This window comes from Antarctobacter heliothermus, assembly GCF_002237555.1.
Lineage (GTDB): Bacteria > Pseudomonadota > Alphaproteobacteria > Rhodobacterales > Rhodobacteraceae > Antarctobacter > Antarctobacter heliothermus_B.
In genome coordinates, this window is the sequence record NZ_CP022540.1 from 2,931,047 (window position 1) to 3,153,362 (window position 222,316).

Sequence of the window (222,316 nt, forward strand, 5' to 3'; positions counted from 1 at the left end):
TCCCCGAAGAGGTCGCGCAGCATGGCGTAGTGTCCCTCGATCCAGCGGATCCGCTGGGGGTCCGTCGCGCCGTAGCCCTCTGGCAAGCCGGGAATGTGGCCAGCGGGCAGGCGGTCCTCGCCCAGATTGTTCCAGCGCCGCATACTGTCCGAGGTCTCTGCCGCCGGACGCCATGTGGCGACAAACAGCATGTCGGGACGCGCGAGGCGCATGACCTTGATCATTGCATAGTCGCACTGCGGCCAGAGCGTCGCAGACGGATTGAGCGCACTGATTTCGGTCAGCGCGTCATACAGCCCGTCGAGATGGCGGAACGGATCACCGGTCTCAAAATACCCGTTGTACAATTGGCGCGCGATATAGGTGCCGCCCATGCCGGGGGTGCGGTCATGGATGCGCCGGACCTTGTGATCGGCTGCACGCCACCCCGCCTGCGTCAAGGCGTGATGCAGGGTGGTGGTGCCGGTCTTGGGCAGGCCGAGGTTGACCAGTTTCACATTCAGAACGCTCATAACCCCAACGCCTCGATCAATTCCGCCTCACCGGGGGGCAAGGCGGGGAGGGCGCCCAGATGGGCATACATCTCGGCATAGGCGGGCTGCAGCATCAGGGCGTCGCGCTTTTCGCGGTGCAGGCGGACGCAGTTGCCGTGCAGGCGGGCGAGTTCCGGATCGGCCTTTAACGTGTCCAGCGCAGCGGTCAGTTGCGGCAAATAGCGGTGGATCGAGCGGTCCTCGAACGCGGCATCGTTGCGTTCGCGCCAATAGGCGTCGTCAAAGGCGCGCCCCTCACGGTTGACGTCACCCCGGTCGTTCTTGACCAGATAGCTGTCCAGCGAACGCAGGGCGTAGTGGTTGAGCGTGGCAAATTCACGCGCGCCCGCTGCCGGGAACTTTCGGATGCGGCGCGGGTTGGCTGCGGTCAGGAACTTGCCCGGCACCTTGCGGCCCGATCCATCGGTCCAATGGGGGTGTTTGTCCTCGGGCAGGGATTTGCGGAAAAACGGGCGGTGCGCGCCGAAATACTGCAAGGGAAAGTCACCCCGGACGAGGGTTTTTACCTCTATCGCCGTCTCCGCGCACCACAGGTCCGGATTGTGCGAACGGGTGAACTGGGCGATCACCGGGCGGTCGACAAAATCGGCCACGCTGTCATTGGCAAAGAACTGAAAGGTGACAGAGATGACCTGCGGGTCGCCGCAGGCCGCGATCAACGCCGGGATGGTGTGGTTACCGACATGAATGTTCAGGAACTCATCGACATCGGCGATCCAGACCCAATCGGCCTGCTGTACCACGGGCTGTTTGGCGGCGGCTTTCAACGCCTCCATCTGATAGGTGCGCCCCTCGGCGGGGTTGGGCAAATGCACCACGCGCCCGGTTTCGGGACGTGGATTGGCGGCCAGCGCGTCCAGCAGGGTATCGGTGCCATCGGTGCAGTCATTGGAATAGAACAGGAAATCGGTCACGCCAAGCAAGCGATGAAAGGCCATCCATTCCAGCAGGAACGGGCCTTCGTTCTTGACGCAGGTTACAGCGGTAATGCGCCGCGTGGCGCCCGCCTCAGTGTTGACCATGTCTGCTCGTCTGCCTGATGGCCGGGTTTCGTCCCGACTTTTATACCCCGAATCATGACATTGTGTGGACACCCCGTCAATCCGTGCTGGCGTCAAGGGGTGGCAGGCGTGACTTCCGTCCTATTGACGGGTGTGCCTGCGCTTGGGAAAGGAGGTGCAGGAGGACTGCCATGACCATTCCCGCATCCATTGATGAGGTTCAAGACACCCTTGGCCAGACCGGCTATGTTTGCGGCCGCGCGCTGGCCACGGTGGTGTTTCTTGCGCTGCGCCTTGGCCGACCGCTGTTCCTTGAAGGAGAGGCCGGCGTCGGCAAGACCGAGATCGCCAAGGCGCTGGCCGCCTCGCTGAACCGGCGGTTGATCCGGCTGCAGTGCTACGAAGGGCTGGATGCGTCCTCGGCGGTCTATGAATGGAACTTTCCAGCACAGATGATCGCCATCCGCACCGCCGAGGCCGAGGGCAGCGCGGATCGCGACATGCTGAACCGGGAACTGTTTGGCCCAGATTTCCTGATCGAACGCCCGCTGCTGCAGGCCATGCGCCCGGATGAAAACGGCGCGCCAATCCTGCTGATCGACGAGTTGGACCGCACCGATGAACCGTTCGAGGCCTTCCTGTTGGAAGCATTGAGCGATTTTCAGGTCACCATCCCCGAGATCGGCACCATCAAGGCCCCGGAACCGCCCATCGTCATCCTGACCTCGAACCGCACGCGTGAGGTGCACGACGCACTGAAACGGCGCTGCCTGTACCACTGGGTCGATTACCCCGGCTTTGACCGCGAGGTCGAGATTCTCAATGCGCGTGAACCGCATGTGTCGGAAACACTGAGCCGCCAGATCGTGGCCTTTGTGCAGGAACTGCGCACCGAGGACATCTTCAAGAAACCCGGCGTGGCAGAAACCATCGACTGGGCCAAATGCCTGCTGGCGCTGGACGTGGTGGATCTGTCACCAGAGGTGATCAGCGACACGCTGGGGGCGATCCTGAAATATCAGGACGACATTCAAAAGATCGAAGGGTCCGAGGCCAAACGCATTCTGGATGAGGCCAAGGCCACGATCGAGGCGGCCTGAGCGATGATCGATTGCGGCACGTTGTTTGCACCCGGGGAGGGGGCGCTGCCCCCGCCGCGCAAGGCGCGACTCCCCCGGAGGTATTTGAACAAAGAAGAAGCCGATGGACGGTGCAGCGCCGCCCTTGGACTTCTTCTATGCAAAAATACCCCGGGGGTGTGGGGGCAGCGCCCCCACTGGATCCGTCATGGTTGAATACGCCCCTTTCACGGTTCCCGAAAACCCGCGCCTTGCGCAAAATATCATCCATTTCGCGCGCGCGCTGCGGCGGGCCGGGCTGCCCGTGGGGCCGGGCCGGGTCATTGATGCCATCCGCGCGGTAGAGGCGGCGGGCTTTACCGAGCGGATGGATTTCTATTGGACATTGCACGCCTGTTTCGTGAACCGGCCTGAGCATCGCGTTGTCTTTGCACAGATCTTTCGCCTGTACTGGCGCGATCCCCGCTTTCTGGAGCACATGATGTCGTTGATGCTGCCCGCCATCCGAGGTGTCCAGGAGGACCGCTCGGCCGTTGCTGCCGAAAAGCGCGCGGCGCAGGCTCTGTTGGGTGATCAGATGCCCGAGGTGCCTGAAGCCGAGCAGGAAGAGGACGGCACCCAGATCGAGATTGACGCCTCATTTACCATGTCGGCGGAGGAAAAGCTGCGCAGTCTGGATTTCGAGCAGATGTCGACGGAGGAGATCGCGCAGGCCAAGCGGATGCTGGCGCGGCTGACCTTGCCGGTCAAACCGATCGCGTCGCGGCGGCGCATGGCCTCGAACATGGGGCGGCATTTCGATGCGCGGCGCACGATCCGCGATGCTTTGCGCAAGGGGGGAGAAATCCAGTCGCTGGCCAAGGCCAAGCCGCGGCTGCGGTGGCCCAATCTGGTGGTGCTTTGCGACATCTCTGGCTCCATGAGCCAATACAGCCGTATGGTGCTGCACTTCCTGCATGCAGTGGCAAATGAAAAGGGGCAGGGATGGGCCAAGGTGCATGCCTTTACCTTCGGTACGCGGCTGACCAATATCTCGCGCCATCTGGCGACGCGCGATGTGGATGCAGCGCTGAAATCGGCCGGGGCCGAAGCACAGGATTGGGAAGGTGGCACGCGGATCGGATCCTGTTTGCATGCGTTCAACCGCGATTGGTCGCGCCGGGTCATGGGGCAGGGGGCGGTGGTGTTGTTGATCACCGACGGGTTGGACCGGGACGATGCCGGTGCGCTGGAAAAAGAGATGGAGCGTATTCATCTGTCGGCGCGCCGTCTGATCTGGTTGAACCCGCTGCTGCGCTGGGACGGCTTTGCCCCCAAGGCCAGCGGCATCCGCGCCATGCTGCCCCATGTGGACAGCTTTCGCGCAGGGCATTCCATTGCTTCGCTTGAGGATCTTGCGGTGGCGATTTCGCGCCCTGATGACATGGGTGAAAAGGCACGGCTGATGCAGATGCTTTAGGGGGGTGATTTGGGCGGGACTCCGCCGGGATGCGCAAAGATGTGCAACCGATGCCGCGTTGAGGGCGTTGTCCTGTCCAAGCCCCTATCGGGCAAACGTGAAGGAGACCGCCATGACCCCCATCCGCAATGCCACTGCATTGGCCAGTGTTCTGACTTTTGTGATCGGAACAGCCGCAGGGGCGCAATCGGACGCTCAGCTAAACGATCCCGAAAAGCTGAAGATGCTGGAAAAGTTGTGTGCGATACCCGGGGCCGCGCCGAATGGTGTGGATTGCGACAAGGTGGCCGAGGCGTTGAAGGCCATCGACACCGCAGAGCCGTCCGCGCCAGATGTCGCACCAGAGCAGCAGGCCACGCCCAAGGACGCCGTAGACGACGTTTTGAATCCCCAGACGGATGACAAGCCGGAAGAGCCTGAACAGGCAGAAAAGCCAGCACAGGCCGATACGCCGAAGGCTGATCCGCCCGCACAGGCAGACGCACCGCCCGCCGCAGCGTCGGATACCCCGCCCGTAGCGGAAACCCCGCCGGCGCCCGAACCGGAAGCTCCGGAGCAACAGGCCGATGTGCCCCCCGCCCCTGCAGCGGATGCGCCGCCCGCGCCGGCGGCAGAGACCCCAAGAGCCGAGGTGGCAAAGCCTGATCCGCTGGCGCAGATCGAAGCGTTGCGCCGCCAGCTGGACGCGCCGCCTGCTGCGGCGGCGGACAACGCCCCTGATGCGGGCGAGTTGGTTGAGGAAACCGTGGACCGCGATGACGTGCGTCGGTCCAGCGAGGATTTTCAGACCGATCTGTCCGGCAACGTAAAGGACAAAGACAAGCCCGAGAACCGGGACAAGGCCAAGAATGACGATGACGACGACGGCCTGGATCCCTTGGCCAAGATGGCCATTATCGGTTTGGGGGCTGTGGCCCTGTCAGAGATCCTCGACAAGGACGACCGCGTGGTGTCCAATTCTGGCGACCGGGTGGTGGTCGAACAGGGAGGTCAGTTCCGCGTTATCCGCAACGACGATGTGTTGTTGCGTCGTCCGGGGGCCGAGGTTGAGACTCGCCGGTTTGACGATGGATCGACCCGCACGCGTTTGACCTATGAGGACGGAACAGTGGTGGAAACCATCCGCGCCGCCGATGGCCGGGTGCTGCGCCGGGTGCGTCGTTTGCCGGACGGCACCGACGTTGTTCTGTTCGATGACACGCAGGCCAGCCCGGACGTCGAGATCAGCGAGTTGCCGCGTGCTCAGGAGCGCAACAGGGTCGATTATCGCGACATCGAAGAGGATGCGCTGGCCCGGGCTCTGGCTGCCAATGGCACGTCGGGTGTGAACCGCAGCTTTTCGCTGGCTCAGGTGCGCAACATCGACGCCGTGCGCCACCTGGTGCCAGAGATCACCGTGGACACGATCCAGTTTGAGACCAACTCGGCCGCGATCCGCGTCGATGAGGCCGAGGAACTGGCCGCGCTGGGCAATGCGATGCGCGACGCCATCGACCGAAACCCGGCAGAGGTGTTCCTGATCGAGGGCCACACCGATGCGGTGGGCAGCTATGCCTACAACCTTGCCCTGTCGGACCGGCGTGCGGAGTCGGTCGCGCTTGCCCTGACCGAGTATTTTGAGGTTCCGCCGGAGAATATGGTGTTGCAGGGTTACGGTGAGGGTGACCTTCTGGTGCCGACCGATGTGGCCGAGCGCGCCAACCGTCGCGCCGCCGTGCGCCGCATCACGCCGCTGCTTACAGCGCGGTAATCAACGACCCAAAAGACACGAGAAAGCGCCCCCGGTGGACCTCCACCGGGGGCGTTTGCGTTTTTGGTCGGGAATACCTCCGTTGTCGGAAAGCGCGGAAAGGCGTTTCATGACGCTGCGTCAAGACGTGCGCCGGGCTGTGTCCTGTCTGCTGCCATCCTGCCGGGGCTGCTCCCGCGTTTTGGGCCAAAGAATTCATGACGTCCGTCCAACCCCTTTGTGAAAGGAATTGCCGATGAAACGCCTCCTTCTCGTCACGGCCGCGTTCAGCGTGCTGGCGACGTCCTTCTCAGCGCCCGCAAGCGCCCAGAATTTCGACATCAAGCAGTTGTGCAACCCGGCATTGGGCGTCAAATGCCCCGATGCCTTCAAGGGAACGGCAAAGCGGGTGCCTGCCAAAAGAAATCCACCCAAGGTCGTTGTTCAACAGCCCAAGAAAAAGGTGTTCGTGCCGCAGGTGATCGTCACCCAGCCGCCGAAAAAGACCACGCGCCCGGTGCATGTGGTGCCGCACAAACAGGTGACCCCACAGGTCAAGGCGCCGAACGTCCGGATTGTGACGCCCAAAGACAAGGCGCCGACCATCCGGGTGCCAAACGTCAAGGTCGCTCCGGGAATCCGTGTGCCCGACGTCCAGATCGCCGTGCCGCCAAAGGTGCGCCAACCCGCCGTCAAAGTGACCCCCAATGGCAGGGTTGTGGCGAAACCGGGTGCGGTGAATATCGACGATCTGCGTAAGCAGTTGGCTGGTGAACTTGTCGGTCGTAATGGCGGGACCATCAAGGTCGGCCCGCGCCCGGGTAAGGTGGTCCGGATCCCGACCGGCAATATCGATCTGGGGTCCAGTCAGCGTCAGGCCGACATCGTGGCGCTGCGGGACGTGGCCAAGGTGGCCGCTGCCGTGGGGCTTGCCGCCGGGGCCGTCAAGGTTCTGGACCGCACGCTGACAGATCAGGAAATCCGCAGATCCTCGCAGGATTTCGGCGCTGTGCTGGGTCAGGTCGGGATCAAGACCGGCACGCTGGACTATCGTCGTGTCGACATGGGCAAAGTGCTGACAACCGGCGACCGCGTCGTGACCAACAGCGGCGACCGCATGGTGGTGGAAAACAACGGCGTCATGCGTGTCTTGCGCAACGATGACGTACTGCTGAACCGCCCCGGCACCAATGTGCAGGTCTACCAGTTCAAGGATGGGTCGACCCGCAATATCATGGCCTATGAGGATGGCAGCGAGGTCGAGACCCTGCGCGCTCCGGACGGGCGCGTGTTGCGCCGGTCGACCATTGCTCCGGACGGCACTGAGGTGGTGCTGTTCGACGACACCAAGCAGACCGATCAGGTGCACGTCAACCAATTGCCAGACGCCCCGGCCACCACCGTTGTTGCCTATCAAAGCAACAGCGACATGAGCGGCGCGCTGGGCGGGGAAACCAGTGTGGAGGCGGGGCGCTATTTCTCGCTGGCGCAGGTTCGGGACATCGACGCTGTGCGCAAGATGGCACCGGGGATCAATATCGACACGATCCACTTTGCCTCTAACTCGGCCGCGATCCGCCCTGAAGAGGCTGAAGAACTGGCCGCGCTGGGCTATGCCATGCTGGAGGCGATTGCCGCAGACCCGCGTGAAGTGTTCCTGATCGAGGGCCACACCGACGCGCGCGGACATGAGGCGCACAACCTGTCGCTGTCGGACCGGCGCGCGGAGTCGGTGGCGCTCGCGCTGATCGAGTATTTCGGAGTGCCGCCAGAAAATATTGTGCTGCAAGGGTATGGTGAAAGCGATTTGCTGATCGTCACCGAAGCCGCCGAGCAGGCCAACCGTCGTGCCGCCGTGCGCCGCATTACGCCGCTGCTGACCGATCTGTAGCAGCAACAGACCAAGACAAGCCCCCGGTGCCTTTGGCTTCGGGGGCTTTCATTTGGTCCCGTGCGGGTCAGTCGATCAGCACGCCTTCGGTCACATAGACCGCGCGGTAGGTTTCCGGGCTGTTGTCTATGTGCAGCGTGCCGCGCAGGGTGATCTTTGTCGCCTCGGGCATGTCCGGCACGGCACGCTTCATCTTGACCTCCAGCGAGGGGCCATAGCCATTCTCGCCGCAAAAAGGGCAGTCCGCAGGGTCCGGAACCAGAAGAAAGCTGGAGACATAGGCCTGTGCCTCGACCGGGACGTAATAGCCGGTGATCTCAAAGCTGTCGGCCATGGCGCGGAGGTCATCCGGGATGATCTTGGCCACCGACCAACTGGTTTCGGTCTCTGTCTCTTTGTATTCGATCGCCTCGATCAGATTCCACGGATTGGCAAGAGCGGGCGGTGCAGTGACAAGAAGGGCAATCAGGGGCAGGGTGCGCATAAGACCTCCGACAAGATTGCGTCATGGTAGTGCGCGGCTGATCTGTGCGCCAGTCCAAGGGCGTACAGCGGCGCGTTTCTGCCCGGTTATGTATCGGTGTCGCAATGGGACGCGCGTGCGTCTGAATGGGTCGGGTGATGGCGGTTGGCCTTGCTGCGCAAGACCACCTTGCCCACCGTAACTTTCGCGATGGGACGCGAAAGTTACACCATCATCTCCTTGGTCGAGGATAGCGTCACATCCGGGTAATCGCGTTCGATCCGGTCGATGTCCCATTGCAGCCGCGTCAGATAGACCACGTCGCCGTCGTGGTCGTAGCTGATGTGTTGCTTGTTGGCGTTGATGAACTTTTCCACCGCGTCCTTGGCCCCGTGTACCCAACGGGCCGAGGTGAACTGAGACACGTCAAAACGGACCGGCAGGCCGTATTCCAGTTCGATCCGGCTGCCGAGCACCTCAAACTGCAAGGCCCCCACAACCCCGACGATAAAGCCAGAGCCGATCATCGGTTTGAACACCTTTGCCGCGCCCTCTTCGGCGAATTGCATCAGCGCCTTTTCAAGGTGCTTGGCCTTCATCGGGTCGCCCGCGCGCACGGTCTGCAACAGTTCCGGCGCAAAGGACGGAATGCCCGCAACCTTGAGCATTTCGCCCTCTGTCAGCGTGTCGCCGATGCGCAATTGCCCGTGGTTGGGGATGCCGATGATGTCCCCCGCCCATGCCTCTTCGGCCAGTTCGCGGTCCGAGGCAAGGAACAGTACCGGGTTGGTGATCGCCATCGGCTTTTTCGTGCGCACATGGGTCAGCTTCATCCCGCGGGTGAAATGCCCCGAGGCCATGCGGACAAAGGCCACGCGGTCGCGGTGCTTGGGGTCCATGTTGGCCTGCACCTTGAACACGAACCCGGTGACTTTGGTTTCCTCCGGCGCAATCGAACGTGGGCTGGCCTTTTGGATCTGCGGTTCGGGGCCGTAGGTGCCGATGCCGTCCATCAGTTCCTTGACGCCGAAAGAGTTGATCGCAGAGCCGAACCAGATCGGGGTCATGTGCCCCTCCAGTACCGACTGCGGGTCCAGTTTGGGCAGCAGTTCGCGCGCCATCTCGACCTCTTCGCGCAGCTGTTCCAGCAGGGCGGGGGGAATGTGATCCGCCATCCGGGGATCGTCGAGCCCCTCCAGCGTGATCGTCTCGGCCACCTTGTTGCGGTCGGCGCGGTCCATCAGTTCCAGCCGGTCGTTCAGCAGATCGTAGCAACCAAGGAAATCGCGGCCCATGCCGATGGGCCAGGATGCAGGCGTGACGTCGATGGCAAGATTTTCCTGAATCTCGTCAATGATGTCGAAGGTGTCGCGCGCTTCGCGGTCCATCTTGTTGCAGAAGGTCAGGATCGGAAGGTCGCGCAGGCGGCAAACCTCGAACAGCTTGCGGGTCTGGCTTTCCACGCCTTTCGCGCCGTCGATCACCATGACCGCGGCATCCACGGCGGTCAGCGTGCGATAGGTGTCCTCGGAAAAATCCGAGTGGCCGGGCGTGTCCACCAGATTGAACCGGAACTTGCCGAAATCAAACGACATGGCCGAGGCCGAGACAGAGATGCCCCGGTCCTTTTCCATCTGCATGAAGTCCGACCGCGTGCGCCGCGCCTCACCCTTGGCGCGGACCTGTCCGGCCATCTGGATCGCCCCGCCATACAGCAGGAACTTTTCCGTTAGCGTCGTCTTGCCGGCGTCCGGGTGCGAGATGATCGCAAAGGTCCGGCGGCGGGCGATTTCGGGCGGCAGGGGGGGGCGGTTGTCCAACATGCGCGCGATATAGACGTGGTGCGGGCCGGGGGCAATCGCCACTTCTTGTTGGGTCTTGGGATTGCCTGATCACTTGCGCCGACCATCAAAGCTGGGCAACATGGCGGGCACATATCAAGGCGCGGTCGTCACTAGTTTGGAATCCATCGCAATCAGCGCTGACCCAAGCAAGTCCTGTGACTGAGATGCGCATTCCCGCCCGCGGCAGGTTGACTCGAATTTTGCAACACATGAGAGTGCAGCCAAGATTTTTGCCGGCCACCGGATCCAGCCATTATCTCAACGAAATGATAAGTTGACACCGCAAGGAAATTCGAGAAATGCCCAGTCCCCAATCATATCAATACTACTATTCCCAGGGGACGAGTGACCCGGCGAACCCAGCCGACGCCGTTTTTCTCTCAGTGCGCCGACTGCCGTCGAAAACACTGTCACGGACTCCGAAGACGCAAGCCTGGATGACACGACCGCTGTCGGCGGTGCATTGGATTGGTCAGCAGCAGGTTTTCCGACGACTTTCTATGGGTACACAGACTCGGGCGATCCAATACTTCAAGTGACTGTATATGGGGACGATTATTTCTATATCTTGTCCGACAACGGCTCTTTGTCTGGAACGTCGTTTACCTTTAGTAACACGCAGCCCTATATGTACTGCTTTGCCGCCGGAACGATGATCGCGACGGATAATGGCGAAGTCGCGGTCGAGACGCTTAGGACGGGCGACAGTGTCCGCACCGCTGACGGTGCCGTCACGGCTGTCAAATGGATCGGCCGCCAGACAATGGTGCCTATGTTCGCAGGCGCCCGCTGCCAACCCGTCCGCATCCGCGCCGGTGCGCTGGGCCATGGTCTGCCGCACAGCGACCTGACGGTCACCGCCGACCATGGCATGGTGTTCTACCCCTCAAGTGGCGAAACGGTAGAGGAAGCCACGCAAGACGGTCTGGTGATCAACGCAAGCGCGCTGGTCAATGGGGGAGCGATTGATTGGCTGCCGATGGCGGAACTGCCCGACCGGTTCACCGTCTACCATATCGAAACCGCCGCTCATGACGTGATCCTTGCCAATGGCGCGGCGGCAGAGACATTCATTGATTACGCCGGGCGGCGGCAATTCGACAATTACGCCGAATATATCGCGCTATATGGCGACGACAGGGTGGTTGCGGAAAACCCGCTGCCCCGCATCAGCGCGGCGCGTCTGGTGCCACCTGCGATCCGAAAGCGGATTGAAGGGCACTCTGGCATTCGTCGTCAGGCGATCTGACCGGCCCGGCGATACTGCTGGTCCGGAGATGTCCCAAAACCGTGTCTTGAAAGCAGACCTCTTTCCTGTCATGGTGAACGTACCGTGAACATTTCGGAGGGGAAGACGATGGACCTGAGGGAAATTGCAGACGAACTGGTCGCCGGGTGCCGCGAAGGGCGCGAGCTTGAAAATCTCGACAAGATCTATGCCGCCGACGCGGTTTCGGTCGAGGCGATGCCGATGCAGGGCATGGACAGTGCCGAAACCCACGGGATTGACGGGATCAAGGGCAAACACGCCTGGTGGTCATCCACGTTCGAGGTGCTGGACGGTAAGGTCAGCGGCCCGTTCCTGCATGGCGACAACAGCTTTGCCGTGATTTTTGAGATGAAGGCCAAGCATCGCGACAGCGGTGAGGTCAGCGATATGCACGAGGTCGGCATCTACACTGTCGGTAACGGCAAGATCGTGCGTGAGGCGTTTTACTACACTATGTGATCGGGTCGGGCTGAATGGTACGGCTGTTCAACCGCCCGACGACTTGCGCAATACATCCGCCGCATCGGGGCGGTTCAGCAGGTGCTCTTCGACCTCCAGCGCGTGGGGATTGCTGCGGCGGTGGCCGGGCAGCAGATCGGACAGTTCAAGATCCTTGGGCAGGGCGGCGCGGGTGCGGGTGTCGACCAGCATGGATTCCGCTGCAATCCCTTCGGCATAGATGATCTGATGGGTATCGAACAGCATTTGGTAATAGTCCACAAACCCGCCCTTGCGCCGGGCGACGCTGTCGCCATTCACCAGGTGGCGCGCCCGGACCAACAGTTCAGACCGACCCGCGCCCAGATGGTCGCGGCGTTGGTAGATGAACAGACGGTGGTCGGGCGAAACCAGCAGATCGCGGGTGTTGTTCAGCACGCCCTCACGGATGCAGATCGGCGCAAAGGCCCCCACCGCGCGCACCGTCTGGTGGCCAAGCCAGCGGATCGGCTGCGGGCCGTCGTCGCGGGTCAGGATGCGGTCGCCGACGGTCAATTCTTCGACCGCGCGCTGTGCGCCATCGGCCAGCGTGATCATCGTCCCGGCCGTAAAGGACACGCAGGCAACTTGCGCATAACGGGGCAAGGCAGCCTCAACATCCACGCCAACCAAAACGTAGTCCGCGCGTGGCGTCATCGGGGCCAGCGGCAGCAGATAGACCTCTGCCGCGTTGCCTTCGCCATCAACCTCAACCAGTACAAGTGCCTCTGTCGTCTGGCCGTCACCGGACATGAAGGTCACGCAGCAATCCAGATGCAGATCGGACCCCGCTGCCCCCAACGCGCTGCCCTGCGCCACGCGAAAGGGCGGGGTGGCACCGGTGACCACACCCAGCGGTTTCAACACGGCCAGCGGCGACAGGCGATAAACATCGTCGTGCACAAGTTCATCGGCAAAACCAATGGCGTCGCCCAAGTTGGCACCATTCACCACGCGCAGCATGTCCGCGCGATAAACTTGCAGGCTTTGCGTGGCGCGGGTGGGATCAGATTGGGACATGGAACTTTCGCAACTGGGATGGGTGTCTGGATAGCCGCGGTTGCCCATTGTATGCCAGCACAATGTGGCTTCAAATAGCCGTATCTCCGATGTTTTGTCGGCACTTGAGAAACAGTATCATAGGGAGCAGGAAATGGATCTGGGTATTCGCGGCAAGCGGGCGCTGGTCTGCGCGTCTAGCAAGGGATTGGGGCGCGGTTGCGCCGAGGCGCTGGCAGAGGCGGGCGTTGACCTTGTCATGAACGCGCGCGGCAGTGACGCGCTGGAAGAGACGGCGCAGGATCTGCGCGACCGATACGGTGTGTCGATCACCACGGTCGCGGCGGACATCGTGTCCGAAGAGGGCCGCGCCAAGGTGCTGGAACAGGCGGGTGACGTCGACATCCTTGTGAACAATGCGGGCGGTCCGCCTCCGGGGATGTGGTCTGATTGGGGCCGTGAGGATTTCATCAAGGCGCTGGACGCCAACATGCTCACGCCGATCGCGTTGATGACGGCGCTCATGCCGTTGATGATCAACAAGGGGTGGGGCCGGGTGGTCAACATCACTTCTGTATCGGTCAAGGCACCGGTGGGTGTGCTGGGCCTGTCAAATTCGGCCCGCACCGGTTTGACCGGTTATGTCGCGGGCACCTCGCGGCAGGTGGCGCCCAAGGGCGTGATCGTGAACAACCTGCTGCCGGGCATCCATGCCACCGACCGCGCCGATGCGCTGGACGGGGCGGTGGTCAAAGCCAAGGGCATCACGCTGGAGGACGCCCGCGCCGAGCGGTTCAGCACCATTCCCGCCGGGCGCTATGGCACCCGTGAAGAGTTTGGCAAGATGTGCGCCTTTCTCTGCTCGCAGCACGCGGGATTCATCGTGGGCCAGAACATCCTGCTGGATGGCGGCGCCAGCAACATGACGATGTAAGCAGATGGCGCGCGGTCCGGACGGGCAAGGCGGCGGTGCGGGGTTTTCCCTTGCTGACCAGCTATTCAATGCCGACACCCTGCGCGATCTGGCGCAGGATTACGCAGTGCTGCCAGGTTTCGATACCGCGCGCTTTCACTCCGATGCTTTGGGCGGGCTGGAGGGACGCGGGTTGCTCCAGCGGCTCGACTGGATTGCGACCTGTGTCGAGGCGCAATTGCCAAAGGCGTTCCCGGCGATGGCAGAGGCGCTGGAGGCGGCCTTGCCCGATCCGCTGGACCCGTCGTTGACGGACGATGATTTCGGGCGGTTCATCCATGCGGTGCCGGGCATTCTGGTGGTGCGGCACGGGTTGGAGGATCACCGGGAGCGCGCGCTGGACCTCATTTACGAGGCCACGAAACGGTTCTCGATGGAGTTCTACATCCGCCCCTTCCTGAACCGCTGGCCGGATCAGACTTTGGCGCGGATGGACGACTGGGCGCGCGACAACAACTATCATGTGCGGCGGCTGGTGAGTGAGGGCACGCGCCCACGTTTGCCGTGGGCCGCAAACATCACGCTGGATCCCGCAGTGCCGCTGCGGTTTCTGGATGTGCTGCACGCCGATCCCACACGCTATGTCACACGGTCGGTGGCCAACCACATGAACGACCTGTCAAAGGTGATGCCGGACACGGTGGTGGACCGGTTGCGCAATTGGCAGGGGCAGGGACGGCAGGACGGGCGAGAGATCGATTGGATGACCCGCCACGCCCTGCGCACGGCGGTCAAACGCGGAGAGCCGGAGGCGCTGGACCTGTTGGGGTATCGTCCGGGCCAGGTCAACGCGCGAATCGAGGCCATGCCCGCGTCGGTCCGGATTGGTGAGGCTTTGGAGTTTGCCGTGGTGCTGGAGGCGGACGCGCCCTTGCCGGTGCTGGTGGATTACCGGCTGCGGTTTTTTCGGCCCAAGGGCCCGGCGGAAAAGGTGTTCAAGCTGAAAACCGGAAAGGTGGTGCCGGGCAAGCCCCTGCGGCTGACTAAGCGCCACATGTTGAGAGGCAACGCGACCACCTACACGCTGCATCCGGGGCGGCATGGGGTGATAATTCAGGTCAATGGACAGGACGTGGCAGAGGCTGCGTTTGAGTTGTTGCCTGCGCAGAGCTAATGCGTCACGCCTGTTCCCAACGGGCCTCTAGCGCTTCCAACGCCTTGATGCGTTCTGCCGTCTTGGGGTGGGACATCAGCCAGGCAGGCACAGCGCCAGAGCGGCTTTGCGTCAACTCTTCCAACTTGCCGAACAGCGTCTTTTGCGGCCCCACGCCGACGCCCGCCTTGACCAGCAGGGCGGCTGCGTAGGCATCCGCCTCATACTCATCCGAGCGCGACAGCCGTGCCGCCAGCAGCGAGGCCAACCCGTTGGCGATCATGACGCCGACGCCGGGCAAAAAGCGGCTGAGCACCATAGCAAGCGCCGTGCGCAATGCGTTCTGACCGGAGAAGTCGATCATCCGCCGCCGCGAGTGCCCCAGAGCGACATGGCCCAATTCATGCGCGATCACGCTGGCCATTTCCTCTGCCGTGACCTCACCCTGCTGGTATTTGCGGTAAAATCCGCGCGTGATGAAAATGCGTCCGTCAGGGGCGGCAAGGCCGTTGATCGGGTCGATCTCGTAGATGTTCACCCGGATGCGCGGCAGGTCCAGCGCGGCGGCCATGCGATCCGTTAGCCGCTTGAGGCGCGGATCGGCCAGTTCGGTCGACTTGACGTCCAATTCTTTCGCCGTCCGCCATGCGGAGAAACGGTAGTAGACGAGGCCATACAGGAGGGCGAGCAGGATCGGGGTGAGTTTGAACATGATTGGAATATGGGGCGGCAGCGCGCGCAAGGAAAGGCGCGCGCTGTCCTGTTTGCCAGATCGTCAGCCAAAGAGTGTCTGAAACGTGCCCTCTGACAGCGACTTGAGCTCTGCCAGTGGAGCTTCGGACCGGCCAAACCGCACGGAATCGCCGGTGAAACGACCGACTGAGGTGACATGCACACCCGCCCGACCAGCGGCGATCATCAGCGCCTCGGCGGAATCAAAGTTGCAGGCGATCAGGTAGCGGCCCTGATCCTCACCGAACAGGGTTGCGGTGTCATCGGTGTCGATCTGAACGCCGACGCCAGAGGCGGCTGCCATCTCGAACGCCGCCAGTGCCAACCCGCCGTCGGACAGGTCGGTGCAGCAGCGGATCCAGTCGCGGTTGGCGCGAATGAATTCTCCGGCAGCTTTCTCTGCAGCCAGATCAACCGTTGGCGCGTCGCCGTCTTCGCGGTTGAACACCTCATACAGCAGGGCGGACTGACCAAGGTGACCCTGTGTTTCCCCCACCAGCAGCGCAACGTGGCCGTCGCGGGCATAGTCGAGGATCGGCTCCTCATTCGCTGCGATCAGGCCCACGGCACCGATGGTCGGCGTGGGCAGGATGCCCTGACCGTAAGTTTCGTTGTACAGGGACACGTTGCCCGAAACGATCGGCATGTCCAGCGCGATGCAGGCCTGTCCGATTCCGTCCAACGCGCCGACAAACTGGCCCATGATCTCTGGCTTTTCGGGGTTGCCGAAATTGAGGTTGTCGGTGGTCGCCAGCGGCAGTGCGCCCACGGCGCAAAGGTTGCGATAGGCCTCAGCCACCGCCTGTTTGCCGCCCTCTACCGGGTTGGCGCGGACGTAGCGGGGGGTCACGTCGCTGGTAAAGGCCAGTTTCTTGTCGGTGCCATGCACGCGGATCACGCCCGCGCCAAAGCCGGGTACACGCATGGTGTCGGCCATGACCTGACTGTCGTATTGGTCATAGACCCACGCGCGCGAGCAGTAGTTGGGGGTTTGCACCAGCGCACGCAGCGCGTCGATGGCATCAATCTGCGGCACGTCCTCCAGCGGAACCGCCTCTTCGGTCGGCTGCCACGGGCGGTCATATTCGGGGGCAGAGGAGGCCAGCTTGGACAGGGGCAGGTCGGCCACACAGGTGCCGTTGTGCATGATGAGAAAGCGGTCTTCGGCGATGGTTTCCCCGACAATTGCGAAATCGAGGTCCCATTTGTCGAAGACGGCTTTGGCCTCGGTTTCTTTGGCGGGGTCCAGCACCATCAGCATGCGTTCTTGGGACTCGGACAGCATCATCTCATAGGCGGTCATGTTGGTTTCGCGCTGCGGCACGTTTTCAAGATCAAGGCGAATGCCAAGGCCGCCTTTGTCGCCCATTTCCACCGCCGAACAGGTCAGGCCTGCCGCGCCCATGTCCTGAATGGAAATCACCGCGCCGGTCTGCATCAGTTCCAGCGTCGCCTCCATCAGGCGTTTTTCGGTAAAGGGGTCGCCGACCTGAACGGTTGGGCGCTTTTCCTCGATGCTGTCGTCAAATTCGGCGCTGGCCATTGTCGCGCCGCCAACACCGTCGCGGCCTGTCTTGGCCCCCAAATAGACCACCGGGCGGCCAATGCCGCTGGCGGCGGAGTAGAAAATCTTGTCCGTGTCCGCCAGTCCGGCAGCAAAGGCATTCACAAGGCAGTTGCCATTGTAGGCGGGGTGAAAGCGGACTTCGCCGCCCACTGTGGGCACGCCAAAGGCATTGCCATAACCGCCGACGCCCTCAACCACGCCATGCACCAGTTGCCGAGTCTTGGGGTGTTCCTTTTCGCCAAACGACAATGAGTTCATTGCCGCGATAGGACGCGCGCCCATGGTAAAGACGTCCCGCAGGATGCCGCCAACCCCGGTCGCCGCCCCCTGATACGGTTCGATGTAAGAGGGGTGGTTGTGGCTTTCCATCTTGAAAACCACGGCTTGCCCGTCGCCAATGTCCACCACGCCCGCGTTTTCGCCGGGGCCGCAGATGACCTGCGGGCCCGTGGTGGGCAACTTGCGCAGGTGCAACTTTGACGACTTGTAGGAACAGTGTTCGTTCCACATGGCCGAAAAGATACCCAGTTCCGTGAAACTGGGCTCTCTGTTCAGGATGCGGAGGATCTGCGCGTATTCGTCGGGATTGATCCCGTGCGCCTTGATCAGTTCCTCTGTGATGGCCGGTTCCTGCATCCTCAATCCCCCGTCTGCTCTGTCGAGGGGTCTTTACGCCAAGGGCCGGTACAGGAAAAGGGGGCGCATTGTGCTGCCGGACTTGATGCGCGTGTTGATGGTGTGCGGCCGGTTCGCCGGCAACGTCAGGATGTCATGCCGCAAGTGCACAATAATCCATCGCAGACTTTCGGAGTCCCGCATGTATTAGCGGTCAATATACAGCGTATTGTCGTTTCTCTGGCGTGCAGTTCCCGTCATGAGTGTGGCCTTGGAACCTTGTTGGGCGGAGCGCCCGGTGTGTGAGCAGGTGGAAAAGTCCATCGGATTTAGGAATTGCCGGTTTGCACGCGCGATCAGCCGATCCGCGGGCGGTCATTGTCGTTGCGCGCATCGGGTATATCGTGGCTCTACAGCAGCATGTGCCACAGTATGTAGTGGCCGCGTGACACTGTCACGAAATGCCAAAAAAAAGGCCGAGCTCAAAGCTCGGCCGAAGTCCAACAGGGAGGTATGAAAGGTGATCCGCGAATGTGCGTTTCATCCTTCATGTGCTGAATATGTCAGCAATCCCGACTCGATCAAGCCATTTCACGCCGCAACTGCAGCATTCCCGGTATGCGTGATGTGCATACCACAGTTCGGTCTGAGAGGTGAGAGAGGGGTCAGTCGTCCGTCATGGCGCGGATCTGCCGCCGGTGCGCCATGATTTCTTCTTGTACGAAATCTCGAAACGCCGTTACACGCTTGGATTGTCTCAATTCTTCGGGGTAGGCAAGAAAGACTGGAACCTCGACGGATTCCACTTCGGGCAGTACACGTTTGACGTGCGGAAAGTCCTCGATGATGTAATCGGGCAGTACGCCGATCCCAAGATTTGAAATCACCGCCTGCAACACGCCAAAATAGTTGTTTACGGTCAACGTGGCCGTCAGGTCATAACTCAACAGGTGTTGAACCAGCGCCATACCCGCCGAGACCTGCGCCGAATTGGGATTCTGACAAATCAGCCGATGCGCGCTCATGTCCTCCAACTGCTTTGGTTCGCCATTGGCACTCAAGTATTCGGGCGAGGCGTACAGACGCATCCGAATGCTCATCAACTTTTTGCGGATCAGGTCTGCTTGGCTTGGTTCTTTCATGCGGATGGCCACATCGGCCTCACGCATGGGCAGATCAAGCACCCGTTCCTCCAGCATCAGGTCGATGTTCAGTTCCGGGAACTTGGCATAGAGTTTCGACAGGCGCGGCGCCAGCCAAAGTGCGCCAAAGCCGTGCGTGGTGGTCACGCGCAGTTCGCCAAACACCTCTTCTTCGCTGTCGCGGATGCGAGCTGTTGCGGCGTCGATTCGTTTGATCATCGAGGAGGTCGCGTCGAACAGCAGTTCGCCCTGTTCCGTCAGAATCAGACCGCGTGCATGACGATGGAAAAGCGTGGTATTGAGGGATTCCTCAAGCGCACGAATCTGCCGCGACACCGCCGACTGCGACAGGTGTAGCGAGTCGCCGGCATGCGTCAGGCTGCCTGCGTCGGCAACCGCGTGAAATATTCTTAGCTTGTCCCAGTCCATGATGCTTTGGTCGTTTCCTCGAGAGCTCAGTATACGGCAATTTATTTTTGTTAAGGGCCTTATGGGGCAGATGTGTCAATTCTGCAAAGAATTGTCTGTTCAGGTCAGTAATTGTGACCTATATTTGCACGCAACTGCATCTATATTAGCGTTGGGAGGCGCGCCATGAGCCAGCATCAGATTTCCCTGAGCGATCGTTTCGATCTGGAAAAGCCGACGGTGCTCTTGAACGGCACGCAGGCGCTTGTGCGTTTGATGTTGTCGCAAAAGGCGCGGGACCGGGCGGCAGGGTTGAACACGGCGGGCTATGTCACCGGCTACCGGGGATCTCCGCTGGGGGCGGTCGACCTGCAGATGCGCCGCGCGGAAAAGCTGTTGCGCAGCTCTGACGTCACCTTTCAGGAGGGCCTGAACGAGGATCTGGCCGCCACCGCGATCTGGGGCAGCCAGCAGGCGGAACTGCGCGGTGAGGGTAAATTCGACGGCGTTTTTGGCCTGTGGTACGGCAAGGGCCCGGGGGTCGACCGTTCGGGTGATGCCATGCGCCACGCCAACATGGCGGGCACCTCGCCCCATGGCGGCGTGCTGATGGCGATGGGGGACGACCATACTGGCGAATCCTCGACAGTGCTGCACCAGTCCGAATGGGCGCTCGTGGATGCCTATATGCCGGTGGTCTCTCCTGCAGGGGTGCAGGAAATCCTGGACTACGGCATTTACGGCTACGCGTTGTCGCGGTTTTCCGGTCTTTGGGTTGGCCTGAAAACCATGAAGGACACGATCGAGGCGACCGCCGTTGTGGATGGTCGTCCGGACCGCGTGCAACTGGTGACGCCAGAGTTTGACATGCCTGAGGGCGGCCTGAACATCCGCCTGGGTGATACGCCCCACGCGCAAGAGACGCGGATGATCGACTACAAACGCTTTGCGGCAGAGGCGTTCAGCCACGCCAACAAGATGGACAAGCGCGTGTGGGGTAAACCCGGTGCCAAAATCGGCTTTGTGGCGGCGGGGAAGAACTGGCTGGATCTGCAACACGCGTTGGCGCTGCTGGGTGTCGATGAGGGAGAGGCAGGGCGGTTGGGCATCACCACCTACAAGATCGGTCAGACCTTTCCACTGGATATGCGGGGCTTTCACGACTGGGCCGAAGGGCTGGATCTGATCGTCATCGTCGAGGAAAAGCGTAAGCTGATCGAGATTCAGGTCAAGGAGGCGCTGTTCGACGACAACCATCGCCGCGTCTACGGCTGGTACAAAGGCGGGGCAGGCGGTCTGCATCGCGAGGAACTGTTCCCGACACGCGGCGCGCTGGATCCCACATGGATTGCGCAAAAGCTGGGCGATATCCTGATCGAGGAAGGGCGCGGCACCGACCGCATCAAGGCCGGGCTGACCCAGATCGCCGAGGCTGCGCGCGCCGACAACCTGCCAGAGATCGCGGCACGCCTGCCGTACTTCTGCGCCGGGTGCCCGCACAACTCGTCCACCAAGGTGCCAGAGGGCAGCCGCGCCTATGCCGGGATCGGCTGTCACTACATGGTGCAGTGGATGGACCGCGAGACCACCGGCTTTACCCATATGGGGGCCGAAGGCGCAAACTGGATCGGTGAGGCACCGTTTTCCAAGCGGCGCCATGTGTTCCAGAATCTTGGCGACGGCACCTACAACCACTCAGGTGTGCAGGCGATCCGCGCCGCGCTCGCCGCAGGCACCAACATCACCTACAAGATCCTGTTCAACGACGCCGTTGCCATGACCGGTGGCCAGCCGAATGAGGGCGGCCTGACCCCGCAACGTATCGCGGCCGAGGTCAAGGCGATGGGTGTGCAGCACATGACCGTTGTCTACGATGAAAAAGAGGATGTGGACAAAGCGGCATTCCCTGCCGGTGTGCCGCTGGTCGAGCGGGCCGAGATGGACCGCATCCAGCGTGAGATGTCGGAGAAAGAGGGCGTGTCTGCCATCATCTATGTCCAGACCTGCGCCGCTGAAAAACGCCGCCGCCGCAAGCGCGGGACATTCCCGGACCCTGATCAACGCGTCTTTATCAATACCGATGTCTGCGAAGGTTGCGGCGATTGCGGGGTGCAGTCGAACTGTGTCGCTATCGTACCCGAAGAGACCGAACTGGGCCGCAAGCGTGCCATCGATCAAAGCGCCTGCAACAAGGATTTCTCTTGCCTCAAGGGCTTTTGCCCGTCCTTCGTCACGCTGAAGGGCGCGCAGGTGAAAAAGTCCCCGACCACGGCGCTGGAATTGCCGGACCTGCCGATGCCGCAGTTGCCCACGATTGACGGCACCCATAACATCGTCATCACCGGCGTTGGCGGCACCGGCGTCGTGACCATCGGCGCGGTTCTGGCGCAAGCGGCGCAGATTGACGGCAAAGGCGCCGGTATGATGGAAATGGCGGGCCTTGCGCAAAAGGGAGGCGCTGTTCACATCCACCTGCGACTGGCCGAACAGCCCGAAGACATTTCGGCCGTTCGTGTGGCAACCGGTGAGGCGCACGCGCTGATCGGCGGTGATCTGGTGGTCTCTGCCGGGTCCAAGACTTTGGGTCTGACCAGTACGGGCCGCACCGGCGGGGTGGTCAACAGCCATGAGATCATCACCGGCGACTTTACACGCAATACCGAATTTACCTTGCCGACCGACCAGTTGCGCCTCGCGCTGGAGGCGCGGTTGCAGGGCCGGGTGGCCTTCTTCGATGCCTCGGATCTGGCGCGGGTGACGCTGGGGGATTCAATCTTTTCGAACATGATGATCCTTGGCGCGGCCTGGCAGCAGGGGCTGATCCCGCTGTCGCATCTGGCGATCCTGCAGGCCGTCGACCTGAACGGCGCGGCGGTGGACCGCAACAAGCGCGCGTTCGAGATCGGTCGCTGGGCGGTGACCCATCCTGCTGACGCCCAAACGCTACTGACGCCCAATGTCGTATCGTTGCCCAAGACCGTGGAAGAGCGGATTGCCTATCGCGCCGAACACCTGATTGCTTATCAGGGCAAGGGGCTGGCCAAACGTTATCGCAAGATGGTGGACGGGATCACGGACCCGTCGCTGAAAGAGGCGGTGGCCAAAAGCTATCACAAGCTGTTGGCCTACAAGGACGAATATGAGGTGGCGCGCCTGTTGCTGGACACTCGCGACAAGGCGGCACAGACCTTTGACGGTGATTTCGAGATGTCGTTTCACCTTGCGCCACCGATCCTGTCAAAGACCGGTAGCGACGGCCGCCCGGTGAAGAAACGCTTTGGCGAGGGCATGTTGCGCTGGTTCCGCTTGCTGGCTCGGATGAAAGGGTTGCGAGGTACGCCGTTCGACCCGTTTGGCCGGACAGAGGAACGCCGGATGGAGCGCGCGCTGATCGCCCAGTATGAGGCTGACATGGCGGAATGGCTGCCCAAGGCGCGCCCCGAGACGATGGAGGCGCTGCTGGCGCTGGCCGAACTGCCGTTGCAAATTCGTGGTTTTGGTCCGGTCAAGGCCGCTAATGAGGCCAAGGCCGCCAAACGGCGCGAAGAGTTGCTTTCTGTTCTGCGTCAGGGTGGTTCGCCCCTCAAAGAGGCCGCCGAGTAGGGGGCGCGGCGATCCCGGTCACGAAAGCTTCATGAAGACGTCACAAAATCTGGTCAGAACGGGCGAACCGCAGTAAAATGCTCGAAAGTTCCAGGAAGGATTCAATGCAGATGCCCAATCGGCGTCATATTGCCCGTGACATCTCATACAGCTATTCGGCCAGCACTCGCGGCGGCCGCGCCATGATCAGGCTGATGGAAAACGCCACTGGGCGTTTCGGCCTGATCAAGCGTGCCAAGGGCTATGAAGAAGAAGTGGCCAGAGGCCGCGATTTCTGGGAAGTGATCGTCGAGCGTTACGGTCTGGGTCTGGATGTGATCGGCGGATCGCTGGATAACATCCCCAAGGACGGCCCGCTGATCGTGATTGCCAACCATCCCTACGGCATCCTGGATGGATTGATCATGGGGCACATTCTGTCGGTTGTTCGGGGCGATTTCCGCATCTTGGCCAATAGTGTGTTCCGCAAGGCCGAAGAACTGAACAAGATCATCCTGCCGGTCAATTTCGATGAGTCCAAAGAGGCGATGCAGCAGAACATCGCTACGCGTAAAGAGGCGATGAGCTATCTGGGCGAGGGCGGATGCATCGGTATCTTTCCCGGCGGCACCGTCGCCACGGCTGAACGCCCCTTTGGCAAGCCGATGGATCCGGGCTGGCGGACCTTTACCGCCCGGCTGATCGCCAAGTCCAATGCGACAGTGGTGCCGATCTACTTTGACGGGCACACCTCGCGGCTGTTTCAGCTGGCCAGTCATCTGCACACCACGCTGCGCATGGGCCTGTTGATCAAGGAATTCCGCAAACGGGTCGATACGCCGGTCCGGGTCAGCATCGGCGCGCCGATCCCGCGTGCGGACATCGACGCGCGCGCAAAAGACGCGCGGGCGATGATGGATTTCCTGCGCAAAGCGACGTATGAGCTGTCTCCGACTCCCCTGACGTCTTACGACTACGGGTTCGAGTTCGAAGAGAGGCACAGGGACAAGCTGAAGGCGCGCCACTGACAGACGCGCCACAGGGTTTGAGCGGGGCGCAGATGGCAGTGGGTATCTTTGACAGTGGTCTTGGCGGGCTGACGGTTCTCGACGCGGTGTCGAAACGTTTGCCGGACGTGCCGTTTGTCTATTTCGGCGACAACAAACATGCACCTTATGGGGTGCGGGATGCGGATGATGTCTACAACCTGACCTGTGCAGCGGTGGAACGGCTGTGGGGTGCGGGCTGTGACCTCGTGATCCTTGCCTGCAACACCGCAAGTGCGGCGGCGCTGCGGCGGATGCAGGAAAGCTGGATCCCGCAGGACAAGCGTGTGCTGGGCGTGTTTGTGCCATTGATCGAGGCCCTGACCGAACGGCAGTGGGGCGACAACAGCCCCCCGCGAGAGGTGGCCGTCAAACATGTGGCGCTGTTTGCGACGCCTGCCACGGTGCGCAGCCGCGCCTTTCAACGTGAACTGGCCTTTCGCGCCATCGGCGTCGACGTCGAGGCGCAGGCCTGTGGCGGTTTGGTGGATGCCATCGAAGAGGGCGACATGATCCTCGCTGAGGCGTTGGTACGCAGCCATGTGGACGCGCTGAAACGCAAGATGCCAGAGCCAGAGGCGGCCATCCTTGGCTGTACGCATTATCCGCTGATGCAGGAAATCTTTCAGGACGCGCTGGGGCCGCAGGTGACGGTCTATTCGCAGGCCAATCTGGTGGCCGATGCGCTGGCAGACTACCTTGTACGGCATCCCGGCATGTTGGGCAGTGGCGGCGAAAGCGGCTTTTTGACCACCGGAAATCCGCTGAAGGTGTCGCAGCACGCAACGCAATTCTTGCGCCATAAGATCAGCTTTGACGCCGCCTGATCTGGTTCGGCCCGGATTGATTTTTGCGGGCGATTGGCCTATATTCAAGGACGAAGGAGATCAGACCATGTCTATGAACGGACCACTTCCCCCGATCGTCTGACCCGATGTCCGCCTAGGCATTGGGCCAAATGTCTTGCCGTGGCGGCAACGCACTCACGACCTTGCTGTAGATCGGTTGCGCCTCTGGTGCGGTTTCCATCGCCTGTGACAGGCGTTGGTAGTCGGCCTGCACTTTCTCACCCAAGGCCACCAACGTATCCAGCGCCTGCTTCTTGCGCTCTGAACTAAGGGCTGCAAACTCTGCCGTGGCAAGGTGGGCGTAGTAGCCGTGAAATAGCTGCGAATTGTCAAAAAACCTGTCGCAGGCCACCATCAGTTCGATCTCCAGCCGCCGCCGCACGCCGCGATAGTCGGCAAATGTGGGGTCGGGGGCCTCTGGCGGCACAAAGGGGCGATAGTCCGAAGGACCGGAATCGATCTGGTCCTTGAGGGCGGTGATGCGGCGTGTGTCGATGATGCCCGCCACGCTGCGGTCGTCAAAATCGGCATGGATCAGGATGTCGACCAGAACCTCTTCAAGATGCTCTTGCCGATCGTCATTGTCGCGCCGTCTTTGCCGCCAATCCGCCATGGTTTGCAGGACGATCTTGCTCAGCCAACCCAGAACACCCACCAGAGAGGTGATCGCCAGCAAAAGTAGCGCGCCGGTGATACTGCGGGTGTCGCCCGCAAACAGCGATTGCAACCACGTCACCCCGTTCAGCCCCGCGCCCCGGGGCGTTCACCCACGTCACCGGACCACCAGGCGCGTTTGATGCCCTGGTAGACGGTGATCTTGTCCCCCGCCCGAAAGCCGTTCAGCTGTTCTTCCTTGTAGGCAAGGCTTTCGCCGGACCGCCCGCTGTGCTCTTCCCATGTCAGGCGATATCGGTAGCGGTTGTTGACACGGTAATTGGTCGCCTTGGTTCCGGTGACAGTTGCAGTCTCCCGCGCGCCATAGCGCCGCGCGCGCACCGCGGCGACCGCCTTGCGGGCCGGAAACCACATCGCCACCAGTGCCGCGATGCCAAAGACCAGCGCGATCCACTGTGTAATCACCGAAGCTGTCCGGTTTTCGCCGCGGCTGACCTCGATCCGGTCGGGTTCGCTTTCCAGATACCAGATGGGAATGCGCGTGTTGATGGCTGTCTTGTGATAGATGCCAGAACCAACAGATCGGTTCAGCTCTACCGGCAGGTTCCGGTTGGTTTCGAATTGCAGCACAAAGTAGTAGGTGACTTCGCGGTCGCCATCGCTGTCGGTGGTGACGGTCTGGTACTTGTCCAGAACCAATGCCTCTGCCTCCCGTCCCTCGGTGTCAAAGCGGTGCGCAAGGTTCAGCGAAAAGGTGCTGAACAGCGTCAAAAAACCAAGAAACGCGAGAAAGATAAGCGTTATCCAGCCGCCCATCCGCCAGAAGAGCCGTAAGAGGGGAACGGGTTTGTCGTCTGCCACCTTTGCCATGGCGGCATATTGGCGAGGACGAACCCGGCGATCAAGCAAAAGCCCGTATGTATTCCGCATTGATCGCAACAAACTGGCCCGCTATATCAAGGGCAAAGGAGCCTGTTCATGTTCGCGTATCCCGCCTTGCGCCTGCGACGATGATCCATCCGCTGCCCGGTGACGGGCGGCCGCTCTTGCTTTGCCATCAATAACCGCGCCCGCGGTGCTCCGCGCGCCATCCCTTGCAGGTGATCCCATGACCCATTCCATCGCCATCATCGGCGCCTCCGGCTATACCGGGGCCGAGCTGATCCGGCTGATTGCCACCCATCCGTCATTTGAAATCAAGGCCTTGGCCGCCAACTCCAAGGCGGGGCAGAGCCTTGCACAGGTCTTTCCCCATCTGCGACACCTAGATCTGCCCGATTTGGTGACGTGGGAGCAGATCGACTTTTCGCAAATCGACCTGTGTTTTTGCGCCCTCCCACACAAGACCAGCCAAGAGGTGATCTCGCAACTGCCGAAAACGGTGAAGATCGTCGATCTTTCGGCGGATTTCCGGCTACGCGACCCGGCGGACTACGAAAAATGGTACGGCAACCCGCATGCGGCGGTCGAGACCCAGAAAGAGGCGGTCTATGGCTTGACCGAGTTCTACCGGGACGACATCCGCGCGGCTCGGCTGGTGGCCGGGACCGGATGCAACGCGGCGACGGGGCAGTATATCCTGCGTCCTTTGATCAGCGGTGGGGTGATTGATCTGGACGAGATCATCCTTGACCTGCAATGCGGGGTTAGCGGGGCAGGGCGGTCGCTCAAGGAAAACCTGCTGCACGCGGAATTGAGCGAGGGCACCAACGCCTATGCGGTCGGCAGCACCCACCGCCATCTGGGTGAGTTCGATCAGGAGTTTTCGGCCCTAGCGGGGCGTCCGGTGCAGATCCAGTTTACCCCGCACCTTGGCCCGTTCAATCGTGGCATTCTGGCCACCGGCTATCTGCGTGGTGATCCCCAGGCGGTTCACGCGGCGCTGGTTACCGCCTATGCGGATGAGCCTTTCATCCAGGTGTTGCCGTTTGGCGAGACGCCCTCGACCCACCATGTGCGGGGATCGAATTTCTGCCACATCGGCGTGGCCGGAGACCGGCGTCCGGGGCGGGCGTTGGTGGTGGCCGCGTTGGACAACCTGACCAAGGGCAGCTCTGGCCAAGCCTTGCAGAACGCCAATCTGATGCTGGGTGAGAATGAAACCGCCGGTTTGATGCTGGCGCCCTGTTTCCCCTGATCCAGCTGCGCGCGAAGGTCGATTTGCGCTCTGGTGACGCAAACTATCAGGGGGCGATGCCCCCTGAACACCCCGCCGGGCGTCTGCAATCCAAGGACGACCCAGCAAAGCCGGGGCGCGGCAAATTGCGCAGCCCCCTCCCCAAGGCGCGCGGCTGGGTCTATATTGCTGCGGTAGCTTGTCGGCGCACTGAAAGAGGTCCTCCATGGCGATGAAATCCCTCAAGAAACAACGCCGAATCCAGATCATTGCTTTGGCGGTCGTGGCTTTGACTGTTTCGACGGTTTTGATTGCGACTGCGATGCGGGACGGGATCAACTTTTTTCGCTCCCCCAGCCAGGTTATGGAAGAGCCGCCTTCACCGGCAGAGGTGTTCCGCATTGGCGGATTGGTCGAAGAGGGGACATTGATCCGGGGAGACGGTGAACAGATCCGCTTTAGCGTGACCGATGGCGGCGCGACGGTGCCGGTGATCTATACTGGCGTGCTGCCGGACCTGTTCGAAGAAAATCAGGGCATGGTCGGCACCGGGCGCTATGTCGATGGCGTGTTCGAGGCGTCCGAGATCTTGGCGAAACACGATGAGACTTACATGCCCAAAGAGGTGGTCGATGCGCTGAAAGCGCAGGGTATCTATCAGGACCCCGACAGCTAGGCGCTAGATGTCGTTGTCCCGCGCCTCAGCAAGGAACAGCACCACCCGCAGTCCACCGCCCGCGCCGTGTTCCAGTTTCAGTCCGCCCCCGGATTGGCGCGTGAATCCTGCCACGGCGGACAGTCCCAGCCCGCGGCCCTCGTTTGGTGGTTTGGTCGAGTAGAACGGCTCTGCCAACAGGGCAAGAGCCTCGTCACTGACGCCCGGGCCGTCATCCTCAAGGATCAGTGCGACATAGGGCGGTGACGTGTCAGGCGGTGGATCAAGATCGCCGGCGGTGGCGCGCCGTTCCGCGCGAATGCGGAACTGGCCCGATCCGGATGTGGCCTCTTGCGCGTTCAGGCCCAGTTGCATCACGGAGGCGCGCAACGCATAGCTGTCCACCCGCACCACCAATGAGTCTGCGGGCGGCACGACCTCTACCGTCATGTCGGATTTCAGAACATCCGTCAGCGCCTCTCCCAGATCAAACAGGGCGCTGTTCAGCGGCAGGTCCGACGGCATCAGCCGTGTCCGTCCGCTGGTGGCCAGAAGGTGTCGCACGGTTTGCGCCGCACGCGCCGCCGCTGTGCGGCTTTCACGGATCGCTGCGGCGCGGTCATCCGGGTTTTCCAGCGTCTCAAACAGGTCGAGGTTGCCAAGGATCACCGTCAGGTCGTTGTTGAATTCATGCGCCACGCCACCGACAAACTGACTCAACGTGCGCGCCTTTTCCGCCGCCGCCGTCCGTTGTCGCGCCGCGCGCAACTCTGTCTGGAGTTTCCAGCCAGAAATCTGCGAACCGATGTAGTAGCCCAGCACCGCCAATGCCATGAACCCTACGGTGAAAATCTCAAGTCCGCTTTGCAGCCGGGGGATCAGGATCAGCACAAGGGCAAGCGCCAGAACAGCGATCATGCAGCAATCGACGACGACCAGCCCAAGTTCCCGGTACGGACGCTGTAGCGTGTAGAGCGCCAGACCAACCAGACCCACGGCTCCGGTAAAGGACAGACTGGGCGAGAAATCCGCCGCCAATAGATAGAGCGGCATGGACATGAAACAGAGGCCGGAAAAGCCATAGACCGTCAGTGCGGCCATGTAGCGAAGCTGCGCATGACCTGTCCCGGATCGAACGAGCAACACCGCCAGACCGCTTTCCAGCAGCGCATAAAGCACGCCCCAGGCAAGGGCATGGTGACCCTCCATGTTCAGAGCCAAAACCGCGATGGCCACCAGCATGATGCCATAGCGCACGACCGTCTCTCCGAACGCGCCATATTCCGCCCGCCGTATAGCGGCAAGTCTGGTTGCGAAACTGTCGTGAGGCAGGGTCCGGGCCATTTGTTTGGGTGTAGCCTTTTGCGACGGCTGCACAGGAAGCCGACCGATACATAATACACGCGTCAAGTTACGGGTTTTCAGGCAGGCCGTCACTTGGATTGCCAAACGTCTACCCAAAAGTATAGAACCGCCCCAGAATAAGGGCGGTTCCTGCAACGTGTTGAAACTAAAAGGAGTTAGCGTAGGATGGATTTGCCCGCATAGGTTGCGGTGTCTTCCAGCATCTCTTCGATTCGGATCAATTGATTGTACTTTGCCAACCGGTCGGAACGGGCCAAAGAGCCGGTCTTGATCTGTCCGCAATTGGTGGCAACGGCGAGGTCCGCAATGGTCGCATCCTCGGTTTCGCCAGAGCGGTGGGACATGACGTTGGTCATGCGGGCGCGATGGGCCATTTCCACCGCTTGCAGCGTTTCGGTCAGGGTGCCGATCTGGTTGACCTTGACCAGCATCGAGTTGGCACAGCCTTTCTCGATCCCCATGGCAAGGCGTGCAGGATTGGTCACGAACAGGTCGTCGCCCACCAGTTGCACTTTGCCGCCAATTTTGTCGGTCAGCAGTTTCCAGCCTTCCCAGTCGTCCTCGGAACAGCCGTCCTCAACCGAAATGATCGGGTAGTCGGCACAGAGCGCGGCAAGATAGTCGACGTTTTCAGCGATGCTGAGCGATTTGCCTTCGCCCTTCATCTCATACTTGCCGTCCTTGAAGTATTCGGTCGCGGCGCAGTCGAGGGCCAGATAGATATCTTCACCCGGCTTGTAGCCAGCCTTTTCGATGGACTTCAGGATAAAATCCAACGCGTCGCGGGTGGATTTCAGTTCGGGGGCAAAGCCGCCTTCATCGCCAAGGCCGGTGGACATGCCCGCCGCCGACAGTTCGCCCTTCAGGGTGTGGAAAACTTCAGAGCCCATGCGGACCGCTTCGCGGATGTTCTGTGCCGCGACCGGCATGATCATGAATTCCTGAATGTCGATCGGGTTGTCGGCGTGTTCGCCGCCGTTGATGATGTTCATCATCGGCACGGGCAGAGTGCGCGCCGAGGTGCCGCCGATGTAGCGGAACAACGGTTGTTGGGTGAAATCCGCGGCGGCATGGGCCACGGCCAAACTAACGCCCAAAATGGCGTTGGCCCCCAGACGGCCCTTGTTCTCTGTGCCGTCGAGTTCAATCATGGCAAGGTCGATGGCAACCTGTTCGGTGGCGTCAAAGCCAAGGATCGCCTCGGCGATCTCACCGTTGACGGCGGCGACGGCCTCCAGCACGCCCTTGCCCTTGTAGCGGGCCTTGTCGCCATCGCGCTTTTCAACGGCCTCATGCACGCCGGTGGATGCGCCCGAGGGCACAGCGGCGCGGCCGACAGAGCCGTCCTCAAGCGTGACGTCGACCTCGACGGTGGGGTTGCCGCGGCTGTCAAGGATCTCGCGCGCGTGAATATCGATGATGGTGCTCATGGGTTTTGTCCCTCGGGGCTGTAGGTCCTGGCCATCTCTTAGCAGCAGCGGAGGGAAAGTAAACGTGACCGATAGCGCTAACGACGCTTTGTGGGCGAAGGTTGCGCTATCAGCGCAGCGGGCTGGATGCCGACGGGCCTGCTGCCAGCCCGGCGGTGCTGCCGCATGGCATCAGGCCAGCGCACCCGCCCGTGCCAGTCGTCTTTCACGCACAAAGGTATATAGCCCTGCCGCAAGGATCAGCGCCGATCCGGCGATGGTCCAGAAATCGGGGCGGTCGCCAAAGATCACCACGCCCAGCCCGGCGGTGAACACCAGCCGTGTATAGCGAAAGGGGGCCACGATGGATGCGGGCGCCATCCGCATCGCCTTGGTGATCGCCAAGTAACCGGACGTTGTCACCACCACGGCCCCGAGGATCGGCCAGATCGCCTCTGCGCCAAAGTTGGAGGCGGCCGACCCCGTGACCCAAAGTGCGATCCCGGGCAACATCGTCACCGCAAATCCCCAGGTCGAAATGGCTAGCGCCGGGACCTCGGGCGGCGAAAGGCGCGTGACCAGATCGCGCGCGGACAAACCTGCAATCCCCATGACCGCAAACAGCTCCCACCCCGAGAAACCCGCGCCGAACGGGCGAATGACCATCAGCATTCCGACAATGCCAACCGCCACTGCCATCCAGCGACGCCAGCCCACCTGCTCTTTCAGGAACAGTGCTGCCCCCAGCGTGACGATGAGCGGTCCGGCCTGAAGGACTGCCGCAAAGACGGGCAGCGGCACATACTTCAGGCCAAAAACCAGCCCAATGGCACCGATGATCTCAAAGAAATTGCGCAGCAGGATCATCGGATGCAATGCCGCGCGTGTCCAAAGGCGAACCCGCATGATCTGTGCGAGGCCAATGAACAGGATGGTGCCGCCAAGGCCGACCAGCGTCAGAACCTGCCCGACGGGCGCAGCCATAGTGGCCAGTTTGAAAAACACATCCGTACCGGCAAGCAGCGCCATTGAAAGGATCATCAGGGAGATGGCGCGCAGGATCATGCGAGCGCCTGAACAGGGCAGGTCATCAGGTCGGCTTTCGGTGATTGTCGGGTCCGAAGGGGTATCGCCTGCCGTCCGGGTGCGGGCAAGCGGAAAGGGCCTGTCGGTGCTTTACCGCGCCGTCAGTTCCGCCAGATGCGCGGCACATCCCCGAAGCGCCGCGTAGTCGTCGGTGACCAGATCCACAGGGAATTGCGTCATGTAGGCGTTGAACCGACCCTTGTCGGCAAATGCCCCGGCAAAGCCAAGCGTGCGCAGGTGCGGCCCAATATGCCGGACGACGCCACCCACAAGGAAGATTCCGCCAAAGGGCAGGGTGGTCAGGGCCAGATCGCCGGTGTAGCGCCCTAGAATCTGGACAAACAGGCGCGCGGCGCGCTGCGCGCGTGGCTGACCTGTCTCGAACCCGGTCATGACCTCAGCGGCGGACAGCGGAACCCCGACGCCTTCATCGTGGCAAACCCAAGCATACAACCGTTCAAGGCCGCGTCCCGACAGCACGTCCTCGACCCCCGGCTGACCATGATGCTCTGCGATCCAGTCAATCAGGCGCAGCTCTTCGGCGGTGCGGGCCAGCAACGAAATATGGCCTGCCTCTGCCGGGGGGACCATGGTGCGGCCTGCTTGGGTGTAGACGGGCACCGCGTTTAAGCCAGTGCCGACATTGACCACCAGCCGAACCGCGTCTTTGGCTGCCGTGCGACCGGTCAGCACGGGCGATAGGCTGTCATGACCAAGGTGCGCCACCGCAAATCCCTGTGCCTGCAGGTCGTTCAGGACCGCGACCCGCGCCGCGCCGGTTTCGGCCCGCAGGGACGCGGCGTCGACCGTCCAGTCAAGGTTGGTCAGCGTCCCAACCCCGTCATGGACCGGGCCGGCCATGTCGACGCAGACTGATGCGGGCGTCACCTGCTGCGCGCCCAGATAGTCGCCAAGGATCGGGCCGATGCCCGTGTTCTCGGCATTGCGGTACCGTTGGATCGTGTCTTCAAGGATTTTGCCATCGCGGCTAAGGGCGACTCGCGTGTTGGTGCCGCCGATGTCGGCGACAACAGAAAGTTCTTGAGTCATGGCGGCGGCCTTTCGGAGATCAGGACTTCAGGGCGTGGGCGAGCGCGTGATACGATGCCTTGGGCGTGCGTACCAGCGTGTCAAAGTCCACATGGACCAGCCCAAAGCGTTTTTCGTACCCCAAGGCCCATTCGTAATTGTCCAGCAGCGACCAGATGAAATAGCCATTCAGTGGCACGCCCTCTGCGATGGCCCGTTTGACGCTGTCCAGATGGGCGTCCAGATAGGCGCTGCGGTCCGGGTCATCGACGTTGGTCCCGGTGAGAAGGTCGGGCGAGGCCATGCCGTTTTCGGTCACGAATAATGGCAGGTCGCCGGTATACTCGCGCGCGGTGCGGGTCAAAAAATTGTACAGCCCGTCGGGAAAGATCTCCCAATCCATAAAGGTCTTGGGTAGTGGGCCTTCGACGTCGCGATAGTCGGGCCAGGGCTGACCGGCGGGCGCAATCAGCTTGCGGGTGTAGTAATTCAGCCCGCACCAGTCCAGCGGTGCCTGAATGGTGGGGAAATCGTCCTGCCAGCCGGTGGGCAGGTGCGGCTCCAACCCCTCCAGCGCCAGTGCCGGGTATTCACCCTTGAAGACACCGCCAAGAAACCAGCGATTGTAGATCGCGTCATAGCGGTCGGCCGCCTTGCGCGCCTCGGCGCTGTCGTCCGCCGGGTCGGCCCATTCAAAGTTGAAGACACCACCAAGGTTGCCCATGCCCAGACCGCGCATCGTCTCTATCGCGCGGCCATGTGCCAGCAGGACATGATGCATGGCCCGGGCGGCGGCGCGGATGTCGCGCAGGCCGGGGGCGTGATGGCCCTCAAAGTGGCTGAGCCAAGCGACGCACCAGGGCTCATTGATCGGGGCGACTGAGAACATCCGGTCGCCGATGCGGGACATGACGACCTCTGTGTAATCGGCGAACCATTCGGCGATGTCGCGGTTGCGCCAGCCGCCCATGTCCAGCAGAGGCGAAGGCAGTTCCCAGTGGTACAACGTGGCGCATGGCTTGATCCCGCGGTCCAGCATGGCATCGGTCAGTCGGTCGTAGAAATCCAGACCCTCAGCGTTGACCGGACCGCGCCCCTCGGGCATCACCCGCGCCCAGCTTAGCGAAAAGCGGTAGCAGTCGAACCCGGCGGTGGACACAAGGTCCAGATCTTCCTCGTATCGGTGATAATGATCGCAGGCGCGCGCGCCGTTTTCGAACCGGACCACATTGCCGGGTGTTGCGGCGAAATCATCCCATTGGGTGCGACCCGCGCCGCCAAAGCCGTGACCCTCGATCTGGTAGCTGGATGTGGCGGTCCCAAAGAGGAAATCCTTGGGAAAATCAGAGCGCTTGTGTCGCATGGATAACCCTTATTGCGCGGGGCCGGTGGAACTGCCGATAATCAGTTCGGCTTCCATCAGCTGTGTCAGGTGCGGGGAGCCGGGATTGCGGATCAGGTGCAGCAGCATTTCCGCCGCCTTGGCTCCGGCGCTGCGGACAGAGGACCGTGTGGCGGTAAAGATCGGTACGTCGTGGCCGTTCTTGAGATAGCCAAGATCGTCGTCATGGGTGATCACGGAGACGTCGCGACCCATCTGCAACCCGGCCTCGTGGATGGCGCGGCGCACTCCAATGGCGGTGATCATCGAGGACACCAGAAAGGCGGTCGGGGGGGCAGAATCGCGCAGCATGTCGCGGGCGCTGCGATAGCCGAAGACTTCAGTCATTTCGTCAGACCGCATCAACGTCGGGTCGGCGGCGATGCCACGGTCGGTCAGGGCACTGACATAGGATTCGCGGCGACGAAAGGCGAAGTCCATGAACTCCAGCCCATTGATCAGCGCGATGCGGCGATGGCCAAGGTCCAGTAGGAAATCAGTGGCCCGCCGGAACGCGCGACTGTTGTTGGTGTCCAGCCAAGAGTAGGGCAGGGTCACATCGGATGCGCGGCCATGTACGACAAAGGGCAGGCCCAACTCGCTCAACAGCGGGATTCGGTCGTCGGCCATACGCGGCCCGTGCACGATGATTCCGTCGACATTGCCGCGACTGCGGATAGAGCGGTAAGCCTGCTCTTGCTCCGTGTCGCGGACTAGGCTGATGACAACCTCATAGCCCTCCTTGGCGTAGGTTTGACCCGCTCCGGCAATAAAATCGCCGAAGATCGGGTTCACCATCTCATGCTGGTCGCTGATCGGCAGCACATGGCCAATCGCATGCGCGCGCCCGGTGGCCAGTCCCTTGGCCCGGGAGTTCGGGCTGTAGTTCAGCGATTTTGCCGCCTGCAACACCCGTTCCCGGGTCTTTTCGCTGACCTCGGGAAAGCCGTTCAGCGCGCGGCTGACGGTGGTCTGGGACAGGTTGAGGTGTTGTGAGAGTTGCTTGAGGTTCATGAGGTCCATATCGTCCAAAGCGCTTCGAATTTGTCAAGAGGCGAGGGAAATCTAATCTCTGGGTCAAGATAGCCGTCTAGCTGCGTCGCAGCATTTGTTTTGTTGGCTTGGATGGGCTGAAATGTTGACAGATTTGGGCGAGTCGGGAATAGTGCGAACATTCAAAGCGCTTTGAAGTGACGTCAGATTGACAGGCGCAGGCTGGCTGAAATGACCCGCGTGGGATGGTGCGGGATTGGGAGGATCACAAATGAAGTCATCGTTTTACCTGAGCGTCGCGGCCCTGGCGTTGAGCGCGGGCATCGCCCACGCTGAAAAACTGACTGTCTTCGGTCCGTGGCTTGGCCCGGACCAGGAAGCCGTCCAGACCGTGTTGAGCGCCTTTGCAGAGCAGTCCGGCCATGATGTGTCCTACGTCGGCTCTGACAGCTTTGAGCAGCAGATCGTCGTCGACGCCGAGGCCGGTTCGGCCCCACATGTTGCCGTCTTTCCGCAGCCGGGGTTGGCGTCCGACATGGCGTCGCGGGGTTTCCTGACACCTCTCAAGGATGGCACCGCCGATTGGATCCGCGAAAATTATGCGGCGGGCGATAGCTGGGTCAGTCTGGGGTCCTATGCGGACGCGGGTGGGGCGGAAAAGCTGTTTGGTTTTTTCTACAAGGTCGATGTGAAATCGCTGGTCTGGTACAGCCCCGAGAACTTTGAGGACTTTGGATACGACGTCCCGACCACCATGGAAGAGCTCAAGGCGCTTGAGGCGCAGATGATCGAGGACGGTGAGACGCCTTGGTGTATCGGTCTGGGATCGGGTGGGGCGACCGGTTGGCCAGCAACCGACTGGGTCGAGGACATGATGCTGCGCACCCAGTCGCCAGAGGTTTATGACCAGTGGGTCGCCAATGAAATCCCCTTTGACGATCCCGCCGTCGTCGGCGCAATCGAGGCATTCGGCGCGTTCATCGAGGACGGCAAGGTGGCGGGTGGCCGTGGCGCGGTGGCCTCGACCGATTTCCGTGACAGCCCCAAGGGTCTGTTCGATGCGCCGCCGCAGTGCATGATGCATCATCAGGCGTCGTTCATTCCGGCCTTCTTCCCCGAAGGCACCGAGGTCGGTCTGGACGCTGATTTCTTCTATTTCCCCGCCTACGAGGGCAAGGATCTGGGCCAGCCAGTTCTGGGGGCAGGGACGCTCTGGGCGATTACCAACGAAAATCAGGCAGCCCATGATCTGATCGCCTTTTTGCAAACCAGCGAGGCGCATGAAATCTGGATGGAACTGGGCGGTTTCCTGACCCCGCTCAAAACCGTGGATACCTCCAAGTTTTCGGATGAGCCCACGGCCAAGATGAACGGCATTTTGCTGGACGCCACGACCTTTCGGTTTGATGGGTCCGACCTGATGCCCGGCGGCGTCGGAGCGGGCAGCTTTTGGACCGGCATGGTGGATTATGCGGGCGGCAAACCCGCCGCCGATGTGGCCAAGGCGATCCAGAACAGCTGGGATGCGCTGAAGTAAACCCGTACTCGGGAACACGGGCTGTCCCGCCTTCGCGGGGCAGATATCGGGTCAAGTGGCCACAACAGCAGCATAATTTGGGGGTAGAGCGCCATGCATCCGGCATTGCAGGGGCTTTTGACAATCGTGATCGGCGTGGGGGCCTGCCTGAGCTATTTCTGGGCCTCGAACCAGTTCCTCGACCGTGTGCTGTTTCCGGCCAAAGGCCCCAACGCCGGGCGCAACATCAACCGCGCCAACATGATCCGGCCCTGGCTGTTTCTGTTCCCCGCGCTGTTCGCGCTGTCGCTGTATCTGGCCTACCCGGTGTTCGAGACCATCCGCCTGTCGCTGACGGACCGGGTGACCCAGCCGGATGGGACGACGGTTTATCACTTCGTGGGACTGGGCAACTACATCCAGATGTCCGGCGATCCCAAGTTTTGGGAGGCGCTGTGGAACAATATGCTTTGGCTGATCGTGGTGCCGGCCCTGTCCACCGCCTTTGGCCTGATGGCGGCGCAACTGACGGATCGCATAACCTGGGGCAATGTGGCGAAATCGCTGATCTTTATGCCGATGGCGATCTCCTTTGTCGGTGCTGCGGTGATCTGGAAACTGATCTATGACGCCCGCCCTCCCGATGCCGCACAGATCGGGGTGCTCAACGCAGTTTATGTGTCGCTGACCGGCAATGACCCGCAGCAATGGCTGACGGTGCCGTTCTGGAACAGCTTTTTGCTGATGGTGGTGCTGGTCTGGATTCAGACTGGGTTCGCCATGGTGATCCTGTCAGCGGCGCTGCGCGGCATCCCCGAGGAAACCATCGAGGCGGCGATCGTCGATGGTGCCAACCCGTTTCAGATTTTCTTCAAGATCAAGGTGCCGCAGATCATGCCAACCATCATGCTGGTCTGGACGACGATCACGCTGGTGGTGCTCAAGATCTTTGACATCGTCTTTGCCATGACCAACGGCCAATGGGGCACGCAGGTGCTGGCCAACTACATGTTCAACCAGCTGTTTGTGACGCGCGACTGGGGCGTCGGATCGGCCTCGGCCATGGTGATCATGCTGCTGGTCACGCCGATCCTTGTCTGGAACGTGCGGCAGGCCCGCAAGGAAATGCGCTGAGAGAGGCGACGACATGGACAACATCGCAGGCCATAAATCCTCACTCACATGGGCGGTTCACATCTCGGTCGTTCTGTTGGTGGCGCTCTGGCTGTTTCCAACCGTGGGGCTGTTCGTGTCGTCCTTTCGGACGGCGGACCAGATTGCCAGCTCTGGCTGGTGGAACGCCATGTTCCCCACGGAGCAAAGCCTGACATTGCGCACCGCCGACCCGGACGCGCAGGTGCAGCAGGACGGCGTTTATGTGATCGAGGGCAATCTGTTTGCCGTCGAAGGGCGTGATCCCGCGCCGATCTCGACCTTTGGCATCTCATCGCGCGATGTGTCGGCATTTCAGCCGGGCGACACCGCAGAATTGCGCGACGGCAGCGCGCTCACCCTTCAGGCTAACGGCGACTACCGTCTGGTGAGCGCTGAAGAGATCACTGGCACTCGTGGCAGCCGCGTCTTTGTCAGCGCTGAAATCCCGCCAGAATTCACCCTGCGCAACTATGACACCGTTCTAGGTCAAGACGTGGTGCAACGCCTGCTGATGTTTGTCGGTGCGGGTCTGGTGCTGTGGGGCGTTGCGCGCTTTGTGCTGTCATCGCAACCGCCCGTCGTTGCGCAGGCACTGCCTGTTGTGGCGGGTCTGGCGCTAATGGCGGCGCTTGCTGTCGGGTTTGGCCTGTCCAGCGGTGCGGCCGAGGGCGCGCAGACCACGGATGATATGGCGCGCGCCTTTCTTAGCACGCTGACGGTGACGATCCCCGCCACCATCATCCCGATCGTCGTCGCGGCCTTTGCCGCCTATGCGCTGGCGTGGATGGATTTTCCGGGCCGCGCGCTGCTGATCGCCTTTGTCGTCGGGCTGCTGGTGGTGCCGCTGCAACTGGCCCTGATCCCGCTGCTCAAGCTGCACCTGAGCATGGGTATCGGCAAGGGCTACCTTGGTGTCTGGTTGGCGCACACCGGGTTTGGTTTGCCGCTGGCGGTGTACTTGCTGCGCAACTACATGGTGGGGTTGCCGCGCGACATCATTGAAAACGCCCGCGTCGACGGTGCGACGGAATTCCAGATCTTTACCAAGATCATCCTGCCGCTGTCCTTTCCCGCGCTGGCCAGCTTTGCGATTTTCCAGTTTCTGTGGACGTGGAACGACCTGCTGGTGGCCAAGGTGTTCCTGATCGACGCCTCCGGGCAGACGACCGTGATGACCAACCAAATCGTCGAGCTGCTGGGCACCCGTGGCGGCAACTGGGAAATCCTTGCCACGGCGGCCTTTGTGTCGATCGCAGTGCCGCTGGTCGTCTTTTTCGCAATGCAACGATACCTCGTGCGCGGCCTGTTGGCCGGCTCGGTGAAATGACAACGCGCCCCGGGCCTGAATCCGGGGCCTCTGACAACGGGCACGGGGGCAATGGGTCCCGGGTCAGGCCCGGGACGGGAAACGGACCTCATGAACGTGATTGAAAAGGCAAAGCCAGGACTCACCGCTGACAAGGATTGGTGGCGCGGCGCGGTGATCTATCAGATCTATCCCCGCAGCTATCAGGACAGCAACGGCGATGGCGTCGGCGACCTGAACGGCATCACCGCGCGGCTGCCCTATGTGGCCAGCCTTGGGGTCGACGCCATCTGGATCTCCCCCTTCTTCACCTCGCCGATGAAGGACTTCGGCTATGACGTCAGCGATTATTGCGACGTTGACCCGATGTTCGGCACCCTGTCGGATTGCGACGTTCTGGTGGACACGGCGCACAAGCTGGGTGTGCGGGTGATGATCGACCAGGTGCTGTCGCATACATCGGATCAGCACCCTTGGTTCGTTGAGAGTCGCGCAAATCGCGACAACCCCAAGGCCGACTGGTACGTCTGGGCCGACCCCAAGCCGGACGGCACACCGCCGACAAACTGGTTGTCAATCTTTGGCGGCTCTGCCTGGCAATGGGATGCGCGACGCGAGCAGTATTACATGCACAACTTCCTGACGTCGCAACCGGATCTGAACTTTCACAACCCCGAGGTTCAGAACGCCCTGCTGGACAGCGTGCGGTTTTGGCTGGACCGGGGGGTGGACGGATTCCGGCTGGACACCATCAACTTCTACTTCCATGACCAGCAGTTGCGCGACAACCCGCCTTTGCCGATAGATCAGCGCGATGCCTCCATTGCGCCGCGCGTGAACCCCTACAATCACCAGTTGCATCTCTACGACAAGAACCAGCCAGAGAACCTGGCCTTTCTGGAACGCTTTCGCGCGCTACTGGACGAATACCCCGACACAACCGCCGTGGGTGAGGTAGGCGATGCCCAAAGTGGGCTAGAGATCATGGGGCAGTACACCTCGGGCAATGATCGCGTCCACATGTGCTATTCCTTCGAATTCCTGTCGGGCGATCAACCCGATGCGGCACGCATTGCCGATGTCATGGGCCGGGTGGATGACGTGGTCACAGACGGTTGGGCTTGCTGGGCCTTTTCCAACCATGACGTGATGCGCCATGCCTCGCGCTGGGATCTGACGCCCTCTGCGCAAAAGGCCTTTGCCACGTTGATGATGTGCCTGCGTGGCTCTGTCTGCCTGTATCAGGGGGAGGAGTTGGGCCTGCCGGAGGCCGATGTGCCCTTTGAGGATCTGCAAGATCCCTACGGGATCGAATTCTGGCCCGAGTTCAAGGGCCGCGACGGCTGTCGCACGCCCATGGTTTGGGAGCCGTCCAACCAGAATGGCGGCTTTTCCGAAGCGACCCCGTGGCTGCCGGTCAGCCACGCGCATCTGCCTTTGGCAGTCGCGGCGCAGGAACAGGATCCGGGCGCGCTGTTGCACCACTATCGCAAGGCGATCCATTTCCGGCGGGCGTATCCGGCGCTGGTCAAGGGCAGCCATGACCGGGTGAAATCCACCGGGACCATCGTGCATTTCACCCGCAGTTTTGAAGGAGAAGATGTCTTTGTTGCGGTCAACCTCAGCGGTGAGCCGGCGGTGATGGACATGCCTGCCGGTGACTGGCTGCAGATCGGGCAGGAGCTGGGCAGCGCCCATGCGGCCCCCGATGGCAAGTTGCACCTTGGACCATGGCAGCCCGCGCTGGCGCGGCGCGCGAACACTTAAATAAGGGGGAGCGGGCATGGCCACTCTGAAACTGACCGATGTCGAAAAGACCTATGGCGGTGCCGTTCAGGTGCTGCGCGACATCAATCTGGACATCGCACAGGGTGAGTTGATTGTCTTTGTCGGACCGTCGGGCTGTGGCAAGTCCACGCTGTTGCGGATGATCGCCGGGCTGGAAAAGATCACTGGCGGCACACTGGAAATCGACGGGCAGGAGGTCAACGACGTGCCGCCCGCGCAACGTGGCATCGCGATGGTGTTCCAGAGCTACGCTTTGTACCCGCACATGACGGTGCGTGAGAACATGAGTTTTGCGCTCAAGCTGGCCAAGAAATCCCCGGCCGAGATCGAAGAGGCGGTGAACCGGGCGGCGACGATGCTGCAACTGGACCCTTACCTTGATCGTCTGCCCAAGGCGCTGTCCGGCGGACAGCGACAGCGGGTGGCGATCGGGCGGTCGATTGTGCGGGACCCCAAAGTGTATCTGTTCGATGAGCCGTTGTCGAACCTTGACGCCGCGCTGCGCGTGGCGACACGGATCGAGATTGCCCAGCTGAAGGAGCAGATGCCAGACCGGACCATGATTTATGTCACCCACGATCAGGTCGAGGCGATGACGTTGGCGACCCGCATCGTGGTGCTGGCGAACAAGGGGATCGCGCAGGTGGGCGCGCCGCTGGAACTGTACGAGCGGCCCAACAGCGAATTTGTGGCGCAGTTTATCGGCTCTCCGGCGATGAACCTGCTTCCGGGCGAGGTGATCGCCACGGGGCCGCGGACGACCGTCAAACTGGAGGGCGGTGGCACGGCCTTGTCCGACTATCCGACCAGCGGGGCGGACATGGGATTGAGGGTCAACGTGGGCGTCCGGCCAGAGGATTTTGTCGCCGCCGAGGGGGAGGCGGTGTTCTCCGGCACGGTCAATATTATCGAGGCTTTGGGAGAGGTCACGCTGCTGTATTTCGAGGCCCAGCAGGGAGGCGATCCGGTGATCGCCAAGCTGCCCGGCATTCACCATGAAATGCGGGGCAAGACGGTCTCTTTGGGGGCCGCGCCGGAGAAGGTGCATCTGTTCGCCGATGGGGTGTCGCTGTTGTATCGGTGAGGGTGTCCACGCGTGGACAGAACTCGGGGTGTGAAAAATCAAGGGGTTACAGAGGCGATTTAATCTTTTGTTTGGAAAGAGCGGTCCGAAAGGGCTGCTCTTTTTCGACAGAAGTGTGGGAAGATGGCCCTTTTTGCAGCCTGCCACAGCCTTGGACAAGGCGGGCCTATCTGGGGGCTGCTGATTGATCAGATCATAGGGCGCGCGATTGGGCCACCCGTCTGGAAAACTGCATGTGATGGCACGAAGCACAACTCTCGTGCCGATTGTTCAAATGGCTGTCGGATAGGGTGTTATCGGGCGGATTTTGTTGAAAAAGTCGGCCTGAGAACGTGTTTTGGGCTGCCCTCATCCTCGAGTGTCACCGTTTGGTTCGGGCAATCGCCCGTCGCGCCGCCTTTTGGCGTTTATCTGGCCGCTTAGATCATGCCGCGGCCTCCGAGTTGGCGCACTGCTGCCGCAGCTTCGCGAGTTTTCGGAGGTTCTGGGCGATGGCGGCGAGCAGGAATTCGTCCTTGGCGCCATTGGGGCCGCGCAGGCGTAGCCGGTTTAGGCCGAGGATGCGCTTCAGATGGGCGAAGAGCATCTCTACTTTCTTCCGCTTGTCTCGGGATACCTTGTAGGCCTTGGTCTTGCGGCATTCGCGGGCGAACTCGCGTGCTTCCTCGTGGGGTTCTCGGGTGACGTATCGGGCCTCCGCTTTCGGGCAGCAGATTTCTTTGGATGGACAGGCTTGGCATGTCGCCTTCAAGGCACGATATTTCTTCCGCCCTCCGGTGTCCTGCCCCCGGTTCGGATCGGAGTAGTTCCGGCGATATTGCTTGAGGGCGTGACCCTCGGGGCAGATGTATTGATCATTCGCCTCGTCCCATTCGAAGTCGGACCTGGACCAGGTGCCATCGGTCCGCTCTGATTTGTCGATGACAGGGATGAAGGGGATGATGCTGCGCTTCTCGACCAGCCATCCAAGGTTCTCGGCATTGCCGTAGGCGGTGTCCACTGCCCGGCAGTGCATCGCGCAGCGATGTCACGAGAGGGGCAGTCAGCCAATCCGGTCTGATCCCGAACCGTTTCTCGGTTCTGTCGAGCATCGTGCGCGACGCCCCAACCTCAGCCTGCCGGATTGCCCGTGTCGCCTCAACATCCATGATGACCGAGCTCTTGGTGTCGATCAGGTAGTTGGTCGCATAGGCAAAATACGGGCGGCTTTCCTAGGCGCGGGTCCATTGCGCAGCCGGATCGGACCTGGTCACGACTTCGGCTGGACCGGTGATGCGGCTCCGAAGGCGGCATCGTCGAGTGTTTCCAGATATTCGCGTGCCGCCCGGTTTCCGGCCTCGCGCGCGACCTCCGGGCTCCAGTCTTCGGCCGCAATAGACCGGACCTTATTGGCGTCAGCCGGGATCAGGCTTGCGTCGACGGCCAATCCTTCACCCGCGACCAGATCCTCTCTCAGGCAGCGTTCGACAGTTGCCTCGAATACCTTCCGGAGCAGATCACTGTCACGGAACTTGCCATGACGATACCGGGAAAAGGTCGAATGATCCGGCACCTTCCCTTCCAGACCCAAACGGCAAAACCAGCGGTATGCAAGGTTCAGATGGACCTCATCGCAAAGGCGCCGCTCTGAACGGATTCCCATGACATAACCGATGACCAGCATCCGGATGATCAGCTCAGGATCGATCGAGGGACGCCCCATGTGGCTGTAGAACGGGCGCACGACTTCCCGCATGCCATCCACGTCGAGGAACCGGTCGATCTCGCGAAGCATATGACCGGAAGGAACATGACGCTCCAGATCGAAGACATAGAACAACTGTGCCGGTGCCGTTTGGATGCCCATCATGACGAAATCCTCCAATCCCCTCATAATCCAGTGAATCAAAGGACTTGCCGCACTGCAACAAAGACTTTTTCAACATGGTGTAATCTGAATCCGGCACTGCAAATCAGCTGGTAGACTGTACCGGCAACCAATTGGAGGAGCAGATAAATGGAATATTTTGCTGGTTTGGATGTCTCGATGGAAGAGACGCATATTTGTGTGCTGGATCGCGATGGCACCTTGATCCGAGAAGGTAAGGCGCGTTCCTCGCCAGATGCGATTAGTGATTTTCTCGCGGCCGGTCCAACTTGTGTAGGCGTTGTGTTTGAGACCGGCAGGATGGCACCGATGCTATACCATGGACTTACTGAACGCGGCATTCCAGTCCAGTGCATTGAAAGCAGGCAAGCCTATCAAGCCCTTAAATCTCTGGCGGGACACAAGTCTGATCGCAATGACGCGCGCGGCCTGGCCCATCTGGCGCGGACCGGGTTCTACAAACCTACCCATGTCAAATCGCTGTCTGCTCATGCGATACGGTCACTGATCGCAGCACGCAAGAAACTGGTCGGGCAGCGCGTGACGATCGACAATCAGATCCGTGGGCTGGTGGTCGTATTTGGTGTACGGTTGCCACGGGCACTGTCGCCTGCATTCAAAGATGCCGCTCTGAAAGTGAGTAATGGGGTTCCAGGTCTTCATGCTGCATTGAACGGATTGTTTGCAGCGCGTGAAGCAATATTGGCGGCCGTTGCTGCAATTGATGCCGATGTTAAAAAGACGGCCCGTAAATCCAAAACCTGCTCACGTCTTATGACCGTCCCAGGTGTCGGGCCGATCACGGCACTGGCTTTTGCGGCCGCAGTAGATGATCCGTCGAGGTTCCGACGATCGCGCGATGTCGGGCCGTACCTTGGGCTTGTCCCAAGGCGGCATCAGTCCGGAGAAGTAGACTATGTCGGCAGCATCTCGAAACGGGGTGATACCAGGGTCCGAACGCTCCTGTACGAGGCGGCCAATGTCATGCTGACGAGGTATGCTGGCCCGCTCAAATTGAAGGAATGGGCGCTTGCGACTGGTGCGCGCTCAACAATGAGGAAGGCACGTGTGGCCCTGGCCAGACGACTCGCTATTGTCCTGCACGCGATGATGCGCGACCAAACCGAATTCCAGTTCGCGTAAGGATCACCAGAGAGACAATCACGAGGATTCCAATATCAAAGTTCCCATCTGGGACGATGCCCGAGGGAGGGCGTGAGACACGGCGTCGATTCTGTAGCAACAACCAAGACCAACGGTATGATTGCGGTTTCCACCTAGCCGACCCACACCCAGCCAACCCCATTATGAACCCAAGAGTTCGAAGAGAACAAAGGCAACCTCTGACATTACAGTACGATATTAGGAAACTCGCATTGACGGATTAGAGAACAGAACCGGCGGGAGGCCGCCGTTCGCTGCGGATGCAAACATCTTTTTGCAGATCGGTGGAAGCGGCCATTCGAGTTCCCGAAAGCCTAACCAACCATGCTGCGCAAGCCATCAAGGTCGGCTATGCGCAGGTAGCGACCTTTGCAAAGTTTGGAGCCGTAGTCTTCCTTGTCGACGTGATCGGTCCAACGCGGACACCGACGGAGAGCCACGTCGCTGTGCTGCAGCTTTGGCGTTTCTAACATTCGCCAAAGGCCGAATGTCAATTATAGCCTTGCAGACATTGCCGAGACCGCAGGTCGCGCGTAGCTTGTCTTTGATCAGAGATTTAGCACTATAAAGAATTTCAGGTGATACTCATTGTAGTGCTCCGCGATGGGATGGGTTCGTGTTTGGGAGACTAAGTCGCGCGTTAGTCGAGACATGGTGTGCTTCAAGAGTTGGCACAGTCGCCAGATCGTCGAACGCGACCGAAACACCCTTGTTCGCAATTATAGCTCTCGTGTTTTGAAGGGATCACCACGATGATTTTTGCACCGTCATTAGAACGTCTCGCCTTCATCGGAATCAAGCAACGTCACAACGCCGCCCTTTCACATCGTCATGGACTGTAAACAGCTCGGAAAAATATGAATATGGCACAAAAAACGCCAGAGGAAATAGAAGCAATGGCTTTGGAAGCCCCTTCTACGGCTCCGGCGGTTTCAAAGACCGAGCTGTTTGGGGCCGATGACAGGGACCGTTACTATTTATACATCCAGCGTGTCAGGCCATCTGACAGACGTAAATACTGCCTCCTTACCCACCACGACCGCATAAACGAAATGACCCTGTCCATGAGGTTTCCGCACAAGCGGAACGAGGCTGCGGTCATCAGCTTCAAGATTTCGTTTGAAGGGGCAAACGGCTATCAGGGCGAAACGATTTCCGTTGCGTTTTCAGACCTATATAGGCAACCCCACCCCAATCGCGCATTCGACCGGTGGGTTTTCAAAGTAGACAGACATGATGTATCTTTCGAACGCTACTCAATGGGGCGCATTTACACGATACTGCTTCCCGTAGCCGAGCTTTGGAAATTTGCGGGCGATTGGAGGATTTCCTCAAATATGACTTTGCAGGGTGAGGCGCATGAGGATTTGGGAAATATGGCGCTCGCGGACTCCGAATGTGGCTATAAGGCCCTTGTCGATAACTGGCCCCAAAACCGGTAGCTGACCCATTCATGCTGGCCTCTATTGCCCGAACACCCCGCACGATACACAGCCGGCCCGTCATTCACTGGACGGAAAACCCCAAGCTCTGATTGGCGATGCCATATGCGATGATCTGATAGGCCGTATCGTAATCTATACCGGCGGTTTCGGCGCACATCTCTGTCGTGGCACCATGGGCATAATTATTGAGATCGTCACGTATCGTTTCGCGATCCACGCCCTTCAAGGGGTGATCGTTTCTACCGGCGGCATCACTCATGGAACCTCACTTTTCTGTACCATCATCATGCCCTGCTCTAGCCGGCCAGCACGAAGTCTCAGCCAGTTTTCTATTTTCGGCAACTTCGTGTAGAGGTTTCGTCTCATATGTTTTCATCATGCAGGACTCTATACTATGGCGCAAGAACTCGAGAACATATTACGCCAGCATGATCTGTTCCACGGCCTCAACAAGGCCGGCAAAGCGCTTTTGGAGACGAACCGTCTCGACGAGGCCCTGCGCACCTCTTATGACGCGCGCGACTTGGCGGAAGGCCATTTAAGGCAAGACCCTGAAAACGAGCATTGGCGCGACTACCTCTGTGTCAGCAATGACCGCATCGGCACCATCTTGTTCAAACAAGGCCTGCATGAAGAGGCTTTGCAGGTCTTTCGCGACTGCCTTGCGATCCAAGAGCGCCTTGAGGATAGAATTCCCAAAACCACCGTCGGGCAAGAAAACATCGCCCGCAGTCATGACAAAATCGGAGCGACCTTGATCAAATTGGGCCGCAACGGAGAGGGGGTGAAGGCGCAAAGGGATGCGCATGCCATCCGCGAACGCCTCCCCGAGATCGAGCGCGCCAGCCGTGAGTGGCGAGATGGATATTTTTAGTCCGATGGTCGAAAGCGACCGAAACACCCTTGTTTGCAATGATAGCTTTCGTGTTTTGGAGATATCGACGCAATGATTTTTGCCCCGTCATTGGACCGCCTCGCCTCCGTAGGGATCAGTGATTTCACCGAGCAACAAGCGATCAGAAAGGAGTGGTCAGAGGTTTTCGCAAGCGATTTCGGCCATTTCGACACCTTCTATGACCTCATTGTCAACGCAGGCCAGACCCTCTTGGATATAGAGCCGTCTTTCCGGCATTCACATGCGTTCTCACACCATAGCGCCGAGGTTTTTCTCTACACCGCCTCGGACGCGGGCTATCTTCTCACCATCGGCTCCAAGCCCGCGATTGAAGAAAGGCTTGCACGGCATAATGAGACGATTTTGTCTTTGATTGCTCAGATGACTGCAGCGGCAAAGCACCGACAAGATCTTGCCGTAGCCGTGGACGCGCTCATGTCGCTGTATTTCTATCATGTCTCGTATGGTGATGTTGCCAAGGGGTTATACGCGGATATCGGGCGCATCATTCCCGAAATGGTGATGACCTTTCCCGCGCACTCATTCCCTTTCGCGCTCTCCCTGCTGTCGCATGGCGCGGATACCGCCGAACGTATTAGCAGGATCATGATTTTCCATGTGGTAGACCGCGGGGACGTTGCACATAACCTCTGTCAGGCGGTCGCCGAGGGCACGATAGACTTGCACAGGGACCGCAAATGGCTCCGCGAGTTAGGCCCGGCAATCATGGGGCCTGTTGCGCGGGCAGTGCGCGACGAGCGCCCTGAAATATGCGACGCCTTTGTGTCGGCCTTCGTGCTGACACCGCTTCACTGCAACCCGCAGAGCCATGAAGAGCAGATTGAACGCCTTGAAACCGACCTTTCCATTTTACGTGCTCGGCTTAAGAGCTTTGAAAGATGGCTCAAGGCACCGACGCCTGTCACGGCGCAGGATACCTCTTTGGTGCTCGATATCTCCGAAAAGAAAGAAGAGCTGGAGCGCGTTAAGAACGACTTTGAGGCATGGACAGAGGAACGCTGGGATTTCGCCGTGCGCCAGGTCGCAACCCGGCCAGACAACCGCGCCACACTTGAGGCGATACAGACCAGGCTGTCGCCGCTCCTCAATGCCGATCTGGAACAACTTCTTTCAGATGCGGCACAAGTGACACCGGACAAGGGTTGAAAAGAGACCGTTGGTATTTCGAACGACGATTGCCGAACTTGCTATCGCAGCAAATGACCAGTATCCGCCCGTCACTTCGGAAAGCCTCTGGTGCTGCGGCTACACAGGTTATGTCCGCTTCGGGCTGACAGCAGTCATCCGGTGTGATCGCTCAGGGCGGTGGCAGGGCAATTTGCCCAAAAACCACGCGCTGCATTGCCGCAAGTCCGCTTGGAGCCCTTAGCTACTCCACGGTGATCGTGTCGCCGATAGCAATCATGCTCCTAAGACCCAATTCCTGATTAGCTTTCATATGCAAATGAGGATGATCAAGAAACCCGTTTGGGCGAGGGTGATAAACTTTACAAGGGAAAGACTTTCCAACTTTAGAAACAAAAACATGTGCTTTTATGGAAGCCTTGTGAGGGAATGCAATCATGCCATCCGTGAGAAAAACAAAAAGGGTCTTCCCATCTCTATCTTCACTAAGGCAGTCAAAGTCATTGATTTTAATCTTCATAGCCAAAAGTCTCAGGTAAGCAAATTAGAGTCAACGGGAACAAAGTCCGCAGACCGACGTTTCAATCGACAAAATGCTGCGCCGAGCACGAATGTCCTGTGTGGATGGCTCCCGCATAGCAAGTCGTAAATGATCTCGTGTACCTGTTCAGAAGCGGTCTTGTGTCCGGCCTGTTGACGCGGTCATTGCCGCTGGCCCTGATGGGATCCGCAGATCAGGTTCCTATCTGCTTTGCGGGCAATGGCGCCCGGGACATTCGTCGGAGCGTCCTGATCGTTGCGGCTGAATGGCACACCATCACATCGTTGGTCTTGCTATCTCGTGGGCGCGCGCCGTCTCATACGGCGTGCGGCTTGTAGGGCTCATCCCTCGTGAGGATTGCCCACATGATCCTTGCTGTTTTGTTCGCCATGGCGACGGTCGCCAGTCTTGCGGGCTTTCTCTGCAGCAGCTTCGTCAGCCAAGGATCGGCACGCTCGGGATGGGCGCGACTTGTCGGACGCGCGACGTCATGCCAACTACAATGAGCTGGCGCAGGTATCGGTCACCCATCTTGGTGATCTTTCCCAATCGTTCTTTGCCGCCGCTGGAGTGGTTGCGAGGGGTCAGCCCTAACCACGCAGAAAATTCGCGGCCACTCCTGAACTGTCGGCCGGACCCGATCGTCGCAGCCACGGCAGAGGCGGTGACCGGGCCGACACCAGGAATAGTCTGCAGGAGTTGAGCCTGTCGGCTGAGGCGCGCCTGAATGCGCAACATGGTTTCGAACCAGCCAAGGCGGTTGTGAAGATCAATCAGCTGTCGGCTGAGGACGCGCAGAACGTCCTGGGCCAGATCGGGCGGTCCCGGCTGCTTGCCGTCGATGATGGACTTGGCGAACTCAATGGCGCGCGCGACGCCCCGAGCGATGGTGATCCCGAACTCCGCTGCAAGGCTCCGGACCATGTTGATCAGCTGCGTCCTCTGACGCACGACGAAGTCACGCGCGCGGTGCAGGGACAGTAGCGCCTGCTGTTCCTTGGACTTGATCTCGACGAACCGCATCGTGGGCCTGGGCCGTGTCACTGCTTCGCAGATTGCTTCGGCGTCGACCGCATCGGACTTGCCGCGCTTCACGTAGGGTTTGACGTACATTGGCGGCATCAGCCTGACGGTGTGGCCGAGTTTCGAAAGCTCCCGCGCCCAATGATGGCTCGAAGCGCAGGCCTCGATGCCGACGAGGCAAGGTGACAGGCGCTGGAAAAACGCCAGAACCTGCGCCCGTCTCAAGGGGCGGTTGAAAGCAACGTCTCCTGTCTCGGTAACTCCGTGGACATGAAAGATGTTCTTGGCCAGGTCGAGGCCGACGGTGGTAACTTGCATGGGGTGGCTCCTCTCGATCGCAGATTCTGACACCTGCAGTATGGCGCATTGCGACGCCGGGAGCGGGAGCCATCCACCCCATCTGCTACGACGGGCCGTACCGCAGCATGTTGACTGGGTGGCGAAGGTCCGCAATGGACCGCTCTCGTCTCTGAGGTCAAATTGCCGACGGACCCCTGGAAAGCCGATCATTCCCATTACCGACATTCATCAACGTTGGAGTATATGCGGGCCGGAGGTCCCGTTGCCGCTCGCCGCCCCCTGCCAACAAAAGGACCGGCCCCTTTGCAGGGGCCGGTCCTTGTCGCCGTAGCGGACCTTATTGCGGCTCGTAGGTCAGTTCGATCGGCCTGCGCGCCAGCACCTTTTTGTCCTTGGCCATGACATAGCGCAGTTCGTACTTGCCCGGACCCTCTGGCAGTTTCAGCACCATCGGGCTGTCCTCGGACGTGTATTTGTAGACGCTGTAGTCTTTGTCCGGGTCACCCTCACGGGCGAGGCTGATGAAGTCGCCTTTGAAATCCGGTCCGTCCCAAGTGACGCCCAGTACGGTGCCTGCGGGGATCTTGTCCGGGGCATCGATGCTGGCGGCGACCTCTGTCAGGGTGATCTGCGTCGTGCCAAGGATCGACCTGCCTTCGCTGGCGGCCACATAGCGGATCTCATAGGTGCCGGGCTCTGGCGGCATTTGCAGCAGCAGCGGCGTGCCTTCGCGGACGTAGGTATAGGCGTGGTACTTGTCGGCGGGCATATCGGCGTCGGCCACGGTGATGAAATCGGGTTTGTAGCCGGGGCCGTCCCACGTCACCAGAACCGGGGCCCCGGCGCGCGCCTCTGCCACCACGTCCAGCGTGGCGCTGACGCTGCTGACCTCTACCGTGGTCGAGGCCAGAACCGTCTTGCCCTGCGCCATGACATAGCGGACCTCATAGGTGCCGGGATCGGCGGGCATGGTCAGGTCCAGCGGCGTGCCCTCACGCGTGTAGGTATAGGTCTCATAGCCCGCGTCGTCGGGTTTGGAGACGGTGAGATAATCGCCTTTGTAATCCGGGCCGGTCCAGCCGATGGGGATGGCCGCGCCTGCGGGGGCGGTGTCCGGAACATCCAGCGTGGCGGTCACATCGCTGACGGTGATGGCGCGGGTGGCCAGCACGGTTTTGTCCTGCGCCATGATGTAGCGCAGCTCGTAGCTGCCCGCTTCTGGTGGCATCACCAGTTCTGCCGGGTCGCCGTCGCGGGTGTAGCGATAGTTGACGTAGCCGGTTTCATCCAGTTTGGACACGGCAACGTAGTCACCTTTGTAATCCGGGCCGGTCCATGTCACCGGCAGGGTTGCGCCGACGGGCGCCGTGTCGGCGGCGTCCAGCGTGGCCTGCGCCTCTGTCACGGTGATGGGTTGGGAGGCCAGCGTGACCTTGCCGTCCGCCATGATGTAGCGCAGTTCGTAGCTGCCCGCTTCTGGTGGCATCACCAGCGCGCCGGGGGTGCCGTCGCGGGTATAGACGTAATTGACATAGCCCTTGTCGTCGGGTTTCGCGACAGACAGGTAATCGCCCTTGGCGTCCGGTCCGGTCCAGTCTGCCTGAATGGTGGAACCGGCCACAGCCGAGGCGGGACCGCTGACAGAGGCATCGGGCAGCGAGCTGGGCAGTTCCAGCGTCACGGTCTGGCCTGCGTCCACCACGGTAAAGGTTTTCTCGACGCTGGCCTCATCATCTGGGCGCAGCACGGACACGGTATAGGTGCCGGCCATCAGGTCGCGGGAAAAGCTGGCGTTGCGTTCCAGATCGACAACCAGCTCTTCGCCCTGTTTGACGTCCCAGATCAGCGGGGTTTCGATCCGTCCGCCGTTTGCGCCATCGGTGGCGACGAACAGCGTCGGATAGACCGGCTGCGCCTGCGTGACCTGACCCAGCGCCTGACCCAGTTCGGTGGCGTTGGCAGCCAGCAAGAATTGCCCGCCGGTTTCATCCGCAAGGCACTGCATCTGGCGGCGCGCCTCCGGGTCGCTGACGTCAAAGCCGACCACATGTACGGTAAGTTGTGCGCCAGCCTCTTCCAGTGCGCGGGCGGCGGCGCAGGGGTCTGGGTTGCAGGTCTCGATCCCGTCGGAGACGAGGATCACGGTGGCGGGGTCTTCGGTGTATTTCAGCGCCGTGGCGGCGGCGACAACGGCATCGGTCATCGGTGTCTTGCCGCGCGGGCGCAGTTGATTCACCGCAGCGCCGATGGCGTCGCGGCTGGCCGCACCGGGCAGGACCAGCGTTTCGATGTCGGTGCAGTCGCCCTTGGTGCGGTGGCCATAGGCGGTCAGGCCGATGGATTGCGTCTGGGGCAGGGTACGCAGCAGATCGCCGACCACGCCCTGCGCGATCTCGATCTTGGTGACTCCGTCGATTTGCCCCCACATGGAGCCTGACGCATCCAGCACGAGGATGGAGTTCACGTCCTCCTGCGCCGTGGCAAGGCCGGGCAGTACACAAAGCGCCAATGCGGCGCGGCGAAACCGTGTCATGGAAATCCCCCTTTGGCGGTAATGCGCACAGCCTGCACCCTGTGTCGCGTTGGGGCAAGGAATGGTTTCCCTGACTGTTGCGGTGCATTTCCGACGGTCTTTGCGGCACGAGACCGCCGCTTTGTGGGTCGTCACCGGAATGTTCACACTTCGTTCACGCTTTTCGATTGGCGAAGGCGGGGAATCCCCCTATGTACACTCGGGTTGCAATACCGGGGGTCAGACATGCCGGAACTCAAGAAGATCGAGGTGCGCGGCGCGCGCGAGCACAACCTGAAGTCCATCGACGTGGACATCCCGCGCGACGAACTGGTTGTGATCACCGGGCTGTCCGGGTCGGGCAAGTCCTCGTTGGCGTTCGACACGATCTATGCCGAGGGCCAGCGCCGCTATGTCGAGTCGCTGAGCGCCTATGCGCGGCAATTCCTCGACATGATGGAAAAGCCGGATGTGGATCACATCAGCGGTCTGTCTCCCGCGATTTCCATTGAGCAGAAAACGACGTCGAAGAACCCGCGCTCGACCGTTGGCACGGTGACCGAGATTTACGACTACATGCGCCTGCTGTTTGCGCGTGTTGGCACGCCCTATAGCCCCGCCACCGGCCTGCCGATCGAGGCGCAGCAGGTGCAGGACATGGTCGACCGGGTCATGACCATGGAGGACGGCACGCGCGGCTATCTGCTGGCCCCCATCGTGCGCGACCGCAAAGGCGAATACCGCAAGGAATTCCTTGAGTTGCGCAAGCAGGGGTTCCAGCGGGTCAAGGTGAACGGCGCGTTCCACGAACTCGACGATCCGCCGGTGCTGGACAAGAAGTTCCGCCATGACATCGACGTGGTCGTCGACCGGATCGTGGTGCGCGAGGGCATGGAAACCCGTCTGGCGGATTCGTTTCGTACCGCGCTGGATCTGGCCGATGGCATCGCCGTGCTGGAAACCGCGCCGAAAGAGGGCGACCCGGAGCGGATCACCTTTTCCGAGAATTTTGCCTGTCCGGTCAGCGGATTTACCATCCCGGAAATCGAACCCCGGCTGTTTTCGTTCAATGCGCCCTTCGGGGCCTGCCCGGTCTGCGACGGGCTGGGCAAGGAGCTGTTCTTTGACGAACGCCTTGTGGTGCCGGACCAGACGCTGAAGATCAGCGATGGCGCGCTGGCGCCGTGGCGCAAGGGCAAGTCGCCCTATTTCCTGCAAACCATCGAAGCCATCGCCAAACATTACGAATTTGACAAAAAGGCGCGCTGGAAAGACTTGCCCGCCCATGTGCATCAGGTGTTCCTGTACGGGTCTGGCGATGAGGAAATCCAGTTCCGCTATGACGAAGGCGGACGCATCTATCAGGTCAGCCGCGTGTTTGAGGGGGTGATCCCCAACATGGAACGCCGCTATCGCGAGACCGACAGCAACTGGATCCGAGAAGAGTTCGAACGCTATCAGAACAACCGGCCCTGTGGCACCTGCGGCGGTTATCGCCTGCGGGAAGAGGCGTTGGCGGTCAAGATCGCCGATCTGCATGTGGGTCAGGTGGTCGAAATGTCGATCAAACAGGCGTTCGACTGGTGCGAAACCGTGCCCGCCAGCCTGACCAAGCAGAAGAACGAAATCGCCCGCGCCATTCTCAAGGAAATCCGTGAGCGGCTGGGGTTCCTGAACAATGTCGGGCTTGAGTATCTCACGCTTAGCCGGTCTTCCGGCACGCTGTCCGGTGGTGAGAGCCAGCGTATCCGGCTGGCCAGCCAGATTGGCTCTGGCCTGACCGGGGTGTTGTATGTGCTGGATGAGCCGTCGATCGGTCTGCACCAGCGGGACAATTCACGCCTGCTGGATACGCTGAAAAACCTGCGCGATCAGGGCAATACGGTGATCGTGGTCGAACACGACGAAGAGGCGATCCGCGAGGCGGATTACGTCTTTGATATTGGCCCCGGTGCCGGGGTGCATGGCGGGCAAGTGGTGGCCAAAGGCACGCCCGAAGAGATCCAGAACGACCCGGCCAGCCTGACCGGGCAGTACCTGTCAGGCGCGCGTGAAATTGCGGTGCCTGCGGAGCGGCGCAAAGGGAACCGCAAGAAACTCAAGGTGGTAAAGGCCACGGGCAACAACCTCAAAGAGGTGACCGCGGAGTTCCCACTGGGCAAGTTTGTCTGCGTGACCGGCGTGTCCGGCGGCGGTAAGTCGACACTGACGATTGAGACGCTGTTCAAGACTGCCAGCATGGCCCTGAATGGTGCCCGCCAGACGCCTGCGCCCTGCGAGACGATCAAGGGGCTGGAGCATCTGGACAAGGTGATCGACATCGACCAGCGGCCCATCGGGCGGACTCCGCGGTCTAATCCGGCGACGTACACCGGGGCCTTTACCCCAATCCGTGATTGGTTCGCCGGGCTGCCAGAGGCCAAGGCGCGTGGCTATAAACCGGGGCGGTTTTCGTTCAACGTCAAGGGGGGGCGCTGTGAGGCCTGTCAGGGGGATGGTGTCATCAAGATCGAGATGCACTTTTTGCCGGATGTCTATGTCACCTGTGAGACCTGCAAAGGCGCGCGGTACAACCGCGAGACATTGGAAATTCTGTTCAAGGGCAAGAGCATAGCTGGCGTTCTTGATATGACCGTTGAGGACGCGCAGGAGTTTTTCAAGGCGGTGCCGTCAATCCGGGACAAGATGGATGCGCTGGCACGCGTCGGTCTTGGCTATATCAAGGTTGGCCAACAGGCGACGACCCTGTCAGGCGGTGAGGCGCAGCGGGTCAAGCTGTCCAAGGAACTGGCCAAACGGTCCACGGGCCGCACGCTATATATTCTGGATGAACCGACCACGGGCCTGCATTTTGAAGACGTGCGCAAGCTGTTGGAAGTGCTGCACGAACTGGTCGAAGGCGGCAACACGGTTGTGGTGATTGAACACAATCTGGACGTGGTGAAAACCGCCGACTGGATCATCGACATCGGCCCCGAGGGCGGCGATGGCGGCGGTCAGATCGTGGCCGAAGGGACGCCGGAACAGGTGGCCGAGGTCGAGGCGTCACACACCGGTCGGTATCTCAAACCGATGTTGCAGCCGCGCAAGGTGGCGGCGGAATAACGTCTGACGTTGGCGCGCGGGGCCCAGTGAGGGCCCCGCCGCTGGCAAGCTCAGGATTTGAGCTTGCAGGTGTTGATGCCCAGCAGGGCGTAGGGCGGGCAGGTGCCCAGTGCGGCGGTGGCCAGCATCACGATGCCCACAACCAGCAACAGCCAAGACCAGCTGCCCGAGACCGTGAAAAAGGCGATGATCGCCACGATGCCGATTATGGCGCGGATGATGCGGTCCGATTGACCGACGTTCTTTGCAAACATGAGTGCCTCCGGGGGAGATGGTTGATCCTGACGATTAACTATCATCGCATCATGCTTTTCGCATATGATCTGGATCAACCAACCCGGCTCAGTTGCTGAGTTGTGCGAGGGCCCCGATGATGTTGAGAACCGCCCGGGTGTCCGGGTCAATCTGGTAAACCTCTTTCTCGACAATCACATAGGTGCGGTCTTTGCGCAGGCCGTAGCGTCCGGGGTTTTTGAGGATCGTGTGATTGGTCGCTAGGCGTTCCCCTTTGCGAATTTTCACGGTCTGTTTGTGGGTCTGTTTGTGGGTTTGTTTTTGCTCCTGCTTTTGCTTTTGCACCTGTTTCTGGTGCTGCTGCTGGCCGGGTTTCTTGTCCTGCGCCTTGTGCTGGATCGGTGCTGCACAGGCGTCGGAATGTTTCGATTTTCCGGGTGTGCAGCGGTCTGCCAACGCGGGGCTGGCAAGGGAGGCGGACAGCAGGCCGGTGCTGAGGAGCAAAGTGAGTGTCTTGAGGTTCATTGCGGATCTCCGGGGTGTGTGCGTTGTCTATATGAAACGCACCAGCCCGGAGTTCCGTCGGAAATACTGAATGGTTCGGGCGGAAAGCCGCCAATGACCTGTCAGCCGCGCCCGCGTTTTTCGAAACGCGGCAGCATGGCAGAGAAATCCCGTCCCTTGCCGTCTTCGTCTTCGACGAACTGTTTGTAGAGCTCCATCGCGGCCTGACCCAACGGCGTGTCGGCATCCGCATCCGTTGCGGCCTGTTGGCTCAGGCGCAGGTCCTTGAGCATCAGGTCGGCGGCGAAACCGGGCTGATAATCGTTGTCAGCGGGACTTTTGGGGCCGACGCCGGGGGCCGGGCAATAGGCGTTCATTGACCACGAATAGCCCGAGGAGGTGGAGACCACGTCAAACATCGCCTCGCGCGACAGGCCCAGTTTGTCGGCAAGGGCAAAGGCCTCACAGGTGGCGATCATGGTCACACCCAGGATCATGTTGTTGCAGATCTTGGCGGCCTGACCGTTGCCGGACGGACCGCAATGCACCGCCTTTTGGCCCATGATATCGAACAGCGGCAGGGCGCGGGCAAAGGCGGCGTCCGAGCCGCCCACCATAAAGGTCAGGGTGCCGCCTGCGGCACCACCGACGCCGCCCGAGACCGGCGCATCCAGCGCCTCGACACCTTTGGCTGTGGCCTCTTCGGCGACCATGCGGGCAGAGGCCACATCGACGGTAGAGCAATCAAGATGGATGGCGTCCTTGTCCATCGCTGGCAGGATCTCTGCCGCGACAGATTTGAGGATCTCGCCGTTGGGCAGCATGGTGATGACGATCTCTGATCCCTGTGCTGCCTCCGCCGCGCTGCTGACCTGTGTCACGCCCTCTGCCTGCGCGCCGGCCACGTCAAAGCCTTTGACGCTGTGGCCTGCCTTGGCGAGGTTGGCGGCCATGGGGGCGCCCATGTTGCCCAGTCCGATAAAGCCGATCTGCATGGTGTTCTCCTTGAAATCGAGGCTGTCCTTGCCCAGCGGCATCAGCATCTTGGCGACGTCGATCAGGGGAACCTGATCCAGCGCGTGACGCCACTTGGGCGATTTGTCCTTGTCGATGATGGCCGCGCGGATGCCTTCGAGGAAGTCCCCGTGTTCCATGATCCGGTGGCTGACACGGTATTCCAGTTCCAGCGCCTTGCGGATGCTGAGCGAAGGCGTCCGCAGCCGGTGGATCATCTCCAGCGTGACGGCCATGGACAGGGGGGCGTTGCGCGACATGGATTTCAGCGCCTTCTGCGCGATCTCGCTGTCGCTGTTGCGCAGGGTGTTGAGCACGTCGCGCAGCGCCTCACCGCCGAAAAGCGCGTCGATTTCGGGCTGCTGCGCGGCCAGTGGGCTATCCGGCGGTGTGGGTGCGACGCCAAGCGCGGCGATGTCTCCGGTGTCGATCAGCGCCTGTTTCAGCGCGGGCCAGTCGGCCTGCGGGTGAAAGCGGTCGGCAAAGCCCGCGTGGATCGCGTCGCCAGGACCCATGCGCGCGGCGGTAAGCCCGAGGTATTCGCCCAGCCGCCCCGGCGCGCGGGCGAGAACATAGGTGCCACCGACGTCGGGCACAAAGCCGATGCCGACCTCTGGCATGGAAATCTGGGTGGTCTCACCGACGATGCGGTGCGAGCAATGCCCGCCAAGGCCCACGCCGCCGCCCATGACAAAGCCGTGCAGGAAGCTGACGATGGGTTTGGGGTATTCCGCCAGCTTGGCGTTCATGCGGTATTCGTCGCGCCAAAAGCGGCGGCCATAGTCGAGGTCGCCCGCCGTGCCGGTGCGGTACATCTCGGCGATGTCGCCGCCTGCGCAAAAGGCGCGGTCGCCGTCTGCGTCGAGGATCACCAGTGCGATGGCATCATCGCTGGCCCAGGCGTCCAGCGCCTTTTCCGCAGCCAGACACATGTCCCATGTGAGCGCGTTGAGCGCCTTGGGCCGGGTCAGCGTGATGTGGCCAGCGTGGCCTTGGGTGCGGATCTGGATATCGGTCATGGTGTGGCCTGTCTTGAGGGGGGCAGGGGGCTGTCTGCCCCCTCTGGACCTTTGGTCCATTCACCCCCGAGGATATTTTAGGACAGAAGAAACCCCGGGCGCGGCGCGTTGCGAGGTCAGTTGGCCAGCATCTGGCGTGAGATGATCAGGCGCATGATCTCATTGGTGCCTTCGAGGATCTGGTGCACACGCAGGTCGCGGACGATTTTTTCCACGCCGTAGTCTGCCAGATAACCATAGCCGCCAAACATTTGGAGGCAGCCGTTGGCCACGTCGAAGGCGTTATCTGTGACCATGAGTTTGGCCATGGCGCAGAATTTGGTGGCGTCGGGGGCTTTGTTGTCCAGTTTCCATGCGGCGTGGCGCAGGAAGATGCGCGAGGCCTGCAGTTTGGTTTCATATTCGGCAAGGCGGAATTGCAGCGCCTGAAACTGGTCGATGGTTTTGCCAAAGGCCTTGCGTTCGGACATGTATTGCAGCGTCAGGTCGAGGGCATTTTGGGCGGCCCCCAGCGCGCTGGCCGAGATGTTGAGGCGGCCGCCGTCAAGTCCCGCCATGGCGTAGGAAAAGCCGCGGCCTTCTTCGCCGATGATGTTTTCGGCGGGCACCGGGCAATCGTCGAACTGGACCTGTGCGGTGGGCGAGGATTTCCAGCCCATCTTTTGTTCCAGTGCGCCAAAGCTGAGGCCCTCTGCGCCGTCCTCGACATAGAAGGTGGAGATGCCTTTGGGGCCGCCCTCACCTGTGCGGCACATGACGACATAGGCGTCCGAATAGCCGCCGCCGGAAATGAACGCCTTGGTGCCGGTCAGGCTGTAGCCGGCGTTGGTGCGGGTGGCGCGGGTGCGCAGGGCGGCGGCGTCAGAGCCGCTGCCCGGTTCGGTCAGGCAGTAGCTGAGCACGGTTTCCATGGTCAGCACTTTGGGCAGGACGCGGGCCTTGAAGTCATCACTGGCGAAGCTGTCGATCATGCGCGCGCACATGTTGTGGATCGACAGGAAGGCCGCGACCGAGGGGCAGGCCATGCTGAGCGCCTCAAACACCAGCGCCGCGTCGAGGCGCGACAGGCCGGAGCCGCCCGACTCCTCTGAGACGTAGAGCCCGCCAAAGCCCAGCTGCGCGATCTCTGGCCAGAGCTCTTTGGGGATGGTGCCTGCGGCCTCCCACTCGCGGGCGAAGGGCGCGATGCGCTCTTGCCCGAAGGCGTGGGCCATGTCGAAGATGGCCGTCTGTTCCTCTGAAAGCGCAAAATCCATCGCGGCCTCCTCCTTCGGCTGAAATGAACACTTGTTCAGATTGTTGCGCGAAGGCGCGTGCAATGCAACAGGGCTGGTTGCAGGTCTGCTTTGCAATTTTGCAAAACCCGGCGTGGAAATGAAGGTTTGTGTTTGCGGTAACTCAGGTGTTGGCGCAGGTCTGGCGGATGACCTGTTCGACCCGCGCAAGGCCGACGTCATTGTCGAATTTGGCCTCTGCGGTGGCGCGGGCGGCGCGGGCCATGGCGCTGCGGTCGGGCGTGTCGAGGATCTGGGCAATGCGCGCGGCAAAGCCGTCTTCGTCCCATTCCTGCACCAGCAGACCGTTGACGCCGTCCTCGACCGCCTCGGGAATGCCAGCGTGGTGGGTCGAGATGGTGATGCATCCGCAGGCCAACGCCTCCTGGATGGCGGTGGGCAGACCCTCTGTGTTGCCGTTCTTGGCGGTTACCGAGTGTTGGAGGAAGACCTCTGTCGTCAGCAGGTGCTCGCGGACCTGATCGTGGGGCAGGGCACCGGTAAAGGTGACCTGATCGGCCACGCCCAAGGTGGCGGCCAGCGTGCGGCAGTCGTCCAGCAGGGGGCCGTCGCCGATGAAGGTCAGATGCGCGTCGCGCCCCTGGGCCGCCTTGGCAAAGGCGCGCAGGGTGATGTGCGGGGCCTTTTTCTCAACCATACGCCCGACGGCGAGGAAACTGCCGGGGCGCTTTTCGCCGGGGGTAAAGCGGCGGATATCGACACCGGAGGGGATGACATGGGCATTGGGGTGACGGATGCCGTGATGAGCGAGGTTATCGAGCAGGAACTGGCTGACGGAAAACATGCCGGCAAGGCGCGGCATCATCAGCCGGTACGAGCGGATCCGCTGTTTCGAGCCAAGCGCGGCAGAGGCATCGGTGCCGCGCCAATAGGTAAAGACCGGGATACCCATGTCATTGCCCAGCTTCGCCAGAACCAGCGCCTGGGTGCCGAATTCTGCGAGGATGACCTGCACCCCCTGTTCACGCAGAAAAAACGCCAGTTGGTGTAGGTTGTCTCCAAAGGGCAGCCGAGAGGTGCCGTGGCGGGCCGCGCTGATGGCGGCGGCAAAGGGCGCGCGGATCTTGTCCATCGGGGTGAGCGGCGCGCGGCGGGTGAACAGCGGTTTGCCCAGTGGATCCTCGCCGTTGAACCGGCCGCAGACGACGCAGGTGTCGCCGCCAAAGAGGTGTTGGATGTGACGATTGATAAAGGTTTCGCCCATGACGAAATAGTCCGACGTGGCGATGGCGGTTTTCATGTTGCGGTGTCTCCGGGGTGGTCCCAGCGGTGGTAACGCGGGGTGTGGGCGCTGCCAAGGGGAACGCGGCGACTGGCGATAGATCGCCATTTGCGTGCGCTGAACCCGGACACAGGATCACAGATCGGCGTGATATTCGTCAATCAGGTGGTGGACGATGGCGCGCATCCGCCCCTCATGATCGGCGCCGTCCGCCTCTGCCCGGGCATAGACCGCGCGCTGACGATCGGCCGAGGTGCCGTGTTCGACGATCTCGCGCACGCGCGCGACCTCTGTCAGGCATTTCAGCGCCACGGCGTCCTCTTCGATCAGGTCTAGGAGATCTTCGGCCAGTTGGTCAAAGGGCACCACCTGCGCCGCGCCGAAATCGATCAGCCCCTCACTGACGCCGTAGCGCTGCGCGCGCCAGCGGTTTTCGCCGATCAGGAACCGGTCATACAGTCGCCAGCGTTGATTGCGGACGCGCAAACGCCAGAGCATCCGCATGATGCACTGGATCAGCGCGGCCAGCGTCAGAGCGTGTTCAAGGCGCGGTTGCACGTCCATGATGCGCGCCTCCAGCGTCGGATAGCGGGCTGAGGGGCGCAGATCCCACCAGATGCGGGTTGTGTCCTCGATCGCGCCGGTGTCGACAAGGATCTGGGTCGAGCGTTCAAAGTCCTGCCAACTGTTGAACTGAGGCGGCAGGCCGGTGCGGGGCAGGTTGTCGAAGACCGAGATGCGGTAGCTGGCCAGCCCGGTGTCGCGCCCCTGCCAGAATGGTGAAGACGCCGACAGCGCCAGAAGATGTGGTAGAAAATAGCTGGTCTGCGCCAGCAGGTCGGCGCGTAGCGGGTCGTCCTCCAGACCCACATGCACATGCATCCCGCAGATCAGCATACGCCGCACAACCCCGCCTAGATCGCGGTCCAGTTCATTGTAGCGCTGCTTGTCGGTGTGCTGTTGGTTTTTCCAGTCCGCCAGCGGATGGCAGGAGGCGGCGATGGGCGACAGGCCGTGTTGTTCCGCATGACGGGAAACCGCGCCGCGCAGGCGGCGCAGATCGTCACGCGCCTCGGCGACACCGGCGCAGGGGCGGGTGCCGATTTCGATCTGGCATTGCAGGAACTCGGGGCTGACCTGCCCCTCCAGTTCTGCGGCGCAGGCCGCCATCAGGCCATCTGGCGCCTCGACCAGTGCGCAGGAGTCGCGATCGACGAGCAGGTATTCCTCTTCGATGCCGATGCTGAAGGGTGGTTCTGCCATGTGGTCCCCCGCTTTTGGCCAAGAAAAGCAGAGGCGTTCGTGAAAGGAAAGACACTCCTTGTCGCGGTTCGGTGGTTTCAGCCGGCGGGGTGGGACAATGCGGCGTATAGTGCATCAAAGCTGAGTTCGTCCTGTCCCGCGTTTGCAAGGGCCTCGGTCTCGTCGCGCAGGATGTCAAACCTAAGATATGAGAGCGGCTCAACCACTTGTTGCATGACCCGTGCCATGCCAAACGCCACGTCCTGCGGGGCGTAGATGACGTTATGCGCTTCTTGGCGGAAATTACAGAACAAGGCCCGAGAGCGGTGCGCGCCGCCGACTATGCCAATAAAACTTGCGACCACGTCATCGACATGACGCGCATCGGTCAGCATCACCAGACCGGGATCAAACAAAGGGTGTTCAACAAAGCTGCGCAAGCCGTCTATCGCGTCGGGCACGGTGATCACGCCGTGCATTTCAAAAAGGGCCAACCTGCGGGCCGGATGGACGGAGACGTCTACCGGCATGTTTGTTGTCGTGATGCGCATCGGGTTACGGGATCCGCCACGCCGAACGCGCGCCCAATGCAGGGCGCGCGTGTGTTTGCCCGGCAAATCGGGCCACTGGCGTTTGCAATCAGGCAGGGTATGGGAATTGCCCTTTTCGTCTGGCGGCACCGGCAAACGGTGCCGCTCTTCGCTGCACCGGGATGGCCGGGGGTGCCGTAATGACACCCCCGGTCCGCCGAGGTTAGTCCATCGCCTTGAAGTTGAACTCTCCGCCTTCTTTGATACCCGAGAACCAGCGCGCCGTCACGGTCTTGGTCTTGGTGTAAAAGCGGAAAGCGTCGGGGCCGTACTGGTTGAGATCGCCAAAGGCCGATTTCTTCCAGCCGCCAAAGGTGTGGTACGACAGCGGCACCGGGATCGGGAAGTTGATGCCGACCATGCCGACGTTGACCCGATGGGCAAAGTCCCGCGCGGTGTCGCCATCGGCGGTGTAGATCGCCGTGCCGTTGCCATAGGGGTTGTCGATCACAAGGTTCAGCGCGTCCTCATAGGTGTCCGCGCGGACTGTGGACAGGACCGGGCCAAAGATTTCCTCTTTGTAGATGTCCATGTCCGGGGTCACGTTGTCGAACAGCGAGGGGCCGACGAAAAAGCCGTTCTCATAGCCCTGCATTTCGAACCCGCGACCGTCGATGACCAGCTTGGCACCTTGATTGACGCCGCTGTCGACCAGCCCCTCGATGCGTGTCTTGGCGGCGGCGGTGATTACCGGGCCATAGTCCACGTCCTCGCCCGAGGTATAGGGGCCGACCTTGAGCTTTTCGACCCGCGGGATCAGGCGTTCGATCAGCCCGTCGGCGGTTTCCTTGCCCACCGGTACGGCGACAGAGATCGCCATGCAGCGTTCGCCAGCCGCACCGTAGCCAGCCCCGACCAGCGCATCGGCGGCCTTGTCCAGATCGGCATCGGGCATGATGATCATGTGGTTCTTGGCACCGCCAAAGCACTGGGCGCGTTTGCCGTTGTTGGCGGCGCGGCCATAGATGTACTGCGCGATGGGTGTCGAGCCGACAAAACCCACGGCGGCGACGTCCTCATTGTCGAGGATGGCATCGACCACGGATTTGTCACCGTTCACAACCTGCAAGACACCATCGGGCAGACCGGCCTCTTGCAGCAATTCGGCAAGGCGCAGCGCGGTCGAGGGCACACGCTCGGACGGTTTGAGGATCATGGCGTTGCCGCAGGACAGCGCCGGGGCCATTTTCCACAGCGGGATCATGGCGGGGAAGTTGAACGGCGTGATGCCCGCAACCACACCCAGCGGCTGGCGCATGGAATACAGGTCGATGCCGGGGCCGCCGTCATCGGTGAACTCACCCTTCAGCAGGCTGGGCGCGCCCATGCAGACCTCAACCACCTCAAGACCGCGCTGCACGTCGCCCTTGGCGTCGGGCAGGGTCTTGCCGTGTTCGCGGCTGACCAGTTCAGCCAGTTCGTCCATGTGTTCGTTGATGAGGGCACCGAACTTCATCATCACGCGGGCGCGGCGCTGCGGGTTGGTGTTGCCCCATGCCACTTGCGCCTCTTTCGCCTTGGCGACGGCATCGTTCAGTTCATCCACAGAGGACAGCGGTGTCTTGGCCTGAACCTCGCCGGTGGCGGGGTTGAAGACGTCCGAATACCGGCCTGAGCCGCTTTTGACGTGCTGGCCGTTGATCCAGTTGGTGAGTTCGGTCATGGAATTCTCCTGCTATGCTTGGCGCAGATCCTACTCTTGCAAAAATGCTGTGAACAGACAGAATGCAGCAAAGGCGTTTTGCGTTTTTGCAAAGGTGGTGTCGTGGACAACTGGGATGACCTGCGGATTTTCCTTGCCGTGGCGCGGGACGAAAGCCTGTCGGCGGCGGGGCGGCGGCTGCGGATGGATGCGGCAACGGTTGGGCGGCGGGTGGCGCGGCTGGAGGAAAGCCTTGGCGCGCCGCTGTTTGCCAAGTCACCGCAGGGTTACGCGCTGACAGAGGCGGGTTCACGTCTTGTGCGGTTTGCCGAAGAAGCGGAGCAGGCGGCCAGTCAGGCGTCGGAGGCGCTGGTGGGCCGGGCGGAGGGCCTGTCAGGGCAGTTCCGGATCGGCGCACCGGATGGTTGCGCGAATTTCCTGCTTCCACAGGTCTGCGCGCGTATTGCCGACGACAACCCGGATCTGGATGTTCAGATCGTGGCGCTGCCGCGTGTGGTCAACCTCAGCCGACGGGAGGCGGATATGGCGATTGCCGTCTCACCGCCCTCTGCCGGGCGGCTGGTTGTGCAGAAAGTGACCGACTACCGGCTGCATCTTGCAGCAAGTGACGAATATCTTGCTGCACATGCCCCCATCACCACGCTCGACGATCTGAAAGGCCACCGGGCGATTGGCTATATTCCGGACATGATCTTTGACAAAGAACTGGACTACCTTGGCGAACTGGGGGTGGAGCGGGTGCCCTTGGCGTCCAACTCTGTTGCGGTGCAGTTTCACTGGCTGCAGCAGGGGGCGGGGCTGGGGATCGTGCATGACTTTGCCATGCCCACGGCCCCCGGTCTGCGCTATGTCTTGCGCGAGGCCATCTCTCTGACCCGCAGCTTTTTCCTTGTGCGCCACGCCGACGACCGGCGGCTGGAACGCCAGACCCGTTTCGCCGAGGCGTTGGTGGCAGGAATGCGCGAAGAATTGACCCGGCTGGAGCTGCTGGCAGAGCGGGCCGGGGCCCCTGATTGAGCACGGCAGGCGTGGGCGCGGTTGTCCGATCAAAGGGTCTTGGGACTTTCAACCACTTGACAGGTTGTATCGACCCGCGCCACGCTGCTGTTATGGCCATGTTGCAGGGAGGTCACGCGATGCAGGTTCACCAGATCCTCAAGAGTAAGGGCACCGACGGGGTATATACCGTCACGCCGGGAACCACGGTTTCAGAAGCCGCGAGAATCCTCACAGAGAAACGCATCGGGACGGTTGTTGTCTCTGAAGACGGTGAGGTTGCCTTGGGCATCCTGTCGGAACGCGACATCGTGCGCGAACTGGCGGCCAAGGGCGCGGCCTGTCTTGATGCGTCGGTGGACACATACATGACGTCGGACCCCTTTACCTGCGCGCGCGAGGATTCCGCCGACGGCATCCTTGCCAGAATGACCGAAGGCCGGTTCCGCCACATGCCCGTGGTCGAAGATGGCAAGATGGTCGGGTTGGTGACGCTGGGGGACGTGGTCAAGGCGCGCCTGACAGAACTGTCCGCCGAAAAGGACGCGCTGGAAGGCATGATTTCAAACCCCTGGTAACCGGATTTGCCGCAACGCGGCGGATCTTGGTTGCATTTCGCGGCGCAATATTGTTGCGTCTCAAAGGCAAACCAGAAGGGAAGCTGCGATGCGCGTCGGTCTTTACCCCGGAACTTTTGACCCCCTGACGCTGGGGCATACCGACATTATCCGCCGAGGCGCGTCCCTTGTGGATCGGCTGGTGATTGGCGTGGCCATCAACCGCGACAAGGGGCCATTGTTCCGTCTCGAAGAGCGTGTGGCCATGATCGAGGCCGAGTGCTGCGAATTGTCAGAGCAGACGGGCACGGAAATTGTCGTCCATCCGTTCGAAAACCTGCTGATCGATTGCGCCAATGACGTTGGCGCGCAGATCATCATTCGCGGCCTGCGCGCCGTGGCGGATTTCGAGTATGAATACCAGATGGTTGGCATGAACCGCGCGCTGGATGACAGCGTCGAGACGGTGTTCCTGATGGCAGAGGCGCGGCATCAGGCCATTGCCTCCAAGCTGGTCAAGGAAATCGCGCGGTTGGGCGGGGACGTGTCGAAATTCGTCTCTCCGGCCGTGAATACCGCGCTGAAACAACGTCTGAAAACCTGATCCGAACGGTCATTGTGTCGGCTTTCGGTCCTGTCCACGGCGCGGTCAGGTCTTGCAGATGAATTGCAGCGCCACGTTTGCCGCAGGGTAGGTGCCACGGGTGACGTGGTGGCGGGTCTGGATGTATTCGGTGATCAGCCAGCGGTACAGAGCGAGGCGCCGCCCTGATTTTTCAGGAGCAGCGCCTTGTCGCGAGTCGCGCAGCGGTCTCAGCCGTAGACAGCCTGACGCGCGATGCGACGGATTTCTGTCGGGGCAATGTCAAGATCGCGGGCGACTGCTGCGTCGAGCGATTCCAGTTCGCGGACAGTGGCGCGGAATTTGGCGTGCTTGTTCATGCGGTCGCGGATGTCGGTGAAGAGTGTCATGTCATAGGTTCCTGTTTGCGTTTGTGTTATCGCAAACATAGACATGCTGCAGTGCAGCACAATTGCCGGAAACAGATAGTCGCCTTGCGTTTTTTGCAGGTCTTCCCTTAGGGAAAGTTAACGGGTGTGTTGGTGCGACCGCGTCCCATCCATGCAAAAAGGCCGCCCGAAGGCGGCCTTTGACAGTCACCGCGCAGAGCGATGTCAGATCAGTTTACCCATTGCGACTGCGGTGTCGCCCATGCGGTTGGAAAAGCCCCATTCATTGTCATACCATGTCAGGATGCGGCACATCGTGCCCTCCATCACCTTGGTCTGGTCGGTGTGAAAGATCGACGAATGCGGGTCATGGTTGAAGTCGACCGAGACTAGCTTTTTATCGGTATAGCCCAGCACGCCCTTGAGCGGGCCATCGGCGGCGGCGCGGATCACGGCGTTGATTTCTTCGACCGTCGTGTCACGGGCCGCCTCAAACGTCAGGTCCACGACCGAGACGTTCGGCGTGGGCACGCGGATCGCAACGCCGTCCAGTTTGCCGTTCAGTTCCGGCAGCACCAGACCGACAGCCTTGGCCGCGCCGGTAGAGGTGGGGATCATCGACAGGGCTGCGGCGCGGGCGCGATACAGATCCTTGTGCATGGTGTCCAGCGTCGGCTGGTCGCCGGTATAGCTGTGGATCGTGGTCATGAAGCCTTTGACGATGCCGATTTCGTCGTTGAGCACCTTAACCACCGGGGCCAGACAGTTGGTGGTGCACGATGCGTTGGAGACGATCAGATCCTCTGCAGTCAGCACGCTGTCGTTGACACCGTAAACAATGGTCTTGTCCGCGTCCTTGCCGGGGGCAGAGATCAGAACACGGCTGGCGCCGTTGTCCAGATGCGCCTGACACGCCTCTTTCGAGGTGAAGATGCCGGTACATTCCAGCACCACGTCCACGTCCGACCACGGCAGGTCGGCGGGGTTGCGGATGGCGGTCACGCGGATCGGGCCACGGCCCACGTCGATGCTGTCGTCGCCATGCGTCACCTCGACCGGAAACCGCCCATGCACGCTATCGTATTGCAGCAGGTGGGCATTGGTTTCGACCGGGCCTAGATCGTTGATGGCGATCACTTCGATGTCGGTGCGGCCGGACTCGATTATGGCGCGCAGGACATTGCGTCCGATGCGGCCGAAGCCATTGATGGCGACTTTGACGGTCATTGGGAGGGTCCCTTTTGTGTCGTGGGGCGGATACGGGTAAAATAGGCTTCGTTACCGCTAACAATCATCCGCGCACGAAAAAGTCAAGCCGGACGACTGGCGTCAGACTAGCGCCAAAAGGCCAGCCAGTCGATCAGGACAAAGACTTTGCGCCCAAGGAACAGCAGGTTCGCGCCATCGGTCAGGGACATGTCCGCGACCACCGCGCCGACAAGAATAAGCCCAAGGATGATGGCAAGCCGGTTGGTCATGGGGCGCGGGCCTTTGTTGCAGATGGGTGCGCCCAGTCATGCCAGAGCGCGCAAGCCATGTCACGCCGGGCGCTTTAGCGCGCCTTGGCTGCCAGCACAAACAATCCCGCAATCGCGGCTGAGGCGAAGACGTTGTAATTGGCCATCGACAGGCCGAACAGCTCCCACGGGATCTGGTCGCATGGCACCATTGGCGCGTTCATGATCGCGTCCAGTGCCTCTTGCGGGGTCAGCGTCTCGATCGACGGCGCGGTGCAGCTTTGCAGTCCGTCCCACCACTTGCGTTCCACGCCGCTGTGAAAGATCCCGACCAGGGAACTGGACAGCGCCGAAAGTGCGCCCAGACCCAGCAGGATGCGCGACGGGATCACCAGCGCGACGGCACCAAACCCCAATGCGGCGAAATGGCCGTAGCGTTGCCAGTAACACATTTGGCAGGGCAGCAATCCGCGAAAATACTGAAAGTACAGCGCGCCCAGCAAGAGCCCGGCGGAACCGGCCAGCGCAAGAAGGGTGTAGGTGCGGCGGGTCATGGTATCCTCATGATGACTTGGCCACTTGGCATGTGGCGCAGGACGGCGCGCGGTTCAAGTCATCGCGGCCCTTGGGGGCATATTCGGTGGGCTCAGAGGCCGAGCCATGTCTTGATCAGGCTGGCCAGCGTTGCACCGGCAAAAATGAGCGTGGCGATCCAGGTCGTCCCCAGAACCGCGCCAACGAGAACCAGTATGCCATCGCGCTGCAACAGCCCCATGGCCACAACCACAACCGCAAAGCCGGGCACCGTGTTCGTCCCGGGCAGCGGCACCATGATCGAGGCGCTGAACACCACAAGGCCCAGCCCGACAAGCCGGTCGATGGGGCGGCGTGTCAGCGCGCCCAGTCTGGGGCGGCTGACGGCCTCGATTCGGCGCAGCCAGGGTCCAGCGCGGCGGGACAGACTGGCCAACCCAGACGTCGAGACCGTGCGCGCGCCCAGTTTGCGCGGCAGCCATGGCATCCGTCGGCCCAGCAGGATTTGCACGGACACGAACATCAACGGCAATGAGACGATTTGCGGAATTCCGTAAAGAAATGGAATGCAGCAGGGCAGGGCGAGGATCAGCAGAAAGAGACCAAAGGCCCGCTCATGCAACTGCGACAGGATCCAGTCGAGCGACACAGAGTCGCCGGGTGCCTCCGCGACCAGACTGTCGAGGCGGTCCGATATGGCCAGAGTGCTTGCGGCAGAAGAGGTCGTCATGACAGGGTTTCCTGACCTTGTGACGCGCAAGGCCGCGTCCGTGATTTGCCCCCGGTTAGCAAATCGGGTGCGGGGGCGCCAGCGATTGACCGTCGCACCCGTGACGCAGGTTGAGACATTGCGCATGAGTTAGGCACCTCATTGTGCGGATGCCGCGATGGCGGGTTTTGTCATTTGTGTTGCAAATCGCCCTTGTCCAGACAAATGCAGGCCGCTAAAGACGTGGTCCGTGCCCAAGTGGCGGAACGGTAGACGCAGGGGATTCAAAATCCCCCGCCCTAACGGGTGTGTGGGTTCGAATCCCACCTTGGGCACCATGAAACTTTGGTAAGTTTCTGTATGCGTAGGGAAATTTCTGCTGATCGCGGTGGCATTCCCCTTTCATCCATCTTTCGCCCTCTGGTGCTTGGCACGTTCAGGGCGGTCGGAATGCAGAGCAAGGTCAACGAATCCGGGTCTCGAAAGAAGCGAGCGTTGATTGGTTGGCGCGATGCATTTCCTGATGGCTCCATCTCGCGAACTCGCCGCCCGGCTTGCACTTGGTGCCTAGTGCCAGTGCCGCCGGCCTATTTCCCAGCAATATGCGTCCGGGCTGCAATCAACCTGCGTTCGGGTGTCAGGAGGCTGGGTGTAGCGGAGCAGTCAGTCAGCCACGCACCGTTGCGCTAAGCAAAAGACGGGAAAGGTTCCGTCTGAGAATAGCTTGCCCTCTGCTTCACCCAGATTGCATTCCCGCCTTTCCCACTCATGAGATACGCTATGCCTTAGATTTTCGCTCCGAAACTTTGAAGGAAAAGCTGAGCGCAGTCCTTGGCATTGCCGACACCGCCGTCGCGACGAAATGGGACCGCCTATCTTGAGAAGGCAACCGGTACGCAATGCCAAGGTTGTCAGCAGGCCAACCCAAGCGCTTGAAGATGGCCAAAGCCCTGCGGGATCTTCTCCGGGTCTTGCAGTTCCAGAACCAGATGGGGGGTCGCATTGCAGTCGGACAAGGCCGCAAACACAGCTGCCCATTCGATTTCGCCCTCGCCGGGGGGCCAGTGGCGATCTGCAAAGCCGTCCAGATCTTGCAGATGCACATGTGCCAAACGGTCACCCGCGTCCCGGACAAAATAGTCCACCGGCGGAGCGCCAGTCATGCGTCGCGCAAGCTGGGCGTGTCCGGTGTCGATAGACAGGGCAATGGCGTCCGAGCCAAAGCTTTCGACCATTTTTCGCCGCGTGGCCGGGTCCACGTCATGGATGTTCTCGATCACCAGTGTGATACCGTGGGTCTCGGCAGAACGGACCACCGGGGCCATGATTTCGTGGATGCGCGTCAGCTTCTTTTCCGCATAGTGCGGCGACGCCAGCAGGTTGTTCTGATACCACAGCGTATAAGGCGAATGCAGAACCATCTGCCGTGCGCCGATGCGGTCTGCGGCCTCCAGCGCCTTGAGGAACCGTTTGGTGATAAGCGGGCGCAACTCGGCATCCTTGTTGTCGATGTCCAGACCCTCGAACGGGCCATGAATGCCACGCCGACCGCTATGCCCGTCCAGTGCCTTGACTGCGGCTGCGATCCGCTCCTCAAACTCGGAGGTCAACGCCGCATGGGACATAAAGTCCTGAATCTCGACGTCGCGCTCTGCGTCGAATAGCCAGTCGCGATGCGGGGCGATTTCGGACGCTTGCAAGCAGGCGCCGATCCTTAGCGGAGTCATGCGAACACCTCGTCTTTCTTGTCGATACGCATATGGCCCGCCGACTGTCCGCGATAGGCCATGCGCCCGGAGATCCATGTTCCAGTGATCGCGGGGGTCTGGCCGTCGGGCCACTCTACCAGCACCAGATCGGCGCGTTTTCCGACCTCGATCTGACCGCGATCGCGCAGTCCCATGGCCCGCGCGGGACCGGCAGAGACCAGCGACCATAATAGTAGCCGGTCTGCGCGTCTTTCGACGTCCAATTGCGCTACGGCCGCCAGCATCGCGGGGTAGAAATAGTCGGATGCCAGCGCGTCGCACAATCCCGCCTCGACCATGTCGCCTGCTCCGAGCGAGCCGATGTGACTGCCCCCTCGGGCCGCATTCGGCGCCCCAAAGATGATGGCATCGCCGGCGTTTCGTGCAGCCTGCGCCGCCTCTAACACCATGGGGAATTCGGCGACCGTGGCGCCGATGTTGCGGAACCACGCCCGTGTTTCGGGGGTGGTGTCGTCATGGCTTAGCATCGGCGCACCGGCATCCCGCGCCATCCGTGCGACGGTCGTGATGGTGGTGGGAACATCGCCACGGCGGTCCCAGACTTGGGCCAAGAGGGCGATATAGTCTTCCACGGACAGGCCTGCGCGACTCGCCTTTGAGGCGGTGCGCTTTTTCATGCGTTCATCGTCCAGCGCTGCGATCGAGAAATCTGGTGACAGTTCAAAGCCGCGGCCCTGTATCGGCACATCATAGGCACGCATCGTCATCGACGTGTGATCGTTAAAGGCGAGCGATGGCAGCAGCGGTGCCCGCAGCGCCTCTTCAATCACCTCGATCGCTTCGAAGGCAAATGTCTCCCACCGCAGTTGTACCCGGTTTTCAACTGTCAGACGAGGCGCAAGAGCGGTCAAAGCGCGGATCAGATCACGGCCACGGGTCACGTCCCGCAACCCCGGCTCCCACCCTAAGGTGATGGCGTGATAGGCGGTTGCGATACCGTTGGCCGCCAGTTGGCGGTCGGTGTCGATCAATGCGGCGTCCTGCGGGAAATAGACCCCCGGGCGCGGCATCAACTGGCGTTCGAACGCATCGCCATGCACGTCAATCAGTGCAGGCGCGAGGATCATGCCGCTGGCGTCGATCCGGGTGCCCTGAACCGGCCCGCCGATCTCTGCAATCTTGCCGTCCGCGATGGTCACGTTGGTCTTGGCGATCTCTGACGGCAGATAGACCGTCGCGCCATGGAATGTCTGGATCATGGGCGTGCTCCCAGTCGTTCAAGAATCAGATGCCAGTGCCACGAGCCCGGCTTTTCATGCTCTCGGTCTTCGAGCCGCAAACATTCGAACCCCGAGAACAGCGCCAGCAGTTCAGCGGCAGAGCAAAAGTAGTGCGGGTGGATCTTGTCGGTGCCGGGGGCGTCAAAGACCCAGGCATTGCGGCCAATCTCGCGACCTGTGTATTTCGCCTGCTCGTGCGGCAGACGGCGTATTGACAGCATCGTGCCCAGATAGGTTCCGCCGGGTTTTAGGACACGCCGGATTTCCGCGATGGTGCGCAGCAGGATGTCTTCGTCACCGTGGTAGATCACGTTCCATGAAAGCACATGGTCAAAGGCGCTGTCCTCAAAGGGTAAGGCGTCCATGCGGGCCAGCACAGTCTCGACCCCGCCCGCATTGTCTATCGCGGACAGCCCTTCGGGCGCGGCGTCCAGCGCCACCACGTCAAACCCCTGCGAGGCCAGCCAGAGCGCGTGCCGACCGACACCCGCGCCAAGGTCAAGAATGCGCGCGCCGGGTGTCAGTCCGCTGGCCCATGCCAACACATCCGCTTCGGGTGTCAGCCACTTGCTGTCTGCCGCGATCCCCGACCATTCGGCGTTCCAGTGGGCGTCGGCGGTATCTGTCTTCATCGCTGTTCTCCGATGATTTTCGACCGGGCATAACCCGATAGTTGCTCGATCCCGATCACCACCACGGCGATCATCAGGATCACCGTCACGGCTGTCGGATAGTCAAAGAGGTCGAACCCGACCTTGAGTTCGATACCAATGCCGCCCGCGCCCACAAGTCCAAGGATGGTCGACGACCGGACGGCCTTTTCCAAGGCGAAAAGCCCGGTCGAGACAAAGGCCGGCATGGCCCCGGGGATGGTGGCGCAGGCCACCACGTCGATCTTGCGGGCCCCTGTCGCAGTCAGGCTTTCCGCCGCGCCTTTGTCGGCGGCCTCCATGTCGTCGGCAAAGAAGCGGCCGCAAAAGCCCACGGTATCCACCACAATGGCAAGCATCCCGGCAAATGGGCCAAGCCCCACAGCGACGACAAAGACCAATGCCCAAGCGATGTCCGGCACGGCCCGGATAAAACTGAGGACAACGCGCACGAGTTGGTTGACCCAATTGCCGGCAATCAACCCGCGCGCCGCCAAGAGCGCCACGGGCAGTGACAGGATCACCCCCAGAACCGCACCGCCCACGGCGATCTGCATCGTCTCGACCATTTTCCACCCCAACCGGGCCAGCACGTCCGGCGACAGGTTCGGAGGAAAGGCACGTGACAAGAAATCGGCAAAGCGCGGCGGCGCGGTGATCACCTTTTCGACGGAAAACCCGGCGCCTGCGAGACACCACAGGATCAGGACAACCCCGGCGGCGTAGCCAAGAAAGCTGATCGCCGAGGGGCGTTCGAAACGGGACGGAACGGCAGAGTCAGTCATATAGCCCCCTGAGGTCATCGGCATTCAGGCTGGCGGCGGTGGCATCAAGCTTCATCCGCCCCTGAGCCAGTCCCAGCACCCGGTCGCCATAACGCAGCGCGTGGTCGATATTATGCGAGGTAAAGACAACTGTGACGCCGTCCTGCCGCGCGAGATCAAAGAACAACTCCATGACGTCCTCACCCGCAGAAGGATCCAGTGACGCGCAGGGTTCATCGGCAAACAGCACCTCGGGCGCAGAAACGATGGCGCGGGCGATTGCCACGCGCTGGGACTGACCACCGGACAGGCGTTCGGCCCGGCGCATCGCGAACTCTGTCAGTCCGACCTTTTCCAGCGCCCGCATCGCCTGCTGGCGTGAGGCCTGTGGCGCAAAACCGTGACACCAGTGTCGAACTCCCGGCTGTTGGCCCAGCAGACCGTGCAGCACGTTGGACAGCACCGACAGGCGCGGCACCAGATTGTGTTTCTGCGACACCAACCCCACGCGCGCCCGCAAGGCGCGCAGATCGGCGGGTCTGGCAGAGGTCGCCTCTTGGTCCAACAAGCGCACTGTACCCGCTGTCACCGGGATCAACCCCATCAGGCAGCGCAGTAGCGTGGATTTTCCGGCCCCGTTCGCGCCTACCAGCGCCGTGGCCTCACCTCGTGCCAGACGAAAGGAGATGTCGGAGAATACCGGTGTGTCGCCAAACTGTTTGGACACGGCCCGGACCTCGATGTCGACGGCAGGAACCGGGGCGCGCTGCTGCGCCCCGGCCTGTTCGACCCTTGTGGGCCGCTTTATCAGGGCAAGATCACTCACCGAGGAACGTGTCGAATTGCGGGTAGCCCGCGTTGGAATACATCGAACGCACATAAGCATAGGCGTCGTCGTTGATGGCAACGAGATCCATGCCGACGTATTTGTCGTTTTCTTCATGCACGGTGATGCCCGCGATGATCTGTTCCTTGTTCTCAAGGATTGCATCACGCACTGCTTCGGCAGCTTCGACCGGGACATGCGCGCCTACCATGATCATGTCGTTGGGCAGGTCGCCCGAGCGCGCGATCATTTTGAAGAACCCATAGGGCAGGTCGGTCTCGTTGTTGCGGACGTTCAGCCACGATCCCGCGTTCGACCCGATGGCATCCACATCGCCATTTTTCAGCGCCTCATGCGCGATATTGCGCGATGTGTGGGTTTTCTCGATGTCGTTCACCGGATCGACGCCGTGATCGGCCAGCACCTGCATCGGGCAAAGCATGTTCGAGGTCGAGCCGATGTCGCCAAAGGCCACTTTCTTGCCTACCAGATCCGCCGGCACGTTAATGCCACTGTCGGCGCGCACGATGATCGCGCAGTGGTAGTCCGGACGGCCAAGACCAATCAGTGGTGTGGCTTGGGTCAGCTTGTTTATGACGATATATTCGGCCGGGCCGGATACCACGAAATCGACCGTTTTGCCGCGCAGCGCTTCGGCGGCGGCGGTGCGGGAGTTGACCGGGTAGAACTCAAAGGTATCGCCGGTCGCGGTTTCCAACGCCGCCTTGAAGGGGCCCCACTCCGTCTGCAGGCGCTCCATGCCTTCGACGTCAGTGACAGCGAGTTTCCAAGTTTCGGCAGCAGCGCCGAACGCGGTCAGGGTGGCGATGCCGAACCCTAGAACAACAGATTTGATTTTCATGTCAGCCTCCGATGAAAATTCATCCGGATGAATCAACATTTTTGTAATATGGTCGCGACGGACACATGAAGACTTTGTGAAACCTGATGTGATCCGCCTGCCGCGCTCTGGCGAGGTTGAGGTGGGTCTGAAATTGTCATGCGGACGCAACGCCATGTTCACCGACTTGTCATAATGGCGCTGTAGCGAAAATTCATTCGGATGATTGACACATGAACAGAGACCGCTGGCGCGAAATCCGCGCACTGATCGAGCAGGACATAATGGACGGCGTGATGGAGCCGGGGGCCAAACTGCCCACCGAACCGGAGTTGATACAGCTCTATAATGCAGGGCGCCATACGGTGCGCCGCGCGGTGACGGAACTGGCCAAGGCCGGATACCTCAGCGTTGAGCAGGGGCGTGGCACCTTTGTGCAGGCCCGCCCGATGATCGACTATGCCATTGGACGACGCACGCGCCTGAGCCGTAACCTTGACCCTAAAGGGATCGATGTCTCGGGCGAAACGCTTGGATATGACCTGGTCCCCGCTTCACCGCGCGTTGCCCGCCTGTTGGGGGTGGCTGAGGGGGCAGAAGTCGTGGCCACGCGCCGCCGGTCCATGGCGGACGGGGTGCCGGTGAATATCGGTTTGATCTATCACGACGCCGCGCGGTTTTCGGAGTTTGCGATCCGCCGCCGCGCCATGGGGTCGACCACCGCCGTCTACGAATCTTATGGCATCACGGACTATCTGCGCGGTCAAACCCAGATCCATGCCCGCCCCGCCCGCGGTGAGGAGCCCCGTCAGCTGCATCAGCACGCCGATATGCCGGTTTTGGTGGTGCGCGCGGTGGACACGCTTCTGGACGGCACGCCCATCGCCCACAGTGAGGTGATCTGGTCTGCGGCAAGGGTGAAATTCAGCTTTAATCTCGACGAGGACGATTGATGACCCAATGCATCGGCACAGCGCCGGACCATAACCACGAGCATATGCTGAGCGTTCTGGCGCGGGCTGATGCCACGCGGCTGAAAACCTTTGTAGAGCCACTGATCGCCGATCTTGGCGATATCGAAGTGCGCGAGAACCGGACCGGGCTCGTGATGCTGCCGATGCGCGACACCGCACAGGGAACTCATTTTCACCTTGGCGAAGTGCTGGTCAGCGAAGCGCATATCACGGCCGCCGGGTGCGAAGGATATGGGATGCGCCGAGGCCGCGATCTTGAGGCCGCAATGGCCATGGCCATCGTCGACCTTTGCGCGGCGATGGGGCTGCATCGCGATGTCTGTGCCGATTTCGTGGCAGCAGAAGCGACTACGCAGGCCGATGACGATCACGAAACCCTGCGCCGGGTTGAGGCCACTCGCGTTGATATGGAGACGTTCTGATGCTGGCTGCACCCGTTCCCTCAGAATTTGAAAGCCGCTGCAACGCGACCTTTGATGCGTTGATGTGGGCATTGTCGCGGCCAGGAATGTCGCGCGACCTGCACGATACGGGGCAGGCGCAGATTGTCGATGCGCTGATCGACCGTGAATGCGCAATCTATTGCGATACGCCCGAACGCACACAGCATGCCGCGCGCAGTGGCGCCGCACCGGTCTCAAAGGACGCAGCAGAGTACCTGTTTCTCGAAAACCCTGTCACGCCGGACCTGTTGCCGAGACTGCGCCAAGGGTCGGACCTGCACCCCGAGGAGGGTGCAACTGTAGTACTGAATGCGACGCTGGGCATCGGGCAGGATCTTCGTCTGACCGGTCCGGGGGTCGACGGTTCGATCGACATCCGTGTCGCTGGTCTGCCAGACGGCTTTTGGCGGACGCGGGCGCAGGTGATGCGCTATCCCATGGGGTTCGAGATTTTTCTGGTCGACGGCGCGCGCATCCTTGGCGTGCCCCGGTCGACCGTTGTGGAGGTGCTGTGATGGCCTATGTCGCGACCCGTGGCGGAGAACGCGCAATTGAGCAATCGCAGCGGTTGTTCAAAGAGGAAATGGGCCCGATCACGCCCGAGCGCGTAGCCGAGGTGCGCCGCGCTTTGCCCTATCTGATTGATCGCGTGATGGGCGAAGCTTCGCTGTACGATGAAGATCTGGCTGCGCTGGCGCTGGCCCAGACCGGCGGCGAAAGCTATGAGGCAATCCTGTTATTGCGTGCATGGCGCACGACGCAACCGCGTCTGGCGGTGGCCGAGCCGGTGACGCAAGAGACCCTGTTCACCCACCGCCGTATCTCTGCCGCTTTCAAGGATATTCCCGGAGGGCAACTGCTGGGACCGACGCTGGACTATGCCCACCGTATTCTGGCCACCGAGGTGCTGGAGGGCGATACGCATGTGCCCGCCGCCGTGACCCCGGCCGACACTCCCGCACCGGCGCAGCAGCCATCGGTCGCGGCGTGGCAGGCGGCGAACGGCCTGCTGACTGCTCCCGAGGCGGACCAGACCCTTGGCAATGCCATTCCCGATGTCACACGCGAACCGCTGCTGTTTCCCGCCAAGCGTGCTCATACCCTGCAATCGCTGGCGCGGGCGGAAACCGGCGGCGTGCTGGCGCTGGGCTATGCGGCGCAGCGCGGCTATGGGCAGGCCCATCCGACCGTCAACGAACTGCGACTGGCCGAGGCCGAAATTGTGGTGAAACACCCGCGCGGCACGCAGTTCAGCGCCGGGCGGGTCAAGGTTTCGCAGGCAGAGGTGGTGTCTAAGCAGGGCCGCGAATTGGGGCTAGGCTTTTCGGCAACGCTGGGCTGGAACGAGGTCAAGGTGATCGCCGCCGCCACGCTGGACCTGAACGCCAAGGGCGCGCCCAAAGGGGCGGCGACGGAAGAAGAGTTCTTTCTCTATCACACCGAAGGCGTCGAAAGCTCAGGCTTTTGCATTCATTTCAAACTGCCCCACTACGTCACATTCCAATCCTCGCTGGACGCCATGCGCGACGCGCGCAGCACGGCCGCAGCAAAGGACAAGCAACCGGAGCCTGCCGAATGACCCTCAAATCCCTGACACGCGACTGGGAGCCGATGGCCTACGGTTTTCTCGACGGGTCCGCCAAGCGCGAAATCCGCCGCAAGATGCTGAAGGCAATTGCCGTGCCCGGCTGCCAGATGCCCTATGCCAGCCGAGAGGTGCCCATGGCGCGCGGCTGGGGCACTGGCGGGCTGCAGGTGTCCTGCACGCTGGTGAATCCCCGGACCCGGATCAAGGTCATCGACCAAGGCGCAGATGACAGCGTCAATGCCGCCTCGATCCGCAAGTTTCTGGCGCGCGTTTCAGGCGCGCCCGTGACCACCGACACGCTAGAGGCGGACCTGATCCAATCGCGCCACCGCATCCCAGAGGAACGGCTGCGCGCCGATCAGGTGCTGGTGTTGCAGGTTCCCAACCCCGAGCCGCTGAGGTCTGTGCAACCCAACATGTCCATTGCTCGCCAGATGCATGCCGACGCCGATTACGGGCGGATGTGGCTGCAACTATATGAGCAGATCGTGCGGGCAGGGCGGGTGATGCAGGGCGCGTCCTATCCGTCGATGGTCAATGGCCGCCACGTCATGACGCCCTCACCGATTCCGCGCTGGGATGTGCCAAAGCTGCACATGGCGCAGCACCTGACGCTGCTGTCGGCGGGCCGCGAAAAGCGGCTGCACGCGGTGCCGCCCTTTACCCGGGTCGAGCCGTTGACCTTTGACGATGTGGCCTACCGGGTCGAGGATCACGCGGGCTTGACCTGCCACAGATCTGGCGCGCGCGGCTATTTCATGAACGAGATTCCGCAGGCTGACGGTTCTTCGCTGCACGAAGTTTCGGACAGCGACCTGGGCGTCAAGGTAATCCGCCGTGGCGAAGGCGATCCGGTGCAGATCGGAACAACCTGGTACAGCAACGGAGAAATGACATGAAAACCATGGACGCCCCCCGTCTGGTCAAGACCCGTCCGCTGCTGACCGCGCAGGGCCTGTCGCTGAACTATGGGTCTGTGCAGGCCATGCGCAATGTGTCCGCCACCGTTTTTCCGGGCGAGGTGCTGGGTATCGTCGGCGAAAGCGGTTCGGGCAAATCCACTTTTTTGCGCTGCCTCAACCTAGAGGAAACGCCGGATACGGGCAGCTATACGCTGGACCTGCCGGACGTGCAGGGCAACCTGTTCGACCTTGACCGCTATGCGCGGAGGATGCTGTGTGCGACCCGGATCGGGATCGTTTACCAGAACCCGCATCTTGGCCTGCTGATGCAGCATTCCTCGTCGGGCAACGTGGCCGAGCGGTTGCTGGTTGCGGGCGAACGGCGGTTCAACGTCCTGCGTGACAAGGCGCGCGGCGCACTGGACGCATCAGAGTTCCCTCTGGAACGGATGGACGCCCCGCCCATCGATCTGTCCGGCGGCATGCAGCAGCGGGTGCAGCTGGCCAAGGCAATTGCGCTGGAACCGGCGCTGTTGCTGCTGGACGAGCCGACCACCGGGCTGGACGTCAGCGTTCAGGCTTTGGTGCTGGACACGTTGAAACGGCTGCAACAGGACCGCCAGATCACCATGGTCATCGTCAGCCACGACCTCGGCGTAATCCGAACGCTGGCCGACCGCGTCATGGTGATGCGACGCGGCGAAGTGGTCGAGGCCGGCCTTGCCGATCAAGTCTTTCAAGACCCGCAACACGCTTACACACAACAATTGGTGCACGCAAAGCTATGACCCGGATTCTTGACGTACGCGGCCTGTCCAAAGGCTTTGACATGCACCACCTTGGCACGCATATGGCGGCCTTTTCCGACATTTCCCTGACGTTGGATGCGGGCGAATTCCTGCTGCTCAAGGGGCGCAACGGGGCAGGCAAATCCACGCTGCTGCGGACGCTGTACCGCAGCTATTTGGCGGCCAAGGGCGAAATCCTGTTCCATTCCTCACACGGGGTGATCGATCTGGCCCGCGCTGCGGATGTGGATGTGACCCATTTGCGCCGGACCGAGATCGGCTTTGTCACTCAGTTCCTGACCGCGCGCCCGCGTGTCAGCGCCGAGGCGCTGGTGGCCGAGCCACTGCGCCTTGCCGGACACGACGCCGGGGACGCGCTGGAACGGGCCCGGCACTGGCTGGCGGCCTTTGGCGTCAAACCTGCCCTCTGGCCCGCTTATCCCACCACGTTTTCCGGCGGTGAACAGCAAAAGGTCAATTTGGCCCGCGCGCTGATCCTGCCACAACGGCTGCTGCTGCTGGATGAGCCGACGGCCTCTCTGGATGCTTCGGCTCGCGCGGCCCTGATCGACCGGCTGGCCGAACTGAAACGTCACGGCACGGCGATGGTCGGGGTATTCCACCATCCCGGCGACGTGGCGACCCTGATCGACCGCGAGATCGACTTGACCCCCGACGCCCCCCAAAAGGAGATCCGAGACGATGTGGCTGTCTGATTTTACCCTCGTCCTGCCTGACACGGTGCAACGCGGATCGCTGCGGATCGAGAATGGCCGGATCACCGAAATTATCGACGGCTCAGTGTCCGGCGGCATCGACGGTCGCGGCCACACGATCTTTGCCGGTTTCATCGACATGCATGGCGACATGATCGAACAAGAGCTGGAACCGCGCGCCCGGGTGGATTTCCCAATGGACGTGGCGTTGAACGCATTGGACGCCCGACTGGCGGCCAGCGGTGTGACGACGGCCTATGCCTCGGTCTCGTTCTCTCGCTCGGCGGCGCAGGGCGAGAGGCGGTCCTATGAGCATACGTCGCAGGTGATCCGGGCGTTGCATGGCGCGCGGCAGGGATGCCGGGTGGATCACCGTATCCATGCGCGATTTGATATCACCTTTGACAATGCGGTCGGCGTACTGGCGCAATTGCTTGAGGATGGTCAGGTCGACCTTGTGTCGCTGATGGACCACACACCGGGGCAGGGACAGTATCGCAACCTTGAAATCCACATCCGGAACAAGGCCGCGCAGAACGGCATCTCGGTCCCCGAGGCACGACAGATCGTGGCGCAATCCATTGCCGACCGGGACCGACCCCAAGAGGTGCTACTTGCCAACATGCGCACCGTGGCGCGGCTGTGCCGAGAACACGGCGTCGCGCTGGCCAGCCATGACGACGACACCGTCGAAAAGGCACAGTTGATGGCCGATTTGGGGGCGGTGATTGCGGAATTCCCGGTCACACATGAAGCCGCGCAGGCCGCTATCGCCACGGGAATGATGACTGCCATGGGCGCTCCGAATGCCATGCGCGGACAAAGCTATTCCGGCAATCTATCCGCGCGGCAGGCGCATGCCGAAGGTCTGTTGTCGATCTTGGCTGCCGATTATCACCCGGCGGCGATTCTACCCGCGATCCGCCGCCTGGCCGAGGTCGACGCCAACGGTCTTGCAGGCGCTGCGCGTCTTGCCACAGTGAATCCGGCCAAGGCGCTTGGCCTTGCCGACAGGGGTGCGATTGCGCCCGGCAAGCGGGCAGATCTGGTCATCGTGGATGACCGTGACCGCGTGGCGCTGACCCTTGGCGATGGCTGCGTGGTCTATTCCAACGGCACCATGGAAACCGCGAGCGAGGCATTGCGCACGGTCGCCTGAATAATCTGTTAGGAAACCTTCACGCACGGTTTGTGGACTTGTTACGCACACCAGATACGAAAGCCCCAAACACATTCATCCGGATGATTGGCCCGATAAAGTCGGGCGAAGGGGGCCACGACCATGACCGCGACGCTAAGCCTGAAGAATCTGTCCAGAGAATTCGGCACCACCACCGCCGTGGACAACGCTACGCTGGATATCAATCCAGGTGAGTTTGTCGGTGTCATCGGGCGGTCCGGAGCGGGAAAGTCCACCATGCTGCGTTTGATCAACCGTCTTGTCGACCCCACTTCGGGGTCGATTTCCTTTGACGGGGTCGAGATCACGGCGCTCAGGGGACGCGCCTTGCGCAATTGGCGACGCGATTGCGCAATGATTTTTCAGCAGTTCAACCTTGTCGACCGGCTGGACGTGCTGACCAACGTGCTGATCGGGCGGCTGGCCGAACACGGGTTCCTGTCATCCATGGCCATGTCGTTCTCCGACGCCGAGCGAACCATGGCCATCGAGGCGCTGGACCGGCTCGACCTTGTACCGCAGGCACTGCAACGCGCAGGCACACTTTCCGGTGGCCAGCAACAACGTGTGGCCATCGCCAAGGCGCTAGTGCAACAACCTAAAATCATGCTGGCGGATGAGCCGATTGCCTCGCTCGACCCGGCCAATGCCACCCGAGTCATGGACGGGCTGAAGCGGATCAACAGCGAAGACGGTCTGACCGTGTTGGTCAACTTGCACACACTGGACACCGCACGCGCCTATTGCGACCGCATCATCGCCATGCGGGCGGGCCGCGTGATGTTCGACGGCACTCCCAATCAGCTGACCGATGACGTGGTGCGCGACATCTACGGCATCGAAGGGCTGATGGAATTCAACGAAGCGGTCACCTCTACCTCTGCCCGGGCAACCGGCAGGGTGTTTGTGCCCAGCTGACTCAACGACAACGCAACCAAGGGGATACAACCATGCGTTTCATTACCGCCACCGCACTTGCTGCACTGATCGCCGCGCCAGCTTTGGCCCAAGGCTGGAAAGACGACTATCAGGTCGTGAAATTCGGCATCCTGTCCAGCGAAAACGAAAAAGACCGCCTGATGCGCAATGAGCCACTGCGCGCCTATCTGGAAGAAACGCTGGGCGTTTCTGTCGAGATCTTCACCGCTGGCAACTATGACGGCGTGATCCAGGCCATGGCCGCCAACCAGATCGAGGTCGCGCGCCTTGGGTCGTCCGCCTACGCTGCGGCCTACACGGCGACAGACGGTAATATCATCCCGACGCTGACCAGCGTCGCCAAGGACGGCAGCACTGGCTATTACTCGGTCGTTCTGACGCGTTGCGACAGCGGCATCAAGAACCTTGAAGATGCCAAGGGCAAGATCCACGCCTTTGCCGATCCTGACAGCACTTCGGGCTATGCCGTGCCCTACTTCAACATGGTCGAGCGTGAAGGCTTCAAGCCCGAAGAACATTTCAAAAGCGTCGTCTTTTCCGGTAGCCATGAGGCGGGCGTCACTGGTGTGGTGAACGGCACCTTCGATACCGCCGCGACCTATCAGGACAACGACGTCTCGGGCATTTACCAGCGCATGGAAGACAAGGGCATGATCGAGCCCGGCCTGATCTGCAAGATCTGGGAAAGCCCGGAAATCACTTCTGGTCCTTGGACGTTCAATGGCAACCTGCCCGCGGACATGATCGAAGAAGTCACCGCCGCCATTGAAAGCTTTCCGAAAAATGACCCGGAAGGCTACAAGCTGTATTCCTCGTTTAATCCCGAAGACGCAAATCCTGAAAACGGTTTTGTCCGCGTCGACCATGACCGCTATCAGTGGATTGTCGACATGCGCGACTGGATCAAAGACCACCGCCGCTCGGGTTCGTGATCCCAATGCCGGGCGGGCTTGCTGCCCGTCCGGCACCGCGCTGAAAAGGGTGGGCAAATAGCCCACCCCGATTTTTCTCCGACCGGAGCGGACCATGACCGCAACATCCGACTTTCACGCCGAATCCGCACGCGGCGACGGCACGATTGCGCGTTTCGAGAACGCCTACGCCGACCAGCGCCGCCGGGCGCAGCGCGCCTGGCTGATCGGCACAGTGATCTTCATGATCGTCTTTGCCTTCACCGCCTGGATCGGCGATTTCTTCAAGGTTGCCCAAGTGACCATGCCGGATGGATCGCGTGAATGGCGCTGGATCATCCCCGCCGGGCTGCCACGACTGGGTGAATTTATTGTAAAAATGATCCCATCGCTAAGCTGGGACAGCCTGGGTGCGGATCTGGCCAACTGGTTCTGGCGCTGGAAAACTTGGCTTGTCCTGCTCGTCGAGACCATCCAGATTGCATTCATGGCGACCGCGCTGGGTGTCGTCGGTGGGTTTGTCCTATCGTTTCCCGCCGCCCGCAACCTGAGCCCCAACAAATGGGTTTTGTTCCTCACCCGCCGCTATCTGGAGATCGCGCGCACGGTGCCGGAACTGGTCTGGGCGCTGATCTTCGTCTTCTGCTTTTCCGTCGGCCCCATGGCCGGGGTCATGGCCATCGGCCTTCACACCACCGGCGCGCTGGGGAAACTCTATTCGGAAGTGAACGAAAACATCGACATGCGCCCACTGGAGGGCGTCAAGGCGGCTGGTGGAACATGGTTTGACCAAATCCGTTATGGCGCGGTGCCGCAGGTACTACCCAACATCATCAGCTACACGTTGCTGCGGTTTGAAATCAACGTGCGCGCCTCGTCGATCATCGGCTACGTCGGCGCGGGCGGTTTGGGCCAAGAGTTCCGCACCGCGATGAGCTTTCAAGAATACACCGACCTCTCGGCGCTGTTCATCATCATCTTTGTGACCGTGATGGTGATCGACTACGGCTCGGAAAAGCTGCGCCACCGGGTCATTGGCATGGAGGCACGGCCATGAGCCTGACCACTGACCAGATCGACGCCGCCCGCGCCCGCGTGCCGCTGGCCTTTCGCGACCCACTGCCGGTTCGCTTGCGTCGCTACGTCCTGTGGAGTTTTTTCATCGGGTTGTTCTGCTGGTGTCTGTACGACTTCAACATCACGCCCGCGCGCATCTGGGAGGGGCTTGCCCGCTTTGGCACTGTTGCCAGCTTTATGTTCCCGCCCCATATCTGGACGGAATGGGAACCGTTCGCGGATGTTCTCAACGGATTGGGCGAAACCTTGGCTATCGCCTTTCTGGGCACGCTGCTGGGCGCGGTCTTTGCCTTCCCGCTGTCGTTCCTGGGTGCCAAGAATATCAATCGGCTGAACTTCCTGCGGTTGTCGACGCGGCGCGGCTACGACGTCATACGCGCCATCGAGACCCTGATCCTTGCCTTGATCTTTATCCGCGCCTTTGGTCTGGGGCCGCTGGCCGGTATCCTGGCCATCGCCGTCAGCGAGATCGGCACCTTTGCCAAGCTGTTCTCCGAAGCGATCGAAAATACCTCGTCCAAGCCGGTTGACGGGGTCAAGGCATCGGGCGGCTCGCGTCTGCAACAGATCCGCTTTGGCATCGGCCCGCAGGTCAATCCGGTACTGCTGTCAATCCTGCTGTACAACTTTGAATCCAACGTCCGGTCCGGCACCATCCTTGGTATCGTCGGTGCCGGGGGCATCGGTTTCCTGCTGTCCGATCGCATCGCCGCCTACAAATGGGACGAAGCGTGGTCCATTATCTTCCTCATCATCGCAATGGTCTACTTGATCGATTGGCTTTCGGGCTTGATCCGCAGCCGGATGATTGGCGCGCAGTCGCTTACAAAATGATTGGTTTTTCTATGACATATCTCTGTGATGCGATCGTTGAGGTCCGATCGGAAAGAGCCGCAATGACCAAGGTGTCGACATGAAACGCCTCTCTGAAGTCGCCACCATCCACCCCGAGGCCAGCGTTGTGGATTGCACGCTGGGTGCTTGGACTGAAGTCGGGCGGGGCACGCAAATGCGTGAATCCACGATGGGGGATTGGTCCTATATCACCCAAGATTGCAACGTGGTGTGGACGACCATCGGCAAGATGTGTTCGATTGCCAATGCAGCCCGGATCAATCCGGGGAACCACCCCACATGGCGCGCCATTCAGCATCATTCGGTCTACCGAGCCGAAGCCTATGGTTTGGGCGAAGACGATACCGAGTTCTTTGGCTGGCGCAGGGCCGATCATGTGACCATCGGGCATGACGTCTGGATCGGGCACGGTGTCACGGTCACGGCAGGCGTAACCATCGGTGACGGTGCCGTGGTTGGCGCTGGTGCCGTCGTGACCCGCGATGTGGCACCTTATACTGTTGTTGGCGGCGTCCCGGCCCGGGTCATCAAGCATCGATTTGACGCTGCTCAGTCAGAGGCGCTTCAGGAAATTGCGATCTGGGACTGGTCGCGCGAAAAATATAGGGCTGCATTGCCGGACATTCGCGATCTGAACATCGATGCCTTCATCGAAAAATACGCCTGAGGCCGGCATTTTCGACTCAATCGGACGGATATGAGGATGTGTCCGCTCCTTGGCGGCATTCGCGCCTTCGCAATGGAAAGTCGTCGTATTGGCTCAGGACGAAACACGCGCCCGGATGGGCTGATTGTTCAAGCGGCCATCGGGATGAGGGTTTGTCGACACGCACCGGGGCGTTGAAGGCAAGACGTGCCCGGTGGATGAGTGCCTAGTATGCCAGGGAGCTGTCTTGGCCGGGCCGTGGATGCCAGCCACCACAGGACAATGCTACTTTCCCATCAAGTGCGGACAGGGTGGCCCCTGTCCGCATCCGTGTCTGTCAGGCGGTGTCGCCGGGGGTCCGCTTGCGCTTGCTCTTGGACACGGCCTCTTTCACGACCCGGTTGAACGCTTTGCCGCGCGCGCGCGCTTCGGCCACCGATTCAGAGTTGTGACGATCCTCGCGCAGCAGTTTTCCCCAGCGGGTCAGGCGGTCGGCGTCCAGATCTCCGGCGGTAATGGCGGCTTGCACGGCGCAGCCCGGTTCGCCTTCATGTGCGCAATTTCGGAAACGGCAGGTCAACGCCAGTTCCTCAATGTCGTCAAAGACCGCGCTGATGCCGTCGCCCACATCGGCCAACTGCAATTCGCGCATTCCCGGCGTATCGATCAGCCAACCGCCCGCCAGCGTCGGCGCAAGGCTGCGGTTTGTTGTGGTGTGGCGGCCTCTGGCATCATCCTCGCGGATGCCGCGTGTGGCGGCGTCCCCACCTGTCAACGCATTGCGCAAGGTGGTCTTGCCCACGCCGGATGAGCCGACAAGCGCGAGCGTTTGACCGTTCTTACACCAAGGCGTCAGGCGGGCGACCTCTTCGGGATCGCGGGCGTTCAGGCTGATCGCGGTAACCAGCGGCGACAGGCGCTGCGTCTGTCGCAGGTAGGTGTCCGCGTCTTCGGCCATATCGGGTTTGGTCAGCACGATAAGCGGCAGGCAGCCGCCGGAATGCGCCAGAGCCAGATAGCGTTCCAGCCGCGCCACGTTGAAATCCGCGTTGCAACTGGTGACGATGCCCAGCGTGTCGACGTTTGCTGCGATGCGCTGAATCCTGACGTCGCGTCCGGCGGCCCGGCGGGTGATGTCGCCGGTCGGGGTCAACCGTCGCACCGCGTGGGTGGCGTCGCTCAGAACCCAATCGCCCACAACATAGGTTCCAGTGGATTCTGACGGCAACAGGTCAGCCTGACCCGCAAGGGTCACGGCGCGCAGCCGGTCGCGGTGAACCTCGGCGATCCGGGCAGGGGTCAGGCCCGTATCCTCTGGCGTCAGTTGTCGTGCAAAATGGTCCGACCATCCAAGGCCGGTCAGTGTTTCATCTGTCAATGTGATAAATCCCGTTCAGACATGCAAATGGACCCGCTGTCAGCGGCCCGGTGTGCGTGCACGGGCGGCGAGCTGTTGGTCAGCGCGCGGCCCGGAGGGGTGATGCAATCTCCATCTTGTCCTCCGTCCAGTTGGGTCTGGATCGACATTAGACGCGGCGCGCCTCCGCTGCAAGCGCCGGTGTCAGTCACCGGTATCAAGCGCTGGTATTTCGGGGCCTGCGTTGTTATCTGCCGCGCAACAGCAAACGCAGGGGTGCGCGATGTCACCGATCAACGTCATGTGCATCAAATGGGGGACGCTGTTTGGTCCCGAATACGTCAACCGGCTGTATTCGGGGGTGCGACGGAACCTGTCGCGCCCGGTGCGGTTTCTTTGCATGACCGAGGACAGCGCAGGGTTTCACCCGGACATCGAGGTGTTGGACCTGCCGGTAGAGCCCTTTGCAGAGCCGATGAACGCAGCCCTTGCGGTGGCCAACCGCCAGGGCGCAATGCGCAAGACTTCGCTATTCCGGCCCGATCTGGTGCCAGACCTTGAGGGGCCGGTGCTGGGCTTTGATCTGGACGTGGTGATCACCGGGTCGCTGGACGAGATCCACGACCTTGCGCCCGGCACGGTGGCGATGCGCCACGACTGGACCGAAAAGCGCAAGGGGCGGCCAACTGGGCATGGATCGGTGTTCCGCTTTGATCCGGCGCTTCATGGGTTTCTCTACGAGGATCTGGCTGCCAACCCCTATGCAGAGGTCGAAGAGGCGCGCGGGTCAGAGCAGCGCTATACCTCGCACAAGGCGATGGGGCGGGATGTTTTTACCTATATTCCAGACCCTTGGGTCGTCTCGTTCAAGTATGATTGCAACCCGTTCCCGGGTAACTATTTGCGCGCGCCGCGCTTGCCCGCAGATGCCCGGGTTGTCTGTTTTCACGGGCATCCCAAGATGCCAGAGGCCATCGCCGGTTATAGTGGGTCGGTGATCCGCCATGCTAAGCCTTGCGATTGGCTGCAGGATCACTGGGTCACGCGGGCACGCGCCGATCTGGGCAGCGACTGGGCCTGAAGGACGGGTACGGCGCTCTTTCGGCTATGCCGAAAATCGCCCCGCCCACCGTCCCCGGCCGCTGGCCCCGTGGCAGAGGACGCGGGCTTGGTCCGCGAAATCCCGCTTTGACCGGCTGACAGGCGGCGATCACGCGGCCCGCTGCACTTGCCCCCATGTGTCAAGGCGCGGTAAGAGCGAAGGAAAGAGCGAACCGAAAAGGGCAGGCGCATGACACGTCGCGTAGTTGTCACCGGGCTGGGGCTGGTCACGCCACTGGCCTCCGGAGTGGAAGAAACATGGTCGCGGTTGCTGGACGGACAGTCCGGCGCGGGCACGATCACCAAGTTCGACGCCAGCCATCTGGCCACGACCTATGCCTGTGAAGTGCCCTATGGCGACGGCACTGACGGCACCTTTAATGCCGATGACTACATGGACAAGAAAGAACAGCGCAAGGTGGATGAGTTCATCCGCTTTGGCATCGCGGCCGCCGAACAGGCGGTCCAGGATGCAGGCTGGACGCCTGAGGACGAAGAGGACCGCCTGCGCACCGGCGTCATGATCGGGTCGGGTATCGGTGGTCTGAATTCCATCGCGGAAACCGCGCTGTTGATCCGTGACAAGGGTCCGCGCCGCGTGTCGCCGTTCTTTATCCCCGGCGCGCTGATCAACTTGATTTCCGGCAATGTGTCGATCCGCTACGGCTTCAAGGGGCCGAACCACGCGGTTGTGACCGCGTGTTCCACCGGCGCGCATGCCATCGGCGATGCGGCGCGACTGATCAAATACGGCGACGCCGACGTGATGATTGCGGGCGGTGCAGAGGCGGCCATTTCAGAGATCGGCATCGCCGGGTTCAACGCCTGCAAGGCGCTGTCGACCAAACGCGGCGATGATCCGCAAAAGGCCAGCCGTCCCTATGATGCTGACCGCGACGGATTTGTCATGGGCGAAGGCGCGGGCGTCGTGGTGCTGGAAGAATACGAACACGCCAAGGCGCGCGGTGCTAGGATCTACGCCGAGGTTTGCGGCTACGGGTTGTCGGGCGACGCCTATCATATCACCGCGCCCTCGTCAGACGGGGACGGCGGCGAGCGGTCGATGCGGGCCGCGCTCAAGGATGCGGGCCTGACGCCGGATGCGCTGGACTATATCAACGCGCATGGCACCTCGACCATGGCGGACACCATCGAACTGGGCGCGGTAGAGCGTATGTTGGGCGATGCGGTGTCCAAGGCCACCATGTCCTCGACCAAATCGGCGACCGGGCATCTGCTGGGCGCGGCGGGCGCGATCGAGGCGATCTTTTCGATCCTCGCAATCCGCGATCAAGTGGCCCCGCCGACCATCAATCTGGACAATCCGGCGGTCGAAACACCCATCGACCTTGCGCCCAACGCCAAACGCGAACGCGAGATCACCTATGCTTTGTCGAACTCTTTCGGCTTTGGCGGTACCAACGCCAGCGTGATCTTCGGCAAACCGGAGTAAATCCACATGTGGCGCAGTATCGCCTCGAACGCGCTGACCTTTCTGGTTGTCGCGCTGTTCCTTTTCGGCGGCGTCCTGATCTGGGGCCAGTCCGAGTATTCGGCCGAAGGGCCGCTTGACGCGCCGATCTGCCTTGAGGTGCCGCGCGGCACCAATATGCGCGCGGTGTCGGAAGACCTGTCAGAGCAGGGCGCGGTGTCTAGTGCGATGATCTTTCGCCTAGGCGCGGATTACACCGATAGGGCGCAAGAGTTGAAAGCGGGCAGCTATCTGGTGCCGGAACACGCCTCGATGACCGAGATCACCGATATCGTCACGCGTGGCGGGGCCTCGACCTGTGGGACAGAGGTGGTGTACCGGATCGGGGTCACGCGCGCCACGGTGCAGGTGCGTGAGATCGACCCGGCGACGGGCCGCTATGAGGAACGCGCCAGCTTTGACCCCGGTGAGGGGGATATCCCCGAGGTGTACACCCGCGTCAAGCAAGCGGGCGACACGCGCTACCGCGTGGCTCTGGCCGAGGGTGTGACCAGCTGGCAGGTGGTCGAGGAGTTGAAACAGATCGACGTTCTGGAGGGCGCGGTGGACGTGCCGCCAGAAGGCAGTCTGGCCCCCGACAGTTATGAGATCGGGCAAGGCGACAGCCGCGCCGATGTCATCGCACGGATGCAGCAGGCGCAGGAGGTGATCCTTGCTCAGGCGTGGTCAAACCGCGCATCTGGCCTGCCATTGGAAAGCCCGGAAGAGGCGCTGATCCTTGCCTCGATCATCGAAAAGGAAACCGGTGGTCCGCAAGAGCGGCGCGAGGTGGCCAGCGTCTTTGTGAACCGTCTGGAAAAGGGCATGCGCCTGCAAACCGACCCGACGGTGATTTATGGCGTGACTGAAGGGCAGGGCGTGTTGGGTCGGGGACTACGGCAGTCCGAACTGCGTAGGGAAACGCCGTGGAACACCTATGTGATCAACGGGTTGCCGCCGACACCCATCGCCAACCCCGGCCGCGCCAGTATTGAGGCAGCGCTGGACCCGGCGAACACGGACTACATCTATTTCGTGGCCAAGACGCTGAACCCTGCGGATGGGCATAACTTTGCCGTCACGCTGGATGAGCATAACCGTAACGTGGCAGCGTATCGCGCGCTGGAGGCGGCGCGCGACCAGTAGCGGCCCGCGTGCCGTGGGCGTGATCCGGCGGAGCGCGCTGACGCGCGCGCTGATTTATCCGTCCGGCGGCCTGCGGCCTTTGGTCGGGCGATTGGCGGGCCGTTTCGGCGAGGTATTACGCTTCAAGGCTCACCAGCAAACAGACACTCCGGGAAGGGGCGCGCGCGTTTAGGTTAGTGGCCCGAGACAGCGCGCTGCGCTTTCTTGGTGAGGTTGGAAAGGACGATCTGGTAGGAGGTTTCGATCCGGTCACGCAGTTCCTCTGGGGGGATGGCGTTCCAATCCACCTGCACCCATGAGCGGTGGAAATAGGGCGCGCGGGCGGCGCGCTGCATGTCGATCAGCAGTTGGGCATCTGCGATCGACGGGGTTTTGACCGAAACGCCGCCGCCCATGCTGCCGATGCAGGCGAACATCTTGCCGCCCACCTTCCACGCGTCATGGCCGCCGCCCCATGGGTCGGACCAGTCTGCGCCGGGCAAGCTCCGGCAAATGTCGTTGACGATGTCCCGGCTCATACAGAGAGCATGGCCTGCACGCGGCTATTCGTCCAGCGGCCGATCCCCCATCAGGTAGCGTGGGCCAGCCCCTGCGCGGGCGGCGCGGTCCTCTGGGTTGTAAAGCTGGCAGCTTTGCAAGGATAGGCAACCGCAGCCGATGCAACTGGCCAGCCGCTCTCGCAGAGCGGTCATGCGGTCGATGCGCGCATCCAGCACCTGCCCGAAGCGGCGCGAGATCCGGGTCCAGTCCGCCTTGGTCGGTGCGCGGTCCAGCGGCAGGGTCGACAGTTCGGTCCGGATTTCAGCAAGAGTAAATCCAAGTTGCTGCGCGATCATCACAAACGACAGCCGCCGGACATCGGCCCGTTGATAACGCCGCTGCCCGCCTTCGTTGCGGTCGGGAAAGACCAATGATTCGGATTCGTAGTGGCGGATGGCGGAGGGGGCCAGCCCGGTGCGTGCCGAGATATCCCCGATCGTCAGACCATGTTTTTTCATCCCTCTGATAATCCGTAATTTATTGTCATTGACCTAAAGTATACTTGAAGTGTGATCCTGTCGCCATCTTCAACAAGAACAAGAGGTGCAGCAATGGCACGATTGGAACACGTCAACATCACCGTCCCAGACGCCAAGGCGACGGCGGCGTTCCTGACCCGGCTTCTGGGCTGGCAGATCCGTTGGGAGGGAGACTCTCTCAATGGCGGGTATTCTGTGCATGTGGGAGAGGCGGACAGCTATCTGGCGCTGTATTCGCCGAAGACGATAGTGGCCCCTGCCGGACCGCGCTACGTCAACAGTGCCGGGTTGAATCATATCGGCATCGTGGTGAACGATCTGGACGCGGTAGAGGCGCGGGTGCGTGATCTGGGGTATGAGACCCACAACCATGCGGACTATGAGCCGGGCCGCCGGTTTTATTTCGACGGGCCGGATGCGGTGGAATATGAGATGGTCTGCTACGACTGATCCCAATGGTGGCCGAGAGGCGGGGCTTGGCGTCCTGCCTCTGGTCTGCTATCACCGCGCCATGACGACCGCCGCACACACACCCTGCTGTATTATCTGCTGACATCGGTCGGGTTTCCCCCGGCCAACGGCGGGACGGTCCTCTATTCCAATCCATCATGAGAGTTGCTAGGCCCGCCGCAACATTTGCGAAGGACGAGGCTATGGACATTCGCTTTACCAATTCCCGGACCCGGAAGAAGGAAATCTTCCGGCCGATCGACCGGACGAACGTGCGGATGTATCTCTGCGGCCCAACGGTCTATGACCGCGCCCATCTGGGTAACGCGCGGCCCGTGCTGGTGTTCGACGTTCTCTACCGCTTGCTGCGTCACGTCTACGGTGCCGATCACGTCACCTATGTGCGCAACTTCACCGACGTGGACGACAAGATCAACGCCACCGCGCTGAAACGTAAAGAGGCGGGGGCGGCCGGGTCTTTGGAGGATTTGGTACGCGAACGGTCGGATGAGACGATTGGTTGGTATCACGCCGACATGGACGCCTTGGGCGCGTTGCGACCGGATCACGAACCGCGCGCCACCGGTTATATCGGTGAGATGGTCGCCATGATCGAGACCCTGATCGCGCTCGGCCACGCCTATGCGGCGGAGGGCCATGTGCTGTTCTCGGTCGAGAGTTACGCAGGCTATGGCGCGCTGTCTGGCCGGTCGGTCGAGGACATGATCGCCGGTGCCCGGGTCGAGGTAGCACCTTACAAGAAAAATCCGATGGACTTTGTCTTGTGGAAGCCGTCTACGGACGACTTGCCGGGATGGGAGTCTCCCTGGGGGCGTGGACGACCGGGGTGGCATATCGAATGCTCTGCGATGAGCCACGCGCTGTTGGGTGAGAGTTTTGACATTCACGGCGGCGGCAATGACCTGACCTTTCCGCACCATGAGAATGAGATCGCCCAGTCGAAATGCGCGCACCCTGAGGGGGATTTCGCGCGCGTCTGGCTGCACAACGAAATGCTGCAGGTCGAGGGCAAGAAGATGTCCAAGTCTTTGGGCAACTTCTTTACGGTGCGGGATTTGCTTGATCAGGGCATTCCTGGAGAGGTGATCCGGTTTGTGATGTTGTCGACGCATTACCGCAAACCGATGGACTGGACGGCGGAGAAGGCGCGTGAGGCTGAAGCCATACTGCGCAAGTGGCGCGGCCTTGCTGTCGGTGCGCGTGCGACCAATGACGTTAGCCCTGATGTTCTGGCAGCTTTGAAGGATGACTTGAATACCCCGAAAGCAATAGCAGAACTGCATAGCCTTGCAGACAAGCTCAATCGGACTCAGCGTTCAGAGGTTCCTCAAGGCGATGTCGATCAGTTTACTGCTTCTGCAGGCCTGCTTGGGCTTCTAGAAGACAACTCAACGATGGGATCTTGGATTTTTGGTGGTGCTGTCGACAAAGCGGCGGTCTCACTATTGTTAGAGAGTTTTGAAAGTAAGCTGTTCCAGGCTCGATCAGAGGCCATGAAGACCAAGGATTTCTCCGAGGTCGACAAGTTGAAAGCCGCGCTGATCGCAACAGGGGTCGAGGTGCGCATGTCCAAGGCGGGCGTGGAACTGGTGCCGGGCGCAGGGTTTGATGCGGCCAAGTTGGAGTCATTGGAATGAGCGGTTCGGTCGCGGCAATGGACGGGTGCGAGGGGCCAGCCCCTCGCGCTCCCCGGGATGTTTTTGGACAAAAGAAGGCAGGGGCGTGGTGATGGGAAAAGAACGACTCTCCCTCTACGACACCACATTGCGTGACGGGCAGCAGACGCAGGGCGTGCAGTTTTCGACTGCTGAGAAGCTGCGGATCGCGGCGGCGCTGGATGCGCTTGGCATTGATTATATCGAGGGCGGCTGGCCAGGGGCGAACCCGACCGACAGCGCCTTTTTCGACGAGGTGCCCAAGACCCGTGCCACTTTGACTGCCTTTGGGATGACCAAGCGGGCCGGGCGCTCTGCCGCCAATGATGAGGTGTTGGCCGCCGTGTTGAACGCCGGCACGGCTGCGGTCTGCTTGGTGGGCAAGACCCATGATTTCCACGTCACCACGGCGCTGGGGATCACGCTGGAAGAGAACATCGCCAATATCGCCGCGTCGGTCTCACATCTTGTGGGGCAGGGGCGCGAGGCGCTGTTTGATGCCGAGCATTTCTTTGACGGCTACAAGGCGAATGCGCCCTATGCGCTGGACTGCCTGCGCGCCGCTTTGGAGGCGGGTGCGCGTTGGATCGTGCTGTGTGATACCAATGGCGGGACTTTGCCGCATGAAATCGGGCAGATTGTGCGCGATGTGATTGAAAATGGGGTGCCGGGGGACCGATTGGGCATCCACACCCATAACGACACTGAAACAGCAGTGGCCGGGTCTTTGGCGGCTATCATGGCCGGCGCGCGGCAGGTTCAGGGCACGCTGAACGGGTTGGGCGAACGCTGTGGCAATGCCAATCTGACGGCGCTGATCCCGACCTTGCTGTTGAAAGCGCCCTATAAGGATAAGTTCGAGATTGGCGTCACCGATGAGGCGCTGGCCGGGTTGACCCGCACCAGCCGGATGCTGGACGACATCCTGAACCGGGTGCCGCAAAAGCAAGTTGCCTATGTTGGGGCCTCGGCTTTTGCACATAAGGCTGGGCTGCACGCCAGCGCGATCCTCAAGGATCCAACGACCTATGAGCATGTCGACCCCGCGCTGATGGGCAACCGCCGCGTGGTGCCGATGTCCAATCAGGCGGGGCAGTCGAACCTGCGCAGGCGGCTGGGCGAGATGGGGCTGGAGGTCGACAAGAGCGAGCCGGCGCTTGCCCGTATCCTTGACCGCGTCAAGGAATTAGAGAGTGAGGGGTATTCCTATGACACCGCGCAGGCCAGTTTTGAGCTGCTGGCGCGGGATGAACTGGGACTGCTGCCCGAGTTTTTTGAGGTCAAACGCTACCGGGTGACGGTCGAGCGGCGCAAGAACAAGTACAACAAGATGGTGTCCCTGTCCGAGGCGGTGGTTGTCGTGAAGGTAGACGGCGAAAAGAAGCTGTCTGTGTCGGAATCGATGGACGAGGCGGGCAATGACCGCGGCCCGGTCAACGCGCTGTCCAAGGCATTGGCAAAGGATCTGGGCCGTTACCAAGAGGCGATCGACGACATGCGATTGGTCGACTTCAAGGTGCGCATCACGCAGGGCGGCACGGAGGCGGTGACGCGCGTCATCATCGACAGTGAGGATGGGCAGGGGCGTCGGTGGGCCACCGTCGGTGTCAGTGCCAACATCGTGGATGCCTCGTTCGAGGCGCTGCTGGACGCGGTGCGCTGGAAGCTGGTGCGCGACGGTGAGACAGGGGCTGCCTGATGGACTGGAGAACGTTTTTCGAGGTCCACAAAGACCTGCCGCGTGAAGGTCCAGGTACGTCAGGGGATGTGATCTGGGCCACGGATCTGGCGGGGTTGGCCGAGGGGGCGGTGATCTGCGATGCGGCGGCCGGGCCAGGGGCGGATGTGGATGCTTTGGCACAGGCCGTGCCGGGCGCGCAGGTGCTGGCTTTTGATAAACAGACGGCGTTTGTCGCGCAGATGACTGCGCGTTTTTCCGGTGCGCCGAATGTCGCTGTCCAGCAGGCCGATCTGGCGCAGATTGCCGACCTGCCGCAAGCCCCGTTTGACATGATCTGGTGTGCGGGAGCGTTGTATTTCCTTGGTTTGGATCAGGGGTTGCAGATCATGCGCCGCGCGCTGAAAGCGGGCGGCGTGCTGGCGTTTTCCGAGCCGTGTTACTTTACCGAAACGCCCGGCCCAGAGGCGCGCGCCTTTTGGGACGGGTATCCGACCCGTGACCGGGCGGGCATCGCTGCGGCTGTGACGGCGGCGGGATTTGAGACCCTTGGCGCCCGGGATGTCTCCGACGCGGGCTGGGAGGCCTATTATCAGCCGATGGAGGCGCGCATCGCTATGTTGCGCGCAAAGGGCGATCAGGGCCTGACAGAGATGTTGGATATGTGCGCCAAGGAAGCACAGGATTGGCGCGCTGTGCGAAGCCAGACCGGTTATCTGCTCAGCGTCGCGCGGCGGCTGTCATGAATTTTGAACCGGGCAGCGACCTGTACGCCTGTGCGCAGATTGTCGAGCGAGGTGATCCGGAGCGGTTTGCCGCGGCGATGGCGTCGCCGGTGTCGGCGCGCGCGGTGCTGTTTCCGCTGTATGCCTTCAATGTCGAAGTGTCGCGCGCGCCATGGGTGACGCAGGAACCGATGATCGCGCGGATGCGGCTGCAATGGTGGCACGATGCGCTGGGTGAGATGGCCTCGGGCGGATTTGTGCGGCGGCATGAGGTGGTGACACCTCTGGCGCAGGCACTGGCCGGTGTGGATGTGGTCCCGTTGCAGGCGACGATAGATGCGCGGGAGGCCGATCTGGACCGCGCGCCCTTTGCCGATGAGGCGGCCTTGTTGGACTATCTCGACAAGACGTCTGGCGGAATTGCCGTGGCCGCACTGGTCGCACTGGGAGCCCCGCGTGAGCGGGCGGACTCGGTCCTGCCGATTGCGCGTGGTGCGGCTCTGGTGCGGTATCTTCAGGCGGTGCCGGAACTGGAGGCGCGCGGTAAGCTGCCCTTGCCGGACGGTCGGCCAGAAGCGCTGGCGCGGTTGGCACAGGCGCGCCTGACTGAGATGCCGCGCAGCCTGCGGGCGCTGCGGCGGTCCTTTGGTCCGGCGGGCGCGGCGCTGCGGGAGTTTGCGTTGGCGCGACCCCTGTTGCAGGTCGTTGCACGGGATCCGGGGGCGGTGGCCGAGGGCCGCCTTGCGCTCAGCGAGTTCAGACGCCGCTGGGCGCTGCTGCTGGGTTGAGCCTGTCGGGGTAAGGCTGCAGGTCTCTTAGGTCAGGCCCGGGACGGGGCAGTTATCCCTCCGCGCCAACCTCATCGCGTGGCCGCAGCACCAACCAGATCAGTGCGCCGCCAGCCAGCACAAGGAAGGGTGCCATGGCCAGGTTCACCGCCGTCCAACCCTGCTGCGGTGTTCCGCCAGAGCAGTTCATCAATCCACCGGAGGAGAGGGAGGCAAAGGTCACGCCGCCAAAGACGATGAGGTCATTCAATCCTTGCATCCGGCCACGCTCATGCGGTTCATGCGCGCCGGCCAGCATTGTGGTGGCGCCGATAAAGCCAAAGTTCCAGCCCAGCCCCAACAGCACCAGCGCGACAAAGAACTGTTCCAATTCGACGCCCGAGAGGCCGACAATGCCTGCCCCCGCAAGGATCACCAAACCCGTGGCCATGATCTTTTCAACTCCGAAGCGGGCGATCAGGTGTCCGGTGAAAAAGCTGGGGGCGAACATCGCCAGAACGTGCGCGGTGACGACATTGGCGGCATCGTTCGTCTCAAACCCGCAGCCGACTACGGCCAGAGGGGTGGAGGTCATGACAAGGTTCATCAGCGCGTAGGAGACAGTGGCGCAGATCACCGCGACGGCGATGCGCGGCGTGGCCAGCAATTGCATTCGGGTGCGACCCTTGGGCGCGTCCTCTGCCGGGCGCGGCGGGCGCGGGATCTTGAGGAAGAGAAACAGCAGCGCGCCCAGCAGGTTGAGCGCGATCACCGCCGCATAGGTGCCAAGGAAGGGCACGACAAAGGCATCTGACGTCGCCTTGACCAGTTGCGGGCCAATGATGGCGGAGGCTAGGCCGCCCGCCATGACGTAGGAAATCGCCTTGGGGCGGAATTCGTCCGACGCGGTGTCAGCGGCGGCAAAGCGGTAAAAGCCCTGCGCTGACATATAGGTGCCGGTGATCAGCGACCCCAGCAGGAAGATCGGGAAGGAAGCCAGGTAGAGCCCGTAGGCCCCGACCGCCCCGCCAAGCGCGCCTGCGCCTGCGCCGACAAAGAACCCGGCGCGTCGTCCGTATTGCTGCATCAGCCAGGACACCGGCGTCGCCGACAGCATCGAGCCCAGCACGATCAGAGAGATCGGCAGAGTTGCAAAACAGATGTTGGAGGCCAGCGACTGTCCGGCCAGCCCGCCGATGGTAAAGATCATCGGCATCTGCGCGCCCAGGATCGCCTGAGCGAGGACAAGAACGACTACGTTGCGGCGGGCGGGGGCGTCATGTGCGGATGTCATGATGTGATGGGTAAGCGGCGGCGCGGGCAGGAGCAAGAGCGTTTGTGTCGCGCCTACGGTCGGATGTGGTTGGGGGCGCTGCCCCCGTCTTCCTTCGGTCGACTCCCCCGGGATATTTTTAGACAGAAGAAGCCGAGGGGCGTGGGCTGAGGTTTCGCTTTGATCGGTGCTGTTCTAAGAGTTGGGGATGAATGGGATCGTGATCATCGGCGGCTCGATCGAGGCGTTTTTGCTGGCCAGGGCAGTGCCGGGCGTGCGGGTGATCTTGCCCGTTGCAGAGCGCGTGGCGCGGCGCTGGCCCTGTCCCGTTGATGTGGGGGCCATCACGCCGGATGAACTGCTGGACGCCGGGGCGCGAGTGGTGGTCGAGGCGGCGCATCCTTGTGACATTGGAACCGCTGGTGCGGCGGTCAAGGCGGCACGAGACCTGGGCTTGGGCCATCTGCAACTGGTGCGTCCGCCGTGGCGCGCGACACGGCGCGATTTGTGGGTGCAGTTGCGTGAGGCGCGGCAGGCGGCCGCTGTGATCCCTGAGGGGGCGCGGGTGTTTGTCGCCACCGGGGGCGAAGCCTTGACCGAGTTGCGCGCGTTGCGCGCAGAGGTGCTGATGCGCCGGATCGGTGAGGCGTCCGGCACGCTGCCGTTGCGCAAGGGGCGTTTTCTGTTCGGGCGGGGCCCGTTTACGGTCACCGACGAGGTGCGGCTGTTGCGCAAGGAACGGATTGACTGGCTGTTGGTCAGCAATGCAGGCGGGGCAGGCGGTTGGCCCAAGCTGGCCGCCGCGCGGGCCCAGCGCCTGCCTGTTGCTATGATCGATCGCCCACGTCGACCTTGCGGGCCGCGTGTTTCAACCGTCAAGGAGGCCCTGACATGGCTGAGTGCCCATCCCGTATAGGGCGGATAATTCGCGGTGAGGCCTGCGTGGCCGAAGGGGCGGCGTGGCTTGTGACCTGCGAGCCGCGCTTTGCTGTGGCGTTGGCGCAGACCGGCCCGCTGCCGTTGCGATTGCGTGAAGACGGTTTTGGCCAGTTGTTCAGCGCCATTGTCAGCCAGCAGGTCAGCGTTGCCTCGGCGCGCGCGATCTGGGCCAAGCTGGAGGGGGCAGGCATGGTCACGGCTGAGGCGATCCGTGCAACCGATCATGACGGGTTGCGCGCATTTGGTCTCAGCCGCCAAAAGGCCACCTATGCGCAGGCGCTGGCCGGGGCGGGCATTGATTTTGACGGCTTGCGCGCGATGCCCACTGAAGAGGTCATCAAAACGCTGGTAGCAGTCAAGGGGATCGGCGTCTGGACCGCCGAAATCTATGTCATGTTCAGCCTGGGTCGCGCTGACGTGTTCGCCCCCGGCGACCTTGCGTTGCAAGAGGCGGCGCGGCTGCTGTTCGATTTGCCTGACCGACCCAAGGAAAAGGCGTTGCGACAGATGGCCGAGGCGTGGAGCCCGTGGAGATCGGTTGCGGCGCGGGCGCTCTGGGCCTACTACCACGTTGAAAAAAGCCGGGAGGGTATTGCGTGACACGGGTATTGCAGACAGGCCGGAAAGAGCCGGTTTCAGGAGAGATGCGGTCCTGCGTCGTCTTTCTGCACGGCTATGGTGCCAATGGGGCGGACCTGCTGGGGTTGGCCGACCCGTTGGGCGAGCACCTGCCGGATACGCTGTTTGTGTCGCCTGACGCGCCCGAGGCCTGTGCCGGGGCGCCGATGGGGTTTCAGTGGTTTCCGATCCCGTGGATCGATGGCTCATCCGAAGAGGAATCGATGGCGGGCATGGCGCGCGCGGTGGATGATCTGAACGCCTTTCTGGACGCGTTGATGGTGGATGAGGATCTGTTGCCCGAACAGGTCGCGCTGCTGGGCTTTTCGCAGGGCACGATGATGAGCCTGCATGTCGGGCCGCGCCGCGAAGAGGAGCTGGCGGGGATCGTCGGGTTTTCGGGTCGGCTGCTGGCGCCGGAGCTGCTGGCGGATGAGGTGCAGAGCAAGCCGCCGATCCTGTTGATCCATGGCGATCAGGACGATGTGGTGCCGGTGCAATCGCTGCCGCAGGCGGCGGAGGCGTTGCAGGAGGCGGGCTTCAAGGAAGTTTTTGCCCACGTCATGGAGGGCACCGCGCATGGCATCGCGCCCGATGGGCTGGGTGTGGCGCTGGCCTTTTTGCGGGACAAATGCGGGTTCTGATCCGGGGCTGTCCACATGTGGCGGCAAAGTTGACGTAACGTCTTCAACGGCTTGCAGAGACGGATTTACCCTTTGGCAAGGTTTGCGCGCGTGTGCATTCCTTACTGGGCGCGGAGCAAATCCTTGTTACACCGACCGGCGAGTTCCCTTGTCCGGCGTCGCGATTTTTCGCCCTTTTTCTAGTCCCATCCCCGCTTGAGCCTTGCCCCATCTGTCGTTGCCCGATCGACGATGGCCCATGCACAGGGCTGATGCTCTTCCCGCCTGAGCCCTTTGGCCCGGAAGCAGACCATAGAACAGGCGGGGCGCGCCCGGCTTGCCGCACTGCAAAAAACCAATGGGCCGACCTGACCGATGGCGGACCCAAGGGCGGAGGGGCCGAAGCCTGTTGCGCTGCTCGCGGCCTCATCGGGCTATGTGGGGCTGCATGTTCAAGACATGACGATCGAAATGGCCGATGTGCTGGGAATGGCTGGGCAACAGGATTTGTGGGTGTCCGAAACTCCGCAGCCCTCGCCCACGGGCCTGCGGACCTGAGTGCGGGCGATGTGGTATGATGGGGCAGGGGCCGGGGTGTTCCGGCCCGTCACGCGGGAGGCCCTACCATGATCATGCGTATCTTTCAGGTTGTAACGCGCCCCGGCAAAGAGGCGGAATTCAGCAAATTCTTTCACGAAGTGGCGATTCCCCTGATGAAAGGGACAGAGGGGATCGTGGATGTTTTTCCCGGCGCCGCGCGGCCCGAGAGTCCGCGCGCGTTTGCCTTTGTGATGATCTGGCGCGATCTGGATGCGCTCAAGTCCTTTGTCGGTGAGGATTACACCACGGCGCATGTGGACCCGGCGGAAGACGCGCTCGTCGAACACCGGCTGATCCGGCATTACGATCTTGTGCCGGGCTGATCATCTGTTCTGCTTGTGTGTATCGCAATCCCGTTTGTCACATGCCGTTTACCTAAGCAGGCTAAGCCTCTGTCTGACCACTTCATCTTGCGGGACTTGCCAGAGCGCAAACGCGAGATATAGTGTTTTCAAGCTGGGGCGGGTTCCCCGCTCTGGCGCTTGATGAACAGCAGACCGGGCAGAGGGCGAGTCTCTCATGAATAGCGAGTTCAGAACCAATTTCGTGCGCGAACCGGGCGCACTCAAGCATCATCCTGCGCTGGTGCTGAACGCGGACTATCGGCCGCTGTCCTACTATCCGCTCAGCCTGTGGACATGGCAGGATGCCATCAAGGCGGCGTTTCTGGACCGGGTCGATATCGTTGCCGAATACGAAGAGGTGGTGCGCAGTCCGAGTATGTCGATCAGGATCCCCAGCGTGGTGGTGCTGAAAGATTTCGTCAAACCTCAGAAGCGCGTGGCATTCACGCGCTTCAATCTTTTTCTGAGGGACGAATTTCACTGTCAGTATTGCGGGGCCAAGGCTGAATTGACCTTTGACCATGTGATTCCGCGCGCGGCGGGGGGAATCACCAGCTGGGAAAACGTGGTGGCGGCCTGTGCGCCGTGCAACCTGCGCAAAGGGTCCAAGAGCCTGCGGCAGGTGGGCATGGCGTTGCGCAAGCCGCCGCGCCAGCCGTCCGCCGGAGAACTGTTGAACATGGGGCGGCGGTTCCCACCCAACCACCTGCACGACAGCTGGCTGGACTTTCTCTATTGGGATGCCGTGCTGGAGGCCTGATGGGTCGCCCCTAGTCGGGGTGAAAGCAGAAGGTGTTGCCGGACGATTCGCTGCGCGGGCACCGGTCCTCTGCCCCTTTGGGGCGCGGATCGGGCCAGTACCAGCTGCCGGTCGCGGCCCCGTTGATCCGATCCACCAATCCTGCGGTTTCGACCACCGTGCGCGCGCCCGACGGCCAGTGATGGACGGCCTGCAGCGTGCCATCGGCCAGAACGCTGCGCGACTGTGTGCAGGGCTCTTGATCGGTCAGCGCGTCGTCGCGGTTGTAGACAAAGCAGGTGCCGGGGCGGTCGATGGTGAAGGTCTGTCCATTGCGGGGCAGGGCGATCAGCGGGATCTCTGGCGGATAGGCCATGTAGTTCTGCATCAGGGAAAAGAACAGCGGTGGTTCGGCGTCGGGAAACGATCCCTCACCCCAGACAGAGGCCTGCACCGCGCGGGCCGGTCCCCAGAAATTGCGGGCGATGTTGTACTCGTCCGATCGGTTGATAAAGCGGCCCTGACAGGTGCCGACCGCCTCCATGCCGAAACCCTGATAGCTGAAGGTGTCGGTGTCGCGGTTGACCCGGTTGTTGGGATCGCCGCTGAGGTGCCAGACGTCCGGATTGCTGGTCTGCAGGTCCATCGTGGCGCGGTACAGGTTGGCGCAGGCGGTTTTGATCACCGGGTCCGATACTTGTGAGGGCGGGTCGATCCCGATCACGGAAATCCCCCAGCGGGCGGCCTCTTGCACGGTAGAGATGTGGAACATGTCCTGCGGCGGGGTTTGGTGCATTTTGGCGGCAAGCGACGGCGGAAAGCGGAAGGCGACCAGATTGCGGAAGATCAGAGCCGTCGCTTCGACAGAGACCTGATAGGCCTTGGCGACGGTTTCGGCGCTGTAATTGCCGTCCGGCACGGTCAGGCTGGGTGCGTGAAAGCCAAGACGCCCGTCGACGTGCAAGTGGCGGCTGGTGACGGTGCCGATGTCGCTGCCGGTGTCGTAGGAGCCGGCCATAAAGACCAGCGCGCAGGCGCTTTCGCAGCGCGCGCCGGGGCGGATCATCGTGCCCAGCCTGCCATGCACCGCCTGCGTCAGTGCGACCGCCTCTTGCAGGGCGCCGCCCGGGCTGTCGAGACACAGATTGAGCGGTGTCTTTAAGTCGATGTAGGGGCCTTGGTCGCCGTCCTCATCGCTGTACCAGATGGTGTCGGCATAGCGCGATTCCGTCGAGGCCCGTTTCATCACCGCCAGCATGGCATCGGTGTCGCCAGGCGCGATGACCCCGTCCAGCGTGACAAGACAGCCGTATTCAGGGTCATCGGCCAGCCGGATGTCCGCCGCCTGCGCCGCCTGTGGTGACGTGAACGCAAGAGCGGCGGCAAGTGGGGCGGCAATCAGTTGGCGCATGGATTTATCCCTGTTTTTCTGGGCGTTGCTTGCACGCTTGGTGGAGAGAAGAGCAAAACCGGCCACAGAATGCGAGGTTTTTTTGTTGTGGATGTGTGCGTGTGCGCTGTCAGAGGCGCCGCAACGGGTGACGGATCAACAGCAGGTCCAGCCCCCAAGCGCGGCACCTGCGCCTCGTCTGGGTGAAGAACCACAGGAACGCAAAAGGCCCCGCATGTGCGGGGCCTTTTACGTTCCAAAGACTGCGCTTGGAATTTAGTCGTTGTTGCCGGGAGCGGCGGGCGCGGCCTGTGCGCCGGGCTGCTGCACCGGACGCTTGCCGCCGTTGAGCGGATCGTCCTGACGCTGAACGGAACCTTCGAAATGGGCCCCGGATTCGATTGCAATGGTCTTGTGGATGATGTCGCCCTCGACACGCGCGGTGGCGGTCAGACGCACCTTCAGGCCGCGCACGCGGCCCACGATACGACCGTTTACAACAACATCGTCGGCGACCACTTCGCCTTTGATGGTGGCGCTTTCGCCGATGGTCAGCAGGTGGGCGCGAATGTCGCCCTCTACTGTGCCTTCAACCTGAATGTCGCCGGTTGTCTTGAGATTGCCGGTCACATGCAGGTCTGCCGACAAAACAGAGGCCGGGGGCTTTGCCTTGGGCGCCGCGGCGGGCTTGTAGTCCCCTGCGGAGGCTTTCGAAGGCTCAGGCATGGCCGGTTTCGACACGTCGTCGGCCTTGTGGCCGGGCTCATTGATCTTGCTCTTAGAAAACATCGTTCGCAGCCTTGATATAGATCATCGGATTGACGGGTTTGCCACCGACTCGGACTTCGTAATGGAGATGGGTACCGGTCGATCGACCAGTGTTTCCCATATCACCGATCCTCTGCCCGCGCGAGACCCTATCCCCGACTTTCACGCGGATTTTCGACATATGCGCATAACGTGTCTCGATGCCAAATTCGTGCTGGATTTTAACCAGGCGTCCATAGCCCGACTGCCAGTCGGCGTGGATCACGACGCCGTCGGCTGTGGAATAGATCGGCGTGCCGTGGGGGGCGGCGAAATCGGTGCCTGCATGCAGACGGCCCCAGCGATAGCCAAAGCCCGAGGTAAAGCGGAACGCATCCTTGAGCGGCGAGGCAAACGGTGCCTTTTGGGCGGCGATCCGGTACAGGTTCAGCCGGTCCATCTGGTTGAGAATACGGTTGGCGCGCAGGGTGTCGGGGGAGGGGGCGTCGTCACCCTTGGTCGAGAAGGACAGCGGTGTCAGCGGGCCGCCCTGACCGGAATAGCCCTTGCGGACCTCATCCAGAATGCGGTCCGGGTCCATCCCGGCCTTTTCGAACATCTTGTCCAGCGGCACCACGGAGACGGTCATCGCCTCTTCGAGTTGGCGGAAGATGCGGTCATTCTTGTCTTCGAGGGTTTCGATGGCGGCCTGCATCTCTGCGGCGCGGATCAGGGACAGTTGCGCGTCGGCGATGACCTGATCGCGTTCCTCTGCGACGCGGGACAGGGCGTCGGTCAGCAGGTTCACGGTGGCGTCGTCGCCGCTGGCGCGGGCCACGGCCACCTCACCTTTGAGGTCGGATTCCAGTTCGGCCAGCCGCTTGGTGGCGTTCTCACGCGATTTCATGACGTCGCGCAGGGTGGCCTGGATCACGTCGATCCCGGTTTCCAGTTCGCGGCGGTGCGCCTCAGAGTCCAGCAATTCGGTCTGCATGACCGATACTTGACGAAGCGCTGCGGAGAAACGGTCCTGCGCGGCCAGTGCCTCGGCGGTGCGGGCGTCGCGTTCCGCCGACAGGGCGTTCAGACGCTGCTGATAGGTGATCTGTTCCCGTTTGGCCTGTTCGCGAAAGTTTCCGGCACCGATGGAGTCCATCAACAGGATCGCGGTGGCCACGATGGTCCAGCCCATCAATGCAGTCAGACCGACAAAAGCCACTGCCTGCGTTTCTGACCGAAGGCGGATGAACCGCGTATCGGTGTCGGATCTCAGAAAGAGCCGACGTTCTGGAAAAAAGCGCTCAACGAGCGCATGAAATCTGATCGTCAGACGTGATCTCACCCGACTGTCCCCTAGTCCCGTCCCATACAAGGTGCGCGCTGTCCCCACAGAACGGCACCCTTCGACGGGCTTACCCCAGCCATTCGTTACTCCGCAAGAATTTTAGCCATGCGATTCGGTCGCACCGGCGGGAAGGGGCCGAAATGGCAAAAAACCGCCTATTCAACGGGTTCTAGGTGGGGTCTGATCCGCGAGGGGCCAATAGAAGTCCGGCGGCAGCCCCGCTTCGGCGCGTTTTTCATCGTTGAAGGGCGGTTTGAGGGCACCTTTGAAGTAGCGTCTGACAAGATCGTGAAACACAACAATTGGGTCCGTGTCGTGTCTGCCACACAAGAAGTGGAACCATTTGGAGCCATAGGCCACATGGCTGACCTCTTCGGAATAGATCGTTTCCAACGCGGCCACGGCGCTGGTGACACCCGCCTTGCGAAAGATCCCGATCATGCCGGGAGTGACGTCCAGGCCGCGCGCCTCTAGCACCATCGGGACCACGGCGAGCCTGCCCATCAAATCATCAACTGTGTCTTCTGCGGCACGCCACATGCCGGCATGCGCGGGCAGGGCGCCGTAGAAACTGTCCATCTCCTCCAGACAATCACACATCAGGTTGAAGTGTTTGCTCTCATCATCCGCCGCCCGGACCCAGTCGTCATAGAACCCGGCAGGCATCGGCGTCGCGGCAAAGCGCGGGATGATGTCCCAATGCAGATCGACGGCGTTCAACTCGATATGCGCGACGGCGTGCAGCAGGGCGATGCGGCCCTGCGGGCTGCCGGGCTTGCGTTTGGGCACGTCACGCGGGTTCAGCAATTCCGGTTGGTCGGGCCGCGCGGGCCGGAGCGGCGGGTCGGCCCGCCCAACGGGAATCGGCGTATCCGTTTCGCGTGCGGCGATCCATTGCGCCGCATAGTCCCGCGACTTGGCGGTTTTCTGCCGGCCATCGGCGGTGGTCAAAACGTCCACCGCCATCTCGCAAAGGGTCATCGTCATGCGGCGTCTCCCATGTGGTCTGGTGCTCTCAGAACTGGGGCCGGGTATGGGGGCCATGGCCACATGGCGCAAGGCCCGGCACAACGCATGGGATCACAAGGCGCGGGCCGCCTCCAGCACTGCTTCGGCATGGCCCGGCACCTTGACCTTGCGCCACTCTTGTACGATCCGCCCGTCGCCATCAATCAGGAAGGTGGACCGCTCAATCCCCCAGAACGTCTTGCCGTACATTGATTTTTGCTTCCACACGCCCAGCCGTTCCGACAGGTCGGATCCTTCGTCAGAGATCAGCGGCACGGACAGGTTCTTCTTGGCCATGAATTTTTCATGGCTGGCAATCGTGTCCTTGGAGATCCCGTAAACCTTGACCCCAAGCGCCTCGAACTGTGGCAGAAGGGCGGTAAAGGCCTCATTCTCTTTCGTGCAGCCAGAGGTGTCGTCGCGCGGGTAGAAGAACAGCACAAACGCCGTCCCCTTGAGCGCTGCAAGCGACACCTCGCCATCGGTCGAAGGCAGGGTAAAGTCAGGGGCAAGAGCCGGGGCAGTGTCGGGCATGGATATCTCCTTTGTTTCGATGTTCTAAGGTGTGCCATAGAGCTACGCCAAGAGAGAGTAAGACAGAAGATGCGGGCTTGCAGTGAGCAGTGAGGCAAAAAAACCGACGTCGCCCCCCCGTCGCAGGCGGCGGCGTGGCCGTGCCGTGCTGTTGGTGCTGTTTGCGCTGATCGCGGCGATTGGTGTTTCGGGTTTTCTGATGATCGGGCGCCCGGTGGACGCGCCTGCCTGGGTCCGTGAACGGATCGAGGCGCGTCTGGCCCAGAGCCTGCCGGGTATCCGGGTTGATTTCGGTCGCATGAGCCTGCTGGTCCAGCGGTCCGGTCTGGCGCGGGTCATTCTGTGGGATGTGGATATCCGCAATCAATACGGCGCGCCGGTGGCGCAATTGTCGGACATCGAGGCGGGGATTTCGGCGGGCGCGCTGCTCCGCGGTAAGGTCGTGCTGCGTGAGGCGCAGGTTTCTGGCGCGTTTGTCACCCTGCGGCGTGACCGCGACGGGCGGCTGGGGTTGGCACTTGGCGATGCCTTTGCCGAAGGCAACGACATGCCCGACATTGGCCAGATCATCGCGCGGGTCGACACGATCTTGGCCGACCCCAAACTGGCGCAACTGGAGGTGTTTGAGGCGGACGCCTTGACCCTGCGCTATGAGGATCAGCGCGCCCGGCGTGGCTGGACCGCCGATGGTGGGCGGCTGCGGCTGGCGCGTGAGGACGGGGTCTTGCGGGCGACCGGCGATGTGGCGCTGCTGTCGGGCGGCGACGGGGTCGCCACGGTGGAGGTTGAGGCGTTCAGCCCGATTGGGGCGCAAAACCTTGATTTCAGCATTCATCTGGACGGGCTGGCGTCGCGAGACATCGCGACGCAAAGCCCGGCACTGTCCTGGCTCAAGGAACTGGATGCACCGATTTCGGGCGCGCTGCGCTCGGCCCTGGACGACAGCGGCATGCTGCAACCGCTGGAGGCGTCGTTGCACATCGGCGCGGGGGCGTTGCAGCCGACTGCCGCCACCCGCGCGCTGCCGTTTGACGCGGCAGAGACCGCCTTTACCTACCAGCCGGAAGAGGGCGTGCTGCGGTTTCAACGCATCCAGTTGACCTCGCCGCTGGGCACCGTGACGGCGGCCGGAACCGCCCGGTTGAACGGGATCGAGACAGGCTGGCCGCGCGGATTGACCGGGCAGTTCCTGCTGTCCAACATGTCGCTGGCCGAAGGCGCAGTGCTGGACCGCCCGATTGCGCTGACCGGGGCCGAGATGGCCTTTAAGATCCGGCTGGATCCTTTTCAGATGACGCTGGGCGAACTGCGCGTGACCGATCCCGCGTACCCGTTGCGGGCCTCGGGGCGGTTGTCGGCGGAAAGCGCGGGCTGGCAGCTGGCGCTGGACGCCCACGCGGCCCGCACGACCCCGGAGCAGGTCCTGAGCTTTTGGCCCCCCGACAGGTTTCCGGGGGTGCGGCGCTGGATCACCAACAACGTCAAGAGCGGCCAGATCGAGGATGTGCATTTTGCCCTGCGCGCCGCGCCGGACGACGCGATGCCGCAGACTTTCCTTGATCTTGGCTTTTCCGACGGCATCGCCACCTTCAACCCGCGCCTGCCCGGCCTGACCGGGGCGGCGGGACGGCTGACGCTGCACGACAACCGGCTTGGCCTGCGGCTGGAGGCAGGGACCACCGACGCCGGGCGCGGACCGATCGACATCTCCGGCAGCGAATTTGTCATCGCTGACCTGCGCGAGAAACCGGCCATCGGAGAGGTGCGCCTACAGGCCGCGGGCGGTGTCACCGCCGCGCTGTCCTATCTCAACAATGACGCTTGGCGGTTGATCGACAAGGCGGACCGGACCGTCGACATGGCCAGCGGCGCGGCGCAAGTGTCGGGCCGTATCGCGATGCCTCTGATAGATGGTCTGACGCTGGATCAGGTGGTGCTGGACCTGTCCGGTGCGCTGCGCGACATTGATGCGCCCACCGCGATCCCCGGCAAGCCGCTGACCGCCGACCAACTGGCGTTGAGCGTCACCAATGCCGCCGTGGCGCTGGAGGGCGCGGTGCTGGTGGACGGCGTTCCCGCCAAGGGCCGCTGGGCGCGGCCCCTGCAAGGCAGCGGCGGTGAGGTCGACGCCGAGGTGACGCTGACCGCGCAGAGCATCGCCGCGCTTGGCATCGGATTGCCGCCAAACAGCGTGCGCGGGCGCGGCATGGGGCGGTTGCGCATCGACATGCCACGCGGCGCGCCGGCCCGGTTCGAGCTGACCAGCGATCTGGACGGGCTGGGCCTGTCGTTGCCGCAAATCGGCTGGGATCTGCCCCCCGGCGCGCGGGGCAGTTTCAGCGTCGCGGGCCTGTTGGGCACGGTGCCGACCATTGAACGGCTGGCGCTGTCTGGGGCGGGGCTGGATGCACAAGGGCGGGTTCTGCTGGATCGCTCCGGCAGGTTTGACCGGCTGGAGCTGTCGCGGCTTACGGTCGGCGACTGGCTGGACGTGAGCGGGCGGTTGGTGACGCGCGGAGGCGGCATTCCGGGGATCGAAGTGGACAAAGGCCGCATCGACATGCGCAGCGCGCCGTTTACCTCCAGTTCCGGCACCGACGGCGGGGCCGGTCCGGGCGGCGGGGGCGCGCCGCTGGCCTTGACGCTGGACAGTTTGCGGCTGACCGACAGCATCGTCTTTGAGGAGTTCCGCGCCGATTTCGACACCACGCGCGGACTGAACGGTGCCTTTACCGCCAAGCTGGGCGGGCGCGCCCCGGTCAAAGGCGTTGCCGTGCCGCAAAACGGCGGCACCGCCTTTCGCATCACCGCAGAGGACGCGGGCGAGGTGCTACGCGCAGCCGATATGCTCAAGACCGTGCGCGATGGGGCGTTTCGGCTGGACCTTGCGCCGGTGCGGGGCAAGCCGGGCACCTATGACGGCATGATGACGATCAAGGGCACGCGGCTGCGCAAAGCGCCCGCCATTGCCGCCCTGTTGGATGCGGTCAGCATCGTGGGGATGCTGGACCAGCTGAACGGGCCGGGGATCTTTTTCTCGGATGTCGAGGCGCGTTTTCGGCTGACCCCCAGCCGCGTTGTGATCAGCCGGTCCAGTGCGGTGGGGCCGTCGATGGGGATCTCGCTGGACGGGTATTACGATCTGGCAAGCGGGCGCATGGACCTGCAGGGAGTGTTGTCGCCCATCTATCTGGTGAACGGCATCGGGCGGTTGATCTCGCGACAGGGAGAGGGGCTGATCGGGTTCAACTTCAACCTGCGCGGCACGGTCGAAAATCCGCGTGTTCTGGTCAATCCGCTTTCGGCCTTCACTCCGGGTATGTTCCGTGACATCTTTCGGCGGCCTCCGCCCAAGCTGTCTCAATGATCCCAACAGGTTGACCTATGAAACTTAGCGATTTCGATTTTGACCTGCCGGATCGGCTGATTGCCACCCGTCCCGCGCGCCCACGCTCCTCTGCCCGGCTGCTGGTGGCTGAGGGGGATGCGATAACGGACGCGCATGTCTTTGACATCGCGCGTTGGCTGCGTCCCGGTGATCGGCTTATTCTGAACGATACCAAGGTGATACCGGCCAGACTTCAAGGCGTTCGCAAGCGGGTGTCTGATGCCGGAGAGACCGAGGCCAGGATCGAGGTCACCCTGCTGGAGCCACAGGCAGATGGCACATGGGCGGCGTTGATCAAACCGCTGAAGAAAGTGCGAGATGGTGAGGAAGTAATATTTTCCAATGATTTGAGTGCCGTTCTTGAGGCGCGAGAGGACGGGCGGGGAAGCCTGCGTTTCAACCTGTCGGGGGAGGATTTCGATGCGGCGCTGAATGCCGCCGGGGCCATGCCTTTGCCGCCCTATATCGCCGCCAAACGCGCCGCCGATGACCGCGACCGCGAGGATTATCAGACCGTCTGGGCGCGCAACACGGGCGCCGTTGCGGCCCCCACGGCCTCGTTGCATTTTGACGACGCGCTGCTGGCGGCGCTGACAGCCAAGGGTGTCAGCTTTACCCATGTCACGCTGCATGTGGGCGCGGGCACGTTCCTGCCGGTCAAGGTTGAGGACGTGACCAGCCACAAGATGCACGGCGAATGGGGTGAGGTGACAGAGACCGCCGCGGCAGAGATCGCCGCAACCCGCGCCGCCGGGGGGCGGATCATCCCTGTTGGCACCACCGCGTTGCGGTTGATCGAGACCGCCGCGCGCGGCGGTCGGATCGCGCCATTTCAGGGGGTGACGGATATTTTCATCTACCCCGGTTTCACCTTCAACGTGACCGACGCGCTGATGACCAATTTCCACCTGCCGAAATCGACGCTGATGATGCTGGTTTCGGCCCTGATGGGCTCTGAGCGTATTCGCGCCATCTATGAACACGCCGTGGCCGAGGACTATCGTTTCTTCTCTTACGGTGATGCCTCGCTGTTGCTGCCGCACCGCGACTGACGACCACCGCGACGTTGGGAAATCCCCAAAATCCAATCGCTGAAACGCGAGTTTCCGCCGCTCGGGTGCCGGGAATGGTTTCCCTGCGACATCGAATCGTGCAGGGCGTCGCCTGTGGTCTGCAAATGATCAGCCATGCCCGGCAGTCTGGGCAAAAGAAGGAATAAACCGTTGCTGCATGTGATGAAAAACTCTTGGGCGCTCTTGCTTGGCATGTTGCTCCTGATGATCGGCAACGGGTTGCAGGGCTCTTTGCTGGGCGTGCGGGGGGCAGAGGCCGGTTTCTCTGCCGGCACCATGTCGATTGTGATGTCGGGCTATTTTGCCGGTTTCCTGTTCGCGTCGCGGACGGTGCCCGGCATGATCCGGCGGGTCGGCCACGTCCGGGTCTTTGCCGCGCTGGGGTCGCTGATCTCGGCGGCGCTGATCTTGTTTCCGGCCTTGCAAGATCCGATTGCCTGGACGCTGGGGCGGTTGGTGCTGGGGTTCTGTTTCTGCGGCGTCTATGTGACCGCCGAAAGCTGGCTGAACAATGCCGCCGACAATGAAACCCGCGGTCAGACCCTGTCGGCCTACATGATTGTCCAGATGGGCGGCATCATCATCAGTCAGGGGCTGTTGGTTGTCCCGGATGCCTCGGGCTTCCTGCTGTTTGTCATTCCATCGGTGCTGGTTTCGATCTCATTTGCGCCGATTCTGCTGTCGATCCAGCCGACGCCGGCCTTTGAATCCTCCAAGCCGATGACTTTGCGAGAGCTATACGGTGTGTCGCCGCTGGGCATGGTGGGGATGTTCTTTCTGGGCGGCGTGTTTTCGGCGCAGTTCGGCATGGCCGCCGTCTATGCCACTGAGGTCGGTCTGAAACTCAGCCAGATCTCGATCTTTGTGGCGTCGTTCTATGTCGGTGCCTTGGTGCTGCAATATCCACTGGGGTGGATTTCCGACCGGGTCGACCGGCGGCGGTTGGTCATGCTGGTGGCAGCGGTCGGTGCCGTGGCGGCGGCGGTCGCGGCGGCGCTTGGCGGGTCGTTTACCGTGTTGGTGGCCTCTGCCTTTGTGATCGGGGGGTGTTCTAACCCGCTGTATTCGCTGCTGATTGCCTATACCAACGACTTTCTTCAGCCCGAAGACATGGCCAGCGCCTCTGCCGGACTGCTGTTTGTCAACGGCATGGGCGCCATCGCCGGTCCGCTGGTGATTGGTTGGGTCATGGGGGTCGCCGGGCCGAGCGGGTTCTTTGTGCTGATCCTGGGGTTGCTTACGATCATCGCGGTCTATGCGCTGTACCGGATGACGCAGCGGGCTGCGCCCTCTGTCGGGGACACGGGCGCCTATGCGCCGGTCATGCCGTCCTCGACGCAGGTCGCCGTCGAGGTGGCGCAGGAGTATTTCATTGACCAACAGGACGAAGATGCAGAGTCCCCAACGCCTTGACTGTCAGAACCTGACAGAATTCGTGATTTGGGTGCCTGCCGCAGTATGCGCAATGATCGTTTGTGGTGGGATGCGTAATGGGTGACAAAGGAGAAGCAGATGATCACGTCCGACGATGTACTGGCCTTTTGGCTGGATGAGGTGGGCCCAAAGGGCTGGTACGCTAAGGACGACGCGCTGGATGAGACGATCCGCACGCGGTTTGGCGACGCTCTGCAGGGGCTGATGGGCGGGCGTTTTGGCCTGTGGCTGACCTATCCGTCAGGCGCGCTGGCCTATATCATTCTGGCCGATCAGTTTCCGCGCAACATGTTCCGTGAAGATCCGCGTGCCTTTGCCTCGGATGAGGTGGCGCGCGCGGCGGCGAAACAGGCAATCCATCGCGGCTGGGATCTCAAGATCGACGCCCCGGCGCGGCAGTTCTTTTACATGCCCTTGATGCATGCCGAAAACCTGTGTGATCAGGACCGTTGCGTGCGCTTGTTCAAAGAGCGGATGCCGGAATCGGACAACAACCTGCTGCACGCGCGTGTCCACCGCGAAGTGATCCGCAACTTTGGCCGCTTTCCCTATCGCAACGCGGCCCTGTCGCGCCGCACCACCGAGCCAGAGCAGGGCTTTCTGGACAATGGCGGATACGCAGAGATCCTGCGCGATCTGCAGGCCGACGTCGCCGCCTGAGTTCGTCGCCTGACCTGATGCGCGCGGGGTGATTGCCCCGCGCCCGGTGCTCGGCTAGCCTTTGCCGCGACGAGGCAGGGAGGAACGGCATGAGCGAGCAACGCTTTGACATGGTGGTGATCGGGGCGGGCCCCGGCGGCTATGTCGCGGCCATCCGGGGGGCGCAACTGGGGTTGCGCGTGGCGGTGGTCGAACGCGAGCATATGGGCGGCATCTGTCTTAACTGGGGCTGCATTCCGACCAAGGCGATGTTGCGCTCGGCCGAGGTGTTCCACCTGATGCAGCGCGCCAAGGAGTTTGGCCTGTCGGCCGAGGGGCTGGGCTATGATCTGGACGCCGTGGTCAAACGGTCTCGAGGGGTGGCGAAACAGTTGTCATCGGGCGTCGGGCATCTGCTGAAGAAAAACAAGGTCACGACGATCATGGGTACCGCGCGGCTGGATGGGCCGGGGCGGGTGCATGTCACCACGGACAAGGGCGAACAGGTGCTGGAAGCTGCCAACGTGGTTCTGGCCACCGGCGCGCGGGCGCGTGAGTTGCCGGGGCTGGAGGCGGATGGCGACCGGGTCTGGACCTACAAACACGCGCTGGTGCCCAGGCGGATGCCGTCCAAGCTGTTGGTGATCGGGTCCGGGGCCATCGGCATCGAGTTTGCCAGTTTCTACCGCACCTTGGGGGCCGAGGTCACGGTGGTCGAGGTCATGGACCGAATCCTGCCCGTCGAGGATGAAGAGATCGCCGCTTTTGCCAAAAAGCAGTTTGTGAAACAGGGCATGACAATCCTCGAAGGGGCCAAGGTTGCGCAGCTGGAGCGCGGTAAAGATGCGATTGTCGCCCATGTGGATAAAAATGGGGATAAGTCAAAGATCACTGTCGATACAGTGATTTCGGCTGTGGGTATTGTTGGAAATGTAGAGGGTCTGGGGCTGGAGGATATGGGCGTCCGGGTCGACCGGTCCCATGTCGTGACCGACCCGATGTGCCGAACCGGCGTCGAGGGTGTCTATGCCATCGGCGACATCGCGGGCGCGCCTTGGCTGGCGCACAAGGCCAGCCATGAGGGGGTCATGGTGGCCGAACTGATCGCAGGACAGGATGCCCATGCGGTGGATCCGGACAGCATCGCGGGCTGCACCTATTGCCAGCCGCAGATCGCCTCTGTCGGGCTGACAGAGGCGCAGGCCAAGGCGCAGGGGTATGACATCAAGGTGGGGCGGTTCCCCTTTATCGGCAACGGCAAGGCCATCGCTTTGGGCGAACCGGAGGGTATGGTCAAAACGGTGTTCGACGCGGCGACCGGCGCGCTGCTGGGTGCGCACATGGTCGGGGCCGAGGTGACGGAACTGATCCAGGGCTACGTCGTCGGTCGGCAGTTGGAGACGACAGAGGCGGATCTGATGCAGACCGTGTTCCCGCATCCGACGTTGAGCGAGATGATGCACGAATCCGTGTTGGATGCATGGGGGCGGGCGATCCATTTCTGATGAGGTCTGAGGTGGTCAGGTGGCTGCCGCATGGCAGGGGCAAGGGATTCGGAGGTCAACAAGATGGCGGAACGCATGACAGTGCCCTCGGATGTTCCGGTCGCGGAGTTTCTGGCCGGGGTCGAACCGGCGCGGCGGCGCGAGGATGCGCTGGTGCTGGACCAACTGTTTCGGGAGGTCACAGGATGGCAGCCGGTGATCTGGGGCGCATCGATGGTGGGCTATGGGCGCTATGCCTACACCTATGCCAGCGGGCATTCCGGGCAAAGTCTGGCCACCGGATTTGCGCCGCGCAAGGCCAAGATGGTGGTCTACATCATGCCCGGATACACGGATTACAGCGCGATCCTGTCCCGGCTTGGGCCGCATAAACTGGGCAAGTCCTGCCTGTACCCTGGCGCGTTGTCGAAGGTTGATCTGGATGTGCTGGCGGAATTGATCCGGGCCGGGCTGCGGGATCTGGCCGGGCATTGGCCGGTCGAGGCAAGCTGACTTGCCCGTGCGCCGCCGATCAGGCGTGACGCGCATTGTGTTGATTGAACTTTGGTGATGCGACAAACCTCTGGCCCGAGTGCCGGGTCAGAGGTTTTCGTTGTCCGACCCCGGTGCCAATGCCTGCGGTATAGCTTGGCCGCGTTTTTTGGCATCCAGCGCCTTTTGCACGTGGTCATTCAGAAAGGTACGCGCGCGCCGTTCGGCCAGACGGATGCGAACGGCGGCGCGAAAGATTTCCTCGGATGAGGGCGAAGACGCCCCCAACACCGCAGCCACCTGGTCCGGCAGGTTCTCGTCCCCAAGCGCGTCCATCGCCTTGATCGTGTCACGGGCGAGCTTGTCTGCCAGATCATCGACGACGGACATGGGCGCTCCTCAGCGGCTGTTTTCGGTCAAGCGCCGCTTCACATAGGTGGACACCGAGTCCATCAGCGTGTCCATGTGCGGCTCTTCAAAGAAATGCCCGGACCCTTCGACCTCTTGATGGGTGATCGTGATCCCCTTCTGCTCATGCAGTTTGGACACCAGCGACCGGGTATCAACCGGCGGGGCCACACGGTCGGCGGTCCCGTTGATGACCAGACCGGACGAGGGGCAGGGCGCGAGGAAGCTGAAGTCATACATGTTGGCCGGCGGAGAGACCGAGACGAATCCGGTGATCTCGGGCCGACGCATCAGCAGTTGCATCCCGATCCATGCGCCAAATGAGAAACCGGCCACCCAGCAATGCTTGGAGTTTTGGTTCATCGACTGCAGGTAATCGAGCGCGGATGCCGCATCGGACAATTCGCCAACGCCTTGGTCGTATTCACCCTGACTGCGTCCAACACCACGGAAATTGAACCGCAGCACGGTAAAGCCCATGTTGTAGAACGCATAGTGGAGGTTGTAGACCACCTTGTTGTTCATCGTCCCGCCGAACTGCGGGTGCGGATGAAGAACAATCGCGATAGGGGCATCGCGGTCTTTTTGCGGATGATAGCGGCCTTCTAGTCGGCCTTCGGGTCCGGGAAATATCACCTCGGGCATGGGGCGGCGCAGCTCCTTACTCATCAACTTGAAGGGCGGCCCAACTGGACGCCTTGGCATTCTTGACCAAAACACGCGGCTACTTTAGAAGAGTTCTAAATCGGCTCCGGCGTGTTCCGGGCTGGGAAGCAGATAGGCAATTGAACGGGTAAGGTCAATTGCCGCCGCGATGAGGGGCGAAACTGCCGTGAAGCTGAGTACCAAAGGTCGCTACGCCATGGTCGCGTTGACAGATATCGCGATGCAGTCTTCTGAGGGGCTGGTCACGCTTGGCGATATTTCCAAACGGCAGGACGTGTCCTTGCCGTATCTGGAGCAATTATTTGTCAAACTGCGGCGCGCCGGGCTGGTGGAATCGGTACGCGGTCCGGGCGGCGGTTACCGCTTGGCGCGGCTCCCGGCAGAGATCCGGGTGGTCGAGGTGCTGGCAGCCGTCGATGAGACAGTGGATGCGATGCATGTGGGGGCGGGCGCCTCTGGCGGGCTATCGGGCAGCCGTGCGCAATCCATGACCAACCGCCTGTGGCAGAGCCTGTCGGCGCATGTCTATGTCTTCCTGCATCAGACACGGCTGTCGGATGTGGTCGAAAACTCGCTGGCGCCTTGTCCGGCGGTGCCGTCGATCTTTGCCGTGGTGGATGAAGAGGACAAGTAGGGCATGTCACGCGTCTACCTTGATCATAACGCCACCACGCCGCTGCGCGCCGAGGCGCGCGCCGCGATGATTGCGGCGATGGATGTGGTAGGCAATCCTTCATCGGTCCACGCCGAAGGGCGGGCTGCCAAAGGCGTGGTCGAGACGGCGCGCGCGCAGGTCGCGGAACTGGTGGGTTGCCTGACCTCTCAGGTGATCTTTACCGGATCGGCAACAGAGGCGGCGGCGTTGGCGGTGGCGCAAAAGGATCGGCATGGCGGGGCGTTTGCCGCGCTGCCCACGGAGCACGACTGTCTGAACGTCTGGTCAGAGCTGGATTTGCCCGCGCTGCACCGCGCGGATGGCACAGTTGGCAGTCTTGATGTGTTGGACGGGCAGGCGACACTGGTGGCTGTGTCTGCCGCCAACAGCGAGACCGGGATCATGATGCCGGACGGCTGTGTTGTGGCCAGTGACGGCGACAGGACCGTGGTCTGCGACATCACCCAGTTGGCGGGCAAGATGCCAGTCTTGTATCCCGAGGGACGCAAGCCGGCCTATATGATCCTGTCGGCGCATAAGATCGGCGGCCCCAAGGGCGTTGGCGCGTTTATCAACTTCACCCGCGATGACCCACAGGCGATCCTGAAGGGCGGCGGGCAAGAGATGGGGCGGCGCTCGGGCACCGAAAACGTCATCGGCATCGCCGGGTTCGGCGCGGCGGCAGAGGCGGCGCATAGTGACGTTGCGGCAGGAAAATGGCACCGGGTCGAAAAACTTAGAAACATTCTAGAAGAATCTCTTGAGGCTGCCTCTGAGGTGACTATTTCAGTCGGGAAAGACTCGGTCCGTTTGCCGAATACCGCGTGCCTTGCGACTTCGGGCTGGAAGGGCGAAACGCAGGTCATGCAGATGGACCTTGCTGGCTTCTCTGTCAGCGCCGGGTCTGCGTGTTCCAGCGGCAAGGTCAGCCGGAGCCGCGTTCTGGAGGCGATGGGATACGACGACCAGACAGCAGGCGGCGCCATTCGGGTGAGCCTGGGTCTGGACACAACAGAAGACGACGTGGCGCGCTTTTGCGACGCCTGGATCAGCAAATACCAGCGGCACCGCGCGCGGGCTGCATGAAAGAGAGGAACCCCGATGGCGGCTTTCGATGAAGTGACAATCAAGGACGGCGTCGACCAAGAGACGGTGGATGCTGTCAAGTCGGTCAGCACATACAAGCATGGCTGGGACACCGACATCGAGATGGAATATGCCCCCAAAGGGCTGACGCCGGACATCGTGCGTCTGATCTCGGAAAAGAACGAAGAACCCCAGTGGATGACCGATTGGCGTCTGGCGGCCTATGAACGCTGGTTGCAGAAGAAAGAGCCTGACTGGGCGATGGTCGACTATCCTGAAATCGACTTTCAGAACCAGTATTACTATGCCCGGCCCAAATCGATGATGGAAAAGCCGAAGTCGCTGGATGAGGTCGATCCCAAGCTGCTGGAAACCTACGCAAAACTGGGCATCCCGCTGAAGGAACAGATGATCCTAGCGGGCGTCGAGGGCGCGGAAGCGACCCCGGCCGAGGCCAAGGAAGGTGAGCGCCGTGTGGCGGTGGATGCGGTGTTCGATTCCGTTTCCGTGGGCACGACCTTTCAAGCGGAACTGAAGAAGGCCGGCGTGATCTTTTGTTCGATCTCCGAGGCGATCCGCGAACACCCCGAACTGGTGAAAAAGTACCTTGGGTCCGTCGTGCCGGTGTCGGACAACTTCTACGCCACGCTGAACTCGGCCGTGTTCTCTGACGGATCGTTTGTCTATGTGCCGCCGGGCGTGCGCTGCCCGATGGAACTGTCGACCTATTTCCGCATCAACGCGGAAAACACTGGCCAGTTCGAACGCACCCTGATCATCGCCGACAAGGGCAGCTATGTCAGCTACCTTGAGGGCTGTACCGCCCCGCAGCGCGATGTGGCGCAACTGCACGCCGCCGTGGTCGAGATCATCATCGAAGAAGACGCCGAAGTGAAATACTCGACGGTCCAGAACTGGTATCCGGGCAACGAAGAGGGCAAGGGCGGCATCTACAACTTTGTCACCAAGCGCGCCGATTGCCGGGGCGACCGGGCCAAGGTGATGTGGACGCAGGTTGAGACCGGCTCTGCCGTGACGTGGAAATACCCGTCCTGCATCCTGCGCGGCAATGAATCGCAAGGTGAGTTCTATTCCATCGCCATCACCAACAACCACCAGCAGGCCGACACCGGCACCAAGATGATCCATCTGGGCCGCGATACGCGGTCGCGCATCGTGTCCAAGGGCATCAGCGCGGGTGTGGCGCAGAACACCTATCGTGGTCTGGTGTCGATGCACCCCAAGGCGAAGAATTCGCGCAACTATACCCAGTGCGACAGCCTGTTGATCGGCGACAAATGCGGGGCGCACACGGTTCCGTATATCGAGGTCAAAAACAACAGCAGCCGCGTCGAGCATGAGGCGACCACCTCCAAGGTGGACGACGACCAGCTGTTCTATTGCCGCCAGCGTGGCATGGACGAGGAAGAGGCCGTGGCCCTCGTGGTCAACGGGTTCTGCCGCGACGTGTTGCAGGCGCTGCCGATGGAATTCGCCATGGAAGCGCAGCAACTGGTGGCCATTTCGCTTGAAGGGTCGGTTGGGTGAACTCGGGCTGGGTCAAAGGCGCGGTTCTGGGGCTGGCGGCAGTGTCGCTGGTCGTGACGGGCGTCGGTTGGCAAGAACCGGCGCTGGCCGCCGGTCCGTTGTATGACCCGACCTTCCTTTACGGGATTGATGTGGATGCCTCCATGCGGGTCCGCGACTGTGAGCCCAGCCTTTTCACCAAGCAACACTGCAGCCTTTGGGGCCACTGGGGGCCGATGTAACGACAGCGCCGACGGGGCTTTCGATAGTTGTGTCTTACCTGAGAGAAGTCTCACAAGAACTTGGAGTTAAACGATGATCGTCACCACGACCCCGGCCATCGAAGGCCGCCGCATCACCGCCTACAAGAGCATCGTCGTGGGTGAGGCGATCCTTGGCGCCAACGTGTTCCGGGACATCTTTGCCGGGATCACCGATATCATCGGCGGTCGCTCTGGTGCCTACGAGGCAAGCCTGCAGGAAGCGCGCGAAACCGCGCTGCGGGAACTTGAAGAACGTGCGGCTGCCATTGGCGGCACCGCTGTGGTCGGCGTCGACCTCGACTACGAAGTGATCAACAACATGCTGATGGTTTCGGCCAGCGGCACAGCGGTGGTGATCGACTGACTCACCGCCCCGACATTGGAACACCGTCGCGCCCGCCATTGGGCAAAGGCGCGCGACAGACCAGACTTGAGAAGGACTAAAAATGCTGGAAATCAAGAACCTGCACGTCAAACTTGAAGAAGAGGACAAGCAGATCCTCAAAGGCGTCAACCTGACCGTCGAAGCGGGCAAGGTGCATGCGATTATGGGGCCGAATGGCTCTGGCAAGTCGACCCTATCCTATGTCCTGTCGGGCAAGGACGGCTATGAGGTCACTGATGGCGCGGCCACGCTGGAAGGCGAAGACCTGCTGGATATGGACGTCGAAGAGCGCGCCGCCGCCGGTCTGTTTCTGGCGTTCCAGTACCCGGTTGAGATCCCCGGCGTCGGCAACATGACCTTTCTGCGCACGGCTGTGAACGCACAGCGCAAGGCGCGCGGCGAGGAAGAAATGTCCTCTGCCGAGTTCCTCAAGGTGATCCGCGAAAAAGCCAAGTCGCTGAAGATCGACGCCGAGATGCTCAAGCGTCCGGTTAATGTTGGCTTCTCCGGCGGTGAGAAAAAGCGCAACGAGATCCTGCAAATGGCGATGCTGGAACCCCGGATGTGCATTCTGGATGAGACCGACTCGGGTCTTGACGTGGACGCGATGAAACTGGTGGCGGACGGCGTGAACGCGCTGCGCGACGCCGGGCGCGGCTTTCTTGTCATCACGCACTATCAGCGCCTGCTGGACCACATCAAACCGGACGTGGTTCACATCATGGCCGACGGTCGCATCATCAAGACCGGCGGGCCGGAGCTGGCGCTTGAGGTCGAAAAGAACGGCTATGCCGACATCCTTGCGGAGGTGGCGTAATGGCATTGCCACAGGCAAAACTGGACGCAACCGAGGCGCGGTTGTCCGCGCTGGCGCTGCCAGAAGGCGGATGGAGCGATCCGGCGCGTGCGGACGCGCTGTCGCGTCTGCGGGCCATGGGCCTGCCCACCGCCCGCGACGAATACTGGAAGTACACCCGGCCCGAAACGCTGGTGACGGCTGACGCGCCCACGGCCGCTGTTCTGGATCAGGATGATGAGACGCCGCTGTTTGCTGCGCGCGACCGGCTGAAGATCGTCTTTGTGGATGGCGTGTTTTCCGCCTCCGCCTCTGACGATCTGAGCCTTGAGGGCGTGTCTGTCGACCGGCTGGCCGAGGCAAAAGATATTCATTGGGCCAAAGACTTGTACGGCGTTCTTGAGGCGCAAGGGCAGACCCCGGTGGCCCGCCCGCTGGCAGCGCTGAACACCGCCTTCGCCAGCGATGGCGTGCTGATCCACGTCACCGGCAAGGTGTCCAAACCGATCAACCTGATCTATCGCCATGAGGATGAAACCTCGGATGCGATCCTGCATCATGTGATCAAGCTGGACGCCGGGGCCGAGGCGACGATCCTTGAAAACGGACCCGCCGCCGCCCGGTTCAACCAGTGTATCGAGGTCGATGTGGCCGACAATGCCACGCTGCACCACATCCGTGCGCAGGGCCGTGACCATGAGCGCCGCGCTGCCACGCACATCTTTGCCCGTCTGGGGCAAGAGAGCACTTTCAAGAGCTTTACCCTGACCGTGAACGGGATGCTGACCCGCAACGAGGTCGTGATCGACATCACCGGCGACAATGCGGTGGCGCATGTGGCCGGGGCCTGTATGGGAGACGGCGCATTCCACCATGACGACACCATCTTTGTCACCCATGACGCGGTGAACTGCGAAAGCCGTCAGGTGTTCAAGAAGGTGCTGCGCAACGGCGCGACGGGGGTGTTTCAGGGCAAGATCCTTGTCAAAGCGGGCGCGCAGAAGACTGACGGTTATCAAATTAGCCAGTCGCTGCTGCTGGACGGAGACAGCCAGTTCCTTGCCAAGCCGGAACTGGAAATCTACGCCGATGACGTCGCCTGTTCGCACGGCTCTACCTCCGGGGCGATCGACGAAGAGGGGCTGTTCTACCTGCGCGCCCGTGGCGTGCCGCGCGGCACTGCCGAGGATCTGCTGACCATCGCCTTTATCGCCGAAGCGGTGCAGGAGATCGAGGACGAGAGCCTGCAAGAGGAACTGGTCGAGCGTGTGGCGGCCTGGCTGGCGCGCCGGCGCAGCTGACCGGTGCCTGTCACCCGGGATATCGCCGCCACCTACCGCAGGCCGCGGCAGACCCTGCGCGCGCTGTTGTTGCGCGGGGTCAGTGAACCGCGCGCGCTGGCCTGCCTGATGGGGGCCTGTGCGGTGATGTTTGTGGCGCAATGGCCCCGGCTGGCGCGGGAGGCCCATCTGAAGGGCACTGATTTGGAGCCCGCGCTTGGCGGGGCGCTGCTGGCGACGTTGATCTTTCTGCCGCTGGTCTTTTACGTCGTGGCCGGGCTTAGCCAGTTGGTGTCTACGGCCGTCATGCGGCCGATTGGCGGGTACGATACCCGTTTTGCACTGTTCTGGGCGCTGCTGGCGGCCTCGCCGCTGGCATTGCTCTACGGGCTGGTTGGCGGGTTTATCGGGGCAGGCGGCGCATTGACGCTGGTTGGTGCCGCGTGGCTTGGCGTGCTGCTCTGGTTCTGGACCACGGGCCTGCGTGAGGCACGCAAACTGTCAGGGCCGGACGGCAAAGAGGGCGCGGCGTGACCCCGGAGGCTTTCCTGAAGCTGGCGTTGCAAAGCGTGACAAACCCGCGTGAGGTCGCCGCCTTGTTGCTGTCGATCCGTCCAGGGCGTGAGGCGCTTTGGACGGCATTCGCGCTGGTCGTGGTGCTGAACGCGCTGATCTTTTCCGCCTCATTGCTGATGGATCCGACGGGCGTTCCGACCCTTTTGTCCAGCCCGGTGATGCTGCTGGTGTTGCAAGGTGCTGCATTGGCGGGCAGCATTCTGGCGCTGACGTGGGCCGGGCGGCTGTTCGGAGGCAAGGCGCGGATCGAGGAAATCGCCCTGCTGATGATCTGGATGCAGGCGCTGCGCATTTTGGTGCAGGGCGCGCTGCTGTTGATCATCCCGGTGTCTCTGGTGTTGGCGGGACTGGGAACAATGGCGGCCACGGCGCTTGGCGTCTGGATCGCCGTGAACTTTCTGGACGAGGCGCATGAACTGGGCGGCCCCTTGCGTGCCTTGGCCGTCTTGGTATTGGGCATGTTTGCAATGGCTTTTGCCGTCTCACTGCTATTGACCCTCGCAGGGGTCACACCCGAAGGAATCACAGGCTATGTATGACGTCGACACAGTTCGCGCCGATTTTCCGATCCTCTCGCGTGAGGTGAATGGCAAGCCGCTGGTCTATCTGGACAACGGGGCCTCGGCGCAGAAACCGCAGGTTGTGATCGACGCGGTGACGCGCGGCTATGCCGAGGAATACGCCAACGTCCACCGGGGCCTGCACTATCTGTCGAACCTTGCGACCGAGAAATATGAGGGCGTCCGAGAGATCATCGCCCGTTTTCTTGGGGCCAAAGACGCCGAAGAGATCGTCTATACCACCGGCACCACCATGGGCATCAACCTTGTGGCTTATGGCTGGGCGATGCCCAATCTTGAGCCGGGCGATGAGATTGTGCTGTCGGTGATGGAGCATCACGCCAATATCGTGCCGTGGCATTTCCTGCGCGAACGGCAGGGCGTGGTCATCAAATGGGTCGATGTGGATTCGACCGGCTATCTTGATCCGCAAAAGGTGGTCGACGCCATCGGTCCCCGGACCAAGCTGGTCGCGGTCACCCAACTGTCCAACGTGCTGGGCACGGTGGTGGATGTGAAAACCATCTGCGACGGGGCCCGCGCCAAGGGCGTGCCGGTGCTGGTGGATGGGTCGCAGGCGACGGTCCACATGCCGGTGAATGTCGAGGATATCGGCTGCGATTTCTACGCGATCACCGGGCATAAACTCTACGGTCCGTCGGCGTCCGGCGCGATCTGGATGCGCCGCGCCCGCATGGATGAGATGCGCCCGTTCATGGGCGGCGGCGACATGATCCGTGAGGTCCACAAGGACGCAATCACTTGGAACGATCCCCCGATGAAGTTCGAGGCCGGAACCCCCGGCATCGTTCAACAGATCGGTCTGGGCGTCGCGCTGGAGTACATGATGGGTCTGGGGATGGACAACATCGCCGCCCATGAGAAAGCCTTGCGTGACTATGCGCGGACCCGTCTGGACGGTCTGAACTGGCTGTCGGTGCAGGGCACGACGCCAAACAAGGCCGCGATTTTTTCCTTTACGATGCAGGGGGCGGGCCATGCGCATGACATCTCGACCATCCTTGACAAAAAGGGCGTCGCGGTGCGGGCAGGGCATCACTGTGCCGGGCCGCTGATGGATTTCCTTGGCGTCACCGCGACCTGCCGGGCCAGCTTTGGCCTCTATAACACCACGGCAGAGGTGGACGCGCTGGTTGATGCGTTGGAACTGGCGCACGATCTTTTCGGCTAATCTGCCGGTTTTCTAGACAGAGCACGCCCCTGTTCAGGTCATTTTATGAACGGGGGTTCAATTTCGCGTGGGGTCTTGGCAGGCTGTCGGCAACGCAACTGCCACGGAGAACCGCATGTCGCTTTTGACCGACGCCGACGAAATTTCGCAAATCGCATTTGGATTCATGGGATCGAAGGCGCTGTTCGCCGCGCTCGAACTGGGAATCTTTACCCATCTGGCACAGGGGGCGATGACGGCGACAGAGTTGGCGCAGGCGTCAAAGATACATGAGGACCGGGTGACAACCCTGCTGACGGCGCTGGCCGGTATGGGGCTGGTTGCGGTTGATGAGGACGGATTTTCCAACGCCCCCGCAGCACAGGCTTTTCTGGTGCAGGGCGCCAAGTACGATTTTTCCGACTATCTGCGCCTGCAGGTCGGGCGACAGATGTATCCGCTGATGGATCAACTGGACGACGCGCTGAGCGGCAATATGGCCGAGGATGCGACCGCGTCCTATGCCGATTGGTTTTCCGACCCCGAGGAGGCGCGGCTTTATTCCGAAAGCCAGCATTCCGGGTCGTTGGGTCCGGCGCGGCAACTGGTCAAGGCGCTGGATCTGTCCGGCAAACACAAGATGCTGGATCTGGGCGGCGGCACGGCGGCCTTTGACATCACGTTGTGCAAGGCGAACCCGGATCTGACCGCGACGATTCTGGAGTTTCCCAATGTCGCGGCGCTGGGGCGCAAGTATGTGGACAAGGCGGGCCTGACTGATCGGATCACCTATCTCGAGGGCAACGCGCTGGAGACACCATGGCCGCAGGGGCAGGATGTGGTGATGATGTCCTATCTGCTGTCGGGTGTGCCGGGCGACACCCATGCGCGGCTGATCCGGCAGGCGTTCGAGGTGCTCAATCCCGGCGGGATCGTGCTGATCCATGACTTTGTGGTACACGAGGACCGGAGCGGACCGTCCTTGGCCGCCCTCTGGCAGTTGCAACACACAGCCTTTACGCCAGAGGCCCGCTCACTGGATGCCGGGTGGTTGGACGGGGCATTGGCGGGGGCCGGATTTGCCGGAATAACCGTTGCCCCACTGATCCCGGAAATGACCATGCTGGCGCAGGCGCACAAGCCCTGACAGGCCGCACCCGCTGCGCTGGCGCGGGCGCGGGAAAAGGGTATGCCGGGAAACCGCGCGGTGCGGCACCGTGCGGATGCGGACCGCCGCGCAGAAATGTCAGCTTCTGTTTTTCAGGCTGTCAGTAAGGCGTTGCAGAGGTCGGCCCCTTGGGTCTATACAGCCGCCAGAACGCACCCATAGCTCAGCTGGATAGAGCGCTGCCCTCCGAAGGCAGAGGTCAGAGGTTCGAATCCTCTTGGGTGCGCCAAATTTCAGGCTAAGATCCTGTTCTTCCTCACATGAACGTAATTTCACCACCGCAGTTCGCGCTCCGGTTTCCAGAAGCCATTGCCCGTTTGTTCGCGGATGGGATGTCGTGGGCGACCTCGTGAAGTGACTCGTGCCCCGTCCAGACGCCGATCCGGTGTGGGGGCCAGCCGCCCACTGCCAGGATCACAGTGCGTGCCTTGCGTAGCCCGAGCGCCGTCTTTCCGGTCAGCCCGGCATCCCGTGCCGCGTAGCTGATCAGCATCGACAGCGCCTTGATTGACCGCGCTTTGCCCGACCTCTAATGAACAGGAACTCCAATCCCGCGGCGTCGAGGAGTGCCTCGGGTCCGCCCGCAGGAACGGGTGGATAGGCTCTGCCACCGGAACGCAGGCGTTGCCGCCGGTCTTCTCCTGCTCAAAGCTCAGGATGCCGTCGCGCGCACATTGCCAACCGATCCACGCGGCATCGATACAACGCGCCGCCGTCCAGAAAATCACCGCGAACGCTTGCCGCTCTGCCGGCCCGAGCGGCCAGCGGGCGCGGAAGGCGACCACGTCCATCGCCGTCCACGGTTCATGTGGTTTCGAGTTGCTGCGCCGGATCTCGGCGTCTCGGGCAATATTGTCGGTGCGCCAGTGTTCCGCCTTCGCGTAGGACATGAGCGCTCGCCAGACCGTGCGTTCGGCCCATGCGGCGGTGACCCCGTCCGCGCACCTGGCATGATGGATGCAGTTCGTTCTGGTCATCCGGTCATCTTCTGTTGCAGGGCGTGGTCGTCCCATTTGGTCTGCAACGGCGGCCATCATGCCGGTGTAGGACCGGCGCGGGCATTCGGGGCCGGGCGGCATCCTGTGAACCGCGTTTCAGCGTTTCCAGGTCTCGCTGTCCCGGTCCGGCTCTGGCAGGCGATTGGTCTGCATCAAGTCCGGCAGTCCGCGCCGGTCCCGGTGGCGCAGTTCCGCTGCCCCGGCTGCGGCTGGACGCACATGCTCAACATTAACCCGTCACAGAGGCCCAGGTGGGCGTTCAGCGGCGACGTCGCCCTCGATCAAAATCAGCCGGACCTATACCGCGTCCAATCGCGCCGATGAGAGTACGGCCTTAGTGACGGTTACACCGCGCTTGGCATACCTGTCACAGAGCCCAAGGGATAAATGTGTCTGGGGGAAAGGCAAGTCCGGGCTTCACGCGATTTACGCAACAAAGCCCCGCGCGGTCAGTGATCCAGCACGTTTTTGATGTCACCGGTATCCAACACCGGCGAGGCGTCCAGATCATCGGCATCCAGCATCGCGGCGACGCGTTCCAGACTGGACACCAGCATCGCCTGTTCCCAATCCTCCATCGCCCCGAACTTGCGGACAAAGCGCTGTTGCAGCGGGTCGGGGGCCTCTGCCAGCGTTTGTCGCCCAGCGGCGGTGATATGGATATTAATCTGGCGGCGGTCGGTCTCTGATTTTTCGCGCACCGCCAGATTCTGCCGCACCAGTTTGTCCACCAAGGACGTCACCGTCGCCTGCGACACACGCATCTGGACAGAGATCTCTTTCGCCGTGGCATGGCCGCGTTCACCGATGATCTGCAGCACGCGAAACTGCACGGCGGTGACGCCGGCAACCAGCTTCAACTCACGGCTGTACAATTCGGTCGCGCGCAGAATGCGGCGGATGGCGATCAGGCAGGTGTCAACGCGGTCCATCGGCTGTCCAGTGCAAGGGATTACCTATCTTACAAGGCGTTTGAACGCCCTACAAAGAGAATAATGATTTGTAAATCGAAGTGTAAACATGGCTCATATGGGTGTCTGAGGGCCAGAAATGGCTAGATTTGCACAAAAAATGCTTTGCACGTTGAAATACATGCTGCGTTACGCTAAGTACCACCCAAAGCAATCAAGGAGACTTAGTCCGATGCAACACCCGCGTGATATCACCCGTTCGTCCCTGCCCACTCTTCGCTGCCCCACAGCAGAGGATGGCGCGGCGATCTGGGAGCTGGTGCGCGCGTGCAAGCCGCTCGACGAGAATTCGATGTATTGCAACCTGCTGCAGTGCGATCATTTCGCCGACACCTGTGTCGTGGCCGAACGTGACGGTGAGGTTGTCGGCTGGGTGTCTGCGTACATCCCGCCCAACGACACGGACACGCTGTTCGTGTGGCAGGTTGCCGTGTCTGAAAAGGCGCGCGGTCTGGGGCTGGGTGGCCTGATGCTGCAATCCATCCTCGACCGTGACGTCTGTGAGGACGTGACACGGCTGCAGACCACCATCACCGGCGACAACGAGGCGTCCTGGGCGCTGTTCCGCAAGTTTGGCCGCAGGCAGGGCCGGGGGCTGGATGTCCAGCCGTACTACACCCAGTCGCTGCACTTTCAGAAACGGCACAAGACCGAGAATCTAGTCACCATCAAACTGGACGAAGAGCTGGCGCAGGCGGCCTGAGCCCCGCGCCCCACGTCCTTCCCTGATCAGAATGAGAGAGACACACATGTCATCGCAAATCTTTAAACCGACCATTTTCAAACGACGCGAATCTGAGGCCCGCAGCTATTGCCGCGGGTTCGATACCGTGTTCACCACCGCGCTGGGGTCGGAAATGACCGATGCGGCGGGGCGCACCTATATCGACTTTCTGGCGGGCTGTTCCTCGCTCAACTACGGTCACAATGACCCGGACATGAAGGCCGCCCTGATGGCGCATCTGTCCGAAAACGGCATTGCGCACGGGCTGGACATGCACACCGGCGTCAAGGCGCGGTTCCTTGAGACGTTTGAGGACGTGATCCTCAAACCGCGCGGCATGAACCACAAGGTCATGTTCACCGGCCCGACCGGCACCAACGCGGTCGAGGCGGCGATCAAGCTGGCGCGCAAGGTTACCGGGCGTCACAACATCATCGCCTTCACCAACGGCTTTCACGGCATGACCATGGGCGCGCTGGCCTGCACGGGCAACGCGGGCAAACGCGCCGGCGCCGGCGCTCCGCTGGGCGGCACAACCCACATGCCGTTCGAGGGTGCCTTTGGCGAGAACGTCGACAGCCTTGAGATCATCGAACAGATGTTGGGCAACCCGTCTTCGGGTGTCGACGCTCCGGCGGCCTTCATCATCGAACCGGTTCAGGGCGAGGGCGGTCTGAACGCCGCGACGCCCGAGTTCATGCAGGGCATCGCACGCCTTGCCAAGGAACATGGCGCACTGCTGATTGTCGACGACATTCAGGCAGGCTGTGGCCGCACCGGCCCGTTCTTTTCTTTTGAGGAGATGGGGATTGAGGCGGACCTGATCCCGATGGCGAAATCCTTTAGCGGGATGGGCCTGCCGTTTGCGGCGCTGCTGATCAAGCCGGAACTGGACATCTGGACGCCTGCTGAACACAACGGCACCTTCCGTGGCAACAACCACGCCTTTGTCACCGCCCGCGTGGCGATCGAAAAATTCTGGAGCGATGACGCCCTTCAAAAGGATGTCGCGCGCCGGGCCACGATGATCGAACACACGCTGGAAACCATCGCAACGATGGTGCCGGGGGCCAAGCTGAAAGGCCGTGGCATGATGCGCGGCGTCGATGTCGGCTCTGGCGATCTGGCGGGCGCGATCTGCGCCGAGGCGTTCGAGAACGGTCTGATCATCGAAACCTCGGGGGCCGGGGATGAGGTGGTCAAGGTTCTGGCACCGCTGACGACACCGGATGAAGTTCTGAAAGACGGGCTGAACATCCTGACAGAGGCGGCGCGTTCCGTCCTGACAACCCAGAAAATGGCAGCGGAGTAACCGATATGATTGTCAGAGACTTCGAACAGATCAGCAAGAACCAGCCCGATCGCGTTGTATCCGACGCGCAATGGACAAGTGTGCGGATGCTGCTGGCCGATGACGGGATGGGCTTTTCGTTTCACATCACGTTCCTTGAGGCGGGCTCGGAGCATGTTTTCGAGTACAAGAACCACTTTGAAAGCGTGTATTGCATGCAGGGCAAGGGCTCGATCACCGATCTGGCCACCGGCGAGGTGCACCACATCAAGCCGGGCGTCATGTACGCACTGGACAAGCACGACCGCCACCGCCTGAAGGCGGACGAAGAGTTGGTCATGGCTTGCTGTTTCAACCCGCCCGTGACGGGCAAAGAGGTCCACCGCGAAGACGGCTCTTATGCAGCGCCCGAGGCGGTGGAGGCCTGATTTCATGACTCATACAGTTGAGAAAATCGGCGGGACAAGCATGTCCCGCCTCGCTGAATTGCGTGACACGCTATTCCTGACCGACGGCAAGGCGGCTTATGGCCGTGTGTTTGTCGTGTCTGCCTTTGGTGGCATCACCGACTTGCTGCTAGAGCATAAAAAGACCGGAGAGGCGGGCGTCTACGCGCGCTTTGCCAATGCCGAGGACGATCACGGCTGGCACGAGGCGCTCAGCCGCACCAGCGAGGCAATGATTGCCGCGCATGAGGACGTGCTGGACCATCCCGGCGACATCGAACAGGCCACCGCCTTTGTGCAGGAACGTATCGAGGGCGCGCGCAATTGCCTGATCGACCTGCAACGCCTGTGTTCCTACGGGCATTTCCGGCTGAACGCGCACCTGCTGCACATCCGCGAGTTGCTGTCCGGTCTGGGCGAGGCACACTCCGCGCTTGTTGCTACACTGCTTTTGCAACGCTCTGGCGTGAATGCACGGTTGGTGGATCTGACCGGTTGGCGTGATGAGGACGACGTGACCTTGCAGGAACGGCTGGACCGGGGCATGTCGGGAATTGATACCGCCACCGAAATGCCCATCGTGACCGGCTACGCTCAGTGCCAAGAAGGTCTGATGCGCGAGTTTGATCGCGGCTATTCAGAAGTGACGTTTTCGCGGCTTGCCGCCCGGACGGGCGCGCATGAGGCAATCATCCACAAGGAATTTCACCTGTCCTCCGCCGATCCGCGCATTGTGGGCGGCGACAAGGTCAAAAAGCTGGGCCGCACCAACTATGACGTGGCCGATCAGATGGCCAATCTGGGGATGGAGGCGATCCACCCCTCGGCGGCCAAGACGCTGCGTCAGGCGGGTGTGCCGCTGCGTGTCACCAATGCCTTTGATCCCGGCGATCCCGGCACGCTGATCGACGACCAGCCGGCCGAGACGCCGAGTGTCGAGATCGTCACTGGGCTGGACGTGATTGCGCTGGAGGTGTTCGAACAGGATATGGTGGGCGTCAAGGGCTACGATGCCTCCATCCTCGACGCGCTGACCCGCCACAAGGTGCGGATCGTGTCCAAGGTGTCCAATGCGAACACCGTCACCCACTATGTCGATGCCTCGCTGAAAGCACTGCGCCGGGTCGAGGCGGATTTGTCGGAGAAATACCCGCAGGCCGAACTCAGCACCCGCAAGCTGGCGCTGGTGGCGGTCGTGGGCCGCGATCTCAGCGGGCTGTCGACCTTGCAACGCGGGCTACAGGCCTTTGATCATGCGGGGATCTATTCCGTTGGCGCCAGCCAGGGACCGCGCAATGTGGACACTCAGTTCATCCTCGAACGGGCGGATATGGAAAAGGCGATCAAGAGCCTGCATGACGCCTACTTCGACGACGAAAACAAAAAGGTCGCGCTGGTCGCCTGAGGCATCCGCGACCGTCAAGAACAGACCGCGCAACGCGGCGTGAGCAGACTTGGGCCGACCCTGATGGGGGCGGCCCTTTTTCGTGGTTGGGTGTCGCTGCTCCGTGACGATTCTGCCCGGCGGGGTCCACCTGCTGCCAGACACCCAAGGTCATATCGCCTCGGGGATGGGAAACAGCAGGTCGTAGACCCAGTTGAACACAAAGGCATAGATCAGAAAGAACACGACAAAGGCGATGTCCATGATCAGTGCCTGCCACAGGCTGATGCCAAGATAGATGGCAAACAGCGGCAAGGTCGCCACCAGCAGCCCGAGTTCGAACAGGATGGCGTGCAGGACACGTTCGGCCCCCGTTTTTTCGACGCGGCCCTTGAGCCGCTTCATCGTTCGATCGAACATAAGGTTATAAAAATAGTTCCACAGCGTCGCAAGAACAGACCCGATGATGACGATGACGCCCATGTCCTTGGCGTGCACGTCGAACCCCAAGGCGCCAAGCGGCACAATCAAAAGAATGCCGATGATCTCAAAGCTGATTGCGTGTCGAATTCGGTCGCGTGTTGTGCGCATGGTCCTCCCCATCTGCTGGCCGGGTCGTCCCGGAAATTGGCCCCGATGGGGGAGGTCGTCCTTAGCCTGTGAACATATGAGTTCAAGCGCAAGTTTCCATAGGGCTCAACGAAGTGGATCGACGCCCACACCGGAAAACCAAACGAAATGCCGGTATGGCCCAGAGGGGGCAAGACCCCCATCCGTCGGGATTTGGCGTCAACCTATACTAAGGAACATGTCGTCCACCCCAAATGCCTCATGTTCTGTCAACGGTCCTGTGGCAGAACCAGTTCAGGATTTAGAGGTACCACGCATCATGAAAACCGCATTTTTCGCGGCGACCTGCGCCGCGCTGTTGTTCGTTACGTCTGCAATCGCTCAGGAGATGTCTGAACCGCAGGGCGCTGTGGTCCTGACAGTCACCGGCAACATCAACCGCACCAACGGTGACGGGGCGGCACGGTTCGACCTCGACATGCTGCGCGCCGTGGGGGAGACGGAGGTGGTGACCGATACCATCTGGACCACCGGCGATCTGGTCTTTACCGGGGTCCAACTGGTCGATCTTCTGGCTTACCTCGGAGCCGGGGAGGGGGATCTCAGCGCGCGTGCGATCAATGACTATGCCGTCAACGTGCCAGTCACCGACGCGGTTGAGGGCGGCCCGATCATCGCTTATGAGGTGGATGGCAATACCATGTCGCGCCGCGAAAAGGGCCCGCTTTGGCTCGTCTATCCCTATGCCGCTTCCAGCGATTACCGGACAGAGGTGATCTATGCCCGCAGCATCTGGCAGCTGGACCGCATGACAATCGGCGAATGAGCGGGGACAGCGGCAAGGCGCACCGGATCTCAGGCCACAACGCACCACTGCACCGAAAGGGACACCGGAATGAACATTGCCTGCTGGTCCGGCCCCCGCAACCTGTCCACGGCGCTTATGTATGCCTTTGGCGCGCGGCCGGATTGCGCCGTCTGGGACGAGCCGTTTTATGCCACCTACCTTGACCGCACCGGGATCGACCATCCCATGCGGGATGAGATCATCGCGGCGGGGCTAACCGACTGGGCAGAGGTGGCCCGCCGTTGCGCCGCCCCTGACCCCGAGGGGGCCGCGCATCTTTATCTCAAGCTGATGACGCATCATGTGCTGGACGGCGACAGCCTCGACTGGGCCGCCAAGGCCGCGCATGTGTTCCTGATCCGCCACCCGGCGCGCGTGCTGGCCAGCTATGCGGTCAAGCGTGAGAATCCCGATCTGGCCGACATCGGCTTTGCCCAGCAAAGCGCGATTTTCCAGACCGTGCGTGCACGCGGCTGGCGCTATGCGGTGATCGACAGCAATGACATTCGTCGCGCGCCCGAATCCGCTCTGCGCGCATTGTGCGATGCCATCAACCTTCCGTTTGATCCGACCATGTTGTCATGGCCCGCAGGCGGACACGCGGGCGATGGCGTCTGGGCGGCGCATTGGTATGACGCCGTTCACCGCTCGACCGGGTTTGCCGGGGCAGAGGGGCCGATGCCCGCCGTTGATCCGGCCCTGAGCGCGGTTCATGACGCCGCATTGCCCCATTATCAGCAAATGCGGGCCGAAACGCTGCGGATTCCGGCCTGAAAGCGGCTTGCGCCGAGCCGCCACGGGCAATAGAAGGTGCCAAATTCGACGACCATTCGCGCCCCGGTTTCCGGGGCGCTTGACCATTCCGAGGGAAAACAAGATGCAGGTCACCGAGACGCTGAAAGAGGGCCTCAAGCGCGGCTACGCCATCACCGTGACGGCGGCCGAGCTGGATGAGAAAGTCACCGTCAAGCTGAAAGAAGCGCAGCCTGACATCGAGATGAAGGGATTCCGCAAAGGCAAGGTTCCGCTGCCGCTGCTGAAAAAGCAGTTCGGCCAGCGCGTGCTGGGCGAGACCATGCAAGAGGTCATCGACGGTGCCATGAACCAGCACTTTGAGGACAGCGGCGACCGCCCGGCGCTGCAGCCCGAAGTCAAGATGACCAACGAAGACTGGAACGAAGGCGACGACATCCATGTCGAAATGTCCTACGAGGCGCTTCCCGAAGTGCCCGAGGTCGACGCGTCGGGAATCGAGCTGGAACGTCTGGTCGTCAAGGCCGAAGATGAGGCCGTCGACGAGGCGCTGAAATCTCTCGCCGAGACCGCGCAGGACTTTGAAGACAAAGACGGCGCGTCAGAAGATGGCGATCAGGTTGTGATCGACTTCGTCGGCAAGGTCGACGGTGAGCCCTTTGAGGGCGGCGCTGCCGAGGATTACCCGCTGACGCTGGGCTCCGGTTCCTTCATCCCCGGCTTCGAAGAGCAGCTGGTTGGCGTGTCCACCGGTGATGAAAAGGCCGTTGAGGTCAACTTCCCCGAGGAATACGGCGCAGAGCATCTGGCTGGCAAAGCCGCGGTCTTTGACGTGACCGTGAAGGGTGTCAAAGCCCCCAAGGCCGCCGAGATCGACGACGAGATGGCCAAGAAATTCGGTGCCGAAGATCTCGACAGCCTCAAGACCCAGATCCGTGAGCGTCTTGAAGCCGAATATGCCGGTGCCGCACGTCAGGTGATGAAGCGCAGCCTGCTGGACAGCCTTGATGGTCTGGTCAGCTTTGAACTGCCGCCGACCCTTGTCGACGCCGAAGCCAAGCAGATCGCGCATCAGCTGTGGCATGAGGAAAACCCCGACGTGCAGGGCCACGATCACCCCGAGATCGAGACCACAGAAGAGCACACCACACTGGCAGAGCGCCGCGTGCGCCTTGGCCTGTTGCTGGCTGACCTTGGTCAGAAAGCCGAGGTTGAGGTCTCTGAGGCCGAAATGACCCAAGCGATCATGAACCAGGCGCGTCAGTACCCGGGTCAGGAGCGTGAGTTCTTTGAGTACGTCCGTCAGAACCCACAGATGCAGCAGCAGATGCGTGCGCCGATCTTCGAAGACAAGGTCATCGACCACATCGTCGAAAAGGCCAAGGTGACGGAAAAGGAAGTCTCGAAAGAGGACCTTCAGAAAGCGGTTGAGGAACTGGACGAGGCATAAGCCCCGCCTGTTAGACACCTACCGAAAAGCCGCCCCAAGGGGCGGCTTTTTGCGTTGGTGCTGAGCGGGCAGGGCCATGGGTGGGGGCCGCGCCCCCCTGATGCGTCTGACGTATTTTCTACGCGCTCACACTGCGATCGACACAACGAAAAAGCCCCCGCGCATCGCTGCGCGGGGGCCAATCTGTGCGCGAGAGCGCGCTATCAGTCGTCGTCGCCTTCGGCGGCAGCGGCATCGGTGCGAACCGGGGCATCGCCATCGTCGTCGTCTGCGGCGGCACCGATCTCATCGAACAGCTGCGACACTTCGAAATCGGCTTGCGCCTCTTCTTCAGCGGCCAGTTCGCGGATCGATTTGCCGCTTTCCTGCAACTCGGCCTCTTCGGGCGAGCGCGCGACGTTCAGCGTGACCACACACATGACCTCGGGGTGCAGGTGCACCTCGACGTCGTGCAGGCCCAGCTCTTTGATCGGCGTGCGGATCAGAACCTGCTTGCGGTCGATCGTAAAGCCTTCTTCGGTGGCAACATCGGATACGTCACGCGTGGTAACGGAGCCGTACAGGTTGCCGCCGTCGGATGCCTGACGAATCACGACGAACTGCTGTCCGTCGAGACGCGATGCCAGTGCTTCGGCTTCGGTTTTGGTTTCGAGGTTACGCGCTTCGAGCTGTGCTTTTTGCACTTCGAACTGCGCGATGTTCTCTTTCGACGCGGTCAGCGCCTTGCCCTGCAACAGCAGGAAGTTGCGCGCGAAGCCCGGTTTGACGTCGACGACGTCGCCCATCTGGCCCAGCTTGGCAACACGTTCGAGAAGGATAACTTGCATGTCAGGTTCTCCTTACTTCACGGCGTAGGGCAGCAGGGCGAGAAAGCGGGCGCGCTTGATGGCGCGGGCCAGTTCACGCTGCTTTTTCGCCGAAACGGCGGTGATACGCGACGGCACGATCTTACCGCGTTCGCTGACGTAGCGCTGCAGAAGACGGGTGTCTTTGTAGTCAATTTTGGGTGCGTTGTCGCCCGAGAAGGGGCAGACCTTGCGGCGGCGGAAAAATGGTTTTGCGGCCATGGCTTAGCTCTCCTTCTTCAGATCAATCGCGGGGACGGCGTTCGCGGCGGTCGCCACGGTCACCGCGCTCGTCGCGCTTTTGCATCTGGACCGAAGGGCCCTCGACATGGGCATCGACCTTGATGGTCAGGATGCGCATCACGTCATCATGCAGGCGCATCAGGCGTTCCATTTCCTGAACGGCCGAGGCAGGTGCGTCGGTCCGCAGGAAAGAGTAGTGACCCTTGCGGTTCTTGTTGATCTTGTAGGCCATCGTCTTGACGCCCCAGTACTCGCTTTCAACGACTTTGCCGCCGTTGTCAGAGAGAACCGTGGAAAAATGTTCGACAAGCCCTTCGGCCTGCGCGTTGGACAAGTCCTGACGCGCGATAAAGACATGCTCGTACAGCGGCATGTGCACTCCATTTCTATCGAGGCGCATTTCATAGGGCAGGGGCTAAATCCTTCCACACCCTGCCCACGAGAGACTGCGCGGGAAAACGTCCTTGCGGAAGGAACGCCCCATATACACGCATCCCCGCAATCCGCAAGGGCCGTGCAGGATGCCAACGGATTGCCCCGGTCGCGCCCAATTCACGGCTCAATCTCAGGTTTAACCTTGCGTTAACCAATAACGTGAGGACGAGAGTGACATGGCACTGACAGAGATTGCACAGACCGGGTACGCGGAAACCAAGGACAAGGCACCCGAAAATACCCTTCCCGTGAACATCGACGGCCTCGCCCGTCGGCTGGTAGGGGCGGCGATGACCATCGCGGCCTTTCTGTTGTGGCTGGTGCCAGAGGGCATCACCCTTCCGTCGGTCCTGCTGATCAAACTGGGCATCTCCATTGTCTTTCTGGGCGTCGGTCTCAGCCTGATGACGGTTCCCAAGAAACTGCGCGACTGATCTGTTCGGCATCGCACGGACCCTGTTGGTTTTGCTGGAATTGAGTGGCGCGTGCCATCGCGCCATCTGTTCGGCACATGAAGCCAACAGAAGGTGCACCGACCTATGAAACAATTCTTCTTTGCCTCGGCGATCGCCGCGCTCCCCTTTGCCGCAATGGCCAGCGAAGCTGAAAACTACGCGCTGGACCCCAGCCACAGCCAGATTGTGTTCACCTACAATCACCTTGGCTATTCGACGACCTACGGCATGTTCTCGGGGTTTGAGGGCGATATCGCATGGGACAAGACCGATCCGGCCAAATCGTCCGTGACCGTGTCCTTTCCGGTGCGCACCATGTTGACCGGCTGGGAAGGGCGGTTTGACCATTTCATGACCGCTGAATTCTTTGACGCCGATGAGGGTGCGGACGAGATGGTGACATTCACCTCGACCGACATCAACGTCACCGGTGAGACAACCGCCGTCATCACTGGCGATCTGACCCTGAACGGCGTGACCAAATCGGTCGCTCTGGACGCCACGCTGAACCAATCGGGCGATCACCCGATGGAGGGCAAGCCTTGGGCCGGGTTCGACGCCACGACCATCCTGCTGCGGTCGGACTATGACCTGGGCATGTTCGCCCCCTACATCAGCGATGAGGTTCAAGTCATGATCTCGATCGAGGCGATGAAGGCCGACTAAGTCCGAACCTTTGGACGAAAAAGAACCCCCTGCGCCTCACAGCGCAGGGGGTTTTTCTTTGCGTATAGCGATCACTCGGCGCGTTCGGCGGACAAGGTCACGTTGATCCGCACCGTGTGATCCAGTTGCGCGGGGTCAGTCATGTTGTCGCCGATGGCAAAGGCGCGTCGGTCCAGCGTGGCGGTGCCGGTCATCTGCGCTTTGGGTCCGTCGATACTCAGCGCAAAGGGCAGGGTGACGGGCACCTGATGACCTTTCAGGTCCAGCGTGCCTTCGGCCACCAACCCATCTTCGCCACGCAGGAGTTGCGCTGTGAACACCGCCGTCGGAAACTGGCCTGCATCAAGGAAATCGGTCCCCAATGCCTGCGCCGTGACCGATCCCAGCGTCAAAGAGCCGATCGCCACCTCGACCCGCACATCGCCTTTGGGGCCGAGGGCCGCGCTGTCGTCATAGCGGATGTCTGCCGTCCACGCGCCAAATGACCCTTCGACGGTCTGACCAAACTGTTGGATGCTCAGTCCCAGCGTGCCCTCGGTCACGGTCCAGTCGCTTTCGACCTCCGCCAGCGCCGCCACCTGTGCCGCCTCGCTGCCGTGCCCGTAGGCCCCGACAAAACCGCCCAACCCCAAGGCAACGGCCCATGCCGCCAGTGCCGCAACAGGCGCGGTCAACCCGTGCCGCTTGCCCGCACCGCCACCGGCCTGTGTCTTTCCGGGCCACATCCGCCGCAACGTGGCGTCGCGGTCGATGACGTGATGTTTGACCGCGCCCGCGACATGCAGCACCAGCGACACAACCAGCACCCATGCAAAGACCCAGTGCAGGCCAGAGGCGATCCCGGCGACCGTCTCACTTTCCGGCACCAGCGGCAGCGATTGCCCCAACGGCCACCAGATCGGCGCAAACCCTGCGGTTGCCGCGTGATGCACCCAACCCGACAGCGGAACCGCCACCAAAGAGCCATAAAGCAGCCAATGCACTGTCTCGGCGGCAAAGGTCTCGGCCCGGCGTTCAGGGTGCAGCGGCGCGGGCTTGGTCTGGGTCAGCGTCCAGAGGATGCGCGCCAGCGCGATAAAAAACAGCGCCACGCCCACAGTCTTGTGCAGCGAAAACAGCCACGCCTTGTTGGCCAGTTGGTCTGCCGTTTCATAGGGCAGGTCGTTCGCGATCAGCCCCAGCGGGATCATCACAAGGATGCCAAAGGCGGTCAGCCAGTGCAGGGTCTTTGTGATCGTGCCATAGCTTTGCGATGTGTTGGTCAGTGCCATCTGTGGTCCTCGACGTATCGGTCTCTTTGCGGCTACAGCTAACGCAGGGACCGCAGGGCACAATTCCGCGCGCCCGCACAGGGGGCCAGCGCCGTTGCAGAGCAGCCCCAAGTGATTGCGGAACGCGGCGCGGACGGGTAAGCCCTGCGGAACGGAAATTTTCTGCTGAGGAGACGGGCATGAGCCGCGCATTCATCTTTCCCGGGCAGGGGGCACAGACCATCGGCATGGGCCGCGACTTGGCCGAGGCCTATCCGGCGGCGCGTGCCGTCTTTGACGAGGTCGATGAGGCCCTTGGCGAAAAGCTGTCGGCGCTGATCTGGGAAGGCGAGATCGAAACGCTCACCCTGACCGAAAACGCCCAGCCAGCCCTCATGGCCACCTCCATGGCCGCCATGCGCGCGCTCGAGGCCGAAGGCGTCGGCATCGACGCAGCCGCCTTTGTCGCCGGGCATTCATTGGGCGAATATTCCGCGCTGACCGCCGCCGGTGCGCTGACCCTTGCCGACGCCGCACGCCTGCTGCGCAAGCGCGGGCAGGCCATGCAGGCCGCCGTGCCGGTGGGCGTGGGGGCCATGGCCGCGCTGCTGGGGCTGGACCTTGATGCCGTGCGCAAGGTCGCGGCTGAGGCCGCTCAGGGTGATGTGGTCGCCGCCGCCAATGACAACGACCCCGGTCAGGTGGTCATCTCTGGCCACAAGGCGGGCATCGAACGCGCCGTCGAACTGGCCAAGGCCGCAGGGGCCAAGCGCGCCGTGATGCTGCCGGTCTCTGCACCCTTCCACTGCGCCCTGATGCAACCCGCCGCCGAGGCGATGGCGCAGGCGCTGGCCGACGTCCAGATCAACGCCCCCGCCGTGCCGGTGGTGTCCAACGTCGAGGCCGCCCCGGTCACCGACCCGGACAAGATCCGCACCCTGCTAGAGGCACAGATCTGCGGCGCGGTCCGCTGGCGCGAATCCGTGCAGACCATGGTCGACGCCGGCGTCGAAGAGTTCTGGGAAATCGGCGCAGGCAAGGCCCTGTCCGGCATGGTGCGCCGCATCCACCGCCCCGCCACCGTCCGCAACATCGGCACGGCGGCAGACATCACCGCCGCCGTTGACGCCGCGAACTAAACAAAGAGGATATGAGCATGTTCGATCTGACCGGAAAATCCGCGCTGATCACCGGGGCCTCTGGCGGCATCGGCGGCGCCATTGCCAAGGCGCTGCACGGTGCGGGCGCCAACGTCGGCCTGTCCGGCACCCGCGTGGAGCCATTGAATGAACTGGCCGCCGACCTGGGCGACCGCGCCTTTGTCCTGCCCTGCAACCTCGGCGACGCCGAGGCCGTCACCGCACTGCCCAAACAGGCGGCAGAGGCGATGGGCAGCGTCGACATCCTCGTGAACAACGCCGGCATCACCCGCGACAACCTGTTCATGCGCATGTCCGACGACGAATGGCAAAGCGTCATCGACGTCAACCTGACCTCCACCTTTCGCCTGTGCAAAGGCGTGCTGCGCGGCATGATGAAATCGCGCTGGGGCCGCATCGTGAACATCTCATCCGTCGTGGGCGCCACCGGCAACCCCGGTCAGGGCAACTATGCCGCCGCCAAGGCGGGCATGGTCGGCATGTCCAAATCGCTGGCCTATGAGGTCGCCAGCCGCGGCATCACCGTCAACGCGCTGGCCCCCGGTTTCATTGAAACCGCGATGACCGACAAGCTGACCGATGACCAGAAAACCGCCATCCTGACCCAGATTCCCACCGGTCGCATGGGCGCTCCGGCGGAGATTGCGGCAGGTGTGCTCTATCTTTCCAGCCCCGAAGCAGCGTATGTGACGGGAACGACGTTGCACATCAATGGCGGCATGGCCATGTTGTGAAATGCGCCGTAGCCTGTTGCGCTGCGGCGTGGGAAAGCGTTTGCCATCCCCGCCGCCTGTGCTATAGGCCGCGCAGATTTTCCGCTGGTGGCGCGTCGTTACACGCCGCCCGCGCCCCGGTTCTCCGGGAGATCGAGCCGCCCGCAAGGGCATGAGACGCCACGCCAGAGGCAGGGCAGAATGGGCGACACGCCCGACAGACTTGTGAGGAACAGACATGAGCGACATCGCAGATCGCGTGAAGAAGATTGTGGTCGAGCACCTGAGCGTCGAAGAAGAGAAGGTGACGGAATCTGCCTCGTTCATCGACGATCTCGGCGCCGACAGCTTGGACACCGTGGAACTGGTCATGGCCTTCGAAGAAGAGTTCGGGATCGAGATTCCGGACGACGCGGCTGAAACCATCCAGACGTTCGGCGACGCGGTGAAGTTCATCACCGAAGCGCAATAAGCCTATCGCCACCGGCGACATTTAAACGGCGCTCCCTCCGGGGGGCGCCGTTTTTCTTTGGGTGTCTGTCCTGGGGGAATACCGCTTTGGTCAGCTGTGCGGGCTTTGCGGGGCGTCGATGTGGATAGCCCGACCGTCGTGGCCGGTCCATTGCCGCCACTGGTCGCTGGCTCTAATGCTGCGCCTCAGCTTCAACAGACCCGCCTCCCGCGTCGCGCAACGTTTTGGCGGGATTTAGGACGGTTGTGCGGACGATGCCGCCAGCCACCTTGTGCGAGTCAACGACTCCTTTGACAGTAAGAGCGATAAGCACTTTGCATCAGATCTTCGCGAGAAGAAGGTGACTGAAACATTAGGATTTTATAGCCTTCGGCAAGGAGACTTTGTTTGGGAGAAAGAGTCGATATTGCCAGCAAGTTGAAGGATGAAACTTCCTCGGCAAAAGTGTCGGGGTCATATCGGAACTGTTCCTTCGCTCTCCTTACGCAGATAGAAATTGCGTCCATACCGAAAGATTGCCTTATGAAGTTTGTGGTGGAACGTACCGAATTGGCAAAGAAATCTTCCGGCGAGAGTCCAACCGCAAAAAAGCAAGTTAGGGCTATCGCTGTGCCGAAAAGGTAACCTCGCACGTTCTCCAATATGAAGTTCCATACGTTACCTCTGGAACTCCCCAAAAAGCGTTGAACGACCCGAAACAGCCCCTCGGGTAATACATACAACATCCCGAATGCCACAATGATTTCAATGATTGGAATGTAAAATTTAGCCACTTCAAAAGCCTTCTACGCATTCAAATGCCGAGGCATAAAACGTCGATTAGCCATTCGACGCAAGCACGAAAACTGCGAGGATTGGGCCCGGAGCGGTCCTCGAATATACCGACCTCACCGCACCACATGGTTGAGAAAAACCGTTCAAGCCACAGCGTCCCCGAACTGCCTCTGTCAGACCCACAAAACAGCTTGATCTGTCCGCCCAAAACCAGTGCGTGCCATCGTACCCGGCACCCCCGGTTTTTCTTTGCAACGCGCCCCCATCTCGGACTGGTCTTTCCCCAAGGGGCGGCGCTATGTAGCGCGCAACCTCACCTAGCCCAACGGGAATATCACGCGTGGTTCTTCTCACGATCTGGCCGCTCTTTGCGCTCATTTGCCTCGGTCATGTGCTGGCCAGAACCGGCTTTCCCGATCCCGGCTTTTGGCCCGCGGCAGAGCGGATCAACTATTTCATCCTGTTTCCGGCGCTGCTGGTGTCCAGCCTTGTCGATGCGCCCATCGGCGATCCGCAGATCCTCCGGCTGGGGGCGGCGGCTGTGACCACCCTCCTGGTGGCCGCCCTTGGGATGGCTGTGGCACGCTGCGTCTTTCCAACGCCCTCAGCCCGCTTTGGCCCGGCTTTGCAGGGCGTCGTGCGGTTCAATACCTTTCTGGGTCTTGCCGTCACGGCCAGTCTGGCGGGGGCAGAGGGGATGGAACGCGCGGCGGTCTACCTTGCGGTCTGCGTCCCGGTCGTCAACGTGGTGTCGATCATCGCCCTAAGCGAACGTGACGTCCTGCGTCGCCCCGGCGCGCTGTTGCGGATGATCCTGTTCAATCCGATGATCCTGGGTTGTCTGTTCGGGATCTCACTGGCGCTTTTGGGGCTGGGTCTGCCTTTTGGCACCGGGACTTTTCTAGAGCTTTTGGCACGGGGCAGCCTGCCGCTGGGCCTGCTCTGTGTCGGCGCCGCACTGCAACCCTCGGCGCTGCGTCAGGATATAGGCCCGGTCTTGGGGAACGCGGTCCTGCGGCTGTTGGGGATGCCGGTTCTGGCGGCGCTGATCGGCTTGGCCTATGGACTCGACGGGGCAGAGGCGCTGGTGCTGGTGGTGTTTTCGGCCATTCCCACGGCGCCGGCTGCCTATGTGTTGACCCGCCAATTGAACGGCGACGGTACGTTTATGGCCGGACTCGTCACGGCACAAACGATGGCGGCCTTGGTCACGATTCCGCTGGTGTTGCTGGTCCTTGGTCTGGGCTAAATCGCCGGGTAAACGTCACCGAAAGGTAAATCCGTCTCTGCAAGTTATTGAAGACGCTACGTCACCTGACCCGCCACGCGTGGACACGTCCGCCCGATGGCCTCAGATGTCCGATTTTTTTGCTGCCTTCTCCACCGCCTTGGCCGCATCCCAAAGCCGGTCCATTTCTTCCAGATTGCTATCCTCGGGCCGCCGTCCATCCTTGGCCAGGGCCGCCTCGATGGACTTGAAACGCCGGGTGAATTTTCCATTGGCCGCCCGCAACGCCGCCTCGGGATCGATCCCCATATGCCGCCCCAGATTGGCCATCACAAAGAGCAGATCGCCAAATTCCTCAAAGCGGTGGTCATCATCCTCAGCCTCGCGCAGCTCATCCATTTCCTCACGCAGCTTGTCCATCACCTCATCGGTGGTGGGCCAGTCAAACCCCACCCGCGCCGCTCTTTTCTGCAGCTTCACCGCCCGCAACAAGGCCGGCAAACCCAACGCCACCCCGTCCAGAACGCCCGTCTCTTTTTTCGAGGCCCGCTCTGCCGCCTTGATCGTCTCCCAGTCACGGGTCTGCTGCTCGGGCGACTTGTCGCGGCTTTCATCGCCAAACACATGCGGATGCCGCGCCACCATCTTGTCCGACATCCCATCGGCGACCTCATCAAAGGTGAACAGCCCGGCCTCTTCGGCCATTTGCGCGTGAAAGACCGACTGAAACAACAGATCGCCCAGCTCTCCTTTCAGTTCATCCCATTCCTTGCGCTCGATCGCATCGGCAACCTCATAGGCCTCCTCGATCGTGTAGGGGGCGATTGTCGCAAATGTCTGCTCAAGATCCCAAGGACAGCCGCTGTTCTGATCGCGCAAACGCCGCATTATTTCGCGCAGGCGCGGCATCCCGCCCGTCGGATTGTGGATCAGATCGTCGCTCATTGCATCCGCCCCCGCTTTGGTCGCATGGTCCCTGAAATGTCGGATCAGGCACGGGGAGTCCAGCCATGGCGGTGATCAATCGAATCGCGGGGTTTGCAGAGGAAATGACGGGCTGGCGGCGTCACCTGCACCGACACCCGGAACTTTGCCTGGAATGCCATGAGACAGCGGCCTTTGTCGTGGATCGACTGCGCTCTTTCGGCATCACCGACATCCACGAAGGCATCGCCACCAGCGGTGTGGTCGCGGTGATTGAAGGGCAGGGGGATGGTCCGGTGACGGGGCTTCGTGCCGATATGGATGCCCTGCCAATGGATGAGGAAACCGGTGCCGAATGGGCCAGCACAGTGCCGGGGCGGATGCACGCCTGCGGCCACGACGGACATACCTCGATGCTGCTGGGGGCGGCGAAATACCTCGCCGAGACGCGCCGGTTTACCGGCCGCGTGGTGCTGATCTTTCAACCGGCAGAGGAAACCATCGGCGGTGGGCGCATCATGGTCGAAGAGGGGATCATGGACCGCTTCGGCATCCAAGAGGCCTATGCGCTGCACACCGATCCCTTTAGCCCATTGGGAGAGTTCCGCACCACACCCGGACCGATCATGGCGGCGGCGGATGAGTTCCGCGTGACGGTCAAGGGACATGGCGGCCACGCCGCCTATCCGCAAATCTGCCGCGATCCGATGCCCGCAGCCCTTGCCATCGGCCAAGCCCTGCAAACCGTGGTGTCGCGCAACACCGACCCGCTGGCGGCATTGGTGGTGTCGCTGACCTTGTTTCAGGGCGGCAGCGCCTCCAATATCATCCCCGACAGTGTCACACTGGGCGGCACCGTGCGCAGCCTGACACCAGAGGTGCGCGACATGGCCCAGACCCGCATCACACAGATCGTCAGCAGCATCGCGGAGGGTTACGGCGTCGAGGGCATCCTTGACTATGAACGCAACTACCCGCCGACCATCAACCATGCCGAACAGACCCGCTTTGCCGCGCAGATCGCGCGTGAGGTTTCGCCGCTGGTGACCGATGACATGATCCCCGAAATGGGGGCGGAAGATTTCGCTTATATGCTTGAAACCCGGCCCGGCGCATTCCTGTTCCTTGGGCAAGGGCACGGACCGTCCGTCCACCATGCGGGCTTTGATTTCAACGATGCAGCGGCGCCCATCGGGGCCAGCTTTTTCGCCCGCCTGATTGAGCAGCGTCACGCCTTGTAAGGGACACGCCGCCCAGCTTCTTCTTGGCAGAATTACTCAATCCCACGGCTTTCACAGACGGCCCGTTCAGGCTCTTTCCAATGTCGGTCCAAACGGGCAGTCTGCGCGCAAAGGAGACCCCTATGCCTATCGTCAATTCCATCGCCGCGTCTGAACCTCAAATGACGGAATGGCGCCGCTATCTGCACCAGCATCCTGAACTGGGATTGGATTGTTTCAAGACCGCAGAGTTCGTGGTGGATCGGCTGAAGGAATTTGGCATCACTGACATTCACACCGGTATCGCGCGCACGGGCGTTGTGGCCATCATCGAGGGCCGCGCGACGGGACGGACGATTGGCCTGCGCGCCGATATGGATGCGCTGCCGATGGAGGATTTGTCCGGTACGGATCACGCCTCGACCATTCCCGGCATGGCGCATACCTGCGGACACGACGGTCACACCACCATGCTGCTGGGGGCGGCAAAGTATCTGGCCGAGACGCGGAATTTTTCCGGCAAGGTCGCGCTGATCTTTCAACCTGCAGAGGAAAATGAGGGCGGCGGGCGCATCATGGTCGAAGAGGGCATGATGGACCGGTTTGGCATCGATGAGGTGTATGGCATCCACAACATGCCCGGTGGTCCGGTCGGCCACTTGCACACCAATCGCGGAGCTCTGCTGGCGGGAGTGGATGAGTTTACTATCGAGATCACCGGCGTAGGCGGGCATGGCGCGATGCCGTTCCAGACCCGTGATCCGGTGGTGACGGCAGCCTCTGTGGTGCAGGCGTTGCAGACCATCGTGTCACGCAATGTCGATGCGCTGGACCGGCTGGTGGTCAGTGTGACGCAGGTTCACACCGGATCGGCCATGAACATCGTGCCGGAAACCGCTATCCTGAACGGAACCGTGCGCTATTTCGACAAGGCGGTTCAGTCGGTCGTCAAAGAGCGCATGGCCGAGATCGTCGAGTATCAGGCCAAAAGTTTCGGCATGACGGCCACGTTGAACTATATCGAGGGCTATCCGCCCACGGTCAATCACCCTGAACAGGCGGAATTCGCAGCCGAAGTCGCGCGTGAGGTGGTGGGCGCCGAGGCGGTGGACATCGACTCTCCCCCGATCATGCCGGGAGAGGATTTTTCCTACATGCTGGAGGCGCGACCGGGGGCCTATTTGTTTCTGGGACAGGGCGACACGCCCGGATGCCACCATCCCAAATACGATTTCAATGATACCATCGCGCCGGTCGGTGCGAGTTTTTTCGCGCGGCTGGTTGAAAAAGCCCTGCCGCTCTGATCCGTGCCGGGCGGCCCTTTGCGGCGTCGCCCACCCACCCACCCCGACATCGCAAAGGGCCACCCGCCATGAGCCTCGAAGACGCCAAGCGCCAGATTGACCACGCCTTTACCCGTGACGACCTCAAAGGGCCGTCGTTCGAGAATGTCTTTGCCGGGGCGCCGTCGTTTCTGCGCCGCAAATACACCAAGGATCTGCCCGGGGTGGATGTCGCGGTGACGGGGCTACCGTTTGATCAGGCGGTGACCAACCGGCCCGGCACGCGGCTGGGGCCGCGCGCGATCCGTGAGGCGTCCCTCTTGCAGACGATGGATGAGCCTTTTGGCTGGGGCTATGATGTGCTGTCGGAATTCGCCATCGCGGACTATGGCGACATGGCCTTCGATTATGCCATGCCGTCCGAGGTGCCCGCGCGGATTGCCGACCATGTGGGCGGCATTCTGGATGCGGGTGCCGCCTGCATGGTGCTGGGCGGCGACCATTCGGTGACCCACGGCTGTCTGCGCGCCCATGCCGCGAAACACGGCCCGTTAAGTGTGATCCAATTCGACGCGCATACCGACACCTGGGCGGATGATGACATGGCGCGCGTCGATCACGGCACCTTTATGTACAAGGCCGTCAAGGAAGGGTTGGTAGAGCCGGAACGCTCTGTCCAGATCGGCATCCGCACAGACAACCCCGATACGCTGGGGTTCAACATCCTTGATGCGCGGCAGGTCCATGCCGAAGGGCCGGAACGGATCGCCGAGCGGGTGCATGAGATTGTCGGTCAGCATCCCTGTTACCTGACCTTTGACATCGACGCGCTGGACCCGGCCTATGCGCCGGGCACCGGTACGCCGGTCTGGGGCGGGTTGACCAGCCATCAGGCGGCTGTGATCCTGCGCAGGCTGGCGGGAATCGACCTGAAAGGCGGCGATGTGGTTGAGGTGTCGCCGCCGTTTGACACCACCGGGGCCACGGCTGTGGCGGCGGCGCATGTGGGCATGGAATTGCTGTGCCTTTGGGGTTGGACCCGTCGCGTGACGGGATGACAAGTGCGGCGGCGCGCAGCGCAGTCGCAAAACCGTGGCTTTCAGAATCGCCTCCAGGCATGTCATGCCGGGGACCAGTTTGAGCACTGTGAAAGAGACACGCCTTGCGCATGGCATTTTTTCTAATCCTGTTGATCGTTCTTGGCGGCATGGCCTGGATCCGGTTTGCGCCCTCTGACCCTGCCGACTGGCATGTCGATCCACAGGTGACGGCGGATCAGGATCTGGCCGCCGGTGTACGGCGGCGGATTCCGGCAGGCCCGAACAAATTTGAACGCCTTCACGCCATCATTCTTGAAACGCCGCGCACCGAAATTCTGGCGGGCACGCAGGACGACGGGCAAGTGACCTATGTCACCCGGTCAAAGTGGATGGGGTTTCCCGACTACACCACGGTGCGGGACAGCGAAGATGTGCTGGCACTGTGGGCACGCTCGCGCTTTGGTCAATCGGACCTTGGGGTGAACCGCGCGCGGGTCGAAGACTGGCTGCAACGGCTGGAGGCCGACGAGGGCTGAGGCCCCGGCGTCGGGGATGACTTGACGGCCCCTGCGCTTTGGGCAATGCATCCCCATGATCCCGACAGACAGACTTCATCAAATCAAGGAGCGGCTCGAATTTGTCGAGGCGCGCATGTCCTCTGGCAGCGGCGATATCGCGGCGCTGGGGCGTGAATACGCTGAGCTGAAGCCCGTGGTGAGCCAGATCGCCGAATGGGAGCAACTCTGCGCCGAGATCGCAGAGGCGGAGGCGTTGCTGGACGATCCAGAGATGCGCGCGCTCGCCGAAGAGGAACTGCCGCAGTTGCGCGCCCGTCTGCCAGAGGCAGAGCGCGCGGTGCAACTGTCACTGTTGCCGCGCGACGCCGCCGATGCGCGCCCCGCGATGCTGGAAATTCGCCCCGGCACCGGCGGCGATGAAGCGGCGCTGTTCGCCGGGGATCTGGCCCGCATGTACCAACGCTATGCCGAGGCCAAGGGTTGGCGCTGGGAAGTGATCGAGGAACAACTGTCAGAACTGGGCGGTGTGCGCGAATTGGTGGTACGGATCGCCGGGGACAATGTCTTTGCCCGGCTGAAATACGAAAGCGGCGTACACCGGGTTCAGCGGGTGCCAGAAACCGAATCTGGTGGGCGTATCCACACCTCGGCGGCCACGGTGGCCGTGTTGCCAGAGGCCGAAGAGGTGGATATCCGCATCGACCCGAACGACATCCGCATCGATACCATGCGATCATCGGGGGCGGGCGGGCAGCACGTCAACACCACCGACTCGGCCGTCAGGATCACACACTTGCCCACTGGTATCGTCGTTACCAGTTCCGAGAAATCGCAGCACCGCAACCGTGAGATCGCCATGCAGGTGCTGCGCGCGCGTCTGTTCGATCAGCAACGCCAGCAGGCCGATGCGTCGCGCTCTGCCGACCGCAAGGCGCAGGTCGGGTCGGGTGATCGGTCCGAGCGTATTCGCACCTACAACTTTCCGCAGGGGCGGCTGACCGATCACCGTATCGGCCTGACGCTGTACCGGCTGGAACAAATCATGGCCGGCGATCTGGATGAGATCATCGATGGGCTGACGGCGGAACATCAAGCCTCGCAACTGGCTGAGATGGGGGCATGACGGCATGACGCGGGGTTCGGACCTGTTGTCGCGCGCAACCGCGCGCCTGACCGAGGCAGAGGTCCCCGATCCGGGGCGCGATGCGCGGCGCCTGATGGCGCATGTGCTCAAGGTGCCGCCCGGACGCCTGACCCTGTTTCTGCCCGAGCCGGTCGATCCGGCGCTGGAGGTGGTCTATCTGACCATCGTCGAACGCCGCGCCGAGCGGGTGCCTGTCAGCCACCTGATCGGGCGCCGGGCGTTTTACGGGCGCGATTTCCTTGTCACCCCAGAGGTTCTGGACCCGCGCCCAGAGACGGAAACGCTGATCGAGGTGGTCCTGACCGAACCCTTTGCCACGGTGCTGGACCTTGGCACCGGGTCGGGCTGTATCCTGCTGACCCTGCTGGCCGAACGTGAGAGTGCGGTTGGTGTGGGTACGGATGTCAGCACAGCGGCGCTGAATGTCGCTTATTGGAACCGCAACGCGCTGGACCTGCAACACCGGGCCGACCTGCGTGAGGGCAGTTGGTATGCGGCGCTGGAGGCGAATGAGGACCAGTTCGACCTGATCGTGTCGAACCCGCCCTATATCGCGGTGAACGAAATGCCGTTTCTTTCCCCTGAGGTCCGCGAACATGAACCGCGCCTGGCGCTGACCGATGAAGCCGACGGACTAACCGCCTACAGGGCGATTCTCTCAGGTCTGACCGCGCATCTTTCTCCGGGCGGTCGGCTGGTGGTTGAGATCGGTGCCAGCCAGGGCATGGCGGTCTCCCGGCTATTTTCCGAGGCCGGATTGCGCGGTGTGCGGGTGATTCCCGACATTGATGGCAGAGATCGTGTGGTTCTGGGCACGCGACGCCGTATTTAGCGGCTTTTTCGTGCCTAAATCGCCGATTTTGTGGTATTTTGACTTGTCACATTTCTGTCCATGTGCATATTCAGTGTTAGCTGCTCAGTCGAATGGCTCTCTTGCCGATCCTGCGCAACGTCAAGCCAACATAAGGGTGACCCTAACGGATTGGCGCAAGATGCGCCCTTGCCCCGTCACCAAGCCGTCGAAATAAGGCTGGAAATCAGACAATATGCGTTCTTCCAAATCCCGCTCGCGGAACAAGAGCAATCGTAACCGCAACAACAACAACAATACCTTGGGTAATGTCGTCAACCGTGTGTTCGACAGCAGTGGCCCAGAGGGTAAAGTGCGCGGGACTCCGCAGCAGATCATCGACAAATACAATCAACTTGCCCGCGATGCGTCCCTGAGCAATGACAGAGTTGCGGCAGAGAACTTTCAACAACACGCCGAACATTACATGCGGATGTTGAGCGAGGCGCAGCGCGAACAAGACACGCGCCGTGAACAGCAGGAACGCGAAAACCGCGAGCGTCAGGCGCAGCGGGATCGGGAGCGGACGCAACGTGATGGCGCGTCCGATCAACCGGACCGGGCAGAAAAGTCCGACAGGTCAGATCGGCAAGACAGACAAGACCGTCAGGACAGACCCGCACGCCAGTCACATGCGCCCAAAGCCGATGAGCAGGGCACGTCGATTGCCGGGGATGTGCTGGATCTCGGGGCCGAGGACGATGGCCCCGGTCTGGTCGACACTCCGGAATCCCGGGCGGAAACCACCCCTGCGGTGACACCATCGGCAGAGCCCAAACCGGCACCAACCAGAAGCCGGGCCCCCAGATCCCAGGCGCCCAAAGCACAGGCACCTAAAGCACAAGCAGCGGATCCTGTGGACCCCGGTGCCGATGCGCCCCAAGCCTCAGACGATGCGGCTGTGCCCGCCGCGTCAGACGAAAAGCCCAAAAAGCCGCGCGCCCCGCGCAAACCCCGCAAAAAGCCTGAGCCGAAGCCGGAAGCCGTTGAGTCGGACACGCCGCCCGTCGCCACAGAGCCGGGTGATACCCCGCCTCCGGACGCCGCCGAGTAAGTTCGGATTTCAGATAATCGGGCCGCGCGTCAGACGGCAGCAAGGCTGCGCGCCAGCGCGCAGAATTGCTCCAACGGAACACGCTCGGCCCGCTCTGTCGGGGCAATCCCGGCCACGGCCAGGTGATCCTCGATTTGCGGTGACAGACCCTTCAACGCGGCGCGCAGCATCTTGCGCCGCTGGTTGAAGGCCGCCGCCACCACCCGTTCCAACACCTTCGCATCCGCCTCGAACCGGGGCGCAGGCAGCGCGGTTAGGTGCACCACGGCGGAACTGACCTTGGGTGGCGGGGTAAAAGCGCCCGGCGGCAGCGTCAGCGCGATCCGCGCGTCGCAGCGCCACTGAGCCAACAGCGCCAAACGGCCATAGGCCTTGGAGCCCGGCTCTGCCACGATCCGCTCTGCCACCTCCTTTTGGAACATCAGCGTCAGGGACCGCCATGCCGGCGGCCATACCTTTGGCGTCAGCCACCGCACCAGCAATTCTGTGCCGACATTGTAGGGCAGGTTGGCGCAGATCGCATAAGGCGGCGTCAAATGGGCCGCGGCATCAACCTCCAGCGCATCGCCCTCGATAAACTCCAACCGGCCCGGATATGCCTCGGCAATTTCGGCCAGCGCAGGCAGACAGCGCGCATCCTTTTCAACCGCCAGCACCTTGCGCGCGCCTTCGGCCAGCAACCCTCGGGTCAGTCCGCCGGGGCCGGGGCCCACCTCCAGCACGTCGGTGTCCGACAGGTCGCCGGCCACGCGCGCGATGCGGGCTGTCAGGTTGAGGTCGAGAAGAAAGTTCTGACCCAGCGACTTGCGTGCGGACAGTTGGTGACGCTTGATCACCTCACTCAGCGGGGGGAGGGTGTCGATCGCGCTCATGTTTTCTTCTGTCCGAAAATATCCTGGGGGGGAATTGGCCTATGGCCAAGGGGGGGCAAAGGCCCCCGCCTGCGGTGCGGCACATCCCGTGGGCTGGTCTGGGTCATGCGTTGGCCATTTGTGCTGCCATGCGCAGTGCGGCCAGTGTGGAACTGGGATTGGCAACACCCTTGCCTGCGATGTCATAGGCTGTTCCATGATCGGGCGAGGTGCGGATAAAGGGCAGTCCTAGCGTGACGTTGACACCCTCATCGAAGTCCAGTGTCTTGATCGGGATCAGGGCCTGATCGTGATACATGCAGATCGCAGCGTCATAGCCTGCACGGGCGCGAGCGTGGAACATCGTATCGGCGGGCAGAGGGCCGCGCAGGTCCATCCCGTCAGCCCGCAAACGGTCCAGCACCGGGGCAATCAGTGCCGCGTCCTCATGGCCCATGCGACCGCCTTCGCCCGCGTGCGGGTTCAGACCAGACACCGCAAGGCGTGGGGCGGCTATGCCGAATTGTGTTTTGAGTGCCGTGTGTGTGATGCGGATACGCCGCTCCAACAGGGCGGGGGTCAGCGCGGCCGGCACATCCGCCAGCGCGATATGAATGGTGACCGGGACCACGCGCAGGCGGTCAGAGGCCAGCATCATCACCACCTCGTCCACACCCGCCAGATGAGCGAGGAACTCGGTATGGCCGGGAAAGGTAAACCCCGCACCCTCTGCCAGCGCCTGTTTGCTGATCGGCAAGGTGCACAGGGCTGACGCCACACCGGCCTGCACTAGACGCACACCTTCTTCGATAGCTGCGATCACGCCGGGCGCATGGGAGGCTTGCGGCAGTCCGGGCACGCGGGGGCCGGGCATGTCCAAGGGCCAGACCGGCAGCCCCTCACCAACTCGGACCGTCGCTTGCACGGGATCGTCCAAAACCACATGCGGCACGCGCCCGGGCAAGTGCGCCGGATCGCCGATCCAGAAGAACGGCAAGTCGCGCCCCAAACGGTCCCATGCTGCCTCAGCCAATTCCGGCCCGATCCCAGCAGGTTCCCCGCAGCTCAACGCGACGGGAGAGGCCCCAGTCATCGGTTGACGATACGGGCGTCGGCGCGCAGCTGCGCAAGATAGCCATCGGCCAGTGTGGCCAGACGCCGGTTGCGCAAACCGATTGTGATTTCGCCCCGGTCAACATCTTCGGTAATTTGCGTGGACCGCCCGCAGAGCATCAGAAACACCAGCGTCTGACCGCCCGAACGTGTGAGTGCTGTCGAGACCTCTCCGGGGTCCAGCTTGGTCAGTTCCAGCGCGATGTCCGTCGGCAGATCGTCCACTGGCAGCGTGCCGCGTTCCAGGACCTCGGGGGGTTGTCCCTTGGCGACGCCATACAGGTCGTCGCAGCGGTCCACCCGACCAGCCAGCACGCGGGCGCGCGCCAGTGTTTCGGGGGTCCGGCCTCCGGCCATATAGTAGGCGGCGTATTCCACCGCAGTGACCTCTGGCGGGCTAAAGCCGGTTTCCTCGATGTCGCGCAACTGGAACAGGGCAACGGCGCCGTCCAGCGGAATAGGCGCTGTCACCTCGCCCGGTGCAAGGCCTAGCAGCAACGGGCGCAGTTGCGGCGGCAGATCGCTCAGGTTCTGCCAGGGCAGGCGGCCGCCAGCGTCGCGGCTGGCGGTGGCGGAATACTGCCGCGCCTGGGCCGAAAAGGCACCGGTGCTGTCGAGTTGCGCAATACGTTCCGCGCGGGCGCGAACGGCATCCTCTTCGCCCGGCGGCATCGGCATGATGATTTCAGATACCAGAACGCGCACCGTGCTTGTGCCCGATTGCAGCGACAGGGCGCGGTCGATCTCATCCTCGGACACGGTGGCGCGACCGCCGAACCGGGCCTGAACCAGTTGGCGCCAGCTCAGACCGGCGGCGACGAAATCGCGAAAGGTCTGTTCGGCTACACCCTCGGCGCCAATGGCCGCGACGAATTGATCGCGGTCCAGATTGGCGCGCGCAGCAAACTCACCCATGCCGTCCAGCACTTCTTGTTCTGTCGGACGGACGCCGTTGTCGCGTGCCGCCTGAATGCGCAGGCGGTCATCTATCAACTGTTCGCGTGAGAGTTTGTCGAGGTTTCCGGGTGCTTTCAGCACCTGCAACATCCGCTTACGCTGTGCGATCTCATAATTGGTGATGACGCTGTCGTTGACCTGAATGGCGGGGGCAAAAAGGTTCTGCGCGGCCAGCGGCGCGGGGCTCAAGGTGATCGAGAGGACCGCAAGGGCCGGTGCAAGCAGGCGGGTCAGAATGAACATGTGCGGCGATACTCCTTGCCACTGGCGTCGGCGCCAAAGCCTGTTAGCGCGACGGTCAGATCGAATTCGGTAGACGGTTCCAGGGTGGTCGAGGACGCGTAGTTCCGCGTCGCCTGAAGATCCACCTGAATACATTCGTTTCGGTATTGCAGGCCCAGACCGACACGGTCAAGCCGGTCATCGCCAAGGTCATAGCGGGCCTCACCCGAGGTGGACCAGTTCCGGGTCAGTTGATAGCGGCCATCAAAGGTCCATTCGGATTGTCTTTGGGTCCGGTCCTCATCGGAATCGGTGACCAGCAGCAGGTAGGACGCGCCAAGGTCCATTCGCGTGTTGGACCATCCGGCACGCGCTTCTGCCTTGGAAAACAGGCCGTCTTCGTCCAGCAGACCGCGCGCCGACAGCGTGATCCCCAACGGGTTGGCAAAGCGTCCCGCGATCAGCAAGTCAGAGGCGGTATCGCTGAGCCCGGACGAAAGCGAAAAATCGGGCTCGGCGGTTTCACGCCAGACCTTGCCCAGCGTCAATGCCGCCGACCAGCCACCCGGCGCCTTGTGCAGCCAGCGCAGTCCGGCGGCGACGGTTGTGCCGTGTTCGCGGCGGTCAGCGGCGGGAAAGCGGGACAGCGACAGCAAGTTGGCCTCGTCAAATTCGACCCGCGTGCTTTCGTCGTTGGGGTTTTTCAGCCGCTCGCCGCCGACCCAGCCCAGTTGAACGATCGGCTCCAGCAGGGTGCGCCCGCCGCGCGGACCCTGCCGTTGCAGGGGATAGCGGAATTCAATTGCGACACCGGGGATGGCGCGGCTGACTTCGGCATCCGATGTGACGTCATCCTCTGTGATGTATCGGTCGGCCCACAGATGTGTGGACAGCCCGACGCGCAGGCCACTGGCCACGGTCCAGCGGTTGCGCCAGCTGAATTCGGCATTGAACCGGGTGACATCACGACCGTCGATTTCGGTATCGTCGTCGCTGCCATCGGTATCGCGTTTGGATTGGCGCAAATGGCCGTGGACATCGGTGCCCAACCGGAACTCTCCGCCGAAGGACGGAAAAAACCGTTGCTCCCTGCGGTAGTCCGCGATGAAGCGGGGCTGGGTTGCGTTGTCCTCATAGTCGCGCAGTGTCTGATAGTTCAGAATGCTGGTGTCCATGAAGCTGTCGGCGGTCACCCGTGTCAGCGACAGATTGCTGGCCAGACGGTCGGCGCCGCTGATGTCGTAGTCGTTCAGATAGGCATCATCCGAAACACCTTTGAGATTGAACGACAGTTTGTAGTCCTGCAAAACCCGAAATTCACCTTCGGCAAAAAGATAGCCGCGCGGATCTGCCATCAACGTGTCAGACGACAGCGCTCCGTGAATGGTCAGGTCGCCACTGCGAAAGGCACGCCTGTAACGGAACCCCATCGTACGGGTTTCCGACGCCAGATAGGGCGTCAGGGTCAAATCCTGATGCCGTCCGATGGGAAAGAAATACGGCACCTTGACCCCGACACCCAGCAGGGAACTGCTGGTGAAGGTCGGGAAAAGGAACCCGCGGGCGCGCGGCAACGTGGGGTCGGGCAGGCGCAGGTGGGGAAAGTAGAAGATCGGCACGTCCAGAACACGAAACTGGGCATTGTCGAAATATAGCTGGCGCTCTTCCTGATCATGCACGACGCGCGATGCGCGGATCTGCCAGAGCGGTACTTTGCGTTGTCCGCAGACAAGGCAGGATGTGACGGCAACCTTGCTGAACTGGGTAAAGCGGCCATTCACCCGGCGCGCCTCGACCGAGGCAACCTGCAATTGTTGGTCAAGAACCATGCGCGCCCCGGACAGCAGGCCGTTTTGCAGGCCCTGATCCAGTTCGGCATAGGTGGCGACCAGAATATTGCCGGTCTCGTCGATGATGCGGATCGGGCCGTCGATGATCAACTGATCGGTTGTGCCGTCATAGACGATGCGCCCGGCGGTCATGCGCACGCCGTCATGAAAGGCTTCGACATTGCCGGTGGCAATCAGCCGTTCGCCGTCTTCGACAAAGACGGCGTCGGCCACGAGCATTGCGGGCAGGGCATCGGCGTCCGGGGCGTCCTGCGCCAAGGCCGGTCCGGCCAGAACGCACAGCACCGCCAGCAGACGGATAAGACGGTCAAACATGCGGGTCATCCGTCCTCCATATGCAGTACCAATCCCATTGCCAGAAGAACCGAGGCGACCGGCGGCACCCATGCCGCGACAAGCGGTGCCAACTGACCGTTTTCCCCCATGATCTGGGCAAAGTTTCGCACATAGTAGAGGCCAAAGCCAAGCAGCACGGCGGACAATATCGCGATTCCGGTGCGGCCCAGCCGCGTGGGCCGCATGGTAAAGGCCGCGCCGATCAGGACCATTGCCATCAGGAACAGAGGGCGGGACAGTTCCATATGCAGCCAGACAACATAGCGACGGGCCGAAAAACCAGCGGTTTCAAGACCCTCGATGAAGGTGGGCAAATCCCAGATCGCCACGGCCGAGGGTTTGCCGAAACGGTCGCGGATGCTGTCCTGTGTCAGATTCGACGGCAGGCGCAGGAACTCATGTTCTTTTGCCCCCGACTCGGGGTTCAGGCCCGGGGTCAGCGGCCATGCCTTGGCGGCGCTCAACTCCCAGAAACCGTCGTCAAGTCGCGCACTGTCGGCAAGGATGCGGGTCGCGGGTCCGCCGTCCGGCGCATATGTGACGATAGAGACATCGAACAGCTCTGTTGCCTCGTCATTGGCGCGGGCGGCATGGATCACCGCCTGACCCAGATCGCCTCCCTGCCGTAGCCACAGCCCCTCGGGGCCAATGGACAGGGCAGAGGCGCTGCCGCTTTCATAGGATTCGCGCAATTCGTTGTAGCGTTTGGATGTGGTCGAGACGATGGGATTCATCAGCCCGACAACCAGTCCACCGATCACCAGCGCCACCATGACCGGAGCCATCAGAGTGGCCACGCCCGAGCGCCCCGCCGCCCTTGCGGCCACCAACTCGGATGATCGTGCCAGCCCAAGAAACAGCCCGACGGTCGCGAGGATCATAACCAGCGGGATGATTTCGTAGATGGCACCGGGCAGTTTCATCAGCGTGACCCGCATCACCTGTCCAAACGTCACGTCATCGTCAAAGCGGCGCATTTCCTCGATCAGGTCCAAAAGGCCCTGAAACAGCGCGAATACGCCGAAGACGCTGAGGAAGATCCACAAAAAGCGGCGGGCAAAATAGAAATGCAGGGTCACGCTGTGGCCTCCTGCTGATGCGCGCGCGCGCGTCTGGGCCGGAATGGCCGGGCCGCGATCCACAGCAATGCCGTGGCCAACGTCAGACCGACTATGCTGGGCAAATAGACCAGTGGCCATAGCCGGTAGTCGCCGCGCACCGGGTCGGTCACAGCACTTTCCAGCACTTTGACAAACACCAGCAGACCGATGGCAAAGACAATCTGGCGAGTCACACCGAACCGTGAAAACCCGCCAACCATCAACGCGGAATAGCCGATCATGGAAAAGGCCAGTGCCAGCAATGGCAGCTGGAATCGCAGATGCCCTTCCTCGATAGCCTCGCCCGGCGAATCCTTTGCCTCGTCCGCCGAGGCGGCAGGCTGGGTGATCAATTCCCATGTGGACATGTAGTTGAGGCGGCGTTTGGTCGGCGCGGTGGATGTGACAAGGCCCGATACATCATAGATCAGGTCGCTGAAATTCGTGGTCGACAGGCGGCGGGTCTCAAGATCCAGCGTCTGGGCCATTCCCGTCAGCATCACCAGCTTTGGCCCGACGTCGTCGCGCAACAGATAGGCCTGTTCTGACGTATAGATCACGTCGCGCCCCGGCGTGCGCCGGTCCGACAGCACAACGTCGCGCAATTCGCCCTCAGCGGTAATGTCGCGAATGTAGAAGGTCACGCCGTCGATAGGATGCAGAAACGCGCCGTCGCGCAGCAGCCGGGCACTGACCGAGCCCGAAAGTGCCTTTTCGCGAATGCGCAATTGCTCCAGCGATTTGGGAACCAGTAGATGGGTCAGCATCGACATCATCAGCGCCACGACACATCCGAACAGGAACACCGGCCGGGCCAGCCGCCAAGGCGAATAGCCGGTGGCCTGCACCACCGTAAGCTCACTGTCGCTGCTGAGCCGGTTGGTGACATAGACCGCAGAGGCAAAGGCGGACAGGGGGAGCACAAAGGTGATCACAGCCGGCAGTGAGAGGGCGGTGAATTCCATCACCACACCCACCGAATGGCCGTCTGAAATCAGCTGATCGAACAGGGTAACAGCCTTGTTCACCCAATAGACCGATACAAGGACTAGGGCGAAAAAGCCGAACGCTACTATCAGTTGCGACAGGACATATCTGTCGAATCTTTGCAAACGCGTGGTCCCCCCAGACCAGTGCAGGTCTGCGCACCCTAATCCATCGTTTGGAATTGGGAAAGGTGGCACTGGTCAACCGCGCTGGGGGGCGTTACCTCTTTTGGCGAAACTCAGCTCAGGAGACGAGGACACATGACCGATCTGCGCGCGATCAGCTTTGCCGAGGTGGCTCTGGACGGAATTGACGAAACGGGCGGGCGTCTGGCCGTCGTGGTGTCACCCGAAGGCACGCTCAGCCCCGGTGCGCGGCGTCTGAACCGGCTGACCAAAGGCGCGCTGGGACGCGCGGTTGAAAGCGAGGCGTTCGGCAAGCTGGACGCAGGGGACGCGATGACGCTGGCTTGGCCGTCTGGCCTGATGGTCGAGGCGTTGGATATCGTCAAGCTGGCCCGCCGTCCCGCAACGGTCGAGGCCCGCAAGGCCGGTGGCACGCTGGCGCGGCTGGCAGGTAAGGCGGCACTGACCATGCTGGTCGAGGCGACGCGCCTGCCAGAGGAGATCGCCCTTGGCGTGGCCCTGCGCAGTTACGCCTTTACCGCGCGCAAATCCAAGCCGGATGAGGCCCCTGCGGCCGCCGTGATGATGGTCAAGGCCCCGGATGAGGCAGAGGCCGCGTTTGCCTCCGCCCGCGCGGTGGCCGAAGGCGTCGCCTTTACCCGCGATCTGGTGTCTGAGCCAGCCAACGTGCTGTCGACGACAGAGTTTGCCGCCCGGCTGGAGGCGCTGCGCGACACCGGGCTGGAGGTTGAGGTTCTCGAAGAGGACAAGCTGGCCGAACTGGGTATGGGCGCGCTGCTGGGCGTGGGCATGGGATCGGCCATGCCCTCCAAGGTTGTCGTGATGCGCTGGAAGGGGGCCGAGGGCGCGCCGCTGGCGTTGATCGGCAAAGGTGTGGTGTTCGACACCGGCGGTATCAGCCTCAAACCCGCCGCTGGCATGGAAGACATGACCATGGACATGGGCGGTGCGGGTGTTGTCGCGGGCGTGATGAAAGCACTGGCTCTGCGCAAGGCGCAGGCGCATGTGGTCGGTCTGGTTGGTCTGGTTGAAAATATGCCGTCGCACATGGCGCAGCGTCCGGGCGACATCGTGACATCCATGAAGGGCGACACAATCGAGGTCATCAACACCGATGCCGAAGGGCGGTTGGTGCTGGCGGATGTGATGTGGCACGCACAGGAAAGCGAACAGCCCTCGGCCATGATCGATCTGGCTACGCTGACTGGAGCCTGCATTATTGCACTGGGGCATGACAACGCGGCGGTTTTCTCAAACGACGACGCGCTGGCGGGGGATTTCCTCAAGGCTGCCGGGGCCGAAGGTGAAGGCGCATGGCGTTTGCCGCTGGGCAAGTCCTATGACGACTTGATCAAGAGCCAGAAGGCCGACATGAAAAACGTCGGCGGCCGCCCGGCGGGGGCGATCACGGCGGCGCAGTTCCTGCAACGTTTCGTCAAGGACGGCATTCCGTGGATCCACCTGGACATCGCCGGCGTGGCCCAAGTGACCAAGGACACCGATCTGGCACCCAAGGGGGCGACTGGTTGGGGCGTGATGGCGCTGGACCGGCTGGTGCGCGACCGGTTCGAGTAACGCAGAGCGAACAGGTCTGGACCGGGCACCGGGGGCAGGGCGCAGCCCCCCGGTGCCACCGGCCATAAACGGAGGAGCCGATGGGAGACGCCTATTTCTATCACCTGACCCGACGGCCGCTGGAGCTGATGCTGCCGGACCTGCTGGCCAAGTCGCTGGAGCGCGGGTGGCGGGTGGCGGTGCGGGGCACGGACCCGGACCGCATGGACTGGCTGGACCAGAAGCTCTGGCAAGGCCCCGAAGAGGGCTTTCTGCCGCACGGTCTGTCCGGCGGGCCGCACGACGCGGATCAGCCGGTGTTGCTGACCACCGACGTCCAGGCGGCCAATGATCCTGGCTGCCTGATGGCCATCGACGGGGCCGAAGTCTCGGCCGATGAGGTGGGCGCGCTGGATCGGGTTTGCGTGTTGTTTGACGGTGGCGACAGCGCGGCCGTGCAACGGGCGCGAGACCAGTGGCGCCTGCTGACGGGGGCAGGCTGCAAGGCGCAATACTGGTCCGAGGAATCAGGGCGCTGGGAAAAGAAGGCCGAAAGCTGAGGGGGAGCCGAACTATCGACAAAACTCCCCGTTTGGATCAGCGTTGCAACACCATCTTGCCGCCGGAAATCTGTAGGCTGGAATAGCGATCGAGATAGGTCATGCCCAGCAAAGAGTTCTGCATGTCGCCTGCGTTCAGATAAGCCGCAACCCGCTGATCCGCAAAGGGCCCCAATTCGACGGTGTCAAGCGTGACCGGCGCGGTCTGAACCTTGCCGTTGGCTGTCATCGCCGCGGAAAGAAAGTGCAGGCTGTCGACGTCGATCCCTGCGCGTTCTGCTGCGCTGCGTGTCAGCACGACTGATGTTGCGCCAGTGTCCACGACAAACCGGGTGGGGGTGCCGTTGATCTGCAAGGTGACATAGTAATGCCCATCGGGCGCGCGCGGCAGTTCGATGCCGCCCTCTTCACCACCAACGACCATCTGTTGCGGCATAACGGTGCCACGAATGTCGCTCCACAGTCCGAAGACCGCGATCACTCCGACAAAGATCAGCGCCCAGGCTGCCATCTGTTGCATGGTCTTGCCAAGGCTGGCCCGGCCCTGAACAAAAAACCAACTGACCAGCACGCCGCCCAGCAGCACAAGATAGATGAGATTTCCGATCTGGTCTCCGGACATGGCATGGTTCCCCTTTGGCCCACTATTCAAGATAGGGGTTTCAACGCCGGGGAAACAGGGTCAGGCGGGGGCAAGTCCGAAATTGCGCAGCCCATCGAGGACGAATTGCACCGACAACGCCGCCAGCAGCATCCCTAGAACCCGCGTCACGACATTGATGCCGACGCGGCCCAGTAGATGTTCGATTGGCCCTGCGATCAGGAACAAGGCCAGCGCCACCAGCAGAACAGCCACCATTACGGCGAGGATCGACAGAACTTCGACTGTGTCGCCGGTCTGACCCACAAGCAGGATAATTGAGGCGATGGCCCCCGGTCCAGCGATGAGCGGGATGGCCAGCGGAAAGACAGACGGGTCGGGGAACTCTTCTTCGTCGGCCTTGTCCTCGCGCCGTTTGGTGCGGCGTTCGAACAGCATATCCAGCGCGGTGATGAACAGCAGGATACCGCCCGCGATGCGAAAGGCGGACATCGAAATGCCGATAAAGCCCAGCACCGCCTCGCCGAAAAAGGCGAACAGCGTGAGGATGCCAAAGGCGACGCCACAGGCGCGGTAGCCCACCATGCGACGGTGGCGCGCATCGGTGTCCTGAGTGAGCGCGATAAAGATCGGCGTCAGCCCGATGGGATCAATCACCACAAAGAGGGTGACAAAGGCACTGATGAGGAAAGCGGCGTCCATAAAACAAGGGGTACTGGCGATCTTCAATACTGTCCAGATCGCCCACTACGCCCCGCGTTTGCCAAGTGCAGGAGCGACTTTCGCGCCACTGTCAGGTCACCCGTCCCTTGGTGACCTGCGATTTGTCCGCCGGTGCCGCCGTCGCTGAAGGGCGAACGAGCAGCGCCCGGAGATCAGGCGTTCTCAGCCGCGTCCAGTTTTTCAGCTGCCGTTTCCCACATCACCTCGGCGCGGTGCAGCGCGTCCATGACCTCTGCGTATTTCTTGTTCCAGACTTCAAGTTCGCCGACCTTGTCGTTTTCATACAGCGCCGGGTCGGCCAGCTTTTTAGCCAGCTTCTCACGCATCTGTTCGATCTTGGCGATACGGTCCTCACATTTGCGGACGTCAGAGCGTAGCTCTTGCATCCGGTCGCGCGACGGTCGCTTGGGCTTGTCGGGCGCGGATTTGGAGGATTTCGCCGGTTTGGCCGGGGCATCCCGCGTCAGCAACATGGTGCGGTAGGCGTCAAGGTCGTCCTCATAAGGTTTGACCGTGCCGCCCCCCACCAGCCAAAGACGATCCGCCACCATCGACAGCAGGTGCATGTCGTGGCTGACAAGGATCACCGCCCCGGAATAGGCGGTGAGCGCCTCAACCAGCGCCTCACGCGATTCGATATCAAGGTGGTTGGTCGGCTCATCCAAGATCAGCAGGTGCGGCGCGTCTAGCGTCGCCAGCAACAGCGACAGGCGCGCCTTTTGACCACCGGACAGACGACCAACCTCTGTTTCCGCCTGCGCTGCCATCAGGCCAAAGCCCGCCAGCAGAGCGCGCAGTTTGGGCGGCAGTGTGCCGGGGCGTTCGCGTTGGAGATGCTGCAACGGCGTTTCATCCAGATGCAGTTCGTCGACCTGATGCTGGGCGAAGTAACCGATGCGCAGCTTGGACGAGCGGCTCATGCGACCGTCCATCAGTGGCAGGCGGTCGGACAGCAATTTTGACAGGGTGGACTTGCCCTGACCGTTCTTGCCCAACAGCGCGATGCGGTCGTCTTGATCAATGCGCAGGTTCAGTTTGCGCAGCACCACGGTGTCGCCATAACCGGTTGAACCGCCTTCAATGTTGATGATCGGCGGCGACAGTTCATCGGGCTGCGGGAAAGAGAACACGCGCTTGGCGGCCTCTTCGGGCGGGGTGACCATGTCCATCCGCTCAATCATCTTGAGGCGGGCTTGGGCCTGTTTGGCCTTGGAGGCCTTGGCGCGGAAACGGTCGACAAACCCTTGCAGATGGGCGCGGCGGTCCTGTTGTTTCTTGGCGGTGGCGCTGAGTTGTGCGCGCTTTTCGGCGCGTAGCTTGACGAAACCGTCATAGGGCGTGCCGTAATAGGTCAGCTTGCGGTCCTCGACATGCAGGATCGTGTTCACAGCCCGGTTCAATAGTCCGCGGTCGTGGCTGATGACGATCACCGTGTGCGGGTATTTCATCAGGTAGCTTTCCAGCCACAGTGCGCCTTCGAGATCCAGATAGTTGGTCGGTTCGTCCAGCAGCAGCAAGTCGGGCTGGGCAAAGAGCACGCCTGCCAGTGCAACTCGCATCCGCCAGCCACCCGAAAAGGCAGAGCAGGGCTGTTTCTGCTGGTCGTCGTCAAAGCCGAGACCCTTGAGGATCGTGGCGGCGCGGGCCTCGGCGCTCCATGCGTCGATGTCGGCGAGACGGGTCTGAACCTCGGCGATGCGGACACCGGTGGCGGTCTCTGCCTCTGCCATCAGGGCGGCGCGTTCTGTGTCGGCCTCCAGCACGGTGTCGATCAGCGAGGTCTCTGACGCGGACACTTCCTGACTGACGCCGCCGATGCGGGCGCGTTGTGGCAACGAGATGTCGCCCCCGTCCAGCGTCAGCTCACCCTTGATCAGTCGGAAGAGCGTGGTCTTGCCCGCGCCATTGGGCCCGACGAGGCCAACCTTGTGACCGTCCGGGATTGTGGCGCTGGCTCCGTCGAACAGCGGGCGGCCGTCCACGGAAAAGGAAATGTTTTCGATCTTCAACATGGGACGGCGCGTGCCAGAGGCGCGCGGGGGTGTCAATGCACGGCGTTGCTTCGGTGGTCAGAGATAAATTTTCCATGAAATTTCCACTGCGGTCAAAACCGCGTTTCATTGGCGGGCTTTCCAATCGACGCGGCCCATGCTACCGCCCCGCGCATCATTCATGACCCGGACACAACGTCCGGGGATAACCCGATGGAGCATCCCATGGCCCTTGAGCGCACTTTCTCAATCATCAAGCCCGACGCCACCCGCCGCAACCTGACCGGCAAGATCAACGCCAAGTTCGAAGAAGCGGGCCTGCGCATCGTCGCGCAAAAGCGTATTCACCTGACAAAGGCGCAGGCTGGCCAGTTCTACGCCGTCCACTCGGAGCGTCCGTTCTATGACGAACTGTGCGAATTCATGGCGTCGGAGCCGGTTGTCGTGCAGGTTCTGGAAGGCGAAGGCGCCATCCTGAAGAACCGCGAAGTCATGGGCGCAACCAACCCCGCCGACGCCGCACCGGGCACCATCCGCGCAGAGTTTGCCGAATCGGTTGGCGAAAACTCGGTCCACGGGTCGGACGCGCCGGACACCGCCAAAGAAGAGATCGCATTCTTCTTCTCGGGTCTTGAACTGGTCGGCTGAGCCGGTCCTGTTCTCTATCTTGCTGAAAGGCCGTCCTTTTGGGGCGGCCTTTTTTGTTGCGGTTTAGAGGGCAGGGCGCGGTCTGTTATTGCTGCAGCGGCCTTGGCTGTGATCGTCTTGTGTGGTGCACTTCAGCAAGGATTGGCAGATGATCCGACGGGTGGCGCCCGTTTTCCTTGCGCGGCGGCGCAAGTACCCGGATGTCTAGCGCCGCACAATGGGCCACGCGGTCCAGCGCCCCCAGTGGCAAGGTCGACGGATACGTCCGCCCCGGCGTCACGATATTGTAGCGCTGTGCTAGTCGGCCAAGACCCACCTTGCGCGACCATTCGTTGAAATCGCCCAGAATGACTGTGGGCAGGGGCGGCAGGGCGTCCAGTGCGTTGCGGATAAAGTCCAGTTGCTGGCGGCGCGAATGACGCAAAAGGCCCAGATGCACGCCGACCACCCGAACCCCGGGAAGATCGACGGAGACCGCTCCGCGTGGTTCCAGTCCGGGCAAAGGATAGTGGTGGATCTGATCTACGGTCAGCTCAGGCCGGGCCAGAACCGCGATGCCATGCCAGCCAAGGCTGACGGCGTTGCGTGCGACGGGCAGGGGGCGCAGGCCGGTTTCGGGCTCGATCCTGTCGCGCGGCAGGGCAGAATGGCGCGACCCAAGACGAAAATCAGCCTCTTGCAGAACCACCACATCCGCATCCAGCGCGGAAATCGCCGACAGCACCCGCAACGGATCGCGGCGCAGGTCAGAGCCAAGGCCCGCGCGAATGTTGTAGCTGGCAAGGCGAAGGGGTGAAGAATCCGACATGGTCTATATATTGGGAGGCAGACCTGAAAAAGAAGCCCAGATGTTCCACATCAAGAGTTCTCTCGTTGTCCTGTTCATTCAGGCGGTCCTGGTGGTCGAAGCCGTGATAGGGGCGATGACCCAGACGTGGTCTGCGGTCTTTGTCGCCGTGTCGACATTGGTCCTGACGTTTCTGCCGCAGCGATTTGCTGGGTATCTGGGTATCGAGCTTCCAAAACCGTTCTTGACGGGCATTGTGCTGTTTATCTTCGCGACCTTGTTTCTGGGCGAAGTCGCGGACTTTTACGAACGCTTTTGGTGGTGGGATGTGGTTTTGCATTTCACGTCGGCGCTCAGCTTTGGTCTAATGGGATTTCTGTTGATTTTCATGCTGTTCGAAGGGGACAGATATGCCGCTCCGCCTTGGGCATTGGCCGCGTTGGCCTTTTGCGTCGGAGTGTCGATCGGTGCCATGTGGGAAATCTTTGAGTTCAGCATGGATCAGCTTTTCGGCATGAATATGCAGAAATCCGGGCTGGTGGACACAATGACGGACCTGATCATCGACACCGCAGGCGCGGCAATTGGGGCCTTTGCGGGGTTCTTGTTCCTCAAAGGGCGTCAGCTTGGCGGTCTGGGCAAGGTGCTGGATCAGTTTGTTCAAGCGAACGAGCGATTCTACGGCAAGCTGCGCAAGAAAAGGTAGGGCGCGGTGCCCGGAGTTTGCATTGGCGCGACACTGTCGGGTGTAGGCAAGTGAGTAATCTGGGCGGATCAGCGTTGTTCGGGTTTCGCGATCACGCCGATCTCATTCAGGATCTTGTCCAACGCACTTTGCGCGGGAGCCTTGGTTTCTGCCTTGAGCCCGTCAAACTGCGCGCGCAGTGCGTCCTTTTCCGCGCCTTTGCAGTCGTTCCACGGACGCCCTTGCAGTGCCATGTGCAAGACGTAGTAGCCGATGAAATGCGGACGTTGGCCGGCGAGCAGCAGTTTACGGTAGGCCTCATGCGCGCCGAGGGCACGAAGGCTCTCGGCGTCGGGGATGCCGGCCGCAGTGCAGGCATCCTCGAACGCCGGGCCAAGATTGCGGATGGCGCTGACTGGCGTACCGCTCATTTCAGCATGGGGTTCAATACGTCGAAGGGCAGGCCATCTGACAGCGTGTCAAAGCGACCGTTCGCGCGGAACATGTCCTCTCCGGCGGTGTGGATCGTGCGATATGTGGCGCGGGCCAAGGCCGAGCCAAGCGACAGGCGCGCGACGCCAAGAGCGGCAAATTCGGCGCGGGTGTGTTTGGTGAACGGGCCGGACACCAGCGCATTGAAGGGCAGGCTGGTGGCGTTGACCAACCGACCCAGCGCCTCCATTGAGGGGGGGGCGGGGACATAAACGGCGTCGGCGCCTGCGGCCTCGAATGCCTGAATGCGGGCGATGGCCTCTTCAATGTCGTAGTGGCCGGTCAGGATGCCATCGGCGCGTGCCACAAGAAAAAAATCTCGCGGCAAGGCGCGGGCAGCGCTGGCGGCGGCGCGGATGCGTTCGGCTGACAGCGTGGCATCATAGGGCGCGGTGCCCGGCAGGGCCGTGTCCTCAATACAGATGCCAGCGAGACCGATCTCGGCGGCCAGACGCACAGTTTCGGCGCAAGTTTCGGGTGCCTCGCCAAAGCCGTTTTCGAAATCGCCTGATACGGGCACGTCAACGGCAGCGATGAGATCCTGCGCGTGGGCCAGTGCCTCATCGCGGGTGATGGTGCCGGTGTCTGAACGGCCCAGCGTAAAGGCGTGGGCCGCCGAAGATGTGGCAATGGCCTTGGCCCCAAGGTCGACCAACATCTTGGCCGATCCGGCATCCCACGCGTTGGCAAGGATGAACGGATCGCCCGGGCAATGCATGTCGCGAAAGCTGTCAGGCATCGGCGCGGGCCTTGTTGTCCGCAAAGGCGCAAAGGGTTTTCAGCGCCTCGACAAGGCGGTCATCCGCGACGGTCAGGGCAACGCGGACGTGACCGGCGGCGGATTTGCCAAAGCTTTCGCCCGGCATGACGGCTATCAGGTGTTCATCCAACAATGCCTCGGCAAAGTCGCGCCCTGAGAGACCGGTCGCGCGGATGTCGAGCATCAGGTACATGGCCCCTTGAGCGGGGATAGCGGTGACGGTGTTTTGTTCGGCGATCACCTTCAGCGCGAGATCACGGCGACGGCGGAACGGAGTGGAGATCTTGTCTTCAAGGTCTGGACCTTGATTGAGGGCAAACAGCGCGCCGTCTTGGATATATCCGGGGACACCATAGGTGGTCGAGGTGGCCAGATCGATGAGCCGATCGATGGCGTCTGTCGGGCCAACCAGCCAACCGGCGCGCGAGCCGGTCATGGCGTGGCTTTTTGACATCGACCCGACGACCAGCGTGCGCTCTGCCATGCCGGGGAGGGTGCGCGGGCTGATGTGCTCGCCTTGCCAAACCTGCGTGTCATAGACCTCGTCCGAGATCAGCCATAGATCGTGGTCGATGGTTGCGGTTGCGATCTCCTCAAGCGTTTCAATCGGGTAGACCATTCCGGTGGGGTTGTTGGGGGTGTTGACCAGTAGGCTTTTGGCGCCGCTTTCTGCGGCGGCGGCGCGGATAGCGGCCCCCTGGGGCAGGAAAGCGCGGTCCGCCTCTGTCGGCACCGGAACGGCGCGCCCTGAGGCGGCGCGGATCGTGCCGGGGTAGGTGGCGTAATACGGGTCAATGTAAAGCGCGGCATCGCCGGGTGACAGGACGGCGACATGGGCGGCGAAGAGTGCGGCCTGCCCACCCGGGGTGATCAGCACGTTTTCAGGGCCGGTGGGCACGCCGGTGCGCGCCGTGATGCGGTCGGCCACGGCCTGACGCAGTTCAGCCACGCCGGGCACCATGGCATAGCCGGTGTGACCACCGCTGGCCGATGCGTGGATGGCCTGAAGGATCGACGCGTCGGTGCCGATGTCATGTTCACCGATGGTCAATTCGGTCACTGGCTGGCCCGCGGCGGCCATTTTACGGGCGCGGTAGAACACCTCCCACCCGTCGGAACCGCCTTCGTTAAGTGTGGTGATGCGGGTGGAGAGTTGGGGCATAGAGTGTTCCTTTTGTTGAGAAAGTCTTGCCAGAGCCAAAGTGGCGCGGCAAGCAGCTTATCCCCTTGTTAAGGTTTGGTTTGGATTTATGAACGAAATCAGTTGGTTGCGTCCGGAGGGTGGATTGACCCAACGCGCGGCGGACCGTATGTTTTCCCCATGCTGGACAAGGTACGGCAAGCGGCACCTGGGGAAACATTCAGGGCTGACTTTCCTTCCTGCCACCCCGCGGAGGGGCAAGAACCTACAGGCAAGTAAGGTGTCGAGCATGAGCAGAGCAGAGCAAAGAGAAGAAGAACAGCGCATCGTCATCACCGCCAATGAGCGGTGCGAGCGTTTGCGCAAACAGCGCGACCGGGCAACCGCTACGATCGAGAACCTTATCGACCAGATCGGTGAGCTTCAGGACAACGCCCGCAAAGGAGAGTTGGCGAAAAAGTCCGAGGCGAGTGGCGCCTTGAACGAATTGAAATACTGGCTGCGTGCAGCCCGGGAAACGGAGATGGAACTTGAAGCAATCATCCGAAAGGAAGAGGGAATCGGGGATGCCTATGGGCTTGACCTTGAATGCGCCCGATCTGCGATCCGGTGCCGCCTGGATAGCCTCCGCACCTGCTGTGGTGAAGGATAGGTTTCTGGCTGAAATGACCGACGGGGAGCGCCTTGCGCTCCCCTATCTGTTCGATTTCTGGGCCCATCCGCATCAACTGCCACCCGAGGGCGACTGGCGGACTTGGGTGATCCTAGGCGGGCGCGGCGCGGGCAAGACGCGGGCCGGGTCGGAATGGGTGCGTGCGCAAGTTGAGGGCTCCAAGCCGTTGGACAAGGGCCGCTGTCGGCGGATTGCCTTGATCGGTGAGACTTATGATCAGGCGCGCGAGGTGATGGTTTACGGCGAGAGCGGTATTCTGGCCTGCACCCCGTTTGACCGGAAACCAAAGTTCAATGCCTCTCGCCGGACGCTGATCTGGCCGAACGGGGCAGAGGCGGTGCTGTTTTCGGCGCAAGACCCCGAGGCGCTGCGCGGGCCGCAGTTTGACGGGGCTTGGGCGGATGAGTTGGCGAAGTGGAAAAAGGCGCGGGACGTCTGGGACATGTTGCAGTTCGGTCTGCGGCTGGGGGATGCCCCACGCGTCTGCGTGACGACGACACCGCGTAACATCGAAGTCTTGAAGGAGTTGCTTGAGACGCCCTCGACTGTGTCGACCCACGCCCGGACAGAGGCGAACCGAGCGCATCTGGCAGCCTCTTTCCTAGAGGAAGTGCGGGCGCGCTATGAGGGGCAATCACTGGGTTTGCAGGAACTGGACGGCGTTTTGCTGGATCAGGTCGACGGGGCCTTGTGGACGCGCGAGATGCTTGACGGCGCGCGTGCCGGACGGCTGCCGCAGATGGACCGGGTTGTGGTGGCGGTGGACCCGCCGGCGGGCAAGGGGCCACGATCGGATGCCTGCGGCATCGTGGTGGCCGGGATTGTCGAGGCGGACGACCCGCGCAACCGGCGGGCCTATGTGCTGGAGGATGCCTCTATCCAAGGGTTGTCGCCTACGGGGTGGGCCACGGCCGCGCTGGAGGCGGCGGCGCGCTGGGAGGCGGACCGTGTGGTGGCAGAGGTCAATCAGGGCGGAGCGATGGTGGAAACCACGCTGCGGCAGGTCGATCCCTATGTGTCCTACAAGGCCGTGCATGCCACCGAGGGCAAGTCTGTTCGGGCCGAGCCGGTAGCCGCGCTGTACGAACAAGGGCGCGTGAAACATGCGGGCGGGATGGACAAGCTGGAATCGCAGATGTGTCTGATGACGCCACACGGCTATGAGGGGTCGGGCAGTCCTGACCGCGTAGATGCGCTGGTCTGGGCGTTGACGGAGCTGATGCTGGGCAAGCGCCCGATAAAGCGGACACCAAAAGTGCGCGTGCTTTAGGGCGTTGCGCAAGGAGCGAACGGTGGTGTGACGCGGACTTAAGACCACCACCATAGTTTGCTTCATGAGACGCAGGGGACAGCAAGCCTCTGACCCAATCGAAAGACGGAAATGACCTGTAGCGCGATGGCCTTTCGGCTTTCGCGGGCGGGGCGGTGCGGGCCCTTGGGCCGCCTGAGGAAAGGAGCGACTAGGGATGGTATTCGATTTTCTGCGGCGGAACGGGCAGGGGCCAGAGGTGGCGAGCGCACCGGAGGCCAAGGCCTCGGCGACGGGTCGTGTCGTGGCGCATCTGAACGGCGGTCGCGTGGCCTGGAGCCCGCGGGATACTGTGTCGCTGACCAAGCAGGCCTTTGCCGGGAACCCGGTGGGGTTTCGCGCGGTCAAGCTGATCGCCGAGGCTGCGGCAGCCCTGCCGCTGGTGCTGCAGGACAATGCGACGCGCTATGCCGAGCATCCGATCCTCAAGCTGGTTGCCGCGCCGAACCCCGGTCAGGGGCGGGCGGAACTGTTCGAGGCGCTGTATGGTCAGTTGCTGTTGTCGGGCGATGGCTATGTCGAGGCGGTGGCAGGCGACGAGGGTCTGCCGTTTGAACTGCATGTGTTGCGCAGCGACCGGATGAGTGTGGTGCCCGGCGCGGATGGCTGGCCAGTGGCCTATGAATACGCGGTTGGCGGGCGCAAGCATCGCTTTGGTGTGACGGGGGCGATCTCTCCGATCTGTCATGTGAAGGCGTTTCACCCTCAGGACGATCACTATGGATTGTCGCCCTTGCAGGCGGCGGCGCAGGCAGTGGATGTTCATAACGCGGCCTCACGCTGGTCCAAGGGACTGCTGGACAATGCGGCGCGGCCATCTGGGGCGATTGTCTGGAACGGTGCAGACGGGCAAGGGCAGCTAAGTCCTGAGCAGTTCGAACGGTTGCAATCCGAGATGGAGATGCACCACCAGGGCGCGCGCAATGCAGGACGTCCGATGTTGCTGGAAGGCGGGTTGGACTGGAAGCCGATGGGCTTTTCGCCCTCGGACATGGAGTTCCAGAAAACCAAAGAGGCGGCGGCGCGGGAAATCGCGGTGGCCTTTGGTGTGCCGCCCATGCTGCTGGGGATCACCGGCGAGGCGACCTATGCCAACTATGCCGAGTCGCACCGCGCCTTTTACCGCCAGACGGTGCTGCCGCTGGCGACCAAGGTCGCGGCGAGCGTGGGGCGCTGGCTGTCGGCCTGGGTTGGCGAAGAGGTGGTTCTGACCCCCGACCTGGATCAGGTGCCTGCGCTGGCGGTGGAACGCGATGCTCAGTGGAACCGAGTGGCGACGGCCGATTTTCTGACACCTGCGGAAAAGCGCCGTTTGCTGGGGCTGCCTGCCGTGATGGAGGACGAGGCCAGTGACTGAGTTGCGTTCACGGCATGAGCAATTCGCCTGTGCGCCGGGCCTGCGGCTGGAGGCACATGAGCGGGTGAGCAAATTGCAGTTCGATGCCCTGACAGATCGGTTTCAGCGGTTGGAGTTACTGATGGAACGGCTGGAGCGGCGGCTTTGGTTGACGGTTTACGGCGTCGCGGGGGCAATCCTGGCGGATGTCTTTCAGGGATTGCTGACGGCCGCCCCCTGAGGGGGACGGGGCTATCGAAGAGGTGCCGGTGCGATCCTTGCCAAGCGGATCAGCGCCCGACCCCAAAGAAGGGTAGATGGATGGATCTGGAACACAAGTTTTCCCGCTTTGACGCGGAAGTGACCGTCGAGGGTCACAGGATCGAGGGCTATGCCTCGCTCTTTGGGGCCTGCGATCAGGGCGGCGATGTTGTCGCCAGCGGGGCCTATGCCCGGTCGCTGACCCGGCTGGCCGCAGAAGGGCGCGCGGTCAAGATGCTGTGGCAGCACGACCCGGCGCAGCCCATCGGGATTTGGGCCGAGGTGCGAGAAGACGAACGCGGGTTGTTCGTCAAAGGCAGGCTGCTGGACTGTGTCGAGCGTGGCCGCGAGGCGGCGGCGCTGATCGAAGCGGGCGCAATCGACGGGCTGTCGATCGGCTATCGCACACTGAAAGCCACCAAGAACGACAAGGGCCACCGTGTCCTGACGGAACTGGAGCTCTGGGAAGTGTCACTGGTGACGTTCCCGATGCTGCCCAGTGCGCGGGTGGCATCCAAGGGGGAGACACCCGACGATGCCGCGTTGCGTGAATTGGCGGAAGCCCTGGAGGGCATGCGCCACAACCTGGCGGGCGGCTGACGCGCGCCACTCATGAGGGAAACTAGGGATGAACAAGACCGAGACCAAGTCTCGGACCGGGGAAGATTTGTCTCCGGTCGCCCGGGTGAATGCCGCGATGGCGGGACTGATCGGGGACTACAGGGCCCTACAGGCCGAGATTGAAGAAAAGCTTCAGAAACAGGAAGAGCGACTGACCATGCTGGATCAAAAGACCGCAAAAGCGAACCGCCCGGCACTGTCGACCCGTACCGAGGTCGAAGCCCCCCACCAAAAGGCCTTTGACGCCTATCTGCGCTCTGGCGACGATGACGGCCTGCGTGGTCTCGAGCTGGAAGGCAAGGCGATGTCGTCCGCTATCAATTCTGACGGCGGCTATCTGGTCGATCCGCAGACCGCGGAGACGATCAAATCCTCACTGAACACCACGGCCTCGATCCGTCAGATCGCCAATGTGGTGAATGTGGATGCCTCTGCCTTTGACGTGCTGATCGACCAGAACGACACTGGCGCGGGTTGGGCGAATGAGACCGGATCTGCCGCCGAGACTGGCACGCCGACCATCGAGCGCATCTCTATCCCACTGTACGAGTTGAATGCGATGCCGAAGGTGTCACAGCGCTTGTTGGATGACAGTGCCTTTGATGTCGACGCCTGGCTGGCTGGCCGGATTGCCGAAAAGTTCGCCCGAGCGGAGGCGGGGGCCTTTGTCGCAGGGGATGGCAATGACAAGCCGCGCGGCTTTTTGAACCACACCATCGTTGAGGATTCCACCTGGACCTGGGGCAACCTGGGCTATGTTCCCTCTGGTTCGGGTACAGGAATTGGCGATGGTGATGCGCTGATCGATGTGGTTTACGCCGTGAACGCGCCATACCGGGCCAATTCGACCTTTGTGATGAACTCGAAGACCGCCGGAGCGCTGCGCAAGCTCAAGGACGCCGATGGCCGTCACCTTTGGGCCGACGGGTTTGCCTTTGGCGAGCCGGGCCGACTGTTGGGCTATCCAGTGCTGATTGCTGAAGACATGCCCGACATCGAGGCGGATAGCTATCCGATCGCCTTTGGTGATTTCACCGCAGGGTACACCATTGCCGAACGCCCCGATCTGCGCGTGCTGCGCGATCCATTCAGCGCCAAGCCGCATGTCCTGTTCTACGCCTCCAAGCGCGTGGGTGGTGATGTGAGCGATTTCGCCGCGATCAAACTGTTGCGTATCGCCGTCAGCTAAGACTGGCCACGAGATGGGAGGCGGGTTCCTTGGCCCGTCTCTCAGCGGGCGCGCGCCGGTTCAGGTTGTCCAGCTACCCCTCCGCCCGTGCAGTCGGGGCGGCGCGCGTCCAACTGCCTGGCGGACTAGGGATGGTCGAGGATTTCGGAGAAGAAACATGATGTTGGTGGAAGAAACCCAAGTTCTGGAAGCGGCGCTTCCGGTGGAGGCTCTGAAGGACCATCTGCTCCTAGGCAGCGGTTTTACCGAAGGCGATCTGCAAGATCCGGTATTGGTCTCGTTTTTGCGCGCGGCGATTGCGGCAATCGAGGGCCGGACTAGCAAAGCACTGATCACGCGTGGATTTCTGGTGACCTTGGATAACTGGACAGCGCCCGATGCACAGCGTTTGCCAGTGGCCCCCGTGCAGGCGATCACCGAGGTAGCCCTTGTGGATGCCATTGGAGTAGCAACGATTGTCGATCCAGTGGTGTACCGGCTGCAAAAAGACGCCTTTGATCCGCGTCTGAGGCCGATAGCGACCTCTTTGCCCAGTGTTCCCACAAGCGGAACGGTCGAGATCCGTTTCGAAGCAGGTTATGGCGCGGCTTTTGATGCGGTGCCCGAAGACCTCAAGCAGGCCGCGCTGATGCTGGCGGCGCATTATTACGAATACCGCAGCGACATGGCCCTGAGCCAAGGTTGCATGCCCTTTGGCGTGACAAGCCTGATTGCTCGCTATCGCCCGGTGCGCATGGGGATGGGCGCATGAGCTGGACACTGAACAGGCGGCTGACGCTGGAAGCGCCGCAGCGTGTAAGCGATGGCGCGGGTGGGTTCGAGGAAACCTGGAGCGCGCTGGGCACTCTCTGGGCAACGGTCAAACCGCGCACCGGACGGTTGGCGAATGGCGAAACCGGGGCGGTGTCAGTCGGGGCATTCCGGATCATCACGCGCGGTGCCCCGCAGGGACATTCCAGCCGACCTGAACCGGGTCAGCGGTTTCGCATGGGCGCGCGCCTATTTCGTATCGAGGCAGTGACTGAGGAGGAGCCGTCCGGGCTGTACCTGATCAGCCAGTGCCAAGAGGAGGTTGCGCCATGAGTTATGCGGTTTCCGGAGCATTGCAGGCGGCAGTCTATGCGCGCCTTCAAGGCGACGCGACCCTGTCGGCCATTGTTGGAACGGACATTTACGACGCGCTGCCCACCGGGGCATTACCGCCGATTTATGTGGCTTTGGGCCCGGAGACGGCCAAGGACGCGGGCGACAAGGGCGGGGCGGGGGCCTGGCACCGGTTCCTTGTCTCGGTCGTTACGTCAAATTCGGGGTTCCAGACGGCCAAGGAGGCGGCGGCAGCGATCAGCGACGCACTGCACGGCGCGGATATGGGCCTGAGCCGGGGAACCCTTGTTGGCCTGTGGTTCGAAAAAGCCAAGGCCGGACGCGAAGGCCGGGGCCTGCGGCGCATCGATCTGACTTTTCGCGCGCGCGTAGAAGACAACTAATTTTTTATCTGGAGTAAGAGACATGGCGGCACAGAACGGGAAAGACCTGCTGATCAAGGTGGACGTGAATGGCAGTTTTGAAACACTGGCAGGGCTACGCGCGACGCGCATCAGCTTTAACGCCGAGCAGGTGGATGTGACGACGCTGGAATCGACCGGCGGCTGGCGCGAGTTGCTGGCCGGGGCCGGTGTGAAATCGGCGAGCCTGAGCGGCTCGGGGGTGTTCAAGGACGGCACCACGGACGAACGCGCGCGGCAGATGTTTTTCGACAGCGAGACTCCGGCGTTTCAGGTGATCATCCCGGATTTCGGCGTTGTCGAAGGGCCGTTTCAGGTGACCTCGATCGAGTATGCAGGTGCGCATGACGGTGAGGCGACCTATGAACTGGCGCTGGCTTCGGCCGGCGCACTGACCTTTACGGCTGCCTGATGGGCAATCCGTGGCGGGGAGATGTCGTTCTGGTCGTCGATGGACGGAGCAATGTGATGCGGTTGACGCTGGGCGCGTTGGCCGAATTGGAAGCTGGCCTTGAAAGCGGATCCTTGCTGGATCTGGTGCAGCGGTTTGAGACGGGTGGTTTCAGCACGCGGGACGTGCTGGCGCTGATCGTTGCAGGGCTGCGCGGCGGCGGCTGGACGGGGCGGGCATCGGATCTGCTTTCATCGGAAATCGAAGGCGGGCCAATGGCGGCGGCGCGTGCAGCGGCCGAATTGCTGGCGCGGGCCTTCATGCTGCCGGAGACGGGCGATGGCGGGGTTTGATTGGCCCACGCTGATGCGGGCGGGGATGCGCGGTTTAGGCCTGAAGCCGTGGGAGTTCTGGGATCTGACGCCTGCCGAATTGCAACTGATGCTGGGCGAGCGCAACGGTGCGAAACCGATGGGTCGGACACGGCTTTCCGAACTGATGACGGCCTTTCCCGACAACAAGACGTGAGGTGACGTAACATGAGCGAGATGATCGATGAACTTGAGGGACAGGTCGCTGCATTGGAGACATCTCTGGGCGGCGCGATTGGCATGGCGGCACAGTTCGACGCCGAACTGAAGCGCATCCATGAGACGTTTTCAGCCACAGGGCGCGGTGCGGCCAAGCTTGAGGCAACGCTGAGCCGTGGTGTGGCCCGGGCGATTGATGGCGTAGTGCTGGACGGAATGAAGCTGTCGGACGCGCTGCAGACCGTTGCGCAGTCGATGATCGACGCAGCGTGGAAGGCGGCGGTGACCCCGGTGGCGAACCATGTGGGGGGGCTGCTGTCATCGGCTGTGTCGGGCATGTTTGGCAGTTTTTCGCCTTTTGCTGATGGTGCCGGGTTTGCACAGGGGCGCGTAATGCCCTTCGCCAACGGCGGCGTCGTCAGCAGCCCGACAACATTTCCAATGCGTGGCGGGACTGGCCTGATGGGTGAGGCAGGACCCGAGGCGATCATGCCGCTGACCCGTGGGGCAGATGGTAAACTGGGGGTACGTTCGGACGGCGGGTGCGGGTCGCCGGTGACCGTGGTGATGAACATTTCGACGCCAGACACCGCAGGCTTTCAACGCAGCCAGAGCCAGATCGCTGCACGCATGAGCCAGGCTTTGAGCCGTGGCGCGCGCAACCGCTGAGGAGAGTGACATGAGCTTTCATGAAGTGAGATTTCCGACTGATCTGAGTTTTGGTTCCGCCGGGGGACCAGAGCGGCGCACCGATATCGTCACGCTGACCTCAGGCTACGAAGAGCGCAACACGCCTTGGGCGCATTCGCGCCGCAGCTATGATGCCGGTCTGGGTTTGCGGTCGTTGGACGATCTGGCAGAGTTGGTTGCGTTTTTCGAGGCGCGACAGGGTCAGCTGTACGGATTTCGCTGGAAGGATTGGGCGGATTTCAAATCCTGTGCGCCATCCAAAGAGCCCGCGTCTTCGGACCAGTTGATCGGCATCGGGGATGGTGCGAACCAGAGCTTTGCGCTCGTCAAGACTTATGCATCCGGCGGGGCCAGCTATCTGCGCCCAGTTACCAAGCCCGTCGATGGGTCCACGCAGGTCGAAGTTGATGGTGTCGTTCTCACAGAGGGTGCCGGTTTCAATTTGGATACCGGCACAGGTGTCGTCATCCTAGACAGTGCGCCGGGTGTCGGACAGGAGGTCCGTGCGGGGTTTGTCTTTGATGTTCCGGTCCGGTTTGACACGGATCGTATTCGCTTCAGCGCCGGGGCGTTCAACGCGGGTCAGATCCCGGATGTGCCGGTGGTCGAGGTCCGGGTCTGATGGGCGCGGCAGAACTGCACGCCCATTTGGCAGGGGGAGTGACGTCTGTGGCACGCGCCTGGGCGATCACGCGCAAGGATGGAACGCGCCTTGGTTTCACCGATCACGACCGAAATCTGAGTTTTGACGGACTGGTCTTCAAGGCCGATAGCGGGCTGTCGGCGCGCGCTTTAAGTCAGGCGACAGGACTTTCTGTCGACAATACCGAAGCAATGGGCGCGCTGAGTGCAAACGCCATCGACGAGGCGGATATCGCAGCCGGACGGTATGACGGTGCCGAAGTGGTGGCTTGGCTGGTGAATTGGACCGATGTGTCTGCGCGCCGCGTCATATTTCGCGGAACCATCGGCGAGGTGAGACGCGGTGCGGGAGCATTTCACGCCGAACTGCGCGGGCTGACCGAAGAGTTGAATCGCCCCGTGGGGCGTGTCTTTCAGAAACCCTGTACCGCGGTTCTCGGGGATGCTGATTGTGGCATGGATCTGCTGTCGGGGCCCTATGCGCATGAGGGATCGCTGACCGGACTTGAAGACAACCGGGTTTTCCAGATGGGAGACATGTCGGCGTTTTCAGTCGGGTGGTTCCAGAGAGGTCGGTTCGAAGTTCTGACAGGCACGGCACAAGGTTTGGTGGGGTCGATCAAGCGGGATCGACTGGGCAGTGACGGCGCAAGGTTGATCGAGATTTGGGAGCCTCTGCGCGCGACTCCGCTTGTAGGTGACGTCGTCAGGCTAACGGCGGGATGTGACAAACGGTTCACGACGTGCCGGGCGAAATTTGGCAATCATCTGAATTTTCGCGGTTTTCCGGATCTGCCAGAAGAAGACTGGATCACGGTTCATCCAAGCTATGCAAAACGGCTTGACGGCGGGAGCCGACGATGAGCCGGGTCATCGACGCCGCGCGTGGCTGGATCGGAACGCCTTATGTGCATCAGGCATCCTGTCGGGGGGCTGGGTCTGATTGTCTGGGACTGCTTCGCGGTGTTTGGAGAGAGGTGATCGGGCCAGAACCGGAAGCCGTGCCCGCCTACACCATGGACTGGTCGGAACCTCAGGGAGATGAGCGTCTGTGGCGCGCAGGAATGCGACATCTGGTGCCGAAAGATTCGGGAGATGCGGCCGAGGGAGATGTCCTGTTGTTCCGAATGCGCGGCGGATCAATCGCAAAACATGTGGGTTTTCAGGCCCGGACCGGACCAATGGCGAGCTTCATCCATGCCTATAGCGGACACGGCGTAATTGAAAGCACGCTGAGCACGCCCTGGGCGCGGCGGGTGGTAGCCCGTTTTGCACTTCCTATTGGAGATTGAGTGATGGCGACGATCCTTCTTTCTGCCGCAGGCGCGGCACTTGGCAGTTCCATCGGTGGCTCAGTATTGGGGCTATCGATGACGGCAGTGGGTCGCTTTATCGGGGCCTCGATAGGGCGCGGGCTGGATCAGCGTTTGCTGGGCGCCGGGTCGGAGGCTGTGGAAACCGGCCGGATTGACCGCTTTCGCCTGACAGGAGCCGGTGAAGGCGCGCCAATCGCACAGGTGTATGGGCGGATGCGGACAGGTGGTCACGTCATCTGGGCTACCGAGTTCAAGGAACGTGTGCGCGAGTCCGGCGGTGGCGGCAAGGGCGCCCCGGCTCAGCCGACAATACGAGAGTACAGTTATTCAGTCAGTCTTGCGCTCGCGCTCTGCGAGGGGGAGATCACAGCGGTCAATCGGGTGTGGGCAGATGGCGTCGAGATTGCGATCAAAGATCTCGACATGCGGGTTTATACTGGGTCACAGGATCAATTACCCGATCCCAAGATTGAGGCGGTTGAGGGCTCAGGTCTTGTTCCGGCCTATCGCGGCACCGCTTATGTGGTCATGGAGGATCTCCGGTTGGAGCGGTTTGGGAACCGGGTGCCACAGTTCAGCTTTGAGGTCGCACGGCCCGATCTGTCAGAGGATCAGGTTCCGTCTCTTATACGCGGCGTGGCGATGATCCCTGGAACCGGGGAATACGCCTTGGCGACAGAGCCCGTTTACATGAAACACGCAGCAAGTGCCTTTGACAGCTTGTTCGGGGTTGGCGAGGACGGCAAGGCGGTCGCCAATGTCGGTTCTCCGTCAGAAGAGCCAGACTTTGTCACTTCTCTCAAGCAGCTCAGTGATGAGGTGCCGAATTGCGGAGCGGCGTCTTTGATTGTGAGTTGGTTTGGCGACGACTTGCGATGCGGCCATTGTACGATCCGCCCGAAGGTGGAACAGACAGAGTACGAAGCCAAGTCCATGCCGTGGTCTGTCGCGGGAGTTGACCGGAGCGCGGCGCTGACGATTCCGCAACAGGACGGACGCCCGGTATATGGGGGCACGCCGACCGACGAGTCGGTGATCCAGTCAATCCTTAAGATGCAGGCCGAAGGTCTGTCTGTAATGTATTACCCGTTCATTCTGATGGATCAGGTGGAGGACAATGGGTTGTCTGATCCCTGGAATGTAGGGGAGGAGCAACCGAAATTGCCGTGGCGTGGACGGATCACGTTGAGCGTCGCCCCGGGTCAACCCGGTTCGCCGGATCAAACCGCGGTTGCGGATGATGAGGTCGCCGCCTTCTTCGGCACGGCCTCTGCAGCGGATTACTTCTTGGATGAAGGGATAGTCAGGTACAGCGGCCCAAATGAGTGGGGCTACCGGCGCTTCATCCTGCATCAAGCAGCCCTTTGCATGGCGGCAGGTGGTGTCGAGGCGTTCTGTATCGGATCGGAAATGCGGGGGCTGACCCAGATCCGCGGGGCAAACGGCTTTGCAGCTGTTTCAGCACTCCAAAGCCTGGCGGCAGAGTGCCGGGCGCTGTTGGGGCCATCGGTTAAGATCGGCTATGCGGCGGATTGGTCCGAATATTTTGGGTATCATCCGCAGGATGGCTCAGGAGATGTGTATTTCCACCTCGATCCACTTTGGGCGGACGCTGAGATCGACTTCATCGGGATAGACAACTACATGCCTTTGTCGGACTGGCGCGATGGTGCGGATCACGCCGACGTTGATTGGGGGGCGGTTCATGACCTTGGCTATCTTCGGTCTAATGTAGAAGGCGGAGAAGGGTTCGACTGGTACTATGCCTCGGATGAGGACCGGGATGCACAGGTCCGCACGCCAATCTCAGATGGCGCGCATGGTGAACCGTGGGTCTGGCGCGACAAGGACATCCGCAATTGGTGGGGCAATGCTCATCATGAACGGATCGGCGGTGTTCGACAGGGCGTATCGACGGTATGGCAACCTGAGTCCAAACCGATTTGGTTCACCGAACTGGGTTGTGCTTCCATCGACAAGGGCACCAATCAACCCAACAAGTTCCTGGATCCGAAGTCCTCGGAATCCGATCTGCCGAATCATTCAAATGGTTTGCGGGATGACCTTATTCCGCTGCAATACCTGCGGGCACAATTGGGTTACTGGGGTGAGGCAGCGCACAATCCGGTGTCTTCGGTTTATGGCGGGCACATGTTGGACCTTGCTCGGTGTTTTGTCTGGGCCTGGGACGCGCGGCCATACCCATGGTTCCCTGCCAATGAAGACATCTGGTCGGATGGGCCAAACTACAGATGCGGTCATTGGCTGAATGGACGTGCGTCGGGCCGTAGCCTTGCGTCCGTCGTCAAGGAAATCTGTGCGCGTGTTGGATTGTTGGAGGTCGATACCAGCGGGCTGCACGGGTTTGTGCGTGGCTATATCGTGTCTCAGGTGACAGACGCACGGCGCGCGCTGCAACCCCTGATGCTGGCCTATGGGTTCGACGCAATCGAACGAGACGGGACACTGGTCTTCCGGATGCGGAACGGAACGAAAGCGGTCGATCTTTCCCGTGAGTCGTTTGCGGTAAGCGAAGAGGTCGACGGCGACCTGTTGGAGACGCGTGCCTCTGAGGCGGAAATGGCCGGGCGTGTGCGCGTGCAATTCCTGTTGGCCGACGCGGATCATCAAGTCGTGTCGGAAGAAGCGGTCTTGCCGGATGAGGCGACCCATGCAGTGTCTGAGACGGACATGGCACTGGCATTGACACGCGGCGAGGGGCGGCAGACCGCGGAACGGTGGCTGGCTGAGGCGCGTGTTGCGCGGGACACGATGCGCTTTGCATTGCCGCCGTCGCAACTTGCGCTGGGCGCGGGTGATATTGTCCGGTTGCCGGTCGAGAGTGGGGGGACTCTGGCGCGGATCGACAAAGTCGAAGTCATGGAGCATCAGATCATCGACGCGGTGCGGATTGAACCCGAAGTTTTTCGGCCATCGGACATGCCCGAAGACGCGGCAACCGTTCGGCCTGTCACCCCCTCGGTTCCGGTGATGCCGGTCTTTATGGATTTGCCGCTGATGAGCGGGGATGAGGTGGCACATGCACCGCATCTGGCTCTGACAGCCACACCTTGGTCTGGCGCTGTCGCACTATACGGAGCAGCGCAGGATTCCGACTACACTTTGAACACGCTCATTGCGGGACAATCGGTTATCGGTTTGACTGAAACGGACCTTGTCGCAGCGCGGCCGGGCAAAATTGACCGGGGCGCAGCTTTGGAAGTCCGGCTGGCTAGTGGCAGTCTACAATCAATCAGCGATGCCGCACTGTTGTCTGGGGGCAACCTGATGGCGATCGGTGACGGAACACCGGGAAACTGGGAGGTGTTCCAGTTCAGGGATGCCGAGCTTGTATCGGAAGGACGCTGGCGTTTGTCCCACAGATTGAGGGGACAGGCGGGCAGCGACGGGCTGGTGCCAGCGGTCTGGCCGGCGGGATCCTTGGTGGTTTTGCTGGATGGAACCCCGGCGCAGATTGGATTGAAACCGCTGCAACGCGGTCTGGATCGGCACTACAGGGTCGGACCGGCGTCGCTCTCCTATGACCATGCGGTCTATGAGCATTGCGTTCATGCTTTCGATGGCAACGGATTGCGGCCTTACCGTCCCGTGCACCTGCGGGTTGCCGACCATGCCGGTGATCTTGCGTTCAGCTGGATACGGCGGACGCGGATAGATGGGGACGGCTGGGACCTTGCGGAGATTCCGCTTGGCGAAGACAGCGAAGCCTACAGGGTTCAAGTCCGGCAGGGCGCAACCGTATTGCGCGATGTTACGGTTGATACGCCATTCTGGGCCTATGGTGCAGCGGATCAGTCGGCCGATGGCGTGGTCGGTGGGTTTATCGTGGCGGTCGCGCAAATGTCTGAGCGCTACGGTCCCGGTCCCTGTGCCGAACTTGAGATCGTACAATGAAGCCGGTCTTGCCCGGCGACGTGAGTGCGGCGGCGCGGATGCTGTTAACCGTGCCGCCCCATGTACGCATGAAACGCGCCGAGCGGTTGATTGATGAGGCCCGCGCAGCGGATGCGCATTGCCGGCGGACTGGTCGGGCACATCCAAGGTGGGGCAACGGAACATTGATGGCTGCGGCCCACGGGCATCCGATGGGGCAAGAGGTGTGTTTTGACGATCCAGACTACCTAGATTGCCAACTGGCCATCCTGCACGCCTTGCGCGCCTTTCATCAGCTAGAAGCGCAGGAAATGCAGCGACGTGCCGTGGGATTCAGTTCTAACCGTTTGACAGCGATGTCGTCGCCGCACGCCTCGCAATAGCCGAACGCGCAGTCGTCGAGACGCATCAGCTTCGCCGCCAGCGCATTGCGGCGTGGCTGCGTGGCTTTTGCCATTGATTGGTTCAAAAGCGCGTCCTGTAACGCTCGGTCATAGAGCCATCCAATTCCGGCATGACCCACATCACAGATTTGCGTTTCGATCCCTATAGCCTATCTGATAGGCTCACGGCGTCAAAGGAGGACAGCCATGGCTGAAACGCGCACGCAACTGGCGGAACTGGACCCGGTTTGGGCCCGTATCCGCAGCGAGGCAGAACAGGCGGTGATTGATGAGCCGCTGCTCGGCGGTCTGGTGCACTATTCTATTCTGCATCACCCGTCGATTGAACGGGCATTGAGTTACCGTATGTCACTGAAACTGGCGAACGGCGAAATGTCCGAACAGATTCTGCGGGAAATCTGTGACGAAGCCTATGGTCGTGCGCCGGAATTGGCGCTGTCCGGACGCGCAGACATCACGGCGACCTATGAACGTGACCCGGCCTGCCACCGGTTTCTTCAGCCGATGCTGTTCTTCAAGGGCTTTCAGGCGGTGCAGGCGTACCGTGTGGCGCATTGGCTGTGGACCGAAGGCCGCAAGGATCTGGCCTATTTCTTTCAGATGCGCAGTTCCGAGGTTTTTGGCATCGATATTCATCCGGCGGCCCGGATCGGCAAGGGCATCATGATCGACCACGCCCATTCGATTGTGATTGGTGAGACAGCCGTGGTCGGAGACAATGTGTCGATGCTGCATTCGGTCACGCTTGGCGGCACCGGCAAGGAAGAAGAGGACCGCCACCCCAAGATCGGCGACGGCGTTCTGATTGGTGCGGGGGCCAAGGTGCTGGGCAACATCAAGGTGGGCAACTGCTCGCGCATTGCCGCCGGGTCCGTCGTGCTGAAAGACGTACCACCCTGCAAGACTGTCGCTGGCGTTCCGGCCAAGGTGGTTGGTGAGGCCGGATGTGATCAACCCTCGATCAGCATGGATCAGCTTTTTCGTGGCGGTTGAACAGCTCGCCGAACATCCCGGTTGAGACAGCGACGGCGCCCGAAGGGGCGCCGTTTCTTGTTGTGACAAAAATTTTCCCCGCGCCTCGACTGTCATTCCACATGTCGTCCAACGCCGATGGGAAATCGGCGCAGCGGTCAGGCGAGCAGGGCCAGCGGGTTTTGCAACCCCTCCACAATGGCGTTCAGCAGCTCCGCGCCCAATGCGCCGTCAATCACCCGATGATCAACGGACAGCGTGACGGACATGACTGTGGCGATGCCGATTTCACCATTGTCATAAACGACAGGTTTTTTGATCCCCGCCCCAACGGCAAGAATGGCGCCGTGCGGCGGATTGATGACGGCATCGAAATTCTCGATCCCGAACATGCCAAGGTTGGAAATGGCAAAGCTGCCGCCTTGATACTCGTGCGGGGCCAGCTTGCGGTCGCGGGCGCGTGCGGCGAGATCCTTCATCTCAGAGGACAGGGCGGAAAGGGTCTTTTGATGCGCATCGCGCAACACGGGCGTGAATAGTCCGCCCTCGACCGCAACGGCCACCGCCACGTCCGACGGGGTCAGTTGCAGGATGCGGTCCCCGGCCCAGACCGCATTGGCGGCAGGGACGCGTTGCAGGGCGTCGGCACAGGCCTTGATGATGAAATCGTTGATCGAAAGCTTGATGCCGCGCGGTGCAAGTTGATCGTTGATCTGCTTGCGGAAATTCATCAGCGCGTCGAGGCGGATCTCGCGGCGCAGGTAGAAATGCGGGATGGTCTGTTTCGCCTCGGTCAGTCGAGCGGCAACGGTGCGGCGCATTCCGTCCAGCGCGATTTCCTTGTGCGGGCGGTCGGCGTAGATCTTGCTGATGGCATCAGAGCTGACAGCGGTTTGCGGTGTCTTCTCGACCGGAGCGGGCGCTGCCGCGACGGGCTCTGACGTGGCTGCTTCGACGTCCGCCTTGACGATGCGCCCGCGCGGACCGGAGCCGGTGATCTGCGACAGGTCCAGCCCTTTCTGGTCGGCTAGGCGACGGGCAAGGGGGGATGCAAAGACACGGTCGGTGTCGTTGCGCGGGGCGGTTGGGGCGGCCTTCTCGGAGCCCCCGGAAGTGGGGGCCGCCTCGGCAGCCGCTGTGGCCTGCGCCTGCGGTGCGGTGGCCACGGGGCCGTCAGAAATGTCGTCCGTGCTTTCGCCGTCTTCCAGCAGCACCGCGATGGGATCGTTTACCTTGACGTTCGTTGTGCCCTCGGCCACGAGAATGCGCCCGATTGTCCCTTCATCGACGGCCTCGAATTCCATCGTGGCCTTGTCGGTCTCGATCTCGGCAATCACGTCTCCAGAGGAGACGGTGTCGCCTTCCTTGACCAACCATTTGGCCAGCGTGCCGTCCTCCATAGTCGGGGACAAGGCGGGCATGAGGATTTTGATAGGCATTGGGATACTCCTCTCAGCGCGCCTGCGCGGTGCGGTATAGAGCGCGGTTCCCAGACAAAAGGCGCATGATCAGCGGGCCTCGATCAGGGTCATGATATCATAGGGCGGGCGCGGCGCGGCACCAGCGGCAAGGCGATCAACCGCAAGAATGAGCGCTTTCCTATGCGCCGCAATCCATTCGTAGGCGTCCTGATGGGACGGTTTATCCCACGGGCGCAGGGCGTTTGCCATCAGGCATTCCGGCACATACGCGCGCCCCGCGTTAGTTTCGATACGATACGCCTCGCGCGCCATATCACGGCCTTTGACCTCGACACGGGTGCTCACCGGTAACAGACCTTCTTGGCTGCGGCGACCACCTCGGGTGTGGTGATGAGCGCCAATCGCTCAAGGTTGGCCGCATAGGGCATTGGCACGTCCTTGCCGGTCAGGTTGATCACCGGCGCATCGAGATAGTCAAACGCCTCTTGCATCAGAACGGCAGAGATGTGGTTGCCGATCGACCCCACGGGAAAACCTTCTTCGATGGTCACGCAGCGGTTGGTCTTTTGCACGCTGGCGATCACCGTGGCGGTGTCCATGGGCCTCAGGGTGCGCAGGTCGATCACCTCGGCGTCGATGCCGTCCTCTGCCAGCTTTTCCGCTGCCTCCAGCGCATAGGTCATGCCGATGCCAAAGCTGACAAGGGTCACATCCGCGCCAGTCCGCCAGATGCGGGCCTTACCAAAGGGGACAGTGAAATCGTCCATCTCGGGTACGTCAAAGCTGCGCCCGTACAGGATCTCGTTTTCCAGAAAGATCACCGGGTTCGGATCGCGGATGGCACTTTTCAACAGACCCTTGGCGTCGGAGGCGGAATAGGGAATGGCCACTTTCAGCCCCGGAATATGCGCGTACCACGCGGAAAAATCCTGACTGTGCTGTGCGGCGACGCGGGCGGCCGCCCCATTGGGGCCGCGAAAGGTGATCGGACAACCCATCTGCCCGCCCGACATGTACAGCGTCTTGGCGGCAGAGTTGATGATCTGATCCATCGCCTGCATGGAAAAGTTGAAAGTCATGAATTCGACGATGGGTTTCAACCCACCAAAGGCCGCGCCGACGCCGACACCGGCAAAGCCGTGCTCGGTGATCGGCGTGTCGATCACACGTTTTGAACCGAACTCTTCCAGCAGGCCTTGGCTGATCTTGTAGGCCCCCTGATATTCGGCCACCTCTTCACCCATCAGAAATACATCGCCATCGGCGCGCATTTCCTCGGCCATGGCGTCGCGCAGCGCCTCTCGGACTGTCTGCTTTTTCAACTTGGTGCCCTCGGGCCAGTCCGGTTCGGGGCTGGCAGGTGCCGGGTTGGCTGTCTTGACCGGGGCAGGGGCGGCAGGTTGAGGTGCCGGGGCGGGTTTCGCCTCGGGCTTGGCGGGCGCTGCCGCGTCCCGGACCTGATCCGGGACCTCTTCACCATCCTCGACCAACACGGCGATCGGGGTGTTCACGGCCACAGCCTGCGTGCCCTCGGCCACAAGAATACGGCCCATGACGCCTTCATCGACGGCCTCGAACTCCATTGTGGCCTTGTCGGTCTCGATCTCGGCGATCACATCGCCCGCCGAGACGGTATCACCCTCTTTAACCAGCCATTTGGCCAGCGTGCCTTCTTCCATTGTCGGGGAAAGGGCGGGCATCAGGATTTCAGTTGCCATGGCGTCAGTTTTCCCCCGTTGCGGGCGTTATAAAGCCCACGATATTGCCTTCGCCGTCCTCGACATAGGCCGCGCGGCCGATGCCGGGATAATCCATGGGCGGCAACGCCTCTGCGCCGCCATTGTCCAGCGCCCATGCATAGCGTTCGTCCGCGTCCGCCACTTCGAACGTGAGGGTACAGCCCCGAACTGGCCCATGTGGAGCAGGGGCCGCGCCCATACGTTTCATCATACCGCCGGTCAGTTCTGCGCCAAGGTTGGGGCCGCTGATCAACTGATAGTCGACTTCTTCCGCACCGGGCATCGGATCAAACGCCCAGCCAAAAAGTCCAGAGTAAAACCGACGCGCGCGGGCCGGATCGGTCGCGTGTATCTCAAAATGCGGCATCACCTGACCTCCGCGTAAATGTCCGTCCACAACTCGTCCAGCGCCGGTTCCGGGCTTTCGCGCGCGAACTCTGCCGAGGCGCTGACCACCGCCTTGATTTCCTTGTCGATGGCCTTCAGATCCTCCTCCGAGGCATGGCCGCCCTGCACCAGCAACTCGCGCACATGGTCGATGGCGTCGCGTTCTTCGCGCATCTTCGACACCTCTTCGCGGGTGCGATACTTGGCCGGGTCAGACATGGAATGGCCGCGATAGCGGTAGGTCTTGACCTCTAGGATATACGGCCCCTTGCCGGATCGGCAGTGTTTGACCGCTTTCTGACCGGCGTCGCGCACCGCCAACACGTCCATGCCGTCGACCATCTCGCCGGGGATGCCAAAGGCCGCGCCGCGATGGTAGATGTCCGGCGTCGAGGTGGAGCGTTTCATCGCCGTGCCCATGGCGTATTGGTTGTTTTCGATGACAAAAATCACCGGCAACTCCCACAGGGCCGCCATGTTGAAGGTCTCATAGACCTGCCCCTGATTGGCGGCACCATCGCCGAAATAAGTAAAGGTTACGCGGTCGTTGCCCCGGTATTTGTCGGAAAACGCCAGCCCCGCGCCCAAAGGCACCTGCGCGCCCACGATACCATGCCCGCCGTAGAAATGCTTTTCCCGGCTGAACATATGCATAGAGCCGCCCTTGCCCTTGGAATAGCCACCCTCACGCCCGGTCAGTTCGGCCATGACGCCATTTGGGTCCATCCCGCAGGCCAGCATATGACCGTGATCGCGGTAAGAGGTTATGCGCTTGTCGCCCTCTTCGGCGGCGGCCTCCAGGCCAACCACCACGGCCTCTTGACCGATATACAGGTGACAGAACCCGCCGATCAGACCCATGCCGTATAACTGGCCGGCCTTTTCCTCAAACCGGCGGATCAGCAGCATGTCACGGTAGAATTGCGTCAACTCCTGGGGCGAAACATTGGGCTTCACACTCGTCTTTCGGGCTGCCATGCCGTCTCCTCCCAAGGACTCGTTCAAGGCTAAACTATCTCGGGAAGGATAGGCGGGCAAAGCTACGGCGTAAAGCCTTGCGGTGGCGTCGCGACGGGAGCGATCAATCGCTCAGTGCACCACGATCTCGTCGCTGCGCACCAGTCCCAGAACGTCTCGTGCCTGCCGATCCAGCAGATCAAGGTCAAGAAAATCATCCGAGAGCCGATGCGTGAGGTTTTCCATCCGGGCCACCTCGGCTTGCAGATCTGCCAGTTCCCGGTCCAGACGGTCCCCCTCGACGGCGATCTCGGCGCGGCGGAACAGGCCAAAATCCCCTTGCACGGCGGCAAAGGTGAAATAGGCGGCCAAACCCAGAGTCGCGGTGAAAAAGACGAGAGCCCCCAGTGACGGGCGCGGTCGACGGGTTGTCATATGTCTGCCTCATGCCCGCGCCTCATTGATCGGGCGCGTTTGCGGACTGTTGCACAGGCTCTGATCAATGTGAATCCCGGCTCGCCTCCGTGCTGTGCGTGCCCGCAAATAAGGCGCGGTGCGTTGCATTTCTGCATATGGCGCAACGCCGCCGACCCAGTTGAAGAGATCGTGACACGGGCAAAGAAGGGGTCGACCTTGGCGTGGGATTGGTGGATTGTCCGAGGCATGACTCGTGCAATGTTTGTCCTGTTTTTGAGTGTGAATCTGGTCCTTGTCGGCTGCGGTCCGCGTGGGTTTATCACCTTGGTGCCAACGGCCAAAACCGATGCCGTCGAGGCGGCAGTTCAGACCGTATTTATTGCAACTGATCGTCGGATCGAAGGCACCGGACCGGACGGGCTGATCGAGCAACGCTTTGGCGAGGCGCGCGATCCCCATCTGCGCTTTGGCCGCATCGATATTTCGGTGCCGCCCGTCCATGTGCCCGGCCAGATCGAATGGCCCGGAAATCGCCCGCCCGACCCCGAGCTGCATTTCGTCGCGCGCGCCGGGACGCGCTACGCCAATGAACACGCGTTTTTCCGGGACATTCCGCGCGGCGACACCGGCACTGTCGTGCTGTTTATACACGGTTTCAACGTCAACAACGCCGAAGCGATCTATCGGCTGGCGCAGATTGCGCATGATTACAAGACAGAGACGCCGGTGATCTCTTTTTCATGGCCGTCTGCCGGGGATGCGCGCGGCTATGTCTATGACCGCGACAGCGTGATCTTTGCCCGCGACGATCTGGAAACGCTGTTGGTCGGGCTGGCCCGGGACGGGCGCAGGACGGTGATCCTCGCGCATTCCATGGGCGGACAGCTGGTGATGGAGACGCTGCGCCAGATGTCGATTTCGGGCAAGGGCGACGCGCTCAGACCCATTGATGGTGTCGCGCTGATCAGCCCGGACATCGACGAGGATGTGTTTCTGCGACAGGCAAAGCGGATTACTCCGTTTCCGCAACCGTTCATGCTAATGGTGTCGAAAAGGGACAAGGCGCTGGGGCTTGCGGCGCTGATCACTGGCAAGCCGTCGCGGCTTGGCTCTATCGAGGATCCGTCGCGGCTTGAGGGGCTGCCGATCGAGATTATCGACCTCAGCGATATCGAAGGCGGCGACAGGGCCGGGCATTCCACCGCCTTCACCGCACCCGCAGCCATTCGCCTGTTGCAGGATCTGGGACCGACCTAACCGCTGTTGCAGTCCTGCACGTCTCACCCGCCATGATGCAACAAAACGCTGGCATCGAATCAACTTGTCAGTGAATTTCCCCGCATGAAGAGAGGGTTATTCATACTGTGGCTTGGCCTGCTGATCGTGGGCTGCGCCCCTAGGGGCGAGATCAACCATGTGCCTCTGGCGGTGGGTGGTGAGGCGGCGATGCGGCGTGTGTTTGTCGCCACCAACCGCAACCTCGCACCGGATGGTGATCTGAATCTCGTGCGACAGAATTTTGGCGCGCCCCGGTCGCGGGAACTGCGCTATGGCTGGGCAGATATCTCGATCCCGCCGACGCACACACAGGGTGAAATTGAATGGCCCGGCCGGGCCAAACCCGATCCGCGCCGCCATTTCGTCACCCGCGATGGCGGGCCGTATGGGGGCGATGCGACTGCCGCGCGCCGGGGATTTCTGGATGGCCTGACAGCCGCGTCGCAGCCGGGCCGCAAGGACGTTGTGGTCTTTGTCCATGGCTTCAACGTCAACAACGCAGAGGCGGTTTACCGCGTCGCGCAGGTATCGCATGACTTTGACGCGCAGATCCCGGTGGTGCTGTATTCTTGGGCCTCGGCGGGCAAGATTCGCGGCTATGTCTACGACCGCGACAGCGTGATCTATTCGCGCGACGGATTGGAAGAGGTGCTGACCGATCTGGCCGACAATGGCTGGCGGGTGACGCTGGTGGCGCATTCCATGGGCTCGCACCTGACAATCGAAACCCTGCGTCAGGCCGCGATTGCCGGCAATACCAAGGCGTTAAAGGCACTGCGCGGCGTGGCCCTGATCAGCCCCGACATTGACGAGGACGTCTTTATTCAGCAGGCGTCGCGCATCGAACCCTTTCCCGAACCGTTTCTGGTGCTGATCTCGACCGCCGACTCCGCGCTCAACGCGTCGGCGTGGCTGACGGGCAAACAATGGCGGCTGGGGTCGATGCAGGACAAGACGCGACTGGCGGGGTTGCCCGTGGACATCGTTGATCTGACAGAGTTCACCGGCGGCGACAAACGCAAGCACAACACCGCATTTACCGCACCGGCGGCGATCAAACTGCTCTACAAACTAGAGCGAGAGATCGACAAGCGCCACTAGCGCGCGGCGCTTGTCATCAACCAATCAGGCGTCGGTCGCGTCTTGCAGCGCCGCGACGCCGGGCAGGGTCTTGCCCTCCATCCATTCCAGAAACGCACCACCGGCAGTCGAAATATAGGAAAAGCCGGATGCCGCGCCCGCCTTGTTCAGCGCCGCCACCGTATCGCCGCCACCGGCAACGGACACCAGCTTGCCCACTTCGCTGAGGTCTGCGGCATGTTTCGCGGCGGCATTGGTGGCCGTGTCAAACGGCGCGATCTCGAACGCGCCCAGCGGGCCGTTCCAGATCAGGGTTGCCGCCTCGTCGATGGCCTCGATGATCGCCTCGACTGATTTCGGTCCGGCATCAAGGATCATCGCATCCGGCGGGCAGGCGTCTGCCGCAACGGTTTCATTCTCAGCGTTTTCTTTGAATTCGCGCGCGACGACCACGTCAACCGGCAGCAAAATCCGGCACCCGGCGGTCTCTGCCTTGGTCATGATCTCCTTGGCGGTGCCGGTCATTTCATGTTCGGCCAGCGATTTGCCCACGTCGATGCCCTGCGCGGCAAGAAAGGTGTTGGCCATGCCGCCGCCGATCACCAGCATGTCGACCTTTTCGACAAGGTTGCCCAAGAGTTCCAGCTTGGTAGAGACCTTGGCCCCGCCGACCACCGCCAGCACCGGGCGTTCCGGTGTGCCCAACGCGCCCTCCAGCGCCTCCAGTTCGGCCTGCATCAGCCGTCCGGCGCAAGAGGGCAGGGCATGGGCCAGCCCTTCGGTCGAGGCATGCGCCCGGTGCGCCGCAGAAAACGCGTCCGAGCAGAAAATATCGCCAAGGGCCGCCATTCCGGCCACCAACTCGGGATCGTTCTTTTCTTCGCCCGCGTGGAAACGGGTGTTTTCCAGCAAGGCCACCTGATTATCGCCAAGCGCATCGATCACCGCCGCAGCGGCCGGACCGACACAATCGGCGGCAAAGACCACCGACACGCCCAGCACATCTTCCATCGTCGGGATCAGGTGCCGCAGGCTCATGTCGTCGCGCCGCTCGCCCTTGGGGCGGCCGAAATGCGCCAGCAAAACAGGCTTGCCGCCTTTGTCGAGAATGGTTTGCACCGTGGCGGCGATCCGCTCGATCCGGGTGGAATCGGTGACGCGCCCGTCTTCCATCGGCACGTTGATGTCGACCCGGGTCAGCACGCGCTTGCCCTCTAGGTCCATGTCGTCAAGGGTGTTCCAGGCCATCTTTATCCCTCCGGTCCACTGTCCCGGCCCACTAGACCCGATCTTCGCCGCAGGTCAACGCCGTCTTGGCATCCCCGGCTGTCCGGGCTACCTCTCGTCGCAGTTTTGAAAACGGAGAAACAGACATGGCCGAGATCAAGGATCCCGAAAACACTATCCTGATGGAACTCAAGGACGGCACCGTCACGATTGAGCTGATGCCAGACGTGGCCCCCGACCACAGCGCCCGCATGAAGGAACTGGCCCGTGCCGGTGCCTATGACAACGTGTGCTTTCACCGCGTGATCGACGGCTTCATGGCCCAGACGGGCGACGTGGCCAACGGCAACATGGAACAGGATTTCAACCTGCGCCGCGCGGGCACAGGCGGTTCCGAACTGCCCGACCTCAAGGCCGAGTTTTCCAAGCTGCCGCATGACCGTGGCACGCTGGGCGCGGCGCGCTCGCAGAACCCCAACAGCGCCAACTCGCAGTTCTTCATCAACTTTGGCGACAACCATTTCCTGAACGGTCAGTACACGGTCTATGGCCGGGTGATTTCCGGAATGGAACACGTTGACGCCATCACCCGGGGTGAGCCGCCCGCCGCACCGGACCGCATGATCTCGGTCAAGGTGGCCGCTGATGTCGCGGACTAAGGCCGTTATTGGTGCCATTGCGGCGGTGCTTGTCATCGTCGGCGCCTTCACCATTTTCCGGAGCGTGGAGCCTGAACCCGCTCCGGTACTGGACGCGCCAGAGGTTGCGACCACGCTGCCCGTTCCAGAGGTCATCCCGATCCCCGAAGGCACCGACATTGGCCTGCGGATCGAGGTGGCGGGTGAAGCCAACGGCACCATTGTCATCGACCTGTTCGAGGATGTCGCGGGCGGTCATGCCGCCCAGATCGCGGCATTGGCGCGGGCGGGCTATTATGACGGCGTTGTCTTTCACCGCGTCATTGACGGCTTTATGGCCCAGACCGGCGATGTCGAGTTTGGCCGCGTCGGGGCCGAGGCGTTCGACATGCGCCGCGCAGGCATGGGCGGCTCACCCCTGCCGGATCTCAAGGCCGAGTTTTCGGACGAACCGTTTGAACGCGGCATCGTCGGCATGGCCCGGTCGCAAAGCCCAGACAGCGCCAATTCGCAGTTCTTCATCATGTTTGCACCCGGTTCTTTCCTGAACGGACAGTACACTGTGGTAGGCCGCGTGACCGAAGGCATGGAGATTGTCGACGCCATCAAGCGCGGCGATGAGCGCGCCAATGGCTCTGTGACAGGTGAACCTGATCGCATGGTCAAGGTCACCGTCACCGAATGACCCCGTCCCACGCGTTTTCACAAGCGCGTGGGAAAGACTCGGCAGAACGGGCAACTGCGGGCATTCTGGTGCAAGGAACCAGGAGGAAACCCCATGCGCCTGTTGCCAACCCTCGCCGTCGTCGCCCTGTCCATGGCGCTGGCCGCGCCCGTCACCGCCGATCCGTCACTGTGGAAAGGCGAATGGCCCGACACCGATTTCGAAAAAACCACCATCACCAACTGGGCAGAGATCATGTCCGGTGGTCCACCCAAGGACGGCATCCCGGCGCTGTCCGACCCGCAATTTATCGAGGTCGCTCAGGAAACCCGGATCAAGGGCAATGAGCCGGTCATCACCGTGGTTGTCGACGGAGAGCGCCCGCGCGCCTATCCGATCCGCTATCTGACATGGCATGAGATCGTCAACGACACGATTGGCGACATCCCCGTCGCGGTCACCTTTTGCCCGTTGTGCAATTCCGCGCTGAGTTTCGACCGCCGTGTTGGCGACCAAGTGCTGACCTTTGGTGTCTCCGGCAAGCTGCGCAATTCCGACATGGTCATGTATGACCGCGAAACGCTCAGCTGGTGGCAGCAGGCCATCGGCACCGGCATCGTCGGTGAGATGACCGGCGCCGAACTGACCCTGCTGCCCAGCTGGATGGAGGGGTTCGCCCAGTTTGCCGAGCGTCACCCGGACGGCGTCGTCATGGCGGAACCGGCGTGGAACCGGCCCTATGGTCAGAACCCCTATCGCAACTACGACAGTTCCAAACAGCCGTTTTTGTATTCGGGTGAGATGCCGCCGCATGACGTGCCGCCCCTGATGCGGGTGGTGCGCGTGGGGGACCGCGCTTGGCCGATGAACCGGCTGGCCGAGGAAAGGGAAATCTCCGAGGCGGGCGTGGTGATCAGTTGGCGCGAGGGGCAAGCCTCGGCGCTGGACGCGGGCACAATCGCTGCCGGGCGCGATGTGGGCTCGGTGCGGGTGCGCGATACGGATGGGGCGGACCTGCCGCATGACGTGTTGTTCGCCTTTGCCTTTCACGCCTTTTGGCCGGACGGGGAATGGATGATGGGCAACTGACGGATCACTGCAGGAACCGCCGGGGCAGCCGCCGTGCCAGTGGCGCCAACGCCCCCAAATGCAGCCACGTCCCACCCAGACGGTGCGTGTGCGCCCCGGTGCCCAGCTTGAAATGCGCCAAACCCGGCGCGTCCTGCGCATTGAGAATACCCAGATCAAGACAATCATGCCCCTGCGCGGCAAGGCTCTGCATCGCGCGCCACAGCAGCAGGTTTATGGCGTGGCGCTGTCGCCCCTCGGGGGTGGTGACGCCGATTTGCCAAGTGGCCATGCGCCCATGCCGCAGCATCAGCGCCGCCGCCACCGGCACGCCCCGCAGACGCGCCTCAAACACCTGCGCAGCCCCCGGATTGACCTGCGCAAAGGCCGCGCTGAACCCGGGCGGCATCCCGCGATAGCGCCGCGCGCGGGCCTGTGCCGCCTCTGCCGTCAACAGCCAGTGATTGGACGTCAGGGCCGTTTCACGCACCTCCAGCCCCTCACGGGTCGCTCGGTTCAGCCGGTTGCGCCATTTCTGCGCCATCGCCGCGCGCATGTCGGCCTCTGGCCCCAGTGGCAACAGCGCCAGACTGGCCGGTGTCATCAGCGGCCAGAACCCGGCACTGCGCAACAGCTCAGGCCCCAGTCCGTCTGCGTTCAGCACCAGCGGCCGACCGTCATGCCAGCGTTGCCAGCGCATGGTCCAGTCCGTCAGGTCGCCCGCCTCCGATGCAACCGGCCCGCGCGACACAAGGTCGATCCGACCCAGAACACCGATTTTGTGTGACTGGATCTGCCACCACAGCCGCACCCGGCGGCCCACCTCGCTCTTGCATCGGCGCAAGGGGCGGCCAAGCGCCTGACAAGTGGCGGCAAACTCTTCGGATTGGGGCAAGGGCAGGGGCAGGGCGGCTGTCATGCCCCACATTAACGCGATGGAAAGTTTCCATGCTGTTAACTGACGGCCATGAAAAGATCGCTCTGGCGCACCGCCGCGCCCCGTCCTGCCTGCACTGTGCTGGCCCGACCCCGGCCAACCGCGGCCTCTGCGCTGCTGTTGGCGTTTCTGCTGTCGCTGCCCTTTGGGGCCGTGGCGCTGCTACAGGCGCTGTTCTAGCGGCGGATCATTTGGGTGGATCATCTGGGCGCATGCATGTGGATTGCCGGGATCGCCCGATGCGGCGATCCTGCGCCGCCTGCCGTCTGCCGGGGCTTGCGCCTCAGCCCTCCAGCTTGACCAGCGCGTGCCGCTTCTTGCCTGCCGACAGCTTCACCGGAGAGGACAGCGCGCCCGCGTCCAGCATCAGGCCCGCATCCGTCAGCGGCGCATCGTCGATGCGTGCGCCGTTCTCTGCGATCAGGCGCTTGGCCTCCTTGCCGGACTTGGCCAGACCCGCACGAACGATCAACTGCACGATGGAAATTCCTTCGGCCACATCCGCAGGGGTCAGGGTCAAGGTGGGCAGATCATCCCCCACACCGCCCTTTTCAAACACTTCGCGCGCCGTCGCCTCGGCTGCGGCCGCCGCCTCTGCGCCGTGGCACAGGGTGGTGACCTCATTGGCCAACACGATCTTGGCGTCGTTGATCTCTGATCCGGCCAACGCGCCCAGACGGGTGCATTCGTCCAGCGGCAGCTCTGTATACAGTTTGAGGAACCGACCAACATCCGCATCGGTCGAGTTGCGCCAGAACTGCCAGAACTCGTAGGGCGACAGCATATCGGCGTTCAGCCACATGGCCCCGCCCTGCGATTTGCCCATCTTGCGCCCGTCCGAGGTGGTCAGCAGCGGTGAGGTCAGCCCATAGATCTGATGATCGAGAACCCGGCGCGTCAGGTCGATCCCGTTGACGATATTGCCCCACTGGTCCGACCCGCCCATCTGCAAAACACAGTCATAGCGGCGGTTCAGCTCTAGGAAATCATAGGCCTGCAGGATCATGTAGTTGAATTCGAGAAAGGACAGGGACTGCTCGCGGTCCAGCCGCGATTTCACCGATTCAAACGCCAGCATCCGGTTGACCGAGAAATGCCGCCCGATGTCGCGCAGGAAATCGAGATAGTTCAGCCCGTCCAGCCACTCGGCGTTGTTCAGCATCAAGGCATCAGTCGGCCCCTCGCCATAGTCGAGGTACTTGGCAAAGACCTGCTTCATGCCCTCGATATTGGCGTCGATCTGCTCGGGGCCAAGCAGCGGGCGTTCGTCGGACCGGAAAGACGGATCGCCCACCTTGGTGGTGCCGCCACCCATCAGTGTGATCGGCTTGTGCCCGGTCCTTTGCAGCCAACGCAGCATCATGATGTTCAGCAGATGGCCCACATGCAGCGATTGCGCCGTCGCGTCGTAACCGATGTAGGCAGTGACAACCCCGGTGCTCAGGGCGTCGTCCAACGCCTGATAATCGGTACAGTCGGCAAGGTAGCCGCGTTGCATCATCACGGCCATGAAGTCCGATTTGGGATGGTAGGTCATGCAAGAGCCCCTGTATACTGCGCGCGCCACCTATAAGCACGGGCAAGGCCGAGGGAAAGAGCATGTTGAAGGATGGGGCCGTCTGGGCGCTTGGGGCCATGTCGGGAACATCTCTGGACGGGGTGGATGCGGCGATGCTGCATACCGATGGCGTGCGCATCCTCGATTTCGGCACCTGCGGCTATCGCGCCTATTCCGCAGAGGAACGCGCCACCTTGAAGGCCGCGCTGGGGCGCTGGCCCGGCGCCGGTCTGAAAGACGCGCAAGCAGTGGTCGAGACCGCGCACGTCGAGTTGTTGTCACAATTCCCCGGAGCGCAACTAGTAGGCTTTCATGGCCAGACCTTGGCACATGACCCCAAGGGGCGCGGCACCCACCAACTGGGCGACGGCGCCGCGCTGGCGAAACACCTGAATTGCCCGGTGGTCTGGGATTTCCGCTCTGCTGACGTTGCGTTGGGCGGCGAAGGCGCGCCGCTCGCCCCGTTTTTCCATTGGGCCTGCGCCCGCCACATCGGGGCCACACGCCCGATCTGTTTCCTCAACCTCGGCGGCGTCGGCAACCTGACCTGGGTCGACCCATCCGCCAACAGGCCAGAGACGGACGGCGCGCTGCTGGCCTTTGATACCGGTCCGGCCAATGCGCCGATCAACGATCTGGTAGGCGAACGGCTCGGCCTCGACTGTGACCGCGACGGCGCGCTGGCTCGCAAAGGTCAGGTTGAGGAAGGCGCTTTGGAGCTTTTCCTGGACGAAGGCTACTTTCGCAAGATGCCGCCAAAGTCCCTCGATCGAGACGACTTTTCGCTAATGCTGGATTTGGTCCGCGAACTCTCGGATGCCGATGCCGCGGCCACCATGACCGGGATGGCAGCGGCCGCCGTCATGCAGGGGATGGAACATTGCCCCAGCCCGCCTGACCGCGTTCTGGTCACCGGCGGCGGCCGTAAAAACCCGGTCATGATGCGAATGCTGTCTGTCGGTCTGGACTGCCCGGTCCACCCGGTCGAAGACGTGGGGCTCGATGGCGACATGCTGGAGGCACAAGCCTTCGCCTATCTTGCGGTTCGGGTCGCGCGCGGCCTGCCAACATCGGCTCCCGGCACGACGGGCGTTGCGGCGCCAGTGGGAGGCGGACAGATCAGCCGGCCCGACAGCGTCCGATGCTGAGGCGCGCCTGCGGCGCGTAGCCTCCGGCGGGGATATTTTCAGACAGAAAAAACAGGGCGCGGTGCCAAATTTCGTCCCGTCTATCAGGAACGAAGGCGCGCAAGCTAACCATTTGTTAAGCAAGATGCCGGAGGCTGGATCGTGCGGTACAGGCGGGGACGCCGATGATCGCGACAGGAGAAGCTTTGGCTTCCTGGGTCCGTCTCGCGCGGCGGGGCGGACCCATTTAATCCGGCCCCGATTTCTTCTGTCCCGAAATATCCCGGGGAGCACGAGGGGCAGTGCCCCTCGTCAAACAAACCTGTGCGGCGCAGCCGCTCTGCTGATCTCAGCCGCCAGTGTGGGACATGTGGCGTGACACGCGGCCATCGACCTTCTGTCGGGAATAGTCGAAATCATGCCCCTTGGGTTTGAGCGCAATCGCCGCGCGGATTGCCTCTTCCAGCGGGGTATCGTCCTCCGGGAAATTGCGCAGGGCGGCGCGCAGATCGGCGTTGTCCTCCTGACCCAGGCACATGAACAACTCACCGGTGCAGGTCAGGCGAACCCGGTTGCAGCTTTCGCAAAAGTTATGTGTCAACGGGGTGATAAAGCCGATCTTCTGCCCGGTTTCTTCCAGCCGTATATAGCGCGCCGGGCCGCCGGTGCGTTCCGGCAAATCCGTCAAGGTATAGCGTTCCGCCAGTCGCGCACGCAGATCGTCCAGCTTCCAGTATTGGTCCAGCCGGTCTTCGTTGCCGATGTCCCCCATCGGCATGACCTCGATCCAGGTCAGGTCCATGTCGCGTTCTGCGCACCATTCCGTGATGCTGAACAGTTCGTCCTCGTTGAACCCCTTCAGTGCCACAGCGTTGATCTTGACCCGCAAACCGGCGCTCTGCGCTGCGTCGATGCCCTTGATCACCTGCGGCAGGCGTCCCCAGCGGGTTATGTCGGCGAACTTCTTCTCGTCCAGCGTGTCGAGCGAGACATTCACCCGGCGGACCCCGGCGTCGTACAGATCGCCCGCAAACCGTCCCAGTTGAGAGCCATTGGTCGTCAGCGTCAGTTCCTTCAGCGCGCCCGACTCCAGATGCCGGGTCATCGCGCGGAAAAACGTCATGATATCGCGCCGGACAAGCGGTTCACCGCCGGTGATGCGCAATTTCTCGACCCCCAGTCGCACAAAGCTGGAACACATGCGATCCAGTTCTTCGAGCGTCAGCAGATCCTTTTTCGGCAGGAACGTCATGTTCTCCGACATACAGTACACGCAGCGAAAATCGCAGCGGTCGGTGACGGAGACCCGCAGATAAGAAATCGGGCGTTGGAATGGGTCGATAAGGGGCTGTGTCATGGCGGTGACACTAGCTGTCGGCCCCTGTATGGGCAAGAGTGACAAAGGTCGCGTTTCGGTGAAGGGAGCCAGCCAGTGCGCAACATAACAATCGCGGCAAGAATCGGTGGTGTGATCGTTGGGGGGCTGTCGCTGACCGCCTGCGGCCAACTGGCGTTCCTAAAGGAACGCCCAGAGGCCGAAAGCCAAACTCCTGCTGCCGCCAGTCGCCCCGCGACAGTCAGCCCGCCGCCGGCAGCCGGTGCGCGCACCGTGGATCAGTTCGACACAACCACGGCGGAGGAGCGCAAGAAGGCCGCCGCCGCGCCAAAACCGCAGGGAGAGACATCTCTGGGTGACACTGTGGCCAGTCTTGGTGATCCTGCCGCGCCGGGGTTCTGGCTGGAAACGCCGCTGGTTTCGGCACCGGCCAAGGGCCGTGTGCTGAACCCGGCCACCGGGAAATCCGCGCAGGTTGATCTGATCCCGATCGACGGGCCAAAGACCGCAGGCAGCCGCATTTCGCTGGCCGCCATGCGGTTGATCGAGGCGCCGCTGACCGATCTGCCGACGCTCAAGGTCTTTTCCGGGGGCTGATCTTCAGCGCAGGTATTTGCCCGCTTCCTTGCGGGCAAAGGCTTTCATGTCGGAGCCGTGGGCGTCCAGAAAGGTGCGCGCGGCGTCGGCGTCATGTTTCGACAGGTCGCGGACCCACCAGGCAACGGCTTTCTGGATAAACCAGTCCCTGTCCGGCACATAGCCCGCCGCCCAGTCCAGCACGCGGGCGCGCGCCGCCACTTCGTCCGATTTGGGAAAGTTCAGCTTTGTAAGGGGCAGGGTGATCACCAACGCCGCGCGCCGCGTCCACATGTGTTCGCATGTGGTCCAGCCCTCGACCTCGTCCAGACGCGACAGATCGGCCATCACCCGTTTCTGCCCGGCGATACAGGCATGATCCGCCACCGCCCAGGCATCAAACGACGGAACCCAGGAACGTATCAGGTGCCAGACCGCATCGTCTGGCCGGATGCGCGCCTGTGTCAGCAATTTGGCCGCGACCACACGCGCCTCGTGGATGTTGCTCTGCCAAAGGGCCTCCGCAAGCGCCACCCGTGCCTCCAGATCCATAGTCTGTCGCCATTCCCGCGCCATCTCGTCAAGAACCGGGTTGGCGACACCCAGATAGGGGCGATCAGCCTTGTGATAGGCCGCCATCTGCGCAGCCTTCTCAGGGTCTTGCATCGTGCCAAGGGCCGCAAGCGCATCCTCTTCCGTCATGCGCGGTCCCCACGTTTCTTCTGTCCCAAAATATCCCGGGGGGGCGACCGCAGGGAGCCGGGGGCAGCGCCCCCTGAGTCCCCTCTCACACTCGCATCGGTTTCGGCCCTCATTCCACCGTCACCGATTTTGCCAGATTGCGCGGCTGGTCCACATCGGTGCCCTTGGCGATGGCCGTGTGATAGGCCAACAACTGAGCGGGCAGCGCATAAAGGATGGGCGACAACACATCCGGCACCTTCGGCATCTGGATCACCCGCCAGACATCCTGACCGGCGGCGGCGGCCCCTTCGGCGTCGGTGATCAGGCAGACCTTGCCGCCGCGCGCCATGACTTCTTGCATGTTCGACACGGTCTTTTCGAACAGCGCATCCTTGGGGGCCATGACAACCACCGGCACATGTTTGTCGATCAGCGCAATCGGCCCGTGCTTCAGCTCCCCTGATGCATAAGCTTCGGCGTGGATATAGCTGATTTCCTTCAGTTTCAGCGCACCTTCCAGCGCGAGGGGATACATCAGTCCACGCCCCAGAAACAGGATGTCGCGCGCCTCTGCCAGCTTGCGGGCCACGCCGGCGATCACCTCATCGCGGTCCAGTGCCGCGTTGAAGGTGCCCGGCAAGGCGCGCAGCCCGGTCAGGATCTCGTCGCGCCGGTCCGGGGTAAGCTTGCCGCGTGCCACCGCCGCCTTCAGCGCCAGCAACAGCAGCACGTTCAACTGACAGGTGAACGCCTTGGTCGAGGCGACGCCGATTTCCACACCTGCGTGAATCGGCAAGGCCAGATCGCTTTCGCGCGCGATGGAACTGTCGGGCACGTTGACCACGGCATAGATATGGTCCGCCTTGTCCCGGCAATAGCGCAGCGCCGCCAAGGTATCCGCCGTCTCGCCCGACTGCGACACGAACAGCGCCGCGGTCCCCGGCACAATTGGCGGTTCGCGATAGCGGAACTCGGACGCCACATCGACCTCAACCGGCAGTCCGGCCAGTTGCTCGAACCAGTATTTCGCCGTGAAACAGGCGTAGTAGGCGGTGCCGCAGGCCACCATGGTCAGCCGCTCGATCTTGGTGAAATCGATGCCGGGATCGGGCAGGGCGATGCCGTCGTCGGTCAGATAGGCGTTCAGCGCGTTGGACAGGACCGACGGCTGTTCCGCGATCTCCTTGGCCATGAAATGCTTGTACCCGGCCTTGTCCACGCGGGCCGCATCCATCTGCACGGTCCGCATCTCGCGGTTCACCAGGCGCCCCTTGCCATCGCGGATCGTGGCCCCTTCGCGGGTCAACACCGCGCGGTCGCCCTCTTCGAGATAGGTGATGTGCGGCGTCAGCGGGGCCAGCGCAATGGCGTCGGACCCGACGTACATCTCGCCCTCGCCATGACCCACCGCCAACGGAGAGCCCTTGCGCGCCGCCACCATCAGATCCTCTTCGCCGTCGAACAGGAACGCCAGCGCAAAGGCTCCCTCCAGCTTGTCGATGCAGGCCATCGCCGCCTCAACCGGGCCCAGCCCGCCTTGCATCAGATGATCGGTCAGCAGCGCGATGGTTTCGGTGTCGGTTTCGGTCTTGGGCTCCAGACCGGCCGCCGTTACCTCGGCGCGCAATTCTTTGTAGTTCTCGATAATGCCGTTGTGGACAACCGCAACCGGGCCAGAGCGATGCGGATGGGCGTTGTCCGTCGACGGGACACCGTGGGTGGCCCAGCGCGTATGCCCGATGCCGGATTTCCCGGCCAAAGGCTGATGCACCAGCAGATCCGACAGGTTCACCAGCTTTCCCATGGCGCGCCGCCGGTCCAGATGGCCGTCGTGTACGGTGGCAATCCCCGCGCTGTCATAGCCGCGATATTCCAGCCGCCGCAGCGATTCGACCAGTTGGGGGGCCACTTCGTGCTTGCCCAGAATGCCTACGATTCCACACATGTTCTCAAATCCCTTGCCTGTAAAATCACGCGGGGCCGGTCAGCCCTGCGCCTGCTGTTGTTTTGCCTTCTTCGCGCGCAGCATATTCATCAGCTTGGTGGCAAAGCCGGGCTTGATCTCTTGTTTGCCGCGCGCCAGTGCCAGCGCACCGGCCGGCACGTCCGCCGTGATGGTCGATCCCGACCCGGTCATCGCGCCGTCCCCCACGGTCACCGGGGCGACCAGCATGGTGTCTGACCCGATAAAAGCGTTTTTGCCAATGATCGTGCGGTGTTTGAATACACCGTCATAGTTGCAGGTGATGGTGCCTGCGCCGATATTGGTTTTTGCACCAATTTCCGCGTCGCCGATATAGGTCAGGTGGTTCGCCTTGGCCCCTTCGTGCAGCTGCGCGTTCTTGATCTCGACAAAGTTGCCCACATGGACGTCCTCGGCCAGTTCCGCACCGGGGCGCAGACGGGCATAGGGGCCAACCACCGCTCCACGGCTGACGTGACAGCCCTCCAGATGCGAAAACGCGCGGATGCGCGCGCCGGATTCGATGGTCACGCCGGGGGCAAAAACCACATAGGGTTCAATCTCTGCATCGCGGCCCACCGCCGTGTCCCAACCCAATTGCACCGTGTCGGGCGCTTGCAGGGTCACGCCCTGATCCAACAGCGCGGCGCGGGCGGCGGTCTGAAACGCCGCCTCGGCAAAGGCCAGATCGGCGCGCGAATTGACGCCCAGCGTCTCGGCCTCGGGGCAGCGCACAACCGTGGCGCTATGTCCCTCGGCGCGGGCAAGGCCCGGCACATCCGTCAGGTAATATTCACCGCTGGCATTGTCGTTGCCGACCTTGCCCAGCAGGGCGGTCAACAAACCGGCGTCTGCGGCGATAACGCCAGAATTGCAAAGGGTTATGGCGCGTTCTTCGTCCGTGGCGTCCTTGAACTCGACAATCTTGACCAGATCGTCCCCCGCCATGACCAACCGGCCATAGCGCGCGGGATCTGCCGCCTCGAATCCCAGCACCACAACGTCATGGCTGGCGCGGGCGGCGCGCATCGCTTCCAGCGTGTCCTCTGAAATGAACGGCGTATCGCCGTACAAGACCACGACGTCGCCCTCGAACCCCTCCAGCGCGGGCAGGGCCTGCGACACCGCATGGCCTGTGCCCAGTTGCTCGGCCTGTTCCACAACCGTGACGTCGGGGTCATAGTCGCGCGCCGCGGCGGCCACCGTGTCAAACCCGTGTCCGGCGACAACCACTGTGCGCTCTGGCTCAAGTGCCGCGCCTGCACGCATGGCATGCCAAAGCATCGGAGCCCCGGCGATCTGGTGCAGGACCTTGGGCAAATCCGATTCCATGCGGGTGCCTTTGCCAGCAGCCAGTATGACGAGGGCGATGCTCATGATCCGCTCCATAATTGCGTATTTTCGCTGCCCGTTCTATCGGGTTGGCATGGTGGCGCAAGGTGGCGTCGTTCACTCTGCATTGCGGCATGTGACAGGAGACGCGAATGGCCCGAAATTGTGTGATTTTTGATCTGGATGGCACGCTGGCCGACACCAGCGGCGATCTGATCGCGGCGGCCAATGCCTGTTTTTCCGGTATGGGAGAGGCGGTGCGGCTGGACCCGGTGGCCGATGCGGCCATCGCGGTGCGCGGCGCGCGCCGCATGCTGACAGAGGGGTTGACCCGTGCGGGGCGCTACAGCGACGCGGCGGTCGAGGAATGGTTCCCCCGCTTTCTGGACATCTACGGAGAGGCCATCGACGTTCACACCCGGATGTACGACGGCGCGGTCGACGCGGTCGAGGCTCTGCGGGCGGCGGATTACGCGGTGGGCATCTGCACCAACAAACCAGAGGCGTTGGCCGAGACCCTGTTGCAGCGCCTTGGCGTGCGCGACCTGTTCGGATCGCTGATCGGCGCGGACAGTGGACCGACGCGCAAGCCCGATGTCGCGCCCTATTGGGCTTCGGTCGATCAATGTGGCGGGCGACGGTCGGCGTCTTTGTTGGTGGGCGACAGCGATACGGACCGCAACACCGCCCGCGCGGCGGGGGTGCCTTGCGTGCTGGTCACTTTCTCGCCAGAGGGGCAGGCGGTGCGCACGCTGGACCCAGAGGCGCTGATTGACCACTTTGACGAATTGCAGGGCGCGGTCGGGCAGTTGATCGGACGGCCCTGATCCGGGACGATCTGTCCCTGTTCGGCGGTGATCAAGGCGGGCCGTGCGCCTTACGGTTAGTCACCGAACCCCTCGGCTGCTTGGTTAACAGAAGGTAAAAACGCCTCTGTAACCCCTTGATTTCACTGTGGCGCGATTTGCGCCACGCGTGGACACCCCCTCAAGGGGCCCGAAATAGATGCTCGGTCAGCGCCGTCAAAGGGGCCTCTTCCAGCCGGTCAATGACCGAGGCAATGGCCTCCGCCCGATCCCGCCCCAGAACCGGATCGGCAAGGGCGTGGAACTTATTGACCAACTCGGCATCACTCGGCGGATCCTCCGCGTCCCAGCGCGGCCTCATCCAATCGCTTTCCAAAACCCGCCCGTCCCGCAGCACCAGCCTGACCCGCGCCAGCCGCGTGCCCGGAAAGGCCGCGTTCGCCTTGGCCTCCTCTGCCATGATCAACCCTTCTGACAGGCGCAGGATCTCTGGATCACGCAGCGCCGCGCGGTCCAGATCCGCCGGCGCCAGACCGCCACGCACCATCGCCACCGCACAGGGAAAGGTCGTGGAATACTGCGCCTCTTCGGTTGTCTCTGGCCGCGATGTGGCCAAGCGCGTCGCCTCGTGAAAGCTGTCCACTTCGATGTGATCGACGTCAGCCGCACACAACCCATGCGCCCGCCGCAACGCCAGCACGCCCTCAATCGGAGCCTGCGCCCAGCGGCACACCGGATCAGGTTTGAAATACTGCTGCAAGATGCGCCAGTCCGTGCCCAGACCCGTCCAATACTCCGGTGCCTGCTCAACCGTGATCGCGGGCGCGCCGGTAAAACCGCGCCGCGCCAGTTGCACCGCCGAGACACCGCTCATAGCACCCCAGCCCGCGCCGTCCTTGACCATCGTGGGCCAGTCGATGCAGCGCATCATCTGGCTGCGTGGGCCGTGGTATTCCGCGATCCCCAGCGCGTGCCGGGTTTGCCCCACATCCAAACCCAACAACCGAGCGCCCGCCGCCGCAGCCGTCACAGCACCCCAACTGCCAGAGGTGTGATAATCGGGGCAGGTGCCATGCTGCGCCTCTGCCGTCCGGGCGCCAAACTCGTAGCCCATGACCAAGGCGGTCAAAAAGCCCTCACCCGAGATTCGCGCCTGTTGTCCGAAAATCAGCAACGCGGGCAACAGAGGGCAGCCGATGTGGCCCTTGGCGGGGTTGTACCCGTCGTGCCCATCAAGGCTATCGATGCTTGTGGCCATCGCCATCGCCGCCGTCGCAGGGGCGGAGGTGCGGTTGTCGAACAGGATCGGCGTGGAGCCGGGAAAATCCTCTGCCGCGTGGTCACGGATGATCCGTGACATATCGGTCGCCAGACCTCCGGCCGCCACACCGATCAAGTCCAGCAGGCAGCGCTTTGCCTGCGCGCGGACGGGGGCGGGCAGATCGTCCCACTGTAGACCATGAATGAAATCAAACGGTGTCATACCGGCAGCGTAGCGCAAGCCATGCGCCCGCATTTCACGAAAAGCGACGCGCGCAGGGCGGCAAAAGTCGCGAATGGATTGACCGCCGCGCCATGCCTGCGTCAAAACACAGAAATGGCAGAGCGTTTCACCGGCAGTTTCACCCAGCAAGAATCCATCCCCGAAGAGGCGATCGCCGCAGCGGTCGAGGTCATGCGGGGTGGGCGTCTGCACCGCTACAACACGCTTGCCGGAGAAACGGCAGAGACCGCCTTGCTGGAGCAGGAGTTTGCGGCACTGACCGGCGCGCGGTTCTGCGTCGCGGTGGCGTCGGGCGGCTATGCGCTTGGCTGTGCGTTGCGCGCGGTAGGCGTGCAGCCGGGTGAGACGGTGTTGACCAATGCCTTTACGCTGGCACCCGTGCCGGGGGCTATTGCGGGCATCGGTGCGGTGCCAGTCTTTGTCGGCGTGACAGAGGATCTGGTGATCGACCTGGATGATCTGGCGGCCAAGGCAGACAGCGCAGACGGTGCAAAGGTCCTGATGCTGTCGCACATGCGAGGCCATTTGTGCGATATGGACCGGCTGATGCAGATCTGTGACGACGCCGGAATCACGGTGATTGAGGATTGCGCCCACACTATGGGGGCCGCGTGGAACGGCGTGCCCTCTGGGCGTCAGGGGGCCGTGGGCTGCTATTCAATGCAGACTTACAAACACGTCAATTCGGGTGAGGGTGGTCTGCTGATCACCGATGACGAGGACATCGCTGCCCGTGCCATCATGCTGTCAGGATCGTATATGCTCTATGACCGGCATCTGGCGGCCCCCGCGCCTGAGGTCTTTGAACGGGTGAAATATATCACGCCGAACATTTCAGGCCGAATGGATAACTTGCGCGCCGCGATCCTGCGACCTCAGTTGCGCGCGCTGAACGCGCAGGTGGACCGCTGGAATGACCGCTACGCAGTTGTCGAACAGGGGCTACGCGGCACGCCGGGGCTGCGCCTGACAGAACGGCCAGAGGCCGAGCGCTTTGTCGGCTCGTCGATCCAGTTCCTGTTGCTGGACTGGACCCGGGACGCGGTGCAGGAGGTGTTGGCCCGTTGTGCTGCACGCGGTGTCGAATTGAAGTGGTTTGGCGGCGTGGAACCGGCAGGCTTTACCTCGCGCTATGACAGTTGGCGGTATGCCCCGTCGCAGCCGATGCCGTCCAGCGACCGCGTGCTGCGCGGGATCGTCGATATGCGCCTGCCGCTGACCTTCAGCCTTGAGGATTGCGCGCTGATCGCCCGGATCATCCGGGCCGAAGTCAGCGCTGTTTTTCAGGCGACGCCGCCAGTGCAGGCTGGTTAAATTCCTTATCATGAACCGTCTTGCGCCGGGTCCACGGACAGGCGTAGACCGATCAGATCAACGCATGTTTGCGCAATTGCTGGACCAGCGGCGTCAACTTGGATTCGTATCGCTGCCATATTGCGTCAGCGCCGGTCTGGATACCCTCGCGCACTTGCAGCGCGCTTGCGGTCACCACGGCGCGGTCGCTGTTGGCAAAGTCCACGCAAGCGGGATCGGGCGGTAGTCCAAGCCCCGCCAACAACGCCTGAACGGTGGTGTCCGGATTTTGGGTCAGGGTGCCATAGTCAAGCCGCTGGATCGCGACGCCTGCATCCTCCCAAAACCCGATCATCTGGCGGTAGAGTGCCATGGCGTCGGCAATGTCGCGCAGGTCATAGGCAAACCCGTTGCCAGTCCGCACGAAACATTGCCGAAATATGGACCAGCCAAGCGCGCGCGGCTCTCTGTGCAGGGCGACAATCCGGGTGCCGGGGATCAGTTTGGCCAAATAGCCAGCCAGCACAAAATTGAGCGGCATCTTGTCGACCACAAAAGGGCGGCCCTTTGCGTGGGTGCGCAAAACCGCCAGATACGCGTCGCGGACCTCTGAAAGGGTGCTTTCTGTCGGCGGGGCGTCGTTGCGCAGGAGCGGCAAAAGGCGGCTCCGCAGGAAGGTCAGCTCGCCCGCGGCGGCAACCTGAGGATGCGCGGCAAGGATGCTTTCGGTCAAGGTGGTGCCGGAACGGGGCAAGCCGCAAACAAGGATCGGCAGCGGGCCAGGCGGTGTCGTCTCAGGCGAGCGTACGGTGGCAAACGCGGCACGCACCCGTGCGCCGTCTTCAATATCTTGGGTGGCGTCCAGACTGTGCAGCTTTTTCTTGAGCGCGTTGCCACGGGCGAAATGGTCAAAAGCCTTGTCGATCAAATCGAGATCGTCAAAGGCCTTACCAAGTGCAAAGTGGAGTTCCAGCTCTTCTGCGGGTGTCAGGCCCTGGGCTTTCAACAGGCGCAGCATCCGTTTCAGGTGCTTGTCCTGCCTGTCAGTATAGGGGTGCAATTCGGCAAAGCCGCGATGCGCCGCGCCGTTTTTCGGCTGAAGCTCTGCCAGACGGGCGAACCGCGCACGCGCCATTTCGCGCTCTCCGCGGATCAGTGCCGAAACAGCCCCCATGCGCTGCGCCAAAGGATCATCGACAAGCGCCTCTGCAGCTCGTTGCGCCGGTGCGCCCATCGCCTCATACGCGCCCAGTTCATACAGCGAAAGCGCCAGTTCCCGGTAAAGCGAGGGCCGCTCTGGCGCGCGGATCAGTGCCGCCTGCGCCGCATCCCGCGCGGCGGAGAACCGCCTTCCGGCGTTAAATGCCAGCGCCATCGCCTCATGCGGGATCGCGGCGTGCGGATGGCGCGCGGCCAGACTGCGTGCCAGCGTCAATGTCGCGTCCAGACGGCGCGCATTCAACAGGGACGAAAGCCGCTTTGCCTCTTGCGCGGGAAGGGGCTGCTGCAAGAGGGCGGGCATCGAGCGGGTGAACAACCGGTGCCGCAGGGCGAACACCTCAGGCGCGCAACTCCAGCGTTCTGGCAACTCGTCCAGAAGCGATTGAGCGGCGTCAAAGTCCTTGCTGTCGATCAGGGCTGTCGCCCGCTGAATCGTGTCGGTGTAACTGTTTAAGAGCATGCTGAATTCTGTTGGTTCGACCTCGATATGGGCGCGCGGGCCGGGTGTTCCAAGGGGGCTATGGCGCGTGATTTGCGCAAAACCATTGACCCGACTCGCTGCGCCGCGTTAAATGAACAAGCGTTCAATACTTGGGAGGGACGGGCGTGTTCACGGCATCTATGAATTTCGACCTCGGCGAAGACGTAAACAGCTTGCGCGAGATGGTTCACAAATGGTCGCAAGAACGGGTCAAACCGATGGCCGCCGCGATTGATCGCACCAACGAATTTCCGCCGGAGTTGTGGCGCGAAATGGGGGAGCTCGGCCTGTTGGGTGTGACCGTGCCAGAGGAATACGGCGGCGCAGGCATGAGCTATCTGGCGCATACCGTCGCTGTCGAAGAGATCGCGCGCGCCTCTGCCAGCGTGTCGCTGTCCTACGGGGCGCATTCCAACCTTTGCGTGAACCAGATCAAATTGAACGGCACCGATGCGCAGCGACAGAAATACTTGCCGGGCCTGATCTCGGGCGAACATGTCGGCGCATTGGCGATGTCCGAACCGGGGGCCGGATCGGACGTTGTCAGCATGAAACTGCGTGCCGAAAAGCGGAACGACCGCTTTGTCTTGAACGGCAACAAATACTGGATCACCAACGGGCCGGACGCCGATACGCTGGTTGTCTATGCCAAGACGGACCCAGAGGCCGGGGCCAAGGGCATTACCGCCTTCCTGATCGAGAAATCCATGACCGGGTTCAGCACCAGCCCGCATTTCGACAAACTGGGGATGCGTGGGTCGAACACGGCCGAGTTGATTTTCGAGAACGTCGAAGTCCCGTTCGAGAACATCCTTGGCGAAGAGGGCAAGGGCGTGCGCGTCCTGATGTCCGGTCTGGATTACGAACGCGTTGTGTTGGCCGGTATCGGTCTTGGCATCATGGCGGCCTGTCTGGATGAGGTCATGCCCTACATGATTGAGCGCAAGCAGTTCGGCCAGCCGATCGGAAACTTTCAGCTGATGCAGGGCAAGATCGCCGATATGTACACCGCGATGAACTCGGCCCGCGCCTATGTCTATGAGGTGGCCAAGGCTTGCGACCGAGGGCAGGTCACGCGGCAGGATGCGGCGGCCTGTTGTCTCTATGCCTCGGAACAGGCGATGGTGCAGGCGCATCAGGCGGTGCAGGCGCTTGGCGGTGCGGGCTTTCTGGCCGATGCACCGGTGGCGCGGCTGTTCCGCGATGCCAAGCTGATGGAGATCGGTGCCGGCACGTCGGAAATTCGGCGCATGTTGGTGGGCCGCGAGTTGATGGGGGCGATGGCATGAACAGCGCCCCGCACCCGCGCTAGCCGCGATGCCGCGCTGGGTCTGGTTTCTGCCGGTCGGTGGCCTTGTGTTGCTTAGCGCGATCATCGGGTTCCGGCTGGGCTGGCTGGATGTCCATCTGGACGAAAGCACCGCGATCGAGGCCTACGCCAAGCGCTACATGCGCGACAGCGGTTCGCCGGTAGCCGATTGTACCGGCATTCCCGGACAGGAAGTCTGGCTGGTGGTGCATTGCGGTGCAGGGTGGGAATACCACGTCAATCGTTTTGGTGGCCTGAAACATGTGTTCCGCCCGGGCGAGCACGGCGATAGGCTGCAACGGTCAACAGGGAGGCCACGGACATGAGCGATTTTGTAGGTTTGAACGCGTTGTTCATCAACACCTCGCTGAAACGCGAGGGCGGGCAAAGCCACACACGGTTGCTGATGGAGGCATCGGCAAGCATCATGGAAAAGAATGGCGTCGCGGTCGAGCATGTCCACATGCTGGATCATCAGGTGCCCCCCGGGGTCTATCCCGACATGAGCGAACACGGCTGGGACCGCGACGACTGGCCGAAGTTGTGGAAAAAAGTGCTGGCGGCGCGCATTCTGGTGATCGGGACGCCGCTGTGGCTGGGCGAGGAAAGCTCGGTCTGCCGTGTGTTGATCGAACGGCTGTACGGCATGTCCGGAGAGCTGAACGACAAGGGCCAATCGATCTATTACGGCAAGGTGGGTGGCTGCGTCATCACTGGCAACGAGGACGGCATCAAGCACGCGGCCATGACCATCGGCTACGCGCTGAGCCATCTGGGCTATACCATCCCGCCGCAGGCCGATTGCGGCTGGATCGGCGAGGCCGGGCCGGGCCCGTCTTATGGCGACGAGGTGGACGGCGCGCGGGTGGGCTTTGACAACGATTTCACCCGGCGCAACACCACAATCATGACGTGGAACCTGATGCATCTGGCGAAGATGCTGCAGGACGCGGGTGGCTACCCCGATAAGGGCAACAACCGGCGCGCCTTTGAGGCCGGGTGCCGCTTTGATTATGAAAACCCGGACTACCGGTCCTGAGATGCTGGCGCCGGCCTGTTCATATGAGGCACTTGTCGCCGGGTTTCGCTGGGACATCCCGGCGCGGCTGAACATGGCCGAGCAGGCCTGTGACGGCTGGGCGCGGCGTGAACCGGATCGTGTGGCGATTATCGACCACGCCAGCGGGGCGGGCGTGACCTATGCCGAACTGGCACTTCTGTCGCGGCGGGTGCAGGCAGCGCTGGTGGCGCGCTGCGTGGGGCCGGGTGATCGGGTGGGCGTGCTGCTCAGCCAGTCGCCGCAGTGTGCTGCCGCCCATCTGGCCTGTTGGCGGATGGGGGCGATCTCTGTCCCGCTGTTCATGCTGTTTCGTGAGGATGCCCTTCGCGCGCGGCTCACTGATTGCGGCGCGCGTGTGGTGGTCACGGACGACGAGGGCGCGGGTATGCTGGCGCCTTTTGATTTGGACGTTCTATGCGAGCGTGATCTGCCCGCTGACGGTGCAGTGGGCCCGGCGGTTGAGACCGGTCCGGACACGCCAGCGGTGCTGATCTATACCTCCGGCACCACCGGCAAGGCCAAGGGGGCCTTGCATGGGCACCGCGTCCTGACCGGACATTTACCGGGCGTCGAGATGAGCCATGATTTCTTGGGCCAGCCGAGTGATGTTCTATGGACACCTGCCGACTGGGCCTGGATCGGTGGTCTGTTCGACGTTTTGATGCCGGGGCTTGCGCTGGGGGTGCCGGTTGTCGCCGCCCGGATGCGGCGGTTTGATCTGGATGACTGCGCAAGGATCGTCCTGGAACACTCTGTTCGGAATGTGTTTTTCCCACCCACAGCCTTGCGGATGATGAAGGCGGCGGACATGCGTTTGCAGGGTTTGCGTTCTGTCGCCAGTGGCGGTGAACCGCTGGGCGCGGAAATGCTGATCTGGGGGCGCGATGCCTTTGGCGTCACCATCAATGAGTTCTACGGCCAGACCGAATGTAACATGGTGGCCAGCTCCTGCAGCGCGCTGTTCGACGCGCGCCCCGGCTGCCTTGGCCGCGCGGTGCCGGGGTTTGACGTGGCGGTGATCGACGCGGCGGGGCAGGTCACCGATGGTGAGGGCGACATCGCCGTGCGGCGCGGTTGTGCCTCGATGATGCTGGAGTACTGGCAGAACCCGCAGGCGACGGCGGACAAGTTTCGCGGTGCCTGGCTGGTGACCGGGGATCGCGGCGTCGTAGAAGATGGGTTCATCCGCTTTGTTGGCCGTGAGGATGACGTGATCACCTCTGCCGGTTACCGCATCGGACCCGCCGAGATCGAGGATTGCCTGCTGACCCATCCCGGCGTGGCGACGGTGGGTGTGGTGGGCAAACCTGACGCCCTGCGCACCGAGATCGTCAAGGCCTATGTGGTCCCGAAAAGCGGGGTGACAATAGCGGCGGAGGAGCTTCAGTCATGGGTGAAGGAACGGCTGGCAAGTTATTCCTATCCAAGGGAAATCACCTTTGTCGAGGCTCTGCCTATGACGGTCACCGGCAAGGTGATCCGCAAAGAACTCAAGGCCAAGGCGGCGGCGGAGACGACATGAAACAGCCCATCTGCGAGATGAATAACAAGGGGTCGAGGACATGAAACTGCAATCCCAGGTGCTGACAGCGGGAGAGGCTTTTGCCGCGAACCGCAAAGCCCATCTTGACGCTTTGGCGCAGATTGAGGCCGCAGCGGCACAGGCCGCGGCGGGCGGCGGCCAGAAATCCCGCGACCGGCATGTGAGCCGGGGCAAGATGCTGCCGCGTGAGCGGGTGACAAACCTGCTGGACCCGGGCTCGCCGTTTCTGGAGGTCGGCGCAACGGCGGCGCATGGCATGTACGACGGGGCCGCGCCCTGTGCGGGTGTGATCGCGGGGATCGGGGTGGTCGAGGGGCGGCAGGTCATGGTGGTCTGCAATGACGCCACCGTGAAGGGCGGCACTTACTACCCGATGACGGTCAAGAAACACCTGCGCGCGCAAGAGATCGCTGAAGAAAACCATCTGCCCTGCGTCTATTTGGTAGATAGCGGCGGGGCGAACCTGCCCAATCAGGACGAGGTGTTTCCGGATCGCGACCACTTTGGCCGGATCTTTTACAATCAGGCACGGATGTCGGCCAAGGGCATTGCGCAGATCGCCGTGGTGATGGGGTCGTGTACGGCGGGCGGGGCCTATGTGCCCGCGATGTCGGACGTGTCGATCATCGTCAAGGAACAGGGCACGATCTTTCTGGCCGGTCCGCCACTGGTCAAGGCGGCGACGGGCGAAGTGGTCACCGCCGAGGATCTGGGGGGCGGAGACGTCCACACGCGCCTGTCCGGTGTGGCGGATTACCTTGCCGAGGATGACGCCCACGCGCTGGCGCTGGCGCGGCGCGCGGTCGGCTCACTTGGCGGCAGCAGGGCGGACCTGTCGATGATCGGCGAGGCCCCCGCCTATGACCCCGACGAATTGCTGGGTGTCGTGCCTGCCGACCTGCGCACGCCTTACGACATCCGCGAGGTGATCGCGCGGCTGGTTGACGGCTCTTACTTTGACGAGTTCAAACCCCGCTTCGGCGAGACCTTGGTTTGCGGATTTGCCAAGGTGCACGGCATGGACGTCGGAATCGTCGCCAACAACGGTGTGCTGTTCAGCGAGAGCGCATCAAAGGGCGCGCATTTCGTCGAGTTGTGCTCGGCGCGCAAAATCCCCTTGGTGTTCCTGCAAAATATCACCGGCTTTATGGTCGGTCGGAAATACGAAAACGAGGGCATCGCGCGGCACGGGGCCAAGATGGTGACCGCCGTGGCAAGCACATCCGTTCCCAAGGTCACGATGCTGGTGGGCGGCTCTTTCGGCGCGGGCAACTACGGCATGGCAGGACGGAGCTATCAGCCACGTTTCCTGTGGACATGGCCCAACAGCCGCATCTCCGTCATGGGCGGACCGCAGGCGGCAGGGGTTCTGGCGACGGTGAAACGCGACGCGATTGAACGGTCGGGTGGCACTTGGTCGGCTGAGGAAGAGGCGGCATTCAAACAACCGACGCTGGATATGTTCGAAGAGCAGTCGCACCCGCTTTATGCTTCGGCGCGGCTTTGGGATGACGGCATCGTCGATCCGCGCAAGTCGCGCAGCGTGCTGGCGCTTAGCCTGCGGGCGGCGCTGAACGCGCCAATCGAGGACACGCGCTTTGGCGTGTTTCGGATGTGAAGGCGGACGTCATGAAGGAGACCATCAGATGAGCGCGCAAACGCTGCAACAGATCATCGACGAGAACCCCGAGGCAGAGACCTTTCGCTATGGGGATACGCCGCAACTGAGTGCTCAGATTCTGGCGCTGGTCCGGTCGGGCAAGAAAACTGCCACCGTCGAGGCGATGCGCGTCTTTGGCAAGGGCGGCGATGGCGATGCGCTGCCGGTTGTGGGGCGGCGCGACGTGGCGCTGAACTGGGACGGCACGCCCGCCCTGATGGTCGAAACGGTCGAGGTGACCACCCGGCGTTTTGACGAGATGGATGAGGCATTTGTCGCGAAGCAGGGAGAGTTCCGCGACCTTGCGCATTGGCGCAAGAGCTACCGCGCGTATTTCTCGCGCAATGGGGGCGTGTCCGAGGACATGGAGATCGTCTGTGAGCGGTTTCGCGTGGTGGAGGATTATGCATGACGGCGCTTTGGGGGAGGAAAAACCATGTTTGACACCATCCTGATTGCCAACCGGGGCGAGATCGCTGCGCGCGTCATTCGAACGGCCCGATCCATGGGGCTGCGCTGTGTCGCGGTGCACTCTGACGTGGATGCGGATGCGCTGCATGTGGAACTGGCGGATGAGGCTGTCTGCATCGGCGGTGCGGCCCCCTCGCAAAGCTATTTGCGGGGCGATGTGATCATCGAGGCCGCCAAGGCCACAGGCGCGCAGGCGATCCATCCGGGGTACGGATTCCTCAGCGAAAACCCGGACTTCGTGCAGGCGGTCGAGGCAGCGGGCCTGACGTTTATCGGACCATCGGCGCAGGCGATCCGGCAGATGGGCCTCAAGGACTCGGCCAAGCGGCTGATGCAGGCGGCGGGGGTGCCGGTTGTGCCCGGCTACATGGGCGAAGACCAGGACCCCGGCCATCTGGAAGTCGAGGCGCTCAAGGTTGGCTATCCGTTGCTGATCAAGGCCGTCGCGGGCGGCGGCGGCAAGGGGATGCGGCTGGTTGAGCGGCCAGAGGATTTTGTCGACGCGCTGGAGCGGGCCAAGGCCGAGGCGCGCACCGCCTTTGGCAATGACGCGGTTCTGATCGAAAAGTTCATCCAGCGGCCCCGCCACATCGAGGTGCAGGTCTTTGGTGACGGCAATCGCGCGGTGCATCTGTTCGAACGGGACTGTTCCCTGCAGCGGCGCCACCAGAAGGTGATCGAAGAGGCGCCTGCTCCGGGGATGACTGCTGAGATGCGCGCCGCAATGGGGCAGGCCGCGGTCAAAGCCGCCGAGGCCATCGCCTACAAGGGCGCGGGCACGGTGGAATTCATCGTGGATGGGGCAAACGGGCTGCGGCCCGACGGGTTCTGGTTCATGGAGATGAACACACGGCTACAGGTGGAACACCCGGTGACCGAGGAAATCTGCGGCGTTGATCTGGTCGAGTGGCAGATCCGCGTGGCGGCGGGGGAGCCCTTGCCTGCGGTTCAGGATGACCTGACGATCAACGGACATGCTTTTGAGGCGCGGCTCTATGCCGAGGATGTGCCAGCTGGCTTTTTGCCCGCGACCGGCACATTGGCGGAACTGGCCTTTCCCGAAGGCGTGCGGGCCGAGGCCGGGGTGCGGTCGGGCGATGCCATCAGCCCGCATTATGACCCGATGATTGCCAAGCTGGTGGTGCATGGACCGTCCCGCGCGGTGGCGCTGCGCCGTCTGGCACGCGGCCTGCGCGACACACGGGTGGCCGGGACCGTGACCAACCTTGGCTTTCTAGGCGCGTTGGCAGAGCATGAGGGGTTCGCACGGGGTGAGGTGGACACCGGGCTGATCGGGCGTGACCTTGACGCGCTGATGGCCCCGGCGGAGGTGACTCCGCAGATCTGGGCAGAGGCGGCGATGGCGGCCTTGGGCCTACTTGAGACGCAGGGCTGGGACGCGGGATTTACGTTGTGGGGGGCGGAATGGCGCGCCGTGGTGTTGGAGCAGGGCGGCGAGACGCGTGAGATTGGCGTCAAGTTGCATGGCCCGGATGCGGCGTTGGTGCGCGTCGTGGGGCAAGAGGTTACGGCGGCGCGCGGTGTGCGCGGCTGGACCTTTGACGGCAAACCCGGTGCCGGTTCCCATGTGACGCGCGGCCATGTGACGGTCTATGCCGACTACGGCGTGGGCTTTGCGCGGCCCGATCCCCTCGCGCGCGGCGTGGGTGTGCAGGCGGCAGCGGGCGCACTGGCCCCGATGCCGGGGCGGGTTGTCTCTGTCCATGTGGCGGTGGGGCAGGCTGTAGAAGAGGGCGACCGGCTGGTCGTGCTGGAGGCGATGAAAATGGAACACACGCTGCGCGCAGGTCGTGCGGGGCAGGTGGCCGAGGTGCTGGTGGCCGAAGGCGATCAGGTTGAGGCAGGCGCGCCCCTAGTGGTGCTGGTCGAGGAGGACGAGGCATGAGTGACGCGAAACCGAATGTGACGCTACATCATGTGCAATATGGACGATCGTTCCGGGTGTTGTGGCTGCTGGAGGAGATCGGGCTGGAGCGTTTTGGCGGGCTGGAGATCGTCGAACACCGGATCGGCACCAAAGAGATGCGCGAAAGCGATCTGGGCCGGATCTCACCCGCTGTGCGCATCCCGGCGATCCAGATTGACGGGCTGGAGATGAGCGAGAGCGGCGCCATTGTCCAATACATGGTGGAAACCTATGCGCCTGAGTTGGGCCGCGCGCCCGGCGATCCGGAGCGGCCTGCCTATTTGCAGTGGATTCACTATGCCGAAACGCAGGCCAGCCTTGTGGAGCAGCTCAACCTGATGATGGTGTTTCTGCGACCGCCGGCGAAACCCTCCCCCATCGTGGTAAAGCTGAACGTGGCGCGGCTGCGCCAGACTTTGCAGGGGATCGAGGATCGGTTGGGGGAGCGGGAGTGGCTGTTGCCTTCGGGGTTCTCGGCGGCGGATGTGATGATGGGGTTCAACCTGTTTGCGGTGCCTTATTATGTCCACATGGACGCGTTTCCGCGAGTTGCCGCCTACAAGGCCCGGATCGAGGCGCGCGAGGCGAACCGTCGCGCGGTGGCGCGCGAAGGGCCGCAGCGGTTCTACGACAAGGATTTCTATCCCGTGCCCGAGGCATAGGGCGGCGGGCGTGATCCAATTGTGCGCCTGCGGCGCGCTGGTTGTCTCGCGCTCCGCCTGCGGCGGTGTGCTCGGGGGTTTTGGATATTTTTGGACAGAAGAAACCGGGGGCTGTGATGGCGGACTACGTCGAGATCTTTGAGGTCGGGCCGCGCGACGGCTTGCAGAACGAAAAGCGCGCCATTCCGACAGCGGAGAAGGTGGCCTTGGTCGACCTGCTGTCGGGGGCCGGGTTTCGGCGCATTGAATGCGCATCTTTTGTCAGTCCCAAATGGGTGCCGCAGATGGCGGATTCCGGTGAGGTTCTGGCCGGGATCGCGCGCGCGGCGGGGGTGTCTTATGCGGCGTTGACGCCCAACCTGAAGGGGCTGGAACGGGCTTTGGCGGCGAAAGCCGATGAGGTGGCGGTGTTTGGTGCGGCCTCTGAGGGGTTCTCAAAGGCCAATATCAACGCGTCTATCGATGAGGGGTTGGCGCGGTTTGTGCCGGTGGCCGAGGCAGCGCGCGCGGCGGGTTTGCCGGTGCGGGGCTATGTGTCCTGCGTGGTGGAGTGTCCCTATGACGGGGCGGTTGCGCCGTCAGCGGTGGCGCGGGTTGTTGCGGCCTTGCGCGACATGGGGTGTTACGAGGTCTCGTTGGGGGACACCATCGGGCAGGGCCGCCCAGAGGCGGTGGATCTGATGCTGGACGCGGTGTTGCAGGAATTGCCAGCGGCGCAACTTGCGGGGCATTTTCACGACACATCCGGCCGGGCGCTGGAGAATATTGACGTGGCGCTGGCGCGGGGCGTGCGGGTGTTTGACGCCGCTGTCGGAGGTCTGGGCGGCTGTCCCTATGCGCCGGGGGCGGCGGGCAATGTGGCGACCGAGGCGGTGCAGGCCCATCTGGAGGCGCGCGGCTTTGCCACCGGGCTGGACCCGGCGGTGCTGGCGCGCGGGGCAGAGATGGCGCGGTCGATGCGTGTGGGTTGAGCGGAACCGGCCATTTTGGTGCGTGGTCTGACGGTGCCGAGGCGCGGTCGGTGGCGATGTGGGAAGAGAAGTGGGGGACAGTATGGAATTCATCGAAGTGCGCCGCGACGGACGCGGTGTTGCAGAGAT

The 222,316-nt window shown here is 62.0% G+C and carries 220 protein-coding genes, 2 tRNA genes and 4 pseudogenes (2 of these 226 cut by a window edge); 136 read left to right on the forward strand and 90 right to left on the reverse strand.

Annotated features, from left to right (window positions below; genetic code table 11):
* Both ANTHELSMS3_RS14005 and ANTHELSMS3_RS14010 read right to left on the reverse strand, forming a co-directional pair.
* Window positions 1–512, reverse strand: the 5' portion of a protein-coding gene (locus ANTHELSMS3_RS14005; RefSeq protein ID WP_254694743.1) for a sulfotransferase family protein. Its footprint begins 166 nt before the window's first position; 512 of the gene's 678 nt are visible here — the first part of the coding sequence; it begins with the start codon at window positions 510–512; the stop codon falls past the left edge of the window.
* Window positions 509–1,576, reverse strand: coding sequence for a glycosyltransferase family 2 protein (locus ANTHELSMS3_RS14010; protein ID WP_094035409.1), 1,068 nt, complete (start codon window positions 1,574–1,576; stop codon window positions 509–511). Before ANTHELSMS3_RS14010 ends, ANTHELSMS3_RS14005 begins: the two co-directional genes overlap by 4 nt.
* 170 nt (window positions 1,577–1,746) lie before the next feature.
* Between ANTHELSMS3_RS14010 and ANTHELSMS3_RS14015 the strand changes: the two genes are divergently transcribed.
* The 4 genes from ANTHELSMS3_RS14015 (at window position 1,747) to ANTHELSMS3_RS14030 (ending at window position 7,713) form a co-directional block, all read left to right on the forward strand.
* Window positions 1,747–2,655, forward strand: coding sequence for an AAA family ATPase (locus ANTHELSMS3_RS14015; protein ID WP_094035410.1), 909 nt, complete (start codon window positions 1,747–1,749; stop codon window positions 2,653–2,655).
* Between the two features lie 187 nt (window positions 2,656–2,842).
* Window positions 2,843–4,093 (forward strand): vWA domain-containing protein, encoded by a 1,251-nt coding sequence (locus ANTHELSMS3_RS14020; RefSeq protein ID WP_094035411.1) that lies wholly within the window; start codon window positions 2,843–2,845, stop codon window positions 4,091–4,093.
* 112 nt (window positions 4,094–4,205) lie between these two features.
* The gene (locus ANTHELSMS3_RS26350) at window positions 4,206–5,843 is read left to right on the forward strand and encodes an OmpA family protein (RefSeq protein ID WP_094037134.1); all 1,638 of its coding nucleotides are present in this window, start codon (window positions 4,206–4,208) and stop codon (window positions 5,841–5,843) included.
* Window positions 5,844–6,078: 235 nt separating this feature from the next.
* Window positions 6,079–7,713: an OmpA family protein gene (locus ANTHELSMS3_RS14030; protein WP_094035412.1), complete on the forward strand. Its 1,635-nt coding sequence runs from the start codon at window positions 6,079–6,081 to the stop codon at window positions 7,711–7,713.
* 67 nt (window positions 7,714–7,780) lie between these two features.
* Here ANTHELSMS3_RS14030 and ANTHELSMS3_RS14035 read toward each other — a convergent pair whose 3' ends face one another.
* Window positions 7,781–8,197: a hypothetical protein gene (locus ANTHELSMS3_RS14035; protein ID WP_094035413.1), complete on the reverse strand. Its 417-nt coding sequence runs from the start codon at window positions 8,195–8,197 to the stop codon at window positions 7,781–7,783.
* Window positions 8,198–8,400: 203 nt separating this feature from the next.
* A complete protein-coding gene (locus tag ANTHELSMS3_RS14040; protein ID WP_094037135.1) occupies window positions 8,401–9,999 on the reverse strand; it encodes a peptide chain release factor 3 in 1,599 nt (532 codons plus the stop codon).
* A 649-nt stretch (window positions 10,000–10,648) separates the two neighbouring features.
* Between ANTHELSMS3_RS14040 and ANTHELSMS3_RS14045 the strand changes: the two genes are divergently transcribed.
* On the forward strand, window positions 10,649–11,269 hold the full coding sequence (locus tag ANTHELSMS3_RS14045) for a Hint domain-containing protein (protein WP_094035414.1): 621 nt from the start codon (window positions 10,649–10,651) through the stop codon (window positions 11,267–11,269).
* A gap of 108 nt (window positions 11,270–11,377) precedes the next feature.
* Window positions 11,378–11,749: a nuclear transport factor 2 family protein gene (locus ANTHELSMS3_RS14050; protein WP_094035415.1), complete on the forward strand. Its 372-nt coding sequence runs from the start codon at window positions 11,378–11,380 to the stop codon at window positions 11,747–11,749.
* 27 nt (window positions 11,750–11,776) lie between these two features.
* Here ANTHELSMS3_RS14050 and ANTHELSMS3_RS14055 read toward each other — a convergent pair whose 3' ends face one another.
* Entirely contained in the window at window positions 11,777–12,787 is a 1,011-nt protein-coding gene (locus tag ANTHELSMS3_RS14055; RefSeq protein WP_094037136.1) for a Hint domain-containing protein, read from the reverse strand.
* A gap of 133 nt (window positions 12,788–12,920) precedes the next feature.
* Between ANTHELSMS3_RS14055 and ANTHELSMS3_RS14060 the strand changes: the two genes are divergently transcribed.
* Entirely contained in the window at window positions 12,921–13,700 is a 780-nt protein-coding gene (locus ANTHELSMS3_RS14060; protein ID WP_094035416.1) for an SDR family oxidoreductase, read from the forward strand.
* A 4-nt stretch (window positions 13,701–13,704) separates the two neighbouring features.
* Window positions 13,705–14,853 carry a hypothetical protein gene (locus ANTHELSMS3_RS14065; RefSeq protein WP_094035417.1) on the forward strand — a complete coding sequence of 383 codons (1,149 nt, stop codon included), beginning with the start codon at window positions 13,705–13,707 and terminating at the stop codon, window positions 14,851–14,853.
* Between the two features lie 4 nt (window positions 14,854–14,857).
* On the opposite strand, the gene ANTHELSMS3_RS14070 is transcribed toward ANTHELSMS3_RS14065, so the two are convergent.
* The 3 genes from ANTHELSMS3_RS14070 to ANTHELSMS3_RS14080 all read right to left on the reverse strand — a co-directional run bounded on the left by ANTHELSMS3_RS14070 (window position 14,858) and on the right by ANTHELSMS3_RS14080 (window position 19,317).
* Window positions 14,858–15,544, reverse strand: a complete 687-nt coding sequence (locus ANTHELSMS3_RS14070; protein WP_094035418.1) for a M48 family metalloprotease — start codon at window positions 15,542–15,544, stop codon at window positions 14,858–14,860.
* 63 nt (window positions 15,545–15,607) lie between these two features.
* Complete coding sequence (purL, locus tag ANTHELSMS3_RS14075; protein ID WP_094035419.1) at window positions 15,608–17,767, reverse strand: phosphoribosylformylglycinamidine synthase subunit PurL; 2,160 nt, start codon at window positions 17,765–17,767, stop codon at window positions 15,608–15,610.
* Window positions 17,768–18,411: 644 nt separating this feature from the next.
* The gene (locus ANTHELSMS3_RS14080) at window positions 18,412–19,317 is read right to left on the reverse strand and encodes a LysR family transcriptional regulator (protein ID WP_094035420.1); all 906 of its coding nucleotides are present in this window, start codon (window positions 19,315–19,317) and stop codon (window positions 18,412–18,414) included.
* 165 nt (window positions 19,318–19,482) lie between these two features.
* Here ANTHELSMS3_RS14080 and ANTHELSMS3_RS14085 point away from each other — a divergent pair, with 165 nt between their 5' ends.
* From ANTHELSMS3_RS14085 to murI, 3 genes are all read left to right on the forward strand, one after another.
* Window positions 19,483–22,899, forward strand: a complete 3,417-nt coding sequence (locus tag ANTHELSMS3_RS14085; protein WP_094035421.1) for an indolepyruvate ferredoxin oxidoreductase family protein — start codon at window positions 19,483–19,485, stop codon at window positions 22,897–22,899.
* 110 nt (window positions 22,900–23,009) lie between these two features.
* Window positions 23,010–23,906 (forward strand): lysophospholipid acyltransferase family protein, encoded by an 897-nt coding sequence (locus tag ANTHELSMS3_RS14090; RefSeq protein WP_094037137.1) that lies wholly within the window; start codon window positions 23,010–23,012, stop codon window positions 23,904–23,906.
* A gap of 32 nt (window positions 23,907–23,938) precedes the next feature.
* Entirely contained in the window at window positions 23,939–24,751 is an 813-nt protein-coding gene (gene murI, locus ANTHELSMS3_RS14095; RefSeq protein ID WP_094035422.1) for a glutamate racemase, read from the forward strand.
* 115 nt (window positions 24,752–24,866) lie between these two features.
* On the opposite strand, the gene ANTHELSMS3_RS14100 is transcribed toward murI, so the two are convergent.
* On the reverse strand, window positions 24,867–25,499 hold the full coding sequence (locus ANTHELSMS3_RS14100) for a hypothetical protein (RefSeq protein ID WP_157733514.1): 633 nt from the start codon (window positions 25,497–25,499) through the stop codon (window positions 24,867–24,869).
* A 14-nt stretch (window positions 25,500–25,513) separates the two neighbouring features.
* Window positions 25,514–26,257: a DUF3592 domain-containing protein gene (locus tag ANTHELSMS3_RS14105; protein WP_157733515.1), complete on the reverse strand. Its 744-nt coding sequence runs from the start codon at window positions 26,255–26,257 to the stop codon at window positions 25,514–25,516.
* A 238-nt stretch (window positions 26,258–26,495) separates the two neighbouring features.
* Here ANTHELSMS3_RS14105 and argC point away from each other — a divergent pair, with 238 nt between their 5' ends.
* The gene (gene argC / locus ANTHELSMS3_RS14110) at window positions 26,496–27,524 is read left to right on the forward strand and encodes an N-acetyl-gamma-glutamyl-phosphate reductase (RefSeq protein WP_094035425.1); all 1,029 of its coding nucleotides are present in this window, start codon (window positions 26,496–26,498) and stop codon (window positions 27,522–27,524) included.
* 211 nt (window positions 27,525–27,735) lie between these two features.
* Window positions 27,736–28,179: a cytochrome c maturation protein CcmE gene (ccmE, locus tag ANTHELSMS3_RS14115; protein WP_198319950.1), complete on the forward strand. Its 444-nt coding sequence runs from the start codon at window positions 27,736–27,738 to the stop codon at window positions 28,177–28,179.
* A gap of 3 nt (window positions 28,180–28,182) precedes the next feature.
* On the opposite strand, the gene ANTHELSMS3_RS14120 is transcribed toward ccmE, so the two are convergent.
* The 6 genes from ANTHELSMS3_RS14120 to ANTHELSMS3_RS14145 all read right to left on the reverse strand — a co-directional run bounded on the left by ANTHELSMS3_RS14120 (window position 28,183) and on the right by ANTHELSMS3_RS14145 (window position 35,442).
* The gene (locus ANTHELSMS3_RS14120; protein ID WP_094035427.1) at window positions 28,183–29,502 is read right to left on the reverse strand and encodes a sensor histidine kinase; all 1,320 of its coding nucleotides are present in this window, start codon (window positions 29,500–29,502) and stop codon (window positions 28,183–28,185) included.
* Between the two features lie 176 nt (window positions 29,503–29,678).
* The gene (gene eno / locus ANTHELSMS3_RS14125; protein ID WP_094035428.1) at window positions 29,679–30,953 is read right to left on the reverse strand and encodes a phosphopyruvate hydratase; all 1,275 of its coding nucleotides are present in this window, start codon (window positions 30,951–30,953) and stop codon (window positions 29,679–29,681) included.
* A 171-nt stretch (window positions 30,954–31,124) separates the two neighbouring features.
* Window positions 31,125–31,997, reverse strand: coding sequence for a DMT family transporter (locus tag ANTHELSMS3_RS14130; RefSeq protein ID WP_094035429.1), 873 nt, complete (start codon window positions 31,995–31,997; stop codon window positions 31,125–31,127).
* Window positions 31,998–32,108: 111 nt separating this feature from the next.
* Window positions 32,109–33,068: a glucokinase gene (locus ANTHELSMS3_RS14135; RefSeq protein WP_094035430.1), complete on the reverse strand. Its 960-nt coding sequence runs from the start codon at window positions 33,066–33,068 to the stop codon at window positions 32,109–32,111.
* 19 nt (window positions 33,069–33,087) lie between these two features.
* Window positions 33,088–34,410 carry a GH1 family beta-glucosidase gene (locus ANTHELSMS3_RS14140; protein ID WP_094035431.1) on the reverse strand — a complete coding sequence of 441 codons (1,323 nt, stop codon included), beginning with the start codon at window positions 34,408–34,410 and terminating at the stop codon, window positions 33,088–33,090.
* 9 nt (window positions 34,411–34,419) lie between these two features.
* Entirely contained in the window at window positions 34,420–35,442 is a 1,023-nt protein-coding gene (locus ANTHELSMS3_RS14145; protein WP_094037138.1) for a substrate-binding domain-containing protein, read from the reverse strand.
* Window positions 35,443–35,692: 250 nt separating this feature from the next.
* Here ANTHELSMS3_RS14145 and ANTHELSMS3_RS14150 point away from each other — a divergent pair, with 250 nt between their 5' ends.
* The 5 genes from ANTHELSMS3_RS14150 to ANTHELSMS3_RS14175 all read left to right on the forward strand — a co-directional run bounded on the left by ANTHELSMS3_RS14150 (window position 35,693) and on the right by ANTHELSMS3_RS14175 (window position 42,270).
* On the forward strand, window positions 35,693–36,958 hold the full coding sequence (locus ANTHELSMS3_RS14150; protein ID WP_094035432.1) for an ABC transporter substrate-binding protein: 1,266 nt from the start codon (window positions 35,693–35,695) through the stop codon (window positions 36,956–36,958).
* 93 nt (window positions 36,959–37,051) lie between these two features.
* Window positions 37,052–38,071 carry a carbohydrate ABC transporter permease gene (locus ANTHELSMS3_RS14155; protein ID WP_094035433.1) on the forward strand — a complete coding sequence of 340 codons (1,020 nt, stop codon included), beginning with the start codon at window positions 37,052–37,054 and terminating at the stop codon, window positions 38,069–38,071.
* A gap of 13 nt (window positions 38,072–38,084) precedes the next feature.
* A complete protein-coding gene (locus ANTHELSMS3_RS26010) occupies window positions 38,085–39,419 on the forward strand; it encodes a carbohydrate ABC transporter permease (protein WP_254694744.1) in 1,335 nt (444 codons plus the stop codon).
* A gap of 90 nt (window positions 39,420–39,509) precedes the next feature.
* Window positions 39,510–41,165, forward strand: coding sequence for a beta-galactosidase BglA (gene bglA, locus ANTHELSMS3_RS14170; protein ID WP_094035434.1), 1,656 nt, complete (start codon window positions 39,510–39,512; stop codon window positions 41,163–41,165).
* A gap of 16 nt (window positions 41,166–41,181) precedes the next feature.
* Window positions 41,182–42,270, forward strand: a complete 1,089-nt coding sequence (locus tag ANTHELSMS3_RS14175) for an ABC transporter ATP-binding protein (protein WP_094035435.1) — start codon at window positions 41,182–41,184, stop codon at window positions 42,268–42,270.
* Window positions 42,271–42,694: 424 nt separating this feature from the next.
* Here the strand turns inward: ANTHELSMS3_RS14175 and ANTHELSMS3_RS14180 are convergent.
* A pseudogene (locus ANTHELSMS3_RS14180) lies at window positions 42,695–44,119 on the reverse strand (IS1182 family transposase).
* A 147-nt stretch (window positions 44,120–44,266) separates the two neighbouring features.
* Between ANTHELSMS3_RS14180 and ANTHELSMS3_RS14185 the strand changes: the two are divergent.
* Complete coding sequence (locus tag ANTHELSMS3_RS14185) at window positions 44,267–45,280, forward strand: IS110 family transposase (protein WP_094035436.1); 1,014 nt, start codon at window positions 44,267–44,269, stop codon at window positions 45,278–45,280.
* Window positions 45,281–46,164: 884 nt separating this feature from the next.
* Complete coding sequence (locus tag ANTHELSMS3_RS14195) at window positions 46,165–46,743, forward strand: hypothetical protein (protein ID WP_157733516.1); 579 nt, start codon at window positions 46,165–46,167, stop codon at window positions 46,741–46,743.
* 64 nt (window positions 46,744–46,807) lie between these two features.
* Here the strand turns inward: ANTHELSMS3_RS14195 and ANTHELSMS3_RS14200 are convergent, their stop codons facing one another.
* On the reverse strand, window positions 46,808–47,005 hold the full coding sequence (locus tag ANTHELSMS3_RS14200; protein WP_094035439.1) for a hypothetical protein: 198 nt from the start codon (window positions 47,003–47,005) through the stop codon (window positions 46,808–46,810).
* 135 nt (window positions 47,006–47,140) lie between these two features.
* Here ANTHELSMS3_RS14200 and ANTHELSMS3_RS14205 point away from each other — a divergent pair, with 135 nt between their 5' ends.
* Together ANTHELSMS3_RS14205 and ANTHELSMS3_RS14210 are read left to right on the forward strand one after the other, a co-directional pair.
* Window positions 47,141–47,620 carry a tetratricopeptide repeat protein gene (locus ANTHELSMS3_RS14205; protein WP_094035440.1) on the forward strand — a complete coding sequence of 160 codons (480 nt, stop codon included), beginning with the start codon at window positions 47,141–47,143 and terminating at the stop codon, window positions 47,618–47,620.
* Window positions 47,621–47,692: 72 nt separating this feature from the next.
* Window positions 47,693–48,808, forward strand: coding sequence for a hypothetical protein (locus ANTHELSMS3_RS14210; protein ID WP_094035441.1), 1,116 nt, complete (start codon window positions 47,693–47,695; stop codon window positions 48,806–48,808).
* Window positions 48,809–49,031: 223 nt separating this feature from the next.
* Here ANTHELSMS3_RS14210 and ANTHELSMS3_RS25585 read toward each other — a convergent pair whose 3' ends face one another.
* The 3 genes and pseudogenes from ANTHELSMS3_RS25585 to ANTHELSMS3_RS14220 form a co-directional block, all read right to left on the reverse strand.
* Entirely contained in the window at window positions 49,032–49,307 is a 276-nt protein-coding gene (locus tag ANTHELSMS3_RS25585; RefSeq protein ID WP_157733517.1) for a hypothetical protein, read from the reverse strand.
* Between the two features lie 337 nt (window positions 49,308–49,644).
* Window positions 49,645–50,669: pseudogene (locus ANTHELSMS3_RS14215) on the reverse strand (IS110 family transposase).
* Window positions 50,670–50,988: 319 nt separating this feature from the next.
* Window positions 50,989–53,184: a VWA domain-containing protein gene (locus ANTHELSMS3_RS14220; protein WP_094035442.1), complete on the reverse strand. Its 2,196-nt coding sequence runs from the start codon at window positions 53,182–53,184 to the stop codon at window positions 50,989–50,991.
* Between the two features lie 225 nt (window positions 53,185–53,409).
* Here ANTHELSMS3_RS14220 and uvrA point away from each other — a divergent pair, with 225 nt between their 5' ends.
* Window positions 53,410–56,268, forward strand: a complete 2,859-nt coding sequence (gene uvrA, locus ANTHELSMS3_RS14225) for an excinuclease ABC subunit UvrA (protein WP_094035443.1) — start codon at window positions 53,410–53,412, stop codon at window positions 56,266–56,268.
* 50 nt (window positions 56,269–56,318) lie between these two features.
* On the opposite strand, the gene ANTHELSMS3_RS14230 is transcribed toward uvrA, so the two are convergent.
* The 9 genes and pseudogenes from ANTHELSMS3_RS14230 to ANTHELSMS3_RS14265 all read right to left on the reverse strand — a co-directional run bounded on the left by ANTHELSMS3_RS14230 (window position 56,319) and on the right by ANTHELSMS3_RS14265 (window position 65,051).
* A complete protein-coding gene (locus ANTHELSMS3_RS14230) occupies window positions 56,319–56,522 on the reverse strand; it encodes a YgaP family membrane protein (protein WP_094035444.1) in 204 nt (67 codons plus the stop codon).
* 88 nt (window positions 56,523–56,610) lie between these two features.
* Window positions 56,611–57,027 carry a hypothetical protein gene (locus tag ANTHELSMS3_RS14235; protein ID WP_094035445.1) on the reverse strand — a complete coding sequence of 139 codons (417 nt, stop codon included), beginning with the start codon at window positions 57,025–57,027 and terminating at the stop codon, window positions 56,611–56,613.
* 101 nt (window positions 57,028–57,128) lie between these two features.
* Window positions 57,129–58,001 carry a 3-hydroxyisobutyrate dehydrogenase gene (gene mmsB / locus ANTHELSMS3_RS26485; protein ID WP_368074438.1) on the reverse strand — a complete coding sequence of 291 codons (873 nt, stop codon included), beginning with the start codon at window positions 57,999–58,001 and terminating at the stop codon, window positions 57,129–57,131.
* Window positions 58,002–58,079: 78 nt separating this feature from the next.
* A pseudogene (locus ANTHELSMS3_RS26490) lies at window positions 58,080–59,099 on the reverse strand (enoyl-CoA hydratase/isomerase family protein); the annotation flags it as partial.
* A gap of 56 nt (window positions 59,100–59,155) precedes the next feature.
* Window positions 59,156–60,295 carry an acyl-CoA dehydrogenase family protein gene (locus ANTHELSMS3_RS14245; RefSeq protein ID WP_094035447.1) on the reverse strand — a complete coding sequence of 380 codons (1,140 nt, stop codon included), beginning with the start codon at window positions 60,293–60,295 and terminating at the stop codon, window positions 59,156–59,158.
* A gap of 142 nt (window positions 60,296–60,437) precedes the next feature.
* Window positions 60,438–61,574, reverse strand: a complete 1,137-nt coding sequence (locus ANTHELSMS3_RS14250) for a glycosyltransferase (RefSeq protein WP_094035448.1) — start codon at window positions 61,572–61,574, stop codon at window positions 60,438–60,440.
* Between the two features lie 117 nt (window positions 61,575–61,691).
* Entirely contained in the window at window positions 61,692–62,819 is a 1,128-nt protein-coding gene (locus ANTHELSMS3_RS14255) for a carboxylate-amine ligase (RefSeq protein ID WP_094035449.1), read from the reverse strand.
* A 77-nt stretch (window positions 62,820–62,896) separates the two neighbouring features.
* Complete coding sequence (locus ANTHELSMS3_RS14260; RefSeq protein ID WP_157733518.1) at window positions 62,897–63,328, reverse strand: hypothetical protein; 432 nt, start codon at window positions 63,326–63,328, stop codon at window positions 62,897–62,899.
* Window positions 63,329–63,551: 223 nt separating this feature from the next.
* Entirely contained in the window at window positions 63,552–65,051 is a 1,500-nt protein-coding gene (locus tag ANTHELSMS3_RS14265; RefSeq protein WP_094035451.1) for a CoA-acylating methylmalonate-semialdehyde dehydrogenase, read from the reverse strand.
* A gap of 102 nt (window positions 65,052–65,153) precedes the next feature.
* On the opposite strand from ANTHELSMS3_RS14265, the gene ANTHELSMS3_RS14270 reads away from it, so the two are divergent.
* The 3 genes from ANTHELSMS3_RS14270 (at window position 65,154) to coaD (ending at window position 67,208) form a co-directional block, all read left to right on the forward strand.
* Window positions 65,154–66,068 (forward strand): LysR family transcriptional regulator, encoded by a 915-nt coding sequence (locus ANTHELSMS3_RS14270; RefSeq protein ID WP_094037139.1) that lies wholly within the window; start codon window positions 65,154–65,156, stop codon window positions 66,066–66,068.
* A gap of 119 nt (window positions 66,069–66,187) precedes the next feature.
* Window positions 66,188–66,625 carry a CBS domain-containing protein gene (locus ANTHELSMS3_RS14275; protein WP_094037140.1) on the forward strand — a complete coding sequence of 146 codons (438 nt, stop codon included), beginning with the start codon at window positions 66,188–66,190 and terminating at the stop codon, window positions 66,623–66,625.
* An 88-nt stretch (window positions 66,626–66,713) separates the two neighbouring features.
* Window positions 66,714–67,208, forward strand: coding sequence for a pantetheine-phosphate adenylyltransferase (coaD, locus tag ANTHELSMS3_RS14280; protein ID WP_094035452.1), 495 nt, complete (start codon window positions 66,714–66,716; stop codon window positions 67,206–67,208).
* 209 nt (window positions 67,209–67,417) lie between these two features.
* Here the strand turns inward: coaD and ANTHELSMS3_RS25820 are convergent, their stop codons facing one another.
* The 5 genes from ANTHELSMS3_RS25820 to ANTHELSMS3_RS14305 form a co-directional block, all read right to left on the reverse strand.
* Complete coding sequence (locus ANTHELSMS3_RS25820; RefSeq protein ID WP_198319816.1) at window positions 67,418–67,576, reverse strand: hypothetical protein; 159 nt, start codon at window positions 67,574–67,576, stop codon at window positions 67,418–67,420.
* Window positions 67,577–67,780: 204 nt separating this feature from the next.
* On the reverse strand, window positions 67,781–68,782 hold the full coding sequence (gene gap, locus ANTHELSMS3_RS14290; RefSeq protein WP_094035454.1) for a type I glyceraldehyde-3-phosphate dehydrogenase: 1,002 nt from the start codon (window positions 68,780–68,782) through the stop codon (window positions 67,781–67,783).
* 107 nt (window positions 68,783–68,889) lie between these two features.
* On the reverse strand, window positions 68,890–69,033 hold the full coding sequence (locus ANTHELSMS3_RS14295) for a glyceraldehyde-3-phosphate dehydrogenase (RefSeq protein ID WP_089275813.1): 144 nt from the start codon (window positions 69,031–69,033) through the stop codon (window positions 68,890–68,892).
* A gap of 74 nt (window positions 69,034–69,107) precedes the next feature.
* Window positions 69,108–69,566: a disulfide bond formation protein B gene (locus ANTHELSMS3_RS14300; protein WP_094035455.1), complete on the reverse strand. Its 459-nt coding sequence runs from the start codon at window positions 69,564–69,566 to the stop codon at window positions 69,108–69,110.
* A gap of 92 nt (window positions 69,567–69,658) precedes the next feature.
* Window positions 69,659–70,276 carry an exopolysaccharide biosynthesis protein gene (locus ANTHELSMS3_RS14305; RefSeq protein ID WP_094035456.1) on the reverse strand — a complete coding sequence of 206 codons (618 nt, stop codon included), beginning with the start codon at window positions 70,274–70,276 and terminating at the stop codon, window positions 69,659–69,661.
* A 231-nt stretch (window positions 70,277–70,507) separates the two neighbouring features.
* On the opposite strand from ANTHELSMS3_RS14305, the gene ANTHELSMS3_RS14310 reads away from it, so the two are divergent.
* Window positions 70,508–70,593 (forward strand) — tRNA-Leu (locus ANTHELSMS3_RS14310).
* A 573-nt stretch (window positions 70,594–71,166) separates the two neighbouring features.
* Here ANTHELSMS3_RS14310 and ANTHELSMS3_RS14315 read toward each other — a convergent pair.
* The 6 genes from ANTHELSMS3_RS14315 to ANTHELSMS3_RS14340 are packed head-to-tail and all read right to left on the reverse strand — an operon-like array spanning window position 71,167 to window position 76,346.
* Entirely contained in the window at window positions 71,167–71,982 is an 816-nt protein-coding gene (locus tag ANTHELSMS3_RS14315; protein ID WP_094035457.1) for a sugar phosphate isomerase/epimerase family protein, read from the reverse strand.
* Entirely contained in the window at window positions 71,979–73,223 is a 1,245-nt protein-coding gene (locus tag ANTHELSMS3_RS14320; protein WP_094035458.1) for an alpha-D-ribose 1-methylphosphonate 5-triphosphate diphosphatase, read from the reverse strand. The genes ANTHELSMS3_RS14315 and ANTHELSMS3_RS14320 overlap by 4 nt, the downstream gene beginning before the upstream one ends.
* Window positions 73,220–73,876: a class I SAM-dependent methyltransferase gene (locus ANTHELSMS3_RS14325; RefSeq protein ID WP_094035459.1), complete on the reverse strand. Its 657-nt coding sequence runs from the start codon at window positions 73,874–73,876 to the stop codon at window positions 73,220–73,222. Before ANTHELSMS3_RS14325 ends, ANTHELSMS3_RS14320 begins: the two co-directional genes overlap by 4 nt.
* On the reverse strand, window positions 73,873–74,679 hold the full coding sequence (phnE, locus tag ANTHELSMS3_RS14330) for a phosphonate ABC transporter, permease protein PhnE (protein WP_094035460.1): 807 nt from the start codon (window positions 74,677–74,679) through the stop codon (window positions 73,873–73,875). The genes ANTHELSMS3_RS14325 and phnE (ANTHELSMS3_RS14330) overlap by 4 nt, the downstream gene beginning before the upstream one ends.
* Entirely contained in the window at window positions 74,672–75,484 is an 813-nt protein-coding gene (locus ANTHELSMS3_RS14335) for a phosphonate ABC transporter ATP-binding protein (RefSeq protein ID WP_254694745.1), read from the reverse strand. Before ANTHELSMS3_RS14335 ends, phnE (ANTHELSMS3_RS14330) begins: the two co-directional genes overlap by 8 nt.
* Window positions 75,477–76,346 carry a PhnD/SsuA/transferrin family substrate-binding protein gene (locus tag ANTHELSMS3_RS14340; RefSeq protein WP_094037141.1) on the reverse strand — a complete coding sequence of 290 codons (870 nt, stop codon included), beginning with the start codon at window positions 76,344–76,346 and terminating at the stop codon, window positions 75,477–75,479. The genes ANTHELSMS3_RS14335 and ANTHELSMS3_RS14340 overlap by 8 nt, the downstream gene beginning before the upstream one ends.
* Window positions 76,347–76,558: 212 nt before the next feature.
* Here ANTHELSMS3_RS14340 and phnF point away from each other — a divergent pair, with 212 nt between their 5' ends.
* The 13 genes from phnF to ANTHELSMS3_RS14405 all read left to right on the forward strand — a co-directional run bounded on the left by phnF (window position 76,559) and on the right by ANTHELSMS3_RS14405 (window position 87,365).
* Window positions 76,559–77,278: a phosphonate metabolism transcriptional regulator PhnF gene (gene phnF, locus ANTHELSMS3_RS14345; protein WP_094035462.1), complete on the forward strand. Its 720-nt coding sequence runs from the start codon at window positions 76,559–76,561 to the stop codon at window positions 77,276–77,278.
* Window positions 77,278–77,721: a phosphonate C-P lyase system protein PhnG gene (locus tag ANTHELSMS3_RS14350; protein WP_094035463.1), complete on the forward strand. Its 444-nt coding sequence runs from the start codon at window positions 77,278–77,280 to the stop codon at window positions 77,719–77,721. Before phnF ends, ANTHELSMS3_RS14350 begins: the two co-directional genes overlap by 1 nt.
* The gene (gene phnH / locus ANTHELSMS3_RS14355; protein WP_094035464.1) at window positions 77,721–78,257 is read left to right on the forward strand and encodes a phosphonate C-P lyase system protein PhnH; all 537 of its coding nucleotides are present in this window, start codon (window positions 77,721–77,723) and stop codon (window positions 78,255–78,257) included. Before ANTHELSMS3_RS14350 ends, phnH begins: the two co-directional genes overlap by 1 nt.
* Complete coding sequence (locus ANTHELSMS3_RS14360) at window positions 78,257–79,321, forward strand: carbon-phosphorus lyase complex subunit PhnI (protein WP_094035465.1); 1,065 nt, start codon at window positions 78,257–78,259, stop codon at window positions 79,319–79,321. Before phnH ends, ANTHELSMS3_RS14360 begins: the two co-directional genes overlap by 1 nt.
* Window positions 79,318–80,229, forward strand: coding sequence for an alpha-D-ribose 1-methylphosphonate 5-phosphate C-P-lyase PhnJ (locus ANTHELSMS3_RS14365; protein WP_094035466.1), 912 nt, complete (start codon window positions 79,318–79,320; stop codon window positions 80,227–80,229). Before ANTHELSMS3_RS14360 ends, ANTHELSMS3_RS14365 begins: the two co-directional genes overlap by 4 nt.
* Window positions 80,226–81,020 carry an ATP-binding cassette domain-containing protein gene (locus ANTHELSMS3_RS14370; RefSeq protein WP_094035467.1) on the forward strand — a complete coding sequence of 265 codons (795 nt, stop codon included), beginning with the start codon at window positions 80,226–80,228 and terminating at the stop codon, window positions 81,018–81,020. The genes ANTHELSMS3_RS14365 and ANTHELSMS3_RS14370 overlap by 4 nt, the downstream gene beginning before the upstream one ends.
* Window positions 81,017–81,736, forward strand: a complete 720-nt coding sequence (locus tag ANTHELSMS3_RS14375; RefSeq protein ID WP_094035468.1) for a phosphonate C-P lyase system protein PhnL — start codon at window positions 81,017–81,019, stop codon at window positions 81,734–81,736. The genes ANTHELSMS3_RS14370 and ANTHELSMS3_RS14375 overlap by 4 nt, the downstream gene beginning before the upstream one ends.
* Window positions 81,723–82,895, forward strand: coding sequence for an alpha-D-ribose 1-methylphosphonate 5-triphosphate diphosphatase (locus tag ANTHELSMS3_RS14380; RefSeq protein WP_094035469.1), 1,173 nt, complete (start codon window positions 81,723–81,725; stop codon window positions 82,893–82,895). Before ANTHELSMS3_RS14375 ends, ANTHELSMS3_RS14380 begins: the two co-directional genes overlap by 14 nt.
* A gap of 123 nt (window positions 82,896–83,018) precedes the next feature.
* Entirely contained in the window at window positions 83,019–83,834 is an 816-nt protein-coding gene (phnC, locus tag ANTHELSMS3_RS14385; RefSeq protein WP_094035470.1) for a phosphonate ABC transporter ATP-binding protein, read from the forward strand.
* A 32-nt stretch (window positions 83,835–83,866) separates the two neighbouring features.
* Complete coding sequence (gene phnD / locus ANTHELSMS3_RS14390; protein WP_094035471.1) at window positions 83,867–84,787, forward strand: phosphonate ABC transporter substrate-binding protein; 921 nt, start codon at window positions 83,867–83,869, stop codon at window positions 84,785–84,787.
* A 94-nt stretch (window positions 84,788–84,881) separates the two neighbouring features.
* On the forward strand, window positions 84,882–85,823 hold the full coding sequence (gene phnE / locus ANTHELSMS3_RS14395; RefSeq protein ID WP_094035472.1) for a phosphonate ABC transporter, permease protein PhnE: 942 nt from the start codon (window positions 84,882–84,884) through the stop codon (window positions 85,821–85,823).
* Window positions 85,820–86,677 (forward strand): phosphonate ABC transporter, permease protein PhnE, encoded by an 858-nt coding sequence (gene phnE, locus ANTHELSMS3_RS14400; RefSeq protein ID WP_094035473.1) that lies wholly within the window; start codon window positions 85,820–85,822, stop codon window positions 86,675–86,677. The genes phnE (ANTHELSMS3_RS14395) and phnE (ANTHELSMS3_RS14400) overlap by 4 nt, the downstream gene beginning before the upstream one ends.
* Before the next feature lie 79 nt (window positions 86,678–86,756).
* Window positions 86,757–87,365 (forward strand): DapH/DapD/GlmU-related protein, encoded by a 609-nt coding sequence (locus tag ANTHELSMS3_RS14405; RefSeq protein ID WP_094035474.1) that lies wholly within the window; start codon window positions 86,757–86,759, stop codon window positions 87,363–87,365.
* Between the two features lie 316 nt (window positions 87,366–87,681).
* Here ANTHELSMS3_RS14405 and rsgA read toward each other — a convergent pair whose 3' ends face one another.
* Entirely contained in the window at window positions 87,682–88,722 is a 1,041-nt protein-coding gene (gene rsgA / locus ANTHELSMS3_RS14410; RefSeq protein WP_094035475.1) for a ribosome small subunit-dependent GTPase A, read from the reverse strand.
* 262 nt (window positions 88,723–88,984) lie between these two features.
* Here rsgA and ANTHELSMS3_RS14415 point away from each other — a divergent pair, with 262 nt between their 5' ends.
* From ANTHELSMS3_RS14415 to mltG, 3 genes are all read left to right on the forward strand, one after another.
* Window positions 88,985–89,782, forward strand: a complete 798-nt coding sequence (locus tag ANTHELSMS3_RS14415; protein ID WP_094035476.1) for a glycosyl transferase — start codon at window positions 88,985–88,987, stop codon at window positions 89,780–89,782.
* 210 nt (window positions 89,783–89,992) lie between these two features.
* Entirely contained in the window at window positions 89,993–91,255 is a 1,263-nt protein-coding gene (gene fabF, locus ANTHELSMS3_RS14420) for a beta-ketoacyl-ACP synthase II (RefSeq protein ID WP_094035477.1), read from the forward strand.
* 6 nt (window positions 91,256–91,261) lie between these two features.
* Window positions 91,262–92,419: an endolytic transglycosylase MltG gene (gene mltG / locus ANTHELSMS3_RS14425; RefSeq protein WP_094035478.1), complete on the forward strand. Its 1,158-nt coding sequence runs from the start codon at window positions 91,262–91,264 to the stop codon at window positions 92,417–92,419.
* A gap of 173 nt (window positions 92,420–92,592) precedes the next feature.
* On the opposite strand, the gene ANTHELSMS3_RS14430 is transcribed toward mltG, so the two are convergent.
* Together ANTHELSMS3_RS14430 and soxR are read right to left on the reverse strand one after the other, a co-directional pair.
* A complete protein-coding gene (locus ANTHELSMS3_RS14430) occupies window positions 92,593–92,937 on the reverse strand; it encodes an MmcQ/YjbR family DNA-binding protein (protein ID WP_094035479.1) in 345 nt (114 codons plus the stop codon).
* 24 nt (window positions 92,938–92,961) lie between these two features.
* Complete coding sequence (soxR, locus tag ANTHELSMS3_RS14435; RefSeq protein WP_094035480.1) at window positions 92,962–93,417, reverse strand: redox-sensitive transcriptional activator SoxR; 456 nt, start codon at window positions 93,415–93,417, stop codon at window positions 92,962–92,964.
* Between the two features lie 93 nt (window positions 93,418–93,510).
* On the opposite strand from soxR, the gene ANTHELSMS3_RS14440 reads away from it, so the two are divergent.
* The 5 genes from ANTHELSMS3_RS14440 (at window position 93,511) to ANTHELSMS3_RS14460 (ending at window position 98,755) form a co-directional block, all read left to right on the forward strand.
* Complete coding sequence (locus tag ANTHELSMS3_RS14440; RefSeq protein ID WP_094035481.1) at window positions 93,511–93,888, forward strand: VOC family protein; 378 nt, start codon at window positions 93,511–93,513, stop codon at window positions 93,886–93,888.
* Window positions 93,889–94,091: 203 nt separating this feature from the next.
* Window positions 94,092–95,546 carry a cysteine--tRNA ligase gene (cysS, locus tag ANTHELSMS3_RS14445; protein WP_094035482.1) on the forward strand — a complete coding sequence of 485 codons (1,455 nt, stop codon included), beginning with the start codon at window positions 94,092–94,094 and terminating at the stop codon, window positions 95,544–95,546.
* Between the two features lie 91 nt (window positions 95,547–95,637).
* Window positions 95,638–97,263 (forward strand): citramalate synthase, encoded by a 1,626-nt coding sequence (gene cimA / locus ANTHELSMS3_RS14450; RefSeq protein WP_094035483.1) that lies wholly within the window; start codon window positions 95,638–95,640, stop codon window positions 97,261–97,263.
* The gene (locus ANTHELSMS3_RS14455) at window positions 97,263–97,988 is read left to right on the forward strand and encodes a class I SAM-dependent methyltransferase (RefSeq protein ID WP_094035484.1); all 726 of its coding nucleotides are present in this window, start codon (window positions 97,263–97,265) and stop codon (window positions 97,986–97,988) included. Before cimA ends, ANTHELSMS3_RS14455 begins: the two co-directional genes overlap by 1 nt.
* Window positions 97,985–98,755, forward strand: coding sequence for a squalene/phytoene synthase family protein (locus ANTHELSMS3_RS14460; protein ID WP_094035485.1), 771 nt, complete (start codon window positions 97,985–97,987; stop codon window positions 98,753–98,755). Before ANTHELSMS3_RS14455 ends, ANTHELSMS3_RS14460 begins: the two co-directional genes overlap by 4 nt.
* Before the next feature lie 52 nt (window positions 98,756–98,807).
* On the opposite strand, the gene ANTHELSMS3_RS14465 is transcribed toward ANTHELSMS3_RS14460, so the two are convergent.
* The gene (locus ANTHELSMS3_RS14465; protein ID WP_094035486.1) at window positions 98,808–100,028 is read right to left on the reverse strand and encodes an MFS transporter; all 1,221 of its coding nucleotides are present in this window, start codon (window positions 100,026–100,028) and stop codon (window positions 98,808–98,810) included.
* A 187-nt stretch (window positions 100,029–100,215) separates the two neighbouring features.
* Between ANTHELSMS3_RS14465 and ANTHELSMS3_RS14470 the strand changes: the two genes are divergently transcribed.
* The 6 genes from ANTHELSMS3_RS14470 (at window position 100,216) to ANTHELSMS3_RS14495 (ending at window position 103,891) form a co-directional block, all read left to right on the forward strand.
* Complete coding sequence (locus ANTHELSMS3_RS14470) at window positions 100,216–100,923, forward strand: precorrin-6A/cobalt-precorrin-6A reductase (RefSeq protein ID WP_094035487.1); 708 nt, start codon at window positions 100,216–100,218, stop codon at window positions 100,921–100,923.
* On the forward strand, window positions 100,899–101,546 hold the full coding sequence (locus ANTHELSMS3_RS14475) for a DNA-3-methyladenine glycosylase family protein (protein WP_094035488.1): 648 nt from the start codon (window positions 100,899–100,901) through the stop codon (window positions 101,544–101,546). Before ANTHELSMS3_RS14470 ends, ANTHELSMS3_RS14475 begins: the two co-directional genes overlap by 25 nt.
* A complete protein-coding gene (locus ANTHELSMS3_RS14480) occupies window positions 101,543–102,208 on the forward strand; it encodes an alpha/beta hydrolase (protein ID WP_094035489.1) in 666 nt (221 codons plus the stop codon). The genes ANTHELSMS3_RS14475 and ANTHELSMS3_RS14480 overlap by 4 nt, the downstream gene beginning before the upstream one ends.
* A gap of 354 nt (window positions 102,209–102,562) precedes the next feature.
* Complete coding sequence (locus tag ANTHELSMS3_RS14485) at window positions 102,563–102,745, forward strand: hypothetical protein (RefSeq protein ID WP_094035490.1); 183 nt, start codon at window positions 102,563–102,565, stop codon at window positions 102,743–102,745.
* 68 nt (window positions 102,746–102,813) lie between these two features.
* Window positions 102,814–103,110, forward strand: coding sequence for a putative quinol monooxygenase (locus ANTHELSMS3_RS14490; RefSeq protein ID WP_094035491.1), 297 nt, complete (start codon window positions 102,814–102,816; stop codon window positions 103,108–103,110).
* Between the two features lie 196 nt (window positions 103,111–103,306).
* Window positions 103,307–103,891 (forward strand): HNH endonuclease, encoded by a 585-nt coding sequence (locus ANTHELSMS3_RS14495; RefSeq protein ID WP_094035492.1) that lies wholly within the window; start codon window positions 103,307–103,309, stop codon window positions 103,889–103,891.
* A 10-nt stretch (window positions 103,892–103,901) separates the two neighbouring features.
* On the opposite strand, the gene ANTHELSMS3_RS14500 is transcribed toward ANTHELSMS3_RS14495, so the two are convergent.
* The 5 genes from ANTHELSMS3_RS14500 to ANTHELSMS3_RS14520 form a co-directional block, all read right to left on the reverse strand.
* Complete coding sequence (locus ANTHELSMS3_RS14500; protein ID WP_157733519.1) at window positions 103,902–105,281, reverse strand: hypothetical protein; 1,380 nt, start codon at window positions 105,279–105,281, stop codon at window positions 103,902–103,904.
* A gap of 255 nt (window positions 105,282–105,536) precedes the next feature.
* Window positions 105,537–106,049 carry a bactofilin family protein gene (locus ANTHELSMS3_RS14505; protein WP_094035494.1) on the reverse strand — a complete coding sequence of 171 codons (513 nt, stop codon included), beginning with the start codon at window positions 106,047–106,049 and terminating at the stop codon, window positions 105,537–105,539.
* The gene (locus ANTHELSMS3_RS14510; RefSeq protein WP_094035495.1) at window positions 106,039–107,349 is read right to left on the reverse strand and encodes a M23 family metallopeptidase; all 1,311 of its coding nucleotides are present in this window, start codon (window positions 107,347–107,349) and stop codon (window positions 106,039–106,041) included. The genes ANTHELSMS3_RS14505 and ANTHELSMS3_RS14510 overlap by 11 nt, the downstream gene beginning before the upstream one ends.
* A gap of 162 nt (window positions 107,350–107,511) precedes the next feature.
* Complete coding sequence (locus ANTHELSMS3_RS14515; RefSeq protein WP_094035496.1) at window positions 107,512–108,339, reverse strand: ferritin-like domain-containing protein; 828 nt, start codon at window positions 108,337–108,339, stop codon at window positions 107,512–107,514.
* A gap of 93 nt (window positions 108,340–108,432) precedes the next feature.
* The gene (locus ANTHELSMS3_RS14520) at window positions 108,433–108,894 is read right to left on the reverse strand and encodes a peroxiredoxin (RefSeq protein ID WP_094035497.1); all 462 of its coding nucleotides are present in this window, start codon (window positions 108,892–108,894) and stop codon (window positions 108,433–108,435) included.
* A gap of 145 nt (window positions 108,895–109,039) precedes the next feature.
* Here ANTHELSMS3_RS14520 and ANTHELSMS3_RS14525 point away from each other — a divergent pair, with 145 nt between their 5' ends.
* From ANTHELSMS3_RS14525 to ANTHELSMS3_RS14550, 6 genes are all read left to right on the forward strand, one after another.
* Window positions 109,040–112,261, forward strand: a complete 3,222-nt coding sequence (locus ANTHELSMS3_RS14525; RefSeq protein WP_254694746.1) for a DUF3971 domain-containing protein — start codon at window positions 109,040–109,042, stop codon at window positions 112,259–112,261.
* 17 nt (window positions 112,262–112,278) lie between these two features.
* Window positions 112,279–113,334: a tRNA preQ1(34) S-adenosylmethionine ribosyltransferase-isomerase QueA gene (gene queA / locus ANTHELSMS3_RS14530; RefSeq protein WP_094035499.1), complete on the forward strand. Its 1,056-nt coding sequence runs from the start codon at window positions 112,279–112,281 to the stop codon at window positions 113,332–113,334.
* 171 nt (window positions 113,335–113,505) lie between these two features.
* Window positions 113,506–114,768 carry an MFS transporter gene (locus tag ANTHELSMS3_RS14535; RefSeq protein WP_094035500.1) on the forward strand — a complete coding sequence of 421 codons (1,263 nt, stop codon included), beginning with the start codon at window positions 113,506–113,508 and terminating at the stop codon, window positions 114,766–114,768.
* A gap of 99 nt (window positions 114,769–114,867) precedes the next feature.
* On the forward strand, window positions 114,868–115,449 hold the full coding sequence (locus ANTHELSMS3_RS14540) for a DUF924 family protein (protein WP_094037142.1): 582 nt from the start codon (window positions 114,868–114,870) through the stop codon (window positions 115,447–115,449).
* A gap of 89 nt (window positions 115,450–115,538) precedes the next feature.
* Complete coding sequence (gene lpdA / locus ANTHELSMS3_RS14545) at window positions 115,539–116,933, forward strand: dihydrolipoyl dehydrogenase (protein ID WP_094035501.1); 1,395 nt, start codon at window positions 115,539–115,541, stop codon at window positions 116,931–116,933.
* Between the two features lie 63 nt (window positions 116,934–116,996).
* Window positions 116,997–117,425 (forward strand): DUF1801 domain-containing protein, encoded by a 429-nt coding sequence (locus tag ANTHELSMS3_RS14550; protein WP_094037143.1) that lies wholly within the window; start codon window positions 116,997–116,999, stop codon window positions 117,423–117,425.
* 87 nt (window positions 117,426–117,512) lie between these two features.
* Here the strand turns inward: ANTHELSMS3_RS14550 and ANTHELSMS3_RS14555 are convergent, their stop codons facing one another.
* Window positions 117,513–117,794, reverse strand: coding sequence for a hypothetical protein (locus tag ANTHELSMS3_RS14555; protein ID WP_094035502.1), 282 nt, complete (start codon window positions 117,792–117,794; stop codon window positions 117,513–117,515).
* A gap of 9 nt (window positions 117,795–117,803) precedes the next feature.
* Entirely contained in the window at window positions 117,804–118,457 is a 654-nt protein-coding gene (locus ANTHELSMS3_RS14560; protein ID WP_094037144.1) for an alpha/beta hydrolase, read from the reverse strand.
* A gap of 187 nt (window positions 118,458–118,644) precedes the next feature.
* Here ANTHELSMS3_RS14560 and ANTHELSMS3_RS14565 point away from each other — a divergent pair, with 187 nt between their 5' ends.
* The 12 genes from ANTHELSMS3_RS14565 (at window position 118,645) to ANTHELSMS3_RS14620 (ending at window position 128,174) form a co-directional block, all read left to right on the forward strand.
* Window positions 118,645–119,112 carry an Rrf2 family transcriptional regulator gene (locus ANTHELSMS3_RS14565; protein WP_094037145.1) on the forward strand — a complete coding sequence of 156 codons (468 nt, stop codon included), beginning with the start codon at window positions 118,645–118,647 and terminating at the stop codon, window positions 119,110–119,112.
* Between the two features lie 3 nt (window positions 119,113–119,115).
* Complete coding sequence (locus ANTHELSMS3_RS14570) at window positions 119,116–120,219, forward strand: cysteine desulfurase family protein (protein ID WP_094035503.1); 1,104 nt, start codon at window positions 119,116–119,118, stop codon at window positions 120,217–120,219.
* Between the two features lie 15 nt (window positions 120,220–120,234).
* Window positions 120,235–121,767 carry a Fe-S cluster assembly protein SufB gene (gene sufB, locus ANTHELSMS3_RS14575; protein ID WP_094035504.1) on the forward strand — a complete coding sequence of 511 codons (1,533 nt, stop codon included), beginning with the start codon at window positions 120,235–120,237 and terminating at the stop codon, window positions 121,765–121,767.
* Window positions 121,764–121,988 (forward strand): hypothetical protein, encoded by a 225-nt coding sequence (locus tag ANTHELSMS3_RS14580; protein WP_094035505.1) that lies wholly within the window; start codon window positions 121,764–121,766, stop codon window positions 121,986–121,988. Before sufB ends, ANTHELSMS3_RS14580 begins: the two co-directional genes overlap by 4 nt.
* Window positions 121,989–122,061: 73 nt before the next feature.
* Window positions 122,062–122,373: a heavy metal-binding domain-containing protein gene (locus ANTHELSMS3_RS14585; protein WP_094035506.1), complete on the forward strand. Its 312-nt coding sequence runs from the start codon at window positions 122,062–122,064 to the stop codon at window positions 122,371–122,373.
* Window positions 122,374–122,455: 82 nt separating this feature from the next.
* A complete protein-coding gene (gene sufC, locus ANTHELSMS3_RS14590) occupies window positions 122,456–123,211 on the forward strand; it encodes a Fe-S cluster assembly ATPase SufC (protein WP_094035507.1) in 756 nt (251 codons plus the stop codon).
* Window positions 123,211–124,491: a Fe-S cluster assembly protein SufD gene (sufD, locus tag ANTHELSMS3_RS14595; RefSeq protein WP_094035508.1), complete on the forward strand. Its 1,281-nt coding sequence runs from the start codon at window positions 123,211–123,213 to the stop codon at window positions 124,489–124,491. Before sufC ends, sufD begins: the two co-directional genes overlap by 1 nt.
* 3 nt (window positions 124,492–124,494) lie before the next feature.
* A complete protein-coding gene (locus ANTHELSMS3_RS14600) occupies window positions 124,495–125,004 on the forward strand; it encodes a YIP1 family protein (RefSeq protein WP_094035509.1) in 510 nt (169 codons plus the stop codon).
* Complete coding sequence (locus tag ANTHELSMS3_RS14605; protein ID WP_094035510.1) at window positions 125,001–125,585, forward strand: YIP1 family protein; 585 nt, start codon at window positions 125,001–125,003, stop codon at window positions 125,583–125,585. Before ANTHELSMS3_RS14600 ends, ANTHELSMS3_RS14605 begins: the two co-directional genes overlap by 4 nt.
* Entirely contained in the window at window positions 125,578–126,798 is a 1,221-nt protein-coding gene (locus ANTHELSMS3_RS14610; RefSeq protein ID WP_094035511.1) for a cysteine desulfurase, read from the forward strand. The genes ANTHELSMS3_RS14605 and ANTHELSMS3_RS14610 overlap by 8 nt, the downstream gene beginning before the upstream one ends.
* A 115-nt stretch (window positions 126,799–126,913) precedes the next feature.
* Window positions 126,914–127,924 carry a methyltransferase family protein gene (locus ANTHELSMS3_RS14615; RefSeq protein WP_094037146.1) on the forward strand — a complete coding sequence of 337 codons (1,011 nt, stop codon included), beginning with the start codon at window positions 126,914–126,916 and terminating at the stop codon, window positions 127,922–127,924.
* Between the two features lie 173 nt (window positions 127,925–128,097).
* Window positions 128,098–128,174 (forward strand) — tRNA-Arg (locus tag ANTHELSMS3_RS14620).
* Between the two features lie 43 nt (window positions 128,175–128,217).
* Here the strand turns inward: ANTHELSMS3_RS14620 and ANTHELSMS3_RS14625 are convergent.
* Entirely contained in the window at window positions 128,218–128,922 is a 705-nt protein-coding gene (locus tag ANTHELSMS3_RS14625; RefSeq protein ID WP_157733520.1) for a hypothetical protein, read from the reverse strand.
* Window positions 128,923–129,162: 240 nt separating this feature from the next.
* On the opposite strand from ANTHELSMS3_RS14625, the gene ANTHELSMS3_RS26495 reads away from it, so the two are divergent.
* A complete protein-coding gene (locus tag ANTHELSMS3_RS26495; protein ID WP_368074439.1) occupies window positions 129,163–129,267 on the forward strand; it encodes a hypothetical protein in 105 nt (34 codons plus the stop codon).
* A gap of 125 nt (window positions 129,268–129,392) precedes the next feature.
* Here ANTHELSMS3_RS26495 and ANTHELSMS3_RS14630 read toward each other — a convergent pair whose 3' ends face one another.
* Window positions 129,393–129,875 carry a MarR family winged helix-turn-helix transcriptional regulator gene (locus tag ANTHELSMS3_RS14630; RefSeq protein WP_094035513.1) on the reverse strand — a complete coding sequence of 161 codons (483 nt, stop codon included), beginning with the start codon at window positions 129,873–129,875 and terminating at the stop codon, window positions 129,393–129,395.
* Window positions 129,876–130,086: 211 nt separating this feature from the next.
* On the opposite strand from ANTHELSMS3_RS14630, the gene ectA reads away from it, so the two are divergent.
* From ectA to ANTHELSMS3_RS14650, 4 genes are read left to right on the forward strand one after another with little or no spacing between them, the layout of a single operon-like run.
* Window positions 130,087–130,617 (forward strand): diaminobutyrate acetyltransferase, encoded by a 531-nt coding sequence (ectA, locus tag ANTHELSMS3_RS14635; protein ID WP_094035514.1) that lies wholly within the window; start codon window positions 130,087–130,089, stop codon window positions 130,615–130,617.
* Window positions 130,618–130,663: 46 nt separating this feature from the next.
* On the forward strand, window positions 130,664–131,950 hold the full coding sequence (ectB, locus tag ANTHELSMS3_RS14640; protein ID WP_094035515.1) for a diaminobutyrate--2-oxoglutarate transaminase: 1,287 nt from the start codon (window positions 130,664–130,666) through the stop codon (window positions 131,948–131,950).
* Between the two features lie 5 nt (window positions 131,951–131,955).
* Window positions 131,956–132,357 carry an ectoine synthase gene (locus ANTHELSMS3_RS14645; protein ID WP_094035516.1) on the forward strand — a complete coding sequence of 134 codons (402 nt, stop codon included), beginning with the start codon at window positions 131,956–131,958 and terminating at the stop codon, window positions 132,355–132,357.
* Between the two features lie 4 nt (window positions 132,358–132,361).
* The gene (locus tag ANTHELSMS3_RS14650) at window positions 132,362–133,780 is read left to right on the forward strand and encodes an aspartate kinase (RefSeq protein ID WP_094035517.1); all 1,419 of its coding nucleotides are present in this window, start codon (window positions 132,362–132,364) and stop codon (window positions 133,778–133,780) included.
* Window positions 133,781–133,930: 150 nt separating this feature from the next.
* Here the strand turns inward: ANTHELSMS3_RS14650 and ANTHELSMS3_RS14655 are convergent, their stop codons facing one another.
* Window positions 133,931–134,350 carry a PACE efflux transporter gene (locus tag ANTHELSMS3_RS14655; RefSeq protein ID WP_094035518.1) on the reverse strand — a complete coding sequence of 140 codons (420 nt, stop codon included), beginning with the start codon at window positions 134,348–134,350 and terminating at the stop codon, window positions 133,931–133,933.
* 298 nt (window positions 134,351–134,648) lie between these two features.
* Between ANTHELSMS3_RS14655 and ANTHELSMS3_RS14660 the strand changes: the two genes are divergently transcribed.
* The 3 genes from ANTHELSMS3_RS14660 (at window position 134,649) to tig (ending at window position 137,379) form a co-directional block, all read left to right on the forward strand.
* On the forward strand, window positions 134,649–135,155 hold the full coding sequence (locus ANTHELSMS3_RS14660) for a molybdopterin-dependent oxidoreductase (RefSeq protein ID WP_094035519.1): 507 nt from the start codon (window positions 134,649–134,651) through the stop codon (window positions 135,153–135,155).
* Between the two features lie 69 nt (window positions 135,156–135,224).
* Window positions 135,225–135,950: a sulfotransferase family protein gene (locus ANTHELSMS3_RS14665; protein WP_094035520.1), complete on the forward strand. Its 726-nt coding sequence runs from the start codon at window positions 135,225–135,227 to the stop codon at window positions 135,948–135,950.
* A 103-nt stretch (window positions 135,951–136,053) separates the two neighbouring features.
* On the forward strand, window positions 136,054–137,379 hold the full coding sequence (tig, locus tag ANTHELSMS3_RS14670) for a trigger factor (RefSeq protein WP_094035521.1): 1,326 nt from the start codon (window positions 136,054–136,056) through the stop codon (window positions 137,377–137,379).
* A gap of 203 nt (window positions 137,380–137,582) precedes the next feature.
* Here the strand turns inward: tig and rplI are convergent, their stop codons facing one another.
* From rplI to rpsF, 3 genes are read right to left on the reverse strand one after another with little or no spacing between them, the layout of a single operon-like run.
* Window positions 137,583–138,206 carry a 50S ribosomal protein L9 gene (rplI, locus tag ANTHELSMS3_RS14675; protein WP_094035522.1) on the reverse strand — a complete coding sequence of 208 codons (624 nt, stop codon included), beginning with the start codon at window positions 138,204–138,206 and terminating at the stop codon, window positions 137,583–137,585.
* Between the two features lie 12 nt (window positions 138,207–138,218).
* Complete coding sequence (gene rpsR / locus ANTHELSMS3_RS14680; RefSeq protein ID WP_058310770.1) at window positions 138,219–138,446, reverse strand: 30S ribosomal protein S18; 228 nt, start codon at window positions 138,444–138,446, stop codon at window positions 138,219–138,221.
* Window positions 138,447–138,468: 22 nt separating this feature from the next.
* On the reverse strand, window positions 138,469–138,840 hold the full coding sequence (gene rpsF / locus ANTHELSMS3_RS14685) for a 30S ribosomal protein S6 (protein WP_094035523.1): 372 nt from the start codon (window positions 138,838–138,840) through the stop codon (window positions 138,469–138,471).
* A 238-nt stretch (window positions 138,841–139,078) separates the two neighbouring features.
* Between rpsF and ANTHELSMS3_RS14690 the strand changes: the two genes are divergently transcribed.
* Together ANTHELSMS3_RS14690 and ANTHELSMS3_RS14695 are read left to right on the forward strand one after the other, a co-directional pair.
* Complete coding sequence (locus tag ANTHELSMS3_RS14690) at window positions 139,079–139,336, forward strand: hypothetical protein (RefSeq protein ID WP_094035524.1); 258 nt, start codon at window positions 139,079–139,081, stop codon at window positions 139,334–139,336.
* 105 nt (window positions 139,337–139,441) lie between these two features.
* On the forward strand, window positions 139,442–140,023 hold the full coding sequence (locus tag ANTHELSMS3_RS14695) for a YceI family protein (RefSeq protein ID WP_094035525.1): 582 nt from the start codon (window positions 139,442–139,444) through the stop codon (window positions 140,021–140,023).
* A gap of 71 nt (window positions 140,024–140,094) precedes the next feature.
* Here ANTHELSMS3_RS14695 and ANTHELSMS3_RS14700 read toward each other — a convergent pair whose 3' ends face one another.
* Window positions 140,095–141,294 carry a cytochrome b/b6 domain-containing protein gene (locus ANTHELSMS3_RS14700; protein ID WP_094035526.1) on the reverse strand — a complete coding sequence of 400 codons (1,200 nt, stop codon included), beginning with the start codon at window positions 141,292–141,294 and terminating at the stop codon, window positions 140,095–140,097.
* A 179-nt stretch (window positions 141,295–141,473) separates the two neighbouring features.
* On the opposite strand from ANTHELSMS3_RS14700, the gene fabD reads away from it, so the two are divergent.
* The 3 genes from fabD to ANTHELSMS3_RS14715 all read left to right on the forward strand — a co-directional run bounded on the left by fabD (window position 141,474) and on the right by ANTHELSMS3_RS14715 (window position 143,618).
* Window positions 141,474–142,412 carry an ACP S-malonyltransferase gene (fabD, locus tag ANTHELSMS3_RS14705; RefSeq protein ID WP_094035527.1) on the forward strand — a complete coding sequence of 313 codons (939 nt, stop codon included), beginning with the start codon at window positions 141,474–141,476 and terminating at the stop codon, window positions 142,410–142,412.
* Between the two features lie 17 nt (window positions 142,413–142,429).
* Window positions 142,430–143,167: a 3-oxoacyl-[acyl-carrier-protein] reductase gene (gene fabG, locus ANTHELSMS3_RS14710; protein ID WP_094037147.1), complete on the forward strand. Its 738-nt coding sequence runs from the start codon at window positions 142,430–142,432 to the stop codon at window positions 143,165–143,167.
* Between the two features lie 217 nt (window positions 143,168–143,384).
* The gene (locus ANTHELSMS3_RS14715; protein ID WP_094035528.1) at window positions 143,385–143,618 is read left to right on the forward strand and encodes an acyl carrier protein; all 234 of its coding nucleotides are present in this window, start codon (window positions 143,385–143,387) and stop codon (window positions 143,616–143,618) included.
* A gap of 278 nt (window positions 143,619–143,896) precedes the next feature.
* Here ANTHELSMS3_RS14715 and ANTHELSMS3_RS25590 read toward each other — a convergent pair whose 3' ends face one another.
* On the reverse strand, window positions 143,897–144,391 hold the full coding sequence (locus tag ANTHELSMS3_RS25590; protein WP_157733521.1) for a hypothetical protein: 495 nt from the start codon (window positions 144,389–144,391) through the stop codon (window positions 143,897–143,899).
* 341 nt (window positions 144,392–144,732) lie between these two features.
* On the opposite strand from ANTHELSMS3_RS25590, the gene ANTHELSMS3_RS14720 reads away from it, so the two are divergent.
* On the forward strand, window positions 144,733–145,641 hold the full coding sequence (locus ANTHELSMS3_RS14720) for an AEC family transporter (RefSeq protein WP_094035529.1): 909 nt from the start codon (window positions 144,733–144,735) through the stop codon (window positions 145,639–145,641).
* Between the two features lie 102 nt (window positions 145,642–145,743).
* On the opposite strand, the gene mazG is transcribed toward ANTHELSMS3_RS14720, so the two are convergent.
* Window positions 145,744–146,565 (reverse strand): nucleoside triphosphate pyrophosphohydrolase, encoded by an 822-nt coding sequence (mazG, locus tag ANTHELSMS3_RS14725; protein ID WP_094035530.1) that lies wholly within the window; start codon window positions 146,563–146,565, stop codon window positions 145,744–145,746.
* 65 nt (window positions 146,566–146,630) lie between these two features.
* On the opposite strand from mazG, the gene ANTHELSMS3_RS14730 reads away from it, so the two are divergent.
* The 7 genes from ANTHELSMS3_RS14730 (at window position 146,631) to ANTHELSMS3_RS14760 (ending at window position 153,653) form a co-directional block, all read left to right on the forward strand.
* Window positions 146,631–147,785, forward strand: coding sequence for a M20 aminoacylase family protein (locus ANTHELSMS3_RS14730; protein WP_094035531.1), 1,155 nt, complete (start codon window positions 146,631–146,633; stop codon window positions 147,783–147,785).
* Window positions 147,786–147,907: 122 nt separating this feature from the next.
* Entirely contained in the window at window positions 147,908–149,068 is a 1,161-nt protein-coding gene (locus ANTHELSMS3_RS14735) for a M20 aminoacylase family protein (RefSeq protein WP_094037148.1), read from the forward strand.
* Window positions 149,069–149,136: 68 nt separating this feature from the next.
* Window positions 149,137–150,105, forward strand: a complete 969-nt coding sequence (speB, locus tag ANTHELSMS3_RS14740) for an agmatinase (protein WP_094035532.1) — start codon at window positions 149,137–149,139, stop codon at window positions 150,103–150,105.
* 110 nt (window positions 150,106–150,215) lie between these two features.
* Window positions 150,216–150,623 carry a DUF1499 domain-containing protein gene (locus ANTHELSMS3_RS14745; protein WP_094035533.1) on the forward strand — a complete coding sequence of 136 codons (408 nt, stop codon included), beginning with the start codon at window positions 150,216–150,218 and terminating at the stop codon, window positions 150,621–150,623.
* Between the two features lie 55 nt (window positions 150,624–150,678).
* A complete protein-coding gene (gene prfA, locus ANTHELSMS3_RS14750; RefSeq protein WP_094035534.1) occupies window positions 150,679–151,728 on the forward strand; it encodes a peptide chain release factor 1 in 1,050 nt (349 codons plus the stop codon).
* Between the two features lie 4 nt (window positions 151,729–151,732).
* On the forward strand, window positions 151,733–152,581 hold the full coding sequence (gene prmC / locus ANTHELSMS3_RS14755) for a peptide chain release factor N(5)-glutamine methyltransferase (RefSeq protein ID WP_094035535.1): 849 nt from the start codon (window positions 151,733–151,735) through the stop codon (window positions 152,579–152,581).
* Between the two features lie 214 nt (window positions 152,582–152,795).
* Complete coding sequence (locus tag ANTHELSMS3_RS14760; RefSeq protein ID WP_094035536.1) at window positions 152,796–153,653, forward strand: DUF4167 domain-containing protein; 858 nt, start codon at window positions 152,796–152,798, stop codon at window positions 153,651–153,653.
* A gap of 29 nt (window positions 153,654–153,682) precedes the next feature.
* On the opposite strand, the gene rsmA is transcribed toward ANTHELSMS3_RS14760, so the two are convergent.
* From rsmA to lptF, 6 genes are all read right to left on the reverse strand, one after another.
* Window positions 153,683–154,525, reverse strand: coding sequence for a 16S rRNA (adenine(1518)-N(6)/adenine(1519)-N(6))-dimethyltransferase RsmA (gene rsmA / locus ANTHELSMS3_RS14765; RefSeq protein ID WP_094035537.1), 843 nt, complete (start codon window positions 154,523–154,525; stop codon window positions 153,683–153,685).
* 103 nt (window positions 154,526–154,628) lie between these two features.
* Window positions 154,629–155,597 (reverse strand): 4-hydroxythreonine-4-phosphate dehydrogenase PdxA, encoded by a 969-nt coding sequence (pdxA, locus tag ANTHELSMS3_RS14770; protein ID WP_094035538.1) that lies wholly within the window; start codon window positions 155,595–155,597, stop codon window positions 154,629–154,631.
* Window positions 155,594–156,817 (reverse strand): peptidylprolyl isomerase, encoded by a 1,224-nt coding sequence (locus ANTHELSMS3_RS14775; protein WP_094035539.1) that lies wholly within the window; start codon window positions 156,815–156,817, stop codon window positions 155,594–155,596. Before ANTHELSMS3_RS14775 ends, pdxA begins: the two co-directional genes overlap by 4 nt.
* Window positions 156,805–158,961 (reverse strand): LPS-assembly protein LptD, encoded by a 2,157-nt coding sequence (locus tag ANTHELSMS3_RS14780; RefSeq protein WP_094037149.1) that lies wholly within the window; start codon window positions 158,959–158,961, stop codon window positions 156,805–156,807. The genes ANTHELSMS3_RS14775 and ANTHELSMS3_RS14780 overlap by 13 nt, the downstream gene beginning before the upstream one ends.
* 5 nt (window positions 158,962–158,966) lie before the next feature.
* Complete coding sequence (gene lptG, locus ANTHELSMS3_RS14785) at window positions 158,967–160,061, reverse strand: LPS export ABC transporter permease LptG (protein ID WP_094037150.1); 1,095 nt, start codon at window positions 160,059–160,061, stop codon at window positions 158,967–158,969.
* Window positions 160,058–161,194, reverse strand: coding sequence for an LPS export ABC transporter permease LptF (lptF, locus tag ANTHELSMS3_RS14790; RefSeq protein ID WP_094035540.1), 1,137 nt, complete (start codon window positions 161,192–161,194; stop codon window positions 160,058–160,060). The genes lptG and lptF overlap by 4 nt, the downstream gene beginning before the upstream one ends.
* A 135-nt stretch (window positions 161,195–161,329) precedes the next feature.
* On the opposite strand from lptF, the gene ANTHELSMS3_RS14795 reads away from it, so the two are divergent.
* Both ANTHELSMS3_RS14795 and ANTHELSMS3_RS14800 read left to right on the forward strand, forming a co-directional pair.
* Complete coding sequence (locus ANTHELSMS3_RS14795; protein WP_094035541.1) at window positions 161,330–162,790, forward strand: leucyl aminopeptidase; 1,461 nt, start codon at window positions 161,330–161,332, stop codon at window positions 162,788–162,790.
* An 80-nt stretch (window positions 162,791–162,870) separates the two neighbouring features.
* Window positions 162,871–163,329: a DNA polymerase III subunit chi gene (locus ANTHELSMS3_RS14800; RefSeq protein WP_094035542.1), complete on the forward strand. Its 459-nt coding sequence runs from the start codon at window positions 162,871–162,873 to the stop codon at window positions 163,327–163,329.
* Between the two features lie 37 nt (window positions 163,330–163,366).
* Here ANTHELSMS3_RS14800 and ANTHELSMS3_RS14805 read toward each other — a convergent pair whose 3' ends face one another.
* The 3 genes from ANTHELSMS3_RS14805 to ANTHELSMS3_RS14815 all read right to left on the reverse strand — a co-directional run bounded on the left by ANTHELSMS3_RS14805 (window position 163,367) and on the right by ANTHELSMS3_RS14815 (window position 166,665).
* Window positions 163,367–163,951 carry a retropepsin-like aspartic protease family protein gene (locus tag ANTHELSMS3_RS14805; protein ID WP_094035543.1) on the reverse strand — a complete coding sequence of 195 codons (585 nt, stop codon included), beginning with the start codon at window positions 163,949–163,951 and terminating at the stop codon, window positions 163,367–163,369.
* Between the two features lie 60 nt (window positions 163,952–164,011).
* Window positions 164,012–164,632, reverse strand: coding sequence for a MarC family protein (locus ANTHELSMS3_RS14810; RefSeq protein ID WP_094035544.1), 621 nt, complete (start codon window positions 164,630–164,632; stop codon window positions 164,012–164,014).
* A gap of 173 nt (window positions 164,633–164,805) precedes the next feature.
* Window positions 164,806–166,665, reverse strand: coding sequence for an ABC-F family ATP-binding cassette domain-containing protein (locus ANTHELSMS3_RS14815; protein WP_094035545.1), 1,860 nt, complete (start codon window positions 166,663–166,665; stop codon window positions 164,806–164,808).
* Between the two features lie 204 nt (window positions 166,666–166,869).
* Here ANTHELSMS3_RS14815 and ndk point away from each other — a divergent pair, with 204 nt between their 5' ends.
* The gene (gene ndk, locus ANTHELSMS3_RS14820; protein ID WP_094037151.1) at window positions 166,870–167,292 is read left to right on the forward strand and encodes a nucleoside-diphosphate kinase; all 423 of its coding nucleotides are present in this window, start codon (window positions 166,870–166,872) and stop codon (window positions 167,290–167,292) included.
* Window positions 167,293–167,377: 85 nt separating this feature from the next.
* Here ndk and ANTHELSMS3_RS14825 read toward each other — a convergent pair whose 3' ends face one another.
* Window positions 167,378–168,100, reverse strand: coding sequence for an endonuclease/exonuclease/phosphatase family protein (locus ANTHELSMS3_RS14825; RefSeq protein ID WP_094035546.1), 723 nt, complete (start codon window positions 168,098–168,100; stop codon window positions 167,378–167,380).
* Between the two features lie 40 nt (window positions 168,101–168,140).
* Here ANTHELSMS3_RS14825 and ANTHELSMS3_RS14830 point away from each other — a divergent pair, with 40 nt between their 5' ends.
* A complete protein-coding gene (locus tag ANTHELSMS3_RS14830; RefSeq protein WP_094037152.1) occupies window positions 168,141–168,785 on the forward strand; it encodes a hypothetical protein in 645 nt (214 codons plus the stop codon).
* A 68-nt stretch (window positions 168,786–168,853) separates the two neighbouring features.
* Here the strand turns inward: ANTHELSMS3_RS14830 and ANTHELSMS3_RS14835 are convergent, their stop codons facing one another.
* From ANTHELSMS3_RS14835 to ANTHELSMS3_RS14845, 3 genes are read right to left on the reverse strand one after another with little or no spacing between them, the layout of a single operon-like run.
* A complete protein-coding gene (locus tag ANTHELSMS3_RS14835) occupies window positions 168,854–169,195 on the reverse strand; it encodes a TfoX/Sxy family protein (protein WP_094035547.1) in 342 nt (113 codons plus the stop codon).
* A complete protein-coding gene (locus tag ANTHELSMS3_RS14840; protein WP_094035548.1) occupies window positions 169,192–169,995 on the reverse strand; it encodes an isocitrate lyase/PEP mutase family protein in 804 nt (267 codons plus the stop codon). The genes ANTHELSMS3_RS14835 and ANTHELSMS3_RS14840 overlap by 4 nt, the downstream gene beginning before the upstream one ends.
* Entirely contained in the window at window positions 169,988–171,178 is a 1,191-nt protein-coding gene (locus tag ANTHELSMS3_RS14845) for a pyridoxal phosphate-dependent aminotransferase (protein ID WP_094035549.1), read from the reverse strand. Before ANTHELSMS3_RS14845 ends, ANTHELSMS3_RS14840 begins: the two co-directional genes overlap by 8 nt.
* Window positions 171,179–171,437: 259 nt before the next feature.
* On the opposite strand from ANTHELSMS3_RS14845, the gene ANTHELSMS3_RS14850 reads away from it, so the two are divergent.
* From ANTHELSMS3_RS14850 to ANTHELSMS3_RS26610, 18 genes and pseudogenes are all read left to right on the forward strand, one after another.
* The gene (locus tag ANTHELSMS3_RS14850) at window positions 171,438–171,809 is read left to right on the forward strand and encodes a hypothetical protein (RefSeq protein ID WP_157733522.1); all 372 of its coding nucleotides are present in this window, start codon (window positions 171,438–171,440) and stop codon (window positions 171,807–171,809) included.
* Window positions 171,810–171,822: 13 nt separating this feature from the next.
* Window positions 171,823–173,100, forward strand: a complete 1,278-nt coding sequence (locus tag ANTHELSMS3_RS14855; protein WP_094035551.1) for a DNA-packaging protein — start codon at window positions 171,823–171,825, stop codon at window positions 173,098–173,100.
* A gap of 196 nt (window positions 173,101–173,296) precedes the next feature.
* Window positions 173,297–174,496 (forward strand): phage portal protein, encoded by a 1,200-nt coding sequence (locus tag ANTHELSMS3_RS14860; RefSeq protein ID WP_094035552.1) that lies wholly within the window; start codon window positions 173,297–173,299, stop codon window positions 174,494–174,496.
* On the forward strand, window positions 174,489–174,716 hold the full coding sequence (locus ANTHELSMS3_RS14865; protein ID WP_094035553.1) for a GTA head formation protein, RCAP_rcc01685 family: 228 nt from the start codon (window positions 174,489–174,491) through the stop codon (window positions 174,714–174,716). The genes ANTHELSMS3_RS14860 and ANTHELSMS3_RS14865 overlap by 8 nt, the downstream gene beginning before the upstream one ends.
* Before the next feature lie 80 nt (window positions 174,717–174,796).
* The gene (locus ANTHELSMS3_RS14870; protein ID WP_094035554.1) at window positions 174,797–175,336 is read left to right on the forward strand and encodes an HK97 family phage prohead protease; all 540 of its coding nucleotides are present in this window, start codon (window positions 174,797–174,799) and stop codon (window positions 175,334–175,336) included.
* A gap of 28 nt (window positions 175,337–175,364) precedes the next feature.
* Window positions 175,365–176,546 carry a phage major capsid protein gene (locus ANTHELSMS3_RS14875; protein ID WP_094035555.1) on the forward strand — a complete coding sequence of 394 codons (1,182 nt, stop codon included), beginning with the start codon at window positions 175,365–175,367 and terminating at the stop codon, window positions 176,544–176,546.
* A 157-nt stretch (window positions 176,547–176,703) separates the two neighbouring features.
* Window positions 176,704–177,297 carry a head-tail connector protein gene (locus ANTHELSMS3_RS14880; protein ID WP_094035556.1) on the forward strand — a complete coding sequence of 198 codons (594 nt, stop codon included), beginning with the start codon at window positions 176,704–176,706 and terminating at the stop codon, window positions 177,295–177,297.
* Window positions 177,294–177,629, forward strand: a complete 336-nt coding sequence (locus tag ANTHELSMS3_RS14885) for a head-tail adaptor protein (protein ID WP_094035557.1) — start codon at window positions 177,294–177,296, stop codon at window positions 177,627–177,629. The genes ANTHELSMS3_RS14880 and ANTHELSMS3_RS14885 overlap by 4 nt, the downstream gene beginning before the upstream one ends.
* Window positions 177,626–178,033 carry a DUF3168 domain-containing protein gene (locus ANTHELSMS3_RS14890; protein ID WP_094035558.1) on the forward strand — a complete coding sequence of 136 codons (408 nt, stop codon included), beginning with the start codon at window positions 177,626–177,628 and terminating at the stop codon, window positions 178,031–178,033. The genes ANTHELSMS3_RS14885 and ANTHELSMS3_RS14890 overlap by 4 nt, the downstream gene beginning before the upstream one ends.
* Before the next feature lie 22 nt (window positions 178,034–178,055).
* Window positions 178,056–178,463 carry a phage major tail protein, TP901-1 family gene (locus ANTHELSMS3_RS14895; protein WP_094035559.1) on the forward strand — a complete coding sequence of 136 codons (408 nt, stop codon included), beginning with the start codon at window positions 178,056–178,058 and terminating at the stop codon, window positions 178,461–178,463.
* Entirely contained in the window at window positions 178,463–178,795 is a 333-nt protein-coding gene (locus ANTHELSMS3_RS14900; protein WP_094035560.1) for a gene transfer agent family protein, read from the forward strand. The genes ANTHELSMS3_RS14895 and ANTHELSMS3_RS14900 overlap by 1 nt, the downstream gene beginning before the upstream one ends.
* Window positions 178,782–178,970, forward strand: coding sequence for a rcc01693 family protein (locus tag ANTHELSMS3_RS14905; protein WP_094035561.1), 189 nt, complete (start codon window positions 178,782–178,784; stop codon window positions 178,968–178,970). Before ANTHELSMS3_RS14900 ends, ANTHELSMS3_RS14905 begins: the two co-directional genes overlap by 14 nt.
* An 11-nt stretch (window positions 178,971–178,981) precedes the next feature.
* Window positions 178,982–179,641 (forward strand): phage tail tape measure protein, encoded by a 660-nt coding sequence (locus ANTHELSMS3_RS14910; protein WP_094035562.1) that lies wholly within the window; start codon window positions 178,982–178,984, stop codon window positions 179,639–179,641.
* Window positions 179,642–179,651: 10 nt separating this feature from the next.
* A complete protein-coding gene (locus ANTHELSMS3_RS14915) occupies window positions 179,652–180,284 on the forward strand; it encodes a DUF2460 domain-containing protein (protein ID WP_094035563.1) in 633 nt (210 codons plus the stop codon).
* Entirely contained in the window at window positions 180,284–181,168 is an 885-nt protein-coding gene (locus ANTHELSMS3_RS14920) for a DUF2163 domain-containing protein (protein ID WP_094035564.1), read from the forward strand. Before ANTHELSMS3_RS14915 ends, ANTHELSMS3_RS14920 begins: the two co-directional genes overlap by 1 nt.
* On the forward strand, window positions 181,165–181,596 hold the full coding sequence (locus tag ANTHELSMS3_RS14925; RefSeq protein WP_094035565.1) for a peptidase: 432 nt from the start codon (window positions 181,165–181,167) through the stop codon (window positions 181,594–181,596). Before ANTHELSMS3_RS14920 ends, ANTHELSMS3_RS14925 begins: the two co-directional genes overlap by 4 nt.
* Before the next feature lie 3 nt (window positions 181,597–181,599).
* Window positions 181,600–185,535, forward strand: coding sequence for a baseplate multidomain protein megatron (locus tag ANTHELSMS3_RS14930; RefSeq protein WP_094035566.1), 3,936 nt, complete (start codon window positions 181,600–181,602; stop codon window positions 185,533–185,535).
* Between the two features lie 38 nt (window positions 185,536–185,573).
* Window positions 185,574–185,735, forward strand: a pseudogene (locus ANTHELSMS3_RS26610) (DUF7742 family protein); the annotation flags it as partial.
* A gap of 71 nt (window positions 185,736–185,806) precedes the next feature.
* Here ANTHELSMS3_RS26610 and ANTHELSMS3_RS14940 read toward each other — a convergent pair.
* The gene (locus tag ANTHELSMS3_RS14940) at window positions 185,807–185,971 is read right to left on the reverse strand and encodes a TraR/DksA family transcriptional regulator (protein WP_094035567.1); all 165 of its coding nucleotides are present in this window, start codon (window positions 185,969–185,971) and stop codon (window positions 185,807–185,809) included.
* 133 nt (window positions 185,972–186,104) lie between these two features.
* Between ANTHELSMS3_RS14940 and cysE the strand changes: the two genes are divergently transcribed.
* The gene (gene cysE, locus ANTHELSMS3_RS14945) at window positions 186,105–186,911 is read left to right on the forward strand and encodes a serine O-acetyltransferase (protein WP_094035568.1); all 807 of its coding nucleotides are present in this window, start codon (window positions 186,105–186,107) and stop codon (window positions 186,909–186,911) included.
* Window positions 186,912–187,048: 137 nt separating this feature from the next.
* On the opposite strand, the gene ANTHELSMS3_RS14950 is transcribed toward cysE, so the two are convergent.
* From ANTHELSMS3_RS14950 to ANTHELSMS3_RS14975, 6 genes are all read right to left on the reverse strand, one after another.
* Window positions 187,049–188,329 (reverse strand): pyruvate dehydrogenase complex dihydrolipoamide acetyltransferase, encoded by a 1,281-nt coding sequence (locus tag ANTHELSMS3_RS14950; protein ID WP_094035569.1) that lies wholly within the window; start codon window positions 188,327–188,329, stop codon window positions 187,049–187,051.
* 69 nt (window positions 188,330–188,398) lie between these two features.
* On the reverse strand, window positions 188,399–188,656 hold the full coding sequence (locus tag ANTHELSMS3_RS14955) for a hypothetical protein (RefSeq protein ID WP_254694747.1): 258 nt from the start codon (window positions 188,654–188,656) through the stop codon (window positions 188,399–188,401).
* Window positions 188,653–190,029: a pyruvate dehydrogenase complex E1 component subunit beta gene (locus tag ANTHELSMS3_RS14960; protein ID WP_094035570.1), complete on the reverse strand. Its 1,377-nt coding sequence runs from the start codon at window positions 190,027–190,029 to the stop codon at window positions 188,653–188,655. Before ANTHELSMS3_RS14960 ends, ANTHELSMS3_RS14955 begins: the two co-directional genes overlap by 4 nt.
* 4 nt (window positions 190,030–190,033) lie before the next feature.
* Window positions 190,034–190,417, reverse strand: a complete 384-nt coding sequence (locus tag ANTHELSMS3_RS14965) for a VOC family protein (RefSeq protein ID WP_094035571.1) — start codon at window positions 190,415–190,417, stop codon at window positions 190,034–190,036.
* The gene (pdhA, locus tag ANTHELSMS3_RS14970; RefSeq protein WP_094035572.1) at window positions 190,417–191,415 is read right to left on the reverse strand and encodes a pyruvate dehydrogenase (acetyl-transferring) E1 component subunit alpha; all 999 of its coding nucleotides are present in this window, start codon (window positions 191,413–191,415) and stop codon (window positions 190,417–190,419) included. Before pdhA ends, ANTHELSMS3_RS14965 begins: the two co-directional genes overlap by 1 nt.
* 111 nt (window positions 191,416–191,526) lie before the next feature.
* Window positions 191,527–191,829, reverse strand: a complete 303-nt coding sequence (locus tag ANTHELSMS3_RS14975; protein ID WP_094035573.1) for an FtsB family cell division protein — start codon at window positions 191,827–191,829, stop codon at window positions 191,527–191,529.
* A 228-nt stretch (window positions 191,830–192,057) separates the two neighbouring features.
* On the opposite strand from ANTHELSMS3_RS14975, the gene ANTHELSMS3_RS14980 reads away from it, so the two are divergent.
* Both ANTHELSMS3_RS14980 and ANTHELSMS3_RS14985 read left to right on the forward strand, forming a co-directional pair.
* Window positions 192,058–193,068 (forward strand): alpha/beta hydrolase, encoded by a 1,011-nt coding sequence (locus tag ANTHELSMS3_RS14980; protein ID WP_157733523.1) that lies wholly within the window; start codon window positions 192,058–192,060, stop codon window positions 193,066–193,068.
* Between the two features lie 84 nt (window positions 193,069–193,152).
* The gene (locus tag ANTHELSMS3_RS14985; protein WP_094035575.1) at window positions 193,153–194,190 is read left to right on the forward strand and encodes an alpha/beta hydrolase; all 1,038 of its coding nucleotides are present in this window, start codon (window positions 193,153–193,155) and stop codon (window positions 194,188–194,190) included.
* A gap of 24 nt (window positions 194,191–194,214) precedes the next feature.
* On the opposite strand, the gene ANTHELSMS3_RS14990 is transcribed toward ANTHELSMS3_RS14985, so the two are convergent.
* Window positions 194,215–195,417 carry a phosphoglycerate kinase gene (locus ANTHELSMS3_RS14990; RefSeq protein WP_094035576.1) on the reverse strand — a complete coding sequence of 401 codons (1,203 nt, stop codon included), beginning with the start codon at window positions 195,415–195,417 and terminating at the stop codon, window positions 194,215–194,217.
* 125 nt (window positions 195,418–195,542) lie between these two features.
* Between ANTHELSMS3_RS14990 and ANTHELSMS3_RS14995 the strand changes: the two genes are divergently transcribed.
* The 3 genes from ANTHELSMS3_RS14995 to ANTHELSMS3_RS15005 all read left to right on the forward strand — a co-directional run bounded on the left by ANTHELSMS3_RS14995 (window position 195,543) and on the right by ANTHELSMS3_RS15005 (window position 197,787).
* Complete coding sequence (locus ANTHELSMS3_RS14995; RefSeq protein ID WP_094035577.1) at window positions 195,543–196,055, forward strand: peptidylprolyl isomerase; 513 nt, start codon at window positions 195,543–195,545, stop codon at window positions 196,053–196,055.
* A complete protein-coding gene (locus ANTHELSMS3_RS15000) occupies window positions 196,042–196,719 on the forward strand; it encodes a peptidylprolyl isomerase (RefSeq protein WP_094035578.1) in 678 nt (225 codons plus the stop codon). Before ANTHELSMS3_RS14995 ends, ANTHELSMS3_RS15000 begins: the two co-directional genes overlap by 14 nt.
* 93 nt (window positions 196,720–196,812) lie before the next feature.
* A complete protein-coding gene (locus ANTHELSMS3_RS15005; protein ID WP_094035579.1) occupies window positions 196,813–197,787 on the forward strand; it encodes a DUF3179 domain-containing protein in 975 nt (324 codons plus the stop codon).
* Between the two features lie 4 nt (window positions 197,788–197,791).
* On the opposite strand, the gene ANTHELSMS3_RS15010 is transcribed toward ANTHELSMS3_RS15005, so the two are convergent.
* Entirely contained in the window at window positions 197,792–198,685 is an 894-nt protein-coding gene (locus ANTHELSMS3_RS15010; RefSeq protein ID WP_094037154.1) for a GNAT family N-acetyltransferase, read from the reverse strand.
* A 48-nt stretch (window positions 198,686–198,733) separates the two neighbouring features.
* On the opposite strand from ANTHELSMS3_RS15010, the gene ANTHELSMS3_RS25825 reads away from it, so the two are divergent.
* Window positions 198,734–198,883, forward strand: a complete 150-nt coding sequence (locus tag ANTHELSMS3_RS25825; RefSeq protein ID WP_198319817.1) for a hypothetical protein — start codon at window positions 198,734–198,736, stop codon at window positions 198,881–198,883.
* A 103-nt stretch (window positions 198,884–198,986) separates the two neighbouring features.
* Here the strand turns inward: ANTHELSMS3_RS25825 and tyrS are convergent, their stop codons facing one another.
* A complete protein-coding gene (tyrS, locus tag ANTHELSMS3_RS15015; RefSeq protein WP_094035580.1) occupies window positions 198,987–200,240 on the reverse strand; it encodes a tyrosine--tRNA ligase in 1,254 nt (417 codons plus the stop codon).
* A 62-nt stretch (window positions 200,241–200,302) separates the two neighbouring features.
* Here tyrS and ANTHELSMS3_RS15020 point away from each other — a divergent pair, with 62 nt between their 5' ends.
* On the forward strand, window positions 200,303–201,409 hold the full coding sequence (locus ANTHELSMS3_RS15020) for an anhydro-N-acetylmuramic acid kinase (protein WP_094035581.1): 1,107 nt from the start codon (window positions 200,303–200,305) through the stop codon (window positions 201,407–201,409).
* A gap of 328 nt (window positions 201,410–201,737) precedes the next feature.
* Here ANTHELSMS3_RS15020 and moaA read toward each other — a convergent pair whose 3' ends face one another.
* Window positions 201,738–202,745 (reverse strand): GTP 3',8-cyclase MoaA, encoded by a 1,008-nt coding sequence (gene moaA / locus ANTHELSMS3_RS15025; protein WP_094035582.1) that lies wholly within the window; start codon window positions 202,743–202,745, stop codon window positions 201,738–201,740.
* A 75-nt stretch (window positions 202,746–202,820) separates the two neighbouring features.
* Between moaA and ANTHELSMS3_RS15030 the strand changes: the two genes are divergently transcribed.
* Window positions 202,821–203,321, forward strand: coding sequence for a hypothetical protein (locus ANTHELSMS3_RS15030; RefSeq protein ID WP_439098651.1), 501 nt, complete (start codon window positions 202,821–202,823; stop codon window positions 203,319–203,321).
* A gap of 3 nt (window positions 203,322–203,324) precedes the next feature.
* On the opposite strand, the gene ANTHELSMS3_RS15035 is transcribed toward ANTHELSMS3_RS15030, so the two are convergent.
* The 3 genes from ANTHELSMS3_RS15035 to glmU all read right to left on the reverse strand — a co-directional run bounded on the left by ANTHELSMS3_RS15035 (window position 203,325) and on the right by glmU (window position 207,324).
* A complete protein-coding gene (locus tag ANTHELSMS3_RS15035; RefSeq protein WP_094035583.1) occupies window positions 203,325–204,002 on the reverse strand; it encodes a DNA alkylation repair protein in 678 nt (225 codons plus the stop codon).
* A 109-nt stretch (window positions 204,003–204,111) separates the two neighbouring features.
* Complete coding sequence (glmS, locus tag ANTHELSMS3_RS15040) at window positions 204,112–205,929, reverse strand: glutamine--fructose-6-phosphate transaminase (isomerizing) (protein WP_094035584.1); 1,818 nt, start codon at window positions 205,927–205,929, stop codon at window positions 204,112–204,114.
* A gap of 39 nt (window positions 205,930–205,968) precedes the next feature.
* On the reverse strand, window positions 205,969–207,324 hold the full coding sequence (gene glmU, locus ANTHELSMS3_RS15045; protein ID WP_094037156.1) for a bifunctional UDP-N-acetylglucosamine diphosphorylase/glucosamine-1-phosphate N-acetyltransferase GlmU: 1,356 nt from the start codon (window positions 207,322–207,324) through the stop codon (window positions 205,969–205,971).
* A 107-nt stretch (window positions 207,325–207,431) separates the two neighbouring features.
* On the opposite strand from glmU, the gene ANTHELSMS3_RS15050 reads away from it, so the two are divergent.
* Complete coding sequence (locus ANTHELSMS3_RS15050) at window positions 207,432–208,106, forward strand: HAD-IA family hydrolase (RefSeq protein WP_094035585.1); 675 nt, start codon at window positions 207,432–207,434, stop codon at window positions 208,104–208,106.
* A 160-nt stretch (window positions 208,107–208,266) separates the two neighbouring features.
* On the opposite strand, the gene ANTHELSMS3_RS15055 is transcribed toward ANTHELSMS3_RS15050, so the two are convergent.
* The gene (locus ANTHELSMS3_RS15055; protein WP_198319818.1) at window positions 208,267–209,718 is read right to left on the reverse strand and encodes an MmgE/PrpD family protein; all 1,452 of its coding nucleotides are present in this window, start codon (window positions 209,716–209,718) and stop codon (window positions 208,267–208,269) included.
* Here ANTHELSMS3_RS15055 and ANTHELSMS3_RS15060 point away from each other — a divergent pair.
* Window positions 209,683–210,903 carry a DegT/DnrJ/EryC1/StrS family aminotransferase gene (locus tag ANTHELSMS3_RS15060; RefSeq protein ID WP_094037158.1) on the forward strand — a complete coding sequence of 407 codons (1,221 nt, stop codon included), beginning with the start codon at window positions 209,683–209,685 and terminating at the stop codon, window positions 210,901–210,903. The genes ANTHELSMS3_RS15055 and ANTHELSMS3_RS15060 overlap by 36 nt on opposite strands.
* Before the next feature lie 52 nt (window positions 210,904–210,955).
* Here the strand turns inward: ANTHELSMS3_RS15060 and ANTHELSMS3_RS15065 are convergent, their stop codons facing one another.
* Entirely contained in the window at window positions 210,956–212,563 is a 1,608-nt protein-coding gene (locus tag ANTHELSMS3_RS15065) for a tetratricopeptide repeat-containing sulfotransferase family protein (protein WP_094035586.1), read from the reverse strand.
* 146 nt (window positions 212,564–212,709) lie between these two features.
* Between ANTHELSMS3_RS15065 and ANTHELSMS3_RS15070 the strand changes: the two genes are divergently transcribed.
* From ANTHELSMS3_RS15070 to ANTHELSMS3_RS15115, 10 genes are all read left to right on the forward strand, one after another.
* Complete coding sequence (locus ANTHELSMS3_RS15070; protein ID WP_094035587.1) at window positions 212,710–213,873, forward strand: isovaleryl-CoA dehydrogenase; 1,164 nt, start codon at window positions 212,710–212,712, stop codon at window positions 213,871–213,873.
* A gap of 28 nt (window positions 213,874–213,901) precedes the next feature.
* Window positions 213,902–214,219, forward strand: coding sequence for a hypothetical protein (locus ANTHELSMS3_RS15075; protein ID WP_094035588.1), 318 nt, complete (start codon window positions 213,902–213,904; stop codon window positions 214,217–214,219).
* Window positions 214,216–214,932, forward strand: coding sequence for a flavodoxin family protein (locus tag ANTHELSMS3_RS15080; RefSeq protein ID WP_094035589.1), 717 nt, complete (start codon window positions 214,216–214,218; stop codon window positions 214,930–214,932). Before ANTHELSMS3_RS15075 ends, ANTHELSMS3_RS15080 begins: the two co-directional genes overlap by 4 nt.
* Window positions 214,907–216,475 (forward strand): AMP-binding protein, encoded by a 1,569-nt coding sequence (locus ANTHELSMS3_RS15085; RefSeq protein WP_439098652.1) that lies wholly within the window; start codon window positions 214,907–214,909, stop codon window positions 216,473–216,475. Before ANTHELSMS3_RS15080 ends, ANTHELSMS3_RS15085 begins: the two co-directional genes overlap by 26 nt.
* Window positions 216,476–216,515: 40 nt before the next feature.
* Window positions 216,516–218,114 carry a carboxyl transferase domain-containing protein gene (locus ANTHELSMS3_RS15090; RefSeq protein ID WP_094035591.1) on the forward strand — a complete coding sequence of 533 codons (1,599 nt, stop codon included), beginning with the start codon at window positions 216,516–216,518 and terminating at the stop codon, window positions 218,112–218,114.
* A gap of 28 nt (window positions 218,115–218,142) precedes the next feature.
* Window positions 218,143–218,568 (forward strand): ASCH domain-containing protein, encoded by a 426-nt coding sequence (locus tag ANTHELSMS3_RS15095; RefSeq protein ID WP_094035592.1) that lies wholly within the window; start codon window positions 218,143–218,145, stop codon window positions 218,566–218,568.
* A 24-nt stretch (window positions 218,569–218,592) separates the two neighbouring features.
* Window positions 218,593–220,533, forward strand: a complete 1,941-nt coding sequence (locus ANTHELSMS3_RS15100; RefSeq protein WP_094035593.1) for an acetyl/propionyl/methylcrotonyl-CoA carboxylase subunit alpha — start codon at window positions 218,593–218,595, stop codon at window positions 220,531–220,533.
* Window positions 220,530–221,216, forward strand: coding sequence for a glutathione S-transferase family protein (locus ANTHELSMS3_RS15105; RefSeq protein WP_094035594.1), 687 nt, complete (start codon window positions 220,530–220,532; stop codon window positions 221,214–221,216). Before ANTHELSMS3_RS15100 ends, ANTHELSMS3_RS15105 begins: the two co-directional genes overlap by 4 nt.
* A gap of 116 nt (window positions 221,217–221,332) precedes the next feature.
* On the forward strand, window positions 221,333–222,187 hold the full coding sequence (locus ANTHELSMS3_RS15110; protein ID WP_094035595.1) for a hydroxymethylglutaryl-CoA lyase: 855 nt from the start codon (window positions 221,333–221,335) through the stop codon (window positions 222,185–222,187).
* Between the two features lie 82 nt (window positions 222,188–222,269).
* Window positions 222,270–222,316: the start of a crotonase/enoyl-CoA hydratase family protein gene (locus tag ANTHELSMS3_RS15115; protein WP_094035596.1), read on the forward strand. Its footprint extends 730 nt past the window's final position; only the first 47 of its 777 coding nucleotides appear in the window; it begins with the start codon at window positions 222,270–222,272; its stop codon lies beyond the right edge, outside the window.

Coding starts and splice junctions, on each gene's coding strand:
- ANTHELSMS3_RS14900 (WP_094035560.1), top strand. CDS start 178,463: ATGGGCAATCCGTGGCGGGGAGATGTCGTTCTGGTCGTCGATGGACGG.
- ANTHELSMS3_RS14690 (WP_094035524.1), top strand. CDS start 139,079: ATGGCACTGACAGAGATTGCACAGACCGGGTACGCGGAAACCAAGGAC.
- fabF (WP_094035477.1), top strand. CDS start 89,993: ATGACACGTCGCGTAGTTGTCACCGGGCTGGGGCTGGTCACGCCACTG.
- ANTHELSMS3_RS14150 (WP_094035432.1), top strand. CDS start 35,693: ATGAAGTCATCGTTTTACCTGAGCGTCGCGGCCCTGGCGTTGAGCGCG.
- ANTHELSMS3_RS14465 (WP_094035486.1), bottom strand. CDS start 100,028: ATGACATCCGCACATGACGCCCCCGCCCGCCGCAACGTAGTCGTTCTT.
- ANTHELSMS3_RS14090 (WP_094037137.1), top strand. CDS start 23,010: ATGCCCAATCGGCGTCATATTGCCCGTGACATCTCATACAGCTATTCG.
- ANTHELSMS3_RS14365 (WP_094035466.1), top strand. CDS start 79,318: ATGACCCTCAAATCCCTGACACGCGACTGGGAGCCGATGGCCTACGGT.
- ANTHELSMS3_RS14130 (WP_094035429.1), bottom strand. CDS start 31,997: ATGATCCTGCGCGCCATCTCCCTGATGATCCTTTCAATGGCGCTGCTT.
- ANTHELSMS3_RS14830 (WP_094037152.1), top strand. CDS start 168,141: ATGTTCCACATCAAGAGTTCTCTCGTTGTCCTGTTCATTCAGGCGGTC.
- ANTHELSMS3_RS15020 (WP_094035581.1), top strand. CDS start 200,303: ATGTTGAAGGATGGGGCCGTCTGGGCGCTTGGGGCCATGTCGGGAACA.
- ANTHELSMS3_RS14235 (WP_094035445.1), bottom strand. CDS start 57,027: ATGAACCTCAAGACACTCACTTTGCTCCTCAGCACCGGCCTGCTGTCC.
- ANTHELSMS3_RS14655 (WP_094035518.1), bottom strand. CDS start 134,350: ATGCGCACAACACGCGACCGAATTCGACACGCAATCAGCTTTGAGATC.
- lpdA (WP_094035501.1), top strand. CDS start 115,539: ATGAGCGAGCAACGCTTTGACATGGTGGTGATCGGGGCGGGCCCCGGC.
- ANTHELSMS3_RS14305 (WP_094035456.1), bottom strand. CDS start 70,276: ATGACGACCTCTTCTGCCGCAAGCACTCTGGCCATATCGGACCGCCTC.
- ANTHELSMS3_RS14615 (WP_094037146.1), top strand. CDS start 126,914: ATGTCGCTTTTGACCGACGCCGACGAAATTTCGCAAATCGCATTTGGA.
- ANTHELSMS3_RS14325 (WP_094035459.1), bottom strand. CDS start 73,876: ATGAAGACAGATACCGCCGACGCCCACTGGAACGCCGAATGGTCGGGG.
- ANTHELSMS3_RS14745 (WP_094035533.1), top strand. CDS start 150,216: ATGGCATTTTTTCTAATCCTGTTGATCGTTCTTGGCGGCATGGCCTGG.
- ANTHELSMS3_RS14175 (WP_094035435.1), top strand. CDS start 41,182: ATGGCCACTCTGAAACTGACCGATGTCGAAAAGACCTATGGCGGTGCC.
- ANTHELSMS3_RS15110 (WP_094035595.1), top strand. CDS start 221,333: ATGGCGGACTACGTCGAGATCTTTGAGGTCGGGCCGCGCGACGGCTTG.
- phnE (WP_094035472.1), top strand. CDS start 84,882: ATGACCGCAACATCCGACTTTCACGCCGAATCCGCACGCGGCGACGGC.
- soxR (WP_094035480.1), bottom strand. CDS start 93,417: ATGAAAAAACATGGTCTGACGATCGGGGATATCTCGGCACGCACCGGG.
- ANTHELSMS3_RS14550 (WP_094037143.1), top strand. CDS start 116,997: ATGGCGGAACGCATGACAGTGCCCTCGGATGTTCCGGTCGCGGAGTTT.
- ANTHELSMS3_RS14585 (WP_094035506.1), top strand. CDS start 122,062: ATGATCGTCACCACGACCCCGGCCATCGAAGGCCGCCGCATCACCGCC.
- ANTHELSMS3_RS14455 (WP_094035484.1), top strand. CDS start 97,263: ATGGACTGGAGAACGTTTTTCGAGGTCCACAAAGACCTGCCGCGTGAA.
- mazG (WP_094035530.1), bottom strand. CDS start 146,565: ATGAGCGACGATCTGATCCACAATCCGACGGGCGGGATGCCGCGCCTG.
- ANTHELSMS3_RS14560 (WP_094037144.1), bottom strand. CDS start 118,457: ATGCCCGAGGTGATATTTCCCGGACCCGAAGGCCGACTAGAAGGCCGC.
- ANTHELSMS3_RS14800 (WP_094035542.1), top strand. CDS start 162,871: ATGGGAGACGCCTATTTCTATCACCTGACCCGACGGCCGCTGGAGCTG.
- ANTHELSMS3_RS14895 (WP_094035559.1), top strand. CDS start 178,056: ATGGCGGCACAGAACGGGAAAGACCTGCTGATCAAGGTGGACGTGAAT.
- ANTHELSMS3_RS14515 (WP_094035496.1), bottom strand. CDS start 108,339: ATGACGATGACCCTTTGCGAGATGGCGGTGGACGTTTTGACCACCGCC.
- ANTHELSMS3_RS14050 (WP_094035415.1), top strand. CDS start 11,378: ATGGACCTGAGGGAAATTGCAGACGAACTGGTCGCCGGGTGCCGCGAA.
- ANTHELSMS3_RS14775 (WP_094035539.1), bottom strand. CDS start 156,817: ATGTTCATTCTGACCCGCCTGCTTGCACCGGCCCTTGCGGTCCTCTCG.
- ANTHELSMS3_RS14105 (WP_157733515.1), bottom strand. CDS start 26,257: ATGGCAAAGGTGGCAGACGACAAACCCGTTCCCCTCTTACGGCTCTTC.
- ccmE (WP_198319950.1), top strand. CDS start 27,736: ATGAAATCCCTCAAGAAACAACGCCGAATCCAGATCATTGCTTTGGCG.
- ANTHELSMS3_RS26350 (WP_094037134.1), top strand. CDS start 4,206: ATGACCCCCATCCGCAATGCCACTGCATTGGCCAGTGTTCTGACTTTT.
- queA (WP_094035499.1), top strand. CDS start 112,279: ATGAAACTTAGCGATTTCGATTTTGACCTGCCGGATCGGCTGATTGCC.
- moaA (WP_094035582.1), bottom strand. CDS start 202,745: ATGACACAGCCCCTTATCGACCCATTCCAACGCCCGATTTCTTATCTG.
- ANTHELSMS3_RS15090 (WP_094035591.1), top strand. CDS start 216,516: ATGAAACTGCAATCCCAGGTGCTGACAGCGGGAGAGGCTTTTGCCGCG.
- ANTHELSMS3_RS14475 (WP_094035488.1), top strand. CDS start 100,899: ATGGCTGAGTGCCCATCCCGTATAGGGCGGATAATTCGCGGTGAGGCC.
- fabD (WP_094035527.1), top strand. CDS start 141,474: ATGAGCCGCGCATTCATCTTTCCCGGGCAGGGGGCACAGACCATCGGC.
- prfA (WP_094035534.1), top strand. CDS start 150,679: ATGATCCCGACAGACAGACTTCATCAAATCAAGGAGCGGCTCGAATTT.
- ANTHELSMS3_RS14020 (WP_094035411.1), top strand. CDS start 2,843: ATGGTTGAATACGCCCCTTTCACGGTTCCCGAAAACCCGCGCCTTGCG.
- ANTHELSMS3_RS15085 (WP_439098652.1), top strand. CDS start 214,907: ATGAAAACCCGGACTACCGGTCCTGAGATGCTGGCGCCGGCCTGTTCA.
- ANTHELSMS3_RS14610 (WP_094035511.1), top strand. CDS start 125,578: ATGTATGACGTCGACACAGTTCGCGCCGATTTTCCGATCCTCTCGCGT.
- ANTHELSMS3_RS14370 (WP_094035467.1), top strand. CDS start 80,226: ATGAAAACCATGGACGCCCCCCGTCTGGTCAAGACCCGTCCGCTGCTG.
- ANTHELSMS3_RS14985 (WP_094035575.1), top strand. CDS start 193,153: ATGAAGAGAGGGTTATTCATACTGTGGCTTGGCCTGCTGATCGTGGGC.
- ANTHELSMS3_RS14295 (WP_089275813.1), bottom strand. CDS start 69,033: ATGACCAACCGGCTTGCCATCATCCTTGGGCTTATTCTTGTCGGCGCG.
- ANTHELSMS3_RS14040 (WP_094037135.1), bottom strand. CDS start 9,999: ATGTTGGACAACCGCCCCCCCCTGCCGCCCGAAATCGCCCGCCGCCGG.
- ANTHELSMS3_RS15050 (WP_094035585.1), top strand. CDS start 207,432: ATGGCCCGAAATTGTGTGATTTTTGATCTGGATGGCACGCTGGCCGAC.
- ANTHELSMS3_RS14890 (WP_094035558.1), top strand. CDS start 177,626: ATGAGTTATGCGGTTTCCGGAGCATTGCAGGCGGCAGTCTATGCGCGC.
- ANTHELSMS3_RS14415 (WP_094035476.1), top strand. CDS start 88,985: ATGTCACCGATCAACGTCATGTGCATCAAATGGGGGACGCTGTTTGGT.
- ANTHELSMS3_RS14070 (WP_094035418.1), bottom strand. CDS start 15,544: ATGTTCAAACTCACCCCGATCCTGCTCGCCCTCCTGTATGGCCTCGTC.
- ANTHELSMS3_RS14915 (WP_094035563.1), top strand. CDS start 179,652: ATGAGCTTTCATGAAGTGAGATTTCCGACTGATCTGAGTTTTGGTTCC.
- argC (WP_094035425.1), top strand. CDS start 26,496: ATGACCCATTCCATCGCCATCATCGGCGCCTCCGGCTATACCGGGGCC.
- ANTHELSMS3_RS14825 (WP_094035546.1), bottom strand. CDS start 168,100: ATGTCGGATTCTTCACCCCTTCGCCTTGCCAGCTACAACATTCGCGCG.
- ANTHELSMS3_RS14860 (WP_094035552.1), top strand. CDS start 173,297: ATGGTATTCGATTTTCTGCGGCGGAACGGGCAGGGGCCAGAGGTGGCG.
- ANTHELSMS3_RS14300 (WP_094035455.1), bottom strand. CDS start 69,566: ATGACCCGCCGCACCTACACCCTTCTTGCGCTGGCCGGTTCCGCCGGG.
- ANTHELSMS3_RS14045 (WP_094035414.1), top strand. CDS start 10,649: ATGTACTGCTTTGCCGCCGGAACGATGATCGCGACGGATAATGGCGAA.
- ANTHELSMS3_RS14195 (WP_157733516.1), top strand. CDS start 46,165: ATGGCACAAAAAACGCCAGAGGAAATAGAAGCAATGGCTTTGGAAGCC.
- ANTHELSMS3_RS14570 (WP_094035503.1), top strand. CDS start 119,116: ATGTCACGCGTCTACCTTGATCATAACGCCACCACGCCGCTGCGCGCC.
- ANTHELSMS3_RS14155 (WP_094035433.1), top strand. CDS start 37,052: ATGCATCCGGCATTGCAGGGGCTTTTGACAATCGTGATCGGCGTGGGG.
- ANTHELSMS3_RS14555 (WP_094035502.1), bottom strand. CDS start 117,794: ATGTCCGTCGTCGATGATCTGGCAGACAAGCTCGCCCGTGACACGATC.
- ANTHELSMS3_RS14010 (WP_094035409.1), bottom strand. CDS start 1,576: ATGGTCAACACTGAGGCGGGCGCCACGCGGCGCATTACCGCTGTAACC.
- ANTHELSMS3_RS26010 (WP_254694744.1), top strand. CDS start 38,085: ATGGACAACATCGCAGGCCATAAATCCTCACTCACATGGGCGGTTCAC.
- ANTHELSMS3_RS14795 (WP_094035541.1), top strand. CDS start 161,330: ATGACCGATCTGCGCGCGATCAGCTTTGCCGAGGTGGCTCTGGACGGA.
- ANTHELSMS3_RS14185 (WP_094035436.1), top strand. CDS start 44,267: ATGGAATATTTTGCTGGTTTGGATGTCTCGATGGAAGAGACGCATATT.
- ANTHELSMS3_RS14405 (WP_094035474.1), top strand. CDS start 86,757: ATGAAACGCCTCTCTGAAGTCGCCACCATCCACCCCGAGGCCAGCGTT.
- ANTHELSMS3_RS14145 (WP_094037138.1), bottom strand. CDS start 35,442: ATGAACCTCAAGCAACTCTCACAACACCTCAACCTGTCCCAGACCACC.
- tyrS (WP_094035580.1), bottom strand. CDS start 200,240: ATGACCTACCATCCCAAATCGGACTTCATGGCCGTGATGATGCAACGC.
- ANTHELSMS3_RS14990 (WP_094035576.1), bottom strand. CDS start 195,417: ATGGCCTGGAACACCCTTGACGACATGGACCTAGAGGGCAAGCGCGTG.
- ANTHELSMS3_RS14230 (WP_094035444.1), bottom strand. CDS start 56,522: ATGTTTGCAAAGAACGTCGGTCAATCGGACCGCATCATCCGCGCCATA.
- ANTHELSMS3_RS14730 (WP_094035531.1), top strand. CDS start 146,631: ATGGCGGTGATCAATCGAATCGCGGGGTTTGCAGAGGAAATGACGGGC.
- ANTHELSMS3_RS14220 (WP_094035442.1), bottom strand. CDS start 53,184: ATGACACGGTTTCGCCGCGCCGCATTGGCGCTTTGTGTACTGCCCGGC.
- ANTHELSMS3_RS14845 (WP_094035549.1), bottom strand. CDS start 171,178: ATGCCCCAACTCTCCACCCGCATCACCACACTTAACGAAGGCGGTTCC.
- ANTHELSMS3_RS15065 (WP_094035586.1), bottom strand. CDS start 212,563: ATGCTCTTAAACAGTTACACCGACACGATTCAGCGGGCGACAGCCCTG.
- ANTHELSMS3_RS14360 (WP_094035465.1), top strand. CDS start 78,257: ATGGCCTATGTCGCGACCCGTGGCGGAGAACGCGCAATTGAGCAATCG.
- ANTHELSMS3_RS14650 (WP_094035517.1), top strand. CDS start 132,362: ATGACTCATACAGTTGAGAAAATCGGCGGGACAAGCATGTCCCGCCTC.
- purL (WP_094035419.1), bottom strand. CDS start 17,767: ATGCAGGAACCGGCCATCACAGAGGAACTGATCAAGGCGCACGGGATC.
- mltG (WP_094035478.1), top strand. CDS start 91,262: ATGTGGCGCAGTATCGCCTCGAACGCGCTGACCTTTCTGGTTGTCGCG.
- ANTHELSMS3_RS14430 (WP_094035479.1), bottom strand. CDS start 92,937: ATGAGCCGGGACATCGTCAACGACATTTGCCGGAGCTTGCCCGGCGCA.
- ANTHELSMS3_RS14210 (WP_094035441.1), top strand. CDS start 47,693: ATGATTTTTGCCCCGTCATTGGACCGCCTCGCCTCCGTAGGGATCAGT.
- ANTHELSMS3_RS14855 (WP_094035551.1), top strand. CDS start 171,823: ATGACCGACGGGGAGCGCCTTGCGCTCCCCTATCTGTTCGATTTCTGG.
- ANTHELSMS3_RS15105 (WP_094035594.1), top strand. CDS start 220,530: ATGAGTGACGCGAAACCGAATGTGACGCTACATCATGTGCAATATGGA.
- ANTHELSMS3_RS14030 (WP_094035412.1), top strand. CDS start 6,079: ATGAAACGCCTCCTTCTCGTCACGGCCGCGTTCAGCGTGCTGGCGACG.
- ANTHELSMS3_RS14260 (WP_157733518.1), bottom strand. CDS start 63,328: ATGCCGGTAGACGTCTCCGTCCATCCGGCCCGCAGGTTGGCCCTTTTT.
- ANTHELSMS3_RS15000 (WP_094035578.1), top strand. CDS start 196,042: ATGTCGCGGACTAAGGCCGTTATTGGTGCCATTGCGGCGGTGCTTGTC.
- ectB (WP_094035515.1), top strand. CDS start 130,664: ATGTCATCGCAAATCTTTAAACCGACCATTTTCAAACGACGCGAATCT.
- ANTHELSMS3_RS25585 (WP_157733517.1), bottom strand. CDS start 49,307: ATGAAGATTAAAATCAATGACTTTGACTGCCTTAGTGAAGATAGAGAT.
- ANTHELSMS3_RS14035 (WP_094035413.1), bottom strand. CDS start 8,197: ATGCGCACCCTGCCCCTGATTGCCCTTCTTGTCACTGCACCGCCCGCT.
- ANTHELSMS3_RS14085 (WP_094035421.1), top strand. CDS start 19,483: ATGAGCCAGCATCAGATTTCCCTGAGCGATCGTTTCGATCTGGAAAAG.
- ANTHELSMS3_RS26495 (WP_368074439.1), top strand. CDS start 129,163: ATGCTCAACATTAACCCGTCACAGAGGCCCAGGTGGGCGTTCAGCGGC.
- ANTHELSMS3_RS14965 (WP_094035571.1), bottom strand. CDS start 190,417: ATGCCGCATTTTGAGATACACGCGACCGATCCGGCCCGCGCGCGTCGG.
- ANTHELSMS3_RS14920 (WP_094035564.1), top strand. CDS start 180,284: ATGGGCGCGGCAGAACTGCACGCCCATTTGGCAGGGGGAGTGACGTCT.
- ANTHELSMS3_RS14880 (WP_094035556.1), top strand. CDS start 176,704: ATGATGTTGGTGGAAGAAACCCAAGTTCTGGAAGCGGCGCTTCCGGTG.
- ANTHELSMS3_RS14950 (WP_094035569.1), bottom strand. CDS start 188,329: ATGCCTATCAAAATCCTCATGCCCGCCTTGTCCCCGACTATGGAGGAC.
- ANTHELSMS3_RS14495 (WP_094035492.1), top strand. CDS start 103,307: ATGAATAGCGAGTTCAGAACCAATTTCGTGCGCGAACCGGGCGCACTC.
- rpsF (WP_094035523.1), bottom strand. CDS start 138,840: ATGCCGCTGTACGAGCATGTCTTTATCGCGCGTCAGGACTTGTCCAAC.
- pdxA (WP_094035538.1), bottom strand. CDS start 155,597: ATGACTGGGGCCTCTCCCGTCGCGTTGAGCTGCGGGGAACCTGCTGGG.
- sufB (WP_094035504.1), top strand. CDS start 120,235: ATGGCGGCTTTCGATGAAGTGACAATCAAGGACGGCGTCGACCAAGAG.
- ANTHELSMS3_RS14275 (WP_094037140.1), top strand. CDS start 66,188: ATGCAGGTTCACCAGATCCTCAAGAGTAAGGGCACCGACGGGGTATAT.
- mmsB (WP_368074438.1), bottom strand. CDS start 58,001: ATGCAGATCGGCTTTATCGGACTGGGCAACATGGGCGCCCCCATGGCC.
- ANTHELSMS3_RS14780 (WP_094037149.1), bottom strand. CDS start 158,961: ATGTTTGACCGTCTTATCCGTCTGCTGGCGGTGCTGTGCGTTCTGGCC.
- ANTHELSMS3_RS14245 (WP_094035447.1), bottom strand. CDS start 60,295: ATGGATTTTGCGCTTTCAGAGGAACAGACGGCCATCTTCGACATGGCC.
- ANTHELSMS3_RS14460 (WP_094035485.1), top strand. CDS start 97,985: ATGAATTTTGAACCGGGCAGCGACCTGTACGCCTGTGCGCAGATTGTC.
- ANTHELSMS3_RS14810 (WP_094035544.1), bottom strand. CDS start 164,632: ATGGACGCCGCTTTCCTCATCAGTGCCTTTGTCACCCTCTTTGTGGTG.
- ANTHELSMS3_RS15095 (WP_094035592.1), top strand. CDS start 218,143: ATGAGCGCGCAAACGCTGCAACAGATCATCGACGAGAACCCCGAGGCA.
- ANTHELSMS3_RS14870 (WP_094035554.1), top strand. CDS start 174,797: ATGGATCTGGAACACAAGTTTTCCCGCTTTGACGCGGAAGTGACCGTC.
- ANTHELSMS3_RS15080 (WP_094035589.1), top strand. CDS start 214,216: ATGAGCGATTTTGTAGGTTTGAACGCGTTGTTCATCAACACCTCGCTG.
- ANTHELSMS3_RS15060 (WP_094037158.1), top strand. CDS start 209,683: ATGGCAGAGCGTTTCACCGGCAGTTTCACCCAGCAAGAATCCATCCCC.
- ANTHELSMS3_RS14540 (WP_094037142.1), top strand. CDS start 114,868: ATGATCACGTCCGACGATGTACTGGCCTTTTGGCTGGATGAGGTGGGC.
- ANTHELSMS3_RS14350 (WP_094035463.1), top strand. CDS start 77,278: ATGACCCAATGCATCGGCACAGCGCCGGACCATAACCACGAGCATATG.
- bglA (WP_094035434.1), top strand. CDS start 39,510: ATGAACGTGATTGAAAAGGCAAAGCCAGGACTCACCGCTGACAAGGAT.
- ANTHELSMS3_RS14255 (WP_094035449.1), bottom strand. CDS start 62,819: ATGGCAGAACCACCCTTCAGCATCGGCATCGAAGAGGAATACCTGCTC.
- ANTHELSMS3_RS14930 (WP_094035566.1), top strand. CDS start 181,600: ATGGCGACGATCCTTCTTTCTGCCGCAGGCGCGGCACTTGGCAGTTCC.
- rsmA (WP_094035537.1), bottom strand. CDS start 154,525: ATGAGCGCGATCGACACCCTCCCCCCGCTGAGTGAGGTGATCAAGCGT.
- eno (WP_094035428.1), bottom strand. CDS start 30,953: ATGAGCACCATCATCGATATTCACGCGCGCGAGATCCTTGACAGCCGC.
- ANTHELSMS3_RS14840 (WP_094035548.1), bottom strand. CDS start 169,995: ATGCCTGACAGCTTTCGCGACATGCATTGCCCGGGCGATCCGTTCATC.
- glmS (WP_094035584.1), bottom strand. CDS start 205,929: ATGTGTGGAATCGTAGGCATTCTGGGCAAGCACGAAGTGGCCCCCCAA.
- ANTHELSMS3_RS14700 (WP_094035526.1), bottom strand. CDS start 141,294: ATGGCACTGACCAACACATCGCAAAGCTATGGCACGATCACAAAGACC.
- ANTHELSMS3_RS14065 (WP_094035417.1), top strand. CDS start 13,705: ATGGCGCGCGGTCCGGACGGGCAAGGCGGCGGTGCGGGGTTTTCCCTT.
- ANTHELSMS3_RS14135 (WP_094035430.1), bottom strand. CDS start 33,068: ATGACTCAAGAACTTTCTGTTGTCGCCGACATCGGCGGCACCAACACG.
- phnC (WP_094035470.1), top strand. CDS start 83,019: ATGACCGCGACGCTAAGCCTGAAGAATCTGTCCAGAGAATTCGGCACC.
- fabG (WP_094037147.1), top strand. CDS start 142,430: ATGTTCGATCTGACCGGAAAATCCGCGCTGATCACCGGGGCCTCTGGC.
- ANTHELSMS3_RS14695 (WP_094035525.1), top strand. CDS start 139,442: ATGAAACAATTCTTCTTTGCCTCGGCGATCGCCGCGCTCCCCTTTGCC.
- ANTHELSMS3_RS14315 (WP_094035457.1), bottom strand. CDS start 71,982: ATGACTCCGCTAAGGATCGGCGCCTGCTTGCAAGCGTCCGAAATCGCC.
- ANTHELSMS3_RS14805 (WP_094035543.1), bottom strand. CDS start 163,951: ATGTCCGGAGACCAGATCGGAAATCTCATCTATCTTGTGCTGCTGGGC.
- murI (WP_094035422.1), top strand. CDS start 23,939: ATGGCAGTGGGTATCTTTGACAGTGGTCTTGGCGGGCTGACGGTTCTC.
- ANTHELSMS3_RS14265 (WP_094035451.1), bottom strand. CDS start 65,051: ATGACCGAACTCACCAACTGGATCAACGGCCAGCACGTCAAAAGCGGC.
- phnE (WP_094035460.1), bottom strand. CDS start 74,679: ATGACTGACTCTGCCGTTCCGTCCCGTTTCGAACGCCCCTCGGCGATC.
- ANTHELSMS3_RS14980 (WP_157733523.1), top strand. CDS start 192,058: ATGACTCGTGCAATGTTTGTCCTGTTTTTGAGTGTGAATCTGGTCCTT.
- prmC (WP_094035535.1), top strand. CDS start 151,733: ATGACGCGGGGTTCGGACCTGTTGTCGCGCGCAACCGCGCGCCTGACC.
- ANTHELSMS3_RS15075 (WP_094035588.1), top strand. CDS start 213,902: ATGCCGCGCTGGGTCTGGTTTCTGCCGGTCGGTGGCCTTGTGTTGCTT.
- ANTHELSMS3_RS14645 (WP_094035516.1), top strand. CDS start 131,956: ATGATTGTCAGAGACTTCGAACAGATCAGCAAGAACCAGCCCGATCGC.
- ANTHELSMS3_RS14835 (WP_094035547.1), bottom strand. CDS start 169,195: ATGAGCGGTACGCCAGTCAGCGCCATCCGCAATCTTGGCCCGGCGTTC.
- cysS (WP_094035482.1), top strand. CDS start 94,092: ATGGACATTCGCTTTACCAATTCCCGGACCCGGAAGAAGGAAATCTTC.
- ANTHELSMS3_RS14960 (WP_094035570.1), bottom strand. CDS start 190,029: ATGGCAACTGAAATCCTGATGCCCGCCCTTTCCCCGACAATGGAAGAA.
- ANTHELSMS3_RS25825 (WP_198319817.1), top strand. CDS start 198,734: ATGAAAAGATCGCTCTGGCGCACCGCCGCGCCCCGTCCTGCCTGCACT.
- ANTHELSMS3_RS14885 (WP_094035557.1), top strand. CDS start 177,294: ATGAGCTGGACACTGAACAGGCGGCTGACGCTGGAAGCGCCGCAGCGT.
- ANTHELSMS3_RS15035 (WP_094035583.1), bottom strand. CDS start 204,002: ATGACGGAAGAGGATGCGCTTGCGGCCCTTGGCACGATGCAAGACCCT.
- rpsR (WP_058310770.1), bottom strand. CDS start 138,446: ATGGCCGCAAAACCATTTTTCCGCCGCCGCAAGGTCTGCCCCTTCTCG.
- ANTHELSMS3_RS15005 (WP_094035579.1), top strand. CDS start 196,813: ATGCGCCTGTTGCCAACCCTCGCCGTCGTCGCCCTGTCCATGGCGCTG.
- ANTHELSMS3_RS14520 (WP_094035497.1), bottom strand. CDS start 108,894: ATGCCCGACACTGCCCCGGCTCTTGCCCCTGACTTTACCCTGCCTTCG.
- phnD (WP_094035471.1), top strand. CDS start 83,867: ATGCGTTTCATTACCGCCACCGCACTTGCTGCACTGATCGCCGCGCCA.
- ANTHELSMS3_RS14340 (WP_094037141.1), bottom strand. CDS start 76,346: ATGAAAATCAAATCTGTTGTTCTAGGGTTCGGCATCGCCACCCTGACC.
- ANTHELSMS3_RS14940 (WP_094035567.1), bottom strand. CDS start 185,971: ATGGCAAAAGCCACGCAGCCACGCCGCAATGCGCTGGCGGCGAAGCTG.
- phnH (WP_094035464.1), top strand. CDS start 77,721: ATGCTGGCTGCACCCGTTCCCTCAGAATTTGAAAGCCGCTGCAACGCG.
- ANTHELSMS3_RS15100 (WP_094035593.1), top strand. CDS start 218,593: ATGTTTGACACCATCCTGATTGCCAACCGGGGCGAGATCGCTGCGCGC.
- ANTHELSMS3_RS14500 (WP_157733519.1), bottom strand. CDS start 105,281: ATGCGCCAACTGATTGCCGCCCCACTTGCCGCCGCTCTTGCGTTCACG.
- phnE (WP_094035473.1), top strand. CDS start 85,820: ATGAGCCTGACCACTGACCAGATCGACGCCGCCCGCGCCCGCGTGCCG.
- ANTHELSMS3_RS14120 (WP_094035427.1), bottom strand. CDS start 29,502: ATGGCCCGGACCCTGCCTCACGACAGTTTCGCAACCAGACTTGCCGCT.
- ANTHELSMS3_RS14975 (WP_094035573.1), bottom strand. CDS start 191,829: ATGACAACCCGTCGACCGCGCCCGTCACTGGGGGCTCTCGTCTTTTTC.
- pdhA (WP_094035572.1), bottom strand. CDS start 191,415: ATGGCAGCCCGAAAGACGAGTGTGAAGCCCAATGTTTCGCCCCAGGAG.
- ANTHELSMS3_RS14625 (WP_157733520.1), bottom strand. CDS start 128,922: ATGACCAGAACGAACTGCATCCATCATGCCAGGTGCGCGGACGGGGTC.
- ANTHELSMS3_RS14485 (WP_094035490.1), top strand. CDS start 102,563: ATGGCGGACCCAAGGGCGGAGGGGCCGAAGCCTGTTGCGCTGCTCGCG.
- ANTHELSMS3_RS14905 (WP_094035561.1), top strand. CDS start 178,782: ATGGCGGGGTTTGATTGGCCCACGCTGATGCGGGCGGGGATGCGCGGT.
- rplI (WP_094035522.1), bottom strand. CDS start 138,206: ATGCAAGTTATCCTTCTCGAACGTGTTGCCAAGCTGGGCCAGATGGGC.
- ANTHELSMS3_RS14665 (WP_094035520.1), top strand. CDS start 135,225: ATGAACATTGCCTGCTGGTCCGGCCCCCGCAACCTGTCCACGGCGCTT.
- phnF (WP_094035462.1), top strand. CDS start 76,559: ATGAACAGAGACCGCTGGCGCGAAATCCGCGCACTGATCGAGCAGGAC.
- ANTHELSMS3_RS14250 (WP_094035448.1), bottom strand. CDS start 61,574: ATGAAAACCGCCATCGCCACGTCGGACTATTTCGTCATGGGCGAAACC.
- ANTHELSMS3_RS14490 (WP_094035491.1), top strand. CDS start 102,814: ATGATCATGCGTATCTTTCAGGTTGTAACGCGCCCCGGCAAAGAGGCG.
- ANTHELSMS3_RS14015 (WP_094035410.1), top strand. CDS start 1,747: ATGACCATTCCCGCATCCATTGATGAGGTTCAAGACACCCTTGGCCAG.
- ANTHELSMS3_RS25820 (WP_198319816.1), bottom strand. CDS start 67,576: ATGACACTCTTCACCGACATCCGCGACCGCATGAACAAGCACGCCAAA.
- ANTHELSMS3_RS14505 (WP_094035494.1), bottom strand. CDS start 106,049: ATGTTTTCTAAGAGCAAGATCAATGAGCCCGGCCACAAGGCCGACGAC.
- ANTHELSMS3_RS14470 (WP_094035487.1), top strand. CDS start 100,216: ATGAATGGGATCGTGATCATCGGCGGCTCGATCGAGGCGTTTTTGCTG.
- ANTHELSMS3_RS14735 (WP_094037148.1), top strand. CDS start 147,908: ATGCCTATCGTCAATTCCATCGCCGCGTCTGAACCTCAAATGACGGAA.
- cimA (WP_094035483.1), top strand. CDS start 95,638: ATGGGAAAAGAACGACTCTCCCTCTACGACACCACATTGCGTGACGGG.
- ANTHELSMS3_RS14320 (WP_094035458.1), bottom strand. CDS start 73,223: ATGATCCAGACATTCCATGGCGCGACGGTCTATCTGCCGTCAGAGATC.
- ANTHELSMS3_RS14440 (WP_094035481.1), top strand. CDS start 93,511: ATGGCACGATTGGAACACGTCAACATCACCGTCCCAGACGCCAAGGCG.
- ANTHELSMS3_RS14200 (WP_094035439.1), bottom strand. CDS start 47,005: ATGAGTGATGCCGCCGGTAGAAACGATCACCCCTTGAAGGGCGTGGAT.
- ANTHELSMS3_RS14205 (WP_094035440.1), top strand. CDS start 47,141: ATGGCGCAAGAACTCGAGAACATATTACGCCAGCATGATCTGTTCCAC.
- ANTHELSMS3_RS15010 (WP_094037154.1), bottom strand. CDS start 198,685: ATGACAGCCGCCCTGCCCCTGCCCTTGCCCCAATCCGAAGAGTTTGCC.
- ANTHELSMS3_RS14910 (WP_094035562.1), top strand. CDS start 178,982: ATGAGCGAGATGATCGATGAACTTGAGGGACAGGTCGCTGCATTGGAG.
- ANTHELSMS3_RS14060 (WP_094035416.1), top strand. CDS start 12,921: ATGGATCTGGGTATTCGCGGCAAGCGGGCGCTGGTCTGCGCGTCTAGC.
- gap (WP_094035454.1), bottom strand. CDS start 68,782: ATGACCGTCAAAGTCGCCATCAATGGCTTCGGCCGCATCGGACGCAAT.
- ANTHELSMS3_RS14140 (WP_094035431.1), bottom strand. CDS start 34,410: ATGCGACACAAGCGCTCTGATTTTCCCAAGGATTTCCTCTTTGGGACC.
- ectA (WP_094035514.1), top strand. CDS start 130,087: ATGCAACACCCGCGTGATATCACCCGTTCGTCCCTGCCCACTCTTCGC.
- ANTHELSMS3_RS14815 (WP_094035545.1), bottom strand. CDS start 166,665: ATGTTGAAGATCGAAAACATTTCCTTTTCCGTGGACGGCCGCCCGCTG.
- ANTHELSMS3_RS14380 (WP_094035469.1), top strand. CDS start 81,723: ATGTGGCTGTCTGATTTTACCCTCGTCCTGCCTGACACGGTGCAACGC.
- ANTHELSMS3_RS14760 (WP_094035536.1), top strand. CDS start 152,796: ATGCGTTCTTCCAAATCCCGCTCGCGGAACAAGAGCAATCGTAACCGC.
- tig (WP_094035521.1), top strand. CDS start 136,054: ATGCAGGTCACCGAGACGCTGAAAGAGGGCCTCAAGCGCGGCTACGCC.
- ANTHELSMS3_RS14875 (WP_094035555.1), top strand. CDS start 175,365: ATGAACAAGACCGAGACCAAGTCTCGGACCGGGGAAGATTTGTCTCCG.
- ANTHELSMS3_RS14080 (WP_094035420.1), bottom strand. CDS start 19,317: ATGGACTGGGACAAGCTAAGAATATTTCACGCGGTTGCCGACGCAGGC.
- ANTHELSMS3_RS14630 (WP_094035513.1), bottom strand. CDS start 129,875: ATGGACCGCGTTGACACCTGCCTGATCGCCATCCGCCGCATTCTGCGC.
- sufD (WP_094035508.1), top strand. CDS start 123,211: ATGGCATTGCCACAGGCAAAACTGGACGCAACCGAGGCGCGGTTGTCC.
- sufC (WP_094035507.1), top strand. CDS start 122,456: ATGCTGGAAATCAAGAACCTGCACGTCAAACTTGAAGAAGAGGACAAG.
- coaD (WP_094035452.1), top strand. CDS start 66,714: ATGCGCGTCGGTCTTTACCCCGGAACTTTTGACCCCCTGACGCTGGGG.
- glmU (WP_094037156.1), bottom strand. CDS start 207,324: ATGAGCATCGCCCTCGTCATACTGGCTGCTGGCAAAGGCACCCGCATG.
- ANTHELSMS3_RS14715 (WP_094035528.1), top strand. CDS start 143,385: ATGAGCGACATCGCAGATCGCGTGAAGAAGATTGTGGTCGAGCACCTG.
- speB (WP_094035532.1), top strand. CDS start 149,137: ATGAGCCTCGAAGACGCCAAGCGCCAGATTGACCACGCCTTTACCCGT.
- ANTHELSMS3_RS14055 (WP_094037136.1), bottom strand. CDS start 12,787: ATGTCCCAATCTGATCCCACCCGCGCCACGCAAAGCCTGCAAGTTTAT.
- ANTHELSMS3_RS14995 (WP_094035577.1), top strand. CDS start 195,543: ATGGCCGAGATCAAGGATCCCGAAAACACTATCCTGATGGAACTCAAG.
- ANTHELSMS3_RS14375 (WP_094035468.1), top strand. CDS start 81,017: ATGACCCGGATTCTTGACGTACGCGGCCTGTCCAAAGGCTTTGACATG.
- cysE (WP_094035568.1), top strand. CDS start 186,105: ATGGCTGAAACGCGCACGCAACTGGCGGAACTGGACCCGGTTTGGGCC.
- uvrA (WP_094035443.1), top strand. CDS start 53,410: ATGCCGGAACTCAAGAAGATCGAGGTGCGCGGCGCGCGCGAGCACAAC.
- ANTHELSMS3_RS14925 (WP_094035565.1), top strand. CDS start 181,165: ATGAGCCGGGTCATCGACGCCGCGCGTGGCTGGATCGGAACGCCTTAT.
- ndk (WP_094037151.1), top strand. CDS start 166,870: ATGGCCCTTGAGCGCACTTTCTCAATCATCAAGCCCGACGCCACCCGC.
- ANTHELSMS3_RS14660 (WP_094035519.1), top strand. CDS start 134,649: ATGAAAACCGCATTTTTCGCGGCGACCTGCGCCGCGCTGTTGTTCGTT.